Source organism: Streptomyces sp. NBC_00285 (genome assembly GCF_036174265.1).
Taxonomy (GTDB): Bacteria; Actinomycetota; Actinomycetes; order Streptomycetales; family Streptomycetaceae; genus Streptomyces.
This window is the reverse complement of record NZ_CP108055.1, coordinates 3,594,372-3,820,517: the sequence shown is the minus strand read 5'-3', so window position 1 is coordinate 3,820,517 and position 226,146 is coordinate 3,594,372. Positions and strand designations below refer to the sequence as shown.

214 protein-coding genes, 3 tRNA genes and 8 pseudogenes (2 of these 225 running past the window's edge) are annotated in these 226,146 nt (G+C 69.3%); 117 read left to right on the top strand and 108 right to left on the bottom strand.

Going from position 1 to position 226,146, the window contains the following annotated elements; all coding sequences use genetic code 11:
* Positions 1–213, top strand: partial view of a response regulator transcription factor gene (locus OHT57_RS17735; RefSeq protein ID WP_328747393.1) — the 3' end only. 453 nt of this gene lie to the left of the window's left edge; the window shows 213 of its 666 coding nt (coding positions 454–666); its start codon lies off the left edge, out of view; its stop codon occupies positions 211–213.
* A gap of 59 nt (positions 214–272) precedes the next feature.
* Here the strand turns inward: OHT57_RS17735 and OHT57_RS17730 are convergent, their stop codons facing one another.
* On the bottom strand, positions 273–1,187 hold the full coding sequence (locus tag OHT57_RS17730; RefSeq protein WP_328747392.1) for a hypothetical protein: 915 nt from the start codon (positions 1,185–1,187) through the stop codon (positions 273–275).
* On the bottom strand, positions 1,184–1,711 hold the full coding sequence (locus OHT57_RS17725; RefSeq protein WP_328747391.1) for a SigE family RNA polymerase sigma factor: 528 nt from the start codon (positions 1,709–1,711) through the stop codon (positions 1,184–1,186). Before OHT57_RS17725 ends, OHT57_RS17730 begins: the two co-directional genes overlap by 4 nt.
* Positions 1,712–1,792: 81 nt before the next feature.
* On the opposite strand from OHT57_RS17725, the gene OHT57_RS17720 reads away from it, so the two are divergent.
* Positions 1,793–2,236, top strand: a complete 444-nt coding sequence (locus OHT57_RS17720) for a protein-tyrosine phosphatase family protein (RefSeq protein WP_328747390.1) — start codon at positions 1,793–1,795, stop codon at positions 2,234–2,236.
* Here the strand turns inward: OHT57_RS17720 and bla are convergent.
* Positions 2,211–3,155, bottom strand: coding sequence for a class A beta-lactamase (bla, locus tag OHT57_RS17715; protein WP_328747389.1), 945 nt, complete (start codon positions 3,153–3,155; stop codon positions 2,211–2,213). The genes OHT57_RS17720 and bla overlap by 26 nt on opposite strands.
* Positions 3,156–3,239: 84 nt before the next feature.
* On the opposite strand from bla, the gene OHT57_RS17710 reads away from it, so the two are divergent.
* Positions 3,240–4,355, top strand: coding sequence for an abortive phage infection protein (locus tag OHT57_RS17710; protein ID WP_328747388.1), 1,116 nt, complete (start codon positions 3,240–3,242; stop codon positions 4,353–4,355).
* 154 nt (positions 4,356–4,509) lie between these two features.
* On the top strand, positions 4,510–5,472 hold the full coding sequence (locus tag OHT57_RS17705) for an FAD-dependent oxidoreductase (RefSeq protein WP_328747387.1): 963 nt from the start codon (positions 4,510–4,512) through the stop codon (positions 5,470–5,472).
* On the opposite strand, the gene OHT57_RS17700 is transcribed toward OHT57_RS17705, so the two are convergent.
* Both OHT57_RS17700 and OHT57_RS17695 read right to left on the bottom strand, forming a co-directional pair.
* Positions 5,462–6,679, bottom strand: coding sequence for a GNAT family N-acetyltransferase (locus OHT57_RS17700; protein ID WP_328747386.1), 1,218 nt, complete (start codon positions 6,677–6,679; stop codon positions 5,462–5,464). The two genes, OHT57_RS17705 and OHT57_RS17700, sit on opposite strands and share 11 nt — an antisense overlap.
* Before the next feature lie 102 nt (positions 6,680–6,781).
* On the bottom strand, positions 6,782–8,272 hold the full coding sequence (locus OHT57_RS17695; protein WP_328747385.1) for an alpha/beta hydrolase: 1,491 nt from the start codon (positions 8,270–8,272) through the stop codon (positions 6,782–6,784).
* Positions 8,273–8,536: 264 nt separating this feature from the next.
* Between OHT57_RS17695 and OHT57_RS17690 the strand changes: the two genes are divergently transcribed.
* From OHT57_RS17690 to OHT57_RS17680, 3 genes are read left to right on the top strand one after another with little or no spacing between them, the layout of a single operon-like run.
* Complete coding sequence (locus OHT57_RS17690; protein ID WP_328753538.1) at positions 8,537–8,668, top strand: hypothetical protein; 132 nt, start codon at positions 8,537–8,539, stop codon at positions 8,666–8,668.
* Positions 8,665–9,417, top strand: coding sequence for a DNA repair protein RecO (recO, locus tag OHT57_RS17685; protein ID WP_328747384.1), 753 nt, complete (start codon positions 8,665–8,667; stop codon positions 9,415–9,417). The genes OHT57_RS17690 and recO overlap by 4 nt, the downstream gene beginning before the upstream one ends.
* 19 nt (positions 9,418–9,436) lie before the next feature.
* Positions 9,437–10,285 (top strand): isoprenyl transferase, encoded by an 849-nt coding sequence (locus tag OHT57_RS17680; RefSeq protein WP_328747383.1) that lies wholly within the window; start codon positions 9,437–9,439, stop codon positions 10,283–10,285.
* A 32-nt stretch (positions 10,286–10,317) separates the two neighbouring features.
* On the opposite strand, the gene OHT57_RS17675 is transcribed toward OHT57_RS17680, so the two are convergent.
* From OHT57_RS17675 to OHT57_RS17655, 5 genes and pseudogenes are all read right to left on the bottom strand, one after another.
* Positions 10,318–12,720 carry a M4 family metallopeptidase gene (locus tag OHT57_RS17675; protein ID WP_328747382.1) on the bottom strand — a complete coding sequence of 801 codons (2,403 nt, stop codon included), beginning with the start codon at positions 12,718–12,720 and terminating at the stop codon, positions 10,318–10,320.
* 206 nt (positions 12,721–12,926) lie between these two features.
* Entirely contained in the window at positions 12,927–13,343 is a 417-nt protein-coding gene (locus OHT57_RS17670; protein ID WP_328747381.1) for a Fur family transcriptional regulator, read from the bottom strand.
* A gap of 163 nt (positions 13,344–13,506) precedes the next feature.
* Positions 13,507–14,406, bottom strand: a pseudogene (locus OHT57_RS17665) (metal ABC transporter permease); the annotation flags it as partial.
* Entirely contained in the window at positions 14,406–15,164 is a 759-nt protein-coding gene (locus OHT57_RS17660; RefSeq protein ID WP_328747380.1) for a metal ABC transporter ATP-binding protein, read from the bottom strand. The pseudogene OHT57_RS17665 and the gene OHT57_RS17660, both read right to left, overlap by 1 nt.
* Positions 15,165–15,183: 19 nt before the next feature.
* Positions 15,184–16,143, bottom strand: coding sequence for a metal ABC transporter substrate-binding protein (locus tag OHT57_RS17655; protein ID WP_328747378.1), 960 nt, complete (start codon positions 16,141–16,143; stop codon positions 15,184–15,186).
* 184 nt (positions 16,144–16,327) lie between these two features.
* Here OHT57_RS17655 and OHT57_RS17650 point away from each other — a divergent pair, with 184 nt between their 5' ends.
* The 4 genes from OHT57_RS17650 (at position 16,328) to OHT57_RS17635 (ending at position 20,462) form a co-directional block, all read left to right on the top strand.
* A complete protein-coding gene (locus tag OHT57_RS17650) occupies positions 16,328–17,710 on the top strand; it encodes a glycine--tRNA ligase (RefSeq protein ID WP_328747377.1) in 1,383 nt (460 codons plus the stop codon).
* Between the two features lie 147 nt (positions 17,711–17,857).
* Positions 17,858–18,862 (top strand): aldo/keto reductase, encoded by a 1,005-nt coding sequence (locus tag OHT57_RS17645; RefSeq protein WP_328747376.1) that lies wholly within the window; start codon positions 17,858–17,860, stop codon positions 18,860–18,862.
* Between the two features lie 26 nt (positions 18,863–18,888).
* On the top strand, positions 18,889–19,506 hold the full coding sequence (locus OHT57_RS17640) for a TetR family transcriptional regulator (RefSeq protein ID WP_328747375.1): 618 nt from the start codon (positions 18,889–18,891) through the stop codon (positions 19,504–19,506).
* Between the two features lie 32 nt (positions 19,507–19,538).
* Complete coding sequence (locus OHT57_RS17635) at positions 19,539–20,462, top strand: UTP--glucose-1-phosphate uridylyltransferase (protein WP_328747374.1); 924 nt, start codon at positions 19,539–19,541, stop codon at positions 20,460–20,462.
* Between the two features lie 3 nt (positions 20,463–20,465).
* On the opposite strand, the gene OHT57_RS17630 is transcribed toward OHT57_RS17635, so the two are convergent.
* From OHT57_RS17630 to OHT57_RS17620, 3 genes are all read right to left on the bottom strand, one after another.
* A complete protein-coding gene (locus tag OHT57_RS17630) occupies positions 20,466–20,672 on the bottom strand; it encodes a hypothetical protein (RefSeq protein ID WP_328747373.1) in 207 nt (68 codons plus the stop codon).
* 96 nt (positions 20,673–20,768) lie between these two features.
* Complete coding sequence (locus tag OHT57_RS17625; RefSeq protein ID WP_328747372.1) at positions 20,769–21,470, bottom strand: 2-phosphosulfolactate phosphatase; 702 nt, start codon at positions 21,468–21,470, stop codon at positions 20,769–20,771.
* Between the two features lie 114 nt (positions 21,471–21,584).
* Positions 21,585–23,030, bottom strand: coding sequence for an MFS transporter (locus OHT57_RS17620; protein ID WP_328747370.1), 1,446 nt, complete (start codon positions 23,028–23,030; stop codon positions 21,585–21,587).
* A 97-nt stretch (positions 23,031–23,127) separates the two neighbouring features.
* On the opposite strand from OHT57_RS17620, the gene dusB reads away from it, so the two are divergent.
* Positions 23,128–24,249, top strand: coding sequence for a tRNA dihydrouridine synthase DusB (gene dusB, locus OHT57_RS17615; RefSeq protein ID WP_328747369.1), 1,122 nt, complete (start codon positions 23,128–23,130; stop codon positions 24,247–24,249).
* Between the two features lie 153 nt (positions 24,250–24,402).
* On the opposite strand, the gene OHT57_RS17610 is transcribed toward dusB, so the two are convergent.
* The 3 genes from OHT57_RS17610 to OHT57_RS17600 form a co-directional block, all read right to left on the bottom strand.
* Entirely contained in the window at positions 24,403–26,154 is a 1,752-nt protein-coding gene (locus tag OHT57_RS17610; RefSeq protein ID WP_328747368.1) for a CDP-alcohol phosphatidyltransferase, read from the bottom strand.
* A gap of 166 nt (positions 26,155–26,320) precedes the next feature.
* The gene (locus tag OHT57_RS17605; RefSeq protein ID WP_328747367.1) at positions 26,321–28,261 is read right to left on the bottom strand and encodes an amylo-alpha-1,6-glucosidase; all 1,941 of its coding nucleotides are present in this window, start codon (positions 28,259–28,261) and stop codon (positions 26,321–26,323) included.
* Positions 28,258–29,715, bottom strand: a complete 1,458-nt coding sequence (locus OHT57_RS17600; protein WP_328747366.1) for an MGH1-like glycoside hydrolase domain-containing protein — start codon at positions 29,713–29,715, stop codon at positions 28,258–28,260. The genes OHT57_RS17605 and OHT57_RS17600 overlap by 4 nt, the downstream gene beginning before the upstream one ends.
* Positions 29,716–29,835: 120 nt before the next feature.
* On the opposite strand from OHT57_RS17600, the gene OHT57_RS17595 reads away from it, so the two are divergent.
* Positions 29,836–31,038, top strand: a complete 1,203-nt coding sequence (locus OHT57_RS17595) for an ROK family protein (protein WP_328747365.1) — start codon at positions 29,836–29,838, stop codon at positions 31,036–31,038.
* A gap of 419 nt (positions 31,039–31,457) precedes the next feature.
* On the top strand, positions 31,458–34,178 hold the full coding sequence (gene ppdK, locus OHT57_RS17590) for a pyruvate, phosphate dikinase (protein ID WP_328747364.1): 2,721 nt from the start codon (positions 31,458–31,460) through the stop codon (positions 34,176–34,178).
* Positions 34,179–34,314: 136 nt separating this feature from the next.
* On the opposite strand, the pseudogene OHT57_RS17585 reads toward ppdK, so the two are convergent.
* Positions 34,315–34,590: pseudogene (locus OHT57_RS17585) on the bottom strand (excalibur calcium-binding domain-containing protein); the annotation flags it as partial.
* Between the two features lie 82 nt (positions 34,591–34,672).
* Between OHT57_RS17585 and OHT57_RS17580 the strand changes: the two are divergent.
* Complete coding sequence (locus OHT57_RS17580; RefSeq protein ID WP_328747363.1) at positions 34,673–35,599, top strand: oxidoreductase; 927 nt, start codon at positions 34,673–34,675, stop codon at positions 35,597–35,599.
* 6 nt (positions 35,600–35,605) lie between these two features.
* Here the strand turns inward: OHT57_RS17580 and OHT57_RS17575 are convergent, their stop codons facing one another.
* From OHT57_RS17575 to OHT57_RS17555, 5 genes are all read right to left on the bottom strand, one after another.
* The gene (locus tag OHT57_RS17575; protein WP_328747362.1) at positions 35,606–36,376 is read right to left on the bottom strand and encodes an SDR family NAD(P)-dependent oxidoreductase; all 771 of its coding nucleotides are present in this window, start codon (positions 36,374–36,376) and stop codon (positions 35,606–35,608) included.
* Between the two features lie 102 nt (positions 36,377–36,478).
* Entirely contained in the window at positions 36,479–37,063 is a 585-nt protein-coding gene (locus tag OHT57_RS17570; protein ID WP_328747361.1) for a TetR/AcrR family transcriptional regulator, read from the bottom strand.
* A gap of 46 nt (positions 37,064–37,109) precedes the next feature.
* Positions 37,110–37,460 (bottom strand): nitrite reductase small subunit NirD, encoded by a 351-nt coding sequence (gene nirD, locus OHT57_RS17565; RefSeq protein ID WP_328747360.1) that lies wholly within the window; start codon positions 37,458–37,460, stop codon positions 37,110–37,112.
* A complete protein-coding gene (gene nirB, locus OHT57_RS17560) occupies positions 37,457–40,060 on the bottom strand; it encodes a nitrite reductase large subunit NirB (protein WP_328747359.1) in 2,604 nt (867 codons plus the stop codon). Before nirB ends, nirD begins: the two co-directional genes overlap by 4 nt.
* Positions 40,060–41,274, bottom strand: coding sequence for an NAD(P)/FAD-dependent oxidoreductase (locus OHT57_RS17555; protein WP_328747358.1), 1,215 nt, complete (start codon positions 41,272–41,274; stop codon positions 40,060–40,062). The genes nirB and OHT57_RS17555 overlap by 1 nt, the downstream gene beginning before the upstream one ends.
* Positions 41,275–41,613: 339 nt before the next feature.
* Here OHT57_RS17555 and cpt point away from each other — a divergent pair, with 339 nt between their 5' ends.
* Positions 41,614–42,159: a chloramphenicol phosphotransferase CPT gene (gene cpt, locus OHT57_RS17550; protein WP_328747357.1), complete on the top strand. Its 546-nt coding sequence runs from the start codon at positions 41,614–41,616 to the stop codon at positions 42,157–42,159.
* Here cpt and OHT57_RS17545 read toward each other — a convergent pair.
* Both OHT57_RS17545 and OHT57_RS17540 read right to left on the bottom strand, forming a co-directional pair.
* A complete protein-coding gene (locus OHT57_RS17545) occupies positions 42,143–42,826 on the bottom strand; it encodes a class F sortase (RefSeq protein WP_328747356.1) in 684 nt (227 codons plus the stop codon). The two genes, cpt and OHT57_RS17545, sit on opposite strands and share 17 nt — an antisense overlap.
* Positions 42,827–42,958: 132 nt before the next feature.
* Complete coding sequence (locus tag OHT57_RS17540) at positions 42,959–43,480, bottom strand: hypothetical protein (RefSeq protein WP_328747355.1); 522 nt, start codon at positions 43,478–43,480, stop codon at positions 42,959–42,961.
* Positions 43,481–43,815: 335 nt separating this feature from the next.
* Here OHT57_RS17540 and OHT57_RS17535 point away from each other — a divergent pair, with 335 nt between their 5' ends.
* Positions 43,816–44,421: an NADPH-dependent FMN reductase gene (locus OHT57_RS17535; protein ID WP_328747354.1), complete on the top strand. Its 606-nt coding sequence runs from the start codon at positions 43,816–43,818 to the stop codon at positions 44,419–44,421.
* A 477-nt stretch (positions 44,422–44,898) separates the two neighbouring features.
* Here the strand turns inward: OHT57_RS17535 and OHT57_RS17530 are convergent, their stop codons facing one another.
* Positions 44,899–46,554, bottom strand: coding sequence for a M4 family metallopeptidase (locus OHT57_RS17530; RefSeq protein ID WP_328747353.1), 1,656 nt, complete (start codon positions 46,552–46,554; stop codon positions 44,899–44,901).
* Positions 46,555–46,685: 131 nt separating this feature from the next.
* Between OHT57_RS17530 and OHT57_RS17525 the strand changes: the two genes are divergently transcribed.
* Positions 46,686–47,111 (top strand): gamma-glutamylcyclotransferase family protein, encoded by a 426-nt coding sequence (locus OHT57_RS17525; RefSeq protein WP_328747352.1) that lies wholly within the window; start codon positions 46,686–46,688, stop codon positions 47,109–47,111.
* Between the two features lie 44 nt (positions 47,112–47,155).
* Here OHT57_RS17525 and OHT57_RS17520 read toward each other — a convergent pair whose 3' ends face one another.
* Positions 47,156–49,375, bottom strand: a complete 2,220-nt coding sequence (locus OHT57_RS17520) for a molybdopterin oxidoreductase family protein (protein ID WP_328747351.1) — start codon at positions 49,373–49,375, stop codon at positions 47,156–47,158.
* A 302-nt stretch (positions 49,376–49,677) separates the two neighbouring features.
* Here OHT57_RS17520 and OHT57_RS17515 point away from each other — a divergent pair, with 302 nt between their 5' ends.
* From OHT57_RS17515 to OHT57_RS17505, 3 genes are read left to right on the top strand one after another with little or no spacing between them, the layout of a single operon-like run.
* A complete protein-coding gene (locus OHT57_RS17515) occupies positions 49,678–51,198 on the top strand; it encodes an amino acid adenylation domain-containing protein (RefSeq protein WP_328747350.1) in 1,521 nt (506 codons plus the stop codon).
* The gene (locus OHT57_RS17510) at positions 51,195–52,442 is read left to right on the top strand and encodes a hypothetical protein (protein WP_328747349.1); all 1,248 of its coding nucleotides are present in this window, start codon (positions 51,195–51,197) and stop codon (positions 52,440–52,442) included. Before OHT57_RS17515 ends, OHT57_RS17510 begins: the two co-directional genes overlap by 4 nt.
* A 30-nt stretch (positions 52,443–52,472) precedes the next feature.
* On the top strand, positions 52,473–53,240 hold the full coding sequence (locus OHT57_RS17505; protein WP_328747348.1) for an enoyl-CoA hydratase-related protein: 768 nt from the start codon (positions 52,473–52,475) through the stop codon (positions 53,238–53,240).
* Here OHT57_RS17505 and OHT57_RS17500 read toward each other — a convergent pair.
* Positions 53,227–53,913: a SanA/YdcF family protein gene (locus OHT57_RS17500; protein ID WP_328747347.1), complete on the bottom strand. Its 687-nt coding sequence runs from the start codon at positions 53,911–53,913 to the stop codon at positions 53,227–53,229. The genes OHT57_RS17505 and OHT57_RS17500 overlap by 14 nt on opposite strands.
* 212 nt (positions 53,914–54,125) lie before the next feature.
* Here OHT57_RS17500 and OHT57_RS17495 point away from each other — a divergent pair, with 212 nt between their 5' ends.
* The 5 genes from OHT57_RS17495 (at position 54,126) to OHT57_RS17475 (ending at position 61,328) form a co-directional block, all read left to right on the top strand.
* On the top strand, positions 54,126–54,989 hold the full coding sequence (locus tag OHT57_RS17495; protein ID WP_443053458.1) for a sirohydrochlorin chelatase: 864 nt from the start codon (positions 54,126–54,128) through the stop codon (positions 54,987–54,989).
* Between the two features lie 118 nt (positions 54,990–55,107).
* The gene (locus OHT57_RS17490) at positions 55,108–56,361 is read left to right on the top strand and encodes a deoxyguanosinetriphosphate triphosphohydrolase (RefSeq protein ID WP_328747345.1); all 1,254 of its coding nucleotides are present in this window, start codon (positions 55,108–55,110) and stop codon (positions 56,359–56,361) included.
* Positions 56,362–56,549: 188 nt separating this feature from the next.
* Positions 56,550–57,815: an NAD(P)/FAD-dependent oxidoreductase gene (locus OHT57_RS17485; protein ID WP_328747344.1), complete on the top strand. Its 1,266-nt coding sequence runs from the start codon at positions 56,550–56,552 to the stop codon at positions 57,813–57,815.
* Positions 57,816–57,922: 107 nt separating this feature from the next.
* Positions 57,923–59,824: a DNA primase gene (gene dnaG / locus OHT57_RS17480; protein ID WP_328747343.1), complete on the top strand. Its 1,902-nt coding sequence runs from the start codon at positions 57,923–57,925 to the stop codon at positions 59,822–59,824.
* A 214-nt stretch (positions 59,825–60,038) separates the two neighbouring features.
* Entirely contained in the window at positions 60,039–61,328 is a 1,290-nt protein-coding gene (locus OHT57_RS17475; protein ID WP_328747342.1) for an RNA polymerase sigma factor, read from the top strand.
* A gap of 187 nt (positions 61,329–61,515) precedes the next feature.
* Here OHT57_RS17475 and OHT57_RS17470 read toward each other — a convergent pair whose 3' ends face one another.
* From OHT57_RS17470 to OHT57_RS17455, 4 genes are all read right to left on the bottom strand, one after another.
* Positions 61,516–63,444: an ABC transporter ATP-binding protein gene (locus tag OHT57_RS17470; RefSeq protein ID WP_328747341.1), complete on the bottom strand. Its 1,929-nt coding sequence runs from the start codon at positions 63,442–63,444 to the stop codon at positions 61,516–61,518.
* Positions 63,444–65,177 carry an ABC transporter ATP-binding protein gene (locus OHT57_RS17465; protein WP_328747340.1) on the bottom strand — a complete coding sequence of 578 codons (1,734 nt, stop codon included), beginning with the start codon at positions 65,175–65,177 and terminating at the stop codon, positions 63,444–63,446. The genes OHT57_RS17470 and OHT57_RS17465 overlap by 1 nt, the downstream gene beginning before the upstream one ends.
* Before the next feature lie 214 nt (positions 65,178–65,391).
* A complete protein-coding gene (locus tag OHT57_RS17460) occupies positions 65,392–66,831 on the bottom strand; it encodes a xylulokinase (protein WP_328747339.1) in 1,440 nt (479 codons plus the stop codon).
* A 128-nt stretch (positions 66,832–66,959) separates the two neighbouring features.
* A complete protein-coding gene (locus tag OHT57_RS17455; RefSeq protein ID WP_328747338.1) occupies positions 66,960–67,265 on the bottom strand; it encodes a YtxH domain-containing protein in 306 nt (101 codons plus the stop codon).
* Positions 67,266–67,422: 157 nt separating this feature from the next.
* On the opposite strand from OHT57_RS17455, the gene OHT57_RS17450 reads away from it, so the two are divergent.
* The 3 genes from OHT57_RS17450 to OHT57_RS17440 all read left to right on the top strand — a co-directional run bounded on the left by OHT57_RS17450 (position 67,423) and on the right by OHT57_RS17440 (position 67,817).
* Positions 67,423–67,495: transfer RNA gene (locus OHT57_RS17450), tRNA-Asn, on the top strand.
* Between the two features lie 6 nt (positions 67,496–67,501).
* Positions 67,502–67,574: transfer RNA gene (locus tag OHT57_RS17445), tRNA-Asn, on the top strand.
* 169 nt (positions 67,575–67,743) lie between these two features.
* Positions 67,744–67,817, top strand: a tRNA-Ile gene (locus OHT57_RS17440).
* Positions 67,818–67,968: 151 nt separating this feature from the next.
* On the opposite strand, the gene OHT57_RS17435 is transcribed toward OHT57_RS17440, so the two are convergent.
* Positions 67,969–69,858 (bottom strand): tyrosine-type recombinase/integrase, encoded by a 1,890-nt coding sequence (locus OHT57_RS17435; protein WP_328747337.1) that lies wholly within the window; start codon positions 69,856–69,858, stop codon positions 67,969–67,971.
* 155 nt (positions 69,859–70,013) lie between these two features.
* Here OHT57_RS17435 and OHT57_RS17430 point away from each other — a divergent pair, with 155 nt between their 5' ends.
* Together OHT57_RS17430 and OHT57_RS17425 are read left to right on the top strand one after the other, a co-directional pair.
* Positions 70,014–70,259, top strand: coding sequence for a DNA-binding protein (locus OHT57_RS17430; protein WP_443053457.1), 246 nt, complete (start codon positions 70,014–70,016; stop codon positions 70,257–70,259).
* A gap of 125 nt (positions 70,260–70,384) precedes the next feature.
* A complete protein-coding gene (locus OHT57_RS17425) occupies positions 70,385–71,395 on the top strand; it encodes a recombinase family protein (protein ID WP_328747336.1) in 1,011 nt (336 codons plus the stop codon).
* On the opposite strand, the gene OHT57_RS17420 is transcribed toward OHT57_RS17425, so the two are convergent.
* The 4 genes from OHT57_RS17420 to OHT57_RS17405 are packed head-to-tail and all read right to left on the bottom strand — an operon-like array spanning position 71,382 to position 74,848.
* Positions 71,382–72,575, bottom strand: coding sequence for a cytochrome P450 family protein (locus OHT57_RS17420; protein WP_328747335.1), 1,194 nt, complete (start codon positions 72,573–72,575; stop codon positions 71,382–71,384). The two genes, OHT57_RS17425 and OHT57_RS17420, sit on opposite strands and share 14 nt — an antisense overlap.
* Positions 72,576–72,577: 2 nt before the next feature.
* Entirely contained in the window at positions 72,578–73,768 is a 1,191-nt protein-coding gene (locus tag OHT57_RS17415) for an MAB_1171c family putative transporter (RefSeq protein WP_328747334.1), read from the bottom strand.
* A gap of 2 nt (positions 73,769–73,770) precedes the next feature.
* Complete coding sequence (locus tag OHT57_RS47470; RefSeq protein WP_443053456.1) at positions 73,771–74,334, bottom strand: ImmA/IrrE family metallo-endopeptidase; 564 nt, start codon at positions 74,332–74,334, stop codon at positions 73,771–73,773.
* A gap of 7 nt (positions 74,335–74,341) precedes the next feature.
* The gene (locus OHT57_RS17405) at positions 74,342–74,848 is read right to left on the bottom strand and encodes a helix-turn-helix domain-containing protein (protein WP_328747332.1); all 507 of its coding nucleotides are present in this window, start codon (positions 74,846–74,848) and stop codon (positions 74,342–74,344) included.
* 930 nt (positions 74,849–75,778) lie between these two features.
* Here OHT57_RS17405 and OHT57_RS17400 point away from each other — a divergent pair.
* The 6 genes and pseudogenes from OHT57_RS17400 (at position 75,779) to OHT57_RS17375 (ending at position 81,788) form a co-directional block, all read left to right on the top strand.
* On the top strand, positions 75,779–76,933 hold the full coding sequence (locus OHT57_RS17400; protein ID WP_328747331.1) for a ParB/RepB/Spo0J family partition protein: 1,155 nt from the start codon (positions 75,779–75,781) through the stop codon (positions 76,931–76,933).
* A 666-nt stretch (positions 76,934–77,599) separates the two neighbouring features.
* Complete coding sequence (locus tag OHT57_RS17395; protein WP_328747330.1) at positions 77,600–78,019, top strand: hypothetical protein; 420 nt, start codon at positions 77,600–77,602, stop codon at positions 78,017–78,019.
* 329 nt (positions 78,020–78,348) lie between these two features.
* Complete coding sequence (locus OHT57_RS17390; RefSeq protein WP_328747329.1) at positions 78,349–78,981, top strand: hypothetical protein; 633 nt, start codon at positions 78,349–78,351, stop codon at positions 78,979–78,981.
* A 132-nt stretch (positions 78,982–79,113) separates the two neighbouring features.
* Positions 79,114–80,298, top strand: coding sequence for an FAD-dependent oxidoreductase (locus tag OHT57_RS17385; RefSeq protein WP_328747328.1), 1,185 nt, complete (start codon positions 79,114–79,116; stop codon positions 80,296–80,298).
* A 148-nt stretch (positions 80,299–80,446) separates the two neighbouring features.
* Positions 80,447–81,121: pseudogene (locus tag OHT57_RS17380) on the top strand (permease); the annotation flags it as partial.
* Positions 81,117–81,788 carry a response regulator transcription factor gene (locus OHT57_RS17375; RefSeq protein ID WP_328747327.1) on the top strand — a complete coding sequence of 224 codons (672 nt, stop codon included), beginning with the start codon at positions 81,117–81,119 and terminating at the stop codon, positions 81,786–81,788. The pseudogene OHT57_RS17380 and the gene OHT57_RS17375, both read left to right, overlap by 5 nt.
* A 58-nt stretch (positions 81,789–81,846) precedes the next feature.
* Here the strand turns inward: OHT57_RS17375 and OHT57_RS17370 are convergent, their stop codons facing one another.
* On the bottom strand, positions 81,847–82,872 hold the full coding sequence (locus tag OHT57_RS17370) for a chitinase (protein ID WP_328747326.1): 1,026 nt from the start codon (positions 82,870–82,872) through the stop codon (positions 81,847–81,849).
* A gap of 441 nt (positions 82,873–83,313) precedes the next feature.
* Between OHT57_RS17370 and OHT57_RS17365 the strand changes: the two genes are divergently transcribed.
* Positions 83,314–83,715, top strand: a complete 402-nt coding sequence (locus tag OHT57_RS17365) for a (2Fe-2S) ferredoxin domain-containing protein (protein ID WP_328753225.1) — start codon at positions 83,314–83,316, stop codon at positions 83,713–83,715.
* 184 nt (positions 83,716–83,899) lie between these two features.
* Here OHT57_RS17365 and OHT57_RS17360 read toward each other — a convergent pair whose 3' ends face one another.
* Positions 83,900–85,258 (bottom strand): MFS transporter, encoded by a 1,359-nt coding sequence (locus OHT57_RS17360; RefSeq protein ID WP_328747325.1) that lies wholly within the window; start codon positions 85,256–85,258, stop codon positions 83,900–83,902.
* 141 nt (positions 85,259–85,399) lie between these two features.
* Here OHT57_RS17360 and OHT57_RS17355 point away from each other — a divergent pair, with 141 nt between their 5' ends.
* The gene (locus tag OHT57_RS17355) at positions 85,400–85,759 is read left to right on the top strand and encodes an ArsR/SmtB family transcription factor (RefSeq protein WP_328747324.1); all 360 of its coding nucleotides are present in this window, start codon (positions 85,400–85,402) and stop codon (positions 85,757–85,759) included.
* 17 nt (positions 85,760–85,776) lie between these two features.
* Here the strand turns inward: OHT57_RS17355 and OHT57_RS17350 are convergent, their stop codons facing one another.
* The 3 genes from OHT57_RS17350 to OHT57_RS17340 all read right to left on the bottom strand — a co-directional run bounded on the left by OHT57_RS17350 (position 85,777) and on the right by OHT57_RS17340 (position 87,968).
* Positions 85,777–85,998 carry a hypothetical protein gene (locus OHT57_RS17350; protein WP_328747323.1) on the bottom strand — a complete coding sequence of 74 codons (222 nt, stop codon included), beginning with the start codon at positions 85,996–85,998 and terminating at the stop codon, positions 85,777–85,779.
* A 545-nt stretch (positions 85,999–86,543) separates the two neighbouring features.
* Positions 86,544–87,251 (bottom strand): DUF1775 domain-containing protein, encoded by a 708-nt coding sequence (locus tag OHT57_RS17345; RefSeq protein WP_328747322.1) that lies wholly within the window; start codon positions 87,249–87,251, stop codon positions 86,544–86,546.
* 57 nt (positions 87,252–87,308) lie between these two features.
* On the bottom strand, positions 87,309–87,968 hold the full coding sequence (locus OHT57_RS17340; protein WP_328747321.1) for a hypothetical protein: 660 nt from the start codon (positions 87,966–87,968) through the stop codon (positions 87,309–87,311).
* A gap of 670 nt (positions 87,969–88,638) precedes the next feature.
* On the opposite strand from OHT57_RS17340, the gene OHT57_RS17335 reads away from it, so the two are divergent.
* Together OHT57_RS17335 and OHT57_RS17330 are read left to right on the top strand one after the other, a co-directional pair.
* Positions 88,639–89,241, top strand: coding sequence for a hypothetical protein (locus tag OHT57_RS17335; protein WP_328747320.1), 603 nt, complete (start codon positions 88,639–88,641; stop codon positions 89,239–89,241).
* An 83-nt stretch (positions 89,242–89,324) separates the two neighbouring features.
* Entirely contained in the window at positions 89,325–89,606 is a 282-nt protein-coding gene (locus OHT57_RS17330) for a hypothetical protein (RefSeq protein WP_328747319.1), read from the top strand.
* Between the two features lie 331 nt (positions 89,607–89,937).
* On the opposite strand, the gene OHT57_RS17325 is transcribed toward OHT57_RS17330, so the two are convergent.
* On the bottom strand, positions 89,938–90,738 hold the full coding sequence (locus OHT57_RS17325) for a GNAT family N-acetyltransferase (RefSeq protein WP_328753224.1): 801 nt from the start codon (positions 90,736–90,738) through the stop codon (positions 89,938–89,940).
* Here OHT57_RS17325 and OHT57_RS17320 point away from each other — a divergent pair.
* Positions 90,673–90,885: a hypothetical protein gene (locus tag OHT57_RS17320; RefSeq protein ID WP_328753537.1), complete on the top strand. Its 213-nt coding sequence runs from the start codon at positions 90,673–90,675 to the stop codon at positions 90,883–90,885. The two genes, OHT57_RS17325 and OHT57_RS17320, sit on opposite strands and share 66 nt — an antisense overlap.
* Positions 90,886–91,099: 214 nt before the next feature.
* On the opposite strand, the pseudogene OHT57_RS17315 reads toward OHT57_RS17320, so the two are convergent.
* From OHT57_RS17315 to OHT57_RS17275, 9 genes and pseudogenes are all read right to left on the bottom strand, one after another.
* Positions 91,100–91,321 (bottom strand): annotated as a pseudogene (locus tag OHT57_RS17315) (TetR/AcrR family transcriptional regulator C-terminal domain-containing protein); the annotation flags it as partial.
* 137 nt (positions 91,322–91,458) lie between these two features.
* On the bottom strand, positions 91,459–92,220 hold the full coding sequence (locus OHT57_RS17310) for a hypothetical protein (protein WP_328747318.1): 762 nt from the start codon (positions 92,218–92,220) through the stop codon (positions 91,459–91,461).
* A gap of 406 nt (positions 92,221–92,626) precedes the next feature.
* Entirely contained in the window at positions 92,627–94,045 is a 1,419-nt protein-coding gene (locus OHT57_RS17305; RefSeq protein WP_328747317.1) for an NADH-quinone oxidoreductase subunit N, read from the bottom strand.
* Positions 94,042–95,547, bottom strand: coding sequence for a complex I subunit 4 family protein (locus tag OHT57_RS17300; RefSeq protein WP_328753223.1), 1,506 nt, complete (start codon positions 95,545–95,547; stop codon positions 94,042–94,044). Before OHT57_RS17300 ends, OHT57_RS17305 begins: the two co-directional genes overlap by 4 nt.
* A gap of 5 nt (positions 95,548–95,552) precedes the next feature.
* Entirely contained in the window at positions 95,553–97,400 is a 1,848-nt protein-coding gene (locus tag OHT57_RS17295) for an NADH-quinone oxidoreductase subunit 5 family protein (RefSeq protein WP_328747316.1), read from the bottom strand.
* Entirely contained in the window at positions 97,397–97,702 is a 306-nt protein-coding gene (locus OHT57_RS17290; protein ID WP_328747315.1) for an NADH-quinone oxidoreductase subunit NuoK, read from the bottom strand. Before OHT57_RS17290 ends, OHT57_RS17295 begins: the two co-directional genes overlap by 4 nt.
* Entirely contained in the window at positions 97,699–98,259 is a 561-nt protein-coding gene (locus OHT57_RS17285; protein WP_328747314.1) for an NADH-quinone oxidoreductase subunit J, read from the bottom strand. Before OHT57_RS17285 ends, OHT57_RS17290 begins: the two co-directional genes overlap by 4 nt.
* 50 nt (positions 98,260–98,309) lie before the next feature.
* On the bottom strand, positions 98,310–99,254 hold the full coding sequence (locus OHT57_RS17280) for an NADH-quinone oxidoreductase subunit H (protein WP_328747313.1): 945 nt from the start codon (positions 99,252–99,254) through the stop codon (positions 98,310–98,312).
* Positions 99,247–100,050: a hypothetical protein gene (locus OHT57_RS17275; protein WP_328747312.1), complete on the bottom strand. Its 804-nt coding sequence runs from the start codon at positions 100,048–100,050 to the stop codon at positions 99,247–99,249. The genes OHT57_RS17280 and OHT57_RS17275 overlap by 8 nt, the downstream gene beginning before the upstream one ends.
* 12 nt (positions 100,051–100,062) lie before the next feature.
* Between OHT57_RS17275 and OHT57_RS17270 the strand changes: the two genes are divergently transcribed.
* Both OHT57_RS17270 and OHT57_RS17265 read left to right on the top strand, forming a co-directional pair.
* Entirely contained in the window at positions 100,063–100,419 is a 357-nt protein-coding gene (locus tag OHT57_RS17270; RefSeq protein WP_328747311.1) for a hypothetical protein, read from the top strand.
* Between the two features lie 12 nt (positions 100,420–100,431).
* Positions 100,432–100,692, top strand: coding sequence for a hypothetical protein (locus OHT57_RS17265; protein WP_328747310.1), 261 nt, complete (start codon positions 100,432–100,434; stop codon positions 100,690–100,692).
* A 143-nt stretch (positions 100,693–100,835) separates the two neighbouring features.
* Here OHT57_RS17265 and OHT57_RS17260 read toward each other — a convergent pair whose 3' ends face one another.
* The 9 genes from OHT57_RS17260 to OHT57_RS17220 form a co-directional block, all read right to left on the bottom strand.
* The gene (locus OHT57_RS17260) at positions 100,836–101,192 is read right to left on the bottom strand and encodes an NADH-quinone oxidoreductase subunit A (RefSeq protein ID WP_328747309.1); all 357 of its coding nucleotides are present in this window, start codon (positions 101,190–101,192) and stop codon (positions 100,836–100,838) included.
* 141 nt (positions 101,193–101,333) lie between these two features.
* On the bottom strand, positions 101,334–101,753 hold the full coding sequence (locus OHT57_RS17255) for a plastocyanin/azurin family copper-binding protein (RefSeq protein WP_328747308.1): 420 nt from the start codon (positions 101,751–101,753) through the stop codon (positions 101,334–101,336).
* Positions 101,754–101,878: 125 nt separating this feature from the next.
* Positions 101,879–102,127 carry a hypothetical protein gene (locus tag OHT57_RS17250; protein WP_328747307.1) on the bottom strand — a complete coding sequence of 83 codons (249 nt, stop codon included), beginning with the start codon at positions 102,125–102,127 and terminating at the stop codon, positions 101,879–101,881.
* Positions 102,124–102,987 (bottom strand): prolipoprotein diacylglyceryl transferase, encoded by an 864-nt coding sequence (gene lgt / locus OHT57_RS17245; protein ID WP_328747306.1) that lies wholly within the window; start codon positions 102,985–102,987, stop codon positions 102,124–102,126. Before lgt ends, OHT57_RS17250 begins: the two co-directional genes overlap by 4 nt.
* Positions 102,988–103,305: 318 nt before the next feature.
* Complete coding sequence (locus tag OHT57_RS17240; protein ID WP_328747305.1) at positions 103,306–103,761, bottom strand: hypothetical protein; 456 nt, start codon at positions 103,759–103,761, stop codon at positions 103,306–103,308.
* Positions 103,762–103,871: 110 nt separating this feature from the next.
* Positions 103,872–104,150, bottom strand: a complete 279-nt coding sequence (locus tag OHT57_RS17235; protein WP_328747304.1) for a hypothetical protein — start codon at positions 104,148–104,150, stop codon at positions 103,872–103,874.
* Positions 104,151–104,169: 19 nt separating this feature from the next.
* Entirely contained in the window at positions 104,170–104,370 is a 201-nt protein-coding gene (locus OHT57_RS17230; RefSeq protein ID WP_328747303.1) for a hypothetical protein, read from the bottom strand.
* Between the two features lie 113 nt (positions 104,371–104,483).
* On the bottom strand, positions 104,484–105,257 hold the full coding sequence (locus tag OHT57_RS17225) for a cytochrome c biogenesis CcdA family protein (protein ID WP_328747302.1): 774 nt from the start codon (positions 105,255–105,257) through the stop codon (positions 104,484–104,486).
* Positions 105,254–105,940, bottom strand: a complete 687-nt coding sequence (locus tag OHT57_RS17220; RefSeq protein ID WP_328747301.1) for a TlpA family protein disulfide reductase — start codon at positions 105,938–105,940, stop codon at positions 105,254–105,256. Before OHT57_RS17220 ends, OHT57_RS17225 begins: the two co-directional genes overlap by 4 nt.
* A 306-nt stretch (positions 105,941–106,246) precedes the next feature.
* Between OHT57_RS17220 and OHT57_RS17215 the strand changes: the two genes are divergently transcribed.
* Together OHT57_RS17215 and OHT57_RS17210 are read left to right on the top strand one after the other, a co-directional pair.
* The gene (locus tag OHT57_RS17215) at positions 106,247–106,615 is read left to right on the top strand and encodes a hypothetical protein (protein ID WP_328747300.1); all 369 of its coding nucleotides are present in this window, start codon (positions 106,247–106,249) and stop codon (positions 106,613–106,615) included.
* A gap of 92 nt (positions 106,616–106,707) precedes the next feature.
* Positions 106,708–107,535 carry a class I SAM-dependent methyltransferase gene (locus OHT57_RS17210; protein ID WP_328747299.1) on the top strand — a complete coding sequence of 276 codons (828 nt, stop codon included), beginning with the start codon at positions 106,708–106,710 and terminating at the stop codon, positions 107,533–107,535.
* Between the two features lie 491 nt (positions 107,536–108,026).
* Here the strand turns inward: OHT57_RS17210 and OHT57_RS17205 are convergent, their stop codons facing one another.
* Complete coding sequence (locus tag OHT57_RS17205; protein ID WP_328747298.1) at positions 108,027–109,886, bottom strand: PA domain-containing protein; 1,860 nt, start codon at positions 109,884–109,886, stop codon at positions 108,027–108,029.
* 309 nt (positions 109,887–110,195) lie between these two features.
* Between OHT57_RS17205 and OHT57_RS17200 the strand changes: the two genes are divergently transcribed.
* From OHT57_RS17200 to OHT57_RS47465, 4 genes are all read left to right on the top strand, one after another.
* Complete coding sequence (locus tag OHT57_RS17200) at positions 110,196–110,516, top strand: metal-sensitive transcriptional regulator (protein ID WP_328747297.1); 321 nt, start codon at positions 110,196–110,198, stop codon at positions 110,514–110,516.
* Between the two features lie 14 nt (positions 110,517–110,530).
* On the top strand, positions 110,531–111,163 hold the full coding sequence (locus OHT57_RS17195; protein ID WP_328747296.1) for a hypothetical protein: 633 nt from the start codon (positions 110,531–110,533) through the stop codon (positions 111,161–111,163).
* Positions 111,164–111,378: 215 nt separating this feature from the next.
* Positions 111,379–112,128: a class I SAM-dependent methyltransferase gene (locus OHT57_RS17190; RefSeq protein WP_328747295.1), complete on the top strand. Its 750-nt coding sequence runs from the start codon at positions 111,379–111,381 to the stop codon at positions 112,126–112,128.
* Between the two features lie 50 nt (positions 112,129–112,178).
* Complete coding sequence (locus tag OHT57_RS47465) at positions 112,179–112,379, top strand: transposase (RefSeq protein ID WP_443053619.1); 201 nt, start codon at positions 112,179–112,181, stop codon at positions 112,377–112,379.
* 77 nt (positions 112,380–112,456) lie between these two features.
* On the opposite strand, the pseudogene OHT57_RS17185 reads toward OHT57_RS47465, so the two are convergent.
* The 7 genes and pseudogenes from OHT57_RS17185 to OHT57_RS17155 form a co-directional block, all read right to left on the bottom strand.
* A pseudogene (locus OHT57_RS17185) lies at positions 112,457–112,653 on the bottom strand (HAD-IB family hydrolase); the annotation flags it as partial.
* Positions 112,654–112,710: 57 nt separating this feature from the next.
* Complete coding sequence (locus tag OHT57_RS17180) at positions 112,711–114,990, bottom strand: heavy metal translocating P-type ATPase (RefSeq protein ID WP_328747294.1); 2,280 nt, start codon at positions 114,988–114,990, stop codon at positions 112,711–112,713.
* A gap of 112 nt (positions 114,991–115,102) precedes the next feature.
* Positions 115,103–115,396, bottom strand: a complete 294-nt coding sequence (locus OHT57_RS17175; protein ID WP_328747293.1) for a heavy-metal-associated domain-containing protein — start codon at positions 115,394–115,396, stop codon at positions 115,103–115,105.
* 400 nt (positions 115,397–115,796) lie between these two features.
* Positions 115,797–117,080, bottom strand: a complete 1,284-nt coding sequence (locus tag OHT57_RS17170; RefSeq protein WP_328747292.1) for an MDR family MFS transporter — start codon at positions 117,078–117,080, stop codon at positions 115,797–115,799.
* Positions 117,077–118,207, bottom strand: a complete 1,131-nt coding sequence (locus OHT57_RS17165) for a PLP-dependent cysteine synthase family protein (protein ID WP_443053455.1) — start codon at positions 118,205–118,207, stop codon at positions 117,077–117,079. The genes OHT57_RS17170 and OHT57_RS17165 overlap by 4 nt, the downstream gene beginning before the upstream one ends.
* 110 nt (positions 118,208–118,317) lie before the next feature.
* Positions 118,318–118,779 (bottom strand): hypothetical protein, encoded by a 462-nt coding sequence (locus OHT57_RS17160; RefSeq protein WP_328747291.1) that lies wholly within the window; start codon positions 118,777–118,779, stop codon positions 118,318–118,320.
* A gap of 420 nt (positions 118,780–119,199) precedes the next feature.
* On the bottom strand, positions 119,200–119,478 hold the full coding sequence (locus tag OHT57_RS17155; protein WP_328747290.1) for a hypothetical protein: 279 nt from the start codon (positions 119,476–119,478) through the stop codon (positions 119,200–119,202).
* A gap of 136 nt (positions 119,479–119,614) precedes the next feature.
* Here OHT57_RS17155 and OHT57_RS17150 point away from each other — a divergent pair.
* Together OHT57_RS17150 and OHT57_RS17145 are read left to right on the top strand one after the other, a co-directional pair.
* Positions 119,615–121,064 (top strand): annotated as a pseudogene (locus OHT57_RS17150) (NF041680 family putative transposase).
* A gap of 182 nt (positions 121,065–121,246) precedes the next feature.
* Positions 121,247–122,221 (top strand): WD40/YVTN/BNR-like repeat-containing protein, encoded by a 975-nt coding sequence (locus OHT57_RS17145; RefSeq protein WP_328747289.1) that lies wholly within the window; start codon positions 121,247–121,249, stop codon positions 122,219–122,221.
* Between the two features lie 121 nt (positions 122,222–122,342).
* On the opposite strand, the gene OHT57_RS17140 is transcribed toward OHT57_RS17145, so the two are convergent.
* Positions 122,343–123,209, bottom strand: a complete 867-nt coding sequence (locus OHT57_RS17140; RefSeq protein ID WP_328747288.1) for an alpha/beta fold hydrolase — start codon at positions 123,207–123,209, stop codon at positions 122,343–122,345.
* A gap of 2 nt (positions 123,210–123,211) precedes the next feature.
* Positions 123,212–123,874, bottom strand: coding sequence for a TetR/AcrR family transcriptional regulator (locus OHT57_RS17135; protein WP_328747287.1), 663 nt, complete (start codon positions 123,872–123,874; stop codon positions 123,212–123,214).
* Positions 123,875–123,939: 65 nt separating this feature from the next.
* On the opposite strand from OHT57_RS17135, the gene OHT57_RS17130 reads away from it, so the two are divergent.
* The 3 genes from OHT57_RS17130 (at position 123,940) to OHT57_RS17120 (ending at position 128,668) form a co-directional block, all read left to right on the top strand.
* Positions 123,940–125,394 carry a molybdopterin-dependent oxidoreductase gene (locus OHT57_RS17130; RefSeq protein ID WP_328747286.1) on the top strand — a complete coding sequence of 485 codons (1,455 nt, stop codon included), beginning with the start codon at positions 123,940–123,942 and terminating at the stop codon, positions 125,392–125,394.
* Between the two features lie 295 nt (positions 125,395–125,689).
* Positions 125,690–127,303: an MFS transporter gene (locus OHT57_RS17125; RefSeq protein ID WP_328747285.1), complete on the top strand. Its 1,614-nt coding sequence runs from the start codon at positions 125,690–125,692 to the stop codon at positions 127,301–127,303.
* Between the two features lie 81 nt (positions 127,304–127,384).
* Entirely contained in the window at positions 127,385–128,668 is a 1,284-nt protein-coding gene (locus OHT57_RS17120) for a glycosyltransferase (protein WP_328747284.1), read from the top strand.
* 8 nt (positions 128,669–128,676) lie between these two features.
* Here the strand turns inward: OHT57_RS17120 and OHT57_RS17115 are convergent, their stop codons facing one another.
* Together OHT57_RS17115 and OHT57_RS17110 are read right to left on the bottom strand one after the other, a co-directional pair.
* Positions 128,677–130,101, bottom strand: a complete 1,425-nt coding sequence (locus tag OHT57_RS17115) for a sensor histidine kinase (protein ID WP_328747283.1) — start codon at positions 130,099–130,101, stop codon at positions 128,677–128,679.
* 181 nt (positions 130,102–130,282) lie between these two features.
* A complete protein-coding gene (locus OHT57_RS17110) occupies positions 130,283–130,987 on the bottom strand; it encodes a response regulator transcription factor (RefSeq protein ID WP_328747282.1) in 705 nt (234 codons plus the stop codon).
* Between the two features lie 346 nt (positions 130,988–131,333).
* Between OHT57_RS17110 and OHT57_RS17105 the strand changes: the two genes are divergently transcribed.
* The 20 genes from OHT57_RS17105 to OHT57_RS17010 all read left to right on the top strand — a co-directional run bounded on the left by OHT57_RS17105 (position 131,334) and on the right by OHT57_RS17010 (position 152,024).
* On the top strand, positions 131,334–131,798 hold the full coding sequence (locus OHT57_RS17105) for an SRPBCC family protein (RefSeq protein WP_328747281.1): 465 nt from the start codon (positions 131,334–131,336) through the stop codon (positions 131,796–131,798).
* 259 nt (positions 131,799–132,057) lie between these two features.
* Complete coding sequence (locus OHT57_RS17100) at positions 132,058–133,191, top strand: acyl-CoA dehydrogenase family protein (RefSeq protein ID WP_328747280.1); 1,134 nt, start codon at positions 132,058–132,060, stop codon at positions 133,189–133,191.
* 159 nt (positions 133,192–133,350) lie between these two features.
* Positions 133,351–134,445: an SDR family oxidoreductase gene (locus tag OHT57_RS17095; RefSeq protein WP_328747279.1), complete on the top strand. Its 1,095-nt coding sequence runs from the start codon at positions 133,351–133,353 to the stop codon at positions 134,443–134,445.
* The gene (locus tag OHT57_RS17090; protein ID WP_328747278.1) at positions 134,442–135,716 is read left to right on the top strand and encodes an aspartate aminotransferase family protein; all 1,275 of its coding nucleotides are present in this window, start codon (positions 134,442–134,444) and stop codon (positions 135,714–135,716) included. The genes OHT57_RS17095 and OHT57_RS17090 overlap by 4 nt, the downstream gene beginning before the upstream one ends.
* A gap of 1 nt (position 135,717) precedes the next feature.
* A complete protein-coding gene (locus OHT57_RS17085; RefSeq protein ID WP_328747277.1) occupies positions 135,718–136,200 on the top strand; it encodes a type II toxin-antitoxin system RatA family toxin in 483 nt (160 codons plus the stop codon).
* The gene (locus OHT57_RS17080) at positions 136,197–136,751 is read left to right on the top strand and encodes a flavin reductase family protein (RefSeq protein WP_328747276.1); all 555 of its coding nucleotides are present in this window, start codon (positions 136,197–136,199) and stop codon (positions 136,749–136,751) included. The genes OHT57_RS17085 and OHT57_RS17080 overlap by 4 nt, the downstream gene beginning before the upstream one ends.
* A 41-nt stretch (positions 136,752–136,792) precedes the next feature.
* Entirely contained in the window at positions 136,793–137,635 is an 843-nt protein-coding gene (locus tag OHT57_RS17075; RefSeq protein WP_328747275.1) for an SDR family oxidoreductase, read from the top strand.
* On the top strand, positions 137,632–138,309 hold the full coding sequence (locus OHT57_RS17070; RefSeq protein WP_328747274.1) for a sterol desaturase family protein: 678 nt from the start codon (positions 137,632–137,634) through the stop codon (positions 138,307–138,309). The genes OHT57_RS17075 and OHT57_RS17070 overlap by 4 nt, the downstream gene beginning before the upstream one ends.
* 180 nt (positions 138,310–138,489) lie before the next feature.
* On the top strand, positions 138,490–139,731 hold the full coding sequence (locus tag OHT57_RS17065; RefSeq protein WP_328747273.1) for a nitric oxide synthase oxygenase: 1,242 nt from the start codon (positions 138,490–138,492) through the stop codon (positions 139,729–139,731).
* 67 nt (positions 139,732–139,798) lie between these two features.
* Positions 139,799–141,730: a 2-oxoacid:acceptor oxidoreductase subunit alpha gene (locus tag OHT57_RS17060; protein ID WP_328747272.1), complete on the top strand. Its 1,932-nt coding sequence runs from the start codon at positions 139,799–139,801 to the stop codon at positions 141,728–141,730.
* Positions 141,723–142,820, top strand: a complete 1,098-nt coding sequence (locus tag OHT57_RS17055) for a 2-oxoacid:ferredoxin oxidoreductase subunit beta (protein ID WP_328747271.1) — start codon at positions 141,723–141,725, stop codon at positions 142,818–142,820. The genes OHT57_RS17060 and OHT57_RS17055 overlap by 8 nt, the downstream gene beginning before the upstream one ends.
* A gap of 74 nt (positions 142,821–142,894) precedes the next feature.
* On the top strand, positions 142,895–144,046 hold the full coding sequence (locus tag OHT57_RS17050) for a radical SAM protein (protein WP_328747270.1): 1,152 nt from the start codon (positions 142,895–142,897) through the stop codon (positions 144,044–144,046).
* 4 nt (positions 144,047–144,050) lie between these two features.
* Positions 144,051–144,335 carry an acyl carrier protein gene (locus OHT57_RS17045; protein ID WP_328747269.1) on the top strand — a complete coding sequence of 95 codons (285 nt, stop codon included), beginning with the start codon at positions 144,051–144,053 and terminating at the stop codon, positions 144,333–144,335.
* Positions 144,332–145,639 carry a hypothetical protein gene (locus OHT57_RS17040; RefSeq protein ID WP_328747268.1) on the top strand — a complete coding sequence of 436 codons (1,308 nt, stop codon included), beginning with the start codon at positions 144,332–144,334 and terminating at the stop codon, positions 145,637–145,639. The genes OHT57_RS17045 and OHT57_RS17040 overlap by 4 nt, the downstream gene beginning before the upstream one ends.
* Entirely contained in the window at positions 145,629–146,612 is a 984-nt protein-coding gene (locus tag OHT57_RS17035; protein ID WP_328747267.1) for a Gfo/Idh/MocA family protein, read from the top strand. Before OHT57_RS17040 ends, OHT57_RS17035 begins: the two co-directional genes overlap by 11 nt.
* On the top strand, positions 146,609–147,646 hold the full coding sequence (locus OHT57_RS17030) for a lysylphosphatidylglycerol synthase domain-containing protein (protein ID WP_328747266.1): 1,038 nt from the start codon (positions 146,609–146,611) through the stop codon (positions 147,644–147,646). The genes OHT57_RS17035 and OHT57_RS17030 overlap by 4 nt, the downstream gene beginning before the upstream one ends.
* On the top strand, positions 147,619–148,638 hold the full coding sequence (locus OHT57_RS17025) for a phosphotransferase family protein (RefSeq protein ID WP_328747265.1): 1,020 nt from the start codon (positions 147,619–147,621) through the stop codon (positions 148,636–148,638). The genes OHT57_RS17030 and OHT57_RS17025 overlap by 28 nt, the downstream gene beginning before the upstream one ends.
* Positions 148,635–149,735 (top strand): hypothetical protein, encoded by a 1,101-nt coding sequence (locus tag OHT57_RS17020; RefSeq protein WP_328747264.1) that lies wholly within the window; start codon positions 148,635–148,637, stop codon positions 149,733–149,735. The genes OHT57_RS17025 and OHT57_RS17020 overlap by 4 nt, the downstream gene beginning before the upstream one ends.
* 8 nt (positions 149,736–149,743) lie before the next feature.
* Positions 149,744–151,036 carry a condensation domain-containing protein gene (locus tag OHT57_RS17015; RefSeq protein WP_328747263.1) on the top strand — a complete coding sequence of 431 codons (1,293 nt, stop codon included), beginning with the start codon at positions 149,744–149,746 and terminating at the stop codon, positions 151,034–151,036.
* Between the two features lie 91 nt (positions 151,037–151,127).
* Positions 151,128–152,024 carry a UTP--glucose-1-phosphate uridylyltransferase gene (locus OHT57_RS17010; RefSeq protein WP_328747262.1) on the top strand — a complete coding sequence of 299 codons (897 nt, stop codon included), beginning with the start codon at positions 151,128–151,130 and terminating at the stop codon, positions 152,022–152,024.
* A gap of 427 nt (positions 152,025–152,451) precedes the next feature.
* Here the strand turns inward: OHT57_RS17010 and OHT57_RS17005 are convergent, their stop codons facing one another.
* The 3 genes from OHT57_RS17005 to OHT57_RS16995 form a co-directional block, all read right to left on the bottom strand.
* Positions 152,452–153,120, bottom strand: a complete 669-nt coding sequence (locus OHT57_RS17005; RefSeq protein WP_328747261.1) for a M23 family metallopeptidase — start codon at positions 153,118–153,120, stop codon at positions 152,452–152,454.
* Between the two features lie 698 nt (positions 153,121–153,818).
* Positions 153,819–155,249, bottom strand: a complete 1,431-nt coding sequence (locus tag OHT57_RS17000; protein WP_328747260.1) for a hypothetical protein — start codon at positions 155,247–155,249, stop codon at positions 153,819–153,821.
* A 79-nt stretch (positions 155,250–155,328) separates the two neighbouring features.
* Entirely contained in the window at positions 155,329–156,543 is a 1,215-nt protein-coding gene (locus OHT57_RS16995; RefSeq protein ID WP_328747259.1) for a L,D-transpeptidase, read from the bottom strand.
* Positions 156,544–156,822: 279 nt separating this feature from the next.
* On the opposite strand from OHT57_RS16995, the gene OHT57_RS16990 reads away from it, so the two are divergent.
* Together OHT57_RS16990 and OHT57_RS16985 are read left to right on the top strand one after the other, a co-directional pair.
* On the top strand, positions 156,823–157,263 hold the full coding sequence (locus tag OHT57_RS16990; RefSeq protein WP_328747258.1) for a DUF6153 family protein: 441 nt from the start codon (positions 156,823–156,825) through the stop codon (positions 157,261–157,263).
* Positions 157,264–157,338: 75 nt separating this feature from the next.
* Positions 157,339–158,970 (top strand): multicopper oxidase family protein, encoded by a 1,632-nt coding sequence (locus OHT57_RS16985; RefSeq protein ID WP_328747257.1) that lies wholly within the window; start codon positions 157,339–157,341, stop codon positions 158,968–158,970.
* Between the two features lie 279 nt (positions 158,971–159,249).
* Here the strand turns inward: OHT57_RS16985 and OHT57_RS16980 are convergent, their stop codons facing one another.
* On the bottom strand, positions 159,250–160,080 hold the full coding sequence (locus OHT57_RS16980; RefSeq protein WP_328747256.1) for a C40 family peptidase: 831 nt from the start codon (positions 160,078–160,080) through the stop codon (positions 159,250–159,252).
* 328 nt (positions 160,081–160,408) lie between these two features.
* On the bottom strand, positions 160,409–160,579 hold the full coding sequence (locus tag OHT57_RS16975; protein ID WP_443053454.1) for a hypothetical protein: 171 nt from the start codon (positions 160,577–160,579) through the stop codon (positions 160,409–160,411).
* A 489-nt stretch (positions 160,580–161,068) separates the two neighbouring features.
* Here OHT57_RS16975 and OHT57_RS16970 point away from each other — a divergent pair, with 489 nt between their 5' ends.
* From OHT57_RS16970 to OHT57_RS16960, 3 genes are read left to right on the top strand one after another with little or no spacing between them, the layout of a single operon-like run.
* Positions 161,069–161,701, top strand: a complete 633-nt coding sequence (locus OHT57_RS16970) for a class I SAM-dependent methyltransferase (RefSeq protein ID WP_328747255.1) — start codon at positions 161,069–161,071, stop codon at positions 161,699–161,701.
* Between the two features lie 27 nt (positions 161,702–161,728).
* Entirely contained in the window at positions 161,729–162,406 is a 678-nt protein-coding gene (locus OHT57_RS16965) for a DUF2218 domain-containing protein (protein ID WP_328747254.1), read from the top strand.
* Positions 162,403–162,570 (top strand): alpha/beta fold hydrolase, encoded by a 168-nt coding sequence (locus tag OHT57_RS16960; RefSeq protein ID WP_328747253.1) that lies wholly within the window; start codon positions 162,403–162,405, stop codon positions 162,568–162,570. Before OHT57_RS16965 ends, OHT57_RS16960 begins: the two co-directional genes overlap by 4 nt.
* A 73-nt stretch (positions 162,571–162,643) precedes the next feature.
* Here the strand turns inward: OHT57_RS16960 and OHT57_RS16955 are convergent, their stop codons facing one another.
* Positions 162,644–163,894: an IS110 family transposase gene (locus tag OHT57_RS16955; RefSeq protein WP_328747252.1), complete on the bottom strand. Its 1,251-nt coding sequence runs from the start codon at positions 163,892–163,894 to the stop codon at positions 162,644–162,646.
* Between OHT57_RS16955 and OHT57_RS16950 the strand changes: the two genes are divergently transcribed.
* Positions 163,853–164,869, top strand: a complete 1,017-nt coding sequence (locus tag OHT57_RS16950) for an alpha/beta fold hydrolase (protein ID WP_328747251.1) — start codon at positions 163,853–163,855, stop codon at positions 164,867–164,869. The two genes, OHT57_RS16955 and OHT57_RS16950, sit on opposite strands and share 42 nt — an antisense overlap.
* 447 nt (positions 164,870–165,316) lie before the next feature.
* Here the strand turns inward: OHT57_RS16950 and OHT57_RS16945 are convergent, their stop codons facing one another.
* From OHT57_RS16945 to OHT57_RS16935, 3 genes are all read right to left on the bottom strand, one after another.
* Complete coding sequence (locus tag OHT57_RS16945; RefSeq protein ID WP_328747250.1) at positions 165,317–166,963, bottom strand: hypothetical protein; 1,647 nt, start codon at positions 166,961–166,963, stop codon at positions 165,317–165,319.
* 479 nt (positions 166,964–167,442) lie between these two features.
* Positions 167,443–168,093, bottom strand: a complete 651-nt coding sequence (locus OHT57_RS16940; RefSeq protein WP_328747249.1) for a TetR/AcrR family transcriptional regulator — start codon at positions 168,091–168,093, stop codon at positions 167,443–167,445.
* A 257-nt stretch (positions 168,094–168,350) separates the two neighbouring features.
* Complete coding sequence (locus OHT57_RS16935; RefSeq protein ID WP_328747248.1) at positions 168,351–169,382, bottom strand: C40 family peptidase; 1,032 nt, start codon at positions 169,380–169,382, stop codon at positions 168,351–168,353.
* Positions 169,383–169,935: 553 nt separating this feature from the next.
* On the opposite strand from OHT57_RS16935, the gene OHT57_RS16930 reads away from it, so the two are divergent.
* The gene (locus OHT57_RS16930; RefSeq protein ID WP_328747247.1) at positions 169,936–171,237 is read left to right on the top strand and encodes a hypothetical protein; all 1,302 of its coding nucleotides are present in this window, start codon (positions 169,936–169,938) and stop codon (positions 171,235–171,237) included.
* Positions 171,238–171,469: 232 nt separating this feature from the next.
* Here the strand turns inward: OHT57_RS16930 and OHT57_RS16925 are convergent, their stop codons facing one another.
* From OHT57_RS16925 to OHT57_RS16910, 4 genes are all read right to left on the bottom strand, one after another.
* The gene (locus OHT57_RS16925; RefSeq protein WP_328747246.1) at positions 171,470–172,030 is read right to left on the bottom strand and encodes a hypothetical protein; all 561 of its coding nucleotides are present in this window, start codon (positions 172,028–172,030) and stop codon (positions 171,470–171,472) included.
* 141 nt (positions 172,031–172,171) lie between these two features.
* Positions 172,172–173,491 (bottom strand): type II restriction endonuclease, encoded by a 1,320-nt coding sequence (locus OHT57_RS16920; RefSeq protein ID WP_328747245.1) that lies wholly within the window; start codon positions 173,489–173,491, stop codon positions 172,172–172,174.
* A 103-nt stretch (positions 173,492–173,594) separates the two neighbouring features.
* Positions 173,595–173,999, bottom strand: a complete 405-nt coding sequence (locus OHT57_RS16915) for a hypothetical protein (RefSeq protein ID WP_328747244.1) — start codon at positions 173,997–173,999, stop codon at positions 173,595–173,597.
* A 278-nt stretch (positions 174,000–174,277) separates the two neighbouring features.
* Positions 174,278–175,048, bottom strand: coding sequence for a methyltransferase domain-containing protein (locus OHT57_RS16910; RefSeq protein ID WP_328747243.1), 771 nt, complete (start codon positions 175,046–175,048; stop codon positions 174,278–174,280).
* Between the two features lie 7 nt (positions 175,049–175,055).
* On the opposite strand from OHT57_RS16910, the gene OHT57_RS16905 reads away from it, so the two are divergent.
* Positions 175,056–175,538, top strand: a complete 483-nt coding sequence (locus OHT57_RS16905) for a MerR family transcriptional regulator (RefSeq protein WP_328753221.1) — start codon at positions 175,056–175,058, stop codon at positions 175,536–175,538.
* An 80-nt stretch (positions 175,539–175,618) separates the two neighbouring features.
* Here OHT57_RS16905 and OHT57_RS16900 read toward each other — a convergent pair whose 3' ends face one another.
* The 3 genes from OHT57_RS16900 to OHT57_RS16890 form a co-directional block, all read right to left on the bottom strand.
* Positions 175,619–176,530 carry a M56 family metallopeptidase gene (locus OHT57_RS16900; RefSeq protein ID WP_328747242.1) on the bottom strand — a complete coding sequence of 304 codons (912 nt, stop codon included), beginning with the start codon at positions 176,528–176,530 and terminating at the stop codon, positions 175,619–175,621.
* Positions 176,527–176,901, bottom strand: a complete 375-nt coding sequence (locus OHT57_RS16895; RefSeq protein ID WP_328747241.1) for a BlaI/MecI/CopY family transcriptional regulator — start codon at positions 176,899–176,901, stop codon at positions 176,527–176,529. Before OHT57_RS16895 ends, OHT57_RS16900 begins: the two co-directional genes overlap by 4 nt.
* Positions 176,902–176,984: 83 nt before the next feature.
* Positions 176,985–177,230 (bottom strand): heavy-metal-associated domain-containing protein, encoded by a 246-nt coding sequence (locus tag OHT57_RS16890; protein ID WP_328747240.1) that lies wholly within the window; start codon positions 177,228–177,230, stop codon positions 176,985–176,987.
* Between the two features lie 84 nt (positions 177,231–177,314).
* On the opposite strand from OHT57_RS16890, the gene OHT57_RS16885 reads away from it, so the two are divergent.
* From OHT57_RS16885 to OHT57_RS16850, 8 genes and pseudogenes are all read left to right on the top strand, one after another.
* A complete protein-coding gene (locus OHT57_RS16885; RefSeq protein ID WP_328747239.1) occupies positions 177,315–177,728 on the top strand; it encodes a DUF6153 family protein in 414 nt (137 codons plus the stop codon).
* Positions 177,729–177,816: 88 nt separating this feature from the next.
* Positions 177,817–178,461, top strand: coding sequence for a DUF305 domain-containing protein (locus OHT57_RS16880; protein ID WP_328747238.1), 645 nt, complete (start codon positions 177,817–177,819; stop codon positions 178,459–178,461).
* 511 nt (positions 178,462–178,972) lie between these two features.
* The gene (locus OHT57_RS16875; protein ID WP_443053453.1) at positions 178,973–180,019 is read left to right on the top strand and encodes a cation diffusion facilitator family transporter; all 1,047 of its coding nucleotides are present in this window, start codon (positions 178,973–178,975) and stop codon (positions 180,017–180,019) included.
* A 376-nt stretch (positions 180,020–180,395) separates the two neighbouring features.
* Positions 180,396–182,855 (top strand): heavy metal translocating P-type ATPase, encoded by a 2,460-nt coding sequence (locus tag OHT57_RS16870; RefSeq protein WP_328747237.1) that lies wholly within the window; start codon positions 180,396–180,398, stop codon positions 182,853–182,855.
* 67 nt (positions 182,856–182,922) lie between these two features.
* Positions 182,923–183,834 carry a DMT family transporter gene (locus OHT57_RS16865; protein ID WP_328747236.1) on the top strand — a complete coding sequence of 304 codons (912 nt, stop codon included), beginning with the start codon at positions 182,923–182,925 and terminating at the stop codon, positions 183,832–183,834.
* Between the two features lie 129 nt (positions 183,835–183,963).
* Positions 183,964–184,257 (top strand): SHOCT domain-containing protein, encoded by a 294-nt coding sequence (locus OHT57_RS16860; protein ID WP_328747235.1) that lies wholly within the window; start codon positions 183,964–183,966, stop codon positions 184,255–184,257.
* On the top strand, positions 184,254–184,586 hold the full coding sequence (locus OHT57_RS16855; RefSeq protein WP_328747233.1) for a hypothetical protein: 333 nt from the start codon (positions 184,254–184,256) through the stop codon (positions 184,584–184,586). The genes OHT57_RS16860 and OHT57_RS16855 overlap by 4 nt, the downstream gene beginning before the upstream one ends.
* A 302-nt stretch (positions 184,587–184,888) precedes the next feature.
* Positions 184,889–185,099 (top strand): annotated as a pseudogene (locus tag OHT57_RS16850) (ISKra4 family transposase); the annotation flags it as partial.
* Here the strand turns inward: OHT57_RS16850 and OHT57_RS16845 are convergent.
* The 3 genes from OHT57_RS16845 to OHT57_RS16840 all read right to left on the bottom strand — a co-directional run bounded on the left by OHT57_RS16845 (position 185,053) and on the right by OHT57_RS16840 (position 186,674).
* On the bottom strand, positions 185,053–185,910 hold the full coding sequence (locus tag OHT57_RS16845) for a recombinase family protein (protein ID WP_328747232.1): 858 nt from the start codon (positions 185,908–185,910) through the stop codon (positions 185,053–185,055). The pseudogene OHT57_RS16850 and the gene OHT57_RS16845 overlap by 47 nt on opposite strands.
* An 18-nt stretch (positions 185,911–185,928) precedes the next feature.
* Complete coding sequence (locus OHT57_RS47460) at positions 185,929–186,138, bottom strand: zinc finger domain-containing protein (protein WP_443053618.1); 210 nt, start codon at positions 186,136–186,138, stop codon at positions 185,929–185,931.
* Between the two features lie 146 nt (positions 186,139–186,284).
* Positions 186,285–186,674, bottom strand: coding sequence for an ArsR/SmtB family transcription factor (locus OHT57_RS16840; RefSeq protein ID WP_328747231.1), 390 nt, complete (start codon positions 186,672–186,674; stop codon positions 186,285–186,287).
* Between the two features lie 95 nt (positions 186,675–186,769).
* Here OHT57_RS16840 and OHT57_RS16835 point away from each other — a divergent pair, with 95 nt between their 5' ends.
* The 3 genes from OHT57_RS16835 (at position 186,770) to OHT57_RS16825 (ending at position 189,899) form a co-directional block, all read left to right on the top strand.
* Positions 186,770–188,761: a heavy metal translocating P-type ATPase gene (locus OHT57_RS16835; protein ID WP_328747230.1), complete on the top strand. Its 1,992-nt coding sequence runs from the start codon at positions 186,770–186,772 to the stop codon at positions 188,759–188,761.
* Positions 188,758–189,165 carry a (2Fe-2S) ferredoxin domain-containing protein gene (locus OHT57_RS16830; RefSeq protein WP_328747228.1) on the top strand — a complete coding sequence of 136 codons (408 nt, stop codon included), beginning with the start codon at positions 188,758–188,760 and terminating at the stop codon, positions 189,163–189,165. Before OHT57_RS16835 ends, OHT57_RS16830 begins: the two co-directional genes overlap by 4 nt.
* A 182-nt stretch (positions 189,166–189,347) precedes the next feature.
* Positions 189,348–189,899: a hypothetical protein gene (locus OHT57_RS16825; protein ID WP_328747227.1), complete on the top strand. Its 552-nt coding sequence runs from the start codon at positions 189,348–189,350 to the stop codon at positions 189,897–189,899.
* Here the strand turns inward: OHT57_RS16825 and OHT57_RS16820 are convergent.
* Complete coding sequence (locus tag OHT57_RS16820) at positions 189,856–190,647, bottom strand: IS5 family transposase (protein WP_328747226.1); 792 nt, start codon at positions 190,645–190,647, stop codon at positions 189,856–189,858. The two genes, OHT57_RS16825 and OHT57_RS16820, sit on opposite strands and share 44 nt — an antisense overlap.
* Before the next feature lie 295 nt (positions 190,648–190,942).
* Here OHT57_RS16820 and OHT57_RS16815 point away from each other — a divergent pair.
* Both OHT57_RS16815 and OHT57_RS16810 read left to right on the top strand, forming a co-directional pair.
* Positions 190,943–191,110 (top strand): annotated as a pseudogene (locus OHT57_RS16815) (helix-turn-helix domain-containing protein); the annotation flags it as partial.
* Positions 191,110–191,829, top strand: coding sequence for a cation transporter (locus tag OHT57_RS16810; protein ID WP_328747225.1), 720 nt, complete (start codon positions 191,110–191,112; stop codon positions 191,827–191,829). The pseudogene OHT57_RS16815 and the gene OHT57_RS16810, both read left to right, overlap by 1 nt.
* Before the next feature lie 135 nt (positions 191,830–191,964).
* Here OHT57_RS16810 and OHT57_RS16805 read toward each other — a convergent pair whose 3' ends face one another.
* From OHT57_RS16805 to OHT57_RS16755, 11 genes are all read right to left on the bottom strand, one after another.
* Positions 191,965–192,651: a DUF305 domain-containing protein gene (locus OHT57_RS16805; RefSeq protein WP_328747224.1), complete on the bottom strand. Its 687-nt coding sequence runs from the start codon at positions 192,649–192,651 to the stop codon at positions 191,965–191,967.
* Positions 192,648–193,304 (bottom strand): DUF3105 domain-containing protein, encoded by a 657-nt coding sequence (locus OHT57_RS16800; RefSeq protein WP_328747222.1) that lies wholly within the window; start codon positions 193,302–193,304, stop codon positions 192,648–192,650. Before OHT57_RS16800 ends, OHT57_RS16805 begins: the two co-directional genes overlap by 4 nt.
* Positions 193,305–193,420: 116 nt before the next feature.
* The gene (locus OHT57_RS16795) at positions 193,421–193,849 is read right to left on the bottom strand and encodes a hypothetical protein (RefSeq protein ID WP_328747221.1); all 429 of its coding nucleotides are present in this window, start codon (positions 193,847–193,849) and stop codon (positions 193,421–193,423) included.
* 54 nt (positions 193,850–193,903) lie between these two features.
* Positions 193,904–195,838 (bottom strand): copper resistance CopC/CopD family protein, encoded by a 1,935-nt coding sequence (locus OHT57_RS16790; RefSeq protein ID WP_328747220.1) that lies wholly within the window; start codon positions 195,836–195,838, stop codon positions 193,904–193,906.
* Positions 195,835–196,068 carry a hypothetical protein gene (locus OHT57_RS16785; protein WP_328747219.1) on the bottom strand — a complete coding sequence of 78 codons (234 nt, stop codon included), beginning with the start codon at positions 196,066–196,068 and terminating at the stop codon, positions 195,835–195,837. Before OHT57_RS16785 ends, OHT57_RS16790 begins: the two co-directional genes overlap by 4 nt.
* Positions 196,065–196,271: a hypothetical protein gene (locus OHT57_RS16780; protein ID WP_328747218.1), complete on the bottom strand. Its 207-nt coding sequence runs from the start codon at positions 196,269–196,271 to the stop codon at positions 196,065–196,067. The genes OHT57_RS16785 and OHT57_RS16780 overlap by 4 nt, the downstream gene beginning before the upstream one ends.
* 130 nt (positions 196,272–196,401) lie before the next feature.
* Positions 196,402–197,379 carry a M56 family metallopeptidase gene (locus tag OHT57_RS16775; protein ID WP_328747217.1) on the bottom strand — a complete coding sequence of 326 codons (978 nt, stop codon included), beginning with the start codon at positions 197,377–197,379 and terminating at the stop codon, positions 196,402–196,404.
* Complete coding sequence (locus tag OHT57_RS16770; protein ID WP_328747216.1) at positions 197,376–197,747, bottom strand: BlaI/MecI/CopY family transcriptional regulator; 372 nt, start codon at positions 197,745–197,747, stop codon at positions 197,376–197,378. The genes OHT57_RS16775 and OHT57_RS16770 overlap by 4 nt, the downstream gene beginning before the upstream one ends.
* 258 nt (positions 197,748–198,005) lie before the next feature.
* Positions 198,006–198,560 carry a class I SAM-dependent methyltransferase gene (locus OHT57_RS16765; RefSeq protein ID WP_328747215.1) on the bottom strand — a complete coding sequence of 185 codons (555 nt, stop codon included), beginning with the start codon at positions 198,558–198,560 and terminating at the stop codon, positions 198,006–198,008.
* A 312-nt stretch (positions 198,561–198,872) separates the two neighbouring features.
* Complete coding sequence (locus OHT57_RS16760; RefSeq protein ID WP_328747214.1) at positions 198,873–199,985, bottom strand: sensor histidine kinase; 1,113 nt, start codon at positions 199,983–199,985, stop codon at positions 198,873–198,875.
* Positions 199,982–200,647, bottom strand: a complete 666-nt coding sequence (locus tag OHT57_RS16755) for a response regulator transcription factor (RefSeq protein WP_328747213.1) — start codon at positions 200,645–200,647, stop codon at positions 199,982–199,984. Before OHT57_RS16755 ends, OHT57_RS16760 begins: the two co-directional genes overlap by 4 nt.
* A 175-nt stretch (positions 200,648–200,822) precedes the next feature.
* Between OHT57_RS16755 and OHT57_RS16750 the strand changes: the two genes are divergently transcribed.
* The 11 genes from OHT57_RS16750 to OHT57_RS16700 all read left to right on the top strand — a co-directional run bounded on the left by OHT57_RS16750 (position 200,823) and on the right by OHT57_RS16700 (position 212,916).
* Entirely contained in the window at positions 200,823–202,055 is a 1,233-nt protein-coding gene (locus OHT57_RS16750) for a DUF418 domain-containing protein (protein ID WP_328747212.1), read from the top strand.
* Positions 202,056–202,242: 187 nt separating this feature from the next.
* Positions 202,243–203,577 carry a putative antirestriction adenine methyltransferase gene (locus OHT57_RS16745; protein ID WP_443053452.1) on the top strand — a complete coding sequence of 445 codons (1,335 nt, stop codon included), beginning with the start codon at positions 202,243–202,245 and terminating at the stop codon, positions 203,575–203,577.
* Between the two features lie 2 nt (positions 203,578–203,579).
* The gene (locus OHT57_RS16740; protein WP_328747210.1) at positions 203,580–204,482 is read left to right on the top strand and encodes a ParB N-terminal domain-containing protein; all 903 of its coding nucleotides are present in this window, start codon (positions 203,580–203,582) and stop codon (positions 204,480–204,482) included.
* 26 nt (positions 204,483–204,508) lie between these two features.
* Positions 204,509–205,042 carry a hypothetical protein gene (locus OHT57_RS16735; protein WP_328747209.1) on the top strand — a complete coding sequence of 178 codons (534 nt, stop codon included), beginning with the start codon at positions 204,509–204,511 and terminating at the stop codon, positions 205,040–205,042.
* Positions 205,039–206,532 (top strand): terminase large subunit domain-containing protein, encoded by a 1,494-nt coding sequence (locus tag OHT57_RS16730; protein WP_328747208.1) that lies wholly within the window; start codon positions 205,039–205,041, stop codon positions 206,530–206,532. Before OHT57_RS16735 ends, OHT57_RS16730 begins: the two co-directional genes overlap by 4 nt.
* A 1,004-nt stretch (positions 206,533–207,536) precedes the next feature.
* Positions 207,537–209,249 carry a hypothetical protein gene (locus OHT57_RS16725; protein WP_328747207.1) on the top strand — a complete coding sequence of 571 codons (1,713 nt, stop codon included), beginning with the start codon at positions 207,537–207,539 and terminating at the stop codon, positions 209,247–209,249.
* A 670-nt stretch (positions 209,250–209,919) separates the two neighbouring features.
* Positions 209,920–210,627: a hypothetical protein gene (locus OHT57_RS16720; RefSeq protein WP_328747206.1), complete on the top strand. Its 708-nt coding sequence runs from the start codon at positions 209,920–209,922 to the stop codon at positions 210,625–210,627.
* Positions 210,628–210,736: 109 nt separating this feature from the next.
* Positions 210,737–211,153, top strand: coding sequence for a head decoration protein (locus OHT57_RS16715; RefSeq protein WP_328747205.1), 417 nt, complete (start codon positions 210,737–210,739; stop codon positions 211,151–211,153).
* Between the two features lie 13 nt (positions 211,154–211,166).
* Positions 211,167–212,216 (top strand): major capsid protein, encoded by a 1,050-nt coding sequence (locus OHT57_RS16710; RefSeq protein WP_328747204.1) that lies wholly within the window; start codon positions 211,167–211,169, stop codon positions 212,214–212,216.
* Positions 212,216–212,506: a hypothetical protein gene (locus tag OHT57_RS16705; protein ID WP_328747203.1), complete on the top strand. Its 291-nt coding sequence runs from the start codon at positions 212,216–212,218 to the stop codon at positions 212,504–212,506. Before OHT57_RS16710 ends, OHT57_RS16705 begins: the two co-directional genes overlap by 1 nt.
* Before the next feature lie 77 nt (positions 212,507–212,583).
* Entirely contained in the window at positions 212,584–212,916 is a 333-nt protein-coding gene (locus OHT57_RS16700) for a hypothetical protein (RefSeq protein WP_328747202.1), read from the top strand.
* Positions 212,917–213,073: 157 nt separating this feature from the next.
* On the opposite strand, the gene OHT57_RS16695 is transcribed toward OHT57_RS16700, so the two are convergent.
* Positions 213,074–215,416: a tetratricopeptide repeat-containing protein gene (locus tag OHT57_RS16695; RefSeq protein ID WP_328747201.1), complete on the bottom strand. Its 2,343-nt coding sequence runs from the start codon at positions 215,414–215,416 to the stop codon at positions 213,074–213,076.
* Between the two features lie 267 nt (positions 215,417–215,683).
* Between OHT57_RS16695 and OHT57_RS16690 the strand changes: the two genes are divergently transcribed.
* Positions 215,684–216,112, top strand: a complete 429-nt coding sequence (locus OHT57_RS16690; RefSeq protein WP_328747200.1) for an ester cyclase — start codon at positions 215,684–215,686, stop codon at positions 216,110–216,112.
* Between the two features lie 165 nt (positions 216,113–216,277).
* Here OHT57_RS16690 and OHT57_RS16685 read toward each other — a convergent pair whose 3' ends face one another.
* A complete protein-coding gene (locus OHT57_RS16685; protein WP_328747199.1) occupies positions 216,278–216,805 on the bottom strand; it encodes a hypothetical protein in 528 nt (175 codons plus the stop codon).
* A gap of 280 nt (positions 216,806–217,085) precedes the next feature.
* Between OHT57_RS16685 and cutA the strand changes: the two genes are divergently transcribed.
* The gene (gene cutA, locus OHT57_RS16680; RefSeq protein WP_328747198.1) at positions 217,086–217,412 is read left to right on the top strand and encodes a divalent-cation tolerance protein CutA; all 327 of its coding nucleotides are present in this window, start codon (positions 217,086–217,088) and stop codon (positions 217,410–217,412) included.
* A 67-nt stretch (positions 217,413–217,479) separates the two neighbouring features.
* Here cutA and OHT57_RS16675 read toward each other — a convergent pair whose 3' ends face one another.
* The 3 genes from OHT57_RS16675 to OHT57_RS16665 all read right to left on the bottom strand — a co-directional run bounded on the left by OHT57_RS16675 (position 217,480) and on the right by OHT57_RS16665 (position 220,503).
* On the bottom strand, positions 217,480–218,721 hold the full coding sequence (locus OHT57_RS16675; RefSeq protein WP_328747196.1) for a helix-turn-helix transcriptional regulator: 1,242 nt from the start codon (positions 218,719–218,721) through the stop codon (positions 217,480–217,482).
* Positions 218,722–218,913: 192 nt separating this feature from the next.
* Positions 218,914–220,077 carry a helix-turn-helix domain-containing protein gene (locus OHT57_RS16670; RefSeq protein WP_328747195.1) on the bottom strand — a complete coding sequence of 388 codons (1,164 nt, stop codon included), beginning with the start codon at positions 220,075–220,077 and terminating at the stop codon, positions 218,914–218,916.
* Between the two features lie 6 nt (positions 220,078–220,083).
* Positions 220,084–220,503: an NUDIX hydrolase gene (locus OHT57_RS16665; RefSeq protein WP_328747194.1), complete on the bottom strand. Its 420-nt coding sequence runs from the start codon at positions 220,501–220,503 to the stop codon at positions 220,084–220,086.
* 168 nt (positions 220,504–220,671) lie between these two features.
* Between OHT57_RS16665 and OHT57_RS16660 the strand changes: the two genes are divergently transcribed.
* The 8 genes from OHT57_RS16660 to OHT57_RS16625 all read left to right on the top strand — a co-directional run.
* Positions 220,672–221,472, top strand: a complete 801-nt coding sequence (locus OHT57_RS16660) for a TauD/TfdA family dioxygenase (protein WP_328747193.1) — start codon at positions 220,672–220,674, stop codon at positions 221,470–221,472.
* Positions 221,469–221,942, top strand: coding sequence for an ATP-binding protein (locus OHT57_RS16655; RefSeq protein ID WP_328747192.1), 474 nt, complete (start codon positions 221,469–221,471; stop codon positions 221,940–221,942). Before OHT57_RS16660 ends, OHT57_RS16655 begins: the two co-directional genes overlap by 4 nt.
* On the top strand, positions 221,942–222,340 hold the full coding sequence (locus OHT57_RS16650; RefSeq protein ID WP_328747191.1) for a DUF6415 family natural product biosynthesis protein: 399 nt from the start codon (positions 221,942–221,944) through the stop codon (positions 222,338–222,340). The genes OHT57_RS16655 and OHT57_RS16650 overlap by 1 nt, the downstream gene beginning before the upstream one ends.
* 308 nt (positions 222,341–222,648) lie before the next feature.
* Complete coding sequence (locus OHT57_RS16645; RefSeq protein ID WP_328747190.1) at positions 222,649–223,044, top strand: hypothetical protein; 396 nt, start codon at positions 222,649–222,651, stop codon at positions 223,042–223,044.
* A gap of 37 nt (positions 223,045–223,081) precedes the next feature.
* The gene (locus OHT57_RS16640) at positions 223,082–223,597 is read left to right on the top strand and encodes an NUDIX hydrolase (RefSeq protein WP_328747189.1); all 516 of its coding nucleotides are present in this window, start codon (positions 223,082–223,084) and stop codon (positions 223,595–223,597) included.
* Between the two features lie 159 nt (positions 223,598–223,756).
* Entirely contained in the window at positions 223,757–223,930 is a 174-nt protein-coding gene (locus OHT57_RS16635) for a hypothetical protein (RefSeq protein ID WP_328747188.1), read from the top strand.
* Between the two features lie 205 nt (positions 223,931–224,135).
* The gene (locus OHT57_RS16630) at positions 224,136–225,260 is read left to right on the top strand and encodes a thymidylate synthase (protein WP_443053451.1); all 1,125 of its coding nucleotides are present in this window, start codon (positions 224,136–224,138) and stop codon (positions 225,258–225,260) included.
* Positions 225,257–226,146, top strand: the 5' portion of a protein-coding gene (locus tag OHT57_RS16625) for a nucleoside-diphosphate kinase (RefSeq protein ID WP_328747187.1). The gene runs 160 nt beyond the window's last position; only the first 890 of its 1,050 coding nucleotides appear in the window; its start codon is at positions 225,257–225,259; the stop codon falls past the right edge of the window. Before OHT57_RS16630 ends, OHT57_RS16625 begins: the two co-directional genes overlap by 4 nt.

Here is a 226,146-nt window from a genome sequence, read left to right as displayed (position 1 = left end):
GGGCCCGAGTGCCTGTCCGACCGGGAGCGCGAGGTGCTGGCCCTGGTCGCGCGGGGCCTCAACAACACGGAGATCGCAGGGGCGTTGGGCCTCAGCCCGCTCACCGCGAAGACCCACGTCAGCCGGATCATGGGCAAGCTGGGGGTGCGGGACCGGGCACAACTGGTCATCGTGGCGTACGAGTCGGGGATGGTGACTCCGAAGACCATGTGACGGACAGGCTTGGGGGCGCCGACCCCTGTACGGCGCCCCCCAGCCTGCGGGTCCCGCGGCTACATCGTCTGCTGGTACGTCGTGTCCTCGTCGGAGTCGTAGACCAGCTTGCCGCTCTTGTCGTAGCCCTTGACGTGCGGGTTCTTGGTGACCTGTTCGGTCAGGGTGCCGGAGGCGACGAACCAGCCGTGGTCGAGGGCGGCCTCGCTGCCGGCACCGCCGTAGGAGACGGTCACCTTGGCCACCGTCTGATCCACCGTGCCGATGAAGCCCCAGCTGAACGGCAGCTTCCAGTTGCCCTTGTCCAGGAACGACTGCTGGTAGAGCTTGTTGCCGTTCATGTCGGCCAGCACGGGCGGGGAGTCCGCCTGCCGGTCGCTGCCGCCGCTGACGTTGTACCCGGAGGCCTCACCGTCCTTGATGTTGCAGATCAGCCGGATCGCCTTCGGCTTCTCCTGCACGGCGACCACGTAGATGCCGTCACCGGGGGCGTTGGTGTCTCCGGTGCTGTCGAGCGCCAGGATGATCCGGTAGTCCTCGGCCCTGCCCAGGTCCATCTGCTGGGAGCCCTGGGACTCGTTGTGCTGTTGCAGCGCCAGGCACTTGTCCAGCCCCTGCACGGCCTGCTCCAGCGTGATCCCGTCCCGCAACTGCCCGGCCGTGGCCGGCCCCGCGGGCCCACTGGGCGTGGGGGAGGGGCTGGGGCTGGGGGCTCGGGTGGCGCTCGCAGACGCTGTCGGTGTGGTCGCCGTGTCCGCCACCCCCGTTCCTCTGCCGTCCAGCGCGAACGCCCCCACCGGCACCGCGGCCAGCGTCACCAGGACCGCCCCGGCCACCGCCACCCGGCGGCGCCGCTCGATCACGCCCTGGCGGCGGATCTGCGGATACGGCACCGGCGACGGCCGGATCGTGTACGCGTCCTCGGCGAGCAGCTCCCGCAGTTGCTCCTCGAAGTCCCGCTCCTCTTCGCTCACTTCGTGCCTCCCTGCGGGGCGCGGTCCATGACCTGCGCGAGCCCCGGATACGTACGCAACTTCGCCAGCCCCTTGGACGCCTGGCTCTTGACCGTGCCCTGGGAGCAGCCGAGCACCTCGGCGACCTCCAGCTCCGACAGGTCCTCCCAGTAACGCATCACGACCACCGCCCGCTGCCTGGGCGGCAGCCCGGCCAACGCGCCCAGCAGCACCCCGCGTTCGTCGACCCGCGTCACGCCCTCGTCCCGGCCCGCGACCTCCGGCGGCGCGTCGGTCAGCGACTCCTTGACGCGCCGTTTGCGGAAGCGGTCGCTGTTGCACGTGACGAGCATCCGCCGGACGTACGCCTCCGGGCTGTCGCTGCTCGACACGCGCCGCCAGGAGCGGTACGCCTTCGCCAGGGCCGTCTGCGTCAGGTCCTCGGCGAGATGGGCGTCACCGGTGAGCAGATAGGCGGTCCGCACGAGGTGCGACCATCTGGCTCTGACGAATTCCTGGAACCGGTCCTCTTGTTCGGCCTGCATCAAGCATCCTCCCTCGCCCACCAGACCACGGTCTGGACGGATTCGGTTGCCCGGGAGTCGATGACGGGTTCGAATGAGGTCATGAACGGGTCGGCGTGGGACGAACAGGACGCGGGTGTCCTCCGGTTGCCGTCCGGCCGCCTGGTCCGGGGCCGGGGCCTGCGGCACCCACTGGACCCGGACGCGCCGACACCGTCGTACGGCCTCTATCTGCTCGGCGAAGGCCCGCCGGAGGTTCCCTGGACCTCCCACTGGCTCCGCTGGCCGGACTTCCGGCTGCCGGCGGACCGCGGGGAGGCCCGCAGCGTCCTGACCGACGCCTGGGAGCGGTCGGCCGCCGAACGGGTCGAGATCGCCTGCGGAGGCGGTCGCGGCCGCACCGGAACGGCCCTGGCCTGTCTGGCGGTTCTGGACGGTGTGCCCCCGGAGCGGGCGGTGGCCTGGGTCCGGGAGCACTACGACCGACGGGCGGTGGAGACGCCGTGGCAGCGCCGGTACGTCAGGCGGTTCCGGCCGGTCCGGTGAGGGTGTCGGCGACCGCCCGCGCCGCGTCGGCGACCAGCGCGTCGTCCCGGACGGCGTCCGGCTCGGGCATCGTCGACAGCACCGCCAGGACGATCGGGTCGCCGTCCTCGGTCCAGGTGACGCCCACGTCGTTGGCGGTGCCGTAGGAGCCGCTGCCGGTCTTGTCGGCGATCGTCCACGTCTTCGGCAGACCCGCGTGGAAGCGGTTCACGCTGGTCGTGTTGTTCAGCAGCCAGTGTGTGAGCAGCTCACGGTCCCGGCGGTTCAGCGCGTCGCCGAGGACCAGCCGACCGTAGGTGCGACCGATGGCGTACGGGCTCGTCGTGTCCGTCCGCCGCCACGGCTCGGCGGTGTTCAACTCGGGCTCCCAGCGGTCCAGGCGGGTCACCCGGTCGCCGAGGGAGCGGGCGAAGCGGGTGATCGCGGTGGGGCCGCCGAGCTCGCGCAGGAGGAGGTTGCCGGCCGTGTTGTCGCTGTAGGTGATGGCGACGTCGGCGAGCTCGGCGATGGTCATGCCCTCCGCCAGATGCTCGGCCGTCCGGTCGGAGCCCGGGATCACCAGGTCGGCCTCGGTGTAGTGGATGCGGCGGGCGAGCACCTCGCCGTGCCGGTCGAGGTCGCGCAGGACGGCGGCGGCCGCGAGGGCCTTGAACACGGAGCACATGGGGAAGCGCTCGTCGGCGCGGTACCGGACGGACCGCCCGGTGCCGAGGTGGTGCGCGAAGACGCCCAGCCGGGAGGCGTACCGCTCTTCCAGCGCGCGCAGACGGGAACTGACGTCGTCGGCGGCGGCATGCGCGGTCGTGCCGGTCAGGAGGGTCGCCGTACCGGCGGCCAGGAGGGTGCGTCGGGACAGCTTTCCGGAGCCTTGGATCGTGCTCTCCTTCGTTCGGTGTCGGGTGCCGATCTCTTCGATCATCGACGTCGGGGCTCATCCCTTGGTTGCACCGCCGTAGACCATCGGCGGACGGACAGGCCCGCTCGCGGCCGACACAGTGGCGGCATGGAGAAGACAACGGGGATCAACCGGGCACAGTTTCTGGCGGGAGCGGCGGCACTGGGGGCGGCGGCGGTGCTGCCGGCCGGCCGAGCGGAGGCGACCGGGCGGGGGCTGAAGCGCCACGGCGTCGTCTACACCGTCGGCGCGGGCGAGACGCCCGGCACCGCCTGGAGCGCCGCCCGGATGCGCGGCGACATCCGGGCCATTCGCGACGACCTGCACGCCGACACCGTCGACGTCACCGGTGACGGCGTCGAACGCCTCACCGCCACCGCCGCCGAGGCGGCCGAACGCGGGCTGCACGTATGGCTCCAGCCGACCCTCGGGGACGTCCCGCCGGGGGACATCCTCGACCACCTCGCGGAGTGCGGCCGGTTCGCGGAGCGGCTGCGCCGCCAGGGCGCGAGCGTCGAGCTCAGCGTGGGCTGCGAGTTCTGGCTGTTCGTGCCCGGGATCCTGCCGGGGGACACGGCTTTGGAGCGTATCGAGAACCTGATGAAAGGCACCTACGACCCGGTGCGGATGCAGCGCGAACTGGACCGCTTCACCGCGAGGGCGGCCAGGATCGGCCGCTCGGTCTTCCACGGCCGTCTGAGCTACGCCGCCGCCCAGGACGACAGGGTCGACTGGAACCTGTTCGACGTGGTCGGCATCGACTACTACTCCTACTTCCGCCAACCCCGCGACTACGTCCGCGAGTTGAGGAAGTACCTGCGCTGGGGCAAGCCCGTCGCCATCACCGAGTTCGGCACCTGCACCTTCGTCGGTGCCCCCGAGGCGGGCGGCATGGGCTGGGACATCGTCGACTACGACAAGAACCCGCCGGAGATCAAGGGGAACGTCGTCCGCAGCGAGCACACCCAGGCCGTCTACCTCACCCAACTCCTGGACGTCTTCGAGTCGATGGGCCTCTACGCGGCGATGGCCTTCGAGTTCCTCACCGCCGACGCCCTCCACCGCCCCGGCGACCCGCGCCACGACCTCGACATGGCGAGCTACGGCATCGCCAAGGCGATCAAGGACCGCCCCGACGACCCGAGTTCGGACTGGCACTGGGAACCGAAGGAGGCGTTCCACGCGCTGGCCCGCCGGTACGGAAGGTGCGCTCACCCGCAGTAGAGATCGAACAGTGGGGCATGCCTTCCCACCTGGGTAACAGCCCATGGTCCAGAGGAAATGGCACCGGTTGTGCACTCCCCGAGCGGCCGGCGGGCGTGCTCACGCCGGTTCGGTTAGTCTCGAAGTCCGGTGCCGGACGACGGAGGGTGAAGCGGTGTCCGCCAGTGCGGTGGTGATCGGTGCCGGAGTTTCAGGGCTCACCACGGCGGTGTGCCTGGCGGAGTCCGGAATGGACGTCCGGGTGGACACCGACCGGCTCCCGGGCGACACGACCTCGGCGGCCGCGGGCGCGATGTGGGACCCCTATCTGGCCGAGCCGAGAGACGCGGTGGACCGCTGGAGCCGGCAGACCCTGGCCGAGCTGACTGCGCTGAGCACGGACGCAGACACCGGCATCCGGCTCATGGAGGGCACCCACGAGTCCCGCATCCCGTGCGAGATGCCGGCCTGGGGCAGCGTGGTCGGAGCGCTGCCATGCCCGCCGGAGGACCTCCGGGACGGATACGTCACCGGCTGGCGCTACCGGGCCCCGCTCGTCGACATGCCCCGCTATCTGGACCATCTCCTCCGACGGCTGGAGCGGGCCGGCGGCTCTGTTCGACAGCACCGCTACGGCTCCCTCGACGAGGCGCTCGCGGAGGCCCCGGTGGTCGTCAACTGCTCGGGCGCCGAAGCCCGGTTCCTCGCGGACGACCCGTCGGTGGACGCGTTGCGCGGCCGGCTCGTCGTGATCGAGAACCCCGGGATCGAAGCCTTCTTCTGCGACGACACCCCCGGTGCCGAGGAGCTCATCTACATCTACCCGCACGCGGACACGGTGGTCCTGGGCGGCACGGCCGAGCCGGGGGGCTGGGAGCTGTGGCCCGACGAGGATGCGGCCCGGGAGATCGTCCGGCGCTGTGCGGCGGTCGAGCCGTCGCTCGCGGGCGCCCGGGTGATCGAGCAGCGGGTGGGACTGCGGCCGGTCCGCGGCAGCGTGCGCCTGACGGACGAGTGGCACGCGGACACACTGCTGCTGCACAACTACGGCCATGGCGGCGCCGGAGTGACGCTGTCCTGGGGCTGCGCCCGCGAGATCGTGGAGCGGGTGCGGGCGGCCGCAGGCACTAGTCGATGAGCTGCCACTGACGGCGCTCCGCGATGTCGGCCTCCGCACCGCGACGGAAGAGATACAGCCAGGTCCGGACCGCGAGCGTCACGGTCAGGGCGATGGTCCACGGCCAGCTGGTGGCGTCCACCGCCACCAGTGCCGCACCGACCGTGGGCGAGGCCGCGGTGAACAGCGTGAGGGCGGTCTCGACCAGGCTGCGCCGGAACCGGTGGGCGATGGAGAACTCGGACCGCTCGTACACGGCGATCGCCACGCTGAGCAGGACGGCCAGGACCATGGTCGACCAGGGGTCGCCGCTGGCCTGTGCGTAGGTGACGGGAAGCGAGATCAGGAAGGGGAGCACGCCGCCGTACTCGGACAGCACGTTCCCCCACTTCATGATCTTGCCGAACGAGTTCGAGCGGATCCGTGCGAGTTCGCCGGACGCGCTCGCGTAGACGATCAGGGAGAGCACGGTGCTGAACGTCGCTCCGATGAGGAGCAGACGTACGTCATTGGGAAAGCGGGCCGACGAGAAGGCGAAACCCAGCAGGAAGGTGATGGCGGCCAGTATCGAACCCGAGAACGCGATGCCGGCCGCCGCCTCCCCGGACTGCAGGGTCGCGGGGTCGTCCTGCTCGAACCGGGCGATCTCGAAGGCGGGTTGGCCGCCCAGGGTGACCAGTGCGGTGACCGCGTGGCCGGAGGGCGACAGGGACTCCATGAGCTGTCTCCGGTCGGCGGCGGGGACGAGGTGCCTGGAGTCCGGATCGATGTACTCCACCCGGGACTTGTACTGGTAGTGCAGGTGCGGAGCGCCGCCCGGGCCGTCGGCGCGCATGACCCGGGTTCCGATGAACCCGCAGGCCAACAGGAGGTGCATCAGCGCCAGTTGCTCGGTCCTCGCGAGGGCGGATATCAGCGGCGGCTCGGCCTGTCTCCGGGAAAGTTCCTTCACCGTCTCGGTCAGGAGCTGCCTGGCCACGCCCCGTCGGCGATGCCCGTCCCGGACCGCGATCACCGACAGCCGCGCGTGCCCCGGCGAGGGCACTTCGGCGGTGACGCACCCCACCAGCTCGCCCTCGGACTCGGCCACCCGGACCAGATCGAGGTCGAGGGCGGTGGTGAGGAGCGCTTCGGGGGGAACGGCGGTCGGCTCACAGGTGTCGGCCAGCAGAGAGCACAGCCGGGCCAGATCGGCGGGGGAGGCCGCCCGGGTGGAGCACGCAGCCATGTCCGTCCGTTTCGTTCGACCCGGCAACGCCGGTCAGATGATCGCCGACCGCTGAATCCTACCGATCAACTATTCCTCGTACAGGCGTAGTTGGAGCCTTGGTCAGGAACAGTGGACGTCCTCGCCGGGCCGCTTGCCCGTGGCCAGGAAGCGGGACACCGTCGCGTCGCCGCATGCCGTGCCGTTGTCGAGGTAGGCGTCGTGGCCGGTGGAGTCGTTGGTGACCATGACGGCACGCCGGCCGAGGGCCTCGCGGAGCTTCAGGGCACCGCTGAGGGGGGTGGCGACGTCCCGTGCGTTCTGCACGAGCAGGACGTTGGACGGGCCGCGGTCGGTGACGTGCACCGGCGCCTCCCTCGGCTCCCACGGCCAGGCGGTGCACGGCATCGCGTTCCTCGGCATGCCCCCGGTCAGCGGGTACTTCGCGCGGCTCTCGGCCACGCCCTTGCGGTAGATCTCCGGGTCGCTCGGCCAGTCGACGTCGTTGCAGATGGTGGCGGCGCCGACCGCGGTGACGTTCTGGAGGACGGCCTCGGGCGGTCCCGCCGGAGCGGGCGGCACCGTGCCCTTCTGTGCGGCGAGGATCAGCTTGGCGAGGGCCGGGTAGTCGTCCGGGTCGTAGAAGGAGTCGAGCATCGACTGGCGCAGGACGTTGCCGTTCAGCTCCGCCGGGTTGGCGCCCGGCCACGGGATCGGCTCGCGGTCGAGACGGGCAGCGAGGTGCAGGAAGAGCGGGCGGACCTCGGCGGCGCTGTCGGCGAGGCGGTCCGGATTGCCGGGCGCGGACGCCCACTTGGCGAACTCCGGGAAGTTGTCCTCGGCACCCCGCTCGAACGCGGCGAGCCACGCGCGTTCCGCCAGGACCGGGTCCGGGCGGTCGTTGCTGTCCAGGACGAAACGGTCGGTGCGCTGCGGGAACAACTGGAGGTAGGCGGCGCCCACGTAGGTGCCGTAGGACACGCCCCACGCGGACACCTTGCGCTCGCCGAGCGCGGCTCGGACGCGGTCCAGGTCGCGGGCCTCGTTGAGGGTGCTGATGTGACGGATGAGCTCGCCGCTGTTGCGTGCGCAGGCGTCGGCGATGCGCTTGCCCGCGGCCATGTTCGCGTCGACGGATCCGTCCGGGGCGGGCCAGGGCAGCAGGGTCGTCCGGGCCAGGTCCCGCTGTTCGAGCCCGCAGTCGACGGCCGTGGAGGGCGCCATGCCGCGCGGCGCGAACCCGATCAGGTCGTAGGCGTCCCGCACGGACTGCGGCAGCTTCTGCCCCTTCTTCGACGGATCGTTCATGCTGTCACCGCCGGGTCCTCCGGGGATCAGCAGCAGGGCACCGCGCCGGGCTGCCGGATTCTCGCCGGGAATTCGGGAGACGGCGATCTCGATCTTCCGGCCGTCCGGGTCGGCGTAGTCCATGGGCACGGCGACGGTCGCGCACTGCTGACGCGGATCGAGACCGCTGCCCTCACACGTGGTCCATTTCAGCGCCGTCGGCCCGGAGGGGGAGGCGGAGGCGGAGGCGGACAGCGGGGTCAGGGCCCCGAAGGCGATGCCCGAGGCGGCGGCGATCAGGGCGAGGCTTTTCGTCGTCTGCTTCATGACCATGAGCCTGGCGGAGCCCACGCGCCCAACCCATCCGGCCAACTGCCTTGTCTGTAAGGGGGTTTACCCCCGGTCGCCGACTCCGTAGGCCCCATGGCCTTTGGGGGTGCCCCTGCCGTTCCCGGCCGTCCTGAGCGGTGGCCGGCGGGCCGCCGGGTCCCTCGCACCCTGCGCCTCCGCCGTGATCCCCCCGGCCGCGCAAGCCGACCACGACCACGGACACCGGCCACCCCGGTTCCCGCGTAGGCGACAATGGACCCCATGAGTCTGTTCCGCGACGACGGCATCGTGCTGCGCAGCCAGAAGCAGGGTGAGGCGGACCGGATCATGCTGTGCTGCCCCGGGGGGCGGCCCCCGGAGCCCCGGCCGGGTTCTCGTGGGGGTGCGCGGTGAGCCTGTTCCGCGATGACGGGGTCGTGCTGCGCACCCAGAAGCTCGGGGAAGCGGACCGGATCATCACGTTGCTCACCCGTGGGCACGGGCGGGTGCGGGCGGTGGCTCGGGGGGTGCGGCGGACGAAGTCGAAGTTCGGGGCGCGGCTGGAGCCGTTCTCGCATGTCGACGTGCAGTTCTTCGCGCGGGGGAGCGAGCTGATCGGGCGTGGGCTGCCGTTGTGCACGCAGAGCGAGACCATCGCTCCGTACGGTGGCGGGATCGTCTCCGACTACGCGCGGTACACCGCCGGGACGGCCATGCTGGAGACCGCCGAGCGGTTCACGGACCACGAGGGTGAGCCGGCCGTGCAGCAGTATCTGCTGCTCGTCGGGGCGCTGCGGACCCTCGCCCGGGGTGAGCACGCGTCGCACCTCGTGCTCGACGCCTTCCTGCTGCGCTCCCTCGCCGTCAACGGCTACGCCCCCAGCTTCAGCGACTGCGCGAAGTGCGGCATGCCCGGCCCGAACCGTTTCTTCTCCGTGGCCGCCGGAGGCTCGGTGTGCGTGGACTGCCGGGTGCCCGGCAGCGTCGTACCGTCGCCGCAGACCCTGGAACTCCTCGCCGCGCTGCTTACGGGAGACTGGGAGACCGCGGACGCGAGTGAGCCGCGGCACGTCCGGGAGGGCAGCGGGCTGGTGTCCGCCTACCTGCACTGGCATCTGGAACGCGGGCTCAGATCCCTGCGTTACGTAGAGAAGCAACCCTGAGAGGGAGACGAGAGTCACCATGGTCGTAAACGGGATCCTGGGGCGCCGGCGGCGCGAGTACAGGAAGCCGGAGCCGCATCCGTCCGGCGCTCGCGCACCGAAGCTGCCCGGTGAGCTGATCCCCGAGCATGTGGCGATCGTCATGGACGGCAACGGCCGCTGGGCCAAGCAGCGCGGGCTGCCGCGCACCGAGGGGCACAAGGTCGGCGCCGAGCAGGTCCTCGACGTGCTCCAGGGCGCGGTCGAGATGGGCGTGCGCAACATCTCGCTGTACGCCTTCTCCACCGAGAACTGGAAGCGCTCGCCCGACGAGGTCCGCTTCCTCATGAACTTCAACCGCGACTTCATCCGCAAGAGCCGCGACCAGCTCGACGCGCTCGGCATCCGGGTGCGCTGGGTGGGCCGGATGCCCAAGCTGTGGAAGTCCGTTGCCAAGGAGCTCCAGGTCGCCCAGGAGCAGACCAAGGACAACGACAAGCTCACCCTGTACTTCTGCATGAACTACGGCGGCCGGGCCGAGATCGCCGACGCGGCGCAGGCCCTCGCCGAGGACGTGAAGGCGGGCCGGCTGGACCCGTCCAAGGTCAACGAGAAGACCCTCGCGAAGTACCTGTACTACCCGGACATGCCCGACGTGGACCTCTTCCTGCGGCCCAGCGGCGAGCAGCGCACCTCCAACTACCTGCTCTGGCAGAGCGCCTACGCCGAGATGGTCTTCCAGGACGTCCTGTGGCCCGACTTCGACCGCCGTGACCTGTGGCGGGCGTGCATCGAGTTCGCGTCCCGGGACCGGCGGTTCGGCGGGGCCGTACCCAACGAGGAGCTCCTCGCCATGGAGGAAGCGATGAAGGGCGAGCCGGAGGACTGACCTCCGACCCGCCCCTGCGATTCCCCCGTGGCTCAGCCGGTGGTGACCGCGGTGTCGTCGATCACGAAGCTCGTCTGGAGCGAGGAGTCCTCGACGCCGGAGAACTTCAGGGCGACCGTGGTCCCCGCGAAGGCCGACAGGCTGAAGGACTTCTGGACGTAGCCGCTGGCCGCGTTGAGGTTGGAGTACGTGGCCAGGGTCGTCGAACCGGCGGTGACCGTCAGCTTGTCGTACTGGGTGCTGGTGGTGGTCTCCGCCGTGTCGACGTGCAGGTAGAAGGTGAACGTCGTCGCCGTGCAGCCGCTCGGGACGGTCACCGACTGGGAGAGCGTGTCGGTGTGGGTGGAGCCGTAGCCGTCCAGCCAGGCCTTGTACGAGCCGGTGCGGGCGGCCTGGCTGCTGGAGTTGGTGATGACTCCGCTGGACGCGGTCCAGGTCGTGTTGCCCGACTCGAAGCCCTGGTTGCCGAGCAGCTGCGTGGAGGTGCAGGTGCCGCCACCGCCGGACGAGCTGACCGTCCAGGTGAAGGCCGCCGTGCCGGTGGCTCCCGTGCTGTCGGTGACCGTGACCGTGGTGCTGTAGCTGCCGGCCGTGGTCGGGGTGCCGGATATCACGCCCGTGGAGCTGCTGATCGACAGGCCGGTGGGCAGACCGGTCGCGGCGTACGTCAGTGTGCCGCTGTTGGTCGAGCTCGCGCTGACCTGCAGGCTGACGGCCGTACCGACGGTGGCGGACTGGCTGCCCGGGTTGGTCACCGTCACGCCGGTCGACGGCACGGTGATGTGGCTGCCGACGTTGATGCCCGCGAAGGCGTTGCCGACCCCGGCGTACTGGGCGGAGCTGGAGCCGTACAGCGACGCGGCGGCGCTCAGCGCGGCGGTGCGGGCTCCGGCGTAGTTGGTGCTGGACGTCATGTACGTCGTCAGCGCCTTGTACCAGATCTGCAGGGCGGCGGCCCGGCCGATGCCCGCGACGGCGACCCCGTCGGAGGTGGTGCTGGTGTACGACGTGCCGTTGATGACCTTGGTGCCGCTGCCCTCGGACAGCAGGTAGAACATGTGGTTCGCCGGGCCCGAGGAGTAGTGCACGTCGAGGTTGCCGACGCCCGAGTACCAACTGTCCGCGGAGCCGCCGTCCTTGCTCGGCTTGTCCATGTAACGCAGCGGCGTGCCGTCGCCGTTGATGTCGATCTTCTCGCCGATGAGGTAGTCGCCGACGTCGGTGGAGTTGTTGGCGTAGAACTCCACACCGGTGCCGAAGATGTCGGAGGTCGCCTCGTTCAAGCCGCCCGACTCACCGGTGTAGTCGAGCCCGGCGGTGTTGGAGGTGACGCCGTGGCTCATCTCGTGGCCGGCCACGTCCAGCGAGGTCAGCGCGTGGGTGCTGCTGGTGCCGTCGCCGTACGTCATGCAGAAGCAGGTGTCGTCCCAGAAGGCGTTGACGTACGCCGAGCTGTAGTGGACGCGGCTGTAGGCGGCGACTCCGTCGTTCTTGATGCCGCTGCGGCCGAAGGTGTTCTTGTAGAAGTCCCAGGTGGTCTGGGCGCCGTAGTGGGCGTCGACACCGGCGGTCTGGGTGTTGGAGCCGGCACCGGTGCCCCAGACGTCGTCGGCGTCCGTCATCAGCGTGCCGGTGCCCGACGTGCCGTTGTTGAGGCTGTACGTCTTGTGGCCGCCGCGCGTGGTGTCGTACAGCTGGTACGTCGAGCCGGACAACGTGGTGTTCATGCTGACCGTGCCGCTGTACTGGCTGTTGCCGGTGCCGGTCTCGATGCCCTCGAAGCGGGAGAGTTCGGCGCCGGTCGTGGCGTCGGTGATGACGTGCAGCTTGCTGGGCGTGCCGTCGTCCTGGAATCCGGAGACCACCGTCTCCCAGGCGAGCTTCGGTGTGCCGGTGCCGGCCCAGATCACCTTGCGGGGGCTCTGCGCGGCCGGCTTCTCGGCGTCGAGCGCCTTGGCGGTGCTGAGCGCCTTCGTCTCGGCGGCCGCCTTGCCGAACGTGGCGGTCGTGGACTTGACCGAGACGGTACGGCGGTTGTTGTTGAAGGTCGTGCTCACGGTGCCGGCGGCCAGCGAGGCCGGGGGTGTGTGTACGACCAGGTCGCCGCCGAGGACGGGCAGACCGGCGAAGGTCCGCTCGTAACGGGTGTGAACGGTGCCGTCGTTGTCCTTGACGACGTCCTTGACGACCAGTTTCTCCTTGGCGCCGAGGCCGAGGGACCGGGCGGTCGCCGTGGTCCTGCCGGTCGCGCTCTTGAGCAGCGCGGCACGCTGGGCCGGGGTGACCTTCGCCTCCTGGCCTCCGGTGCGCAGGGGGCTGGGGTGGGGGGCCGCGGGCTTCGCAGTCGCGGGGACCGACTGGATGCCTACGGCGAGCAGCGAGGCGGCGGCGACCAGGGAGGCGGCGGCGGCCGATCTTCGGGGGGAACGTCTCACTCGTGACTCCTACTGCGACGTGGGGTGGAGGTGCCGTGCGGGAACTGCGTGAGAACAGGAGGGAGAGTGGCACGCTTGACCTGGCCATGTCATTGAGTGGCGTGTGAGTCAAGGGTTAACCCTCGACGAAACTGTGAAACGGCCATGAAAGAACCCCACCCGTCGGTCCATGGGTGGGGTCCGTGTCGCCCTGCGGTCGGCTCAGGTCAGTCCTTGACCGCCGCACAGTCCGCGCAGGTCCCGAAGATCTCCACGGTGTGGGCCACGTTGACGTATCCGTGCTCGGCCGCGATCGCGTCCGCCCACGTCTCCACGGCCGGGCCCTCGACCTCCACCGCCTTGCCGCAGATCCGGCAGACGAGGTGGTGGTGGTGCTCGCCGGTGGAGCAGCGCCGGTAGACGGACTCGCCGTCGGAGGTGCGCAGGACGTCGACCTCGCCCGCGTCGGCGAGGTTCTGGAGCGTGCGGTAGACCGTGGTCAGACCGACGGCGTCGCCCTTGTGCTTGAGCATGTCGTGCAGTTCCTGCGCGCTGCGGAACTCGTCGACCTCGTCGAGCGCCGCCGCCACGGCGGCCCGCTGCCGGGTGGCACGGCCCTTCACGGGCGGTCCTGCGGTCGTCACGGGTTCCTCCTTCACTGGCGTGATCGCTTATGGGGCGTCCGGTGCCGAGGACGAGACCGCGACCGGGCTCAGCCCTCCGGGCCTCCACGCGCCCCTTCGGCTCTCACACGTCTTGCATCGGCGCCTGCCGGGCCATTGTGCCAGCCCCGTCTGTGCCGGGGCGGACGCCGACCGTGCTGTCCGCCTCCCGACTGGCCGGAATCGCACACTCCGCAGGATCGCCGGCCGGCTGCCGGGCGGCCGCCGCGCGGGCGCGGCGACGGGCCAGCGGGGTCGCCAGGACGGTCAGCACGATGAAGGCCGCGATGGTCAGCAGCACGATCGTCGCGCCGGGCGGCACGTCCTGGTAGTACGACGTCACGGTGCCGCCGATGGTCACCGTCACACCGATGGCCACCGCGATCGCGAACGTCGCCGCGAAGCTCCGGGTGAGCTGCTGCGCCGCCGCCACCGGCACCACCATCAACGCGCTGACCAGCAGCAACCCGACCACGCGCATCGCGACGGTCACCGTCACCGCGGCTGTGATCGCCGTCAGCAGGTTCAGCGCGCGCACCGGCAGCCCGGTGACCCGGGCGAACTCCTCGTCCTGGCTGACCGCGAAGAGCTGGCGGCGCAGACCGAGGGTGACGAGGACCACGAACGCGGCCAGCACACAGATCGCCGTGACGTCCGACTCGGAGACCGTGGAGAGCGAACCGAACAGGTACGACGTCAGGTTGGCGTTCGAGCCGCCGGGCGCGAGGTTGATGAACATCACGCCGCCGGCCATGCCGCCGTAGAAGAGCATCGCGAGGGCGATGTCGCCCCGCGTCTTTCCGTACCAGCGGATCAGCTCCATGAGGACCGCGCCGAGCACCGAGACGACGGTCGCCATCCACACCGGTGACCAGGAGAGCAGGAAGCCGAGGCCGACGCCGGTCATCGCGACATGGCCGATACCGTCGCCCATGAGGGCCTGGCGGCGCTGGACGAGGTAGATGCCGACGGCGGGGGCGGTGATGCCGACCAGGACGGCGGCGAGCAGGGCCCGCTGCATGAAGGCGTAGTCGAGGAGGTCCATCAGCTCAGCAGCCCCGTACGGATCGGTTCGTGTTCGTGGGGGTGGACGTGGTCGTGGCCGGGGAGGGCGTGCTGGCCGAGGGCCCGCGGAGGCGGTCCGTCGTGCTGCACACAGCCGTCGCGCAGGACGACCGCCCGGTCGATCAGGGGCTCCAGCGGGCCCAGTTCGTGCAGCACGAGCAGGACGGTGGCGCCCTCGGCGACCTGGCGGGTGAGGGTCTGTGCGAGGACCTCCTGGCTGGCCAGGTCCACGCCCGCCATCGGCTCGTCCATGACCAGCAGTTCGGGTTCGGCGGCGAGCGCGCGGGCGATCAGCACCCGCTGGTGCTGGCCGCCGGACAGGGCGTTCACGGAGTCCTTCGCGCGGTCCGCCATGCCGACCAGCTCCAGGGCCCGGCGCACGGCCTCGTGGTCGGCCCTGCGGAGCACGCCGAAGCGGGCGCGCGACAGGCGCCCGGAGGACACGATCTCGGTGACGGTCGCGGGGACGCCGCCCGCGGCGGTGGTGCGCTGCGGGACGTATCCGACGCGCGCCCAGTCCCGGAACCGTGCGCGCGGAGTGCCGAAGAGCTCGATCTCACCGGCGGCCGTGGGCACCTGGCCGATGATCGTGCGGATCGCCGTCGACTTGCCGGAGCCGTTGGCGCCGAGCAGCGCGACGACCTCACCGCGGTTCACGGTGAGGTCGATGCCGCGCAGGACGGGGCGCGAGCCCAGGTCGGCGCGGACACCGCGCAGCGCTACGACGGACTCGGTCATACCGTCCTCCGGTTCATGCTCACTTGGCCCCCAACGCGGTCTGGAGGGCCTTGAGGTTGGCTTCCTGGACCGAGAAGTAGTCCTTGCCGCGGGACTTGGCGGTGATGCCCTCGATCGGGTCGAGGACGTCCGTCTTCAGCCCGGCGTCGGAGGCGATGGTCTTCGCGGTCTTGTCGCTGACGAGCGTCTCGTAGAACACGGTGGTGACGCCGTCGGCCTTCGCCATCTTCTCAAGGTCCTTGACGCGGTTGGCACTTGGCTCCGACTCGGGGTCGAGGCCGTTGATGGCCTCCTCGGTCAGGCCGTAGCGCTCGGCGAGGTAGCCGAAGGCGGCGTGGGTGGTGATGAAGACCTTGTTCCCGGTGCTCCTGAGCCCCGTGGCGAACTGCGTGTTCAGGGCGCCGAGTTTCTTCACGAGCGCCGCGGTGTTGGCCCTGTAGTCGGCCGCGTTGTCCGGGTCGGCCTTCTCGAAGGCCTTGCCGACGCCCTCGGCGACCTGGGAGTAGCGCACCGGGTCGAGCCAGATGTGCGGGTCCAGGCCCGCCAGTTCCTCGTTCTCGTGGGCGTCGTGGTCGGCCGCGTGGCCGCCGACCTCGTTGCCGTGCTTCTCCAGGGAGGTGAGGGAGGCGGCGTCGATCTTGGTCTTGAGCCCCGACTGGGACACCGCGTCGTCGACGGAGGGCTGGAGGTTCTTGAGGTAGAGCACCGCGTCGGACTCCTGGAGCGCGGCGGTTTGCTTGGCGCTGATCTCCAGGTCGTGCGGCTCCTGGCCGGGCTGGGTCAGTGTGGTGACGTGCACATGGTCTCCGCCGATCTGCTCGGCGAGGAAGGCCATCGGGTAGAAGGACGCGACGACGTCGAACCGGTCGGTGTTGCCCGCGGCGGCACTGTCGGTGGAGCAGCCGGAGAGGGTGGCCAGGCCGAGGGCGGCGGCCGCGGCGGTCGCCGCGACGGGTATGGAGCGTCGTCGTACGTTCATGACAGTCATTTTCATCAAATATGGAAACCGTTGTCAACAAAGCTGGTGAGCGGCCCGCAAGGGGCCCGCAGGCCGAACCGATTTGATTGAGGGGGCGGCCCCGCCGGTAACCTGAGGCATTCGCTCTGAAGCACCGCTCCGTATGGACTGCTTCGTCGCCCGTCGTCGTAATGAAGAGAGCACCGTGGCCGCCGACAAGATCGACACCATCGTCAGCCTGAGCAAGCGCCGTGGCTTCGTATTCCCCTGCAGTGAGATCTACGGCGGTCAGAAGGCCGCCTGGGACTACGGACCGCTGGGTGTCGAGCTCAAGGAGAACCTGAAGCGTCAGTGGTGGCGCTACATGGTGACGTCGCGCGAGGACGTGGTCGGTCTCGACTCGTCCGTCATCCTGGCCCCCGAGGTCTGGGTCGCCTCCGGTCACGTCGCCACCTTCTCCGACCCGCTCACCGAGTGCACCTCCTGCCACAAGCGGTACCGCGCGGACCACTTGGAAGAGGCGTACGAGGCCAAGAAGGGGCACGCCCCGGAGAACGGCCTCCTCGACATCAACTGCCCCAACTGCGGCAACAAGGGCCAGTTCACCGAGCCCAAGCAGTTCTCGGGTCTCCTTTCCACCCACCTCGGCCCGACGCAGGACAGCGGCTCCGTCGCCTACCTGCGCCCCGAGACCGCGCAGGGAATCTTCACCAACTTCGCCCAGGTGCAGGTCGCTTCGCGCAAGAAGCCGCCGTTCGGCATCGCGCAGATGGGCAAGTCCTTCCGCAACGAGATCACGCCCGGCAACTTCATCTTCCGCACCCGCGAGTTCGAGCAGATGGAGATGGAGTTCTTCGTCAAGCCGGGCGAGGACGAGAAGTGGCAGGAGTACTGGATGGAGCAGCGCTGGAACTGGTACACGGGCCTTGGTCTCCGCGAGGAGAACATGCGCTGGTACGACCACCCGGCGGAGAAGCTCTCCCACTACTCCAAGCGCACCGCCGACATCGAGTACCGCTTCCAGTTCGGCGGCAACGAGTGGGGTGAGCTGGAGGGCGTGGCCAACCGCACCGACTACGACCTCACCGCCCACTCCAAGGCCTCCGGCCAGGACCTCTTCTACTACGACCAGGAGTCCCAGGAGCGCTGGACGCCGTACGTCATCGAGCCCGCGGCCGGTGTCGGCCGCGCGATGCTGGCGTTCCTGCTCGACGCCTACATCGAGGACGAGGCGCCCAACGCCAAGGGCAAGCTGGAGAAGCGCACGGTGCTGCGCCTCGACCACCGCCTGGCCCCGGTGAAGGTCGCGGTGCTCCCGCTCTCCCGCAACGCCGAGCTGTCCCCGAAGGCCAAGGGTCTTGCCCAGGCGCTGCGCCAGAACTGGAACATCGAGTTCGACGACGCCGGTGCGATCGGCCGCCGTTACCGCCGCCAGGACGAGATCGGTACGCCGTACTGCGTCACGGTCGACTTCGACACCCTCGAGGACAACGCGGTGACGGTCCGCGAGCGTGACTCGATGAAGCAGGAGCGTGTGTCCCTCGACCAGATCGAGGGCTACCTGGCGGGCCGGCTGATCGGCTGCTAGGTCCGTACGTTCCCCCGGCCTCCGGTGCAGGCTCTCCGCAGAGCCTGCACCGGAGGCCGTTTTGTGTTCGGCCAGGGATGGCAGGCGACTGGCAAGTATCAGATAACAGATATTGAAATCTGTCAGCTGTCATGGCAGGGTGGACGCATGACGATGAACACCCGAACCCTCGGAACGTCCGGCCCCCAGGTCTCCGCCCTCGGCCTCGGCTGCATGGGCATGTCCGCGCTGTACGGCGAGGCCGACCGGACGGAGTCGATCGCGACCGTGCACGCGGCCCTGGAGGCCGGTGTGACCCTGCTCGACACCGGCGACTTCTACGCCATGGGTCACAACGAGATGCTGATCGGCGAGGCGCTGCGCACCGCACCCGCCGCCCGGCGCGAACAGGCCCTGCTGAGCGTGAAGTTCGGCGCGCTGCGCAGCCCCGACGGCCAGTGGGCCGGCTACGACGGCCGCCCCGCCGCCGTGAAGAACTTCGCCGCCTACTCGCTCCAGCGCCTCGGCGTCGACCACATCGACGTGTACCGGATCGCCCGGCTCGACCCGGACGTCCCGATCGAGGAGACCGTCGGCGCGATCGCGGAACTCGTCGAGCAGGGGTACGTCCGGCACGTGGGCCTCAGCGAGGTCGGCGCCGAGACGATCCGCCGGGCCGCCGCCACCACGCCCATCGCGGACCTCCAGATCGAGTACTCCCTCATCTCGCGCGGCATCGAGGACCGGATCCTGCCGGTCACCCGAGAGCTGGGGATCTCCGTCACGGCGTACGGCGTCCTGTCCCGCGGCCTGATCTCCGGCCACTTCACCCACGACCGGCAGCTCTCCGCGACCGACTTCCGCGCGCACTCCCCCCGCTTCCAGGGCGACAACCTCCAGCACAACCTGAACCTGGTGGAGGCGCTGCGGAAGATCGCGGAACAGAAGGACGTGAGCGTGGCCCAGATCGCGATCGCCTGGGTCCTCTCCCGCGGCGACGACATCGTGCCGCTCGTCGGCGCCCGCACCCGCGAGCGGCTCACGGAGTCCCTGGGCGCGCTGGACGTCACCCTGGACACCGCCGAACTCGCGGCCATCGAGGAGGCGGTACCGGCCGGTGCCGCCGCGGGCGAGCGCTACGCGGCAGCCCAGCTGGCGCAGGTCGAGCGGTGATCGGCCGGACCGGTACGGTCTGACCCATGGCACCGACCCCGCAGCCCCTGACCGCCGAGCGCATCCTCGAAGCCACCGAGGAAGTGCTGCGCCGCTACGGCCCGGCCAAGGCCACCGTGGTCGACGTGGCCCGCGCGCTCGGCGTCAGCCACGGCAGCGTCTACCGGCACTTCGGGACCAAGGCCGAGCTGCGCGGCGCGGTGACCCAGCGATGGCTGGACCGGACGACCGAGGTCCTCGCCGCCATCGTCGCCGAGGACGGGGACCCGGAGACCCGGTTGCGGGACTGGCTCACCGCACTGTTCGCGGCCAAGCGCAGCAAGGCGGGCGCCGACCCGGAGCTGTTCGCCACGTACACGGTGCTCACGGTCGAGAACGGCGGCGTGGTCGGTGAGCACATCGCCGAGCTGACCGACCAGGTGGCTCAGCTGGTCCGGGCCGGCGCCGACGCGGGCGCCTTCGCGGTCACCGACCCCGCCACCACGGCCCGCGCCCTCTTCCAGGCCACCGGCCGCTTCCACGACCCGGTCTACGCCGGGGAGTGGGAGGAGCCGGGCGCGGAAGGGGATTTCGAGGCCCTCGTGGACCTGCTGCTCAAGGGGCTGCGGAGCCGGCCGGACGCCGGGGCGGTACCGTCCGACTGACAGTACGCCCCGAGAGAGAGCCGAGAGACCCGATGCCCCCGACCATCCGCAGGGCTGTGATCCCCGCCGCCGGACTCGGCTCCCGACTGCTGCCCCTGACCAAGGCGACGCCGAAGGAGATGCTCCCGGTCGGCGACAAGCCGGTGATCGAACACACCGTGCGGGAGCTGGTGGACTCCGGCATCACCGACATCACCATCGTCGTCTCCGGCGGCAAGTCCCTGATCCAGGAGCACTTCCGCCCCAACCCCGCCCTGGTCGGGCAACTACGCGCCGACGGCAAGGCGGCGTACGCGGACGCCGTCGAGGAGATCGCCGAGCTGGCCCGCAGGGGCCACATCACCTACCTCGACCAGCACGGCCCCTACGGCAACGGCACCCCGGTGCTGAACGCCGCCCGTTCCTTCGGCGAAGAACCCGTCCTGGTGCTGTGGCCGGACGACGTGTTCGTGGCCGAGGTACCGCGCGCCCAGCAGCTGATCCGCGCCTACGAACAGACCGGCTGCCCCGTCCTCGCCCTGCTGCCCATGGACCCCACCGAGTCGCGCCGCTACGGCGTGCCCCTCGTCAAGGAGGACCTCGGCGCCGGCACCCTGCGCATCACCGGCCTCGTCGAGAAGCCCGACCCCACCGCCGCGCCCTCGTCGTACGCGGCCATCGGCGGCTACGTCATCACCCCGGGCATCGTCGACGAACTGCGCGAGCGGACCCGCCGCTGGTACGAGCACCGCACCGGCGAGATCTACCTGACCGACGCCATCAACGCCTACGCCGCCACCCGGGCGGTGTACGGCCAGGTCATCCAGGGCCGCTGGTACGACACCGGCAACCCGGCCGACTACCTGGTCGCCCAGATGGCCCACGCCCTGGCCCATCCCGAGTACGGGCCGCTGCTGCGGCGACTGGTCGGCGACCTGGACACCCCCGAGGGACCCGCGGGCTCCGAGAGCCCCTGAACGTCAGCCCGCCGACGGATCCACCGTCGCCTGATGCTCCTCCGCCAGGTGTTCCTCCGCCTTCAGCCACGGCAGGAACTGCGCGTCCCTGCGCCAGCCGCACGTGTCGCAGCTGATGGTGCGCCGGGATCCCTTGCGCAGCACCTGGACGACATGTTCGTGGCCGTGCTGGTCCCAGCGGCTCACCTTGCTCGTGTTGGCCTGCACCATGCACCTCGCCTCCGGCTAGGAGTGTGCAGCAAGAACAACATCAACAGCAGTATCTTCACGGGGCGTTCGCCAAGTCCCAGAGTGTCGGGCATGCGGTCAGACCGGGATGCTGTGGGCCGGCGACGGCACGGTACGGGGGCGCAGGACCATGAGCGGGCCCTCCAGAGCCGCCACCATGGCGAAGGGGAACCGGTCGAGTTCGAGACAAAGAGCGACGTCATCGGGGTGCACTCCTTGACGCACCCCCTGGGCCAGCTCGGCGGCGGCCCGGGACGCCGCGGCACGGCGGAGGAACGGGGCGGCGTCCGTCGCGGCCCCGGCGGCTCGGCCGGCGATGTACTGGGCGCACGCCAGATCCTCGTCGGCCTGTCCGTCCTCGCCGGTGACCACGAACGTGACACGGTCGCTCCCGTGCTCCCGCAGGAGCCGAGCCGTCGCCCGCGCCACCACGAAGGAGGCGCACAGCACCAGTTGGGCTTCCTTGACCGCGAGGGCGCCGACCGTCCCCGCGGTGGTCTTCTGCACGACGGTCCGTCCGCCGAGGTCGGCGGTCCGCAGCAGGCCCGGTGAGTTGACGGTGTCGAACCCGGGCGCGGGCGCACCGTCCTTGAGGGCCACCCAGTCGGGGTGACGGGCCTTGAGCGCCAGGGCCTCGTCCGGCGACCCGGCGAGAACGATCTTCTCCGCACCACGGGCGAACGCCCAGGCGGCCACGGTGAAAGCGCGCATGACGTCGACCACGACCGCCACGGACGGAATTTCGGCCAGCTCGGAGATGCCAAGGAAACGAGCGTCCATTCCGCTCATGATCGTGCATGACGGCGCCCCGGCGAACGGGTGTGAGCGAGATCTCAACTACCTTTCCCGCACGGCCGAACTCCTCAGTTCAGTACGCGCGAGGCCGTCGGCCGGTCACGCGACGACTCCCGCCGCCTCGCGCACCTCGGCCGACTCCAGCCGTTCGGCGGTCCGTTCGGCGGTCCCGCGGGCCCACCGTCCACTGGTCACGGCGCCGAGCACCAGCACCGCGAGCCCGCACCCGGCGAGAATCCACCACCCCGGCACGGCGGCCGACACGAACTTCTCCTTGTACGACGACGCTCCCACCCCCGAGGCCAGCACCGCGCCGATCACCGCGACCCCGAGTGTCTGCCCGAGCTGACGGCTCGTGGACGCGACGGCGGCGGCGACCCCGGCCTGGGCCCGCGGCATCCCCGACACCGCCGTGTTCGTGATCGGCGCGTTGACCAGCCCGAACCCGATCCCGAACAGCAGGTATCCGAGGAGCAGCGTCCCGTCGGACGTCTCCGCGTCGAAGGCGGCGAACAGCACCCCGCTGGCGGTGATCATGACTCCGGCGGCGACCAACGGCAGCCTCGGCCCCCGGCTTGCCACCAGCCGGCCGGCCAGCGGCGCGCACAGGAACATCGGCACGGCCATCGGCAGCATCCACAGGCCCGCGTGCAGTGCGTCCAGCCCCCGGACGTTCTGCAGATACAGCGTCGAAAGGAACAGGAACCCGCCAAGACCCGCGAACGCGCTGATCGCGATCACCGTGGCCCCGCTGAAGGGCGCAGACCGGAAGAACCGCAGGTCGATGAGGGGTTCGTCGCGCCGGGGCTCGTACCAGAGGAGCCCGGCCAGCGCGAGGAGGGCCACCACGGCGAAGGGCAGCACGTACGAGAACCCCGAGGCCGGCGCCTCGATGATCGCGTACGTCAGCGAGCCGAACAGCGCGATCACCAGCAGCTGCCCGACCGGGTCGGGGCGGCGGGCCTTGGGTGCGCGGGACTCGGGGACGTACCGCAGGGTGAGCAGCAGTGCCGCGAGCCCGACCGGCAGGTTGACCCAGAAGATCGAGCGCCAGCCGACCGAGTCCACGAGCAGTCCGCCCACCAGGGGACCCGCGGCCATGGAGATACCGACGACCGCGCCCCAGGCGCCGATTGCGCGGGCCCGCTCACGCGGGTCGGTGAAGGTGTTGGTGATGATCGACATGGCGACCGGGTTGAGCATCGAACCGCCGACCGCCTGCACCATGCGGAAGGCGACCAGCGCCTCCAGGTTCGGCGCGAGGGAACACAGTGCGGAGCCGATCGTGAAGACGACCAGGCCCGCCATGAACACGCGCCTGCGGCCGATCCGGTCGGCTGTGGAGCCGGCCAGCATCAGCAGCGAGGCGAGGACCAGGGTGTACGCGTCGATCGTCCACTGGAGTCCCGCCGTGCTCGCGTCGAGGTCCCGCTGCATGGCGGGCAGGGCGACGTTGAGGGCGGTGGTGTCCAGGCTCACGATCAGCAGACTCATGCAGCAGATCGCGAGCACCAGCATGCGTCGGCGTTGGCTGAGCTCGGGCATGCGCGTCATCGTACGCCGATTTCGATAGTGCGTCTAACTAATGGTTGCTACATGATCACTGTGTCGAGGTCCTGGAGGCATGCGTGACAATGGGGGAATGCAGATCGGTCCGCACCCCGTCCAGCCTCCCGTCGTCCTGGCCCCCATGGCCGGGATCACCAACGCGCCCTTCCGCACGTTGTGCAGGGAGTTCAGCGGCGGCAAGGGCCTGTTCGTGAGCGAGATGATCACGACTCGGGCGCTGGTCGAGCGCAACGAGAAGACCATGCAGCTGATCCACTTCGACGCGACCGAGAAGCCGCGCTCGATCCAGCTGTACGGCGTCGACCCGGCCACCGTCGGCAAGGCCGTCCGCATGATCGCGGACGAGGACCTCGCCGACCACATCGACCTGAACTTCGGCTGCCCGGTCCCCAAGGTCACGCGGAAGGGCGGCGGCTCCGCGCTGCCGTACAAGCGTCCGCTGCTCAGGGCGATTCTGCGCGAGGCCGTGAGCGGGGCGGGGGATCTGCCGGTCACCATGAAGATGCGCAAGGGCATCGACGACGACCACATCACGTATCTCGACGCCGGGCGCATCGCTGTCGAGGAGGGTGTGACCTCCATCGCCCTGCACGGCCGTACCGCCGCCCAGCACTACGGCGGGACCGCCGACTGGGACGCCATCGCCCGCCTCAAGGAGCATGTGCCGGAGATCCCCGTCCTCGGCAACGGCGACATCTGGTCGGCCGACGACGCGCTGCGGATGGTGCGGTCCACCGGGTGTGACGGGGTGGTCGTGGGGCGGGGGTGCCTGGGGCGGCCGTGGCTGTTCGCGGATCTGGTGGCCGCCTTCGAGGGCCGTACGGAGGACGTCGCCCGGCCCGCGCTGCGGGAGGTCGCCGACGTCATGGTCCGGCACGCCACCCTCCTCGGCGAGTGGATCGGCGACGAGTCGCGCGGGGTCATCGACTTCCGCAAGCACGTGGCCTGGTACCTCAAGGGGTTCGCGGTCGGCAGTGAGATGCGCAAGCGCCTCGCGATCACGTCGTCGCTGTCGGAACTCCGGTCCGGTCTGGACGAGTTGGACCTGGACCAGCCCTGGCCGGTGGGCGCGGACGGGCCCCGCGGCCGTACGTCCGGCAACAACAGGGTTGTCCTGCCGGACGGTTGGCTGAAGGATCCGTACGACTGTGCGGGGATCGGCGAGGACGCGGAGCTGGACACGTCCGGGGGGTGAGCCGGCCTGTGCGGGTCGGTGGGGGCGGGCGTTTTTCGCGCAGTTGAGCAGGGCTCGGTGCCGGACGCTGGCCGCTGCGGGCGGACACCCCCCACCCCGTCCCCTTCCCGCCGTACGCGGCCAAAGGTGCGTTCACCCGACGGCCGGAGCCAGCTATCCCTTCGACGGGTGGGGAGTCGAGCCGTATGCCGTCAGGAAGCGGTCTCGGAAGGAGCTCATCTTCCAGACCGGGGCGTTGTGGGCCGGCTTGAGGCCGTCGGTCCAGTTCCAGGAGGCGATCTTGTCGAGGACCTTCGGGTCCTTGGCGACGATGGAGATCGGCACGTCACGGCTGGCGTTCTCGCCGCTGACCCGCGCGATCGGCTGGTGGTCGCCGAGGAAGACGAGGACGGTGTCGGCGCTGCCGTAGCGCTCCAGCCACTGGGTCAGGGACGTCACCGAGTACGAGATGGACTTGCCGTACTCCTGCTTGGAGCGGGTGGAGTCGGCGATGATGTCGGACGCCTTGTTGCCGGCCTTCTGGATGGGCTTGAAGATCGAGCCGTCGCCGAGCTTGTCCCAGGGGACCATCTTCGGGATGGGGGCCCAGGGCTGGTGGCTGGAGGTGAGGATGATCTCGGACATCAGCGGCTTGTCGCGCTTCTTGCTGTGCACCTGACGCTGGTAGGCCTCCAGGGCGTACTGGTCGGGCATCGTCGACCAGCTGAACTTCGGCCCCTGGTAGCCGAGTTGGAAGGCGTTGTAGACCTTGTCGAGGTCGTAGTACTGCTGCTCGGGCCAGCCCTTCTGCACGCCCGGCATCACGCCGACCGTGTCCCAGTCGCCGGTCTTCTTGAAGGCCCTGGTGAGGCTGAGGTGGTTGCTGGCCATGACCGTGCGGTAGCGCTGCTGGTTGTCGATCCACAGGCCGGTGAGGGTCGTCGAGTGGCCGAGCCAGCTGCTGCCTCCGTACGTCGCCGAGGTCAGCCAGCCGCTCTTCGCGTGGAAGCCCGCCTTCGCGAGGGCCGCGGTGCTCGTGGCGAGGGTCTTGTCGACGCCGGGCGCGATGCCCTTGTCCTCGACGGCGCTCCTGCCGTAGCTCTCGATGAACGTGAAGATCATGTCCTTGCCGCGGAGGTCGGGCACCAGCTGGGAGCCGGGCGTGTTCCCGAAGGCGTCGACCTTGGCCACCTTCTCGAAGGCCGCCTCGTCCCGCACGGTCTGCACCACCTGCTTGGCCTGGATCGCGGTGAGCGAGGCGGTGTGTTCGGAGGCCAGCGGGGTGCCGAAGACCTGGAGGCCGAGGGCGGAGCAGGTGACCCAGACGGTGGCGGCGACGAGGGTGCCCCGGGTCGCGGTCCGGCGGTCCAGGATCAGCAGACCGCTGAGCCTGACCATCGCCAGCGTCATGAGGGACAGCAGGAGGAGCACGAGGACGCCCGCGCCGACCGCGGCACCGACCGCCACGGCGCTGCCCATCGAGTCCGAGATGTACGACTGCGCGTCGTTGAGCAGCTCCCAGTCGAGGATGGGGTTGAAGGGCCGCCCGAGGTAGTCGTTGAACCCCATGTCGAGCAGGTTCATGATCGTCATCACCCCGAGCGCCACGCCGGACACCACGGCCACCGCCAGCCGCGGCCGCCGAGGCAGCACGAGTGCCACGGCCGCCCCGAGGATCGCCTCCACCGGGATCCGCACGAACTCCCTGGCATGCAGATGGGTGACCTTGTTCGGCAGGAGCAGGGCGCCGAGGACGAGCAGGGCGGCGAGGACGTTCACCGTCCACCGGATGTTGCGTGCGGCGACGGGGTGCTGCTCCCGCAACCGCCCGAGCCGCGCCCGCAGCGACGGCCTGCTCCGCGGTGGACCGTCCCCGACGGTCGCCTCGGCCTCGGGTGACGTGCTCTCAGCAAGGGTCTCGGACACCCGAGGGTCCTTCCGTACGGGTCCTGGTAGGAGGCGGACCCGATATGGGGTCTCGGATCCGCCACCGTCCCGTACGTCCGGCTTCGGGCCACGGTTCAGGGCCCAGGGCAAACACCGGACCAATGCTTGGTCAACGGTGAGGTTCCCGGGGCCGAGCCCGCGGTGATCAGGCGCCCCCCACCGCCGTCAACAGCGCGAGCGGAGCCGCCGCGGACCGGGCCTCCCGCACACACGCGTGCGGATACGGCACCGGCTCCCCGTGCGACTCCCGCCCGTACCCCGCGAGCACCTCCGGCAGGCGGTGGCCGGCCGCCGTCGCCGCGTCCACCAGCCCGTGCGCCACGGTTCGCGCCTCGTCGTGCAGCCCGTACCGGGCAAGGCCCAGCGTGATCAGCGCGTTGTCGTGCGGCCACACCGACCCCCGGTGGTACGACAGCGGGTGGTACGCCGCCTGCCCGGCCGCCAGTGTCCGCACCCCCCACCCCGAGAAGAAGTCCGGCTGCAGCAGCCGCCGCCCCACCTGCTCCCCGTACTCCTTGTCGAGCAGCCCCGACCACAGCAGATGTCCGGCGTCGGAGGCCAGCGCGTCGACCTGGCGCCCCTCGCCGTCCAGTGCGAGCGCGGGGAACGTACGGTCCGGCATCCAGAAGTCGCGCTGGAACCGGTCCCGCAGATCGGCCGCGGCCTGCTCCAGGAGCGCCGCGTACGTCTCGTCCGCCCACACCGTGCGCGCGAGCCACGCGGTCCTGCGCAGCGCGTCGTAGGCGTAGCCCTGTGCCCCGGCCGCCGTCACCGGCCCGCTCGCCCGCGTCCCGTCGGCGCCGCAGATCGCGCCGGGGGAGTCCTTCCAGTTCTGGTTGGCGAGGCCGCCCTGGTCGGAGCGGTAGACGAGGTAGCCGCGCGAGGTGAGCCCGCCGTGGTCGAGCATCCAGCCGATCGCGGCACGGGCGTGGGACTCCAGGCGCCGGGCGAGCGGGAGGTCCCCGGTGTGCTCCACGTACGCGCCGAGCAGCACGAGGAACAGCGGGGTGGCGTCCACCGAGCCGTAGTAGCGCCCGTACGGCACCTGTCCGAAGTGCGCCAGCTCCCCGTGCCGCACCTCGTGCACGATCTTGCCGGGCTGGGCCACGGAGGCCGGGCCGGTCTCGGTCGCCTGGGTCGCGGCGAGCGCGGGGAGCGTCGCGGCGGCCAGCTGGGGCCGGTAGGGGAGGGCGAAGAGCGAGGTGAGGAGGGCGTCCCGGCCCAGAAGGGTGAGGAACCAGGGGGCTCCGGCGGCCGGCACGCGCAGTTCCTCGCCGTCCGGGCCGGTAGCCGGGACCTGGAGCGAGGCGAGGTCGGCGAGACCGCGCGCGCAGGCCGCGGCGAGTTCGGGCCAGCCGGTCGGGAAGGCGACGCCCTCCACGAACTCGCCTTCCATGGCGAGGAGTTGCCGGTTGAGGGCGGCGGGGGAGCTCGGTACCCGCAGGGTCCGCCTGTCGCCGTGCGGCCGGGCCATCACCCGCAGGGTCAGTTCGGCCGTGCCGTGCGGCTCCAGATCCAGGGTCCACACCAGGCGCCGCGCTCCGGTGCCCGTCTCCTCGACGCCGTCCGGGGCGGGGTCGGCGCTCACCGTCGTACGGGAACGCCATTCGCCGCGTTGGTAGGTGAACTCCACGCCGTCGTCGAGGACTTCACGGGAGCGGGTGGCGCCGGTCTTCGGGTAGGTGCGGTAGTCGGAGCGGAGTTCGAACTGGTCGGTGAAGTCGGCGTCCGCGGTGACCGCGAGCCGGACCGTCGTCGGCACCGGGCGGTTGCTGGTCACCCGCAGGGACTCGACGAACGAGCCGTCCCCGACGGCCTGTTCACGGAAGAGGGTGCAGGCGGGCGGCTCCTGGCGGCCGCCGCGCGGGACCAGGACACAGCGCGCGGTGTCCCCGTCGGCGACCGGCGACAGGGCCTCCGGTACCGCGCCGTCGACCGTGAGCTGCCAGCGGCTCAGATGCCGGGCGTCCCGCACGAACATGCCGTCCGGGGAGCTGCCGCCGCCCCGGACGCCGCTGATGTCGCCGCCGTCGCCCACGGCAGCGAACGTCCCGCCGTGCACGAGCAGATGATGCCGGTCCGTCATCGCAGGTTCCCTCCCTTGAATCCCAAGTCCGCCGTGGCTGTGATGCCGTTCGTGGCCGTTGTGTCGTACGCGACGGTGGTGTCGTCGTGCAGCAGGTCGAGCGCGAGCGCGGCGGTCCAGCTGAAGCCGGTCGTCCCGCAGGCCTCGCCGGTGTACGGGTCGACGTACTCCGCGAAGTCGCCGGCGCCGGCGAGTTCCAGGACCGACTCCCGCAGGGCGTCGGCCTGTTGCTGCTCGCCGTGGGTACGCAGCCCTCGCTCCAGCAGCCAGGCGGTGTTGAACCAGGCCGGGCCGCGCCAGTAGCGGTGCGGGTCGAAGGCCTCGCCGAGGAGGTCGTAGCTGGGCACGAGGCGGGTGGTGGTGCCGAGTCCGAAGTGCGGGCCGCGGAGGGTGCGCAGGAGCGCCGCGGCGATGCCGGGCGGGAGGTCGGGCAGCAGCAGGGGGACCATGCCCGAGACACCGCGCTCGGGGATCAGGGTGCCGCGCCCGTCCGGAGCGGGCCACCGCAGGTCCCGGCACAGGAACATGCCGCTCGCCGGGTCCCACAGCCGCTCGACCAGCGCCGCCGTCAGCCGCTCCGCGCGCGCGTGGCGGGCGGTGCCGGGCGCGCCCAGTTCCTCGGCGATCCGGGCGAGGGCGTGCTCGGAGGCGATGAGCAGGGCGTTGAAGGAGGGGTCCTCGACCGCGAAGCCGCCGCCGTCGGCGTACCCGGCGTCCCGGTAGTCCATCGCCAGCCGGACGTACCGGCCGTAGTCCAGATCCGTGGGCCGGTCCTCGGGCGCCCCGTGGTCGAGGTCGGCGCGGCGGAAGGAGCGGGCCGGGGCGGGGGTCACCCTGCTGAGGGGGAGGTCCCACGAGGGGCTGTTGTCCATACCCTGTTCCCAGGGGTGCACGACGGACGCAAGACCGCCGCCGCCCAGGTCCCGCCGGTGCAGCAGATACCGGTGCCAGGCGGCGAGCCGCGGGTACACGCGGGCGAGGAAGCCGCGCGCGCGGGAGAGTCCGGGGTCGGCGCGGTGGACCAGCCACGCGGCCAGCGCGTGGACCGGTGGCTGCACGATGCCGGACGTCTGTACGGTGCGCGGGGCGCCCGCGGTGTGCCCCGCGGTGGAGGAGCGCCAGAAGTCGGGGCTCGGGAAGTACTGGTCGAGCGGTACGGAGGGATTGAAGACGATGTGCGGGATCCGCCCGTCGCCCCACTGGGCCGCCAGCAGCGTCTCCAGCTCGGTCTGCGCCCGCAGCGGCGAGAGGTGGCGCAGTCCGATCGCGATGAACGCGGAGTCCCAGGACCACTGGTGCGGGTACAGGCTGGGCGAGGGCACCGTGGAGGCGCCGGTCCAGTTGCCCTCCAGCACCCTCGCGGCCCTGACATGCAGGGAATGTGACGAGCCCGGCGGATCGTATGCGATCGAACGCTCCGTGGAAGGGTTCATGAGCTGGGCAGTGCGATCCACTCGGGGCTCCCCGAAAGACATGTCGCTGACCGGTTCGGTCAGAGCTACCGTAGAGTTACGTCCATTTAACACGCAAAACTCAATATGTAATGCAGAGTTGAGAAACACAAGGGGGTGCGCATGGCCGGACGGAGTCAGACCGGCGCCGGAGATCTGCTCGAACTGGTCCGCAGCGGGCGAGCCGTCACGCGCGGAGCGCTCCAGCAGGCCACCGGACTGTCCCGGGCGACCGTCGGCCAGCGCCTGGACCGGCTCTTCCGCGCAGGCTGGCTGCGCGAGGGCGCCGGAGGCCCCGTCGACTCCCCGCTGGGCGGCCGTCCCTCCATCACCCTGGAGTTCGACGACGCCCACGCCGTCGTCCTCGCCGCCGACCTGGAGACCCGGCACGCGCGTGCGTGCGTGCTGTCCCTGACCGGCGAGATCCTCGCCGAGCACAGCGGACCCCTCGCGATCGAGGACGGCCCCGACGTCGTGCTCGGCGAGCTGGGCCGCTGGTTCGCCGAGCTGCTGGAGAAGGCGGGCCACCGCGCGGACGAGGTCTGCGGCATCGGACTCGCCGTACCGGGTCCGGTCGACACGGAGAGCGGCCGGGTGGTCCAGCCGCCGATCATGCCCGGCTGGGACGGCTACGACATAAGGACCCGCCTGGCCGGAGCCTTCACCGAGCACACCGGGACCGGCCCGGTCCCCGTGCTCGTCGACAACGACGCCAACCTCATGGCGTACGGCGAACAGCGCACGACCCACCCCGACTGCTCGGCGTTCGTCCTGGTCAAGGTCTCGACGGGGATCGGCGCCGGAGTCGTGGTCGACGGCTCTGTCTACCGGGGCATCGACGGCGGCGCGGGCGACCTGGGCCACATCCGGGTGCCGGCGGGCGCGGAGGCGCTGTGCCGATGCGGTTCCTACGGCTGTCTCGCGGCCGTCGCGAGCGGCGGTGCCGTGGCCCGGCGGCTGGCGGCGGGCGGGGTGCCGGCGGCCTCGGGCTCGGATGTGCGCGATCTGCTGGCGTCCGGGCATCCCGAGGCGGCGGCGCTCGCACGCGACGCGGGGCGGCAGGTCGGGGACGTGCTGGCGACGGTCGTGACGCTGCTGAACCCCGGTGTCCTGATGATCGCCGGAGATCTGGCCGGAACTGCCTTCCTCACCGGCGTCCGGGAGCTGCTGTACCAGCGGGCGCTGCCCCGCTCCACCGCCCGCCTGGAGGTCGTGACCTCGCGGCTCGGTGAGCGGGCCGGGCTGGTCGGGGCGGGGGCCCTGGTCGTGGAGCATCTGTACGCCGCGGAGCGGGTCGAGGAACGGCTGCTGGCCATGGGCGTGTGACGTCGGCGTTTCCGTCCCCGTCCGGGTCCGGACGCCCGTCCGCATGGTGAAATCCCGGTGCCTGTGGCAGCGTGATTCTCGCCACCTTTGAGTAGCGTTGCGCTCTGATGAGCGGATCATGGACGACTGTACTTCTCCAAGGGGTGGCACTCAGTGCCACCCCTTGATCGTTCATCGATCGAAATCAAGCGTGCAAATGAGGGCTCAGATGAGCGGGTTGGAGGGGTCTACGGGGGTTGCCGTGTTCAAGAAGTGAAAACATCGGGCGCCTGTCGCTTGCCAAGCTTTGACTTTCGATCCGCTGGCAGACGGCTGGTTACGGGCGTATGACGCCCGAGCAGACGTACCCAGACGCCTTCGATCTGGGTATGTTCCTGGCCGTCAGGGCAGCCACCGCGTCCTCGAGGGAGTCGAGACCCGTGTCGGAAAACAAAGAACCCCACGTAGCCAAGTTCGTCTATGACTTCACCGAGGGAAACAAGGACCTCAAGGACCTCCTGGGTGGCAAGGGCGCGAACCTCGCCGAGATGACCAACCTGGGACTCCCCGTTCCCCCCGGATTCACCATCACGACGGACGCCTGCAAGGTCTACCTGGACAGCGGCGACGAACCCGCGGCACTGCGTGACGAGGTGAGTGCGCACCTCGACGCGCTGGAGCAGCGCATGGCCAAGAAGCTCGGCCAGGCCGACGACCCGCTGCTCGTCTCGGTCCGCTCCGGCGCGAAGTTCTCCATGCCCGGCATGATGGACACGGTCCTGAACATCGGCCTCTCCGACAAGTCGGTCCAGGGTCTCGCCAAGCAGGCCGGCGACGACCGCTTCGCCTGGGACTCCTACCGACGGCTCATCCAGATGTTCGGCAAGACCGTCCTCGGCGTCGACGGCGACCTCTTCGAGGAGGCGCTCGAGAAGGCCAAGGAGGCCAAGAAGGTCACGGTCGACACCGACCTGGAGGCCGCCGAACTCAAGAAGCTGGTCACCACCTTCAAGAAGATCGTCAAGAAGGAGGCCGGCCGGGACTTCCCGCAGGACGCGCGCGAGCAGATGGACCTCGCCATCCACGCGGTCTTCGACTCCTGGAACACCGACCGGGCCAAGCTCTACCGCCGCCAGGAACGCATCCCCGGCGACCTCGGCACGGCCGTCAACGTCTGCTCGATGGTCTTCGGCAACCTCGGCCCGGACTCGGGCACCGGCGTCGCCTTCACCCGCGACCCCGCCTCGGGTCACCAGGGCGTCTACGGCGACTACCTCCAGAACGCCCAGGGCGAGGACGTCGTCGCGGGCATCCGCAACACCGTCCCGCTCGCGGAGCTGGAGTCGATCGACAAGAAGTCGTACGACCAGCTCATGCAGATCATGAAGACCCTGGAGAACCACTACAAGGACCTCTGCGACATCGAGTTCACCATCGAGCGCGGTCAGCTGTGGATGCTCCAGACCCGGGTCGGCAAGCGCACGGCGGGCGCGGCCTTCCGCATCGCCACCCAGCTCGTCGACCAGGGCCTCATCGACGAGGCCGAGGCGCTCCAGCGCGTCACCGGCGCCCAGCTGGCCCAGCTGATGTTCCCGCGCTTCGACGAGGACACCAAGGTCGCACAGGTCGGCCGGGGCATCGCGGCCTCGCCGGGCGCGGCCGTCGGCAAGGCCGTCTTCGACTCCTACACCGCCGTCAAGTGGTCGCGTTCGGGCGAGAAGGTCATCCTGGTCCGCCGGGAGACCAACCCCGACGACCTCGACGGCATGATCGCGGCCGAGGGCATCCTGACCTCCCGCGGCGGCAAGACCTCCCACGCGGCCGTGGTCGCGCGCGGCATGGGCAAGACCTGTGTCTGCGGCGCGGAGGAGCTGGAGGTCGACACCAAGCGGCGCCGGATGACGGTCCCGGGCGGACACGTCGTCGAGGAGGGCGACCTGATCTCCATCGACGGCTCCAGCGGCAAGGTCTACCTGGGCGAGGTCCCGGTCGTGCCGTCGCCGGTCGTCGAGTACTTCGAGGGCCGGATGCACGCGGGCGCCAACGACGCCGACGAACTGGTCGAGGCCGTGCACCGGATCATGGCGTTCGCGGACCGCAAGCGCCGGCTGCGGGTGCGTGCCAACGCGGACAACGCCGAGGACGCGCTGCGCGCCCGCCGCTTCGGCGCCCAGGGCATCGGCCTGTGCCGTACCGAGCACATGTTCCTCGGCGACCGCCGTGAGCTGGTCGAGCGCCTCATCCTGGCCGACACGGAGACCGAGCGCGAGGAGTCGCTGAAGGCGCTGCTCCCGCTCCAGAAGAAGGACTTCGTGGAGCTGTTCTCGGCGATGGACGGGCTGCCGGTGACGATCCGGCTCCTAGACCCGCCGCTGCACGAGTTCCTCCCCGACATCACCGAGCTGTCGGTCCGCGTGGCACTCGCGGAGTCCCGCCAGGAGCCGCACGAGAACGAGCTGCGGCTGCTGCAGGCCGTACACCGCCTGCACGAGCAGAACCCGATGCTGGGCCTGCGGGGCGTACGCCTCGGCCTGGTCATCCCCGGTCTGTTCACCATGCAGGTGCGGGCGATCGCCGAGGCCGTGGCCGAACGCAAGGCCGCCAAGGGCGACCCGCGCGCGGAGATCATGATCCCGCTGGTGGGCACGGTCCAGGAGCTGGAGATCGTCCGCGAGGAGGCAGACCAGGTGGTGGCCGAGGTCGAGGCCGCCACGGACACCGAACTCAAGCTGGCCATCGGCACGATGATCGAGCTCCCGCGCGCCGCGCTGACCGCCGGTCAGATCGCGGAGGCGGCGGAGTTCTTCTCCTTCGGCACGAACGACCTCACCCAGACGGTGTGGGGCTTCAGCCGGGACGACGTGGAGGCGAGCTTCTTCACGGCCTACCTGGAGAAGGGCATCTTCGGGGTCTCGCCGTTCGAGACGATCGACAGGGACGGCGTGGGCTCCCTGGTGAAGCTCGCCGCGGAGGCGGGCCGAAAGACCCGCCCCGATCTCAAGCTCGGCGTCTGCGGCGAGCACGGCGGCGACCCGGAGTCGGTCCACTTCTTCCACGAGGTGGGTCTGGACTACGTCTCCTGCTCACCGTTCCGCATCCCGGTCGCCCGCCTGGAGGCCGGCCGCGCGGCGATCACGGCGAACGGCAGCGACCACCGGTAGGCCACCGGCGGCCCCTCAGACCCCGGATCCGCCGCCCGTCCCCGACCCTCAACCGACGGGCGGCGGCTCCGGACCACGACGGGAGGGCGGCACCCTTGTGCGGGGGTACCGCCCTCCCGTCGACCCCGCCCCCGGGTCAGCTGTCGCAGGCCACGCCGTCGTTGTCCCGGTCCAGGTGCGAGGCGTACCCCGGCTCACCGCGATGAATTGGTGCCGCACCGGCGGCGCGGGCCTCGGAGCAGTTGGCGTAGTAGGTGCTGTCGGAGCCGGTGTCCGACCCCGAGCCGGCGCCCGCCTCGGCCTGCGCCGTGACCGTCCTGGTCACCTTGACCGTCGTCGTCGCGGTCACGGTGGGCGCCGGTTCCGGCTCCGCCGTCGGCGTGGCCGTGGTCGTGGCCGTCACGGCCCCCGTCACCGCGTGCGCCCCTGCGGACGATTACGCGCCGCGCTCCCCGCTCGTAGGCTGGGCTCCGACCCTGCGGAGGGAGCTCGGCATGTCCGGCTGGAACGAGAAGGCCGTCCCCGATCAGAGCGGGCGCGTGGCCGTCGTCACCGGGGCCAACAGCGGCATCGGCTACGTCACCGCGCGGGAACTCGCCCGCAGGGGCGCCCGCGTGGTGCTCGCCTGCCGCAGCGAGGCGCGCGGTGTCGAGGCCCGGGACCGGCTCGTCGGCGAAGTCCCGGGCGCCGACGTGGAGTTCGCCCGGCTGGACCTCGGGGACCTCGCCTCCGTACGGGAGTTCGCGACGGCGTATCCCTACGACCGTCTCGACCTGCTGGTCAACAATGCGGGCGTGATGGCGCTGCCCTACGGCATGACGGCGGACGGCTTCGAGACGCAGTTCGGCGTGAACCACCTGGGCCACTTCGCGCTGACCGGCCTCCTGCTCCCGGTGCTCCTCGCGACACCCGCCGCCCGCGTCGTCACCGTCTCCAGCGCGGCGCACGCGCTGGCCAACATCGACATCGACGACCTCAACAGCGAGCGCCGTTACCGCCGTTGGGTCGCTTATGCCCGCTCCAAGACCGCCAATCTGCTCTTCGTGCACGAACTGGCACGCAGGCTGGCCGCCAGGGGCTCGGACGTGACCGCGGTGGCCGCGCACCCCGGGTACGCGGCCACCAACCTCCAGACCGCGGGCCCGAGGATGGCGGGCCGCAGGGCGACGCGACGCTTCATGGAGATCGGCAACCGCTTCTTCGCCCAGTCCGCCGACGGCGGTGCCCTGCCCACCCTCTACGCCGCCACCGCCCCGGGCGTACTGCCCGACTCCTTCACCGGCCCGTCCCTGGCAGGGTGGCGCGGCTCGCCGGCCCCCTCCCGGCGGGCCCCGTGGACCCGCAACGACCAGGCGTCCCAACGCCTTTGGGCCGCCTCGGAGCAGCTCACGGGGGTGACGTACGACGCCCTGAAGACCTGACCGGCGTCAGGCCGTCGCCCCGCTGTCCACCACCAGGTCCGTGCCCACCACCGAGGATGCGTCGTCCGAGGCCAGGTACAGGACGGCCGCGGCGATCTCGGACCTGGACGAGACGCGGCCCAGCGGGACCGCGCTCCGCAGACGGTCGGCGCGGTCCGCATCCGTCTCCCCTGGGCGCAGGGACATCGGGGTGTCCACCGGGCCGGGACTGACCGCGTTGATGCGGACGCCGTCGCGAATGTGGTCCAGGGCGGCACCCCGGGTGAGGGCGGAGACGGCCGCCTTGGTGGCCGCGTAGGCGGCTGCGCCGGGGCGGCGGGTGTGGGCGCCGATGCTGGAGGCGATGTTCACGATGGCGCCGCCGGAGGACTGTGAGCGCATCCGGCGGACCTCGGCCCGCAGGGCCAGGAACACCCCGGTGAGGTTGATGTCGAGCTGCTCCTGCCAGTGCGCCGACGACAGGTCGGCCAGCGGCTGCCCGCCCCGGAACACCCCCGCGTTGTTGACGGCCACGTCCAGCGAGCCGAAACGGTCCACCGCGGCCTCCATCACCGCCTCGATCTCGGCGCCCCGCGAGACGTCGGCGGTCACCGCGAGTGCCTTGCCGCCCACCTCCTCGATCAGCCGGACCGTGTCCGACAACGGCTCCCGTCTGCGCCCCGCGACGACCACCTGCGCCCCTTCCGCGGCGAAGGCCAGGGCGATGTCACGGCCGATCCCGGACCCCGCTCCGGTGACGAGGGCGGTCCTGCCGGCGAAGCGCGTGGTGGTGGTCATGATCTCCCCTGATTCTTGACCGATCCGGTTATCGGCCGTCCGGTTCTTGACCGATCGGTTCAGTATGGCGGCAGAAAAAGAGGCGCCGCCCGCCTGGTGGATTCAGTCGAGCAACGCCAGTGCCTGCTCTGCCGCGTCCCGCACCCTGGACGGGTCCGGTGACGCCCTGCCGACGACCCGCAGTCCCTGCAGCAGCACCAGCAGCATGCGGGCGAGGGTGAGCGGGTCGCGGTCCGCGGACAGCTCGCCCTGCGCCTGTGCGCGGACCAGCGCCGAGTGCAGCATGGTCTCCAACTGGTCCCAGTTGCGTTCGACCCGGCGGGCCGTGGCCGGGTCGTGGGGGGCCAGTTCGACCGCCGCGTTGGTGACCATGCAGCCGTTCAGGCGCAGTTGCCCGTCGGCGGCCTCCGTGGCGTACCGCCGCACGACCGCCCGTACGGCCGGAAGTGCGGGCCCCGGCTGGGACAGCTCCCGCAGCATCGGCGGGAGCCCCGCCCGGTCGTAGCGCTCCAGTGCCTTCAGGTACAGCTCGTGCTTGCTGCCGAAGGTCGCGTAGATGCTGGCCCGGCCGACGCCGAGATGCCCGACCAGGTCGGACATCGACGTCGCCTCGTAGCCGCGCCGCCAGAACAGCTCCAGGGCTGCCTGCAGCGCGGTCTCGGGATCGAACTCCTTGGTCCTGGCCACGCGCACGAGACTAGGACCATCGAGAACGATCGGTCAAGAAACTTCGTTATGCCGCCCGCACCTCGTACGTGGCCACCCGCACCGACTCGTCGTCCAGGCACTGCCCGGTCGCCAGGTCGAACCGCTGCTTCAGCAGGGGCGAGGCGACGAACGGCCGACCCTGGTGGCTGCCGGTCAGGCCGCGGGAGAGAACCGCCGCGCCGCCGAACGGATCGCGGTTGTCGATGGCGTACAGAGCGCCGGCGCGGTCGCGGAAGAGGGCGGCCTGACGGCCGTCGGGCAGCAGGGCCGCCACTCCCCGGCCGGGGAGCAGCCGGGTCAGTTCGCAGACCGCGAACCAGTCGCCGTCCAGGTGGATTTCGATCTTCAGGTCGGTCGTCTCGGGTGCCAGGGTCATCGCTGGGCGCTTCCTTCCAGGGGTCGGTGGCCGATGGTCAGCAGCGGCAGGTCGGGCTTGATCTGGTCGCGCTCGGGCACGAAGCCGACGACCGGGTCGGGGGTGTCCGGCGCGTTCACGAAGGACACGAACCGGGCCAGCTTCTCGGGGTCGTTGATGGTCGTCGCCCACTCGTCGGCGTAGTGCGCGACATGGTCCGTCATCAGGGACTCCAGCTCCTCGCAGATGCCGAGGGAGTCCTCCACGACCACGTCACGGACGTGGTCCAGGCCGCCCGGGATGCGCTCCAGCCAGGTCGAGGTGCGCTCCAGGCGGTCGGCGGTGCGGATGTAGAACATCAGGAACCGGTCGATCAGCCTGATCAGTTCGGCGTCGGAGAGGTCCTGCGCGAGGAGGTCCGCGTGGCGCGGGGTGGCGCCGCCGTTGCCGCCCACGTACAGGTTCCAGCCGCTCGCGGTGGCGATGATGCCGAAGTCCTTCGACTGGGCCTCGGCGCACTCGCGGGCGCAGCCGGACACCGCCGACTTGAGCTTGTGCGGCGACCTGAGCCCCCGATAGCGCAGCTCCAGGTCGATCGCCATGCGGACCGAGTCCTGGACGCCGTAGCGGCACCAGGTCTGGCCGACGCAGGACTTCACCGTCCGCAGGGACTTGCCGTAGGCGTGGCCGGACTCGAAGCCCGCGTCCACCAACCGGGTCCAGATCAGAGGGAGTTGTTCGACGCGGGCGCCGAACATGTCGATCCGCTGGCCGCCGGTGATCTTCGTGTAGAGGCCGAAGTCGCGGGCGATCTCACCGATCACGATGAGGCCCTCGGGGGTGATCTCACCGCCGGGGATGCGCGGGACGACCGAATAGGAGCCGTTCTTCTGGAGGTTGGCGAGGAAGTGGTCGTTGGTCTCCTGCAGCGCCGCCTGCTCGCCGTCCAGGACGTAGCCGCTCGCGCCGATGGTCGGGGCGAGGGAGGCGATGATCGAGGCGACCGCCGGCTTGCAGATGTCGCAGCCGTCACCGCCCTTGGCGCTGTCGCGGCCGTAGCGGTCCAGGAGGTCCTGGTAGGTGTTGATGCGCAGGGCGAGGACGATCTCGTAGAGCTCCTCGCGGGTCTGCGCGAAGCAGCCGCACAGGCCCTTGTCGACCTCGACGCCGGACGCCTCCAGCTCGGCGGTGACCAGCTGGCCGAGGACCTTGACGCAACTGCCGCACGTCGTACCGGCCTTGGTGCACTTCTTCACCTCGGGCACGGTGGTGCAGTTGTGCTCGGTGACCGCGCCGCGGATCGTGCCCTTGCGGACGTTGTTGCAGGAGCAGATGATCGCGTCGTCCGGCAGCGCGGACGGGCCGAGCTGGACGGACTCGCCGGCTCCGGCGGGCAGCACCAGCGACTCCGGCGAGACCGGCGGGACGGACCCGGTGAACGCCTTCAGCGTGCCGTACGCCTCCGCGTCGCCGACCAGGATGCCGCCGAGCAGTGTGCCGTCCCGGCCGATGACCAGCTTCTTGTACAGGCCCGAGCGGGAGTCGGAGTAGACGACGTCCAGGCAGTCCGCGGTGGCGCCGTGCGCGTCACCGAAGGAGGCGACGTCCACGCCGAGCAGCTTCAGCTTGGTGGACAGGTCGGCGCCCACGAAGGCCGCCTCGTCGGAGGCGATGGTCGCCGCGACCGTCTCGGCCTGCTCGTAACCGGGCGCCACCAGGCCGTACACCCGGCCGTCGGAGGCCAGCGCGCACTCGCCGATCGCGAACACGTGCGGGTCCGAGACCGTACGGCACTGCTCGTCGACCGAGATGCCGCCGCGCTCACCGACGGTGAGGCCCGAGTCACGGGCCAGCTGGTCGCGGGGGCGGACACCGGCGCTGAACACCACCAGGTCGGTGGCGAGTTCGGAACCGTCCGAGAGCTTCATGCCGGTGACGGCACCGGCCTCGTCGACCACGATCTCCTGCGTGCCCACGCCCGTGTGGACGCTCAGGCCCATCTCCTCGATGGTGCGCAGCAGCGCCGCACCACCGCCGTTGTCGACCTGCACCGGCATCAGCCGCGGCGCGAACTCCACGATGTGCGACGTGAGTCCGAGCCCCTTCAGGGCGCCGGCCGCCTCGAGTCCGAGCAGACCGCCGCCGACCACGGCACCGGTCGTACGGGTCTTCGCGTACTCCTCGATGGCGAGGAGGTCCTCGATCGTGCGGTAGACGAAGCAGCCCTCGGCGTCCTTGTTCGGGACCGGCGGCACGAACGGGTACGACCCGGTGGCGAGGACGAGGGTCTCGTACTCGAAGACCTGGCCGGACCGGGCGGTGACCTGCTTCGCCTCGCGGTCGATCGTCACGGCGGCGTCGCCGACGTACAGCTCGATGCCGTGCGTCTCGATGAACTCCAGGTCCGTCAGGGAGAGTTCCTCGGGTGTCCGGCCCGAGAAGTACGAGGTGAGCGCGACGCGGTCGTATGCGGGACGCGGCTCCTCACAGAGCACGACCACGCGGTGCGTGGCGGTCAGGCCGCGCTCGGCGAGCGCCTCCAGGAAGCGCTGGCCGACCATGCCGTGGCCGACGAGCACGATCGTGGGGGTGGCCTCCGTGGCCTCCGGGGTGGCGGTCATCAGGAGCCTCCATCGTTGGTGAGCAGGTGGAGCAGCGGGCCGCCGTCGGAGGGGAGCGGCTCTGCTCCCTCCCAGGCGCGGGCGAGCGCGCCGACGGTGCCGAGTTCGCCGACGAGGACCCCGCCGACCAGGCGGTCGTCGCGGACGACGACCTTGCGGTAGGTGCCGCGGGTGGCGTCCGCGAGCTGGACGACGTCGTCGCCCGGGAGCGCCTCGGTCTCGCCGAACGCCGCCAGGTCGAAGGCGCTCTGTCCGGGAAGCGTGAGCCGGGTCAGCGAGCGGGTGCCGGTGTAGCGGGCGTTCGCCCGGCCGGCCAGCAACTCGGCGAGCACATCGGCCTGTTCGAGGGCCGGTGTGGCGAGGCCGTAGACGTTGCCGTCGTGCTGGGCGCAGTCGCCGATGGCGTGGATGTACGGGTCGGACGTCCGCAGTTCGTCGTCCACGACGACTCCCTTGCGCACCTGAAGGCCCGCTGTCTGCGCGAGCCCGACACGGGGGTGGACGCCGCAGGCCAGGACCACGATCTGGGCGTCGAGGGTGTATCCGTCGGCCATCTCCACCGAGCGGACCGCGCCGCCGACGCAGCGCACGTCACGCACGCGCAGGTCGGTGTGGACCTCGACGCCGAGCGCCCCGAGGTGACGCCGGACGAGCTTGGAGGCGCTCGGGTCGAGCTGGCGTTCCATGAGCCGCTCGGACTGCTGGGCGAGGACGACCTGGGCGCCCCGCTGGGCGAGCGCGCGGGCCGCGGAGACCCCGAGGAGCCCGCCGCCGATCACGACCGCCTTCACTCCCGGCCGGACCGCCTTGGACAGGCCCAGGCAGTCGTCCATGGTGCGGAAGGCGTGGACGCCCTCCGGCAGTTCGTGGTCGGGGGTGAACAGACCGCGCAGCGGCGGCAGCACCGGGTTCGAGCCGGTGGCCAGAACCAGCGTGTCGTATGCGATCTTCGAGCCGTCCGCGCACTCGACGGTCCGTGCCCCACGGTCGATGCCGGCCACCCGCGCACGGGTCAGCGCGGCCGGCGTCGGGAGGGCGATCACGTCCGGGGTGTACCGTCCCGCCAGCACTTCGGCGAGGAGCACCCGGTTGTACGGGCGGTGCTCCTCCTCGCCGACGAGCGTCACGGGCGTGCCGAGCTCTCCGAGCCGCCGGGCGAGACGGACGCCCGCGAGTCCGGCGCCGATCACCACCACACGCGTATTCGAGGTCATGTCCAGGAGCGTGCGTTGCGGGTGTTACCCGACCGCATCACCCCTGTTTCCCGCGAGGAACGCTGCCCTCAGCAAGGGACGGGGACGGATGTGAGGGTTCGGAGCGTGCGGCCGGTGCCTGCTGTGAGGACGCGCCGGATACGGGCGTCGGCACGGGTGAGGGCGTACGGCATGGTCTACGACCCGTGCGCCACCGGCTGCTCGGCAGCGCCGCCGTCACCGCGGCCGTGTGACAGGACACACGGTCCGCCCCGGGCCCCACCGGACTTCACCGCGCCGAGGAGGGGCCGCGGCGTAAACCGGTGGGGCCCCGGGGCCGAGCTCCCCTACTGTGCCCTGGTGACGACTCAGGTGATCGTGCTCAACGGCGGCTCCAGCTCCGGCAAGTCGACCATCGCCCGCTGCCTCCAGGCCGTGCTGCCGGAGCCCTGGCTGACCTTCGGCATCGACGACTTCGTCGACTCCCTGCCCCCGGCCCTCCAGGAGTCGGACACGGGCATCGAGGTCACGGCGGACGGCGGGGTGAGCGTCGGAGCGGACTTCAGGCGGCTGGAGGCGGCCTGGACGGCCGGGCTCGCCGCGACGGCCCGCGCGGGCGCCCGTGTCATCGTCGACGACGTCTTCCTCGGCGGTCCGCGCTCCCAGGAGCGCTGGCGCGGGGCCCTGGCGGGACTGGACGTCCTGTGGGTCGGCGTGCGCTGCGAGGCCGCCGTCGCCGCGGGCCGCGAGATCGCGCGGGGCGACCGGGCGCAGGGGATGGCCGAGAAGCAGGCGGAGACCGTCCACCGGGGCGTGCTCTACGACATCGAGGTCGACACCACCCGGGCCGGATCCCGGGACTGCGCACGGGCCATCGCCGGCGCGGTCGTCAGCGGCTCCCCGTGAGGTGCGCGAACACCACCACGTTCCCCCGGTAACCGGTCGAGCGTGAGTAACCCCCGCCGCAGGTGATCACCCGCAGTTCGGGCCTCTTCGCGGCTCCGTACACCTTCTCGTCGGGGAAGTCCTTCGCGTCGTACACCTCGACCGCGTCCACCGTGAACACCGCGACACCGCCGTCACGCCGGTCCACCTCGATCGCGCTTCCCTTCTGCAGGGCGCCGAGGTTGTAGAAGACGGCGGGACCGTCGGCGTTGTCGACGTGCCCGGCGACGATCGCGGTGCCCCTCTCACCGGGAGTGGTGCCGGCCTCGTACCAGCCGGCGAGGTTCTCCCGCGCGGCCGGCGGCACGTCGAGGCTGCCGCCGCGGGTGAGGGCCAGGCCCATCAGGGGAGCGTCCACGCGGATCGCGGGGATGCGGATCCGGTCGGGCGGGGAGGGCGGCAGCGCGGGCGCGGTGGCTCCCGAGGCGTCGCGGCCGGGGGCGTCCCCTGCGGGGGAGTGGGCCTGGGCGGCGGACGGCTGCGGCGGGGCGTGCGTCTCGGCGCCGCTGTGCAGCAGCCACGCACCGCTGCACAGGGCCAGTACGGTGACGCCCGCTATGGCGGTGTTGCCGAACCGGCGGTTGCCGAAGCCGCGGTCGCGGAAGCCGCGGTTGCCGAACGCGCGCACGGGGCCTCCTCTCGCAGAAGTCGGGCGGCCCGGAGTCGGGCCGGTCTCCCACCCCCTCCGGGCCGCGAGGGGCGTCGGGCCCGGAGGGGAGGGGACATGCGGTACCGGCGGACGGACAGCGGAGGGTGTCCGTCAGATCCCGTCGCCTCTCGCCCGGCGATGCAGGAGCCAGGTACCGCCCGCGGCGGCGACGGCGAGAGCCGCCACGCCGGCCGCGGTCTGCACGGGATCGGGGCCAAGAGCGCCACCGACCCCCGTCTTCACACTTCCCCTGGGGTGCACCGGCTGACGCTGCGAGGTCAGCGTCACCACCAGGTCCCCGATCACCCGCCGGCCGCCCTCGGCGCAGGTCGCGGCGATCTCGTACGTCCCCGGCTGCGCGCTCGGCGGCACCCGGAACTGCCCGATCGCGTCACCCGCGTGCGTACTGGGCGCCAGCGTGAAGGCGCCCGCGCCCACCGCGCCGGCGTCCCCCGCCGCCGTACCGCCGTCCCCGCACGCCGCCGTGTTCACGGTGACCTGTCCGCCTGGCACGACGGAGGACGGGAACACCTCCAGGCCGTCCGCGTCACCGGCGTGGGCGGGCGCGCAGGCGAGACCTGCGGCGGCGACGGCGAGCGCGCTGCCGGTCAGCAGGCGGGCGGTGGTGCGCATGGTGCTCCTTCGAGCTCTCGGACGGGATCCCTCTGCTGTCGAGGTAAGTGGCAGTGGGCCGAACCCGCTTCCTGAGGGTGCGTCAGAAATGTGGTGAACGGGTGTCAGATCGAGGTGCCGCCGGGTGCCGCGGCCGGAGTTTCAGCAGGTCATCGCCGTACGGCAGGGGTGCCGCCGAAGAGAACCCGAAGAGCGCGGGGCGCGCGTGTGAACGGGTGACCCGCTGCCGGAGATCGGCACTTGACCTCAACTCAGGTCGAGGTAAGAGGCTGATCCGCATGCAGACCGAAACAGCTCAGAAGACCGAAACAGCTCAGAAGACCGATACAGCTCCGATGACCGAAACGGCTCAGCGGGCCGATACAGCCCGCACCGCCCCTTTGCGCGTCACTCTCGTCATCGGCAGCAACCGCCATGGCCGCTTCGGCCCCGTCGTCGCCGACTGGCTCCTGGACCACCTGCGCGAGCGCGACGATCTGGTCCCCACGGTCGTCGACGTGGCCGAGACCGCCCTGCCCCTGGACCTCGCCCCGACCCCGGAGGCGACCGCCGCGCTCTCCTCGGTGACCCCCGGCCTCGCGTCGGCGGACGCCTTCGTGGTCCTCACCCCCGAGTACAACCACTCCTTCCCGGCCGGTCTGAAGAACCTCGTCGACTGGCACTTCACGGAGTGGCAGGCCAAGCCGGTGGCGCTGGTCTCCTACGGCGGCGTCTCGGGCGGTCTGCGGGCGGTGGAACACCTTCGCCAGGTCTTCGCGGAACTCCACGCGGTGACGGTCAGGGACACGGTGAGCTTCCACAACGCGGGAGGCTCCTTCGCCGACGGCCGCCTGAAGGACCCGTCGGGCCCGGACGCTGCGGCGAAGACGATGCTGGACCAACTGGTGTGGTGGGGAAGGACTCTGAGGGAGGGACGCGCGACCAGGCCGTACGGCGGGTGAGGCGTCCCGCGCCGGGGGGCGTGCTTCCGGGCGGCGGTCGTTCAGGACCCGGTGCGCCGGCCCCCGAGCCGGAGAACCTCTCCGCGAGCGCCCGATGCCGGGCGGCGGCCTGCCGGGCCTCGACGACGCCGACGGACGATCCCGGCAGCCGGCCGAGACGCTCGATCTCGTCGGCGAAGCGCAGGTGCTCGGAGCAGGCGTGCTCACGGCAGGCAAGGCAGGTGACGCTGTCGGGCCGCGGCGAGGTCATGGCGTACGGCACCCGCAGTCCGCACCCGGTGGCGACGGCGCTCGGCAGGTCCCCGGCCAGGCCGAACGTGGACGCGAGCATGGTGCGGACGGCGGCCTCGCGGCGCACCACCTTCACCTCGACATGGATGTGCGGGTCGCCTCCGCCCATGGGCCCTCCTCGTTCCGGCCGGATGCGGCCGCCCCGGCACCCGAGGCGGCCGCACCACACCATCCTTGCGCAGGAGGTCAGTTCACGTTCACCGCGCTCCAGGCCGCCGCCACCGCGTTGTACTCCGTGCTGCCCGCACCGTACAAATCCTTCGCGGCGTTCAGGGTCGCCGTGCGCGCCCCCGCGTAGTTCGTCGAGGACGTCATGTAGACCGTCAGTGCCCGGTACCAGATGGCGCCCAGCTTGTCCCGGCCGATACCGGTGAGCGTGGAGCCGTTGGAGGTGGGGGAGTTGTAGCTGACGCCGTTGATCGTCTTTGCGCCGCTGCCCTCGGCCAGCAGGTACGCGAAGTGGTTCGCGACGCCCGAGGAGTAGTGGACATCCAGGTTGCCCACCGAACTGCTCCAGGAGTCGGCCGAGTTGCCGTCCTTGGAGGGCTTGTCCATGTAGCGCAGGGCGTCGCGTCCGAAGCCGGAGCGGACGATCTTCTCGCCGATCAGATAGTCGCCGGTGTCCGAGGAGTTGCCCGCGTAGAACTCCACCAGCGTGCCGAAGATGTCGGAGGTCGCCTCGTTGAGGCCGCCGGACTCGCCCGAGTAGGTCAGCGCCGCCGTCTTGGACGTCACGCCGTGCGACATCTCGTGGCCCGCCACGTCCAGCGACACCAGCGGACCGAGCTGCGTCCCGTCACCGTCGCCGTACGTCATGCAGAAGCAACTGTCGTCCCAGAAGGCGTTGTTGTAGCTGTTGCCGTAGTGGACGCGGTTGTAGGAGCCCTTGCCGTCCCCGCCGATGCCGTTCCGCCCGTGGACGTTCTTGTAGTAGTCCCAGGTGACGTCGGTGCCGTACTGCGCGTCCACGGCCGCCGTCGCACGGTCCGAACTCGCCCCCGTTCCCCAGTGGTTGTCGGCGTCGGTGAACAGCGTCGCCGGCGCCCGGCTGAAGCAGATGTTCAGGAAGCACAGGTCGGTCTTGTTGGCCGCGTCACCGGTGTACGTGTTCCCGCGCGTCGCGTCTTTGAGCTGGTACGTCGACCCCGACAGCGTCGTCTGCAGCGGAACCGTCCCGCCGTACAGCGACTTGCCGTCGCCCGCGGCCTGTTCGATGCTGTCCCACGCGTCGATCTGCGCACCCGTCCGCGCGTCGGTGAGGACCGTGCGCGCGACCGGGTTGCCGAGCGAGTCCTGCGCCGCCGCGTTCGTCTGCCAGGCCAGTTTCGGAGCGCCGTGCAGGGCGTCGACGACCAGCTGCGGCTTGGCCGTCAGCTTCTTCAGCGTCTCGCCGAGGTTGGCCGCCTTGAGGGCGTTCGCCGCGAGGTCGGCCGCCTTCGGGGCGGAGAGGGCCGGGGTGACGCTGGCCAGGGATATCGCGTTTCTCGTCGCGCGGGAGGAGCTGCGGTACGCCCCGTCGGGTGCCAGGTGGACCACGAAGTCCCCGCCGAGGACCGGGATCTGACGGTACGTGCGGTCATAGCGGACGTGCTGTGTGCCGTCGGCGTCGACGATCACGTCGCGGACCTTCGTGCTCTGGGCGGAGGTGAGCCCCAGCGTCGAGGCCCGGTCGGTGAGGACCGACGCCGCGTTGTCGAGCGCGGTCGCCCTGGTCGGTCGGTCGGCGGCGCCTGCGGTGGGGGAGAGGGCGGCGGCCAGCAGGGTGGCCGCGGTGGCGGCGACTCCGGCTGTGGCGAGACGACGGGAACGTGCACCTCGGACGTACGGCCGTATCCGACTCATCGGTCTCCTCTGAAAGACGCCAACGGGGCGCGTGGGGGGTGGCACGGACGTTGACGAAGATTTAAGAGGTCATGACAAGCCATGTCCATACCGCGTCACGTGCAGGTTTGTGAGAGGAGAGAATCGTTTCTGTGACCCCCGTGAGACTCCCGTTCTTCGTCTACGGCACCCTCCGCCCCGGCGAGGCCAATCACGACCTCCTCCTGCGCGGCCGCATCCGCTCCGAACAGCCGGGCCGCCTCGACGGCGCGCTGCTGTACGACGGACCCGGCTACCCGTACGCCGTCGAGGAACCGGGCGGCGGACCGGTTCTCGGCGACCTCGTCACCGCCCGCGCCGACGAGTACGACGAACTGCTCACCGCCCTCGACGAGTTGGAGGAGTACGCGCCCGGTGACCCGCGCAACCTCTACGAACGGGTCACCCGCGAGGTGACCCGGACGGCCGACGGCACGGCCGTACGCGCCTGGGTGTACGTGGCGGCGCCCACCGTCGCCGTCCGCCTGCGAGCGCGCGGCACGTTGATCGAGAGCGGCGACTGGCTGACCCGCCGCTGAGCGGGGGGAGTGGTGCGGGGTGCGGGCCGACTGACCTGCGGTCCCTACGACTTGACCGTCTCCAACCGCACCGCGCACGCCTTGAACTCCGGCATCCGTGACGTCGGGTCGAGGGCCGGGTTGGTGAGGGTGTTGGCGCGGCCCTCGCCGTACCAGTGGAAGGGCATGAAGACGGTGTCCGGGCGGATCCCGAGCGTGATGCGGGCCGGTGCCACGGCCCGCCCGCGCCGCGAGACGACGGCCACCGGGTCGCCCTCGGCCGCCCCGAGCCGCTCCGCGAGCCGCGGGTGCAGCTCCACGAACGGCCCCGGCGCGGCGGCGTTCAGCTCGTCCACGCGGCGGGTCTGCGCACCGGACTGGTACTGCGCCACGACCCGGCCGGTCGTCAGCAGCACCGGGTACTCCTCGTCGGGCTCCTCCGCGATCGCCCGGTGCGACACGGCGACGAACCGGGCCCGCCCGTCCGGGGTGGCGAAACGGTCGAGGAAGAGCCGCGGGGTGCCGGGGTGCACGCCGCCCCGGCCGTCGTCCACGGCCGCACCCTGGCCGCCGGTCCCGCTCAAGCCGCGGCCGTCGCTCCTGTGCCGGCCGTGGCTCTCGTCCCGGCCGTCGGACATCCCCCGGCCCTCGCCCCCACTCCCCGCCCCGACCCGATCGTCCGGCGTCGGGCACGGCCAGAACACCCCGTTCTCCTCGGCCAGGCGGCCGTAAGTGATCCCGGAGTAGTCGGCCGGGCCGCCCGCGCTCGCCCGGCGCAGTTCCTCGAAGACCTCTTCGGGGTCGGTCGGGAAGCCCTTCTCCACACCGAGTCGGGCGGCGAGCTCGTGCATGACCTCCAGGTCGCTGCGGATGCCGTCCGGGGGAGAGATGGCCTGCCGGCGCAGCAGTACCCGCCCCTCCAGGTTGGTCGTCGTGCCCGTCTCCTCGGCCCACTGCGTCACCGGCAGGACCACGTCCGCCAGGGCCGCCGTCTCGGACAGCACGACGTCGCAGACGACAAGGAAGTCGAGGGACTTGATGCGCTCCTCGACGTGCGCGGCATGCGGCGCCGACACCACCGGGTTGGACCCCATCAGCAGCAGTGACCTGATGTCCGTGCCGAGCGCGTCGAGGAGCTCGTACGCACTGCGTCCGGGCCCCGGCAGCGAGTCGGGGTCCACGCCCCACACGTCGGCGACATGTGCCCGCGCCGCCGGGTCGTCCAGCTTGCGGTAGCCGGGCAACTGGTCGGCCTTCTGGCCGTGTTCGCGCCCGCCCTGTCCGTTGCCCTGGCCGGTCAGACACCCGTACCCGGACAGCGGGCGCCCCGCCCGCCCCGTCGCCAGACACAGATTGATCCACGCGCTCACGGTGTCGGTGCCCTTGGACTGCTGCTCGGGCCCGCGCGCGGTGAGGACCATCGCGGCCTCGGGCTCGCAGAACATCCTTACGGTCTCGCGGAGTTGGGGCACCGGGACGCCCGTGATCCGCTCGACGTACTCCGGCCAGTGGGCCATCGCCGCGGCCCGCGCGTCCTCCCAGCCGACCGTGCGCTCACGGACGTACTCCTCGTCCACGAGTCCGTCGGCGACGATCAGGTGCAGGAGCCCGAGCGCCAGCGCGAGATCCGTCCCGGGGCGCGGCATCAGGTGCAGGTCCGCCTGCTCGGCGGTCTTGGTGCGGCGCGGGTCGACGACGATCAACGTGCCGCCGTTCTCCCGGAGTTCGGTGAAGAACCGCAGGGACGGCGGCATGGTCTCGGCGAGGTTCGAACCGACGAGGATCACACAGCCCGACTTCGGGATGTCCTCCAGCGGGAAGGGCAGCCCCCGGTCCAGGCCGAACGCCTTCATTCCGCCGGCCGCCGCCGACGACATGCAGAAGCGGCCGTTGTAGTCGATCTGCGAGGTGCCGAGCACCACGCGCGCGAACTTTCCGAGCGTGTACGCCTTCTCATTGGTGAGGCCGCCCCCGCCGAAGACCCCGCACGCGTCCGGGCCATGCTCCGTGCGCGTGCGGGACAGCTCCTCGGCGATCCGGTCCAGTGCCTCGTCCCAGCCGGCGGGCACGAGTGTGCCCCCGGAGCGCACCAACGGGGAGGTCAGGCGCACCCGGGACGAGAGCACCGCGGGCGCTGTCCGGCCCTTGCCGCACAGCGCGCCCCGGTTCACCGGGAAGTCCGCGCGCTCACTCACCTCGACGGTCCCGTCCGGAGCGGGGGTGAGGTTCATGCCGCACTGCAGGGCGCAGTACGGGCAGTGCGTGGGCGTCGCGGAGTTCGGCATGCCTTTCAGCGTGCTTCCGCCGTGTTACGCCGGGGACGGCTCCGTGTTACGCGGCCGACACGGCGACCTCCCGATCGGGCCCCGGGAGAGGTGAGGTGCGCACTCGCCCACCTGAGAGTCGGCGCCGGAAACTACGGAAGTTGCCTCCGATGTGAAAGACGCCACATGTGGCGCATTTCATTGCATGGTTGGCCGATCACGCATCGTTGAGAGTTGGAGAACCGCGGCTACAGTCGAGCGCGGATCCAGCTTGGCGCCAGGCAAACCGTCATGCGAGCAGCCAGCCAGGAGGTTCCCCCAGCATGCCTCTGCGCCATCTGACCCCCCGCGACCAAGATCTCTTCCATCGGTACGGCCGGGGCCCGGCCGTACCCGTCCCCGACCCGCTCGTCCACCGTGCCGTCGAGCGCCGGGCCGCGACCGCCCCGCGCGCCGTCGCCGCCGAGCACCGGGGCGCGACGATCACCTACGGCGAGCTCGACCGGCACGCCGACGCGCTCGCCGCCCGCCTGGCCCGTGAGGGCGTACGGCCCGGAGACCACGTAGGGCTCTTCGTACGCCGTTCGATCCCGATGCTCGTCGGCCTGCTCGGCATCCTGAAGGCGGGTGCGGCCTACGTCCCCCAGGACATCGGCCTCGCACCCCCGGCCCAGCTCGCCCACGTGGTCCGCACCGCCCGCACCCGGGTCGTCCTGACCGTCGCCGCGCACGCGACCCGCGTCCCGAACGGCCCGCGCGTGATCACCCTGGACGAGCCGCTGCCGTACGAGCCACCGGCCGCGCCCGTCCCGGCGGTCCGCCCCGACGACGGCTGCTACGTCCTGTTCACCTCCGGCACCACCGGCCGCCCCAACGGGGTGAAGGTCACCCACCGCAACGTCGCCAACATCCTCCTCATCGAGCCTGGCGGATTGGGTATCCGTCCCGGCGACCGGGTGGCCCAACTGCTCAACGTGGCCTTCGACATGGCGGCCTGGGAGATCCTCGGCTGCCTCGCCCACGGCGGCACCCTCGTCATCCGCGGCAAGGACCTCACCGCGGCGGCCCGTACGGCCGACGTCCTGATCGCCACCCCGACCGTCCTGTCCGGCATCGACCCGGCCGCCTGCCCGCGCGTGCGCACGGTCGCCGTCGCCGGGGAGCCCTGCCCGCGCCCCCTCGCGGACCGCTGGGCCCGCCGGGCCGTCTTCCACAACTGCTGCGGCCCGACCGAGACGACCATCGTCAACACCATGGGCCGCCACGACCCGGGGGCCCCCGCGCTCACCATCGGCCGCCCCACCCCCAACAACACGGTCTACGTCCTGGACGCCGACCGGCGCCCGCTGCCCATCGGCGCGGTCGGCGAGATGTGGGCGGGCGGCGACTGCGTCTCGGCCGGCTACCTGGACAACCCCGTGCTGAACGCCGAGCGCTACGCCCCCGACCCCTTCCTCGGCGGCGACCACCGGATGTTCCGCACCCGTGACCTGGGCCGCTGGACCCCCGGCGGCGAGCTCGAACACCTCGGCCGCACCGATGACCAGGTCAAGGTGCGCGGCTTCCGTGTCGAGCTGGACTCCGTCTCCTCGGTCCTGGAGTCGGTCGAGGGCTGCGTGCGCGCGGTGACCCTGAAGCGGGACGCACGGACCCTGGTGTCGTTCGTCTGCCCGGCGGACGTGGACTCCGACGCGGCGAGGCGGGCGGTGGCGGAAGTGTTGCCCTATTACTGTGTGCCTGAGAGTGTCATGCCCCTGACACACCTACCGGAGACCGACCGCGGCAAGATCGACAAGCAGGCCCTGCTGCGGATGGCCGACGAGCGGTTGGCGGTGGCCCGATGACCACCGCACCCGTGCGCGAGACGACCGGTCTCCCACCCCTCACCTCCGCGGCGAGGAGGCTCCTGAAGCACCCGCGGCTGATGCACTACAACCGGCTGGCCGGCCTCGTGATCGCGGCGAACCTCGTGTTCCTGTACGTGAGTTGGGTCCCCTCGGTGCGCGTCATGGGCCACGCGGCCCTCGCCGACCTCGCGCTCGCCGTGATCGTCCGCCAGCAGTACGTCGTCAACCTCCTCTTCCGGCTGGCCACTTGGCCCCCGACGAGCTGGCCGCTGAAGATCCGCTGGACGCTCGGGAAGGTCTACCACTTCGGCGGACTGCACGTGGGCGGGGCGCTGGCCGGGACGGCCTGGTTCCTGGCGCTGACGGTCATGACGGCCAACGGCACGCTCATGGCGGTCGGTTGGACCCTGCTGGCGCTCCTCGCGCTCATCATCGCCACGGCCCTGCCCCCGTTCCGCTCCCGCCACCACGACCACTTCGAGAAGATCCACCGCTTCGGCGGCTGGACCGCCCTCGCCCTGTTCTGGACACACACGCTGCTGTCCGGGGCCGGTCCTGTCTCCGTGTCCGTCCTCGCGGTGGTCACCTTCAGCGTCGCCCTGCCCTGGCTCCGGCTGCGCAAGGTGGCCGTACGCCTCGAACGTCCCTCCCCGCACGTCGTGCTGGCCCGCTTCGACCACGGCGAGACCCCCTTCGCGGGCTCCTCCACCGCGATCAGCCGCGGCCCGCTGAAGGAATGGCACTCCTTCGCCAACGTCCCCGCACCCGGCGAGCCGGGCTTCCGGCTCACGATCTCCCGGGCCGGCGACTGGACGGGCTCCTTCATCGACGACCTGCCGTCGAAGGTCTGGGTCAAGGGCATCACCACGGCCGGGGTCGCCAACATCGAGACCCTGTTCAAGAAGGTGGTCTACGTCGCCACCGGCAGCGGCATCGGCCCCTGCCTGCCCCATCTCCTCGCCGCCGAGGTCCCCTCCCGCCTGGTCTGGGCCACCCGGGACCCCCGCACCACCTACGGCGACGCCCTGGTCGACGAGATCCTCGCCGTCCAGCCGCACGCCCTGGTCTGGGACACCTCCCGGCGCGGCAAGCCCGACATGGTGCGCCTCGCTCACGAGGCCTACCGGGACTTCGGCGCCGAGGCGGTCATCTGCATCTCCAACAAGAAGCTGACCTATCAGGTGGTGCACGGCCTGGAGCGGCGGGGGATTCCGGCGTACGGCGCGATCTGGGACTCGTAACCCTCGGAACTCTCGGAAGGGACACGGCAGATGAACAACCTGAAGGTCGAACGCGACGGCCGCGTGGTGACCGTACGCCTGCACCGCCCGCACGTTCTCAACGCGCTCAATTCCGAACTGCTGGCCGAACTCCTCGACACCCTGCGTCCGTTGGACGCGGACCCGGAGGTCGGCTGCTTCGTCGTCACCGGATCGGAGCGGGTCTTCGCGGCCGGCGCCGACATCAAGGAGATGGCGTCCAAGTCGGCCGTCGACATGGCGGCCGAGGACTACTTCGCGGCCTGGGAGGAGTTCGCCGATCTCCGCACCCCGAAGATCGCTGCCGTCAACGGCCATGCCCTGGGCGGCGGTTGTGAACTGGCGATGCTGTGCGACCTCGTCATCGCCGGGGAGTCGGCGGTCTTCGGACAGCCGGAGATCAAACTGGGCGTGATCCCCGGGATCGGCGGCACCCAGCGCCTGACGCGCCTGGTGGGGAAGGCCAAGGCGATGGACCTGGTCCTCACCGGCCGCACGATGGACGCGCGGGAGGCGGGACGCTGTGGTCTCGTCTCCCGTGTCGTACCGGACGACCGCGTCCTGCCGGAGGCCCTGGAGGCGGCCGCGACGATCGCCTCGTACGGGCGCACGGCGGTCAGGGCGGCCCGCGAGTGCGTCAACCAGGCCCTGGAGACGGGCCTGCGGGACGGCATCCGCTACGAACGCCGGGTGTTCCACGCCCTGTTCGCGACGGCCGACCAGAAGGAGGGGATGGGCGCCTTCCTGGAGAAACGCGCCCCGCGCTTCACCGGTCGCTAGCCAGCGCCCGCGCCACCCCCGGTTCCTCGGGCCCGAGGAACCGGGGATCCGGCTCGAACACGGCGTCCAGGGCGGCCTTGCCCGCCGCGAAGATCTCGCGGGCGCCGCCGTAGTACCAGGTGACGTCGTGCTTGGCGTCGACCGCGACGCCGTACGACGAGACACCGGCCGCCTGGCAGAGCGCGACCGCCCGCCGGATGTGGAACCCCTGGCTGATGAGCACCGCCTTGTGCACGCCGAAGATCTTCCTGGCGCGGACGCAGGAGTCCCAGGTGTCGAAGCCGGCGTAGTCGCTGACGATCCGCCCGTCCGGGACACCGTGCCGCGTCAGATAGGCGCGCATCGCGTCCGGCTCGTCGTAGTCCTCGCGGCTGTTGTCGCCGGTGACGAGGACGACCTCGACCCGGTTCTCCCGGTACAGCTTCGCGGCCGCGTCGAGCCGGTGGGCGAGATACGGCGAGGGCTCGCCGTCCCACAGCCCGGCGCCGAAGACGACGGCCACCTCGGTACGGGGCGCGTCGGCCGTCGTACGCAGCCGGTCGCCCGTCGTGACGTACATCCAGGTGGCCGGCAGCAGGGCGAGCACACAGCCCGCGACCACGGCCTGCACAAGGCGCCGCTGCCCGGTACGCGTGCGTGGCACACGTGGTCTGCGCGCCTTCGGCAGTCGCATCGGACGGTCCCTCCCCGGTCGGCCTTCGCCCCCGAAAGACGTACAAACGGGCCGCACGGTTCGCCCGTGACGACGTGACCGGGCTCACTTCGAACGGCGAAGCCGCAGGTCGCGCTACCTCACACCCCCCATGCACCCCACCGTGAACCGCCGGAAAACACCCGTCATTCCCGCGCAACGGGAAGGCAACCTCCGGCCGTCACCATCGGTTCATGACGGCGACGAGTAAGGCGACGAGTCAATCGAAAGCTGCTCGCGATCACCTCGACAGTACGGCGCACATCATGAACCGGATCAGCAGCCAGCTCGCCAGCCAGCTGAGCCTCGTACAGCTCGACGGCAGGCGCCGTCCCGAGCCGCCCGCGCTCGTGGTCGTGGCCCACGGCAGCCGCGACCCGCGCACCCTGAACACGGTCATGGAACTCCTGGACCAGGTCCGTGAGCAGCGCCCCGACGTGCCGGTGCACCTGGGCCACATCGAGCTGAACGAGCCGCTGCTGCCGGACACGCTGGCGTCCCTGGGGACGGCGGAAGCGGTCCTGGTCCCGCTCCTCCTCTCCCGCGGCTACCACGTGAAGCGCGACATCCCGCAGATGGCGGCCGCCGCCGACGCACGCACGCGTGTGGCGGCCCCGCTGGGCCCGCACCCCCTTCTGGTGGAGACCCTCCACGCCCGCCTGGTGGAGGCCGGCTGGCCCACGGCGGCGGACGAGGAAACCCGCCGCACCGGCGCGGTCGTCCTGGCGGCTGCGGGCTCCCGCGACCCCGACTCGGCGGCGGACACCCGCCGCACGGCCCAACTCCTCTCGGACCGCCTGGGAGTCCCGGTGGTCCCGGCCTACGCCTCCGCGGCGACCCCCACGGTGGACACGGCGATCCGCGCCCTGACCGCGAGGGGCCGCCACCGGGTGGCGGTGGCCTCGTACTTCACGGCCCCGGGCCTGTTCGCGACCCAGTGCGCGGAGAAGGCCCCCTGGATCGCCGCGGCCCCCCTGGGCACCCACCCCGCGATGGCCGGCCTGATCCTGCACCGGTACGAGCAGTCCCTGGCGGCCCGGGTGACCACAGCCGCATAGGCCCGCGCGCTGGACCAGCCGGCGTCGCGGAACGCCGAGGCTCCCCGTCCCATCCCGGTGGTCCGGAACCCGGCAGACGTATACGTGGATTGTCAGTACCTGCCCGTACTGTCGAGACATGTCGTACGACCCGCAGTCAACCGAACGCTGGGCCCCGGAGCCCGACAAGCGCCCAGGCCGCACCGCCTTCCAACGAGATCGTGCCCGCGTCCTGCACTCCTCAGCGCTCAGACGGCTCGCGGGCAAGACCCAGGTGGTCACACCGGGCGAGCGCAACAGCCAGTGGGACGCCAGTCCCCGCACCCGCCTCACCCACTCCCTGGAGTGCGCCCAGGTGGGCCGGGAGCTCGGCGCGGCCCTCGGCTGCGACCCCGACCTGGTGGAAGCCGCCTGTCTCTCCCACGACCTCGGCCACCCGCCCTTCGGCCACAACGGCGAACAGGCGCTGAACGAGTTCGCGGAGGACTGCGGCGGCTTCGAGGGCAACGCCCAGTCCCTGCGGCTCCTCACCCGCATCGAACCCAAGCGGTTCACCGAGGAAGGCTCCGTGGGCCTCAACCTCACCCGGGCCACCCTCGACGCGGCCACCAAGTACCCCTGGTCCAGAGGAGCCCACCCGAGCGACCCCGCGTCCCAGAAGTTCGGCGCCTACGAGGACGACCGCCCCGTCTTCGACTGGATCCGCAAGGACGCCCCCGGCACCCGCACCACCTTCGAGGCCCAGGTCATGGACTGGGCCGACGACGTGGCGTATTCAGTGCACGACGTCGAGGACGGACTGCACGCCGGCCACATCGACCCCAACTGCCTGCACGCGGAGCCGGAACGCCAGGCGGTCTTCGAGGTGGCCCGCGGCAGGTACGTCCCCGCGGACACCGACCCGGTGGAGCTCGCGGAGGCCCTCGACCGTCTCCAGGACCAGGAGTGGTGGCCGCACGGCTACGACGGCTCGGCCGTCGCCCAGGCCCGCCTCAAGGACGCCACCAGCCAGCTCATCGGCCGCTTCTGCCTCGCCGCGGAGACCGCCACCCGCACGCGGTACGGCACCGGGCGGCTCACGCGGTACGGCGCCGAACTCGTCGTACCCCACGAGACCCGCCTGGAGTGCGCGGTCCTCAAGGCCGTCGCCGACCGGTACGTCATGCAGCGCGCCGAGCAGGAACTGCTGCGGGCCGACCAGCGGATCGTCGTCGCGGAACTCGCCGAAGCGCTCACCGTGCGCGCCCCGGACGGCCTCGATCCCCAGTTCCGCGCACTGTTCGAGCTGGCGCCCGACGACAGCGCGCGCAAACGAGTGATCGTCGACCACATCGCGTCCCTCACCGACGCATCGGCCCGCTCGCTTCACGCCCGGCTCACGGGGCACCTGTGATGCTTGCGGGGCACGAGTCGTGCCGAGGAGACGGAAGAGACATGGGGCGAGCCCGAATGTGACCCTCCGTGGCCTGATCGAGCCACCCCCTCTTCCCCCCTCACGCTCCGTGCGGGACGCTCCCATGTGGCGGCACGCGCTGTGTTAACTGGGGGGACACCCCCCGGACCCCCCGTAGGAGGCATCAAGTGGTCGACGCGGATCAGACTTTTGTCATCGTGGGAGGAGGTCTCGCCGGCGCGAAGGCGGCCGAGACGCTCCGGACGGAGGGCTTCACCGGCCGGGTGATACTGATCTGCGACGAACGCGACCACCCCTACGAGCGCCCGCCGCTCTCCAAGGGGTACCTCCTCGGCAAGGAGGAGCGCGACAGCGTCTTCGTGCACGAACCCGCCTGGTACGCGCGCAACGACATCGAGCTCCACCTCGGCGAGACCGTCGACGCCGTCGACCGGACGGCGAAGACGGTCCGCTTCGGCGCGGACGGCACCGTCGTCCGCTACGACAAGCTGCTCCTCGCCACCGGCGCCGAACCCCGCCGCCTGGACGTCCCGGGCACCGACCTGGCCGGCGTCCACCATCTGCGGCGCCTCGCCCACGCCGAGCGCCTCAAGGGCGTCCTGGCCACCCTGGGCCGGGACAACGGCCACCTCGTGATCGCCGGCGCCGGCTGGATCGGCCTGGAGGTCGCGGCGGCGGCCCGGGAGTACGGCGCCGAGGTCACCGTCGTCGAACCCCTGTCGACCCCGCTGCACTCCGTGCTCGGCCCCGAACTCGGCAACCTCTTCGCGGAGCTGCACCGCGAGCACGGCGTCCGCTTCCACTTCGGCGCCAGCCTCACCGAGATCATCGGCCAGGACGGCATGGTGCTGGCCGCCCGTACCGACGACGGCGAGGAGCACCCGGCGCACGACGTCCTCGCGGCGGTCGGCGCGGCCCCGCGCGTCGCTCTCGCGGAGGCGGCGGGGCTGGAGCTGGCCGACCGCGCCCACGGCGGCGGGATCGCGGTGGACGGACAACTGCGCACGTCCGACCCGGACATCTACGCGGCGGGCGACGTGGCCTCCTTCCACCACGCCCTCTTCGGCAACCGGCTGCGGGTCGAGCACTGGGCGAACGCCCTCAATGGCGGCCCGGCGGCGGCCCGCGCGATGCTGGGCCGCCAGGTGACGTACGACCGTGTGCCCTACTTCTTCTCCGACCAGTACGACCTGGGCATGGAGTACAGCGGCTGGGCGCCCCCGGGCTCCTACGACGAAGTGGTGATCCGGGGAGACGCCGGGAAGCGCGAGTTCATCGCGTTCTGGGTCAAGGAGAGCCGCGTGCTGGCCGGGATGAACGTCAATGTGTGGGACGTCACCGAGCCGATTCAGGGCCTGATCCGATCGGGAACCCAGGTGGACACGGAGGCCCTGGCGAACCCGCACGTCCCACTCGCAGGCCTCGTCCCCTAGGCGTCGGCCCGTCCCCGTGCCGCGATTCCCGGGGGGCGACCCCCGGACCCGCGGCCGGAAGGACGTCTCGCCTCAGGAGTGTCAGTTCGGCCCCGTAGAATCCTCGTGTGGCAGGACGGATCAACGACGAGGACGTGAAGGCGGTTCGGGACGCGGTCCCGATCGACGCCGTGGTGTCCGAGTACCTCCAGCTGCGCAACGCGGGCGGTGGCAACCTCAAGGGCCTGTGTCCGTTCCACGACGAGAAGTCGCCGTCCTTCCAGGTCAGTCCGAGCAAGGGGTTCTTCCACTGCTTCGGATGCCAGGAGGGCGGCGACACCATCACGTTCGTGATGAAGATCGACCACCTCACCTTCTCCGAGGCGGTCGAGCGCCTGGCCGCCCAGGTCGGCATCACCCTGCGCTACGAGGAGGGCGGCTACAACCCCTCCCACCAGCGCGGCGAGCGGATCCGCCTGGTCGAGGCCCACAAGATCGCCGCCGACTGGTACATGGAACAGCTGGCCACCAACGCGGAGGCGGACGCCGGCCGTCAGTTCCTCGCCGAGCGCGGCTTCGACCAGGCCGCCGCCGCGCACTTCTCCGTCGGCTACAGCCCCCAGGGCTGGGACCACCTCACCCGCTTCCTGCGCGGCAAGGGCTTCACCGACAAGGAGCTCCTGCTCTCCGGTCTCTCCCAGGAGGGCCGCCGCGGCCCCATCGACCGCTTCCGCGGCCGCCTGATGTGGCCCATCCGCGACATCGGCGGCGAGGTCGTCGGCTTCGGCGCCCGCAAGCTCTACGAGGCGGACAACGGCCCGAAGTACCTCAACACGCCCGACACCGCGATCTACAAGAAGTCCCAGGTCCTCTACGGGATCGACCTCGCGAAGAAGGACATCGCCAAGGTGTCCCGCGCGGTCGTCGTCGAGGGCTACACGGACGTCATGGCCTGCCATCTCGCCGGTGTGACGACCGCGATCGCGACCTGCGGCACCGCCTTCGGCGGCGACCACATCAAGATCCTCCGCCGCCTGCTGATGGACAACGGCTCGGCCCGCGTGATCTTCACCTTCGACGGCGACTCGGCCGGCCAGAAGGCGGCCCTGCGAGCCTTCGAGGACGACCAGAAGTTCGCCGCGGAGACCTACATCGCCATCGCCCCCGACGGCATGGACCCCTGCGAGCTCCGGCTCGCCAAGGGCGACGAGGCGGTCGCCGACCTCGTCGAACCCCGCACCCCGCTCTTCGAGTTCGCGCTCCGCCAGATCGTCGTCCGCTACGACCTCGACACCCCCGCCGGCCGCGCCGCCGCCCTCGACGAGGCCGCCCCCATCGTCGCCCGCATCAAGAACAGCGGCGCCCAGCACGAGGTCGCCGTCCAACTCGCCGGCATGCTCGGCATCCTCGACACCCAGTTCGTGGTCAAGAGGGTGGCCCAGCTGGCCCGTTGGGCCCGCGACCGCGGCGGCAAGGGCCCGGCGCCGGCCCGCGGCGCGCAGCAGTCGTACGACGCCGCCCACCGCCCCGCGGTCTCCGGCCCCGCCCTCACCCTCCGCAACCCCGTCTACGCCACCGAGCGCGAGCTGCTCAAGGTCGCCCTCCAGCGCCCCGACCTGGTCTCCCCGGCCTTCGACGCGTACGGCATCGACGAGTTCACCGCCGCCCCCTACGCCGCTGTACGCCAGGCGATCATGGACGCGGGCGGCGTCGAGTACGGCGTACAGGACTCCCAGGACTATCTGGTCCGGGTCCGCGAGGCCGCCCCCGACGACGTGGTCCGCGCGATGGTCACGGAGCTGGCCGTCGAGGCGATCATGCGCCGCACCGTCGACGACGTGTACGCGAGCACGGTCCTGGTCCAGGTCCGCCGCCGCGCCGTCGACCGCCGCATCCAGGAGGTCCAGGGCACCCTGATCCGCCTCGGCAACGGCGGCGACCCGGCCCACCTGGCCGCCGTGCAGAACGAGGTGTGGGTCCTCCAGCAGTACAGCCAGGGCCTGCGGGAGCACGGCGCCGCCGCGCTCTGAGGGGGCCCCGGAGGTCACGCGCCCCTGGTGCCGTCGTACCGGACCGCCGCGGGGATTTCGTACAAAGAAGCGGACTGGCGCGGATCGCCCCAGATCAGGGCGGGCGTCGGCCTCCGGGCGCCCGCGATGGTCACCACGCGGTCACGGGCCGGACTCAAAAAGTCACCGCACGCCCCTCGTGGCGGCGATGTGTCGTACTCCACACTGGGTTCCGGTGCCTGAGTCCTCGGAGCGCGGCCGATCCGTCCCCAACGGGTCCCACACCCCCGCGGTTCCGCTCATCGCGTACGGGACGGACAGCGGCGAGGCCGCCGACTCCGCCCCCGAAGTACCGCTGCCGTCCTCCCTGGCAGCGATCATCCTGGAGGTCGCCCCCGTGCAGACCCAGACCCTGACACAGACCGAGAACAGTGCGGACGACACGGCAGAACCGGACGCCGAGACCGACGTTCTCGTCGCGGTGCCCCCTCAGAACCGTGCCGTGCACCACCCCGAGGCGGAGCCGGACACCCCGCCCGCCGAATCGCTCGAAACCGTCGAGACCGAGCCGGTCGAGCCCCCCGAACCACCCCGCGGCCGTACCGAGACCGGCGGCCCGTCCTCGGACCTGTTCCGCCAGTACCTGCGGGAGATCGGCCGTATCCGGCTGCTCACCGCGGCAGAGGAGGTCGACCTCGCCCGCCGGGTCGAGGCCGGTCTGTTCGCCGAGGAGAAACTGAGCAACGCCTCCGACCTGGACAGCCAGTTGGCGCTCGACCTGGACCGGCTGGTCGTACTGGGCCGCATGGCCAAGCGCCGCCTCATCGAGGCGAACCTGCGGCTGGTCGTCTCGGTCGCCAAGCGGTACGTCGGCCGCGGCCTGACCATGCTCGACCTGGTGCAGGAAGGCAACCTGGGCCTGATCCGGGCGGTCGAGAAGTTCGACTACGCCCGCGGCTACAAGTTCTCCACCTACGCCACCTGGTGGATCCGCCAGGCCATGTCCCGGGCCCTCGCCGACCAGGCCCGCACGATCCGGGTCCCGGTCCACGTCGTCGAACTGATCAACCGGGTCATCCGCGTCCAGCGCCGCATGCTCCAGGAACGCGGCTACGAACCCACCCCGGAAGAGGTCGCCGCCCATCTCGACCTCACCCCCGAACGCGTCAGCGAGGTTCTCCGGCTGGCCCAGGAACCGGTGTCGCTGCACGCCCCGGTGGGCGAGGAGGACGACGTCGCCCTCGGTGACCTCATCGAGGACGGCGACGCGGCATCGCCGGTCGAGTCGGCGGCGTTCCTGCTGCTCAGGGAGCACCTGGAGGCGGTCCTGTCGACCCTGGGCGAACGGGAACGCAAGGTCGTCCAACTCCGCTACGGCCTGGCCGACGGGCGTCCCCGCACACTCGAGGAGATCGGCCGCATCTTCGGGGTCACCCGGGAACGGATCCGCCAGATCGAGTCCAAAACCCTCAACAAGCTGCGGGACCACGCGTTCGCGGACCAGTTGAGGGGATATCTGGATTAGAGAGCGGACGGGTCGTCGGGTGTCCGCGGGCCGGTGGGGCCGGTCGCGCAGTTTCCCGCGCCCCTGAGGGGCGCGCCGCACGAAGCCGCGTCATCATGCGAGCGACGGCCCTGTGCCCACCCAGGGGCGCGGGAAACTGCGCGACCAGCCACAACGGCCCCGCAGCCCCCCGACACCCGCCCGGCCCTCAGTCCACCTCCGCGACCGCCTGCGCGAACTGCGCCTGGTACAGCCGCGCGTACGCCCCGCCCGCCGCCAACAGGTCGGTGTGCGTGCCCTGTTCGACGATCGAGCCGTTCTCCATGACGAGGATCGTGTCCGCGTCCCGGATCGTCGACAGCCGGTGCGCGATCACGAACGACGTCCGCCCGTGGGCCAACTTCGCCATCGCCTTCTGGATCAGCACCTCGGTACGCGTGTCGACCGACGAGGTCGCCTCGTCCAGCACCAGGATCACCGGGTCCGACAGGAACGCCCGGGCGATCGTGATGAGCTGCTTCTCACCCGCGCTCACCCCGCTGCCCTCGTCGTCGATCACGGTGTCGTAGCCGTCGGGAAGCGTCCGCACGAACCGGTCCGCGTGGGCCGCCCGCGCCGCCTCCTCGATCTCGCCCCGGGTGACCTCGCGGGAGGCGCCGTACGCGATGTTCTCCGCGATGGTCCCCCCGAACAGCCAGGTGTCCTGCAGCACCATCCCGATCCCGGCCCGCAGCTCGTCCCGGGACATCCGGGCGATGTCCACGCCGTCCAGGGTGATGCGGCCGCCCGAGACGTCGTAGAACCGCATGAGCAGGTTGACCAGGGTGGTCTTTCCGGCTCCGGTCGGGCCGACGATCGCGACCGTGTGCCCGGGTTCGACCTTCAGCGAGAGGTCGTCGATGAGCGGCTTCTCGGGGTCGTAGCGGAAGGAGACATGCTCCAGGGCCACCCGCCCGCGCAGTTCCTCGGGCCTGAGCGCCGGTACCGGATCCGCCTCCTGCTCCTCCGCGTCGAGGAGTTCGAAGATCCGCTCGGCCGAGGCGACACCCGACTGCACGAGGTTCGCCATCGACGCGACCTGCGTGAGCGGCATGGAGAACTGCCGGGAGTACTGGATGAAGGCCTGTACGTCACCGATCGACAGCGAGCCGGTCGCGACCCGCAGGCCGCCCACGACCGCCACCAGCACGTAGTTGAGGTTCGAGATGAACATCATCAGCGGCTGCATGACCCCGCTGTTGAACTGCGCCTTGAACCCGGCCTCGTACAGCGCGTCGTTCTGCTCGGCGAACTGCGCGGCCGACTCGTCCTGGCGGCCGAACACCTTCACCAGCGTGTGCCCGGTGTACATCTCCTCGATGTGGGCGTTGAGCTTGCCGGTGGTGCGCCACTGCTGCACGAAGTGCGGCTGCGAGCGCTTGCCGACCCGAGTGGCGACGACGAACGACAGCGGCACGGTGACCAGCGCGACCAGGGCGAGCAGCCAGGACACCCAGAACATCATCGCGAGGACGCCGATGATGGTGAGCAGCGAGTTGATGAGCTGGCCCATCGACTGCTGGAGGGTCTGCCCGATGTTGTCGATGTCGTTCGTGGCCCGGGACAGGACCTCGCCGCGCTGGCGCTTGTCGAAGTACGACAGCGGCAGCCGGGACAGCTTGGTCTGGACGTCCTCGCGCATCCGGAACATCGTGCGGTTGACGGTCCTGTTGACCAGCCGTGTCGCCACCGCCATCAGTAGACCGGCGACCAGGAACACCCCGACCGCGGACAGCAGGACCTGCCCCACGGTGGTGAAGTCGATGCCCTTGCCCGGCGTGAAGTCGGTGCTGCGGAGCATGTCCGCGACCTGTCCCTCGCCGCGGCTCCGCATCCCCGCGAGGACTTCCTCCTTGCTGGCGCCGGAGGGCATCTGCCGTCCGATGATCCCGGCGAAGACCAGGTCGGTGGCCTTGCCGAGGATCTTCGGCCCGACCACGTTGAGGCCCACGCTCACTGTGACGCAGGCCAGCATCGCGTAGAGGGTGAGCCGTTCCGGCTTGAAGTGGGTGAGCAGTCGCCTGCCGGACACCTTGAAGTCCAGCGAGCGGTTCTCGGGGCCGCCGCCGGCCATCATGCGCCCCATGGGCCCGGCCATCAGGCGGCCTCCGCTTCCGTCAGCTGGGAGAGCACGATCTCCCGGTAGGTCTCGTTGTCCGCCATCAGCTCGCGGTGGGTGCCGGTGCCGACGACCCGGCCCTCGTCCAGGACGACGATCCGGTCGGCGTCGCGGATGGTGGCCACCCGCTGGGCGACGATCACGACGGTCGCCTCCGAGGTCTCCTCGGCGAGCGCCGCCCGAAGGGCCGCGTCGGTCGCGTAGTCGAGGGCGGAGAAGGAGTCGTCGAAGAGATAGATCTCCGGCCGCTGCACCAGCGTGCGCGCGATGGCGAGCCGCTGCCGCTGACCACCGGAGACGTTCGTGCCACCCTGCGCGATGGGGGAGTCCAGCCCGTTCTCCAACTGCTCGACGAAGCCCTTGGCCTGCGCCACCTCCAGCGCCTGCCACAGTTCCTCGTCGGTGGCGTCCGGCTTGCCGTAGCGCAGGTTGGTGGCGACCGTGCCTGCGAAGAGATACGGCTTCTGCGGCACGAGCCCGACGGTCCTGGCCAGCAGCCTCGGCTCGACGGTCGACACCTCGATGCCGTCGACGAGAACCTCGCCCTCGGTCGTGTCGAACAGCCGGGGGACCAGGCCGAGCAGCGTGGACTTGCCGCTGCCGGTCGAGCCGATCACCGCGGTCACCTCGCCGGGCCGGGCCACCAGGTCGATCGTCCTGAGCACCGGCTCCTCGGCGCCCGGATAGCGGAAGCCCGCCCCGCGGATCTCCAGATGCCCGTGCCGCCGCAGCTCGGTGACCGGGGCCACCGGCGGCACCACGGACGACGACGTCTCCAGCACCTCCTGGATGCGCTCGGCGCACACCTCCGCGCGCGGCACCATCATGAACATGAAGGTGGCCATCATCACGGACATGACGATCTGCATCAGATAGGCGAGGAACGCGGTCAGGTCACCGATCTGCATCCCGCCGCTGTCGATGCGGTGGGCGCCGAACCACACCACGGCGATCGACGACAGGTTCACCGTCGTCATCACCACGGGGAACATCAGCGCGAGCAGGTTGCCGGTCTTGAGCGAGATGTCCGTCAGGTCGGTGTTCGCCTTGCGGAACCGGTCCTGCTCGTACTCGTCCCGCACGAACGCCCGGATGACCCGGTTGCCGGTGATCTGCTCGCGCAGCACCCGGTTCACGGTGTCGAGCCGCACCTGCATGGACCGGAACAGCGGCCGCAGCCGCCGCACGATCAACGTCACACAGATGCCCAGCGTCGGCACCACGGCCACCAGGACTCCGGACAGCGGCACATCGAGGCCGAGCGCCAGCACGATGCCGCCCACGCACATGATGGGCGCCGACACCAGCAGCGTGAACGTCATCAGGGCCAGCATCTGGACCTGCTGCACGTCATTGGTCGTACGGGTGATCAGGGTGGGCGCGCCGAAGTGACCGACCTCGCGCGCCGAGAACGACTGCACCCGGTCGAAGACGGCCGCCCGCAGGTCCCGGCCGAGCGCGGCGGCGGTCCGGGCGCCGTAGAACACGGCCCCGATGTTGCACACGACCTGCACCAGCGAGATGCCGATCATGACGGCGCCGTAGCCGAGGATGTAGCCGGTGTTCCCCTTCACGACGCCGTTGTCGATGATGTTCGCGTTGAGCGTGGGCAGGTAGAGGGTGGCGCAGGTCTGGAGGAACTGGAGCAGCACCAGAAGGGCGATGGGTTTCTTGTAGGGCCTGAAGTAGGTCCGCAGAAGTCGTATGAGCACGCTACGTCTCTCGGAGTCGGCGACGGGGCGGTTGGTTGCCCCTGGCCCCTATCGTCGGACACTCCCCCGGTGTTACCTCAACCGATTAAGCCGACAGCAGTGCTTCGTACAGCCTTACGGGTCGTAGCCGGACGGGACTCATACCGGTGTCTTACCTTCCGGACCGCCGTCCACCGGGCCCCGTCCACGGAATCCCTGTCTCCGGAATCCCTGTCTAGCGGAAGGCGCCGGGATACGTCTGCTCACGCACCGACACGTACTGCTGCCGCACCGCCTGCCCCACCGCCAGCTCCTCGCCCGGCTCCAGGACCTGCGCGGCCGGACCCTGCCACATCGGCGGAGTGCGCGGATCGAGCGTCCCCTGCGACACCCCGAGCGCCCAGGCGGCCTGCCTGGCGGCACCGATCGCCGCGTAGTCCGCCGGCTGCGGTACGACGACCTGCGCGCCGAACAGCGCCGGCGCGGCGGCCTGTACGGCGGACAGCTCGGCGGCGGCCCCCAGCAGGAAGACCCGCCGCACCTCCACACCCCGGCCGCGCAGCACGTCCAGCGCGTCCGCGAGCCCGCACAGCATGCCTTCGAACGCGGCCCGCGCCAGGTGCTCCGGCTTCATCGACTCCCGCCGCAGCCCGCTCAGCGTCCCCGCCGTGTGCGGCAGGTTCGGCGTCCGCTCACCCTCCAGATAGGGGAGCAGCACGAGCCCGTGGGAGCCCGGCGTCGACTTCATCGCAAGATCGGACAGGCTCTCCAGATCACTCAGTCCGAGCATCTCGGAGGCCCCGCGCAGGGTCCGTACGGCGTTCAGGGTGGTGACGACGGGCAGGTGCATGCCGGTCGCGTCGGCCAGGGAGGTGATCATCCCCGAGTTGTCGACGAGCGCCTCGGGGTGCACCGCCATTACGGACCCGGACGCGCCCAGCGACACGACGGCGTCCCCGAGCCCGATGCCGAGACCGAAGGCGGCGGCCATGGTCTCCCCGGTCCCGGCGGAGATCAGCAGCCCCTCCGGAGTCGTACCGGCCGCGTCCGAGGGACCGATCACCTCGGGGAGCATCGCCTGGTGGCCGAGAGCCAGCTCGACCAGATCGGCACGGTAGGCGCCGGTGGCGGCGGACCAGTAACCGGTGCCGGAGGCGCCACCGCGGTCGGTGGTCCGTCTGACCGGCCGTCCGAGAAGCTGCCACACCAGCCAGTCGTGCGCCTGCATCAGGACGGCGGTGCGTACGGCGGCGTCCGGTTCGGTCTTGTTCAGCCAGCGCAGTTTGGTGATGGGCTGCGCGGCCTGCGGCACGCAGCCCACCGCCTGCGCCCACGCCTCGCGCCCGCCCAGCGCGTCGACGAGATCGGCCGCGGAGACCTGCGCGCGCTTGTCACCGCCGACCATCGCGGGGCGGACGGTGTTGCCCTGCGAGTCCAGGGGGACGACGGCGTTCTGCTGGGACGACACACCGATGGCCTGCACGCCTTCGAGCAGACCGCCACCGGCGGCTTCACCTAGGGACAGCAGCCAGGCCTGTGGGTCCACGTCGGACGCGCGGCCGCCCTCCATCGGGTGCGGGGCGTACCCCTGCTTGAGCACGGCACCTGTGTCCGCGTCGCAGACGACGATGCGAGTGAATTCGGGTGAGCTGTCCAACCCGGCGACTATCCCCATGGCGCAAATTCTATGGGCGTAGCGTCGTGGCGGCGCGCGTGGTCCGGCCCGTGCGGGCCCTCCGGGGCTGGTCGCACGGGCCAGGGCCCCTCCGGGTGCGTTACGTCACCGTCGACTTGCCGTCGACTTCAGGTGGTGCTGGTGCCCCAGTCGTCCTCCGGTGCACCGTTCGTGTTGCGGTCCCTCAGTGAGCGCACCCGCTGGGTGACCGACTCCGGCACGCGGTCGCCGACCTTGTCACTGACCGCGTGGTAGGCCTTGCCCGCGTACTGACGGCCCTGCTGCGCCGCCGACTCCGCGGTGTTGCGGACGGCGGGGTTCTGGGCGATCTGGCGAGCGGACTTCTTCAACTGCTCGTAGCGCTCGCGCCCGGCACGGGTGCCCAGCACGTAACCCAGAGTCAGTCCGACCGCGAACGTGAGCTTGTAGCGCATGGTGGCCACCCTTCTCTTGTGCAGGTCTCCGGTGCGACGTCGGTGTCGAGGGAACCGATTGGCGGAGCACCCCCCTGGTTGCGCTAATGTATGTGTCGCAGACAGCGTCCGCCCCCTGGCGAATACCCAAGGAGCTTCGTTCGATGCAACGAGGCATTCCTCCGTAGCTCAATTGGCAGAGCAGCCGGCTGTTAACCGGCAGGTTACTGGTTCGAGTCCAGTCGGGGGAGCTTCGATCTTCCGTAGCTCAATTGGCAGAGCAGCCGGCTGTTAACCGGCAGGTTACTGGTTCGAGTCCAGTCGGGAGAGCCCAGATGATCGAGGACCCCGTGGGGGTCCTTTTTCATGTGCGAGGGAACCGTGCAGGTCACGGCGTAGTCCTGTAGGGCATGCGAAGTCGCCCCTGCGGAGCAGGAGATCGTATGAGCGGCTATGCTGCGGCAGACGGCGCGCACACATGTACGCGACACGCCGCGATGGGGCGGTAGCTCAGCCGGTTAGAGCAGCGGACTCATAATCCGTCGGCCGTGGGTTCGAGTCCCACCCGCCCCACCTTCGCCTCCCCCAGGAGAACCGTTTCCACCTGCGGAAACGTCGGAACGGGTGCCGTCACTCGAAGGTGGTGACACCCGTTCAGCTATTCGGACCAAGATCCAGTGGACGTGTAGTGGACGCGGGGACGACCCGGTGGACAGCGGCCGCCTCAGGCCGCCTTGCGGCGCCTCTTCGCAGCCCCACGAGCCCTCCTGGGCCGGGTGGTTGGCAGGCCCGTCGGCAGCTCCCAGCCGTCCGGTCCGGGGTCCTCGGCGCGGCCGACGGTGAAGCGCGTGAGCGAGAAGTCCGACCGCTGCTCCTCGGGGTAGCGGTCGTTGAAGTTCTCGACCCGGACCAGCTCCAGGTCGTTCGCGGCGCAGTGATCACGTATCCACCGCACGGCCGCGTTGGCGGCGTCCTCCTGGCCTCGGCCGACGAGCGTGACCATGCCCAGGAGGTCGGCGTCCGGCCGGGGCTGTGCGCCGACGGCCCACGTGTCGTCGGGCTGTCGTGCGCCGTGGGCGAAGAGGACGGCGAGGCCGTCCTGCCAGATGGTGCCGGGGAGCTCCAGCGTGGTGTGCACGGCGAAGGTGATGTCGCGGGGGACGACGGCCATGATCGACTCGGCCTCGGCGCGCATCATCTCGGGCAGCACGCTGGTGTAGGTGTCGGAGGTGATCTGGCGTGAGGAGTGGCCGAGCTTCTCCTGGACCACCTTGATGTCGTTCCCGGCGAGCAGGGACAGGGTGGCGGCGAGGTGGCGTAGGTCGTGGAGGCGGACGGGCGGCAGGCCGGACAACTCCACGAGGCGGGCGAAGCGCCGGGACACCCAGTCGGGGTGCAGCGCCTCGCCGTTCTCGTGCGTCCAGACGCGGCCGGTCTCGACGTAGGCGTCGCCCCACTCCTGGCGCTTCTGCTCCTGTTTCGCGCGGAAGCTCACGAAGTTGTCGCCGGACTCCAGGCTCAGCGACAGGGTTCGGACGCTGTCGGCCTTCGGTGCTTCGCCGTATAGCTGGTAGGCGACTTCGACGATCTGCTGGGAGATCCGCATCCAGAGGGCGTCGGTGCTGACTTCGGTCCAGGGCAGTGCGGCCATCTCGCCGCGGCGGGGGCCGAGGAAGATGAACGAGTGCCACAGCTCGTAGAGCCAGTCGTTCTTGGCGAAGTCGAGGAACTGGCCGGTGAGTTCCGGTGTCCAGACCATGACGGGGCCGGGCTTCTCGCCGGTGCGCTTCCAGTGTTCGACGCGTTCGGGCGTCCACACGAGGGGCTTGGGGCGGGTGGCCGGAGGCAGTTCCACGAACTGCGCCCAGTTCTTGGTGAAGGCCTGCTCGCGCTTGATCCCCCAGGACAGCGCAGAGCTGAGGGTGTCGTTGATGCGGTGCATGGTGGCGGCGGAGGTGACCTTCCGCAGCCCCTTCCTGCCCTCGCGGAGTGCCGCGTTGGCGTCGAGGAAGGCTCGGCGGGCGACCCGGCGTTCTTCCCGGTGGGCGTAGCCCGCCACCTTCACCCAGGCCCGGTGTGCGTCGTCGCGGTCCTTCTTGAGCTGATCGACGCGGAGACGGTGGAGGACCCGCTCGGCGTTCTCCTTCTCGATCGCGTCGTACATGAGGTCGAGGTGGCGGACCTTGAGGTCGCGCCGCTTGATGTGCCCGAGGTGGGGGAGGAGGTAGTTGTTGAGGTGTTCCTCGTAGCCGTGGCGGGTGGTGCGGGCGAGGGACTTCTTCGCTTTGAGCCACCGGAGGAAGAATGCGCCGCACTTTTCGTCGGAGAGCACATCAGTGCCGGCGGTGGCGGCGTCGTAAAGCTCTTTTGCCTTCTTCTTGGCGTCGTCCTTCTTGGTGAAGCCTCCGCGTCGTACGCGTTGGCGTTCGCCGCCTTCTGCGGGTTCGAGTTCGAAGTAGAAGGACCATGTACCGTGCTTGGGGCCGAGCTTGGCGCACGTGGTGCCGATGGACCCGATCTTCGGGGAGCCGTCTGGGTTGAGTCTGGGCTTGCCCTCCTTGTCCTTGAGCGGCCCCTTGCACTGGCATCGCCGGTAGTAGCTCGGTTCGAACATCCGACCCTCTTGTGGCTGTGATCGTGGTGGCCCGCCGTCGTTGTCGGTACGTGTGTGTACGTGGTTGGCGGGATCTGTTTCGATCTTGCTGGGGGTGTCGGACACTGCTGTACAGTCGCGAACAAGTTGGCGTGGGGGAGATTGCGACCAGCGAGATGACCACCCAGGAAACGGGCGTGCAGCCGCAGTCCGGCGCGATGAGCCTGGAGGAGCTGCTGTCTCTTCCGGCCACGGTCAACGTCACAACGGCCGGACGGGCTTTGGGCATTGGCCGGGACAAGGCGTACGAGTTGATTCGTGAAGGCAGGTTCCCGGTCCGGACGCTCCCGCTGGGAGGGACGGTGCGCGTGCCGACGGCGGAGCTGTGGAAGATCCTTGGCGTTGAGGGCGCTCGCGTGTAGCCCAGGCGTTAAGGGGCTTGTTACGTATGTCGGGTCCCTGTCATTCGCACATCCTTTGCAGCAGTGTGACCTATCTTCGTTAGCATGTGAGGTGTACAGGGGTCGGAGAAGGCTGGGGAGATTCTGTGCCGAGGTTGTACGGGTTCGCGGATACCGCGTTCAGAAGGCCGAAGGACGACGAGTTGCCGCCTCTGCGGGAGGCCGCCAACCGGCGTGAGGCCGGCCAGCCCTACGGGGACATCACAGGCTGGATGAACGCGGAGGGGCACCGCACGACCCTGGGCAACGAGTGGAGGCCAGCCGCTCTGGCCTCGGTCCTGGATCACCCGGCCATCGCCGGCCTCTATGAAGACGAGGAGGGCAACCTGCTGCCCTCCGGCGGGCCCGAGCTGATCCCACCCGCGCAGTTCCGGAAGATCCGCCAGATGCGGCCCAAGCACCAGCCGGAGACAGACCGGGCGCCGCAGCAGGAGTACTTGCTGAGCGGTGAGCAGACCGCGTGCGGCCTGTGCACCCACCCCCTCGGTGCCGCTCCCTCCAACGCGGGCAGTCGCGGCCATCGTTGCAAGCCGAGCACTCCGCAGCACCCCGGTGGCTGCGGACGCGTACGGATCAACGCGGACCTTTTGGAGACGTACGTGGCCGAGCATGTGCTGGCCGAGCTGGCCAAGCCCGAGGTCAGTGCGCTGATCGAGCAGGCGCGCGATCAGCTGCTGGCGGAGGCGGAGGAGCTGCGCAAGAAGGCGGATGAGGCCAGCCTTCGGCAGAAGCAGCTCGGCAAGGACTACGCCCGCCCCTCGGGCATGTCGCTGAAGGCGTTCAAGGCGGCCGACAAGGAGCTGTCGGCGCAGGCCAACGCGTTCAGGGCGCGGGCGCGGCTCCTTGAACGGGTCAAGCATGTGCCCGTGGGGGCCGTGCCGGATCTGGTGCGGTGGTGGCAGCACGCGCCGCTGGTGGCGAAGCAGGGTGTTGTGGCCCTGATGTTGGAGCAGGTCGTCGTGTACCCGGCGGCGTCCAGGGGCTCGCGCACCGTGGACGCCGACCGGGTGGCCTTGAAGTGGCGCACGTGGGGCTCCGCGCCTGAAGGTGCAGCCGTTACTGAGGACGCCTACCCCGGACCGGTCAGCGCACCCTAACGGGCAGTTCTCGGAGCGCGTGCGAACGCCACGACGAGCGCCACCGCAGCTCGCTCGACGGGACGGCCAGGCGCAAGCGCGGGAAGCGGCGCAGCAGGGTAGCCAGCGCGGATTGGATCTCGATGCGGCCCAGGGCGGCGCCGAGGCAGTAGTGGAGGCCGTGCCCGAGGGCGAGGTGACTGGTGTCCGCCCGGTGCATGTTGAAGCGGTCTGCGTCCGGGTAGCGGTAGGGGTCCCGGTTTGCGGAGGCCAGGCAGAGCATCACCGTTTCTCCCTTGGGGATGCGGACGCCGCCGATCTCGATGTCTTCCAGCGGAAAGCGGCGGATGGCCATCTGATTGGGGTGCGCGTAGCGGAGTATCTCCTCCACGGCATGCGGGAGAAGGCCCAAGTTGCCGTGCAGTTCTTCCATCTGCTGGGGATGTTGCAGCAGGGTGAGCACTCCAGTGGTGATCACGTGCTGCACGTTCTCGCTTCCGGCCATGAGGATCAGGAAGGCGAGTGAGACGAGTTCGTCCTCACTGAGCTTGTCGCCCTCGTCCTGGGCGGTGATCAGGTCGGAGAGAAGGTCATTGCCCAGGGCGCGTCGACGCTCGGCGACGAGGTTGGTGAGGAACTCCTGGATGGTGTTGATGGCTTCTCCGACCTGCCCGGGATGGTCGGGGGCGAACATGGTGGCGACCCAGAAGGAGAAGGCGAGTCTGTCCTCGTCGGGAACGGCGAGGAGGTCACCGATCACCGTGATCGGGAGCGGGTTCGCGTAGGTCGCGGCCAGATCGTGGATGCCGACCGCTTCCATGGCATCGGCCAGTCGGTGCGTGGCCTCCTCGATCGTGGCGCGGAGCTGCTCTACCCGGCGGGCGGTGAACGCCTGGCTCACCAGGCGGCGGAGCCGCAGATGGTCTGAGTGGTCGACGTTGAGGAGGTTGGCGTCCAGGGCCGGGGGGAGAGAGAAGCCCTGATAACCCCGGGTCGAGTGGGCCTTGTTCACGGACAACCGCGGGTCGCTCAAGGCGGCGCGTACATCCCTCTCTCGCGGGATGAACCAGATGGGCGCCCCCTCCGGCGTGTTGAGGCGGTGCGCGGCACCTTCAGCGCGAAGACGCGCGTACGTGGTGTACGGATCGTTGAAGAAGTTGGCGTCGAAGGGGCACGGGAGGGTGGTGTCTGGCGGCGTCATGCTCAGTTCTCATCCTGCGGTGCTGCGGTCGGCGCTGATCCCGCTACGGCAACTGTGGTGAGGGGGGACTGCCGGAAGCGTTGGGCGATCTTGCGTTGGAAGGTCAACTCCGCCGCGAGGTCTGGGGGTTCGGCGAGGCGCGGCATGACCGAGTGGTCCATCGGCGGGACTCCGTGTGACTTGGCCTCGATCGCGGACTTGAGCTGCTGGGCCTCGACGAAGGCGAGGAGGTCGTCGCCGCGGAGTCTGAGTGCCTCGCCCTCTCGCCGCGCCGCTGCCACCGCGTTGGGTGTCATCCACAGGCGTAGTGCCCACTGGGCGTCCCGCATCTCGACGACCATGCGGTACAGGCGAGTTCGAAGGTCGTCGTCAGGGTCCAGTTCGAGGACGGGATCGGGAACGTGCGCGGTGATCTGACGGTGCAGCGGGGCGAGTTCGTAGTGAAGCCGGCGGTGGGAGAGCCACTCCTGAACGGTGGTGATGTAGCGGCCCCAGTCCGGCAGGGTCCAGCCGATGGTCTTGCCGACGATTCCGACCAGGAGCGCGAACGGCACGAGGGGCTCCCAGGTTTCACCAGATATACCGAATTGGGCCGCGACGATGTCGGCGACTCGGCATCCCGCGTAGACCAGAGAGGAGGGCAGGGTCAGAGCAACAAGGCGCAGGCCGCGGCGAAGCCATGGCCTGGGCGAGACGCGAGCATGCCGCCAGCACAAGATGCACACGTCGATCTGGTTCCAGAGGTAGGCCGCTATGTAGATCGACAGGTAGGCCGGGTAGAACTGGGCCGTCGTCAGCGCATAGTTCGTGGGAAGTTCGCTGGCGTGGGTCGCGAAGACGAAGAGCGCGACCATGGTGCTCACCACGAGACCGATACCCGTGATCCGCAAGCGCGCCTTGCGCCAGGCAACATCCCGTTCGTAAGTGAGATGTAGCAGGACGAGTTGCTGGCAGCCGGCCAAACACATGGCCAGGACTTGCGTGAAGAGCCCGGAGAAGTTCACGACGCCGACGGCGGCGCTGGTAGCCACCCAGACGGACGGGGTGGACACCGTAAATATCACGGCGGACAGTAAGAAGTTGCCGCACAGGGCCCACTGCGCTGGCGAACGGTCGAAGCGCAGGATTCGAATCCTGTAAAAGAAGGCCACGCAGCTCACCGCAGCGCAGATGGGATATAGAACGCTGTTCATCTCTACCTAGCGGGACGGGGAGGTTCCAGAGCGGACAGACGGGCTACGAGGCCTCGTGCCTCTGGAGGAACTGTCCGGGTGCGTTCGGCACCCCAGTCGCTGATCCTGCGTCCGATCAGGGAGCCGATGTACTCGGCCTCCCGCTCCACGTCGGTGTGGGAGTGATCGCGTCCGAGGACTCGGCGCACCAGGCTGGGATCCAGCGACGGCGTGAACAGCTCCGCTACGGCAGGGGCGGCAGCTTGTGTGGAGTGATCACAGATGAGGTGGCCGACCTCGTGCAGGACCACTTGGCGCTGATGAACTGGGGCGAGGCGCGCTTCGTAGATGATGAAGTCCTGGGCATCGGTCTCGATCAACAGGCCGTCAGGGCTTCCCACCGGCAGGTCCAGGCCTAGGACCTGGAGGGGCCGTTGGCGAAGCCGGCCAAGTCGCTCGCACAGAACGGGGACGGTGAGTTGCTCCCCTTCCGGCAGTTCAAGAGAGCGGACGCGCTCTTCGCAACGTTGCTTGAAGTCGCTGTGATGATGGCCGTTTGTCGTCTTCCGGCGTGATCGTGGGGTCATCGTGCCGCTAACTGTCGCTCTCTCGTGGGGGGTGGGGATGCTCAGAGGGCGGAATTTCCTGTAGGGCTACACGGGCTTGTTCCGCGTTTGCGACGATCCCGCTGAGGAGTTGGGTGAGCTGCTCCACCGAGGCTGGCGGCAGACCGGTGGGGACGGACCTGCGCGCTATAACACCCTCGACTCCCTGCTTCCGGAGCTGGTCCAGGGCGTCGAATTCTGCGGTGATTTGCTCGTAAACGGTGTCGTCGAGGAAGTAGGCGATGCGCCTGATGCCGAGGCTGTGCGCCACTTTGGTGAGGGTTTCGAGCGTGACGTTGGCCCCTTCGGAGGACTCGGCCTGAGCCAGTGTGCGAGCCGAGACCCCTGCCCTCTCCGCCAGCGAGGCGAGAGTGAACGGTCCTTCGGGGTGGCGCTGGCGAAGGTGTCGCAGCCGTTGCGCGATCGTCCGCTTGGACTCGCGGATCAGTTCGTCGGGCGACTGTTCCGATGCGTCGACGGGCTGGCCTTCGCTCATGAGAATCCCGCGCCTCCTCACCCTGTGCTCTTACTTCATCCTTACCGTATGAAGTATGATGCATGCCTTATGCAGTAAATTGCAACCTGGTCGGGCTCGGTTGGCCCGCTCGGTGTGCAGGGCGGGGTCCGGCATCGGATCGGGTCGGTCGTCTGGAGGGCAAGGAGTCGGCGTGCGTCGGGGAACAGAAGCTACTGACCAGTTGACATGCCGCATGGCGGACGCCGCAGATAGAAGCGGTGAGGGGGTCGTGAAGATCCCGACCCCGGCCCCCGAAGCCCAGGCGGAGGAGTGCGAACTCGATGAAGCGCGGATTCACCGCCTTGCGAGTGAAGCACCACACGTCATCGGACGGTTGAGTCCAGGCGCCTCCGCGCCCCGGGAGGCGAGCGAACTCGTGGAGGTGCTGGCGCTGCTGGAGCTGACCTCGATGCCGCCTGGGAGGGGTTGCGACGCGCAACAACTTGGCCCGATCGAATAGATAGGTGACATGTTTCAAGCGATGCTGTAGTTTCCAAGTCGTCGACCGGGCGCAGCAGCCGCAGCGATCCCGGTCGGCGGCGTCGCGAGAGCGGCGCCCTTCCCTGCTCCTCGCGGGTGGCCGACCCCCCGCGCCCCACCCGCGAGGAGCGGCCGTATTGGTGCGGCCGTCGGGGTGCGTGAATGGGAGCGGAGCCCGTCGCGGTCGCAAGACCGCGGCGGGCTCGCCCCATTTCTGGGCGCGACGTAGCGCGGGGGCCGGGTGTGGCCCTCCAGTCGCCCCTCGCTTGCGAAGGGGGGCGAATAGAGCCCGGAGATCTGGAATTGAATTCGAGAAATTAAAAATAATTCCCACTTGCTTTAGAGGTGTATGCGATTAAGATATAAGTATAAGGAAAAAGGGGAAGCCAAAAAGGATGGCTCCCCTTTAAATTCGAAAGGTGCGGGAAAGTGTTCGCTAACCTCAAGACCTCCGAGATCGCCCCCAACCCCGACCAGCCCCGCAAGTTCTTCGACGAGGCGCAGCAGGAGGAACTGACGGGCAGCATCAAGGAGAACGGCCTCCTCCAGCCGGTCGTCGTCCGCCCGGTCGAGGGGGCCGAAGTCCCCTACATGCTGATCGCGGGCGAGCGCCGGTGGAGGTCCTGCAAGGCGGCCGGCCTGGAGGTCATCCCGGCGAAGGTCATCGAGGACGCCAGCGAGGAGAAGGCGTACGTCCTCAGCATCGCCGAGAACGTCAACCGCTCGGACATGACGATCATGGAGGAGGCCGGAGCGTACGCCGACCTCAAGGCGGCGGGCTGGACCCCGGCCAAGATCGCCAAGCAGTTCGGCAAGACGGAGACCCACATCACCTGGCGCCTGGGTCTGCTCACCCTGCGGCCCGAGGTCGCCGAGATGGTCGACAAGGGCCAGATCAAGAACAACCTGGCCTGGCACATTGCCCAGCTCTCCCCCGCCAACCAGATGGTCGCGGCCATGCGGTATGTGCGCGGCGACTTCGACACCGAGGCAGAGGCCCAGCACTTCGCCAACGGCCTGAAGATGATGGAGCAGCAGACCTCCCTTACCGGTGAGCAGACCCCGACGGCCGAGGAGCAGGAGACGCGGAAGCAGGCCAAGGCCAAGGCGAAGGACAGCCTGGGCAAGGCGGAAGACATCCTTATCCCACTGTTCGAGGAACTGGGCGGGAAGAAGCCCGAGGACCTGGCCGTCATCCTCGGCAACGACCTCGACCGCTACGTGCGCGTCGTCGGCAAGATCTACAGCCAGGTGCAGGCGGTGCGGAATGCGCTGAGCAAGGCTCAGGGCGTCCAGCGCGCCATGCAGGCCCAGTTCAACAAGGCAGCCGCCGAGGTCCAGAACGAAGCGGCGGCCGCGAAGAAGACCGAAGCGGCAGCGAAGCCCGACGTGGCCGAGCCCGCGAAGCCGGTCGAGCCGAAGACCGCCGCGAAGCCTGCATCGAAGACGGCCGCCAAGCCGCAGCCGACGGCGCGGAAGGAGGCCGTCAAGCCCGCCCCGAAGCCTGAGGCGCGGACGGCCGCGGGCGCCAAGAGTCCGGCGCGCCGGACGCCCGCCAAGAAGACCGAACCGGCCGCGAAGTAGAGAGGTGGGGCGCGGCAGCGGTCGCGCCCCACCTCTCTCTGGCGTGAAGCATGGGCGCGGCCGGCATTTCGGCGGCGCCCATTTCTTTCGTTAATCATCTTCGAAATTGAATGGTAATGGATCCTCGAATGCCATAAGATATAAACAAGAGTAAGCGGGAAGGGATTGCGGTGGAGATTGAATGTCAGGGAATTCTCTGGACTCTCACCTCGGATGACGAATACGCCAACCCTCGGGGGCCGGTCGCATGGCTCACGCAGGAGGTGGTTAGCGAGGCGAAGAAGGCTCACGAAGTGCGGCGTCACCTGGACTGCGTGAATTGGACTCGCACCGCCAGTTGGCTGCTGGGTAGGTTCTGGCTGGCAGGCTCGGATCAGCAGCCCGCGCGGGAACTCGGCGCCTGAATGCGGGAGGGGTGCGGTGCGGCGGCGGCCGTGCTCCCTCCTTCGATCGGCCCCGGGCATGGAAGCCGTCGCCAAGCACCGAACCGCGGATGCCAAACGATATGGACGTCGGCAAGAAGTCTGTTGTTGCCGGTCACGCCGAGCCCGCAGGGTTACCCCCTGCGGGCTCGGTGTCGTTCGGGCTCTCTCGGGTGCGAACGGGCACCGGCAGCCCGGTCACCGGCGTCGTGCCTGTGACCGGGGAGTTCAAAGCAAGGAAGGAATGAGTGTGCTCACGCTGTTCACCAACCGGTTCCAGGCGTATCAGCCCCCGCAGGGAGTGCCGGTGCGCATCACCCTGGGCGCTCCCCGTTTCAAGCTCCCCTACTCCCTCACCCACTCGGTGCGGGAGCTTGCGCCGCGTCGGGACTACCTCTCCGAGCCCGAGCCCGATTTCATTGCGGCGTACCGGGCCGACCTCGACCAGCTCGGACCCGAGCGGATCGCCGTGCGGCTTCGGCAGATCGCGGAGGCCGAGGGTGACCACCGTCTGGTTCTGCTGTGCTTCGAGGACCTGACGAAGCCGGGCCTGTGGTGCCACAGGCGGGTGTTCGCCGCTTGGTGGAAGGACGTCACAGGGGACGACGTCAGGGAGTTGTCTCCGGTGGAGGGGGTCCACTACCAACAAGGGACCTTGATGTGAACGTCGGAACCGTCCCTAAATACAGGTGACGTGATTCCAAGAGGCTTTCCGACCTTTGCGGCAGGTTCCAGCGCAGCGCCCGGCCCGGCATCCGTCTGGCCGGGCGCTGGCATTGGCTTCTTGACGTGTAACGGCCGCTGGGTCGCCTATCGGAGGCCGGAGATGTCGTGGGGTTGAGGAGCAGTGGGGACGCGCGGCCCTGGCTGCTATCCGAGTAGGTACAGGCCGAGAAGCTGTAACAAGCCGATGACGACAGCCGGTCGGTGCCCGACGTGGTGGTGACACGGGCCCGAAACCCACCCCATCATGGGTGGGTCATGGGGGGTTCGGTGGATGTGTCCCGTGTGTGCCGCCGCGGCAGGGTGCCGCGTGTGGTACCGGTGGCCGCTGCCCGGGCGGGGCTGTTCTCTGTGCTCGGTACGGCGGTGGCGGGCACCGTCCACCATCTGGCGTTCGACTCCAATCCCTCCTGGGGTGTGCGGGTTGCGGCCGCGCTCGTGCTCTTCGGCATCGCGTTGCCGGGCGCGGGTCACGACAAGCCGCTATTACGGCAGTTGGTGCTGGCGGCCGTAGCGCAGGTGGCGGTGGGGTATTGGTTCGTCCGGACCGACGACGCGGTCCACATACCCGCGCACGCCCTTTGGCCGACCTCAGTGCATGCGGGCTGGCCGGTAGTCGCTGCTCATGTGCTGCTGACTTTGTGGTGCGCCGTGCTGTTGCACGGCGTCGACATCTGCCGGCGCCAGGTGCTCTATGCGGCCGGGCGCGAGTGGGAGCACCTGCGCGAGTTGCTGCGCAGGCTGTTCGGGCCGGTCCGTGCGCCCCTGGACCTGACCGCGGTCGCCGCTGCCGGGCGGCGATGCTCTACCCGGTCCGCGCCCCGCTCTCCGGCCCAGTTCCTCCTCGCGGGCGCCGTTGTCCGGCGTGGACCGCCCTTCCCCCCGCCGCTGCTCGCGATCTGACCGGCACCATGGCGCCTTGAGTCGTGCCATTGCCGGGATGTGCGGCGGCTTTCGGTGTGTGTCCGAAGTCCTGACCTGCCATGCCACGCCGAAGCGCGGGCTGATCAAAGGCTCGCGCCGGGGGGAAAATTCATGTCCAAGAACGTTGTCGTCATCGGGGCGGGCCCGTACGGCCTGTCCACCGCTGCGCATCTGAAGGCGCGCGGCCTGAGTGTCCGGGTGTTCGGCTCGCCGATGGCGAGCTGGGCCGAGAATATGCCCGCAGGCATGCTGCTGAAGTCACCGCCGAGCGCGTCGATGCTGTCGGCGCCGCGGCCAGGGTTCACGCTGGACGACTACGCCCGGCAGTCGGACGAGACCCGGCTGACCGGGCATGACCAGGTGCCGGTCGAGATGTTCGTGCGCTACGGGCGGTGGTTCGCCGAGGAGTTGGTGCCCGAGGTGGAGCGGATTCGCGTCCTCGGCGTCGACCGGCAGGCCGACGGCTTCCATCTCAAGCTCGCCTCGGGCGAGGAGCTGCAGGCGACGGCCGTGGTCGTGGCCAGCGGCATGGACGGCTTCGCGCACATCCCGGAGCCGCTCGCCGAGTTCGTCTCCGAGGGGCTCGTCTCGCACAGCTCGCAGCACGCCGACCTCAAGGCGTTCGCCGGACGTGAGGTGGTTGTGGTGGGTGCCGGGCAGTCGGCGCAGGAGAGCGCCGCGCTGTTGCACGAGGCCGAGGCCAAGGTCCAACTCCTCGTGCGGGCGGAAAAGTTGGTGTTCGGTGCCGGTCCCACGCCCGGGCCGCACTGGCAGCCGGACACCCCGCTCGGACGTTCCTGGGGGCTGTACGGGGTCGTCCACCACGCGGCCGCCTTCCGCTTCCTGCCCGCGGTCACGCGACTGCGGCTGGTCAAGCGGGTACTCGGCCCGTTCGGGTCGTGGTGGCTCAAGCCTCGCCTCGACAGGGTGGTCCCCGTGAGGCTGGGACAGCACATCACCCATGCGCGGAGGGACGACGACGGTGTCCTTCTCACCATCAGGGACGTGGAGGGCCGCACCCACACGCTGGCGACCGATCATGTCCTGGCCGCCACCGGCTACCGAGTCCGCTTGAACGGCCTGGACTTCCTGGCCCCCGAACTGCGCGCCGGACTCACCCGCACCGCAGGCTTCCCGCATCTCGACGCGGGGCTGCAGTCGTCCGTGCCCGGCCTGTACTTCACGGGCATCCAGGCGGCGGCCGCGTTCGGGCCGCTGATGCGGTTCACCTGCGGGACCGCGTTCGCAGCACCGCGACTCGCGGCGGCCGTCGCGAGCCGGCTCGCGACGGGGTGAGACACCGCGTTGTGCCCTGGTCTGCGAGCGTAGTCACAGTTTCTCGCAGGCCGGGGCACAGCCGGCCGCGCTAGCCACTCCGGCGGGCGCCACGGTGGCGCGGTCCCGCGGTCCGGGCAGCAGGAGCAGTCGGGAAACACGAGGCCCAGTGAGTCAGGAAAGCCACGAGCGGGTACGGGATCTGGCCGATGGCCTACGGCTGGTCGTCCGCACCCTCGTCTACGTCGTGTTCGGCGGCGTCGCGCTGATCGCCATCGTGACGGTCGGCTCGATCCTCGGCCCGATGGTCGCCCTCGACCTCTACATCCCGCCCGTGGCTGCCTGGTGGACCGTCTTCACGGCGATCGCCGTGCAGGGTGTGCCGTTCCTGCTGCTCGGCACGCTCGTGTCGGCGGCGATCGGTGCCTTCGTACCGGAACGGGTCTTCAGCCGGCTGCTGCCGCGCAACCCTGCCCGTGCCGTGCCGTGCCGTGCCGGTCGCGAGCGCGGCGGGCGCCATCCTGCCGGGGTGCGAATGCGCGTCGGTCCCGGTCGCCGACAGCCTGATGCGGCGCGGTGTCGCCCCGGCCGCCGCGCTTGCCTTCCTGCTGTCCGCGCCGGCGATCAACCCGGTCGTGCTGGTCGCGACCTCCATCGCCTTCCCGGGCAACCCGGCGATGGTGGCGGGCCGGCTCGTTGCCTCGCTCACCACCGCTGTGGTCATGGACTGGCTGTGGGTCAGGTTCGGGCGGGAGGAATGGCTGCCCGACGGGTGCGTACGACGTCCAGGGCGCCGTCGGGCGGTGGGCGCCTGGGTGCCTTCCGGGCCGGACTGCAGCATGATCCGCGTAGTCATCGCCGACGATCAGCCCCTGGTGCGCACCGGGTTCAAGGCCCTGAACGAACCGGCTCCGGACCTGGAGGTGGTCGGGGAGGCGGGCGATGGACGTGAGGAGGTGCGTCTGGTCAGGGCCGCCGGGGCGGATCTGGTGCTGATGGACATCCGTATGCCGGTTCTCGACGGTCTCGCGGCGACCCGCCTGATCACCGGGGACGAGGACCTCGCCGGGGTGAAAGTCCTGATCCTCACCACCTTCGAGATCGACGAGTACGTCTTCGAGGCACTGCGCGCCGGAGCCAGCGGCTTCCTCGGCAAGAGCGCCGACGCGGAGGAACTGCTGCACGCGATCCGTACCGTCAACCGGGGCGACGCGCTGCTGTCTCCCGCCGCGACCAGAACACTCATCAGCCGCTTCCTCGCCGCCCCTGCCTCGCCACAGCCCATGGACGAGACCGCCCGCCGCGGCCTGGACCAACTCACCGACCAGGAACGGCAGATGACCACGCTCGTGGCCACCGGCCTGTCCAACGACGAGATCGCCGCGCAACTCGTGCTCAGCCCCGCCACCGTCAAGACGCACGTGAACCGGGCCATGGTCAAGGTCGGCGCCCGCGACCGGGCCCAACTCGTCGTCTTCGCCCATCGCAGCGGCCTCGTCGAATCGGCGTAGTTCCCGGACACTTACGACGCGAACGACGGCCGAACCGTTCGCGTGTTCCCCCGGCGCATCAGCCCGACAGGGCCTCCGCGAACGCTCCGTCCTTCTGCGCCACCCCACTGCAGTCGGTCGACGCCCCGTCGGAGGCTGAGGCGGTCTCCTCGCACTGCTTGTCCCGGAAGGTGGACCACATCGACAGCCAGGCGAGCCCCTTGTCCTCGGCGAAGGACCGCACGGCGGCGGCGTCGGACAGGGTGAATGTCTCGCCCGCCACGTCGTTGACGCCGATCATCGAGGTGAGGGCGAGGCCGTGCCAGGCGTTGTCGTCGGAGAGCGCGAAGACGTCCTTGAGCTGGTCGTGGGTGGCCTTGGCCGCGGAGATGGCGTAGTCGCTCATGTCGCCGGTGTACGACGTGCCGTAGTCCATCGCCATGATGTTGACGGTGGAAACCATGACGGCATTGGTGTTCGCGGAGTTCAGGACGGCGAGGCCGTCGTCGCTGAGCCCGTCCGGGAAGACCGGGAGGGTGAAGGACACCTTCAGGTCGGTGCGCTCCTTCTGGAGGATCGCGATCGCCTTGGAGCGCAGGTCGATCGAGGCGGAGTCGGTCAGTGCGTCGCCCTCGATGTCGAAGTCGGCCTGGGTGGCGTGCACCGCGTCCAGGGCCTTGCCGTACGCCTTGGCCAGTGCGGACGCGCTGTCGCAGGTCTGGGCGAGTTCCGTGCCGGTCGCCCCGCCGAAGGAGACCCTTAGCGCGGCGCCGGATGTGGTGAGTGCGGAGATGCGCGACTTCACCGCTGTGTTGTCGATGGCGTAGGTGCCGCTCCACTTCGGGAGGCAGCTACTGCTGTCGGAGAGCACGAATTCCAGGTTGTACGTCGACGGGGAGCCGGCGGAGTCCGTGTCCGAGGCGGTCGTGGCGCTGACGTACGGCTCGAAAGGGGGAGACGAGGCACTCGACGGCGCGGAGGCGCTCGACTCCGGTGCGCCGCCCCCGACAGCGGCCCCCGAACCGTCCCCGCCCGACGAGCAGCCCGCGCAGGCCAGGGTCAGCAGGCTGGTGAGCCCGAGGGCCGACTTCACAGAACGCCTCATGCGCATACCCGCTCCCGTGTCCGGAGCCGGAGCGAAGGGGCTCGCTCCGGGGCACCATGAATCGCACAGTTGCCTGTGACGTGCGGACAGCGAGCCCACAGCGCAGGTATATGAGGGCGCTCAACAGGTCGTCGTGGTGGTGTGCGGTGTGCACCGCATCGGGAGGTGCCCACTCGTACGGCGGCCCTCCGAGGAGAGGAACACCACCGGGCCGATGTGGCTCATCGTGAATGATCGATTACGGTGGGTGTGTGATCGGGTGGCGGGTCAGGACGGCGGGCCATGCCAGGCGTTGGGGCCGCCTCGGTCTGTTGCTGGGTCTCGTCGTACTGGTCGCCGCCCATCTCCCAGGTGTCCTGCACGGGAGCTCTTTCACCGGTGAGCAACTGAGTGTCGACTCGGCTGGCTGCTGCGCGAGGCGGCCTGGACGCGGGCCGCCGAGTGAGCCGTCGCGGGGCCGCCCCCGCCGCTCAGGCGGCGCCCCGGTGCACGGTCACCGTGTGCCGTGGTTGCTGCTGCGGCACGGCCAAGATCCCCGGCGTCGACCATGCCGGTCAACTCGCCGCTCTCAAGGCCGAGCTGGGGACCGTCGCCCGGGTCCGGGCGGTGAACTGCCTCGATGCGTGCGAACAGGCCAACGTCATCGTCGTACAGCCGTCGGAGGCCGGGCGGGCCGCGGGCGGGCGGCCCGTCTGGCTCGGGCTGGTCAACGATTCCGACGCGACGGCCGACATCGCGTCCTGGGTCCGGGCCGGCGGACCGGGCCTCGCCGAGCCGCCCGAGATCCTGGACCTCTACGAGTTCGCCGCCTCGCGGCGGGTGCGCAAGGGTATCGAGGACTGACAGTCGGGGCGTACGTCCGGGCCGTCGAAACTTAGCCTCAGCGAGGGACATGGGCCCCTTCGAGGGCTGACTGCGAGGCGCGGGTGTGCGGCCTGCCGCGGACGGACCGACTGTCAGGGGGCAGGTGCGCTCAGCCGCGGGCTTGCCGTCAGCGGTGGCGCAAGCGGCCCGTCGTGGACCGGCTTCAGCGTAGGGCGTGGAGTCCGTCCAGAGGCAGGTCGTGGCTGTGCCGCCAGCCGTTCCCGACCTGGACCGCGTCGCCCCCGAGATGAGGGTGGCCGTCGTGCAGGTCGGTGTGTTCGTGCTCCACGACCACGGATTCCGTGACCTCGCGCTCCCGTGACGGCCACAGCCGTACCGCCAGCAGACCGGCGCCCAGGGCGATTGCGCCCAGCGAGACGACGGCCGCCTGCAGGCCGGCGATCGCGCCGAGCCAGCCGGCCAGGGGGTACGTCAGCAGCCAGCAGCTGTGCGAGAGCGAGAACTGGGCGGCGAACGCGGACGTGCGCTGCTCGGGCGGGGCCGAGCGGCGGATGAGGCGGCCGGCCGGGGTGAGCACCATGGAGCAGGCGGCGCCGAAGGCGGCCCAGGTGAGCAGAAGCGCGGGCCAGCGCCAGTCGCCGCCGTCGGCGGCCGTGACGGCGCCGAGTCCCGCGAAGACGAGGGTGAGCAGGAGGGCGCCGCGCAGCATCACCGTGCGGTCGGAGGTCCTGTCGAGCACGCGCGGGAGCAGGAGGGCGACGATCATCGAGCCGGCGCCGTAGGCGCCGAGCGCCAGTGGTACGTCGGCGGCGCTGCGGCCCAGCTGGTCGCGGACGTAGACCACGCTGTTGACGGTGACCATCGCGCTGGCCGCAGCGACCGCGAGGTTGAGGGCGAGCAGGGCGCGCAGTTGGGGGCTGGCGAAGAAGAGGCGGGTCCCCGCGGTGGCCTTGGCGTACGCGCTCCCGGTGCGCGGCTCGGTGGCGGCGACCTGCTTCGGCAGAACCGCGGAGGTCACCAGGGTGGCCGAGGCGAGAAAGCCGGCCACGGTGCCGAGGAACAGCCAGTTGTAGGTGATCAGGGACAGCAGTGCGGCGGCCAGGGCCGGGCTGAACAGGCTCTCCAGGTCGTAGGCGAGGCGAGACAGCGACAGCGCCTGGGTGTAGTCGCGCTCGGCGGGCAGTACGTCGGGGATGACGGCCTGGAAGGTGGGTGTGAAGGCCGCCGACGCGGACTGGAGCAGGAAGATCAGGACGTAGATCTGCCACACCTGGTCCACGAACGGCAGCATCAGCGCCACCGCGGCCCTCGTCAGGTCCGAGCCGACCATCAGCGCGCGGCGCGGCAGCCGGTCGGCGACCGCGCCGATGGCCGGGGCGATCACCACGTACGCCAGCATCTTGATCGCGAGCGCGGTGCCGAGCACCGAACCGGCGTCGGCGCCGGCGATGTCGTAGGCGAGCAGGCCGAGCGCGACGGTGGCCAGGCCGGTGCCCACGAGGGCGATGACCTGTGCCGTGAAGAGGCGCCGGTACGTGCGGTTGCGCAGCACGGAGAGCATGCGGGTGGGTTCCTTGTGGCAGGGCGGGAGCGGCCGGGCCCACTGTATCCAACAAGTGCGCACGTGTGCACATGTCTACCTGTGAATCCGGCCACCCGGAACGCGGTTATCCGCCCTGTCTACGCGGTCTACGCTGTTCCCATGCCTGCTCGCGATCAACTGTCACCTGCGAATAATGCGCATGTGGGTGCCCCGGACGCGGCTCGCCTTGTGGAGGCGACCGAGGTGTTCTCGCTGCTGTCGGACGTGACCCGGCTGCATCTGCTGTGGCTGCTCGCGCAGGGCGAGTCGGACGTCGGCTCGCTGGCGGAGCGGTGCGCGGCGTCACGCACGGGCGTCAGCCAGCACCTGGCGAAACTACGGCTCGCCGGGCTGGTGGAGACACGCCGCGAAGGGCGGCACATCTACTACAACCTGCGTGACGGACACCTGCGCCGGCTGGTGATGGAGGCGCTCAGTCACGCGGACCACCGGGTGAGCGGCAAGGCTCCGCACGACTGAGCGGTGACGGGATGTCTTCAGGCCGCTGAGGGCGAGGCGCCGTACGCGTCGGTCTCCTCGATCGTGCCGCCGAGCTTGTCCCGGGCCGCCTCCATAGCCGAGCGCGGACTGGCCGAAAGCGCCCAGTGGTCGCCGACCAGGTAGATGCCGCCGTACATCTGCGACACACCGAGCCAGTCGCGCTGGTCCTCGTCGGTGTCGAAGTGAGCAGGACGTACTCGGAGCTTCCCGCTGTACACACTCCCTGGCGGTATCCCAGGGTTTTTCCGGCTTCCTCGGCCTTCGCGCAGCCGACCGCGTCCGCCAGTTCCTCCAGCGTCGCGGGCTTCGCGCTTGCCGCTGGGGTGGCGGCCGTCGGGCCCGCTGATGGCGTGCTCGTCCGGGTTGCAGAGGATTTGCGGTCCCGCTCGGCCCGCTCTTCCGTGTCGGAGCCGCAGCATCCCGCGAGGAGGAGCTTCGCGGTCGTGGCGAGCGCGGGGGCGGTGAGGCGGCGGACGCGGCGGTGCATCAGGGCTCCAGGGCGGGACGCGGGCGGTGAGTTCCTTGTGGGTACGGGAGTCGGCTCTGCGGCGTTCAGGGCGTGGCGGTGGCGCCCGGCCGGGCGTACGGCTTGGACGGATACCCGGTGTCGAAGTGCATGTAGTCCGGCACCGCGCACTTGGGCCGCTGACCGGGTCGATCTCGCCGTGGCTGAGCCAAGAGCGCGGGAAAGCCCGGCCGACCCGGGCGGATGACGCCCGGGTCGGCCGGGCTGGTGACGGCGGGACATTCCGCCGTGTCGGAACTACACGGACGCGGCACCCCCGCGGCGTACGAGATAGAAGGCCCCGCCCGCCACGACGACCACGACGGCACCGATGCCGATCCAGACGCCGGCCGACAGGCCGCCGTCGTCCTTCGTCTCGGCCTCGGCGACGGGGGAGGCCGAGGGCTCCTCCGCCGTGGGAGAGGGGGACTGCGATGCTGTTTCACTCGGGGTCGGGCTCGCGGACTGAGCATCGGCTGCGGCAGCCTTCAGCTTGAGCACCGGGGCGGGCTGCTCGCCGCTCTCGTCCAGCTCGATCCAGCGGTCGGTACGGCCGTCGCTGTACGTCTGGAGCGTCTTGAACGCCAGCTCCTTCGCGTCGGGGAGCTGCTTGACGACGACTGAGTACTCGGCGTTGACGCCGGCCTTCACCGCCGGGCCCTTGACGGTGTAGCCGTCGCCGTTCGCGGTGAACTTCCAGCCCTTGGGACCTTCGCCGTACGTCACGTCGGCCGACGCGATGCCCGCCGGCAGCACCACACGGATCTCGGTGATCCCGGCCGTGGAGGACTCCGACTCGGCGTCGAAGGAGACCTTGACGTTCTCGGCGAGGGCCTGGGCCTTCTCCGATTCGACCTCCACGTGGGCGGCGGCCGGACCGGCGGTGAGGAGGACGGCGGTGGCGGTCGCGGCGGTGGCGATCGTCAGGCGCCGGGCGGTGGCACGGGTGTTGCTGGGGTGGGACATGGTTGTCTCCAGGCGTGGTGGAACGCGGAGCGGCGATAGAGCGCTGCTCCGGCGGGGTCAGTTGGCGAGAACGAACCCCGCCGGCGGAGGACCCCGCCGTACCACCACATCCGCGAGCACCGCCACTTGGAGCGGCGGTCGTTCCATCCACTCAAGGGCGAGGGCAGGCAGCCCGCCCTCCACCATCGCGGGGCGATCGCTCAGCAACGCCCACGTCGTGGCGATCCGGGCCCTCACCCCGTCGACGGCGGTCGTGACGCCGCGTGCCAGCGACCAGCACACCGCATCCGCACGGTGCAGCAGCACGGCGACGAGCACGGCCGCGACGGCGTGGACGGCGGTCATCGTGAGCGAGCCGTGCAGCCGCTCGTGCCACGCGCCATGGGCATCCATGGCGTGGTGGCCGTGCATGGGCATCGCCATGGCCATGGTCGGGGTGGCGGCGTGCGCGTGTGCGGCCGACAGCCACAGGTGCAGGCCCACCTGCGCGGCGGCGCTCGTCACGATCACCGCGCCCAGCGTCCGCTGACGCCGGGCACCGGCGAGCCCGATACCGAAGAGAACGGCGGCAGCCCAGGCGCTCTGCCGCCAAGGCGCCGGTCCCTCGGCGATCAGATGGTGGGCGCTCACGCCCAGCACCGTCCCGACAGCGGCGAACACCGCGGCCCGCAGAACGGACAGTGGCGCACGGTGCGTCGTCGTACGGAGCATGGTCATGACCTGACCATCATCGGTCACGGCCCGGCGCGGCCGGAGGCGGGTTCCGGAAAGAGGCGGCTCGCCCGTATTTCCGCGTTCCGCTCGCTTCTTCGTGGTTGATCACGTCACCAGAGTGCGGTGACCCCGGCCGTGGCCAGACCGAGCGCGGTGCAGAGACCGAGGGTGCGCAGGACGCTCCACTTGAGCCTGAAGATCATGACGAGCACGGCGAGATGGAGCCATCCTTTCGGCCGTCGTCGCCATGGTGCTGCTGGCCGCGGTCACCCGGGGTCGCCGTCCGGCGGTGATCGTCACGGGGGTGCTGGCCGCCGCGACCGGACCTGTCGCGTGGAACGCCATCCTGCGCGCCGCACACGGCGACCAGTTCTTCACCGACGCGCCCATCCCCGTCTTCCCGGTCAGTTGGCAGGACACCGGATCGGGCGTCTTCGCGTTCGCCGTCGCGACCGTGGCCTACGGCCTGGCCCGCTTAACTCCGAGCCCGCAAGCATCACGGCCGGATACGCGCTGTTTGCCGGCCTGGTGGCGTTCCTCTTCGACATCTACCTCTACTGATGCTCCGCCTCTGCTGAACTGCGCGACGAACGGGCCCGGTGGTCGCCTCCATGCGCCGGAATCGCCGTATTCGCGCCGGAGTTCAGCAGCGGTACGGCATGATGGACCGGACATGCTGGCCCATCTCGAACCCGACCACTCGACGGGCGGCACCGCCGCCCGTGCAGTCGGTCTTGCCCTGGCAGCCGTGGTCCTGGCCGCTGGCCTGCATCACGCTACGACGGACTCGTCCCTGTCCTGGCCGGCCCTTGGGCTCGCCACGGCGGTGCTGGCCGTGTGTGCCTATCCCGTCCTGCGCGCCGGGGCGAGGAGCCGCAGGAGCGTACTCGCCCTGGCCGCCGTGCAGGCGCTGTTGCCCGCCTGGCTGGAGCTCACGGACACCGACATTCCCACCCCGGCGCTCGACGACCACCTGCGGCTGCCGTCCGCCTGGCACCACAACCCGCTCATGATGGCGGCGTTGAACTTCCTCGCGGCGCTCGCCCTGGTCTACGTCTTCCGCGGCGCCACCGGTCTGCCCGTCCGACTGTCGTACGCCGTCGCCGCGACCGGACGCCGTGCCTGGGATCGCCTGCTACACGTCATCGGCCTGGTCCTGCGTCTGACCGGCACTCCGCTCGCGCGGCCTCCGCGCCCGCCGCTGCCCGTCGTGGCTTTGCCACAGCCACGCGCCCTCACGGTGTTGCTCTACCGCGTACAGCCCTGCGCACCGTAACCGCACGGCACTCCACCGCACCCACAGGTCATTTCGCACGCCCTTGGCTTCGGCGTGCCTTCCCTGACATCGGAGTGTCCGCAGTGTCCGTATTTCTGGAAGCATCGCTCTGGGCTGCCCAGAGCAGCCAGGTCCTTGACGCCGATCACTCGATCCTCGGCGCCGACCAACCGTATGTCCCGCAACAGCCCGACGAGAGCAACCGCCTCGTCGAATTGCTCACTTCGGCACAGGCCGTGCTCGGCATGGTGGTCGTACTGATCGCGGTGACGCTGCTGGTGTGGCAGGTGTGGTCGAGCAGGCGAGAGGATCGTGAGGAAGGGAGGGAGGGGGAGGGGCGCAAGGAGTCGGGACCAGCGGGGTAGGTGAAATGGGTTGTCGGGCGGGGATTCAGTACCGGTCCAGGCGGTGCGCGTACGGGATCGGTAGACCTGGTGTGCCGCCTCCGGGGAACCACGCCATGCAGAGATCTCGGTACCGTGGGGGGATCGGGACGCCGTGCGCGTATGCGTCATTGAGCTTCTTCAGATCGGCCACCGATCGGGTGATGCGGCTGAGGTGTCGACCACGGTCATCGCGCTCGATCCTGCTGGTCGACCGGAGGTCAACGACGGACCCACCGTCACTCTCCCGGGGCGCAGTTGAAGAAGCTCATTAATCGACCAGTGGCCAAGAAGCAGTCGAACGAGCGCCTTGTCATCGGGGAGCAGGTCGCCCCGTTGTAGCGCGTCGTACGGCTTCGTCCGACTGCTGAGCGGTGGCTCGGCGCCGTAGCTCCGGTTCGAGCTTCCGCAGCAGTTCCCTCCGGTTGAGGATGGCGGCCAGCATCCCGCCGCTCGGCATAAATCTCTCCTGGTAGACGCAGCCCATGGAGCGTGCCACCCGGCCTACGAGGCTGTCGGTCGGCTCGAGCACCCTGAATTCGCTCAGGCGCATCTGCCAGCCGAGGCGGGCGATGGTGATGAGCAGCCGGCGCGCAGCGGCGGCATCCGCGGCCACCAGTTCATCCACGGTCAGTGAAACCAGGGGGTCGCCGAAGGCGCGGCCCGCGAGTACGGCATAGCCGACGACAGTGTCATGGGAGCGCACGACCAGTGTCTGCGACCCGGGCTTCCATGTGGTGGAGGGAATGAGCCGGTTCCAGCCCGGGTGCCGCTCGTGGGTCCAGGGCCGCTGGGCGTGCGCGGTGTTGTACAGACGGATCATCGCTGGAAGATCGGCTGACGAGCCGCTGCGGGCCTCCGGGACAGCCGCGCCCAGATCGCCTCCTGCCGCGCGTTCGACGTTACGTACGGGGATGACCAGGTGGCCTTCGGAGACGGCCGTGACGAAGCCGAACTTCTCGTAAACCCCCTCGATACCGTCGGACACGAAGGCGACGTCCACCCGCTGCGCCATGCCGAGCAGCGTCTGACGGAGGAGTCGGCTCATGTGCCCTTGGCGTCGGAACTCGGGCAGGGTCTCCACGCCACCGAGGCCTTCCGCGGCAACGGCCACCGCACCGAATCGATGCTGGAAGGACAGCACCTCCAGCTCGGCGACCGGTTCGCCTCCATCGGTCCGCGACCGGCAGTAGCGCACTGGCAGACTGCGCACTTCCTGGCCCACGACTTCGGTGTAGCTGGTCCTTGGCTCATGGTCTGACACGGAACGTCTTCAGCCTCCCGATCGCATTGCTGTGCCGTCATTTCCCGTGAAGATCAATTACGCCGGTGAGCGTACAGACCCTGGTCGGTAAGCTCACTCCCCGACTGCGTCAGGAGATGCCGTCCGCATCGGTTGGCGTGTAGTGCCTCAGGAACGTGACCGCTCCCTGTGCGATCAGCCGGTCGCGCGGGTCGGCATCGCGTTCGGTGCCCTATGCGCTGAAGGCCAGGTGCGGATACAGCGCCAGTGAGCAGAGCTGGATGATCGCCACTTCCAGATCCGGAATGGCGAGTCGGCCCTTGCCCACGAGTTGCTGGAGTGCGCCAGCCATGGCGGGGTGGTGGCGTCCGGGGGCCTGCTCCTGCCAACCCATGCCGAACTCGGGGAAACGGTGTAGTTCGCGGGTGACGAGGTTGCGTGTGGCCAGGCCGCCGGGTTGTTCCGTATGCCGGTGGCGCGGGTTCGGCGACCGGAACCGGCGGCTTCGACAGCGCCTTCAGCGCCGCCGTGGTTGCAGTTGCCGGCGAGGGCGGCCGGAGGTCTCCGGCCGCCCTGCCTGGCCAGGGGCTGTCAGCTCGCCCAGATCACGAAGGTGACCACCGACTTGCCGTTGCCGAAGTCGCGGACGTAGGTGTCACCGCCGGAGGAGTGCGCGACGCGCTTGCCCCAGCTCGCCTTGTCGTTGCCGACGGCCGGCGCGGCTGCGGCGGACAGGCCGACCGTGCTGGTCGAGTCGGTGTGTGCGTAGATGGAGGCGAGTTCGTTGTAGTCGTGCGTGTTGGGGTGGAGGTTGCTGGGTGGCCCGTCGGGGTTGTTGGTGTAGTCCATGCAGGTGCCCAGGTTGGTGTTGGTCTGGGTGGTGTCCTGGTGGTCCAGGCCGAAGGTGTGCCCGACCTCCTGGCACGTCACCATGGTTCTCCAGGACGGCGTGTTGTACGTCGAGGTGTTGAAGTAGGTGTCGTTGAGCTGGACGGTGCCCGAGTTGATGTGGGTGCCGCTGCTCAGTGTTATCGAGGCGAGGCCCAGCCAACCGTTGCTGCCGTACGTTCTGTTGCACACCTCGACGCGGCCGGTGGTGGCCCGGCAGCTGCTGTTGGACTGTCCGGTCACGATGGTGGTGTCGAGCACCGAGGACGAGGACCAGTCGGACGAGGCGGTGCTCAGGTAGCTCGTCCAGGTCGAGCTGAGGTTGTTGCCGAGCTTGAGGGTGAAGGGGTTGGAGGTACGAGCCCAGTGGTAGCCGCCCCAGGAGTGGTTGGCCTGGGCGGAGGTACTGAACGTCAGCGTGGCGGCGACCGCGGCGGTGACGGCGGCGAGCAGCTTCATGCGCACGAGGGGTCTCCTCAGTGGTTGGGGTGAAAGCCACATGCGACCCCGGATGAGCCCCTTCGTCGTCGGCGCAGCCAGGATCGCGAACTACCGTGCAGGTGTTGCGTTGGTGACTGATCGTTCGACCGGACGGCATGCGACACGGGCATGCCAGTGGGGCTCCAGTCGGCCAGAGGTAACAACCGCTAAGTAGATTAGGGGATCAGTCGTTGATTTGTCATGTGCACGGCTCGCGGAATCCGTCGACTGTCGCGGTCCGCATGCCGAGGCCGACTTCACTGCGAAGAAGGAACGCGCCGCGCGCAGGCAAGAGCCCGCTCACGTAGGGGAGTTGTGTCGTGCGGTCGGGCGGGGGCGCACCCTGGCGGCTGCCCGGAGTGCGCGGCCTTCCCGCCAAGGTGTCCGTGCCTCAATGCGTAATGGAGCCGGCCAGTACGTCGAGCACGGGTCCTCCGGCGAAGCCGAGACCCAGGGAAACGGCAGCGGACGTGTACGCGACGATGCGCGCCGTACGGTCGCCGTCGGCGGGGACGAAGGAGCCGCCTCGGGAGGCCGCGGGCACGATCCAACGCAGGTAGTAGAAGAGGGACGCGACCGTGTTGACGGCGGCCAGGACGGCGAGCCAGGCGTAGCCGCCGTCGAACGCGGCGCTGAACGCCTCGAGTTTGCCGAGGAAGACCGAGGTGGGTGGCGTCCCGAGGAGGCCCAACAAACAGATGACAAGGCTCGCGGCCAGCAGCGGACGCTCCTTGGCGAGCCCACGGTAGTCGTTCAATGTGTGCGCATGGGGGAGGGCGCAGACCACGGCGAAGGCGCCGAGGTTCGTCACCGCGTATGCGGCGAGGTAGTACAACAGAGCCTGCTGAGCGAGGCCCGAGCGGCCCGCGACGGCCACCGGCAGCAGCAGGTAGCCGACCTGGCTGATGGTCGAGTAGGCGAGCAGCCGTTTCACGTCCTGCTGGAAGAAGGCGCCGAGATTGCCAAGCGTCATGGACGCGGCGGCGAGTACCGAGACGAGGGCCGCCCACGGCAGAGAGCTGTTGGCGAATACGGCGTCGCCGAGCCGGAAGAGAGCGGCGAGTGCTCCGATCTTCGGGAGGGTGGTGAGCAGCGCCGCGACCGGGGGGCTGCTGCCCTGCACGGCGTCGGGCACCCAGAAGTGCGCCGGTACTCCGCCGGCCTTGAACAACACGCCGGCCAACAGCCCGACCGCCCCCGTGGCGACGAGCGCCTTGGGCGCGTCGCGGAACGCCTCCCCGAGCATCGGGTAGCCGGTGCCGCGCCCGGTCGCGTACAGGATGGTGATGCCGGCCAGCAGCAGGACGCCCAACAGGGCGCCGATCACGTAGTACTTGAGGGCGGCTTCGGTGCCCGGCCCGTCCTTGCGGAATCCGGCGAGCGCGTAGGCGGGGATGCTCGCCAGGAGATACGCGGCGGCGAGCAGCAGCAGGTCCTGTGTGCCGGCCATCATCAGTGCGCCGAGGGCGGCCAGTTGCGCCAGAACGTAGAACTCGCTCTCCCGTGCGTCTCCACGCAGGGAGTGGAAGGAGACGCCGAGGACGAGAAGTGTGCTGCCGAGGATGACGATCCGGGACGCGTTCGTCACCGGGTCGATGGCGAAGGCCTCGCCGAAGGCGGTCGTGGCGGGGCGGGTAGCGGCCACTGCTGCGGCGGCGATCCCGGCCGCACAGGCGACGGCGGCCAGCAGACCCACGATCCACTGCCGAGCGCGTGGCAGCCAGGAGCCGAGCAGGAGGCCGAGCACGGCGGAGGCCGCCAGGAGCACTTCAGGGAGGAGGTCGAGAGGGTTCTCGTTCATCTCGGTCATCGGGCGAGCAGCTCCAGGACGGAGCGTGAGGCTGGCTCGATGACGTCGAGCAGGAAGCGGGGTGCCACACCGAGGACGACGGCCAGGGCGAGGAGCGGGATGACGGCGAGGCCTTCGTGCGCGCGGATGTCGGGAAAGGCGCGGGGCGTGCCCGGTGCGTCGGGCAGGCGTAGCGGTCCCGTGAACACCTGCCGCAGCGCGCGCAGAAACAGCCCGGCGGTGAGCAGGATGCCGAGCACGGAGAGGGCGGTGGCCAGCGGGCGTGGCCCGAGACTCCCGGTGAAGATCTGGAACTCGGCGATGAAGCCCGAGAAGCCGGGCAGGCCGAGTGAGGCGAAGGCCGCGATGCCGGTCATCGCGGCGAATGCCGGTGCCACGGCGGCGACTCCCGAGTAGGAGTCCATGTCGTACGTCCGCCCGCGCTCGTACAGCACTCCGGCGAGGAGGAACAGCGCGCCAGTGAGCAGTCCGTGGCTGACCATCTGCGTCACCGCTCCGGTGACGGCCAGGGATCGGGCCTGCGCGGAGCTGTCGGCTGTCGTGGCAGCGGCGCCGACCGCGAGGACGATGTAGCCCATGTGGTTCACGGAGGTGTAGGCGACCATCCGTTTGAAGTCGCTCTGTGCGAGGGCTACGAGGGCGCCGTGGAGGACCGAGAGGACCCCGATGACCACGAGCACGAGGGCGTAACGGCGCCAGGCCTCGGGGAGCATCGGCATGGCGATGCGGATGAAACCGTACGTGCCCATCTTCAACAGGACCCCGGCGAGGATCGCTGATCCGGCGGCGGGTGCCTCGACGTGGGCGAGCGGCAGCCAGGTGTGGAAGGGCACCGTCGGGGTCTTCACCGCCAGGCCCACGACGATGGCCAGCAGTACGAGGCCGCCGTACACGGAGCGGCCGGCGAGGGGGTTCTGCCGGGTCAGCTCGACCATGTCGAAGGTGTGCGGCGAGGCGGCGAGGTAGAGGCCGATGAAGCCGAGGAGGAGGGCGAGCGAGCCGATGAACGTGTAGAGGAAGAACTTGAGGGCTGCTCGGGCGGCCTGCCGGTGCCCCCAGCCGGCGATGATGAAGTACATCGCCACGATGGACAGGTCGAAGAAGACGAAGAAGAGGATCAGGTCGAGGGCCGCGAACAGCCCCAGGCAGGTCGTCTGGAGGAAGAGGAACAACGCGGCGAACTCGCGGATACGACGGTTCTCCCGCAACGAGTACAGCGCGCACGCCAGGAACAGCAGACAGGTCAGAGCGAGCAGCGGCAGGGAGAGTCCGTCGACGCCGACGTGGTAGCCGACGCCGGCACTCGGGATCCAGCGGGCGCGCTGCTCGTACTGCATTCCACCGGCGGCGTCGTAACCGGCCCACACGCCGATGACCAGCGCGAGTTCGAGCGCCGACGTCAGGAGCCACAAGGCGCGGAAGACGCGCGGAGCCGTACCGCGCGGCAGGGCGAACAGCAGCAGCGCGACGGCCGTTGGCACGAAGACGAGGGCGGTCAGCAAGTAGGTCACCTCACGAGGACGAGCACGACGGCGAGGACGGTGAAGGCGGCGACGGCCTGGGCGAGGTACTGGTGCAGCTGTCCGGTCTGCGGGCGGCGCGCCAGGCGGCCGAGCGCGCGGGTACCGGCGGCGACCGCGGTCACCGTTCCGTCTACGGCACCCTCCACGACACTGTCCGTCCAGCGGGCGAACCGTACGGTGGCCACGGCCGAACCGTCGACTGCGCGGTCCAGGATCCGGTCGTCGAAGGCCGCGGCGGCGCGTGCGAGCCGCAGCACCGGTGCGACCAGGAGGACGTGCGCGGCACGCTCCAGGAGCAGCCAGTCCGCGAAGCCCGACTTCGCTCGTGCGGGCAGGGGCAGCGGGTGCGTGTTCCAGGCCCAGGTGACCGCGGCGGCCAGCAGAGCAACAGCCCCGGAGAGCAGGAACTCCCAGGGGTGCGGGGACGGTTGACCTGGGGACGCCAGCACGCGCCCGGCACTGTCACGCAGCGGAGGGAAGGCCACCGGCGTCAGCGCGACGCAGGCCAGGGCCAGCAGGGCAAGGGGCCACACGGCACCGTCCGGGATGCGGCGCGCATCGGGCCGCGGAACCGCCGGCCGCCACACGAACCACAGAGCCTTGGCACTGTAGACCGCCGAGAGCAGGGCGGCGGCCAGCCCGGTGGCGTACAACCAGGGGCTGGCCTCCAGGGCTCCCGCCAGCAGGACGTCCTTGGCGGCCCACAGTGACAGCGGTGGAAGCCCGGCCAAGGAGAACGCGCCCACGGTGAAGGCCACGCCGGCCGTCCGGTTGTGGCGCGCGGCGCCGAGCAGCTCGGGAAGCTGTTGGGTGCCCAGCGCGGTCAACCACGCCCCGGCAGCCAGGAACAGCAGACTCTTCGCCGCCGCGTGGGCGATGAGTTGGAGTGTGCCGCCGGTCGTCGCCCCGGCTCCGGCAGCCAGCACCATGAAGCCGATCTGCGCGCAACTCGACGCGGCGAGCAGCTGCTTGAGGTCGGTCTGCGCCACCGCGACCAGTCCGAGGCAGAGTGCGGTGGCGGCGCCGGTCCACGCGACCACCTCGTCACCCCAGCCGGAGGCGTCCAGCAGCGGCCCGGTCCGCAACAGCAGATACGCCCCGGCGACGACCATCGTCGCGGAGTGCAGCAGCGCAGAAACGGGGCTTGGGCCTTGCATGGCCTTCGACAGCCAGAAGCTGAACGGAAGTTGGGCGGACTTGCCGAAGGCGGCGGCGATGATGCCCGCGGTGACGAGGGAGAGCCAGGGGTCGTCGGCGCGGGCCAGCCCGTCGAGCGAGAGCGTCGCGTCCCGACCGCTCGCGAGGGCGGCGCCCGCTGCCAGGTAGAGGCCGAGGTCGGCGGTACGGGTAGTGAGAAACGCGGTGTCTGCCGCGCTCGTGCGCTCAGGATCCCGCCACCAGTAGCCGATCAGCGCCCACGAGGTGGCGCCCATGACCTCCCAGCCCATCAGCAGCACCGGAAGAGTCGCGGCTGTGACGGTGACGAGCATGCTTCCGGCAAAGAGCAGCATCAGCCCGAAGAAGCGGGCCCGTGCCTCGTCCGGGCCGAACTCCGCGGCGCTGAAAAGGAGTACGGCGAGGGTGACCACGGTGACCGTCACGGCCAGCAGCCCGGAGAGTCCGTCCACGGCGAGCCGCACGGGCAGCCCGTCCAGGAGCGGCGCCTGCGCGACCGGGTGCCGAAAGGCCGCCGCGATGGCGAGTCCCATGGCGGCGGCCGCGACGGTCAGCGCCCAGCCGGGTGCCACGCGGTCAGCTCTCCGCCCCGCTACCAGCAGCAGGACACCACCACCAAGTGGTACGGCGACGAGGGCCCACAGCAGGGCGCTCATTCCTTCAACTCCGCCGCCATGTCGGTCATGTCGATCTCCCGCGACCGGAACAGAGCGGTGACGACGGCGAACCCGATCGCCATCTCCAGGGCCATCGCCGTGACCACCACGACGATCAGCACCTGACCGTCGGAGACCGCCGGGGTGATGTAGTGCCAGGCGGCCCCGGCGGCCAGGATCACCCCGCCCAGCATCAGTTCGAGACCCATCATCAGCATCACGATCGACTGCTGGGTAAGGGCTCCGAAGAGCCCGACACAGAAGAGCACCGCGGCAAGCAGCAGGAACAGTTCCAGGTTCACCGGCCGATACCGCCTCGTACGGGATCGTCCGCGTGTCGGGCCCGCAGATCGTCGCCGAGCCGGTCGTAGCGCCCCCGTCGAGTGGCCAGAACCACGGTGGCGACGATAGTGGCGAAGAGTGCCATGCCCAGGGTCATCATGGTGAGCATCTGCGGTCCCATGAGCGACATGCCGAGATCCATGGTCGGATCGGTGGGAGCCTTGCCCCGGCGTGCGGGCCAGGGCGCGAGCAGGATCCCAGTGGCGAGCAGAGCGAACACCAGGGCGCAGACGACGGCCGCACCCTTCTTGTTGTGCATCATCGTCATGGGCATGAGCCCGGCCGGGTTCATCATGTACATCACCATGAAGACGGCCATGATGGCCATCTCGATCGTCATCATCAGCACGATGACGACGCCCAGGTAGTCGAGCCCCAGCAGGACCACCAGGCCGCCCACGGACAGCAGCGAGGTCAGCAGGGAGAACGTCGCGCGGGCCATGGAGTCGAAGCGGAACACCATCGTGCCGCTGACGACCGCCAGAACGGCCAGCACCCAGAAGACCGCGACACCCATTTACCTACGACACCTCGCTCTCGACGAAGACTTGACGGACCTCATGGACTTCACCGGTTGACCACCACCACGGCCACGACCAGCGCCTGCACGATGGCCAGCGGAGTCAGCACGACCCAGGCCAGCTCCACGTAACGTTCCATGCGCAAGGCCGGAACCTTGCGCCGTCCCCAGACCAGAACGGTCAGTACAGCAGCGGTCTTCAGCACCGTCCACGTCCAGCCCGGCAGCAGCGGCCCGTGCCCGCCGCCCAGGAAGAGCGGGACACTGAACGCCGAGGCGACCACCAGTAGCAGCCACCGGCCACCGAGGAAGAGCACGCGGTCCGCGCCGGACAGTTCGGCGACCGCGCCACCGGCCACGTCCCGCCCGGCGGGTTGGTCAAACGGCCCCCAGAACGCCATCGCCATGGCGCTGAGCAGATAGATCCCGAAGGCCACCGGCATCCACACCGCGAACCACAACCCCGCCTGTGCGTCGACCACTTCACCGACCCGCAACGACTCCGCCCCCAGAGCAGCCGTGGTGATCGCGAGCATGTGCGGCAGTTCGTACGCCAGCCCCTGCGCGAGGAACCGGTAGCCGCCGATGAGCGAGAGAGCCGAGTTCGGTCCCCAGCCCGCCAGCCACACCGCCGCCCAGGCCAGCGACTCCATCGCGTTGAACCAGACGATGCCCTCCGGCAGATCACTCACCGACCGGAAGCCCAGCGGTAGAACGACGCCGGCCAGGATTGCGGCCACAGGCAGGAGCGCGGTTCCGATCCGGGTCAGCGGCACATCCGACGCCCGCGTTCGCCGAGGCTGCTGGACGAGGTGCCGCAGTGCCTCGCGGCCGGGCCACGAGGCGCGGACGGCTGCCTCTCGCAGCGACGCGGAGCGCCCGCTCCGAGCCCCGGCGGACAGCACCGCGTCGAACCCGGCCGCCACCAGGGCGACGATGACCAGCAGGACGGGCAGCACGAAGACCGTCCACAGCGGAGCGCGCTCAGCCATGGACCATCCCCGCTGCAGATACGTGATTCAGCTCGTCGAGATCCGGGTCGAGGCTCGCGACGATGATCCGCGCACACGCGAACTCGGCGCCCTGCAGCAGACCGGGCAGGACGTTCAACAGCGCCTGTGAAGCAGGCACCGCACCCACAACCTGTCCGCGGGGGCCGACGGCCCGGGCCGCGTCGTCGAGTACTTCCAAGGCGTCGACCGCTGCCGCGCTGCGTCCGACCGCGTCGAGCCACGCGAGCATGCGGTCGTGCGCGTCTCCGTCGGCGACCAGCGCGGGACCGGTCACGCCGTGATGCCGCGCATGCCCGGCAGGCAGCACTCCCAGCCCGGCGGTGAGCCAGCGCAGTGTCCGCGACCGCTCGGCCCGACGAGTCAACGGACGTACGAGAGCGGAGAGTTCGGCCGCTGTGGCCCCCGCGAGGGCGCGATCCCGTGCGTACCGTGCGCGCGCCGCCATGTCGCCCCAGCCGGCCACTGCGAAGAACCTGCCCAGGCTGTCCAGATGCGCGGCACACAACCGTCGTGCCGCGTCACCCCGCGGAATGCGCTCGCCTGTGGCGGCGCGCAGGAACGGTTCGCTCCAAAAGGGCGGTTGAGGGGGCGGAGGAGCGGTCACCCGCTCGACGGTGGCCTCTTGTACGACGTCACCCTGCAGGGCAAGTCGAAGTACCAGCCCCGAGGGCCAGTCGGGGAGCACAGGCCCCAACGGCACATGCAGGAGGTCCAGTCGCAGTCCGTCGCGGTCATCAGCCCGATCCGCCATGGGCAGTCCGTCCACGACTCCCATGTCGTGTCCCGCGTGACCGTCATGCCCACCGTGCATGTCGTGGCCGCTGTGCCCGTCATGGGCCTCATGCCCGCCATGCCCGCCGTGTGCCTCGTGTTCGCCGTGCTCGTCGAGATTGCCATGGCCCTCGGACTGACCGTGGTTTTCGTGGGCACCACGCTGATCAGGGCCGCCTTCGCCATGTCGCCCCTGATCAGCATGGCCCTCGTGCGCGTGGTGCCCCGTATGATCAGCGGCCGCCGGTCCGCCTTGGGCGTGGGAGGCGTGTCCACCTTCGTGATTGTGCGCTTCGTGCATGGTGGGGCCAGGGTCACTGGTATGCGGCGTTCCTTCACCGTGTTCGTGATGACCATTCCGGTTCTCGTGTGAAGCATGGTCCTCATGCCCACCGTGGCCGTCGTGGTCACCGTGTGCCGCGCGCTCGCCATGGGATCCCTGACCGTGATGACCGCCGTCCTGGCCGCTCGCCGAGGGAGCCGGAAGTCCTCCATGGCCAAGTTCAAGCATCCCGCGATCGAGTGCGGCGGCGACCTGCTCCGCATCCGCGATCCGAACCCGCGCCTTGGGCGCCGGAATGCCACCCCACACGTTCGCGACCCAATTGCTCCCGTCGGTACCGGGGTCGCCCACGACCACGAGTAGATCCGCGTCCGCCGGCACGGCGACGCACGGCCATCCCCGCCGTGCCAACTCGGCCTCGGCCGCAAGACGTTCCCTCGTTGCCCCGGGGCACACGGCCAGCAGCACTCCTGGCCGAGACATCGCCACTCGTACGAGCCTGCGCCTCAACTCCACCGGAAGGCCCCCTCCCGCCAGGCGTAGCCGACACCGGCGAGCAGGATGCCCAGGAACAGGAACATCTCGACGACCGCACTCGTGCCGACCGCCGAGACCACCCGCGTCCACGGATACATGAACAGCATCTCCATGTCGAAGGCGAGAAAGACCATCGTGACCGGATACCAGCGCACGTGGAACCGGGACAGTGCGTGCTCCTCCGGTTCGAGCCCTCCGCTGAAGGGGCCGGTCGGCAACGGCTCACGGATCGCTCGTACGGCGATCGAGACGGCGTGCAGGAGAACGATCGCCGCGACGACGAGCACGAGGAGCACCAGCACCGGCTGCCAGTCGGATCTCTCCACGCGGTCCCTTCCCGTGATAGGCCCCTCACCCGGCCACCGCCGCGAGGCATCATGTCAACCTGCCGCTGTCGGCGGAATGTGCGACACCGCGATCAGCTTCGATTCCTTGTTCAGTGCCCAGGAGGCGGCGGCCGAAGCGTCTCAGCCGACCTCGATCCGCTGCTCCATGCCCAGCCCTTTGTGGCCGCTCACGGGACAGTACATTTCGTAGCTGCCCTTCTTGAGCGTCACAGTCACTGATGCCTTATCACCACCCTGGATGGTCTTGGTCTTGGCCTCCGACACACCGGGCCCCTCGACTTCCAGAGCGTGCGCAACCTTGCCGGCGTTGTCCGCTGTGAAGGTGTACGTGCCCGGTGCGAAGGAGGTGCGGGACAGATTCAGTGCGTACTCGGTCTCGGTGACCGTCACCTGGGTGCCCGAGCCGGTCTTGCTCGTGCCGGCGCTTTCCGTGCCGCTCCCCTGACTGCCCCCACCCCCGCTGGAGCAGGCTGCCAGGACAAGAGCGGCGGAGAACGCCAGCGCGGTCGTACGGAGTGCGACTCGTGTCGAGATCGCCATGTGGCTCATCCCCTTCGGGGTCCACTCGACCAGCGCCGGACTTGTATCCGTCTGTGGCGAGAGGTCCTCTATGGGAGATACGGATGCAAGGTGTGCTCTGTTCAGGAAACGGAACGGCATCAAGGCTACGATTTCGCGTCCATGACGCCCGCCCGCCAGAGCCCGATGACGGCCGCCAGCATGCCACCCGCGAGGTAGAAGACGGAGTGGCCGCCGGGGAGCACTTCGAGGTCGCTGAACTCCTCGATCCAGTTCACCACGACGACCGCCAGACTCAGCCAGAACAGGGACCATCCGAAGATCCGGTTCGGCACGGACCGGGTGTGCAGCTTCCCGACCCTGAGTTTGTTGTGCTTGATGCTGTTGCTGCTCATGCGCTCGCCTTCTCTGCTTCGAGGGTGTCCGCCCGGGTGCCTGTCGTTGAGATGTCCTCCACGCCCGGTCGTCGCCGGGCCGAGATCATCAGGTAGGCGACGGCGCCGACGAACACGACGATCGAGGTCCAGTCGTTCAGTCGCAGGCCCAGGAAGTGGTGTGCCTCGTCGATCCGCAGGTACTCGATCCAGAACCGGCCGACCGTGTACGCGGCCACGTAGAGGGCGAAGGTCCGCCCGTGGCCCAGGGCGAAGCGCGCACCTGCCCAGATGACCAGAACCGCGACGCCGACGTCCCACAGCGACTCGTAGAGGAAGGTGGGGTGGAAGGTCGCCACGTCCGCGTAACCCGCGGGCCGCTTGTCCGGGGAGATCTGCAGGCCCCAGGGGAGGGATGTGGGCCCGCCGAAGAGTTCCTGGTTGAACCAGTTGCCCCAGCGTCCGATCGCCTGCGCGAACGCGATGCCCGGCGCGACCGCGTCCGCGAACGCCGGGAACGGGACGCCATGCCGACGGCACCCGATCCAGGCGCCGAAGCCGCCCAGCGCGATGGCGCCCCAGATGCCGAGACCGCCCTCCCAGATGTACAGGGCCTTGATGGGCTCGCCGCCTGCGCCGAAGTACGCGTCCGGGCTGGTGATCACGTGGTAGAGACGGCCGCCCACGATCCCGAAGGGCACCGCCCAGAAGGCGATGTCGGCGATCGTTTCCTTCTTGCCACCGCGCGTCACCCAGCGCCGAGTGCCGAGCCAGACGGCGACGAAGACGCCCAGGATGATGCAGAAGGCGTACGCCCTCAGCGGGATCGGTCCCAGATGGAGGACCCCGGTGGAGGGGCTGGGCAGTACAGCGAGTTCCATACACGCACTATAGAAGATGCAGCTAAGTAGATTAGTAAATGATGGGTCATTGCTCGGGACGGTCGGCGGATACCTCCACGCGGACGCCGGGGTGGCGGATGCGTCCCAGGGGCAGGGCGGGACCGACGGGTGCCGGCGGCCCCGGCCGTCGGGCGAGGTAGCAGCCGCGCGGCGAGAGCGGAGGGCCAGGGCGCATGTATCACGGTGAGGGTGGACCTGGGGCGCCACCCTCGGACCGCCAGGATCGGCAGTGGCGGTGGTTGCCCAGGAGCAGGGCGAATGTCGCGCCGCGGCGCGCGGTGAGGCGGGGGCCAATCCTCACGAAGGAACTCGGCAGACGTTCGCGGTACGCAGCCGTCGCACGAGCGCGTGGACCAGCAGGGCGACGGACGCCAGCGCGAGTACGGGCTGTACCGGCGCGAAGTACGACAGGGCGCCGCTGACGCCGATGGCCAATACCACGATCTTGTTGCAGATCGGGCAGCCGACCGCGAAGGCGGACAGCAGGCCCGCGCCGATGGCGCGAGTGGTGCGGGGGCGTTCGCGCGGCGCGGTCTCGGGGGCTTCGGCCGCGCCGATGCGTACGTACGTGGCCACGAGGAGTCCCTCAAGTGCGGAGCTGACCAGCCAGACCGGGTAGTTCCACCACAGGACCGGGGTCATGCGTGTGTAGACGGGGGTCGGCACCACTCCGGTGGGGACGCCGATGACGAGTGCCGCGAGCACCGTGACCGCTGTCGCCACGGCCCATCTTCTGGCGGGCCAGGTGCGCATGGGGCTCACTCCTCGTGATCGGGCCGCCGACCGGCAGGCCTGGCGACGGGGGGGCGCCTTTGGTCGGCCCCCGGTCGGCGGCTGGCCGCCATCCTAGATTGCTAATGGCCTTAGTAGCAATGGCGGCCTGACCGTCCGCCGCGGTGGGGTCGGGTGGCGCGGTTCCCGCGGGCGAGTGCGCTCATGCGCTGCTGGTAGGAGCGTCTGTCGATCCGGCCGCGCAGAAGGAGGTCCGTGCACCACCGCTCCTCGGCCTCCAGGGCCGCGCGCCGTCCTCGAAGTCGGGTGAAGGGAGGTCGGCGGGCATGGTGCGGGGTGATCAGGCGCGTTGTGTCGTAGAGCGTGGCGGCGCAGAGCAGTGCGGCGATCATTACTGCCGTCGCGGCCAAGGGGCTGTGGGTCTCTGGCTCAGTTCCGCAAGGGCTGGCGGATGTCCTTCTGGGCGGTGGTGCGTAGCTCGGCGAGTTCCTGGCGCAGTTCGGCGAGCTCGTTCCGTGTCGGGTCGGCTGGCCGCGACGAGTGCGAGCCCCCGCGCAGCATGGCCCACATCATCAGACCCATGCCGATCGGGCAGGCCAGGAGAAGCAGTGGATACAGGGACTGGGGCATGGGGACCTCCCGGTGGGCGCCAGCCGCGCGTGGAGCCCGGCAATGACCTATCTACTAAGTAATTTAGATTATTTGGGCGAGTTGGTGCCAGCCCCGGGTAGGAGACGCAAGGCTCACAGAGGCAGATGGAACCCGGTGATCAGCGTCTGCAGTCGGGCGATCAGCTGCCCCCACCAGCCGGTCACCTGCATGGCGCCCACCCCCACCAGCAGCACTCCGCCGAAGCGCATCACGGCTCGTGCGTGCCGCCGGGCCCAGGTGAAGCGCCGCATCGCACCGTCGAACGATGCCGCCGCGAGCAGGAACGGAATGCCGAGGCCGAGGCTGTACGTGAACGACAAGGCGGCCCCGCGGCCCGCGCTCGCGCTGTCGGCGGCCAGGGACAGGACCGCCGCGAGGGTGGGGCCGATACACGGTGTCCAGCCGATCGCAAAGAGGGCGCCGAGCAGCGGCGCGCCCGCAAGCCCCGCGCCGGGCCGGAAGGAGGGCCGCCAACTGAACCCGGCCCACGGCAGCTTGTCGAGCAGACCGGCGAAGACCAGGCCCAGCACGATGGTCAGCGAGCCCAGCACGATGCCGAGCGTGCGCTGGTGCGTCAGCAGTGCCGCGCCCGCGCCGCCGAACAGCGCGCCGTAGCTGGTGAAGACGGCAGCGAAACCGACCACGAAGAGCAGGCATCCGGCCAGGACCCGCCACCGGGCGGCTCGCCTCGCCGTCTCGGCGGCGCCGGCGCCGGACATCCCGGCAACGTAGGAGAGATAACCCGGGACCAGGGGCAGGCAGCAGGGAGAGAAGAAGGAAAGGGCTCCGGCGGCGAGCGCCAGGAGGAGAGCGAGGGCGAGCGGACCGGCCATGACCGTTTGCCCGACGCCGGCGGCGAGCGTCACTTGGCCGCACCTCCGCCGTTCTTCTCCGACTTCTCCGCGGCGAGGCCCTTCACCAGCTCGCTCAGCGTTGTGTACGTGGTCGGGCCGATGATCCGGGCGGCGATCCGCCCGTCGCGGTCGATGAACACGGTGCTGGGGACCGCCGACAGCGGAATGCGGCCGTTGAAGCCCAGGAGCAACTTGCCGTCGGGGTCACGGAAGCTGGGATACGTGATGCCGTAGTTCCGCTCGAAGGCTCTGGCCGCGGCGTCGTTGTCGCGTGTGTCGACGCCGACGAACCGCACTCCGAGGTCGCGCGTCTCGGCGGAGGCTTTGTTCAGATCGGGGGCCTCGGCGCGGCACGGTGCGCACCAGGAGCCCCAGACGTTGAGCACGATCACCTTGCCGTGCAGGGTGGCGAGGTCGAGGCGGTCGCCGTTGATCGTCCTGCCGCTGATCATCGGAGTCGTGGACCGCTTGCGTGCCGGGTACTGGGTGAGTGCCTGCTGGCTGCTGGAGCCGGCCGCGTTCTTGGCGCCCGGCGAGCCGGATGAACCGGATGTCGTGCCCGTCCCGCATGCGGCCAACAGCAGAGAAGCCGCGACCAGGCCCGCTGCCCGTCGCGGGGCCCGTGCCCGGTCGGCGACCCGATTCGTCGGCGGTCCTGTGGGGGCGGATTGTGTGTGGGGTGCCGAGGGGGCCACGGCTGTCTCCTTCGCCGGCGGCTTGGTCAGAAGCTTCTAAGTAGATTAGGTAAGCCCCTCGAATGACTTTGACCCGGGGTCCCGCAAGGTTGCTCAAAGGCGATGCGCAGGCCTCCGAGGCCTCGAGACAGGGGCTCCATCGTTGTCGTCCGATACCCGCAGGGGCAATGCCGTGACTCTGCTGGTGATGTTGGTAAGTCGCTGACGGCTGTGTGCGTGCGGGGTGGTGTCATCGGTGGAGGTGGTCGCGGTGTCCCCGCGGCCGGAGAGTCGGCAGCGAATCCCGGCACGGACAGTGCGAACGGCGTGTCCAAGGGAACCCCGGCGATGCTTATCCGGGACCGGTTGGATGTCCTGTTCGAGGACGAGGAGTTCGCTGGCCTGTGTCCGGACAGCGGCAGGCCGGGGTTGTCGCCGGGTCAGCTCACGCTGGAGGATGCGGGGTTCGACCACTCGGGCCTGCGTGAGTTTAGGGCCCGGCCGGCCGAACAGGCCGGCGCCGCCGACCGGTTGCTGCAGTTGGTGCTGGACCGGCTGAGAGGCCTCCTGCTAAGGGCCGGGGCCCGACAGCGCACCGACGTCTACTCGGTCTTTCAGCAGATGCTCGGAAGCGAGGGCCATCGCAGAACGGAGGATATGACCGATCAAAGTAGGCTTAACTACTGTACAACTTAGTTGATTCGATGTTGTGAAGCTGCTCTGACGGGAGATCGATGGTGGGATTTCGCAATGAGAGCTGGAGCGTAGTAAGGGCAGGTTCCGCCCAGGTGCGTCCGACGGTCGCGGATCCAGAGGCGTCCGGTCGTGACGGACGTGTCCGTTTCGACGATACGTCCTTCGCGGCCTCCTACGCCGCCTCGTATCAGGGCTCGGGGCCCGCTGAGCGGTACTTCTCCTCCAGACTCCACGCGGTCTTCGAGATCCTGGATCGGTGTCCCGGTGGCGATCTTCTCGACGTCGGCTGCGGTCCAGGGATGTTCGTCCGGCGTGTGCTCGACACGCGACCTGGCGATTTCCGGATCACCGCCGTCGACAAGGCGCCCGCCATGATTGCTGAGATCGCGGGCCGCACGGCGGGTGCCGAGGTCGAACTGGCCGTAGGGGATGCAGAGGCGCTGCCGTTCCCGGACGCGAGTTTCGACGTCGTGGTCGCGATGGGGGTGCTGGAGTACTGCGACCCTTCCGTGGTCTTGCGGGACCTTGCCCGCGTTGTGCGCCCGGACGGGCTCGTTCTCGTCAGCATGTTGAACCCGCTGAGCCCGTACCGACTGTTCGAGTGGGGGGTGTATTGGCCGCTGCTTCGGCTGCTTGGCCAGGCCGAGGGTTTACTCGGCCTGCCCCCGGAGCGAAGGCACAGTGTTCCGAAGTCCGGTATCCGGGCGCTCTCGGCTGGGCGGTTGCGGCGGCGGATGCGGGAAGCCGGGCTTTGTCCCGTCGACGTCATCCACTACGATCTGACGCCCTCCGTCCCGCCATTCGATCGGTTCGTGTGCCGGTGGACGCGTCGGCACGAACGACCGGCGGACACCGTTGGCCGGGGTCTCTGGCGTTGGCCAGGGACGGCTTACCTCGTTGCCGCCACCCGCTCTCGATGATGGTCGCGTCGTTGGCTGGGGTAGTTCGACATGGGTCTGACCGGCGTAAAGGGAAGGCTGCTGTGGACCTCCACCGCTCGCCCAGCCCGCAGCTCGTGGATCACCGCCTGCCTGCTACGACGACCTGGTCAGCCCGGACGGCGACACCGGCGCCCGGGGGCGATGACCGGCCACAAGAGCCGAAGGGCGAGAAGCTTCCGCCGACTTCCCATCTCCTCGCATTGAGTAGTCGCTCGGCGAATCCGAGAGCTGTCGTCGATTTGTTCGAGCCACCCCTGCCGGTCCGTGTGCGGAATCCGGGCAGGTGAAGTGGTCCTCTTCAAGCGAGTGTTGGGCTTGTGTCTGAAGCTGCGGCCCGTCGTGGCCGGTGACTGCCCTGGGAGGACACGGGTGTTGTCGGGATGATGGTCGCACACGGTCCCGGTGTCGCGGCGAGGTCCCCGTTTACTCCGGTGTCGTACGGGACCCCGCCGCGTTCAGATCAACTCACCTCAGCGACCGGTGTACTCGAAGATGTAGAGCCCGAAGTCGCGGTCGGACGCCGCCACGTACTCCTTTCCGGAGGAGTTGAAGGTCTGTACGCCCCAGAAGTTGTTGCCGCCCTCGTCGATGAAGCGGCCGACCTCGACGAGCTTGTGGTTCTTGATCTTCGTGACTCGGAAACCGCCCGCGTAGTAGGCGAAGTACGCCAGGTCGGGGCGGACGCCGGAAGTTGCCACCTCGTGGACCGTCAGGTCGCCGAAGCCGGTGGCGTACGCAGGATCTTGGCCCTCCGGGATGGCGTAGGTGTCCAACTCGGTCATCTTGCCGCTCTTGTTGCGGAAGAGGTGCGCGTAGCCCCAGCCGTCGAAGTGCGAGGAGAAGGTGAGCCGGTCGCCCTTCGTACCGATGTCCACCGGAAGGGTCGCTGGGCCGGTGCCGGCGAGGCAATCCTCGCTGCTGTAGGGCTGGTTGAAGACGGCGAAGCCCTGGCTTCGCGGGGCGACGCCGAAGGTCGGTATGGTGCCCTCGACGCTCATGCCGCTTTGCGCGTCGCAGGCGTCCGAGCCAGTGCGGTTGAAGACGAGCACGGCGTCGTAGCCACCCGAGGCCTCGACGTTGGCGACCTTCTCGGTGAAGGTGCACGTGCCGCGCTCCACGACCGCGATGTCGACCGTTGTCGGGTCGCCCGCGGGGACGGCGGGGCCGCCGTCGCACGCCAGGCCGACGTAGACCGAGCCGCCGGTGATGGTCTTGCCCGCCTCCAGGGGGATGCCCTGACCGGCGGTGATGGTGGTGTCGTCGTCGAGGTTGCGAGCCGACAGCGCGTACGGTCCGAAGTCCTCGTCGGCGCCGATCACATACCGGTTGTCGAGGGTGAACTCCGCCTCGTGGCCGTTGCCTTCCGGCGCCACGGTCCGTCCCCTCTTGGCGCCTTCGGGGTCGGGATTGGTGAAGTCGGTGTCGCCGATGTACTTGATGTTCTTGGGGTCGGTCACGTCGAGCGCGACATAGCCGGCGTCCCAGTACGAGGCCAGCATGACCTGGCGGCCGTGGATGTTCTTGACGACCATGTCGTGCAGGAAGATCTCGGTGAGGTTTTCCGGGGCCGCCTGGACGATCTGCGGGAAGGTCTCGGCGAGGTCGTACTCGGCGACGAGTTGCGGCTTGGACGGGTCGGTGATGTCCATGATGTCGACGTCGGTGCCCTCTTCGTTGTCGACGAGCACGGCGTACGCCTTGCGCCCCGCGTCCCACGCGAACACGCTGTGGATCTGGCGGGCGATCTCCGTCGGCTCGCCGTTGAGGGTGAAGTCGCCGACGCCCTCGGCGAGCGTCTTGGGCTTGGTGGGATCGGTGACGTCGTAGATGTTCATGCCTCCGACGCCGGCGTCGCCGCAGATCTCGTTGTTGCTGACGAGTACGTCACCGTTGAAGGACGGCGTGGACAGGTGCATTGTCTGGATGCCCTCACCGGGGGCACTGCCCGCCGGGGCCGGGATGAAGCCGACCTCCTTGGGCTTGCTGGGCTTGCGGATGTCGACGACGTGCACGCCGGTGTTGTCGCAGCCGACGCCGCCCCAGGAGGCGAGGTAGGCGAAGCCCTTGAAAACGCCTACGTCGGCGATCTTCCCCTCTACGACGTTGCTCAGCTTGAGTTTGCTGACCAGGCGGACGTTTTTCTGAGTGGCCGGCAGGTGTCCTCCGCTGCCGCCGTGCTGGTCGTGGCCGTGGGTGGCTGCGGCGTTGTCGATGGCGCCGTCGGATGCCGAGACGCCGTCATGTGCTTGTGCGGAACCGGCGAGAGCGGTCGTGGCGAAGAGAGCCGCCGCGAACATGCCCACGCCGGTCCGTCTGTGGGCTCTGCGCATGCTTGCCTCCACTCGTGCGGCCGGAGTTCACCGGCCCATAACGAGGTGATGCCGGTCACCAACTGGCCGGCATTGCGAAGGTACTTAGTGGTTTCTTTAATCGAAAAGCCCATAACAAGACCTTATTTTGCCGGGACTTGGCAGGATGGTGTGATGTCGGCGGAGTGATCGTCTGCTGTTGGCTGGGGTGGCCACCATCTCGGGGTCGGCGTTATGTTCGGTCGACCTTCGCGACGTGCGGACTGTCGCCTCCAGTGCGGAGATGCGTTTACTTCCTTTCGGCGCTGCGAGGTAATACCCTTGGGGGGTATGGAGCAACTGCAGCAGCAAACCGAAGCCGAGCAGGCGCCGCCGGGATATCACGACGACAAGGAAGCCGTCCTCAAGCGGCTCCGTCGCATCGAGGGTCAGGTACGTGGCCTGCAGCGCCTTGTGCAGGAAGATCAATACTGCATCGACGTACTCACCCAGGTCGCGGCGACCACCAAGGGCCTCCAGGCGGTGGCCATGGAGCTGCTGGAGAAACATCTGGATCATTGTGTGCGCGAGGCCATGGTGGCCGGAGGCGACGTGGCTCAGGAAAAGGTCACCGAGGCTTCGAAGGCCATCGCGCGCCTGCTGCGCACGTGATGTCGAGTTGGGGCTTGGTGTACCACTGGTCCTGCGCCGGTTTCGAGAGCAAGGTTCAGGTGAAGGACGAGTGCTCGATCTGTCCGACCGGCGGCAAGGTCGTCCGCAGCTTCGCCTTCTCCGGTTGCGGGGACGGCAGGAACATCGACAGCGCCGACCACCGCTCGCATATCGTGAACGCCGATCCGAACACCGGCGCCTGTCCGAACGGCTTCCAAGCCGTATCGCGGCTGACTGAGCGGCTGACCTTCACCCCGCCGAACCGGTACAAGTTCGCCGTGGACTCCTTCCCCGGCCGGCAGTACGTACCGGTCACCGACCACGCCGAGTTCATCAACGTCATGAGTGACCAGCTCATGCAGCAGGCGGTCAACTGCATCAACTCGGGCCGACGCTGCGGTTGGGCGGCGTCGGCCGCCTCGTGCCCGCGCCCGCTGAGTGACGTGACCGGCGGGCAAGGGTTGGGGCTGGGGCGAACAGGGATGCACGAACCAATTAAGCAGGTTAGTATTTCGGGGTGTGAAAAGGATGGGACGTGCCCCCATCGAGCCGCGCTGCTGCGTCGTCCGCCGCCGGGTTCTGGTAGCGGCGGGCCCGCAGCAGCGCGGCGTCAGGGCGGCTGCCGCGAGCGGAGCGTCGACTGGTGAGGCAGTAGGCGGTCAACTCCGACCCGAGGTAGTCCCACCAACCGCGCGCACGGGCAGGGGAGGCATGGACACGTCCTCCAAGGAGCCTGCCCGTGCACGCATACTCCGGCACTTCGGCAGGGGAGACATCCAGTGCCAGCCCTCCCGAACTCGCGCACCATTGCGTACGCGGACGACTATGCCAAGCCTGCCTGATGGGGGCAGCAGGAAGAGGAATGTCAGTGTTGAAGTCGGGGGTCAAGCGGCTCTTGGGGCGTGCCGGATTCGACATCGTGCGCAGCACCAACAATCGGGGTGGAGTGGACGATTTCATCCCGTTCGAGGCGACGATGCGGGCTGCGCGGGCGGCCGGTCTGTCGGTTGGCGACTACATCGACGAGGTCATGAACGGGACGCCTGGCGCCACCCAGTCCACCATCGATGAACTACGCGCTCTCGGGGTCTTCGCCGCCGACCCGAACACGGTTTTGGAGATCGGCCCCGGGTCCGGACGATACCTGGAGAAGACGCTGAAGGAGTGTTCGCCGGGACGTTACGAGATCTACGAGACTGCAGCACCCTGGGCCGATTATCTAGTGGACACATTCAGCGTGGTCGCCCAGCCGGTCGGAGGATGCACTCTCGCCCCGACACCCGACGACAGCATCGACCTCGTTCAGGCTCATAAGGTCTTCAATACTCTGACCTTTCTCACAGCCTCCCGCTACTTCTTCGAGATGGTGCGTGTCACGCGACCCGGTGGCCGGATAGTCTTCGACGTAATGACAGAGACCTGCCTGGACCCGGCCACAATGCGCGCCTGGGCGGCGCAGGGCGGCGCGGGGCACGACTCCTACCCAGCCGCCATGCCTCGCCGGACATGCGTGGAGCTCTTTGCGGCCCTCGGCTGCAGCCTGGAGGCCAGCTTCCTGGCTCCCATGGGCGTCGCCTCCACTGAGGTGCTTGTCTTCGGGAAGGGAGCTTGACCCTCAGACCGCCGACCACGGACCGCTTCTGACCTCGGCAGGGTTCCGTCATCCCACGCTCGACGTCGGGCTGGGACGGCAAGCAAGAAGACGGCGGCTGTAAACGCCACGTGGTCACGGACTGTCTCGGTCTAGTCTTGGCGGTGCCGGTGACCGCAGCGAACATCCAGGACCGAGATGCTGCCATGCCCTTGCTGAGTGGCTGCGGCAGACGTACTTTTCCGTCTGTCCCATCTAAGCCCGCCGGCTAGGCCGGGAGCCTGGTCGACTAGGCCGCAGGGACGTACCAGGTCGCTCCCTGCGTTCCGGTCCACAATCCCCTCCGACCGTCGACGAGGTCCTTCAGTGTCTCGGCGACAATACCCACGACCTGCTGCACGTTCCAGCCGCGGCATAGGGCGGACAGGTATTCGCGGGGCCGCTGCATGTCGCTGTGGTTGGCGCCGCCCGCGGGGAAGGCGAAGTAGGCAAGGCAGCCCGGAGGTTGATTAGCTCGCCTTGGCAGAGCGACTTGCAGCCGACCAGCGACGGGAGGTACCCGACTCAGCCGGGTACCTCCCGTGCATTCGACGCACCTCGTGGCTACTTGAAGGACCGAAGCCGCAGGCTGTTGGTCACCACGAAGACCGAGGAAAACGCCATCGCGGCGCCCGCGATCATCGGGTTGAGCATGCCGAAGGCGGCGAGCGGCAGGGCTGCGACGTTGTAGCCGAAGGCCCAGAACAGGTTGCCCTTGATGGTCGCCAGGGTCTTTCGGGACAGCCGGATCGCATCGGCGGCCACCCGAAGGTCGCCCCGGACGAGGGTCAGGTCGCCGGCCTCGATTGCCGCGTCGGTGCCGGTGCCCATGGCCAGGCCCAGGTCGGCGGTGGCGAGGGCGGCCGCGTCGTTGACGCCGTCGCCGACCATCGCGACCGTACGGCCTTCGCCCTGCAGGCGCTTGACCACGTCCACCTTGTCCTGCGGCAGGACCTCGGCGATCACCTCGTCGATACCGACCGCCCTGGCCACGGACTCGGCGACGAGCTGGTTGTCGCCGGTCAGCAGCACGGGCTTCAGGCCCAGGCGGCGCAGCTCGGCGACCGCCTCCGCACTGGTCTCCTTGACCGCGTCGGCGACGGTGAGAACGCCGCGCGCCTTGCCGTCCCAGGCGACGGCGACCGCCGTACGGCCTTCTGCTTCCGCCGCGGCCTTGGCCTCGGCCAGCTCGCGGGGGAGCTCGATGACCCACTCCTTGAGGAGTTTCTCGCGTCCGACGAGCACGGCATGTCCGTCGATGACGCCCTGGACGCCGAGGCCTGCGACGTTCTCGAAGTTCTCCGGCACCGGCAGGCTTCCGGTCAGCTCGGCCGCGCCCGCCGCGATGGCCTGGGCGATGGGGTGCTCGGAGGCGTGCTCCAAGGCGCCTGCCAGTCGCAGCAGTTCGTCCTTGTCCACGCCCGGTGCCGTATAGACGTCCTGGAGGGTCATGCGGCCGGTGGTGATCGTGCCGGTCTTGTCGAGGACGACGGTGTCGACGCGGCGGGTGGACTCCAGGACCTCGGGGCCCTTGATGAGGATGCCGAGCTGGGCGCCGCGGCCGGTGCCGACCATGAGGGCGGTCGGGGTGGCCAGGCCCAGCGCGCACGGGCAGGCGATGATCAGCACGGCGACGGCCGCGGTGAACGCGGCGGTGGCGTCACCGGTCACGAACAGCCAGGTCAGCAGGGTGCCGAGCGCGATGAGGATGACCACGGGGACGAAGACACCGGAGATGCGGTCGGCGAGGCGCTGCACCTCGGCCTTGCCGTTCTGCGCGTCCTCCACCAGCCGCGCCATCCGGGCGAGCTGGGTGTCGGCGCCGACCCGGGTCGCCTCGACGACCAGGCGGCCGCCCGCGTTCACGGTGGCTCCGGTGACGGCGTCGCCGACGGTCACGTCCACCGGGACCGACTCGCCGGTCAGCATCGAAGCGTCCACCGCGGACGTGCCCTCGGCGACGGTGCCGTCGGTGGCGATCTTCTCCCCAGGCCGTACGACGAAGCGGTCACCGACGGCCAACTGCGCTACGGGGATGCGTACTTCCTTTCCGCCCCGCAGCACCGAGACGTCCTTGGCGCCCAGTTCCAGCAGCGCACGCAGTGCCGCACCCGCCTTGCGCTTGGACTTCGCCTCCAGGTAGCGGCCGGCGAGGATGAACGTAGTCACGCCGGCTGCGGCCTCCAGGTAGATGGAGGAGGAGCCGTCCGTCCGGGACACCGTGAACTCGAAGGCGTGGCGCATGCCCATCATGCCCGCGTGCCCGAAGAACAGTGCCCAAAGTGACCAGCCGAAGGCGGCGAGCGTACCGATCGACACCAGGGTGTCCATGGTCGCGGCGCCATGACGGGCGTTCGTGTACGCGGCCTTGTGGAAGGGCAACGCTCCCCAGACCACGACGGGCGCGGCCAAAGTCAGCGACAGCCACTGCCAGTTGTCGAACTGCAGGGACGGCACCATCGCCATCAGGACGACGGGCACGGTGAGTACCAGCGACACGTACAGACGCTGCCGCAAGGAGAGCAGTTCGCCGTCGGCCGCCGGGGTGGCTTCGCGCTCGCCCGCGCCTGCGGTGGCGGAAGCGGGCGGGGGCGGCTCCTCGGCGGTGTAGCCGGTCTTCTCGACGGTGGCGATCAGGTCGGCGACCTCGACGCCTGCCGGGAACGAGACCTTCGCCTTCTCCGTGGCGAAGTTGACGGTCGCCGTAACACCGTCCATGCGGTTGAGCTTCTTCTCGATACGGGCCGCGCACGAGGCGCAGGTCATCCCGCCGATCGCGAGCTCGACCGCGGAGGCGGGCGCAGTCGTGTCGGGGACTGCCTTCTCGGGAGCCGTGCTGGTCATGGACGTATCTCCAGGGGGAGGCCGGGACGTACGGCGTCCGTATCAGCGGAGCGGTACATCCCGGCGCGGGGAGGAATTCGCGTATCCGGGACCAGGTGCCCCGGAGGGGTCGTCAGGCCTGGCCGACGAGCTCGTAGCCGGCCTCGTCGACGGCGGCACGGACGGCCTCCTCGTCGAGCGGAGCGGCAGAGGTGACGGCGACCTCGCCGGTCTTGGCGACGGCCGTGACCGCGCTGACCCCGTCCAGGGCGGAGATCTCCTGGGAGACGGCGCCCTCGCAGTGGCCGCAGGTCATGCCCGACACCTTGTAGACGGTGGTGACGCCGAGGCCGTGGACGTCGACCGTGGCGTCGGAACCGCAGGAACCGCCGCCGCAGCAGGAGGTGGAGTTCGTCTCGGTGGTCATGGCTTCTTCCTCCGGGTGTGGATGCGTCGGGTCGCTCGCAGGGAGGTGGGTGGTTGCCCTGTCCCTCTCGGCAGATGGCAAGACTATACCCCCTAGGGGTATTCCGCTACCTGTGATGCTGTCCACGCGACCCGTGTGTAGCGAACCTTGTATCTCTCTATCTACTTAGTAGCAGAGTGATCTGCGACGGCAAGGAGGAGGGCGAGAGGGCGGGCCGCTGCCCAGGCCTCCTCCTGTTGTTCACAGGCCTCGGATTCGATGAGCTCCGGCGGCTGGCCTTCCAGCACCGCGCAGCCGATCCGACGGGCGTGGGCAATCCGGGAACGCCATCCCGCACCGCGGCGTCAATCAACCGCAGGCCCAGTTTGGGCGCGGCGCGATCATGCGTTCCCGGATGCTCTCAGGCCACCGTCGTCAGCTCCGGCTCCGGTCGGGCCGTGAGGCGGCCCGAGCGGGCGAGTAGACCGACGCACCCAGCGCACACGGCGCCGGTTGCCGCGAGCACCAGCCAGGTCAGCTCCGGTCGGCCCATACGGTCGGCGGCGTCCCAGACCACGCCCGTGGTCAGGTTTCCCAGGGTGATGCCGAGACCGGAGACGGTGTTGTAGAGCCCGTAGTGCGTGGCGACCAGCCGTCCGCCGGCGAGCGAGACGACGGTGTCCATCTCGAAGGGGTAGACCACGGCCGTGCCCAGACCGAGCAGCGTCACTGCCGTGAACAGGGACGCCAGAGCCGCGAACCAGCCGAGGGGACCGGAGCCCGGAGCCACCGTTCCGGTGCCGAACAGCAGTGGCAGAAAGGCGGCGCCCATGAGCGTGATGCCGTAGACGATGGCACGCTGGGAACTCCAGTGGGCACGGGCCCACGAGGTGATCTTCAGCTGCCCGGTCACGGCCACTGCCGCAGACACCGCGAACAGGGCCGTGGTCACCGCGTCACCGCTGCCCGGAAAGGCGCGATGCGCCTGAAGCGGCAGCGCGAGGTAGACCTGGAAGGACAGCACGTATGAGCCGATCATCGCGCCGGAGAAGAGGAGAAACGGCCGGTTGGCGATGACCACACGCCAGTCAGCCATCACCCCCCGGGACTCGGTCACCTCGGCGGTCTTTTGGGCCGGCAGGATACGCACCTGCATGACCGTCAGCGCGAGGAAGAGCACCGCGGCCACGGCGCACACCAGTCGGAAGTCGGCTGCCAGCAGGGCGAGTCCGATCAGGGGGCCGACGAACATCCCGGCCTGGTAGAAGACGTTGAAGGCGGCGAACGCCTCCACCCGCCTCTCTCCCGCCTCCTGGGCGAGGTAGGCGCGCACGGCCGGATTGAAAAGCGCCCCCGCGAACCCGGTCGCCGCCGAGGCCAAGGCGAGCGCGGGCAGCGAGTCGACGAACCCGAGGAGGCCGAAGCCGACGGTACGCAGTACGCACCCGGCCACGATCACCGGCTTGTAGCCCAGCCGGTCGGCGAGCGTGCCGCCCACCAGGAACATGCCCTGCTGGGTGAAGTTGCGTACCCCCAGCACAAGTCCGACCGCCCAGGCGGCCATGCCCAGGCCGTCCGCCAGGTGCACCGCCAGGTAGGGCATGAGCATGTAGAAGGCGGTGTTGATGGTGAACTGTTGGACCATCAGCAGCCGGACGCACCCGTTGAACGAACGGAACTGTGCGGCAAGGGACTTGGGCTTCATCGCACGGCTCCCTGCGGCAGGGTGACGTGGGTGCAGCGGGTCCAGCGTGCGACCGTCCGTTCCCCAGGATCGGCGATCTCGTCCGGGTCGGAGGCCGGGAAGCTGCGCAGGAGGTTGTGCGTGCGGCAGTACTCGTCGCTGTAGACCGTGTTCCAGTAGCGGTGCACGCCGTCGGGGAAGATCGCCGCGATCCGCGTGTGCTCTGGTTCGGTGCGAGCCAGCCAGTTCGCAACGAGGGCGACTGCGCCCACGCTCCAGCCGCCGCTGGTGTAGTGGCCGCGGGCCAGCTGGCGGCAGGTCCATACGGCCTCGCCCGGGGCTACCCAGTGGACCTCGTCGAAGGCCGCGTGGTCGACGTTGCCGGGGTGGATGCTGCTGCCCAGGCCCCGCATGAGGCGCGGTCCGGCGGGCTGCCCGAAGACGGTGGAGTTCACCGAGTCGACGCCGACGACTTTCAGTTCCGGGTTGAAGGTGCGCAGAGTGCTGGCGATGCCGGCCGAGTGGCCGCCGGTGCCGACCGCTGCCACCAGGACGTCGATCCGACCCAGCTGGACCATCAGTTCGAGGGCGAGCGGGGCGTACGCGGCAACGTTGTCGGGGTTGTTGTACTGGTCCGGGCACCAGGCCGACGGCGTGCGAGCGAGGAGTTCGCGTACCCGCTGCCGGCGTGCCTCCTGCCAGCCGCCGTCAGGGTGGGGTTCGGTGACGACGTCGAGGTGCGCTCCGAGGGCCCGCAGTTGATGCACCATCAGGGGTTCCATCCCGGGGTCGGTGACCAGGGTGACCGGGTGGCCGTAGGTGATGCCGGCCAGGGCGAGGCCGAGGCCGAGGGTGCCGCTGGTGGACTCGATGACGGGCGCGCCGGGCGCCAGGTCGCCGCGTTTGCGGGCGGCGGCGACCATGTGGAGGCCCGGGCGGTCCTTGATACCGCCGGGGTTGAAGCCCTCCAGTTTCGCCCAGAAGCCGTGCCCCGGAGGGTTGAAGGGTTCCCCCACCCACAGGACAGGGGTGTTACCGACCATGCCGGCCGGCGACCGGCGCGCCGCGCCGACCGGTTCGGGGAGTTCGTGCGCGGAGAGGAAGGAGGAGATGTCGCGGGGGGAGATGCTGCGCAGAGCCGTGGTCATGAATGGTCCTTCCGCGGCCTGCCTGCTGTAGGGGCCGCGCGTCAGTGCCGTACGTGGGGAGGCGTGCCGGAAGGCCCGGTGTCACGGTGTGAACCGTCGGGCAGGCACGGTCAGGTACGGCTGACGCAGACGATGCGCAGAAGGCTGGACCCGGTGAGGATCCGCCGCGCCTCGGGTGTTTCCTCGGGCCCTGGCGGTGTGCCGGACGCCGTCGCCTCCTGCGAGCGGTGACGCAAGGGGAGGAGAACGAGGAGCAGGAGTGCCAGGAGCATCGCCCCGATGGGCGCGGGCAGATACGCGAGTACGTGGGCCGGGCCGCAGCACAGCACGTCGTGATCCGGATTCCCGTCGCCCGCGTCGGTCGCTGAGCATGCCAGATCGGCAGCGGCAAGGGGGAGGGCGTCGACGCCGTGCTGCCCCCTCTCCGTCGAGGCCGTCACCGCGGGCCGATGGTCCTCCGTGGCGTGCACGCCGCATGCCACCAGGTGCGCCATGAGGGTCATGGCCACACCCAGGAGGAGGACGAGAGTCGGCCTGCGCGCCGATGCGCAGCCGACGTATTCCTGCGGCATGCCACTGATCGTAATCAGAGCATCACGATCTGGCATGATTGAGCCACGTATGGGTGAATTATTAGCTGCCCGGGGGCTGATCCGCTCCACCGCTAAGGCTCTTAGTATGCCCATGGTCTGGGTTCGCCTCGTGTGCGTTGGCCGCTTCCGCGTCAAGGCGGCGATCTTTTCCTTCGTGACGGGACTTCACCGTGAACTCGGAATGTGCGACTGATCGGCGATCTCGCCGGTGGTCCAGCCGCGGTCGACGGTCATGAGGATCTCGCGCTCGTGCTTGGTGAGGGAGCGTGCAGTAAGGGGTCGCAGTCGGCGGCCGGTCGCCAGGGGACTGCTTGCCTGGCCATCCGGCGTCGAAGTTCGCGTCCGCTGACTTGTTCTTTATCAACGACGGCCGAAGCCTCTGTTGCTGTGTGGTGGTGGTCAGCGAGGCGGGTCCAGGTATGCGTCGTGCTCGGCGTAGTGGATGACTGCCTGGCATTTCTCCGAGGGGCTGGGCCGGGCTCCGTGCCGCCAGGACGACCACACGTCGAGAACGTCCTGGGCCAGTTCGACTTCGAGGAGATAGGCAAGGCCGTGCGGCGGGACGTCGAATGCTGCGACGACCGCGTCTGAGGCGGCCGTCCAGGGCTTGGCCGCGTAGATGACCGCTTCGGCAGGTTGTTCTTCAAGGGACTGCAGAAGGTCCAGGAGAGAAGGCACGCAGAGAGAGTAAGGCGCTCGTCTCGAACTGCTCCCCGAACAAGTTCACCCACCTGGGGATTCGCCGGATGTGGGGGCGGCCTTCGTCTGATCATGTGCTCCGACCAAGGTGCACGTGACCGAGACGAAGGCCGTGATGGTGAGTCTGCTGCCCGATGCTGTCCGGAAGGAAGCGTTCATGGAGGCGTCACCGCTTCCGGGGTGCCTTCTACGCATGTCTGACCGCCCGGCGCGATGAATTGTTCGAGTTGGTGGACGCGGTGCTGTGCGCGGACGGCCCGGTGAAGTCGCCGGTGGATCTGACGCTGGTGCCCGAACACCGCCGTGGGCACGGCGCGTTGTACGGCGCTCTCAACCGCGGTGGGATTGATGTCGACCGTCTGCGGACGGCGCTGGCCGGGTTGCCGCTGCCACGTTTCGAGGGCGGGCGCCTGGTGCTTGCGGTCGACGTGTCGCCGTGGCTTCGCTCGGACGCTCCGTGCTCGGACCAACGGCTGTTCTGTCATGTCTACGGGCGGGCGAAGTCCGCGTCGCAGTTCATCCCGGGCTGGCCCTACTCGTTCGTCGCGGTCCTGGAGCCCGGTGCCACGTCGTGGACCGGGATCGTGGACGTGGTCCGGCTCGGGCCCGCCGACGATGCGACCGCGGTCACCGCCGCTCAGCTGAGGGCCGTGGTGGAACGGCTCGTCGCGGCCGGCCAGTGGCAGCCCGGGGACCCGGACATCACGGTCGTCATGGACGCCGGCTACGACGTCACCCGCTTGGCCTGGATGCTGCGAGATCTTCCCGTCGAGCTGGTCGGCCGGATCCGCGGCGACCGGGTGATGCGCCTGCCGAAGCCGCTCCGTGTCTACGACCCCAGGGGCGGGCGCCCGCCCAAGCACGGGCCGGAGTTCCGCTTCGGCAATCCCGAGACGTGGCCCGAACCCTGCGTGACCACAACGACCGACACCGCCAACTACGGCAAGGCCGAAGCCCAGGCGTGGGACCGGATCCACCCGAGGCTGACCCACCGCTCGGCCTGGCTGGAGCACGACGGTGAACTCCCCATCGTCGAGGGCACCTTGGTCCGCCTCAAAGTCGAGCACCTCTCCAAGGAACGGGAGGCGCCGCCGGTATGGTTGTGGTCCTCGAAGACCGAAGCCACCCCGGCGGACGTGGACCGCTGGTGGCAGGGGTTCCTGAGGAGATTCGACCTGGAGCACACTTTCAGGTTCGGAAAGCAGACGCTCGGCTGGACCACCCCGAAACTCCGTACACCCGAGGCCGCGGACCGCTGGACCTGGCTCCTGGTCGTCGCGCACACCCAGCTCAGGCTCGCCCGGCCGCTGGCCGCCGACCTCCGCCGGCCCTGGGAGAAGCCGACCAGGCCCGAACGCCTCACCCCGGCCCGGGTCCGCCGGGGGTTCAGGAACATCCGAGCCCACCTGCTCTGCCCGGCCCGTGTTCCCCAACCTCGTGGCACAGGTCCCGGACGGCCGCCCGGGACCAAGAACCGCCATCCCGCACCCCGCTACGACGTGGGTAAAACCGTCAAACGCCCCGAGACTCTCAAGGCCATCGGCAGACCCGGAAGATCCTGGTAGATAAAGATCAAGCTGAGTTCCCGTACCCGATCTTCCCGGTGTCGAGTTCACTGTCTCCGGTGAAGCGGCCCGGCTACTTCACCGACCCGGTCGACTCGGAAGGCTTTGTCTGTATACCTAAGAACCTTAGTTGCCTAGTAGGGTGGTCGAAAGTGATGACGCCCTACGAAGGAAACACGATCATGCCCTCCACGTCGCCCCGTAAGACGAAGTCGCCATCGGGAGCCACCAAGGCCGAGCGGCGCCGGGCTCAGGCCGCCGAGAGGGCGGCCGAGGCACGGCGTGCCGCGCAGCGGGCGCGGCGACTGCGCTGGGGCGGCGCGGCCCTGGCCGTCTCTGTGGCCGCGGCGGGTGGGATCTACCTTGCCGCCCGCGACGGCCGCGGCGGCGACACGAGTGGGCCTGCGGCGGGGCTTTCCCGGGTGGGCGGCGACCTGCACACCGTGGCCGTGGTCGGCAACCGGCTCTTCGTCGGCGGGCACGAGGCCGTCGCCGTCTCCGCCAACGGCGGCCGCACCTGGCAGGACGTGCCCTCGCTGCGCGGAGCCGACGCGATGGGGTGGGCGTCGACGCCCGGCACCGTGCTGGTGGGCGGGCACCCGGGGCTGTACCGGTCCACTGACGGCGGGGCGACGTTCAGCAAGGTGACCGGCGCGGGCGCGGTCGGCGACGTGCACGCCATCGGCGGCACCGGCAAGACCGCCTACATCGGCTCCCCCGAGTCCGGCGTGCTCGCCTCCGCCGACGGCGGCAAGACCTGGAAGACGGTCAACGCCGAGGCGGGACGGTCCTTCATGGGCACCATCATGGTCGACCCGAAGAACCCGCAACGGCTGATTGCCCCCGACATGTCCAGCAGGCTGCAGACCAGCACCGACGGCGGCAGAACCTGGAAGAGCCTGGGCGGCCCGACGGGCGCGATGGCCGCCGCCTGGAATCCCGAGGACATCAGCCAGATCGTCGCCGTCGGCATGGACGGTGCCCAGCTGAGCAGCGACGGCGGCAAGACCTGGAAGCAGGCCGACCTCCCCAACGGCACCAGCGCGGTCAGCTACGACGCCACCGGCAGCACCCTGTACGCGGCGGCGCTCGACGGCCAGAACGCCCGCACCTACCGCAGCACCGACGGCGGAACCACCTGGAAGACCACCGCGTGACGACGCCCCGAGCCGAGGCAGGCGACGGACGCGTCACCGCCCCGGACAGCACACTTGGTGCCGGCCGCGAAACCGAGGCTGCCGGCTCACCGCCGCGAAGCAGCCGGGGCCATCCTGGTCGTCATTGCGAGGGCTTGCCGAGGAGGAATTCGTCGATGAGGGTCGCGGTCTCGTCGGGCTGGTCCTCAGTGACGAAGGGGCCCGAGTCCTCGATGATGCGCAGCCGGGCGTCGGGGATGAGGCCTGCGAGCCGTTCGCCGTGGGCGAGGGGGAAGAAGTTCTGGCGGGCCCAGGCGATGAGGGCGGGGTGGGGGAAGGTCCGCAGGCCCTCGGCTGCTTCCTTGGTGAAGGTGGTGGAGATGGCCCTTACCAGGCGGGCGAAGTCTTGCCGGGTGGTGGGGTGTTCGCGGAGCGGGCCGGTGTAACTGGCCATGATGTCGGCGGGGATGGGGCGACGGGTGAGCAGGCCGAAGGCGATGGGTAACCGTTGGATGGTGCGCAGCCGCATCGACTCGGCGAGGATCTTGAGTCCGGCGGGGGTGCGGCCGAACACCTGCAGGTGGCGGATGGGCAGCGGCAGGAAGTTGTCGAAGGCGTCGCAGGGGGTGAGGACCAGGGACCCGATCCTTTCGGGGTGGCGCGCGGCCACGGCCTGGCAGATGGCGCCGCCGGTGTCGTTGCCGACCAGGGCGGGCGCCTCCAGGCCGAGCGCCGTGATGGTGCGCTGGACGAGGTCGGCGAGGCCGAACAGGGTGAAGTCGGCGCCCGGACGCATGGGTGCGGTGTGCCCGCCCAGCGGCCAGTCCGGGGTGATGCACCGGTAGCGGTCACTCAACCGCGCGACAACGCCACGCCAGACGTCGGCGTTGGCGATGATGCCGTGCACGAACACGATGGGCGGCCCTGTGCCGGTCTCGTGGTAGCGGATCACTCCCTCGGGGAGTTCGATGTCGTGGATGGCGCCCAGTTCGGAGACTGCGGTGGCCATGGCTACTCCTTGGTCTCTGCGGTGGGATCTGCGGCGGTGGTTGTGGCGGTGTCCCCGTCCGCGGTGCTGGTCAGGAGCCCGGGGGTGATCAGGTCCAGCAGGGAGTCGGCGGCCCGGTCCGGCGGCCACGCGTGGCCGGCGCGCATGTGCAGGTAGGTCCTGGTGATCACGTTGAACAGCAGCGTCGCGGTCTCCTCGGCGTCGAGGTGCGGCTGCACGCTGCCGTCGGCCTGGCCGTCCTGGAGCAGCCGGCGGAACGGGGCCACGTAGACGTCCCGGGTGGAGCGGCCCGTACGGTCGCTTTCGCCGAGGTGGAAGACCGGGTCCGGCACGGTGGACAGTCCGGTGAGCAGCCGCAGGTGTTCCTCCACCACGGCGCAGGCCGCGCGCATCGCGTGCAGCAGCCGGTCCGCGCCGCTGCCCGGTGCGGTCATGGCCGGCCAGATGGCGGCCTGCCAGGCCTGTGCGGCGCCCACCACAAGGGCGTCGACCAGTACGTCCTTGGTGATGCCGCGCCGGTAGAGCGTCACCCGGGAGATCCCCGAGGCTTCCGCCACGCGTTCCAGGGTGAAGTCGTGCCAGCCGTGCTCGGCCAGGACCTGTGCGGTGGCGGCGAGGACCGCCTCGTCCAGGACCGGACTCCCGGTGTTCGCCGTGCTTGCCACGTGGCCCCCCAAGGATGCAACACTTGCGTTGCAATAACGATACACACCTAGTTCAGGAGTGGGCGATGGTTACGTGGCAGCACGGTGCGGCCGCCGCACTGGTCGGGGTGGGAACGGCTGAAATCCTTGCGGCGCTGTGGCAGACCGGGTCTCCGGTGGACGCCGCGGGCAAGCTCGTCGTGGACACCGGTCCCCGGCCCGTGGTCGAACGCACTGTCAAGTACTTGCGCTCTGCGGACAAGCCGACGATCCGGGCGTTGGTCGCCGGCACGGCGGTCGGGGCCGGTGCGGTACTCGGCCGGGCCGACCGCAGCCTCCCCAGGGATCTGGCGGTCACCGCTGCGGGTGCTGCGGGCGCGACCCTCGCCCTGCGGCGGCGCGGTGCCGCGGACGCCGACGGCGGCCTCCAGTCGGCCCGGGCACTGACCGCGGCTGCGGCAGGGGGCCTGGCCACGCTGCTGGCACTGTCCATGCCCGCACGCGGCGCGCCCGCCCTCGCGCTGGTGGGCGGCAGCGCACTGACGGCGGCCTTCCGGGCCCGAAAGCGGCAGTTGTCCCGGCACGACGCCGTCCGGCGAGCCGGTGAGCTGAAGGTGGCGCGCCCGCTGCCGCCCCCGCGCGACGGCGCCGAATCCTGGGCCGGGGTAAGCCCGCTGATGACCCCGGCCGAGGACTTCTACGTCACCGATGTCGCCATGCGGCCGCCGCTGGTCGACCCGGACACCTGGCAGTTGGACATCACCGGCGCATGCGCCTCGCCCCTGCGGTTGTCGTACGCGCAGTTGCTGGCCCGGGATCTGGTCGAGTTCGATGCGGTGCTTTCCTGCGTCCACAACCGCCTGGGCTGGGGCCGGTTGGGCAACCAGCGCTGGACCGGGCTCCCGCTGCGCGACCTGATCGACGAGGCCGTACCGCACGCCGCCGCGGGCTTCCTGGTGACCTGCGCCACCGACGGCTGGGAGTGCACCCTGCCACTGGACCTGGTGCGCACACTGAACGCCTATGTGGTCGTCGGCATGGCCGGACGCCCACTCAGTGCCGCGCACGGCTTTCCCGCCCGGGTGTTCGTGCCCGGCATCTACGGGCAGTTCACCGGCGCCAAATGGCTGACCGAACTGCGCCTGACCGAGCACCCGAACCAGGACTACTGGCTCCCGCGCGGATGGCCGCGCGAGCCGGTGCCGGTGCGCCCCACGGTGCGTATCGACACACCGGCCGCAGGCCGCCTGCCGAGCGCTCCGGTGGTGTGTGCCGGGGTGGCCTGGGCACCCCCGCACGGGGTCGAGGCGGTCGAGGTGAGGGTCGACGGCGGCCCGTGGCAGTCGGCCGAACTCGCGGCCGAACTCGCCCCCACGGCCTGGCGTCGCTGGCGTGTGCCGCTCTCCCCGCCTCCGGGCCCCCACACGATCCAGGCCCGCTGCGCAGGACGGGGCGGAGCGCTCCAGAGCCCGGTTCCCCGCGACCCGTTCCCGACCGGCGCTTCCGGATATCACACGGTCGCCGTTACTACGACGGCGTGACACAGCCGTCGCAAGGCGGCGCCCGGTCGCGTCACCGCCGGGACGTGGATGCCCCGTACGAGAGTGGCATCCACGGGCAGAGGCAGAAGACGAGAAACGCCCGCGTACCGGGGCTGCGGGCGCGGAACAGAGTGGCCACGGTGCCCTCAGCTCATCCGCCGCCGCGTTTTCTTAACGTTCCGCTGCATCGCCCTTTGGCTGCCGCTGCCGATGGTCTCCCTAGCGTGGAAGACGCCGACGACACCGCCGGTTCACGCGCACATCCCCGCCGCCCCTGCCCCGGAGTGCACCTGACATGGTCGACCACACCGACAACAAGACAGTCCCCCCGGATCACCAGCGGACACCGTTCGCGCGTCCCAACAAGTGGTGGATGCTCGGTGCCGTCTCGGTGGCGACGTTCATGCTGCTGCTCGATGTCACCGTCGTCAACGTGGCGCTCCCCGACATGCAGAAATCCCTGGGAGCGAGCTTCTTCGACCTCCAATGGGTCGTCGACTCCTACGCGTTGACCCTCGCGGTGTTCCTGCTGGCCGCCGGGACCCTGGCCGACCAACTCGGCCGCAAGCGCGTCTTCGTCATCGGCCTGGGCATCTTCACCGTGGCGTCACTGCTGTGCGGAGTGGCGTCCAGCCCGCTGACGCTCAATCTCGCCCGGGCCGTCGAAGGCATCGGCGGGGCCGTCATGTACGCGGTGTCGCCCGCGCTGATCGCCAACGACTTCCACGGCAAGCAGCGCGGCATCGCCTTCGGCATCTCCGGAGGCGTCACCGGCCTCGCCGTCGCGGTCGGCCCGCTGCTCGGCGGCGCGCTGACGGCCGTCAGCTGGCGGTGGATCTTCCTGCTGAACGTGCCGATCGGCCTCGTGGTGGCGCTGGTCATGGTCACCCGTGCCGCCGAATCCCGCGACCCGGAGCGCAAGCGGATCGACTGGCCCGGCCTCGCGCTGTTCTCGACCGCGCTCGCGCTACTGGTCTTCGGGCTCATCCGTGGCGAGTCGCAGGGCTGGACGCACCCGCTGATCATCGGTCTGTTCGTCGGCGCCGCCGTCCTGATGGCCGCCTTCGTGGCGGTGGAGCGGGTACGGCCCGATCCGATGCTCGACCTGGCCCTGTTCCGCAACCGGTCCTTCAACGGACTGTCCATCGCGACGCTCGCCGCGAACGCGGCACTCAACGTGGCCATCCTCTTCCAGGTCCTGTACATGCAGTATGTCCTGGGGTTCTCGGCCTACGGCACCGGGGTCCGCTATCTGCCGCTCACCGTCGCGGTGTTCATCGCGGCGGCCGTGGCGGGTACGTACTCGACCCGAATTCCCGCCCGGCTGCTGGTCGGGGTCGGATGCGTGGCTCTGGGCATGGGGCTGCTCGCAACCGACGGCCTCGACGCGAAGTCCACCTGGACCGATCTGCTGCCCGGCATGCTGCTCGCCGGTTTCGGCGCGGGTGTGTTCAACCCGGTACGTGCCGCTGCGGCCGTCGCCCTCGTCCCGCTGCGCAGGGCGGGGATGTCCTCCGGCATCAGTGAGACCTTCCAGCAGGGCGGAGTCGCGCTGGGCGTCGCGGCACTCGGCTCCGTGGCGCACAGCCAGACGAAGGAGAACTTCGCCGCGGCGATCAGCGCCTCGGGCGAGCTCACCGGCCGCCAGGCGAGCGAACTCGCGCAGATGGTCTCCGCGGGCAGGCTGACCGAGGTGGCCGGCACCGTGCCGGCCGCCCAGCGCGCCCTCGTCGCCCAGACCGCGAACGACGCCTTCATCGCGGGACTCGACATCGTCATGCGGGTCGGCGGGATCGTCGCGATCGCCGGCGGGATCATCGGCTTCGTCCTCATGCGGCAACGCGACTTCCCCGAGGAGTCCCCGGCGCCCGGTGCCGAGCAGCCCGCCGAGCGGGCCCCCGCACGCTGAAGAGCACCATCCCGGTTGTGGCCGACCGGCCGTACGGACAGCACAGCCCATCCACCCCCCCCCGGAAGAGGGATCCCCACCATGAGCCGCTATCTCGTCTACACCGCCCCCGGAAGCGGACACATCTACCCGCTGATCCCCACCCTGTCCGAACTGCGGCGGCGAGGCCATGAAATCGTCGTCTACGCGGAGGAGTCGGGCCTGGACACCCTGCGTCGACAGGGATTCGAGGCGGCAGCGATCCACCCGGAGATCGAGCGTCGCGAGGACGACACCTGGAAGGCGCGCACTCCCATCGGCGCGCTGCGACGCTCGGTGGCGATGTACTCCGACCGGGCCCGGTACGAGGTCACCGACCTCCAGGAGGCCGTACGGAAGTGGCAGCCGGACGTGATCGCGCTGGACAACAACTGCTGGGGGGCAGCCGCGGCCGCGCAAGCGTCCGGGCTCCCTTGGGCGCAGATCGCCACTTTCCTGCTGCCGCTGACCACCAGGGACGCGCCGCCGTTCGGACTGGGCCTCAAGCCGCCGACCAGTTGGCTGGGCCGACTGCGCGACGACATACTCCGGCAGAGCGCCGTCCCGCTGTTCGACATCTCGCTGCCGCCGATAAACAAGTTGCGGCGCGGCTTGGGCATCCCGCGGGTCAAGCACGTGCCGGACCTCTACATGACGGCTCCTCTCATCCTGTCCTACACCGCGGAGCCGCTGGAGTACCCCAGGACCCAACTGCCCGCGTCGGTAAGGATGGTCGGGCCCAGCAGCTGGGATCCCGCCGCGGACGAGGCGGAGCCGGAGTGGCTCGCTGCGATCGAGCGGCCGATCGTCCTTGTGACGGTCTCAACTGTGTTCCAGGACGACGCGAAACTCATCCAGACCGCCCTCGACGCGCTCGCCGACGAGCCCTACGACGTCGTCGTCACCACCGCCTCCACCGACCCCGGCACCTTCCGCGGTCCGGCCAATGCCCATCTCCACCGGTTCGTTCCGCACAGCCTGGTCCTGCGGCGGTCCGTCTGTGTGGTGTCCCACGGCGGCATGGGGATCACCCAGAAGTCGCTCCTGGCCGGTGTCCCGGTGTGCATCGTGCCCTTCGGCCGCGACCAGTTGGAGGTCGCGCGCCGAGTCGAGGTCGCGGGCGCCGGTACACGGCTGCCCGCGGGGCGGCTGAACGCGCGCCGACTGCGTGACGCGGTACGCGAGGCGGTGACGAAGAAGGCCGCGGCCGAACATGTCGCGACTCGGCTGCGGAGTGCCGGCGGCGCCGACCAGGCCGCCACTGAGCTGGAGGGACTGCTCGCCGGTCCGGTGGCCGGTTCGTCCTCAATCGCCGGACGGACCGAAATCGGCCCGTCCGGCGATTGAGGAGCCGGCTACGTCCTCGCGGCGCCGGGCCTAGCCTCGGCGGCATCGCGCAGCGCCGCCGCCGGCACGACCCGGGGCAGGACCGCCCGCGCGATCAGGCCGTGCGGTGCGGCGTCCTCGAGTTCGAGCCTGGCTTCGCCGGCGGTGAGCAGGGCTTTGGCGATGGCCAGGCCGAGGCCGGAGCCGCTTCTGCCGGCGGGCTGGCGTCCGCGCCAGAAGCGGTCGGCCGCCCGGTCCTTGTCACCGCCCGTCATACCGGGGCCTTCGTCCTCGACCTCCACGTACACCCAGGTGTCGTCGGAGCGGGTCCGGATGGTCACCCGGCCGTCAGGCCGGGAGAAACTGATGGCGTTGTCGAGGAGGACGTCAAGCACCTGGTCCAGGGCGCCGGGCAGGCAGACCGCGGCAACCGGGCGGCCCTGGACCGCGATGGTGACACCGGCCTCCTCCGCCCGGTCGCTCCAGGCCTGGGCGCGGGATTCCACCACCGAGCGGACCTCGACCGTGATGGTCCCGGTGCCTGCGGCCGAGGCGTTGGCCAGGGCTAGGAGTTCGTCGAGGATCCGGCTGAGCCGGTCCGCCTCGGTGATGGCCACCACCAGGTCCTTCCGCCCCTCCTGAGGGACGACCGCTTCCAGTGCCTCCACCCGTACCCGAAGTGCGGTCAGCGGATTGCGCATCTGGTGGGACGCGTCGTCCACGAAGCTGCGCTGGGCTTCCAGGACCGAGACCAGTCGGTCCGTCATCGCGTTGACGGCTTCGGCCAGGTCACGCAGTTCGACCGGGCCGCGGTGGGCCGGAGCGCGTACCGAGTACTGGCCCTGGGCGATCTTCCGAACCGTCTCGTGCAGCTTCCGGGCCGGACCGAGGCTCCACCGTACGAGGGGTATGGCCACCAGAGCGGAGGCCAACAGCCCTATCAGGCCTGCTCCCAGGAGCAGTAAGAAGTCTTCTGTCACCTCCGAGCGCAGGGACGAGGTGGGAGCGATCGTCGCCACCGCTCCGGCTGGTTTCCCGTGCTGAAGGACCGGTTCCGCTACGAAGAGGGGCCGGGCCCTGACGTTGAAGGAGTAGTCCAATGGGACCGTGCTCCGTCCGGCGAGCGCCTTCTCCAGTACGTCCTCCCACTCGTCGTTGTCCACCAGGGTGCCCGGGCGTGTGCTGCGGATCTGCTTCCCCTTGGCGTCGAACAGAAGGACCACGGTGTCGTGGTCGCGGCTGTAGGCAGCGGCCCTGTTGGCCCAGGCCTGTTCGGGCTCCGGATTGTTCGCGTCGGCTGCGGCGGCGGAGGCAAGCACGAAGGTGTCCGAGACCTGGCGGATCACCAGATGGTGATAGGTGTTCATGGCCAGGCTGATGCCGAGAGGAATTTCCGTGGCCAGCAGGAGCAGCGCGGTGAGCGTCAGGTACGTGATCAGCAGACGGCGGCGCACGAAGGACGTCTCCAGACGGGGGTGGTCATTGGGGCCTGGGGTGTGGATCTTCGTGGGGGGAATGAGCGGGGTCCGGCGCCTGCGATCGCAAGGCGGAGGAGGGAGTTTGGGGGGACTGACGACAACGCCGTGAGTGCCGGTGTCGAGGCACGCGACTCCACGGAGATCCACACGCCAGGTCCTAAGCGGTAGGAGGGGTGCCGAGGCGGAATCCGACGCCGCGCGTCGTCTCGATCCACTCGTACGATCCGAGTTTCTGGCGCAGCGCCCCGATATGGACGTCCAGGGTGCGCGTCGATCCGAACCAGTTCTCGTCCCACACCCGGGAGATGATGGCCTCCCGGGTGTGGACGGTGTCCGGCTGCTCTATCAGCATCGCGAGTAACTCGAACTCCTTGCGGGTGAGTTGGACCGGCAGGCCATCCAGGGTGACGTCCCGGCTGCGGAGATCCAGGGAGAGGGGGCCGGCAGTCACGACCTCCTGGGCGCTGGCGCCGCACGACGGGTCGTGGCCCCCCGGACCCACCCCGCAGCGGCAGGACCGGCGCGTCACCGCCTCCATCCGCGCCCGCAGCTCGTGGACGGAGTACGGCTTGACAACGTAGTCGTCGGCTCCGGCGTGGAGGCCAAGCACCTTGTCGATCTCATCGGTCCTGGCGGTGAGCACGATGATCGGCACCGAGGTCCGGGCCCGCATCCGCTTGCACACCTCGATACCGTCCAGGTCCGGCAGACCCAGGTCGAGGAGAACCAATTCACAGCCGTCCAGGCTGGCCAGCGCTTTGGCCGCCGTTGGCGCGGAAACGATGTCGTGCCCTTGCTGGCGCAGCGCCGCGCACAGTGCATCGGCCACATGCTCGTCGTCCTCGACCAGCAGAATACGCATAATTCCCCCATGAAGGGTCCAATTTCACACTCCATACAGCGGAGTGCACAGTTTCGAGCTTAGTTGAACCCCGGCACGACATACAGTGCTACAGACTTGTCATTCCTTTGAACGTCACCTGTAGGTCCGCTGTATTCCCGGCCAGTAACGTCGTACTCGACCACTGTGCACCGGTTCCAACCATCCTGACGGAACCGGAAATGGAATGGTTACTTCCGCAGCAGCGTTGCCCCGGGAGCGTGGCCTGTGCGGCAGCGAGCGATCCTCTCCCTGACCGGCCCCACCTGATCCTGAGCCGGAGTGTTCGGATTGAGGAGTGAGAGCGATCGGCATCGGAAGGAGCCGCATGCGCCAGCCGACCATCGTGGGAAGCATCGAGATCGCTGCCAGCCCGACCACGATCTACGGCCTCATCACGGATCTCTCGCGCTGGGACCGGTTCGTCGTCGAGACCCGCGTTCCCGCCCGGGCCGTCCCTGACAGCCTTGCCCCTGGTACGACGTTCCGTGCCTGGAACCGGAACGGCCTGTGGCGCTGGCGCACGACCACCAAGGTGCTGCAGGCCGTGCCGCCCCGGAGTCTCGCCTTCGAGGTCACGTCATTCGGCAGGCCGGTGGCCACCTGGCGTTACGACATCGTGCCCACTGCTCGCGGCAGCCGGGTCACCGAGAGCACCCGCGACCTGCGCGGCAGGACCATGTGCCTGGTGTCCGTAGCGGCGACCGGGGTGGTCGACCGCCCCGCCCGCAACCAGCGCAACATCGAACGTACCCTGGCCCAGCTCAAGGCCGAGGCCGAGAAGCCGGCATAGCTTCATCCGGCGTCTCCCCCTTCTCTTTCACGCACCTTCATACGGCCGTTACTTCTCATCGCCTCCCTTCAAGGGATGTCCAGCGCGGATGTCATTCGCGGCAGGGAAGACCTGACATCCAATTGCAGTCCACTTGAACCGTCGTTGCATCACGGGTGTTTAGCGTTGGGAGCGTCGCAGCGGCGAAGGGGAATCTCCCCGCCGCCCCGCATCCAGAAATTCCAGCGATCTGGCCAACCGACGTAAGGGCTCGCGGAAAATGATGTATCTGGAAAATGAACGTGCCGTCCTCGAAGACCTTCTTCCCGGGCTCGATGACGCCCTGACCTCCTCCCCGATGCAGACCTGGGAATCACCGCACAATCCAGGGCTGAAGGAATTCCGCAAAGCCGGCGGCCCCGCCCTGCTGGTGCCGGCCGAACACGGCGGTAAGGGCGCCGACCTGCTCACCGCGGTGCGTGTGCAGCGCGCGGTGGGCTCAAGGTCCCCGTCCCTGGCGGTCGCCACCACCATGCACCACTTCTCGGTGGCTTCCCTGGTGGAGACCGCGGCCCACAGCGACGGCATGGAGTGGATGCTGCTGGCGGCGATCGCAAAGGACAACCTGCTGCTCGCCTCCGCCTTCGCCGAGGGCCGCACCGGCCAGGGCATCCTCAACCCCTCGATCACCGCACGGGTCGACGGGGACAAGGTGTGGCTGACCGGCACGAAGAAACCGTGCAGTCTCTCCAGGTCAATGGACCTGCTCACCGCGTCCGTCGCCCTACCCGACGCGGACGGAACACCGCGGCTGGCCGTCGCCGTCGTCCCGGCCACCGCACCCGGCCTGGAAGTGCGGCCGTTCTGGAACAGCCCGGTGCTGGGCGGCGCGGAGAGCGACGAGGTCGTGCTGTCCGACGTGGAAGTGCCCGCCGACCTGCTGGTGCGTACCGACGTCACCGCCGACGGCGAGCTCGACCGCCTCAACACAGTCGGGTTCCTGTGGTTCGAGGCTCTCATGACCGCCAGTTACCTCGGCGCCGCCTCGTCCCTGGTGGAGCGCACCCTGGCCAACACCCGGATCGCCCCGGCAACCCGGGCACAGGCGGTCACCGCCGTGGAAGGCGTCGTCCTGATGCTGGAAGGGCTGGCCGCGGGTGCGGCCACTGGGCCGGTCGACGACGGAACGCTCGCCCGGGCCCTGGTCTGCCGCTACGCCGCCCAGGACGCCATCAGCCGCGTACTGGAACTGTGCGTCGAGGCACTGGGCGGGATGGCCTTCATCTCCTCCGGTGACATCGCCTACCTGCACTCGGCCTGCCGCGCCCTGGCCTTCCACCCGCCGGCACGTGCCCGGATGTCCGAGCCGCTGGTCGAGTACTTCGGGGGCAGTCCGCTGCGCATCCCCGCCTGACGGCACACCTCTACGCACAACCTGCTTTGTCCGGCACGGCGGGCCCGACTGAGGCCAAGCCGTCGGTGGGCACTGCCTCTGTACGGCGTCCTGCCGCACGACCGCTGGCGGCGGACCGCGCCGTAATCCCTGTCGACCGACTCCCCGAGGTGCACCATCGTGTCTGCTTCCCGTCCCACCGTCCTACTCACCGGCGCCTCGGGCGTCCTCGGCACCGCCCTGCTGGCCGAACTCCCCTCCTCCTGCCATGTGACCGCCCTGGTCCACACCTGCCCCTGCCCGATCGCCGACGATCAGCTCACGGGCGACCTGACCGCCCCCGGCCTCGGTCTGGACCGCGAGACGTACCAGGCCCTGGCCCGCCAGGTCGACGCCGTCGTGCACTGCGCCGCCGTCACCGACTTCACCCGCGGGCCCGAGGCCACCCACGCCACGAACGAGGCCGGCACCCGTGCGGTGGCCGAGTTCGCCGCCGACGCCGGTGCGACGCTCTACCACGTCTCCACCGCGTTCGTGGCCCGGCACGAACTGACCCGCTCACGGCTGGGTCGCGACATCGGGGAAGCCTCCGCCCGGCCAGAGGACTACCTGGACTCCAAACGCGCCGGCGAGCAGGTCGTGCGCGACTCGGGCATACCGGCGGTGATCATCCGTCCGTCGATCGTCATAGGCGACTCCCGCACGGGGCAGATCTCCGCTTTCCAGGGACTGCACAACATCCTGCAGATGCTGCTGCGCGGTCTCATGCCGCTGGTCCCGCTGCCCGCCACCTCACTCATCGACTTCGTCCCGCAGGACTTGGTGGCACGCACCATCTCCGCACTGATCGCCGAGGAACGCCAAGACGGAGAGGTCTGGGTGACCGCCGGGCCGCAGGCGCTCCGCGCCGAACAGGTGATGGACGTGGTCGCCGACACCTGCGCCGAACTCGGACTGATCCGGAAGATGCCCCGCTTCGTCGGCACCGACATGGTCGACCGGCTGATCCGCCCGGTCTTCCTGGCCGACGGTCTCCCGGACCGGATGCTGCGCCGCTTCGACGACATGCTCGCCATGACCGCGCTGTTCGCCGACGCACCCACCTTCCCCACCTCGCTCGGCGAACTGCCGGGCGGGCCGCCGCCGGTGACCCGGTCCAGGATGGACTCGGCGCTGCGCAGCTCGATCCTGTACCTCGCGGAGACCAAGCGGATCGGCGAGGTCACCGCCACTGGCAGCTCCGTACGGACGGCCCCGGCAGGGGTGCCCGCATGACGCCGGTGACCGTGCCGACCGTACGCGGGACGGCGCCGCAGGAATCTTCGGTGGCCGACGTGCTCGACGCCTACCGGAAGCACCTGGGCCGGGGGAGGGCCCGGCTGGCGTCCATGACCGGCGGTGTGATGGAGATCGCCTCATACGGCGCCCGGGTCTTCGCTGCGGACGGCAGGGAATACGTCGACTGCGGCGGCTACGGGGTCTTCCTGCTCGGCCACTGCCACCCCCGGGTCGTCGAGGCGGTCGTCGCCCAGGTCCGCCGCCACCCGCTCGCCTCCCGCCTGCTGCTCGAACCGGTGGCGGCCGGCGCCGCGACGGCGCTCGCCGATATCACCCCGCCCGGACTGGACTACGTGCACTTCGTCAACTCCGGCGCGGAGGCGACCGAGACGGCCATCAAGTTGGCGCGCGCCCACGGACTGCAGCGGCTCATCTCCACCACGGGCGGCTATCACGGCAAGACCACCGGCGCCCTCGCGCTGACCGCCAAGCCGTTCTACCAGGACCCCTTCCGGCCGTTGCTGCCTGCCGAACACATCCCCTACGGAGATGCCGAAGCCCTGGCCTCCGCCCTGGCCGCCGGGCCCGCGGCCTGTGTCGTGATCGAACCGGTGCAGGGCGAGGGCGGAGTCGTCCTGCCGCCTCCGGGCTACCTCCGCGATGTCCAGCTGCTCTGCGTCCAGTACGGAGCGTTCTTCGTCCTGGACGAGATCCAGACCGGCCTCGGCCGCCTGGGCACTTGGTGGGGCGCGGACACCGAGGACGTACGCCCCGACGTACTCCTGGTCGGCAAGAACCTCAGCGGCGGAGTGATCCCCGTAGCGGCCGCGGTCGCTACCGCCGAGGCCTACGCGCCCTTCGACCGCGACCCGTTTCTGCACACCTCTACCTTCGCCGGCGCCCCCGTAGCCATGGCCGCCGCGCACGCCGCGGTACGCACCATCGCCGAGGAAGGCCTCGTGGAGCAGGCACACCTGCTCGGGATCGACCTCATCGACCGGGTCCGCGACACCCTCGCACCGCTCGGTGACGCCGTCGCCGACATACGCGGCAAGGGACTGCTCATCGGCATCGAGATGCGTGACGAGGCGCTCGCCGGCGAACTCGTACTGCACCTGCTCGAAGCAGGGCTGCTGGTCAACCACTCCCTCAACGCGCACCGCGTGGTGCGCCTGACCCCGCCGGCAGTGCTCACCCGCTCTGACCTGGACCGGATCTCCGAAGCCTTCACCGCCGCGTCCGCCGCCTTATTGAAGGGACTCCACTGACATGCCCGAGGTCACTCTCGACGTCCACGTGCCCGATACCGCCGCCCCGGAAGTCTTCGGCCTGCTGCGCGACTTCGCCGCCTACCCCAAGTACACCGACGCCATCCGCGAGGTCCGCGTCACCGAGGTCGACGACCGCACCGTGGACTCCCACTGGTCGGCCAACTTCCGTAACGGCGTGCTGTGCTGGTCCGAGCGCGACCGCATCGACCCGGCCGCGCTCACCATCGAATTCACCCAGCTCGACGGCGACTTCGAGACCTTCGAGGGCGGCTGGTACGTCCAGCAGGAAGGGCCCGACACACGCGCCCGGTTCGCTGCCGCCTTCGACCTCGGCATCCCCAGCCTCGCCTCGCTCATCGACCCCATCGCGTCCCGCACTCTGCTGGACACCATGGCGCTGATCGCACAGGGGCTGTTCGGGTCCCGCATCACCCTGCACGAGCCGGAGCCCGTCGCGGCCGATGCCGGCGGTCGGCCATGACCTGGCACACCCCCACCGCGCTGCCGCCGCTCCCCGGCTCCGCTCCCGCGTCCGTTCCTGGCGAACCCTGCGCCCAGCCATCCGCCCAGGCGTTCCGCGATGTCATGGCCCACCTGCCCGCCGGGGTGAGCGTCATCACCACCGACGGAATCCACGGCCCTGCCGGCATGACGGCCAGCGCTGTCTGCTCCCTGTCCCTCGACCCACCCCTGGTCCTGGTGTGCGTCGACAACAACAGCCGCACCCTGGTTAGTATCCGCGACCATGGCGCCTTCGCCGTCAACGTGCTGCGCCAGGACCAGGCGAACCTCGCCAAGGACTTCGCCGACCGCGACACCGACCAGCACAAGCGCTTCTCGGCAGCCTCCTGCCGCCACGAGGCCGACGGGTCACTCGTCCTCAACGGGGCATTGGCCTGGCTCTCCTGCCAGGTCGAGGACACCTATCCCGGCGGCGACCACACGATCCTCACCGGCCGCGTCCACGCTCTCGGATACACCCACAGCCAGCCCCTGATCTGGTACTCACGCCGCTTCCACGCCCTCGCCTGACTGCCGCCCGAACCCCAACAGCTCCCCACCCAGGAGGACCCGTGTCGAGGAAACTGACCAACCAGGTCGTCGCCATCACCGGCGGCAGCCGCGGCATCGGCCGCGCCACCGCCGAGGCATTCATCAAACAGGGCGCCAAGGTCGCCATCGGCGCCCGCAACCACGACTTCGCAGCCACGGTCGCCGACCAGATCGGCGCCCACGCCTACCCGCTGGACGTGACCGACCCGGCATCCGCCAAACAGTTCTGGAAGACGGTCGAGGCCGACCTCGGCCCCATCGACATCTTCGTCAACAACGCGGGCGAAATGCTGGTCAGCCGCTTCGAGAACGAGAGCGACGACGCCACCCTCCACCAGATCAACGTCAACCTGATCGGCACCATCAACGGCATGAAGTCCGCGCTGAGCCCGATGCGCGAGCGCGGACACGGCCACATCATCAACATGGTCTCCGCCGTCGGCATGATCGGTCTGCCCGGCTGCGCCACCTACTCGGCCGCCAAGCACGCCGTGGTGGGCCTGTCCGAGGGTGTACGCGCCGAACTGCGCGGCTCCGGCGTGGACCTGTCGATCATCCTGCCCATCCCCGCCCAGACCGAACTGACCTCCGGCGTCAGCAAGGGCCGCTTCGTCCCGCTGCTCACCCCCCAGGACATCGCTGCCGCCGTGGTCCGCACCGCCCGACGCCCCCGCTACAACGTCTACGTCCCCGGCTGGACCAACCCGGTCACCCGCTCCCTGTTCCTGCTGCCCCAGCCCTGGCGCGACGCCATGGGACGGCTCCTGAAGGCCGACCAGCTGCTGCGCACCACCGACTACCAGGCACGCATCGGCTACGAGGCCCGGCTGGGCCACATCGGGCCGAGGGAGGCAAGTCTGTGAACACCCCGACCAAGTCGGCCTCCGCCGCCAAGGGCGCCGTCCGGCGGGGCAACGCCCCCTCCGTGACCGGCATTTGGCTCCTCGACAAGCTCATCCACGTCAGCCCGGCCACCACCGTCGTCATGTTCGCCCCCGTCGCGGTCGTCGCCACCGTCATCTCGGTCGGCCGTGGCGGCGGCTGGTCCCTGCTCGGCTGGGGGCTCGCCGGCTACGTCTACTGGACCCTGTCCGAATACTGGGGCCACCGGATCGTCCTGCACTACGAACCCGAGCGCGGCTTCGGCGCCAAGCTGCACTACCTCCTGCACGGTGTCCACCACGAGTACCCGCAGGACGCCCGCCGTTCCATCCTCAGCCCCCTGCTGAGCATCCCCATGGTCGGGTCGGCCTTCTACTTCTCCAGCGGGCTGCTCGGCGTGCCGCTGGTCTTCGGAGCCGGCTACATCGTCGGATACCTCGCCTACGACCTGGTCCACCTCTACCTGCACCACGGCAAGCCGAAGAACCGGCTGCTGCGCACCCTGCGCGAGTACCACATGCGCCATCACTTCCGCGATGACACCCGGGGCTTCGGCATCAGCGCCCCCTACTGGGACGAACTGTTCGGCACCTCCATCGCCCGCTCGCCCCGGACCGGGCAGCGCGTCGGCGCCGCACCCGGCAGCAGCGCCTGACGCCCGCCCGCCCCCAAGAACCGCGTGGGCGCCTCGCCGCCACCGGGACCACAACCTGTCGTCGGTGCCCGGCCCCGGTGAACGGCGCAGGCGCCCACGCGCACTACAGCGGGCGGCCACCGGCCGCTCCTCCCGACACCTGCCGCCCCGGGCCGAGCTGCCCCCTTCCGAGGACAGGCCATGAACCCTTCCGACACCCTTGCCGCACGCCTCGCGCCCCACCCGGACCCGGGCCCGCAGCCCGCCGCCGCGAACCGGACCACCTATGAGGATCCCGCGGCGCTCCCTGTCGCCGGCGGGGCCGGCCAGGCCGACCCCGCCGAAGCCGAGGACTTCATCCGGATGCACTACCGCGAGCACCCCGACCAGCCGCACTCCCTCCACGCGCGGCTCCAGGAGATACAGCGGCAGATCCGCGACACCGGCACCTACCGCCACAGCTCCGCCGAACTCGCCTTCGGCGCCCGGGTGGCCTGGCGCAACAGCAGCCGCTGCATCGGCCGCCTGTACTGGAACAGCCTGCAGGTCCTGGACCGGCGCGACGCCACCGCCCCTGAGGAAATCCACCAGCATCTGATCACCCATCTCCGCCAGGGCACCAACGGCGGGCGCATCCGCCCGGTGATCTCCGTCTTCGCCCCCGACGTCCCTGGCCGCCCCAGCCCGCGAGTATGGAACGACCAGCTCATCCGCTACGCCGGCTACCGGCAGAGCGACGGCAGCGTCATCGGGGACCCCGCGTACGCCGACTTCACCGAACTGGTCCAGCGGATGGGCTGGAACGCCCCCGGCGGCACCTTCGACGTCCTACCCCTGGTCATCAGCACCCACGACACCAAACCGCAGCTCTTCGACGTCCCCGCCGACGCCGTCCTCGAAGTCCCGCTCAGCCACCCCGAACACCCCTGGTTCGCCGACCTGGAACTGCGCTGGCACGCACTGCCGGCCATCTCCAACATGCGGCTGCGCATCGGCGGCCTCGACTACCCGCTCGCCCCCTTCAACGGCTGGTACATGGGCACCGAGATCGGCGCCCGCAACCTCGTCGACGAAGGCCGCTACGACCTGCTGCCCCTCATTGCCGCCCGCCTCGGGCTCGACACCGACAGCGAAACCTCCCTGTGGCGCGACCGCGCCCTGGTCGAACTCAACGTGGCCGTCCTGCACTCCTTCAACGAGGCCGGCGCCCGTATCAGCGACCACCACACCGAGTCCCGGCGCTTCCTGACCCACATGGACAAGGAACAGCGCGCGGGCAGAACCGTCCCCGCCGACTGGACCTGGATCGTCCCCCCGCTGTCCGGCGGCATCACCCCGGTCTTCCACCGCTACTACGACCAGGCCGACCAGCGCCCGAACTTCTACCTCGACGACCACGCACGCGACCTCGGCCGCGGCCAGTGCCCGTACCACGGCGGATGAGCCGGGTGCCGTCCCACGACAGAGTCCCGGCCACACGCGTGCGCCGCTTCGAAGGAGGTCCGATTCAGTGACGAGTCAGATCAGCAGCCCAGCCGATGAGCACCCCGTGCTCGGTGAGCGGCGTAAACCGGCCAAGGAGGTCCGGCGGCTGGATCGGGTGATCATCCGATTCGCCGGAGACTCCGGAGACGGGATGCAGCTCGCGGGGGACCGGTTCACCTCGGAGACGGCATCGTTCGGGAACGATCTGTCGACGCTGCCGAACTTCCCGGCGGAGATCCGGGCCCCCGCAGGCACCCTGCCGGGAGTGTCCAGTTTCCAGTTGCACTTCGCCGATCACGACATCCTGACTCCGGGCGACGCCCCCGATGTGCTGGTGGCGATGAACCCGGCCGCGTTGAAAGCCAATATCGACGACCTGCCGCGCGGCGCGGAGATCATCGTGAACACCGATGAGTTCACCAAGCGCGCACTGGCCAAGGTCGGTTATCCCGCCAGCCCGCTGGACGACGGCTCACTACAGGGCTACGCGGTGCACCCGGTGCCGCTGACGACCCTGACCGTCGGCGCACTGAAGGAGTTCCCCCTGTCGCGCAAGGAGGCCGAGCGCAGCAAGAACATGTTCGCGCTCGGGCTGCTGTCCTGGATGTACCACCGGCCGACGGAGGGCACCGAGGCCTTCCTGCGGAAGAAGTTCGCGAAGAAGCCGGACATCGCCGAGGCGAACATCGCGGCGTTCAGGGCGGGTTGGAACTTCGGCGAGACCACCGAGGACTTCGCGGTCTCCTACGAGGTGCAGCCGGCCGCGGCCGCCTTCCCGGCCGGCCAGTACCGCAACATCTCGGGGAACCTGGCCCTGTCGTACGGCCTGATCGCCGCGAGCAGGCAGGCCGACCTGCCGCTGTATCTGGGCTCGTACCCGATCACCCCGGCCAGCGACATCCTGCACGAGCTGAGCAGGCACAAGAACTTCGGGGTGCGCACGTTCCAGGCCGAGGACGAGATCGCCGGCATCGGCGCCGCGCTCGGCGCGGCCTTCGGCGGCTCGCTCGCGGTAACCACCACCTCCGGTCCTGGCGTCGCGCTGAAGTCGGAGACCATCGGCCTCGCGGTCTCCCTCGAACTGCCGCTCCTGGTGATCGACATCCAGCGCGGCGGCCCGTCCACCGGACTGCCCACCAAGACCGAACAGGCCGACCTCCTCCAGGCGATGTACGGGCGCAACGGCGAGGCGCCGGTACCGATCGTCGCGCCGCGCACCCCCGCGGACTGTTTCGACGCCGCGGTCGAGGCCGCCCGCATCGCGCTCGCCTACCGCACCCCCGTCTTCCTGCTCTCCGACGGCTACCTCGCCAACGGCTCCGAACCCTGGCGGATCCCCGAGGTCGACGAACTCCCGGACCTGCGGGTGCAGTTCGCCACCCGACCGAACCACACCGCTGCCGACGGCACCGAGGTCTTCTGGCCGTACAAGCGGGACCCGCAGACCCTGGCCCGGCCATGGGCGGTCCCCGGCACACCAGGACTCGAACACCGGATCGGCGGCATCGAGAAGCAGGACGGCACCGGCAACATCTCCTATGACCCGGCCAACCACGACCTGATGGTCCGCACCCGGCAGGCGAAGATCGACGGAATCACCGTCCCCGACATCGCAGTCGACGACCCTTCCCGGCAGGCGCGCACTCTGGTGCTCGGCTGGGGTTCCACGTACGGGCCCATCACCGCGGCCGTCCGGCGCATCAGGCGTGCTGGTGGCGCCGTCGCGCAGGCGCATCTGCGTCATCTCAACCCCTTCCCGAGGAATCTCGGCGAAGTGCTGCGCTCCTACGACCGCGTCATCGTCCCGGAGATGAACCTCGGACAGCTCGCCCAGCTGCTGCGGGCCAGGTACTTGGTCGACGTGCGTTCGTGCACCCAGGTCACCGGCTTGCCGTTCAAGGCCGAACAACTCGCCCGCGCCATCACCGCCGTGCAGGAGGAAAGCGCAGATGTCTGAGGCACCCGTCGTCGACCACCCGACGCAGGGGATCACGGCACTCTCCCTGGTCCCGAAGGCCGACGCGAAGCAGTCGATGAAGGACTTCAAGTCGGACCAGGAAGTGCGCTGGTGCCCCGGCTGCGGCGACTACGCGATCCTCGCCGCAGTACAGGGCTTCATGCCCGAACTCGGCCTGGCCCGCGAGAACATCGTCTTCATCTCCGGCATCGGCTGCTCGTCCCGCTTCCCGTACTACATGGACACCTACGGGATGCACTCCATCCACGGCCGCGCCCCCGCCATCGCCACCGGCCTGTCCACCTCGCGCCGTGACCTGTCCGTCTGGGTGGTCACCGGCGACGGCGACGCGCTATCCATCGGCGGAAACCACCTCATCCACGCCCTGCGGCGGAACGTCAACCTCAAGATCCTGCTCTTCAACAACCGGATCTACGGCCTCACCAAGGGCCAGTACTCTCCGACGAGCGAGGTCGGCAAGATCACCAAGTCCACGCCGATGGGCTCGCTCGACGCCCCCTTCAACCCGATCTCGCTGGCGATCGGCGCCGAGGCGTCGTTCGTCGCCCGCACCATCGACTCCGACCGCAAGCACCTCATCGGCGTGCTCCGGGCGGCGGCCGCACACCCCGGCACCGCGCTCGTGGAGATCTACCAGAACTGCAACATCTTCAACGACGGCGCCTTCGACGCCCTCAAGGACCAACAGTCCCCCCAGGAAGCCCTCATCCGCCTGGAACACGGACAACCCATCCGGTTCGGGGCCGACGGTTCGCGCGGTGTCGTACGCGACCCGGCCACCGGCGACCTGCGGGTGGTCGATGTCACCGAGGCCAACCAGTCGGACATCGTGGTCCACGACGCGCACGCGGCCAGCCCCACCAACGCCTTCGCGCTGTCCCGCCTCGCCGACCCCGACACCCTGCACCACACCCCGATCGGCGTACTGCGCGACATCGACCGCCCGGTCTACGACGCCGACATGGCCGACCAACTCGAACGAGCCGTCGAACAACACGGCAAGGGCGACCTCGGCGCACTCCTCACCGGCAACGACACCTGGACCGTCACCGGGCCGGCACGCAGATAAAGGCACTGTGGCGCAGACGCGTTGCCGGCCGACAACAAGAGGAATGCACTGTGCATCCGAAAACAGACCGCAAGTTGAATTCCAGCGAATTCGCCGATCTGCGACGCACCGTCGCCATTCGCTCCGAGACCCGGAGAAACCTCGTCCTGGATCCGGGATACGCGACGCCGATGCCGCGTGAGGTGAGCATGCAGCTCACCTATCGTTGCAATCTGCGATGCGACCACTGCTACCAGTGGAGCGATCAGGGCTTCTTCCACGACTTCAGCAAGGAGAAGCAACGCACCGAGCTGGACGTGGACGTGGTCGACCGGGTGCTGCAGGCCACCGAGGAGACGCGGGCCAAGGTCTTCCTCTGGGGCGGCGAGCCGCTGATGCACACCCGCTTCGCTGAGATCTCGGAGCTGCTGGCGCGGACCCCGCGCACCATCAACATGTGCACCAACGGCCTGATGCTGGAGCGTAATCTGCCCCACCTGCTGCCGCTCGGGCCGGGTCTGAATCTGCTGGTGAGCCTGGACGGCCTCGGCGGCGATCACGAGGCGCTCCGCGGACGCGGCACCTTCCCGCGCACGATCCGCAACATCAAGACGATGCTCGACCTCCAGCGCTCAGGAGAGTTCCAGGGAGAGATCTCGATCTCCTGCATGGTGAGTGACCAGACCGTGGGCGGCATGTACGAGTTCATGGAGTGGGCCGAGGAACTCGGCGTCAACTCCGTCTACTTCCAGTTCCCTTGGTACATCAGCCCGCCGGTGGCCCAGTCCATGGACGAACTGTACGAGAAGTCCTTCAAGTGGCTCGATCAGCCGTCCCCCGGCGCGAAACCGACCTGGCACTCCTACACCTACCGCCTGAACCCCGACCTCATCGAGACGCTGCGCGGTTCCATGGCCAAGCTCACCGAACGGACGTGGCGGGTACGCATCCGCTACCAGCCGCAGCTGGAGCCCGACGAGGTCGCCGACTTCGTCCTGGGAACGCCGCAGCCGGCGCAGCAGCGCAGCCGCTGTCTGGCGGTGTCCAACCGGCTGGAGGTTCACGCCGACGGCAAGGTCAGCTCCTGCAAGTTCTTCCCCGAGTTCGTCATCGGGGACCTCTACGCGAACAGCGTTGCCGAGGTCTGGCAGGGCGAACCGTTCCACCGGGTGCGCGAGGTACTCAGCGGCACCGGACTGATGCCCGTCTGCTCCAAGTGCATCCTTCTCTATCTGAATGGAGTGTGACCAGGTGAACGGTTATGGATCGGGTGCCTCGGTCCAGGAGCGGGTCAAGGCCATCCTGGGCGGGATCCTCGGCCAGGATCTGGTGGCCGACATCACCGACGACACCGGAATCGTCAACGACCTCGGGCTCGACTCGATCCAAATGATCACGTTCTTGCTCCGTATCGAGGACGAATTCGACCTGGAACTCGACTTCGAGAGCCTGGAGCTCGAACAGCTCGACTCAGTACGGCAGTTCTGCGAGTTCGTGACGGCCGACGCGCACCAGCAGCAGCGCCAGCGGATATGAGCGAGAGCAAGCTGATCCGGCTCGGCACGTTCGACGCCGAGCGCAGCTGGCGTCCGAGCGGGCTGGCCACGCTCCCTGCTGTCCGCAGCCCGGGCGGCGACCGGGTGGCCGCTGCCATGGATGAGTTGCTCGCCGTACTGTGCGGCCCCGATGACCTGCTGATCACCGGGTCAGCCCTGCCGGACTCGTTCATCGGCGTCCTGGCCGGAGCCGGCATCGCCCTGCGGTACCGGCAAGCGCCACCCGCCGGTACCGACGACGACGGACACCTGACAGTCGAGCAGCGGCTGCTGCACGCGGCGCCCGGAGACCTGGCCGGTTACGGCCTGGCGCCCTACGCCGTTCTGCCGGAGACCGGATCCCTGATCCGCGCCTGCGGCCTCCGCACGGAACTGCCCGGTGTCGACGTGGTGTGCCGGGTCTCCTCGAAGACGTGGTCCAACGCGCTCGTACGGACGATGGGACTCCGCGGCGCCGGCACCGTGGCCAGGTCGGTACCGGAACTCCTGACGCAGGTGGAACAGCTCGGCACCGCTACGGCGGTCATCAAGGACCCATACGGCGTGGCCGGGCGCGGCACCATGGCGGTGTCATCACCACGGATGCTGCGCACCGTCACCCGGGTCCTTCAGCGCCAGGCGGACCAGGGCGCGGCCGTCGAGCTGCTCGTGCAGCCCCACTACGACCGGGCCGCCGACTTCTCGGCCCAGATCCACGTCACCGAGGACGGCGAGATCCGCTGGCACGGCATCCGGCTCATGGAGAACGAGGCGTTCTCCTACGCCGGTTCACGCCCCGTCCCGGCAGCATTGCAACAACGCCTCGCCCAGGCCGGCTACCGGGAGCTGATCACTGGCGTCGGCACCGCGCTGGCCTCCGAGGGGTACCACGGACCGGTCTGTGTCGACTCGATGCTGCTGCGCGACGGTGCCCTCGTCCCGGTTCTCGAAATCAATCCCCGAGTCTCGATGGGCCTGATCAGCCTTGCCCTTGAGCGGCGGCTGGCCGGCCCGGGCACGACGGCCCGGCTGTCCGTCCGCACGCTGCGCCTGCCCGAACCGTCCACGGTCTCCCGTGTCTTCGGACGGCTGACAGCCGTCCTCGAAGAACGTGGCGGACTGCTCCAGGCCGGCCGAACTGGCCTGCTTCCCCTGACCGTCAACACGCTGCGGCCGCCGCGAGGCCGTCTCTACTACGCCGTGGTGGCCCGCAGCCTCGAAGAGGACCGTCTGCTGGACGAGACCATGGCCGAGGCCCTGGACATGGTGGGCAGGCAGCCCACCGAGGTGTCACATGCCCCATGAGATCGGGCTGCTAGGCGCAACCCGGATCGCGGAACGGGCCATCGTACGGCCCTCGGCCGGGCGGCCCGGCGTACGGGTGAGGGCGGTCGCCGCCAGTACCGTCGACCGGGCCGAGGCATTCCGCGCGACACACGGGCTCCCTGTCGCCCACCCCAACTACCGGGCATTGCTCGACGACCCGGGCATCGACACGGTCTATGTGTCGCTGCACAACTCGGCTCATGCCCAGTGGGCTGCCGAGGCCGCCCGCGCGGGCAAGCACGTGATCGTGGAGAAGCCGCTGTGCCTCGGGCGCCGCGAGTTGCGGACGCTGTGGACCGCTGCGGTGGCCGGCGGCGTTCACGTCATCGAGGCGGTGATGACCGCCGATCACCCCTGGCAGGCCGCGATCCGGGCCCTGATCGCATCGGGTGAGCTGGGCGAACTGACCGGGATCCGCTCCCGGATCGCCTTCGACGTCCCGGTCGGTGCCGGCTACCGCTTCGTGCCTGAGCTCGGCGGCGGCGCGTTCTTCGACACGGCCAGCTACTGGCTGCAGGCCGTACGGGCCACGGTCGGTCTCGCAGGGGCCACCGCAGGCGGCCACTCCGACTTCAGCGGTCCGGGCGGTGTGGACCTGGACTTCACGGCCACGCTGACCTGGCCGTCGGGTCTGCGCGCCACGCTTGACGCGGCTCTGGCCGAGCAGCATTGCGCGGAGCACGAGTTCACCTTCACCGGCGGTCGCGTACGGCTGAACAACTTCCTGCGACCGGCTGCCGGACCGTTCCCCGTCAATCTGGTCATCGCCCCGCAGAACGACCGGCGCCGGGTCGAGTCCTTCGAACCGTCCGCCTACTACGACGACCAGCTCTCCCGGATCCTCCACAGGCTGGACCAGCCAGGCACCGCGGATTGCTCGGACGCCGCCGAGCGGATCGCCGTCATGGAGGACATCTACCTCGATGCCCTCGGCAGAAGGCCCGGACGATGACCGGAATCGGCGGAACACCCATCAACGAGGGCCCATCGGCCCCTGCGCGCAAAGGACTGCTGCGCAGGACCACCAGCGCCCTGGCCACAGCAGGCGCCGCGGGTGCGATCTGCTGGTGGGCACTGCGCGGAGTCGACCGGACAGCTCTGGCCCGGGCCCTCCAGGAAACCCACCCGGCGGTGATCGCTCTGGTGGCTCTGGGCTACACCGCGGCGTTCTACGCCCTGGACATCACCGGGTTCGCTCTGGTCTACCGCCGCCATCTCACCCCTCATGTGCCCATCCCTCACGTAGTGACGATCGTGTGCGGCAAACAGCTTCTCGGGCTGATCTTCCCACCCCTCACCAAGCTGATCGCCCCGGTGTACTTTCACCGCCACTGGCGGGTGGGGGCCGCACGGACCCTCGGAGCCACCGAGGTGTTGACCATCGCCGACGCCGTCGTGGTGATCGCATTCGTCTCGGCCGGAGCGGCGCTCGGCAGTACCGGACTGCCCGCCGACATCGTGCTGCCGGGCATCGGCGCGTGCGTAGCACTGGCTCTCTTCCTGCTCTGGGCCTGGCTGCCTGCGGCACACCGGGTGTTCCCACGGATACGCCGCAGCGAGTTCTTGGCCGCCTTCATCCGTAGCAGCCCCGCCGAGATGGCGCTGCAGCTGGCGCTGCGGCTCGCCTTGGTGCTGGCAATGCTCGCCGCCTGGTGGCTGCTGCTGCTCGGCTCGGGCCACCGCCTCGGCCCGGGACACCTCGCGCAGTTCGGCGCGTTGTTCCTCGTCGCCACCCAACTGCCCGTCTCGGTCGGGGGGTACGGCGGTCCGCAAGGAGTCTGCGTCCTGCTGCTCACCGACACGTGGCAGTTGCTGCCCCGCGCCGACGCGGTCGCACTCAGCCTGCTGTGGTCCACCGCCTACCTGCTGTCCCGCGCTCTGATCAGCGCGTTTTTCGCGGCTCCCATGATCCGGCTATTGCGATCCGACACCGGCCGCACCGCCAAGGAAGGAGAGCCGTGCACAGTCGAACCAGGCAAGCGGTGAGCGGCGAGGAACTGTCGGCAGCGGTGAGCGAGGCCTTCGGCCAAGGCACCGCCATCCTGGCGGCCCGCGAACTTACCGATGGGATGTTCAACGCCGTATGGCTGCTTGAGCTGGACCGCGTCGGCGTGGTGGTGCTGAAGGTCGCCCCGCCCCCGGACATGCCCCTGCTCACCTACGAGCACCACATCATGCGGACTGAGGCACTCTTCCTCCAACTGGCTGCGACCACCGCAGCGGTGCCCGCGCTGCACCACGCCGGATTTGACCGTACCTCCATCAGCCGCGACTTCCTGGTGACCTCCGCTCTGCAAGGGACCTCGTGGCACCGCGCGCGCAGGCAGCTGACCGGCCTGGTCGGACGGCGACTGCGGCACGAACTCGGTCAGCTGGTGGCCGGCCTGCACCAGATCCACGGGTCCGCGTTCGGCTACCCCCAGCCGGAGACCGGACTGAACGGGAACAGGTGGGCCGAGGTCTTCCTCACGATGCTTGACGCGGTACTCGCCGACGCCGAACGCTTCGGCGTTCCCCTGCCCGTGCCGCCCGCCGACATCCGAGCGCTCGCCACTGCGCAGATCCCGGCGTTGGACGAGGTCATCACACCGACGCTGGCCCACTTCGATCTGTGGGAGGGAAACATCATGCTGGACACCGGCGCGGCAGGACCGCGTATCGAAGGACTCATCGACGCCGAACGGGCCTTCTGGGGCGACCCGCACGCCGACTTCGTCTCCCTGGCCCTGTTCGGCGACATCGAGAAGGACAACGCCTTCCTGGCCGGCTACCGCGCAGCCGGAGGGCAGGCCGACTTCACACCGAGGCTGCGTCGGCGCCTCACCCTCTACCAGGCCTACTTGTACCTGATCATGATCGTCGAGGCGGTGCCCCGCAGCTACTCCGGTCCCCGGCATCTGGTCACCCAGCGCTTCTGCCACCACAAGCTGGAGCACGCGCTGCGTACCCTGGCCCTCGCTACCGGGGCCGACCGATGATCGCCGTGCTCACCTCGGGTGTGGCACTGGGCGTGCACGTACCGGGACTGCTGCTGGCCCGCCGGCTCACCGAGTCCGGCCTACCGGTCCGTGTCGATGTGCTCGAGCGGTTCCTGCCGCCGGACAGGCGCAGCCGGATACCCGCATCCAAGCACGCCTTTCACCGTGACTTCCGGCTGGCCCTGGCCGGACAGCGGCTGTCCAACCAGAACTCCACGGGCCCGGACGAGGAAGCCGTCCGGACGCTGCTCGCCGAGTGGACGGCCGCGGGGGTGGACCTGCTTGTGGTGCTCTCCGGATTCTGGCTGCCCGCCGCCCGGTGGTACGCCGCACAGCGGCCCGGCGTCCGTGTCCATGCCTGCCACGTCGACTCGGTGGCGTCGCCCTCGTTCACCTCTGCCGCGTCGTCGGGCACGGGAGCAGATGGGGCGCGAGCTGGCTACCGGGACGTCTGGCTGCTGGAGGAACACGCGGGTGTGATCGCCCGGACCATCCCGGTGAGCCTGGCCGAGCCGGTCCGTTGGGCGGAGCGTGAGCCGCGCTTCCTGGTCCATGGAGGCGGCTGGGGTATGGGGACGTACGCGGCCCGTGCTCGCGAACTGGCCGACTGCGGGCTGGCGTTGGACATCATCGCGTACGAGCGCGGAGACATCCCCGGCGCCGGCGCCCAGGCCCGCGCTGCCGGCTGCCGGTATTTCATGATCGACCCGGACTGGCACCCCTGGCACGACGACGGATTCCCGCCGTTCGGCCGGGTGCAGTCCGACGGCACGGCCGCCTACCGGCGATCCGCAGCGCACCACGATTCCTTCCACCTGGCCCGCAGCGCCATGGCGATGATCAGCAAGCCCGGCGGTGGCACCCTGATGGACTCGCTGGCCGCAGCGACCCCCGTCGTCCTGCTTGAGCCCTTCGGAGTACACGAGGCACACAACGCCCGCCTGTGGGAGCAACTCGGCTTCGGGATCCCGTACGCCGCCTGGCAGCGGAGCGGGCGGTCCCGTGCGCTCCTCGAAGGCATGCACCACCGCCTGCTCGACGCCCGAGCCCGCGCCACAAGCTACCCGGACTCCCTGATCAAGGAGAGCGCACGATGAGATGCGAGATGTCCCTTTCCCAGAGGAACGCCATACAGGCGGAGGAGATCCGGCCCGGCGCCGTCACCAACCCCCGCACCACCATGAACATCGTCGTCGACGTGCAGGGAGCACTGGACCCCCAGGTCCTCGACGCGGCGTTCCGGGACCTGATCGCGCGGCACGAACCCCTCCGGTCCCAACCGGTCGCGGGCACCACCCAGATGGAGATCGAGTCCGTTGAAGACGCGTCGCTGGAGCCGCTCGACACGTCCGGCGACCCCGCAACCGACGCGAACCGGTTGGCAGCCCTCCTCGAAAAGACTCCGGTCGATCTCGGCTCGCCCCCGTCCGTCCGGGGTTTCCTCCTCACCTGCCACCCGCAAAAACACCTGATCGGGCTGGTCTTCCACCACTTCGCCGTCGATCCGACGTCCCTACGGCTGGCCGTCACCGAACTGGCCGCGCTGTACACCGCCCGGCTGCGGGGACAGCAACTGCCGCCCAACACGATGCAGTACGGCCAGTACGCGCGGTGGCAGGCCGAGCGGCTGGCCGCCCGGGCAGCATCCGACCGCGATGCATGGCAGACCACGCTCGCCGGAGTACAGCCGCCCCGGTACGAACGCGACATCCCCTTCCGGCCGGAGTCGTCCCCCGTCAGCCGGGTGCTGCGCACCGAACTGCTCGACCACGCCGAGATGCAGACGGTGCTCGCCTGGTCGCGACGTCATCGCAGCACGCTGTTCACCACGCTCCTGGCCGCGTTCGCCCTCGCCCTGCGGGCCCGTACCGATACCGATGACCTGGTGCTGACCACCGTCTTCGAGCAGCGCGACCGTCTGGAAGCCCGGCAGCTGATCGGCCCTTTCATCTATCCCACCGTGCTGCGGTTGCGCACCCGGTCGGGCGAGTCCGGGCCCGACTGGGTGGCCCGGGTCCGGGCCTCCGTAACCGCCACATATCAACGCGCGCAGTTCCCCGTGCGGGATCTTCTGGGAACCGTCCCCCAACTGGTCCCCGGACTCAGGGGCAAGGAACCGACCTGGTACCGCATGTTCGAGTACCTCCCGAACGTCGACACCGCCGGGTTCGCCTTCGGCCAGGCGCACGGCGAGGTCTCCCATTCCACCGGCACCGAGCACGAGGACAACCACATGGGCTTCTTCCTGCGGGTCCGACGCACCCCGCAGGGCGCTCTTGTGGGGAGGACCGCCTACGACGCGGCCGAGTTCAGCGAGGCCGGCGCTCTGGCGTTGCTCGACGACTTCCGTTCACATCTGGCACGGCTCTGCGCGATGCAGGAGTCCGCTTCACGGTGACCGAGTCCGCCGACTCATTGGTTACGCCAAGTGCCCGGCTGGCTCTCCCCGTTGGGCACACACCCACCCCGCCGAACCCGATAGGAATCCCATGATCCGCAAAGCCGTGATCCCGGTCGCCGGCCTGGGCAGCCGCCTACTCCCGCTGACCAAGGCCCTGCCCAAGGAGATGCTTCCCATCGGGGACAAGCCGGTGATCGAACACACGGTGCGCGAACTCGTCGCCTCCGGCATCAGGGACATCACCATCGTCACCTCCAGCCGCAAGACCCTGATCCAGCAGCACTTCGCCCCCGACACCGACATGGAGCTGCAACTGCGGACCACGGACAAACACGACCTCGCCGACACCGTGCGCGAACTCTCCGACCTGGCTGCGCACGTCAGCTTCATCCACCAGAACGGGCCGTACGGCAACGGCACCCCCATCCTCAACGCCTCCCGCATCATCGGCGACGAGCCGTTCATGGTCCTGTGGGCGGACGACGTCTTCGTCTCCGACATCCCGCGCGCCCAGCAGCTCAAGGCGGCGTACGAGGCCACCGGCGCCCCGGTCCTGGCCCTGATGCCGATGGACCCCGCCGATGCCTCTCGCTACGGCGTACCGGTCGTCAAGGATGATCTCGGCGGTGGTCGCCTGCGCATCTCCGGCCTGGTGGAGAAGCCGAAGCCGAAGGACGCCCCCTCGCCCTACGCCGCGATCGGCGGATACGTGATCACCCCAGGCATCGTCGCCGAGTTGGAGGATCAGACCCGCCGTTGGCACCGCAACCCGCAGGGGGAGATCTACCTCTCCGACGCTCTGCACAGCTACGCCGCCAACAATCCGGTATACGGGCAGGTCATCGCCGGCACCTGGTACGACACAGGCTCTCCGCAGGCGTACCTCGAAGCCCAGTTCGCTCACGCCCTCACCCACCGCGAGTACGGCCCGGCACTGCGCCGGCTCGCGTACGACCTCGACGCCGGGACGGACCAGTCCGGCTGAACCCCGCGAGGAGAGACCGGACAATGCGATACGGCCTCCGGGTAACTCACCCGCAGCCCAGCAGGGTCGAAGCGATCAGCGCGGCAGAGGCCGCGAACGCCGATGCGTAGGTCGCGATCCCGGCGGCGGAGGCTGCGATGCGCCACCGGGCAGGTGACGCGGGACGCGGCGGCACGCCGGCTTCCAGCTGAGCAATTCTCGCTTCGAGCAGGTGCCGTCGACGCCGCTTGCGCCCATCGCGGTGAGTCGGCGACCTTCAACAGCGCCCCGGCGACAGGCGCGGTCCCGTATCCGGCCACCGCGCGACGGTCAGCGGCCAGTTCCCGGCCGATTTCCGCGCGCGATTTTCTTATGTCGGGCAGCCGCGCGACGAGAGCGCGCAGCTCACATACGGATTCCCTTTCCCGGAAGGGAAGTTGGCACGTACCTACGTCGGGTCGAGGCCGTGAGTGCGCAGCCACGCCAGCGGATCCACGGGGGCGCCACCGCCTGGGTGAACCTCCAGATGGAGGTGAGGGCCCGACGAGTTGCCGGAGCTGCCGGCGTAACCGATGACGGTCCCGGCCTTGACGTAGCCGGAGCGGATCCGCGCGCTGGCCAGATGGGCGTACCAGGTCTGTGTGCCGTCGGCGGCCGTCACTTCGACGATGTTCCCGTAGGACGGATTCCACTTGGCCACGACCGTACCGTCGGTCACCGCCATCACTGGCGTGTACATCGACACCGGGAAGTCGAGTCCGGTGTGCCGATTCGACCACATGGATCCGACCGCTCCGAACAGCTCGCCGACTCCCTTCTGCGCGACGGGGAGTGCGAACTTCGGGCGAAGCGCCTCCTTGCGGGCCGCCTCAGCCTTCTTGCTCGCGGCGTCGGCCTCCCGGAGCTTCTGCTCCTCACGTCGGCGCTGTTCAAGGTCGACGCGTTGCTGCGTACGGCTCGCGCGGTCGGCGAAATCGTCGGCTTCCCGGCTGAGTGTGCTGAGCTGGGTGTCGAACTCGTCGTTGGCTGCGGAGGGTTGGACAGTCGGTTCGGGCGCGGCCTGCACGTTCCTGCCGTTCTCGCTGAGTCCGACGGAGGCGGCGGCGATCCCGGCCATACCTACGAACGCGATCGAGGGGGCGACGACTGTCAGAAACGCGGATCCTCGGCGTGGCGCGCGGCGACCACGGCCGCCTGGGCGGCGCGTCGTCGGCGGGTCCGGGGGAGTGCTGGGGGTGGGCTCGGCTTCGGACCGGTTCTGGTGCGCGGTTGGCTCATCGGGCCATGGTGCTTGGTCTGCTGGTGCCTGGCCGGGAGCGAAGCGGAGATCAGCGAGGGCGGAGGCGTTGTGCACGTCGAACGCCTCGGAGTCGGCAGGGGCCGCCTGGGAAAACCCCGGGTACCACTCGCCGTTGGGGTCGATCCCGTGGCCGGTCGCCTGCCACTGCGGGGCCGTTTCGTGTCCATCGTTCTCGTACCACCACACGTGGTGGGCGAATTGCTCATCACACACACCGGTGTCGTACGCGCCAGGCAGGGCACCGAATAGCGGGTCCGCGTCGCCATAGCCGACGTGGGGTTTGCCGTAGGGCTCCAACGGGACTTCCCGTGAGGGGTTCTGCGGCCATGCGGGGTGCGGGGTATCGGAAACGGGGGCTGCCGGAGGCGGGAAACCCGACGCATGACGGTCGTCCACCAGCACCTTCTCTTTCACCTGGGCAGCCAAAGGGCAAGCGGCGACTGCCCTTTGGCGGCACGGCCGAATCCGTAGCCGTCAGCCCAGATACTAATCTACTACGTAACTACTGAAGTGGATCAGGCCGCTGCTGGTGAAGACGAGCGGCGGCCCGAACGGGCGATGGCCAGGAGGATCACTGCCGCCAGCCCGTACAGCGCGACGGTGGCGGCCGTCCGGCCCGCGCCGTCCTTCTGCTGGGCGGGAACGTACAACGGCCGAGCCTCGCGCAGGAGTTGGGAGGAGCCGGTCTCGACCGGGATCCAGGTCTCTGTCGTCGACGCCCGGGAGCCGGAGAAGGTGGCGTAGACGAACCAGCGGCCGGACTCCGACACCGTGATGTCCCCCTGGTAGACGCCGTTGCGGGACGGCGTCAGAGGTGCGGTCAGCTTCTCCCCGGCGCGCCGTGCGACAAGAGTGGCGCGACCCGAGGTGCTCCGCTCCGGAGTCACCGTGACGTCGACAGTGGATCCGCGCACCGTCGCCCGCCATTGGGCCTGGCCCGCATCGGTCCCTTGGCCAGGGTCGTGTGCGGCCGCGCGCCCGGCCGACAGCAGGGGCAGCATGAGCGTCAGCATGGCGACCGTGAGCCCGGCCGTGCGGACGAGAGGGAGCCGGGTGTGCGGCAGTCCTTCGGCGGCGAACATGATCAGGGCCGAGCCCGCCAGTGAGAGGAGCAGGGACGGGACGACCTGGTCGGCAGCGACGGTCGTGCCGTGCGGCAGAACGGGAAGCAGTGGTACGTACGCCGCATGTACGGCGAGGGGGACGACGAGTGCCGACCACCACGGGGACGTACGCCATCTGCGAACCAGGTCGGCCACGAGGGCGACGGCGAGCACGGGCGGCACGATCGGCGTGGAGTGCCCGAGCCCGGCGAGGACCGGGATCACCGCGAGTCGCACAGCGGTGACGACCAGGGCCGCGCGTGTGACGGCCCACGGGTGAGCGTCGAACCGGCGGATCAGCGCGATGGCCAGAGTGATCCCGGTCGCGGCGGCGGGCAGGAACCAGACCGCCGAGAACTGCGGCACGTCGGACTCGTACTCCATGACCGGCGCCAGCGAGGCCGCGAGCACGAGTCCCCCGCCGAGCACCATCGGCCGGCCTCCGCCCTCGGCGGTGATCGCCCGGAGCAGGGTGACTGCGAGGGCGAACGTCGCGATGATGGCCAGCAGGTGGGGCGGGCTCCAGAGCACCGCGTCTCGACCGAACGTGGTGTGCCAGGCCGCGTCCGCCGGAGCTGAGATCCCGATGGAACCGGCGGATATGACCGCCCATCGCAGCAGCGGGTCCGCCGCGGCCTCACGGAGGCCGAGACCCTGGCTGCGGATCCTCCCGACGCCCCACCAGGCGGTGGCCGCGAGGGTCACCGTGAGGGAGCCGTAGAGCAGCGCGTGCGGTGCGCTCCAGAAGGTGTCCCGGCCCACGTCGGTGTGCAGGGAGTCGTCCCAGTACATGCTGAACAGCGCCAGCAGCCCGCTGGCCGCAGCGGTGATGAGCCGGTTCATGTTCCTCGCCCGCCTTCGTGGTCGACGATGGCCGATACGGCGAGAATATACCCCCTGGGGGTATAGGGGAACCGGTGCGTCAGCTCAGGGCGCTCCCCTTCGTCCAGGTGGTCCAGTCGACGTTCCAGTCGCCGTAGCCGTTGTTGACCGCCACGGTGTCGACGGAGTGGACGACCGTGACGGGGTCGCCGAGGTTGACTTGGCTGAAGAACCACTTGGCGTCACTCGTACTCATACCGATGCAGCCGTGGCTGCCGTTGACGACGCCGAACTTGCCCGCGTTCCACGGCGCCGCGTGGACGTACGTGCCGGACGGGGTGAGCTGGACGTCCCACTTCACCGAGCCGAGGTTGTACGCCTCGGGGCCGAATATGCCGACGGTCGAGGAGTTCATGCGGATGGTCGGTACCTTGCTCAGGACGACCATCGTGCCGTTCCAGGTTTCGTAGCCCTTCTTGCCGGACGAGACCTTCAGGGTCCGGAGCGTCCGGCCGTTCTTCGCGACCGTCATGGTCTTCTTGTTGACGTCGACGGTGCTGGTCACGGCGTCGCCTATACGGAAGTTCACGACGCGCTGCTGGGTGCCGTACACACCGCCGCCCGCGTCCACGCCCGCGAGGTCCATGCGCAGGGTTACGTCCGTGCCGGTCTTCCAGTACCTCTCGGGGCGGTAGTCGACGCGGTCCTTGCCGTCGCGGTCCTTCATCCAGCTCCAGGAGCCCTCAATCGCGGGGGACGCGGTGACCTTGAGCTTCCGTTCCACCGCCGCCTTGTTGCTGATCGGCTTGTTGAAGGTGATCGAGACCGGCATCGCGACGCCGACCTTCGTGCCCTTGTCGGGGTAGTACTCGCCGACGAAGCTGTTCTTGGCCGCCTCGGTGGTGAAGGAGGCGGTCTTGTTGAGGGCGGATCCGCCAGACGCCTTGCCATTGGCCGTCACCGTGTAGCTGGCGCCCGGGGCGAGTGGTGTCGTGGAGGTCCACACGGACTTGTCCTTCGACCAGGTGCCGGCGAGCTTGCCGGGGCCGGGGGAGGTGACCGCGACGGTGGAGAGGGAGCCGCCCTGGGCGTGCACCGTCACCTTCCGGCTGACCGGCACCTTCGCGTCGCCGTCGCCGGGAGTCACGGCTATCGCGGCAGGTCCGCCGTTCTTGCTGTCGCCGACTGCCGTGTCCGAGCCGCTGTCCGCCTTGCCGCCGCCGGAGCTGCATGCGGCGAGGACGACGGCGGCCGAGGCGAGCGCGAGCGATCGCGCGGACCGGCGAACCGGCCGTGCTGTCAGGCGCTGTCCCATGAGGCTCCCTCTTCTTTACCTAATGATCTAAGTATTTTCGTAGACGATCGGCGGACCCTTTCGGTTCCCGCGTGTCGGGGGCGCCGCCGGTGCGATTGCGGCGTGTGGCAGACTCCTCCCGTAGCTACTAGTGGTTTTCGTAGTCTCGCTGGTCTTTCCATGCAAGGCGATATCGCTACGGGTGATTCCGAGACGCGAGTGTAAGGGCGAGCATCCTGGTACCCCCTGGGGGTAGGATGCCGACTCCGGCGATCGGTAACCACGACACAGGTGGAGATCATGGCGATACGGACAGCGCACAGCGGAGGCGGCACAGCCGTCCGCTGGACGTACGGGGTGTTCCTCACCCTCTGCGTCGCGCTGGCCGTCCTCGTCCACCACGAGACGTCCGCGATGGGCACTTCGTCGTCCATGTCGGGACCGGCCCATGCCGGGCACGTGATGCCGGGTTCTGCCCAGGCTGTACACGTGATGGGCGGCGATGAGGCGACGTCGGTCTCGGACGACTCCTCGCACGACATCGAAGACGGCGGGTGCGCCATGCCCGGCATGCAGCATTGCACCTCGGCGAGCGTCGACACCGTGCAGCTCGCCGTGCCCGGCCAGAGCTCGTTCGACCCGCTGGTGCATTTGCGGCAAGCTGCGGCCGGACGCTCACCCGGCGCGCTGGTCGGGCGCGCTCCGCCAGATCTCTCCGTCCTCTCTCAACTGCGTCTATAGGCCGCGCCGGACGGCGCGCGATGTGCCGTCCTTCCGTGACCACATCGGCAGTTTCGAGACAGAGGACACAACGTAATGAACAGCTTCAACCGACGCTCCGTCCTGCTCACCGGCCTGGGAGTCGCCGGAGCGGGCGCACTCGCTGCCTGTAGCAGTGGTTCCGGCTCCGGCGGCGGTAGCGCTCTGGTCAGCCCCACCGCCTCGGCCGTCACCGCCGCCGATATGAAGCGCAAAGCCACGGGACGGCGGAAGAAGGTCACCCTGACCGCGGCGCCCGCGATGATCGACCTGGGCGCCGGGGTCATGCCCAAAACCTGGGCCTTCGACGGCCGGACCCCCGGCAAGGAGGTCCGGCTCTCCGCCGGTGACACTCTCGTCGCCGAGCTGTCCAACCAGCTCCCGAACAAGACCACCACGTCGATCCACTGGCACGGCATCGCACTGCGCAACGACATGGACGGCGTACCGCCCGCCGTCCAAACCGCCGTGCGGGCCGGCTCCACCTTCACCTACAGCTTCATCACCCCCGACCCCGGCACGTACTTCTTCCACCCGCACGTCGGCGTCCAGCTCGACCGCGGCCTGTACGCCCCGCTGATCGTCGAGGACCCCAAGGAGCCGCTGTCGTACGACGACGAGTGGGTCGTCCTCCTCGACGACTGGCTCGACGGAGTCACCGGCACACCCGACGACGCCTTCGCCGAACTCAAGCGTGGCATGGCCGACATGGGTGACATGAGCGGCATGGACATGGGCAGCAGCCCGAGCCCCAGCAGTTCGGATACCGGCATGGGGGACATGGGCGGGATGGACATGGGCGGCTCCGCCTCCCCGTCGGCCTCGGCCTCCGCCTCCGGCGACATGTCCAAGAAGTTCATGCTCACGGGCGCCACCAGCAAGCTGCTCGGCGGTGACGCCGGCGACGTGAAGTACCCGCACCACCTCATCAACGGCCGGGTAGCGGCCGACCCCGACGTCTACACCGGCAAGCCCGGCAAGAAGGTGCGCCTGCGGATCATCAACGCCGGCTCGGACACTGCCTACCGGGTTGCCCTCGGCGGCCACAAGCTGACGATCACCCACACCGACGGCTTCCCGGTCCAGCACCAGGAGGTGGACGCCCTGCTGGTCGGCATGGGGGAGCGGTACGACGTCCTCGTCACCCTCGGCAATGGGGTCTTCCCGCTCGTCGCCCTGGCCGAGGGCAAGAACGCGAACGGCCTGGCGCTCGTGCGCACGGGCTCCGGGAGCAAACCGTCCGCGACTGTCCGCCCGAAGGAACTCGACGGCATGATCATGACGGCGTCCCAGCTGCAGGCCGCCGACGACGTGCGGCTCAAGTCCGCGAAGACCGACGTCACGCACCAGATCAAGTTGACCGGCAACATGATGAAGTACAACTGGTCCATCAACGACAAGTCGTTCGACATGATGCATCCCGAGGCGAATCCGATCCTCATCGAGGAGGGCCAGCGGGTACGGCTCGACTTCGTCAACACGACCGAGATGTGGCACCCGATGCACCTGCACGGCCACACGTACCAGCTCGGCGCCTCCGGCCCGCGCAAGGACACCGCGGTCGTCCTGCCGAAGAAGACGGTGTCCGTGTTCCTCGACGCCGACAACCCCGGCCAGTGGATGCTGCACTGTCACAACGCCTACCACGGCGAGGCCGGGATGATGGCGAACGTGGCCTACAAGGCCTGACGTTCGCCTCACGCCGCCCGGACGGGCCCGCCGAGTCCTCTCGGGCGGGCCCGTCCGGGCGGCGCACCTGTACCCCGCGTTCCGGGCGGCCCGCATCCGCAATATCGCGATCCGGGGCTGCAAGAGTCGCCTGGGATGGAGCCGCTGAAGCATGCCGTCGGCGGAGGTGCCGACTGGCTGTGCGAGACGCCGGCGAGCTGGGCCGGGCAAGCTCGAGGGCCACCTTCCCCGTCCAGTGACCTGTCCGGGCAAAGCGGCCCTCTACGACGCCACGGCGCGTCAGAGCACGCGCACCGCGCCGGTCGGCGGGTCCCAGGAGAGGGGCCTCTCGACGATGCCCGTGGACGGGTTCTCGGCTCCGACGAAGTTGCCGCCGCCGACGTACAGCGCCACGTGGTAGGCGCCGCTGCCCGCGGAGCCCCAGTAGAGGATGTCGCCCGGCTGGAGGTTGCTCAGCGAGACCGGGGTGCCCGCAGTCGACTGGTCCTGCGACACCCTCGGGAGGCTGATGCCCGCCTGCTTGAACGCGGCTTGGAGCAGGCTGGAGCAGTCCCAGGAGTTGGGTCCTGTGGCGCCGAGCACGTAGGCGTCGCCTATCTGCGCCTTGGCGAAGGCGATGACAGCGGCTGCCGAGCCGCTGGCCGTGGATGAGGAGGTGCTGGTGCTGGTGCTGGTGCTGGTGGTGCTGGTGGTGGCAGTGCTGGCGGACGAGGCCAGTGTGGTCCGCTCGGAGGAGCGTGAGGCGGCGGCCTTCTTGCGTTCGGCCTCGGCCTTCCGCGCGGCTTCGGCCTTCGCCTTGGCCTGGGCGAGGTTCGCCTTGGCCTGCTTGGCGGCCGTGGCAGCGGCCGCGTCACGCTCGGCACTCAGCTCGTAGCTGGCCGCGGCCTGCTGGGTGGCGTCCGCGGACTGCGCGACCTGAGCGGCCAGGTCGGCTGTGAGCGTGGGCAGTTCGAGGGTCTGCGTCACCGGCTCGGCGGCGTTCGCCGCGCCGGACGCGCCAGCCACTGCCAGGGCGCCGAGGACGCCACCGGCAACTCCGGCCCTCACTGCCATTCTCGACGTGTTGCGGGCGGGTTTCCTGTGGCTTGGTATCTGAGCGGTGTGGGACATGAGAACAACCGGTATCAGGGTCTCCTCCATATCTTCAAGGGACGTGGGGTGCGCCACACTTACTCAACCGCGGCCCGGAATTCCCGGCGCGCCACTCCTTATTGACGTCATAACGGACATTGGGGGCTCCACGCGCAAGGCCTCTACTAAGGCTCTTCGTTGTTACGTCCGTATTGCCCCTCGCCTTACCCTGGACCGGAGTCGGTGGCCAAGCCCGGCGTCTTGGCGGCCGGATGGTGTGACGCAGGTCACGGAATGGTGCGGCGTCGCAAGGGTGAGTTCGTCGGCAGATGATGGGCGCGCCCTGGCGCGGTGTGCGGTCGGCTCCTCAGTTCTCCGACTTGCGCGCACGGTGATCGGGGATGGGGATGACCCGCGAGTCGGAGTGGGTGGTGAACGGGGCCTGCGGCGCCTGGCCTTCGGTAAGGCGCGCGAACTTCTCGGGCCGTGCTGCGGTCCGCTGCCGGAACGGCCGCGCGTAGTCGATGAGGGGCTGCATGCGATGCCTCCTGGGCGCGCCGCGAGGGTGGCGCGTCGGTTCTTCAGGTGCGGAATGTTGCTGCGGCGGGCAAGAGGAAAGCGCCCGGGGTGCTGTGGAAGCGCAAGGGGTGCGGCGCGGCCGGGAAGGGGGCTGCGGCCGTCCGGAATCGCGCTTACCGCGGATCCGGTCGGCAGTGGAACGCGTGTGCCGCCATCGGGGGTGCCGTGTGCGTGAACAGCTGAAGGGTGAGCGTCCCTATGTCCGCTCATTTCCCCCTCCGATTCACGCCCGTGTCGGGTGTCGCGCTCACGTCATCCGGTAAAACTAAGTTACTTAGTAGATTGTTGGCTCGATCCGGGTCCGGATGCTCCGTGATCGACGCATACATGGCGCCACGGTCGGGACATCGTGCATTGACAGGGACAGTGTGTATCGATAAAGCTGGTGTCCGTCATGAGGACCTGGACGACGATCCGGAACGTCCGACGCGACGGGAAGGACACCGGCATGGCCGGCTCACTCCGTTACCCCCACCACGCCCACTCCGGTTCCGAGGAACCGCCAGAGCCCGAGGACCTGTATGCCACCCCGCCTCCCTGGGACATCGGCCGACCGCAACCGGCCTTCCTCGCCCTCGCGGAAGCGGGGGCCATCCAGGGCCGGGTGCTGGACGCCGGCTGTGGCACCGGCGAGCACGTGCTCCTGTGCGCCGGCCTTGGCCTGGAGGCCACTGGCGTCGACCTAGCCACCCGGGCCCTGCGTACCGCCGAGCAGAAGGCGCGTGAACGGGACCGCGCCGCGCGGTTCCTCCACCGGGACGCCCTGAAGCTGGGCGACCTGCGGGAATCCTTCGACACCGTGCTCGACTGCGGGCTCTTCCACACCTTCGACGGTGCCGACCGCGCCGCCTACGTCGACAGCCTGCGAACCGCGACCCGGCGCGGCGGCCGCTACTTCATGCTGTGCTTCAGCGACCGGCAGCCAGGCGAATGGGGACGGGTGCACAAGCTCACCCGGGACGAGATCGAGGCCTCGTTCGCCGACGGATGGCGCATCGACTCCATCGAACCCAGCACGATCGACATCACCACCGATCCGGACGGCATCCGGGCCTGGCTCGTCGCCCTCACCAGGATCTGAACCCGTGAGGTTCCGGAAAGGAACGCAATGCTGACCGTGGAAGCCCGAGTCGAGACCGAACGTGCGAGCCGATACCTCGACCAACTCTGCCGACATGCCCAGCAGATGGGGAATCACCCGCACTACCGGCCGGGTGCTCACGGCGGAGGTGACACGCACAGGCCCCCCGAGGTGCATCACGTCGAATGGTCCGACACCGACGGAACCGTCCGCCTGAGCCTGGGTCAGTGGTTCTTGCGGGCCGCCCCGGACGCACTGATGGTGCGTATCGAGGCCGACAGCGAGGAGAACCTGCGAAGGATGCGGGAGCTCATCACCTCACGCGTCGAGAAGATCGGCAGGCGCGACCATCTGACGGTGGCCTGGCAGCAGCCCGAAGCGCCCGGTTCTCTCCCCGGTACGGATGGGCAGACAGCTGCCCCGCATCCGAAGCTGCACGGTCCCGCAGGCGGCACAACGAACCGGTGGACCCTCAGGGCAGTCGTCGGGGTGGTGGCGCTGATGGCCGTCGCGCATCTGGTACTGGGTGGCTCCGTGCTGGCGGCCTGGAAGTGGCTGGGCTGGGGTGCCGGCGCCGTCATCGCGGCAGCCCTCCTGGCGAAGGCCATCGCAATGGCCGGCTTCGTCGCCCACCGCCGCAGGCGCACCGGGCGAGAGGGAGGCGGGCCGTCGCTGGCCCATAAGAAGCGGCAGACAAGCGCATGAGTACGCTCGAAGTCCCCGGTGCACGCCTCTACTACGAGACCCGTGGCCGCGGCCCGCTCATGCTCATGATCCCGGGGGCCAACGGTGACGCCGATGCCTTCGGCATGGTGGCGGAACACCTCGCGGCGCACTACACCGTCGTCGTCTACGACCGCCGCGGCTGAGATGTGAATCCGGGGTCCTGTGGGCAGCGTCGCTTCGGCCTCGTGGGGAGGCCGTGCTGGTCCCGGGGCCGGGTCAGGCGGGTTGCGTCGGGGCGGGTTCGATGCTGACCTCGAAGCCGAGTGCTTCGAGCTGGGCGGTCAGGCGTTTGGCGCGCTGAGCTGGACTGAACCGGCGGGTGGCCCAGTCCGGGCCCAACTCCCGGTAGGGCACATGATCGTGGACGATGTGCCAGTAGGCGACGACGATGTCGTGTCGGGTCGCACCGAGCGCCTTGTAGCCGCCGGCCCGGCCCTTGATCTGCATGTGATGCGCGGACAGGTAGGTGCCCTTGGCCTTCACCGCGCCCCACGCCGCCTCGGTGAGTACGACCTTCAACCACTTCGGGCCGGGCCGGCTGCGGCCGCCCTTCCGCTTGCCGCCCGAAGCATGATTGCCCGGACACACCCCTGCCCAGGAGGCGAGGTGGGCCGAGGTGGGGAAGGCCGACATGTCCAGACCGATCTCGGCGACCAGCACCTGGGCGACCTTCGCCCCGACCCCGGGGATGGTCTGGATCAGTTCCAGGACCTCGCCGTGCGGGGCGAGCCGGGCGGCAATCTCCGCGTCGTAGGCGACGAGCCGCTGCTCCAGCCCGTCGATATGGGCAAGGAGACCACGCACGATGACACCATGGTGCTCGACGCGGAAGCGGTGCTCGAGTGCCTCCTCCAGGGCTTCGCGTTTCGAGCGGAGCCGACCCTTGGCCAACGCGGCCAGCTCCACCGGCGAGGTCACCCCGTCCAGCAATGCCTCCAGCACCGCCCGCGAGGTCTTCGACCACACCTGCGAGGCCACCGAGGTCAGCTTGATCCCGGCGTCCTGCAGCACCTTCTCCAGCCGCTGGATCACCCGGACCCGCTCCTGGGACACCGCCGTCCGCGCCCGGGTCAGATCCCGCAGCTCACGAAACTCCTGCACCGGCACGAAGGACGGGCGCACCAGCCCGCACTCAAGGATCCGGGCGATCCACACCGAGTCGCCGACATCGGTCTTGCGGCCGGGCACGTTGCGCAGATGCGCCGCGTTGACCAGCCAGCAGGTGAACCGCCCCTCCAAAGAGGCGAAGACGGGCTTCCAGTACACCCCGGTCGCCTCCATACCGACCAGCTCCACCTCTTCGCAGGCCAGCCAGTCACCCAACTCGGCCAGCGCCCGCATGGTGGTCTTGAACGTCCGGGTCTCCGCCACCCGCGAGCCCCGCCGCTGCCCCGGAGAACGGACCGTCGCCACCACCGTGTCCCGGTGCACGTCCAGTCCGGCGCACCGCTCGAACAGCACCTGCATCCCGGCCTCCTCCGCGACAGCACCGATCAACGCGCCGCCCGGAAGGGGCCTACCGATCCAAAGAGTCTGAGATTCGCGCTCGCAGCAGCAGTCGACAATCCCTCAAGCCCCAGCGTCATACTTTTCCCCGGACTCGTGGATACCAAGCGCAACCGACGTCTGCCCGGACAGCACCCCACCAGCATGCGAACGGCGCGGCAGAGCACTCAAGCGGCGCAGGGAAGCCAACCAGCCACCGCCCAGCACGCGTTGCGCGCCCCCGGATTCTCATCCCGCCACGGTGGCGGCGCGCAGCGCAGTCATGGGTACTTTTCCCGGAGCCGGCTCGACGGTCCGCAGGACTATGACCGCCGACTCGATACCGACGCCGACGACGCCCGAAGCCTGATCGAGCACCTGAGCGACGAGCCTGCGACCATCTTCGGCAGCAGCTCCGGAGGCATCGTCGCCCTGGAGGTCCTCACTCGGCATCCCCTCACTGTTCGCACGCTCGTGCCGTACGAGCCGCCGGCTGTGCGGTATCTGCCCGACGGACAGAAGTGGCTCGACTTCTTCACCGGGCTGTACGACCTCTATCGTCGATCCGGCATCCCTTCGGCACTTGGGAAGTTCCAGGAGGAAGCCTTCGCGGAGCCGGACCGGGAAGCCATGGCCGCCGCGCGGGCCAGGGACCCCAAGCGGGGCAAGTACCTGCTCGCCAACGCCGCCTACTGGTTCGAGCACGAGTTGCGCCAGTATCCGGCGGTCCTCCTCGACCTCGACGCCCTCGCGGTGCACGCCGATCGGATCGTATTCGCCGCCGGGCAGGAGTCGCACGGCTATCCCGCTCACGAGGCGAGCATCGAGCTGGGGCGCAAGCTCGGCCGGGACGTGACCGAACTCCCCGGCGGCCACCTCGGACACGTGACCCAACCCGGTCGCTTCACCGAGGAGTTGGTGTCGGCTCTGGGGCAGGCTGACTCCGCTACGGGTTAGTCGGCGGGCGGAGCCGGGGGCCTGGTCCGCCCGCCGCGATGTGTGCTCAGCCGATGACCGGTCCTGCGCCCGGCACGATGTTCACCGGGATTCCCGGCGAATATCGCTGCTGTTCCGTCTCGTAGGGGGACGGTCCGGCGGAGCGGGCTTCACCAGCCGGGACGCTCGGTCCAGGTCCGGGGATCGCCCCCGTAGGGGCGCCGGGGATAGCCAGTCCCTCAGCTGTGCCGCCGTCGGCTTGGGGCGGAGCCGTGGCGGCTGTCCGCTCGGTTGCCTGAGGAACGGTGTCGGCCCCGGCGTCGATCGCGCCGGCGGGGACGGACGCGGGCGCTGCCACGGCTCCCGCAGATGGCAGCGGCTGCGCCGTGCCTGCCTGACCGACCCTGATGTCGGGCGGTCCTTCGGATACTTCGATGGTCAGACGCATGATCGTCCTCCGCTCGCCGGTCAGTGCAGCCGCGCGTAATGCAGCTCGTAGCCGGTGGCGACCGAGCCGGTGTTCCGGACCGTGATCCAGTAGGTGAACAGTCCGTTGCCGTCGCGCTCGATCTCCACCGAGGAGGTGACCTTCCCGCCGGCTGTCGTCGGCCGCGCCGTCCAGTCCATATGCCAGTACGGCGACCAGCCATAGGTGAACAGGTACTGGGACTGCCCCGGTTGGAGGGACCCGTTGTACTGCACGCCGGTGACGTTCAGGTCGTACGGCGTTACCTGGTGACGGTGCAGCGAGGTGTAACCACCGCCGGTGAGTTCGGTGATCTCGCCGGGCTGCGCCTCGCGGCGCAGGGGGCCGATGGTGGTGTCGACCGACAGCAGACCCTTGGTGGCGGCGCGGAAGTCCGTCTCGAACCGGCGGCGCAGTTGGTCGATCCGGTCGGCCAGGTCATGCGACCTGGCGAAGTCCTTGGTGAGCAGGCAGAAGCCGTGCTTGAACTGTTTCGGGGAAGTACCGGCGTTGGGCACCCGACTACCGTTGGCCCAGAGGAAGTTGTCGATCTCAAGTCGCTTCTTGTTGGCGCTGAACGTGTTGCCGGACACGTTGGTGATGTTCGACAGCAGGTTCATGTCGCCCACCTCGTCCGGGCCCATCGCACCCATGAGGTAGAGGTCGAGCTCGCTGTACTCCCGCTGGTCGGAAGCCAGGGAGACGCGCTGGAACTGGCCCCCGCCGATGTCCACCCAGTCGAAGATGTCGTAGTCCATGGGCGAGCGGTCGTCGTCGAACTCCGCCGCCCAGTGGGCGAATCCGCCGAGCATGTTGTCGGTCAGGTTCGGCCCGTTCTGGCTGTCCCGGTACGGAACGAAGCTGCCCCAGCGGTGTCCCTGCTCCTGCAGCATGACGTACCGCCAGGCCGCGAAGTGCCCCTGGTTGAGGAAGAGGTATCCCTGGAGTTTGTTCGTGCCGAGCGCCGGGCGGTTGCTGAAGACCGGGTAGCCGATGCCCTGCGTGTCGTTGTGTACCGGCTGGTACCAGGAGGAGCCGCCCTGCGGGGGCATGCCGCTCGCGGTGTCGGTGAAGAAGCTCACGAAGTCGTAGATGTCAGGGTTCTTGAGCCGGAACAGCTTGTAGGCCCGGACGTAGTCCACGACCGGCTGGCCGTTGACGGTCTGCACGAGGGTGCCGTCGTCCTGGATGACCTCGATGTCGCCGTAGTCGTGGATGGATCCTTGGAAGGGCAGCTCCTGTCCGCCCTGTACGGCCGTCCACTGCTCGTGCAGGCGCACCTGGTCGATGTTCATCATGTCGACGGAGTGCCGGTGGCTGTCGCTGACGCCGAGTGCTTCGGTGGGGGAGTCGGGGCCGAACGGCGCGACCACGTCGGTCCCGATGCCCTCGAACTGGCGCGGGACCAGGACGGCGTGCTCCTCCTTGCCGAGCTGCGCTTCCTCCAGCTTTTCCTTCACGTAGACGATCAGCGCGACCTGGTCGGCCTGGGCCTGGCCACCGACTCGCCGCTCGCCGATGCCGACCCCGATGACGTTGGGGTCGGCGTAGAACTCACCGCGTGCCCGCTCAAGCAGCTCGGCGGGCGTCGACCCACCGGGGATCTGATACTTCTCCGGGCCTGGCTTTGCCGTGTCCTTCGGGGACATGCGCCCCTCCCTTCCGGCGGCAGGCGACAGTCACGGAGACCCAGGGAGCGGTGGAACGAGAGCAGATCACGATCTCGGTCGAATGTCCGACCTCATCCCCCGTAGCGCGCTTCCCTCACCCTGCGCTGTGTCGTGCCGTCACTCCGGCAGTGCCGGTGTACCCGACTTTTCGGGTCTCCCCGGCATACGTCTGCCTATCAACCCTGACAAGGTGCGCAGCCGACCAAACTCGCGATCTCGATCGGACCGCAGGGCCGCCGGTGAAGAGGCCGAGCGTGGTGGTCCCAGCTCATGACCGGGCGCGGCCCTGGTGAACTAGGCGCGATCCGCCTTCTGTTGTGCGTCGTGGACAGCCATGTCGATGAACGCCAGTGCTCTGGGAGCGGCGTTCGAAGGGGTTGCCGTACAGGGGCCGCTTGGAGGTGGCGGTCGATGCCATGCCGCGCGGGTGTGCTCACGCGCCGGATCCCTCTCGGAAGTCAGTGCTCGGGGTGCCGTGCGTGGTTAGTGTGGGGCCTGTGTCCGGCTGCTGGTTTGCGGTTGTCCGACGCGTGGTCCGGACTGCGCAGCCCGGACAGTGTGACCGTGACAATGCGATCGGCCGCCGCGTCGGAGGGCAGGGCGGCAGCAGCTGTGAGGGCGTGAAGGCAGTAGGTCGCGAGCTCGTCGGGCGCGACGTCGTCGCGGACATCGCCTGTCTGCGCACCTTCGGTCAACAGGTCCCGGATCATGCCGTGGAGCTGCAACTGCGCTTGGAGGACCCGCTCGTCCTGGTGGAGGAACGCCGAGAGTTCGGTGCCGTGGTGTCCGCGGGTGTGGCGCGAGATGTGGGCGAAGGCCCTCAGGACCGCCTCGAGCCGTTCGCCGGATCCGTCGGTCTGGTCGCGGATCTCCGCCAGTTGCCCGAGGTGTTCGGTGATCCGACGGTCGTGCCAGGCGAGCAGGATCGCCTCGACGTCGGGGAAGTACTTGTACAGCGTGGCCCGCCCGATGCCGACCTGCTCAGCGATCTGAGACATCGTCACCGACCGCACTCCGTGCTCGCCGGCAAGCTCCGCGGTGGTGTTGAGAATCGCGTCGCGCACCGCACGGCGGTGCGCATCGATCGTCTCGTTCCACAGCTTGGGCACCACATCAGTGTACGTGGCGGCGATGTCGATACGCTCTGTCTTGGGTCGTAGGCACTGTGTCTCGTAAGCTATGGGATCGTCTCGACTCCCAGGCGCAACAAAGGGCCCACTGGCGGCTGATCTGGGATCACGATCGAGGTCATGACAGCCCAGAGCCTCCCGCCGGAGCCTGCCTCGGCGAGGCCCTGGCCCCGACCGGGTCACTACGAAACGTCGTAACCCGGCAGATCCAATGTGGCCCTACAAGCGGACCCGCATCAGACCCGGACGCCGAACTCGAACGGGCCGCCTATGGTGCTCATCGACTCGTACCGGACGACCGTGCCGGTCCGCGGAGCGTGCAGGATCTGCCCGTTGCCCGCGTAGAGGCCGACATGGTGCAGATCTCCGAAGAAGAACACCAGGTCGCCTACCTGGAGATCGCTCTGCGAGTAGATACGTGTACCGATGTTGGCCTGCTGTTGCGAGGTGCGCGGTATGGAGACACCGGCCTGCGCGTACGCCCAGGAGGTGAGGCCCGAGCAGTCGAAGGAGCTGGGCCCGGAGGCGCCGTACACGTAGGGCGTACCTATCTTGGTCTGCGCGGCCTGGAAGGCGGCACCGGCTCGGCCGGAGGCTGGCTTCGCGTCGCCGAGCGCGCTGCGCGCGCTGGCGCGGCTGGCTCGCTCCTCCTTTGCGGCCAGCGCCGTCTTCTCCTGGGCGGTCAGGGTGTTGAGGAGCTTCTGCGCCTGGCCGAGCTTGGCCTGGACCTCTTTCTTCTTCTTGCCCAACTCCGTGCGGGTGTCCGCGAGGTCCTTGAGTTTGGCGGAGGCTTCCTCGCGCTGCTGGGCGAGCACGCGTTGCTTCGCCTGGACCTTCTTCAACTGCTCGACCTGCTGTGAGCTCAGCTGGTCGAGTGTTGACGCCTTGTCGAGGTAGTCGTCCGGGTTGGACGAGAGGAAGAGCTGGACCGAGGGGTCGATGCCGCCGGACCGGTACTGGGCGCTGGCCAGTGAACCGAGCCCGTCCCGCAGGGTGTTCAGCTCGCCCTGGCCGCGCGCGACCTTGTCCTGGAGATCGGAGATCTCGCTTTGGAGCTTTTTCTGCTTCTCATTGGCCCCGTCGTACTCCTCGGTCGCCTTCTCCGCCTGCTCGTAGAGGGTGTCGGTCTTCGCCTTGACCTGGTCCTTGCTCGGCTTCGGTGCGGCCTGGGCGGCCTGGGATGTCAGGGCCACGGCAGCGGCGGCGGTCGCGGTGAGTACGGTCACGCGAGTGCGGCTCGGCTGCTTGGGTCGACGGTGTGACGCCATGAAGGCGGGCTCCTTCTTCCTTCAGCCGCCTGCCAACACGCCGACGGGCGGTACGCCTCCACCGTCACTCCCAATGAGTGAACACCCGAGCGGAGGTGCGACACCCGAATCTACTAAGCTTCTTACGAGAAGTTCAAATCTTCGCGGCTCGAACTCTGTCGCCGGGCACGTCTTTTGCGCGGGACTCACTTGTTGAAGCGGAGCGATAACAGTGCATCTCGTGACGGATCTGCCAACTGGGGCATCCCGCATGTTTGTTGCGATCTCCGCGTACGCGGCTGTCGATGCGAAAGGCGGGTCCGGCCAACGTGCCTGGCAGGCTGCCGCGATCAAGCCCCCTGGGGTGGGCTGGTGGCGGTCCGATGCTCACGCCCTGCCCTGCGGAAGCGAGACCGAGCATGCGGGCGACGGCCTGGACGGCGCGGTGGAGGCCCTTGGAGCATCGCCGGCAGTTCCGGAGGGGCTGAGCCGCCTTCACCTGGATTGAGAACTACGAAGGTGACTACGACTTCCTTCCTTCGCCCACCCTCCTCGCTCGCAGAATGTGCCACCGATGAACTCCAACGCTCACCGCCGACGCCGCCCGTCCAGACGTACGCGCCTCCCCGGCCGGCTCACCGCCCACCCCAGGATTCTGGCCGCGGTGATCGCGATCGGCGTGGCATGTCTCGCCATACCCTCCCTCGTGCTGGCGAGTGGCGGCGATGCGGCGCGTGCCCGGTCGATGCCTGCCAAGTCCTCCGACGAGGACGCAACTGCCGAGGGGAAGCAGGAGCCTCCGTGGGACGGCAGGACCAAAGTGCTCGGAGACGGCTCCACGTCGTACACAGGGCCGCAGCCCGACCAGCTCAAGCCGACGCCGCTCAAGCCCGGCGAGAAGCCGCCACAGTTCGTCGTCTTCTCCTGGGACGGGGGACTGCAGGGGGATGATCAACTGTTCTCTCATTACCGGGAGTTGTCCAAGGCGTACAACACCCACATGACGTACTTCCTCACGGGCATCTACCTGCTGCCCAAGGACAAGAAGACGCTCTACCGTCCGCCGATGCACCAGCCGGGAGTGGCGTCGATCAGCTACCCGACCAACGAGCACATTCGCGCCACGCTGGAGCAGCTCAGCAAGGCGTGGGAGGACGGGAACGAGATCGGTTCCCACTTCAACGGGCACTTCTGCGGCACGCAGGGCGGCGGCGACTGGAGCGTCGAGGAGTGGAAAAGCGAGATCCGCCAGTTCTACTCCTTCATGGAGCAGTGGAAGACCAACACTGGCTACACCGACATCCCCGCTCTGCCCTTCGACCCCAAGCGGGACATCACGGGCGGCCGCGCACCGTGCCTGGAGGGGCAGAAGAACCTGCTGACGGCCGCCAAGAGCTTCGGCTGGCGCTATGACGCCAGTTCGACGGGCGACTTCCAGATATGGCCTACCAAGAAGAACGGCATCTGGGACTTCCCGCTGCAGATGCTCCCGTACGAGGGAGGCAAGTACCAGGGCCTGTCCATGGACTTCAACTTTCTGTACAACCAGGCCAACGGCGAGACCGACGGCGACCCGGCGAAGTACAGCGAGTGGGAGCAGGAGACCCTCAAGTCGTACTTGGCCGGCTTCAACCGTGTGTACTACGGCAGCCGGGCGCCCCTGATCATCGGCAACCACTTCGAGAACTGGAACGGCGGCATCTACATGAAGGCCGTCGACGAGGTCGTCAAGAACGTCTGCGTACGCAAGGACGTCCGCTGTGTGTCCTTCCGCGAACTGGCTGACTGGATGGACGTCCAGAGGCCAGAGGTACTGGAACAACTGCGCAGTCTGGACCCTGCCCAGTCACCGGACTGGACGACCGTCGTCAAGTAGCCAGAGTCGGGGCGTAGGACAGTGGTGCGGCGAGGCCGTTGCGCGAGTCGGAGCTTCCGCAGGCTTTCATCGCATGCGAGAGCGTACGTAAATCCTCATCCCGGAATCCGAGCCGCAGGTCGAAGAAAATAGGTGAAGTCCGGGGGAAAATGACGGCAGCCCGCCGCGAACAGGGGGCGGGCAGTCGTCTGATGGCCTGTACCGCGCCCGCCCCGTGGCCGCACGACTTCGCTCAGCCTGTCATGGTGGCCTTCTTGCCGGCCGGGGTGACGGCGAACCACATTTTGCTCTTGCCCTGGCCGTTCATCTGTCCGGCCTTCGTGTCACCCATGTACCGGTACAGCGGCCAGCCGCCCAGGGTGAGCTGCTTCATGCCGTCCGTGCGGTCGACGCTGCCGAGGAGAGTCTTCTCCACGCCCATCGTCCCGACAGAGTCCTGGGCCATCACCGGCATCCAGGTCTTCGCGCAGTCACCGGTGCACATCGACATGGACGGGGTTGCCTGGTCCATGTCGTATCGGTAGAGGGTCATTCCCTTGTCGTCGGTGACCACGCTGCCCATGCCCTGCATCGTCTTGGCCATCAACATGGTGGTCGTGGCCATGTGTTCGCTGCTGGAGGTGCTGCTGGCGGCCGGTGCGGACGTTGCCGGAGCCGAGGTGGCTGTGGCGACCGGGGCGACATTGGTGGGGTTCGTGCTGGAGGCGTCGTTGTTCGATGAGCCGCACGCCGCCAGCAGGAGTGTGGAGGCGAGTCCTGCGGCGGCGGCGAGGACGATGCGTCGGCGGATCACGGAGGTTCCCTTTCGCCGGGAGTCGGTTCTACTTACTCCCTTAGTACGTAGGGTCACTTCGGTCTGCTCAGCCTCTGGTGCCACATGACGGAGTCTTGACCATCGGCGGCGTTCGAGTTGGTGAGGTGCTGTCGAGCCGGATCAGCTCAGGTCACGAGCCAGGGCCTCGATGGGGTGCAGTCCCTTGCCGAACCGCATGATCGCCTCCCGGTTGGCCTGGAGCTCGCCGTAGGGCAGATACCGCACCCTCAGGTCCGCGACCCGGCTGAAGGCGGGGCGCCGGATCTGGGCGCGGACTTCCCCCTCACGCGCGTCCGGCGCGACGAGGTACATCCCGTGCGCGGCGTCCGGGTCGCCGCTGAGCGCCAGGTCGAGCATGCGCACGATCCCGGAGTAGATGGAGGTGGTGTGCTCCACCTCGAAGGCCGCGGCGACCTTCCCTTCCGGTTCGAGCCACAGGACGTCGATGAGGCTGATCGCCTCACCTGCGGGACCGCTTGCCAGCTCCGGCGGGAGTTTGATGAGACAGCCGTCCGCCAGGCGCCGCCCCTCGTGCTGGCGGTTGCGGTCGTTGGAGGCGATCCAGACCTGGAAGCCCAGCGCCCTGCCGAGGTCACGGAGCCATGCCTGCACCTCGGTGTGTGAGACGTCCTGCCGTTCGGCTTCGACGCGGGCTTTCTCAGCCTTGGCGCCTGAGCGAACCTGCTCCAGGTCGGCCTGCCAGGCGGCCCGGGCCGCAGTCGTGTCCTCGTCACCGCGCGGTGGAGCGACGTATCGCCCGGAGCCCACGTCGAAGAGCAGTCCTGCCACCGCGCCCAAGTCGTTGGAGAGCAGCCCCCGATGGCTGTCATTGAGCGCCAGGATTCCCTCGCGCATCGCGAGGTATTCGTCCCACTTCCCGAGCTTGACCTTCGCTCCGGTCAGGGCGTTGTAGCCGTTGACGATGGCGGTGTTGAAGGGGGAGGCGATGGTGGGGTGCAGGAAGTAGAGCAGGTTGGCCGCCGCAGGGCCGAGTCCCTTGATGCGGCGCTCCGCCAACGCCCTTATCGCGCCCAGGACTTGAGCTTCAGTGGTACAGCACCGGCATGTCTCCAACATCCGGGCGAACGCGAGCTGGTTCTCCCGGTCCTCGTAGATGTCGGGGATGCGCAGCTTCGGCTTCCACAGGAAGGCGTGGTCGGCGCCCTTGAACATCTGCCGCTGCTCCGCGATCGAACCGACGACGGTCTCCAGCGACGAGCCCTTGTAGACGACCCCGAAGGTGTCCGCCTCGATCTCCCGTACGACCTGCTCGATCCCGCGCCGGATGGACCGGAAGTTCTTCGTGCGCTCCTCCCACAGGAACCAGGTGCGGTAGGTGCTGCCCGGGTCGTCCCGCCACCGGCGGATGAGGGCGCCGACGGCCTCATGGTCGAGGTTGAGCACGGCGGACGAAGCGGAGGAAGGGGGAGAGATCGTCACAACAGAGCATTGTGGCACCGGATTTCGGGGTTCGTCCCACCGTGGAACAACTCAGTCGGAAGGGTGCGAGCACCCTGAAGGTCGTGCCGCCGTCGCGCGACTCCTACACGCCCGTCATCGTGGCGACGAGAAGGTGGTCGGCGTCCACGGCAGTCAGCGCCTGGGACTGACCGCCGGGCATGGCCGCGAGCTTCTTCCATGCCTTGCCGCCATCGCCGCTGCGGCTCAGCTCTCCGGACGAGTCGACGCCGAACAGGGACTTCTCCGTGGGCCAGGACAGGAACGCCTGGACCGGTTTGGCGCCCTGCCGAACGTACGGTCGCCGTCGGTGTTGGTGATGACGCGCGAGGCCGTGGTGGCAACCAGTTTGTCCCCGGCAGGGCCGGTCCTGGGCGCCGTCGACCTCGCGCCGCATCTTCTGTTGCTTCTCCAGGACTCCGTTGTACTCCTCGGTGGGAGCCTCGGCTTTCTCGTAGAGCTTCGCCACCTGCTTGCGTACGTCGTCCACCGAGGGTTCGGGAGCGGCCTGGTTCTGTGTCGGCAGGAGGCTCGCGGCGCTGCGGCCATGCCGAAGGTGGCGATCCGGGCGCGGCTGGGCAGCTTCTGCCGACGGTGCGTTCCCGTCGAGGGGGTAACTCCTCTGCGCGTCTGTGGACAGGGCGACGGGCTGCGGACGTCGGGTTGGTGCCGCGGCAACGGCCAAGGCCGGCCCGCTAGATGTGGTGTCTCAGGACGTTGGTTCCACGACGTTCGCGAACGGCTTCCGATGCACGTGGTCGGCAGCACTTAGGCGGAGGCGGAGGCCACGAAGAACGGAATGGCGACGAGGAAGCGGCCGGTCTCGGCTCGTCGGCGCTGTTCGGCGAGCCACTCGTCCGCCTGGTCGCGGCCGACGGAGCCGCTGGCGCAGGCCGGCTCGGCGAGCCTCGCGAGCAGCGACAGCATCGCGGGGTCGGTGAACACGCTGGTGTGCACCTCGACCGTGACATCGTCGAAGCCGTCGGCCAGGAGCAGGCTGCGGTACTGGCGGCCGGCGCGGGGCGTGTCCAGGAGGTCGGCGCGGGCGTGCACGATCGTGCGGGTGAGCGCCGCGTCATCCGAGTCGATCATGATGGCGTCCCAGTCCTGACCGACCAGGACGATCCTGCCGCCCGGGCACAGGATCCGTCGTGCCTCAGCCACCGCGCGCCCTGGCTCCTGAAGTACGTGGAAGACCTTGTCAGCGCGGTAGCCGCGCACGCTTCCGTCGGCGAACGGCAGATCCTCCGCTCCCGCCTCCTGGAACTCGGCCTGCGGCCACCGCTCCCGGGCCGCGGCCAGCATCCAGGGGCTGGGGTCCACGCCCACCGCGTGGATGCCGCGTTCGGCCAGCTCGGCGACGGCTCGTCCGGCGCCGCAGCCGACGTCCACGACGGTCGAGCCCGGGACGAGAGACAGCAGTTCGTAGGAGCGGGCCCGCAGTCGAGTGGCGCTCGGCATCTGGTCCGCGGCGTCGAGGACGGCCAGCAGGGCTTTGGTGTCGCGGTGCTCTTCCGCCGCTTCCTGATGCTTGGACATGGACGTCATGCTGCGACTTAATGTCGGCATGAAGTCAAGCGAAGACGGCGGCGCCGGCACGTTGAGCATCGGTGCCCTCGCGGCGCGGTTCGGCCTGGCCACGCACGTGCTGCGCCATTGGGAGGCGGTGGGCCTGCTGCACCCCGGACGGGACGCCGGCGGGCGCCGCCGCTACGGTGCGGACGACCTCACCCGCGTGGCGACGATCCTCATCCTGAAGGAGGCCGGCCTTGGCCTGAACACCATCGGGAGCCTGTCCGCAACCGTCGACCGCGCCACCCGGCACGAGATCCTGCATCCCGCGGCCGAGGAACTCCGGTCGAGAATCGCAGCCGCCCAGGCCTCATTGGTGCTCATCGAGGGCGGCCTGAACTGCGAGTACGAGGACGTCACCCAGTGCCCGAACTACCGGCGGCTCATCTCCGAGCGAGCCGGGCCCCGAAGTCCGGCCGGAGAGTCAGTGATCGAGGCCGTGGCACCAACCTCGTGAGACGACACAGCTAGAACTAAGTAGATTCGTAAACGGTGCCGCAAAGCGACTCCGAGTCGTAGGCGTCTCGCCAGGAAGGTTCAGCCGAGACCGGGCGGGCAGGCGACCAGGAGCGGAAGCAGGGGGACCGCCAGGGCCATGGCCGCGACGGAGCCCCACAGGGCGGGGTGCGGTGTCTTCCGTGGTCCGAGGATCCGCTTCATGCGGATCAGGGCGTTGGGGCCGCCCGCTGCCCATGCGCCCTTCGGGGTGCGGGCCGCGGCCATCTCGTACATCGCGGTGGCGAGCACCTCGTGGGAGTGGCGGCGCAGCGCCCGATCGTCCGCGATCATCTCCAGCAGCAGCGTGGTCTGCTGTCGTGCGTGTCGAGCCAGCGGTACCCATCGGAAGACCGAGTAAAAGGCCTCCATGGCGGCCAGGACCAAGTGGTGACGGCCCGTGATGTGGGCCTGCTCGTGTTCCAGTACGGCGTCGAGCTGCTCGGGCGTCAGTCGGTCCACGGCCGCGTCGCTGATCACGATTCGGGGATGGCGGCCGGGCAGGCAGTAGGCGGCGGGTGTGTCGTAGGGCAGCACGGTGGCACAGAGCCGGGGAGAGTGGCGGCCCACCAGGTCGACGGCCTCCCGGTGCTGCGTTCGCGCCCGACGGGCCCGTACGACGTGGAAGGCGAAGCTCGCGACGAGGGCGATTCCGATGACGGCTGGGACGCCGACCGCCAGTCGATCCGCAGTGTCGGGGTCCGGCTGTGCCGTGTTCGCGCTCAGCCCGCAGGTGTGCAGCAGGCCGACCAGCCCGGCGTGCAGGTGTTCGGTCGGCATGGCCAGGCTGTACGCGGTGAGTGCCGCCGCGATCGAGAACGAGACGGCCAGGGCATGCCACGCCGCCGCTGCCAGCGCCGGGGCCCTGTGCGGCCAGTTGCTGCGTAGGAGCAGCTGCGGGGCTGCGAAGCCCATGGCCGCCGTGTAGCCGGCCAGCGCCGGGGCCGCGTTCACGGGTTCGCCTTCGCCTGTCGTCCCACGTTCCGAAGAGCCTTGCGCAGAGCGGCGACTTCGTCCTCCGACATGTTCTCCACGAAGTGGACCAGCGCGGTCGGACGGTCCTTGCTCTCGCCCAGGCCGTCCTCCATGAGCGCGGCGGCGTACGCCTCGCGGCTGCGGACCGGCGTGTACAGCCAGGCCCTGCCCTGCTTGCCGCGCAGCAACCAGCCCTTGGTGTAGAGGATGTTGGTGACGGTCATCACCGTGGTGTACGCGACGGGACGGGTCTTGTTGATGTCGTCGACGACCTCACGCACCGTTGCCGGACGCTTCCACGTCCAGAGGCGGTCCATGATCTCCGCCTCAAGATCCCCCAGCCGTCGCATGGCCCTGACTCCCTTTCGCCACCGGATACGCAAGGCCATAGTAGACGCCTGTCCTGTCGGGCTTCCGGGGCGTAAGCGGAGGATCACGCGCGTCCGGCGAGCTCGTAGCCCGCCTCGTCGATCGCCTCGCGCACCCGGGCGTCGTCGAGGGGGGTGGCGGACGTCACGGTGACGCGCCCGGTGGCGACGTCGACCCGCACGTCGACGACGGATTCGAGTGCCGAGACCTCCTGCTTCACGGCGTTCTCGCAATGGCTGCACGTCATGCCGGAGACAAGATATTCGGTCGTCAGGGCGTCGGACACGCTTCCTCCCGCGAGGGCCTGCAATACCCTGGGTGGGTATTGGCTCCGTGTCTACTCCTGCGGCGCCCGGGATGCAAGAGGCTGATGATCCATGTCTACGATGAGGCCGTGACCCGCCTCGGACAGTTCGCGCGACCGCAATCGACGGTGCGGTCCTGCGGGCTGCTCGTGTGCGCGCTCGTCCTGGGTCTGCTCGGCATGCACGGTCTCGGACCGACGCCCGCGGTCGCCGGCGCATCCGGGTATGACCGGATGGCGGTGGTCGCGCACACGGCCGTCACGGCGTCGATGCCCGGTGGGTGCGATCACGGTGACGGCGGCTGTACGGGCCACACGGACCATGCAGACCCGACGTGTGCCTCGGCATCCATTGCCGGCACCCCTGCGGTGGCGCCGGTGCTGCTGTCGGACCCGGTGCCCTGTGCCGAATCGGCGCGAGCGGGGACATCACCGGACGGCAGCGGTTCCGACGGCGGTCGTGCTCCGCCCTCGCTCGCCGAACTCCAACTCCTGCGGATCTAGAGCAGCCCGCGCGTTGCCGCACGCCCATATGGATGCGGCGAGGCGTTCCGGCATGCCCTTCACCAGATCCGAACGCAGGAGCTCAACCATGACTGCACACCGCAGGCTCATCCGTCGTACCGCCCTCGCCGTCACCGCCGGTGCGGCCGCTCTCGTGCTGGCCGCCTGTGGCGGCAGCGGCAGCGGCAGCGGCGGTCACGACATGGGGGACATGGGGTCGATGACCTCCGACTCCAGCCCGTCCGCGACCGCGTCGGCCAAGGCCGGCGCCCATAACGCCCAGGACGTCTCCTTCGCCAAGGAGATGATCCAGCACCACCGTCAGGCCGTCGACATGGCCGAGCTGGCCACGAGCCGCGCCTCCGCGCAGGAGGTCAAGGACCTCGCCACGAAGATCAAGGCCGTGCAGGACCCGGAGATCAAGACGATGTCAGGCTGGCTCACCTCCTGGGGCGAGCAGGTCCCCGCGGACATGGCCGGCATGGATATGTCGTCCTCCATGCCCGGCGCGATGAGCAGCGACGACATGGACAAGCTGAAGAAGGCCTCCGGCACCGAGTTCGACAAGATGTTCCTCGAAATGATGGTCAAGCACCATGAGGGCGCCGTCGAGATGGCCAAGACCCAGAAGGCCGACGGCAAGTACGGCGCCGCAGTGAAGCTCGCGGACGACGTGATCACGGCCCAGACCGCCGAGATCAAGGAGATGAACAAGATGCTCGGCAAGAGCTGAGGCGGTGGCAGAAGCGGTGTGGCAGACGGTGCACGGTGCCGTCTGCCACACCGCTTTCTGTTGTCCACTTGGAAGCGCCGGTCATGGGGGCGGCCGGCGTCATCGTCGCCGACGCCGTGTGCCTCAAGCGCAACGCCATCTCGTCATCACGCGCGATGGCAGGCGGTCCGTATGACGATGGGCAAGTCAGGCTCGGACAGTCGCCCCCTGCCGTCGCGGAGATCGCTTCCCCTGCTGTGGTGGCTGCGGAGCGGACGGGGTGACGGGGAATGCGGCACGGGAGTCGATGCCCCGCACCCTGGCAGCGTATGGACCGTCCCACCCGCAGCTTCGCGGCGGGGTAGGGCTCGTGGCGCCACGCCCTGGACGCTTCGCTCGATCGTGGTGTTTCCCCAGCTTAAAAGCTTGTTGTCGCACATGACAACGATCACCGATGCGGCCTTTGCTGAAGTGTGTACGGATGCGTTTCACTTCGAGCGAGGCAACCGTCACGAGGGGGAGGATGTATGGCATGAGCGATCACAGTCATGAGCACGCTCAAGACCACATGCACGAGCGCGGCTCGGCGCACGGGCACGGCGCGGGCGGGCACGCCGGGCACTCCCACGGCGTCTCGGCGGATGCCGACCGGCGCTGGCTGGGAATCGCGCTCACGCTGATCACCGCGTTCATGGCGGTCGAGGTCGTTGTCGGCATCGTCGCCCAGTCCCTGGCGCTGATCTCGGACGCGGCGCACATGCTCACCGACGCCGCCTCCATCGTCCTCGCCCTGATCGCGATGCGGCTCGCGGCTCGCCCGGCCCGCGGCGGCTACACCTACGGCCTCAAGCGCGCCGAGATCCTCTCCGCCCAAGCCAACGGGCTGACGCTGCTCCTGTTGGGCACCTGGCTGGCGTACGAGGCCGTACGCCGTCTCATCTCGCCGCCCGAGGTTGAGGGCGGCCTGATGCTGGGCACCGCGCTCGTCGGTATCGCCGTCAATGTGGCCGCCACCTGGTGTATCTCCAAGGCCAACCGCTCCTCCCTCAACGTCGAGGGCGCCTACCAGCACATCCTCACCGACCTGTTCGCCTTCATTGGCACCGCCATTGCCGCCCTGATCGTCGTCCTGACCGGGTTCGCCCGTGCCGACGCCATCGCCACGCTGGCGGTCGTCGCGCTGATGGTGAAGGCCGGGTACGAACTGCTGTGCGAGTCAGGCCGGATCTTCCTGGAGGCGGCTCCCGCGGATGTCGACCCGGACGCGCTCGGCGACAAGCTCGTCGCTCAACCGGCCGTCGTCGAGGTCCACGACCTGCACGTCTGGCAGATCACTTCCGGCCAGGCCGCCCTGTCTGCCCACGTCCTGACCGAATCCGGCGGCGACTGTCACGCCGTCCGCCGAAGCCTCGAAGAACTCCTGCGCCACGACTACGGCATTACCCACACCACCCTCCAGGTCGACCACGCCCCCGACCCGGTCCTCCAGGTCGCTCTGCCCGGCGACGCGTCCGACGACCCGTCGCACTGCGAGGACCCGCACGGCCCCGTCCACCGGGACGGGCCGCACGAACACTGACCGTCGTGCACGTCCGCCTCTCCGCCGTGTGTGCGGGGAGTTGTCCACGCCTGCAGCCGCCGCAACGGAGTCCCCCCAGAGGATCCGCACCCATCGCCGTTTTGAGGCAGGTATCGCCGAGCACCTGAACCGCTGCACCACCGTAGCCGTCGCCCATTCCTGATTCGCGCGGACGCGCCAGTAGCCGAACGGCCCAGGCAGTGGGACCCGTTCGCCCCCTGTCCTTCGCGCGCGGCCGGCGCACACTGATGTGACACGGCCCAGGGGCGGCGGCTTCGGTATCCAGGCGTGGCTGCCTGGCCCTCCTGCCTGCTGCTCGAAGAGCCGCCCCGTGCCGGGCGCGAACGTCCTCAGAGCAGCCAAGGAGATGACGATCATGGCAGTCGCTCATGCCGCGCCCACCGAGAGCCGCGTGGTGCTGGAAGTCGACGGATTGCACTGGGCGTCAGAGAAGAGCGCGGTGGAGGCAGTGCTGGGCCGCCGGCCCGGTGTCCTGGCGGTGGCGGCGAACCCGGTGGCCCAGACGGCGACCGTCACCTTCGATCCGGCGCGCACCACGCTTGAGGAACTTGCGGGCTGGGTCAGGGACTGCGGCTACCACTGCCGGGGAGAGTCGGTCCCCGATCACGTATGCCCACCGCCGGGACCCGGCACCGGCCTCTCCGATGGCGTATCCGCCCCGATCCCTGAGCACCAGGTTGATCCGCCCTCCCCTGCACACGACATGCACATGGGACCATCGTCGGCCGCGGACCGGATGGGCAGCCCGGCCGAGGTGATGGGCCACGGCGGGCACGGCGAGATGTCGATGGCGTCGATGGTCCGCGACATGCGCGACCGGTTCCTGGTGGCGGTGGTCTTCGGGGTCGTGATCACGTTGTGGTCCCGGATCGGCCGCGATGTGCTGGGGTTCACGGTTGCGGCGCCGTTCGGGTTGCGCGACGACGTGTTTCAGCTGGTCCTGAGCCTGCCGGTGGTCCTCTACTCGACGCAGGTGTTCTTCGCCGGGGCGTGGCGGGCGCTGCGAGCCAGGACGCTGGACATGATGGTGCTGGTCGCGGTGGCGGTCGGTGCGGGCTGGGTGTACTCGGTCGCGGTGACGGTGACCGGCGGCGGCGACGTGTTCTACGAGGCGGCGACGATCCTGACCGCTTTCGTCCTGCTGGGCCACTACTTCGAGATGCGCGCCCGGGGCGGGGCCAACGAGGCGGTGCGGGCGCTGCTGAAACTGGCACCACCGGTGGCGTTGGTGTTGCGCGGCGGTGAGCCGGTGGAGATCCCCACCGACCAGGTGGTCGTGGGCGACCTCCTCCTCGTGCGCCCAGGAGCGAAGGTCGCCAGCGACGGGGTGGTCGAGGCCGGCGAGAGTGACGTCGACGAGTCGACGGTGACCGGTGAGAGCCTGCCGGTGCACAAGAGCCCGGGCGACGAGGTCATCGGGGCCACCATCAACACCTCGGGCACCCTGCGGGTGCGGACCACGAAGGTCGGCGCGGACAGCGCCCTGGCGCAGATCGTCAAGCTGGTCCAGGAGGCGCAGAACTCGAAGGCGCCGGGGCAGCGGCTCGCGGACCGGGCGGCATTCTGGCTGGTGCTGGCGGCTCTGGTCGGCGGCGTGGGAACGTTCCTGGTCTGGCTGCTGGCCGGACGCCCGGCCGGGGAAGCCCTGCTGTTCGCGATCACCGTCGTGGTGGTGACCTGTCCGGACGCGCTGGGCCTGGCCACCCCGACCGCGATCATGGTGGGGACGGGGCTGGGCGCCGGCCGCGGGGTGCTGTTCAAGAACGCCACCGCGATCGAGGCATCGAAGAAGATCGACGTGGTGGTCATGGACAAGACCGGCACGCTGACACTGGGCGCACCGCAGGTGACAGACCTGATCGCCGACGGGCTGCCCGAGGACTACGCCCTGGCTCTTGCCGCCGCCGTCGAGCGGGAGTCCGAGCACCCCCTGGCTAAGGCGGTCGTCCTGCGCGCGGGCGCTGCCGCAGTGCCGCGCCTGACCGCTTCGGGGTTCGTGAACGTACCGGGGCAGGGGGCGGTCGCAAGCGTGGACGGTCACCGCGTCGTCGTGGGCAATACCCGGCTGATGGCCGCCGAGGCTGTCGACCTGGGGGCACTGAGGGCGAAGCAGGCGGCGATCTCCGCCGGTGGACGCACGGCCGTGCTGGCTGCCGTCGACGGACGGGCCGTCCTGGTGGTCGGCATCGCGGACACGGTCCGCCCCACCTCCGCGTCGGCGGTCGCCGAACTGCACGCGCTGGGGGTCCAGGTGGTCATGCTCACCGGCGACAACGCTGCCACCGCGGCGCGTATCGCCGCCCAAGTGGGCATCACCACGGTCATCGCCGACGTCCTGCCCGGGGACAAGGCGGCCAAGGTCGCGGAACTGATGGCGGCCGGGCACCGCGTCGCAATGGTCGGCGACGGCGTGAACGACGCCCCGGCGCTGGCCCAGGCCGACCTGGGGATCGCGATCGGCGCGGGCACCGACGTGGCCGTGGAGACCGCGGATGTCGTGCTGATGCGCTCGGACCCCCTGGACGTTGCGGTGGCACTGCGGATCGGCCGGGGAACGGTACGCAAGATGAAGCAGAACCTCGGCTGGGCGATCGGCTACAACACGATCGCACTGCCGATCGCGGCCGGAGTCTTCCAGCCCGCCTTCGGCCTGGCCCTGCGTCCGGAGCTCGCGGCTATCACCATGGCCGGGTCGAGTCTCCTGGTGGCGGTCAACGCACGGACCCTCAAGGGACTCAAACTGCCCAGGCCCGCAGCGGTGGCCCCGCAAGGGCGTTCGCGGGCCGAGGAACCCGCGAGCACCCAGGGCGGCTGAGATGCCCCCCGACACCCGTGCGGGGCCCCATCCGGCGACGCTGACACGCCGACCGGCCCCGTTACGGATGCTGTGGATCACCGCCGTCCTGGGGACCTGCTTCCTCGGAGTCCGCTGGGGACTGCGGGACGCGCCACTGCTGTGGTTCGCCGCTCTGCGCGCACTTGTCGGCGGCACCGCCCTGGCGGTGGTCGCTGCCGTACAGCACCGGCCACTGCCGCGGGCCGTCGGCGGCTGGGGCAGGATCACGCTGCTGGGGCTGGTCAACGTCAGCCTCGCGTTCGTGGTCATGTTCGCCGGCATCGCCGGGCTGGCCACCGGCACCGCCGCGGTGCTCGCGAACGCCCAGCCGCTGCTGATCCTGCTGCCCGCCTGGTGGTTCTACGGTGAGCGGGTACCGGCGCGCGCCGCCGTCGCATTGGCAGTCGGATTCGCCGGGCTGCTGGTCGTCGCACTGCCAGGGGGCGGCGGCTCGGGCGCACTGTTGTCCCTGGCTGCGGCAGCCGCCGTCACCGCCGGGACGTTGATGGTGCGCCGCCTGGGCGGTATCGACATCGTGGTGGCCAGTGCGGCCCACCTCCTGATCGGCGGTGCCGCCCTGGTCGGTGCCGCAGCGGTTGTGGAAGGCGCCCCGCACATCGTCTGGACCCCGCGCTTCCTCGCTGTCCTGGCCTTCCTTGGCCTGGTCGCCACCGCGGCGACGACCCTGGCCTGGTTCGTGGAGACCACGCGGTGCCCACTGTCCTCGCTGACCCCCTGGATGTTCCTCGTCCCCGTCTTCGGCCTGCTCATCGGGTTCGCCATCCTGGGCGAACGCCCCAATGTCTGGACCGCAGCGGGGGTCGTCCTCGTCCTGATCAGCATGCGCATGGCGCTGGGGCAGCATCGCGCGACAGGCCTGGGGCCCGGGCACCTGCACGTCCCCGATCCGATACCACCCCGCCGGCAAGCAATTCCGGACTCACCGTCGCGCGAATAGGGGCCTATCCGACTCCGCCCAGGGGCCGATCGGACCCTGTGCCCGCCACTGCGACAGGGCGATTGTTGGGAGTGAAAGGAAGCGCACGGGCAACAGGCTCGGGCCCCCGAAACCAGAGGAGCGGAAACGATGATGATCTGGTCCGACCATGGCACGAGCACTTGGGGCTGGATCGCTATGTCGACAGGCATGGTCCTGTTCTGGGCACTGATCGTCGGCGTCGGCGTCCTGCTCTTCCGCTCCTTGGGGCGAACAACAGGCCCACACCACACCCACCACCACACGACCACGCCGCCGCCGTCACCCGAGAAACTCCTCGCCGAGCGCTTCGCCCGAGGCGACATCGACACGCAGGAGTACCAGCAGCGACTGACGACGCTGCAATCCACCGGGCCAAGGCCGCCACTTGCCAAACGCGGATGACATCCCCGCGGCCGAACACCGTCGCGCACGGCCACCGCCCGCTCAACCAGCACTTCGACCACGCACCCGCCCTCACCGAGGAGTCCCCGATGACCATCCACGACCCGACGCGCCATACCCCCGACCTGACCAAGGCCCCCGCCACCGGTGGCGCCCACAAGGGTGGCCACAGCTGGATGATGTACGCCATGTGCGCCCCGATGCTGGTCCTGGCCATCGCCCTGGTCGCCACCGGGGTCGTCGGCATCGGCTTCGTGTTCGTCGCGATCGCCTGCACCGCCATGATGGCCTTCATGATGCGGGGTATGGGCGGAGGCGGCCAGCACTGAGTACCCCAGGACCAAGACCCGCCGAGCAACAACGTGCGGAGCATCGGGCACACCCCGCCACGGGCTGCGCGGATTCCCGGAAGTGCCGCGATGCGTCGGGTGACGCCCATGGCCGGCTCAGATCCTTCTCTGCCTTGGCATGTCGGCGACGAGCTGCCGCGGGCCAGACCCCACCGAGCCTGCAGCACGTGTACCCGCCGCAGGGCCCGTACAACGTCCACCGCGGTCCGGACAGCCGAGTACCGAGAAGTGCCACGGGCGCAGCAGCCACGATGGGGACGCCCACCCGGATTGGGTGCGGCACCGCCTCGCTGATCCGCGACCCGGACGACGTGATCGCCGAAGGCTTCGGGCAGGCAGACGACCGGGATCCCGGCCACCTGCGGTCCTGGCTCGTCCTCGTCGACGGCGCCCGCCGCCAACTCGACCTCATCGAAGCCGAAGCCAGACGCCGCGATCCACACCCTCATCGACTTCGTTCATGTCGCCGAGTACCGGGGTTGGACTGGTGCAGCGGTTGGCGCTGAGAACGATCATGGTCCCTGAGTGGCGGTCTCCGCGTTCGGGTGGGGCTGGGTCTGGAGTCGCTGGCGGAGATCGGCTTCTTCGGCCATGAGCGGTTCCCAGGCCCGGCGGATGCGGACCGGCTTGGGTCGCGGCGGCGGGCCGTCGTCCACTGCTGCGGTCTCGGCTTCCGCGAGCGCCCGGTAGAGCGAGGCGGCTGAGGGGGACGTGCCCGCGTTCTTCCCGACCTTGATGGTGAGCTTCTTGGCGATCTCGGGGACGGGGACGCCCTTGTCCTCAGCGCGAGGGCGAAGGTCAGCATGTCGTCGTCGATGACCTTCGGGCGTCCGCCGTGGTTGCCTTTGGATGCGGCGATGACCTGGCCTTCGAGGGTCTTCTCCCGGATGTAGTTGCGTTCGATCTGCCCGGCCACGGCGAGGACGGCGAAGAACATGGCACCCATGCCGTTGGGGTCGTAAAACCCGGTGAGCGGCCCGGTGAGGAGTTCGAGCTGGATGCCGCCGGCCTGGAGCTCGGCGGACAGCGTCGTCAGCTCGGCCGCGTTCCTCGCGAGACGCTTCAGCTCGTGCACGGTGAAGATGACCGGCGTCTCGGGCGCGGCCTCCTTGAACTGGTGGGCCAGGGCGAGCGCCTTCTCCAGCTCGGGCCGGACCTTGACACGGGTGCTGATCTGCTCCTTGAAGACCTGGTGGCACTCCGCACGGTGGAGGGCTTCGAGTTGGCTCGCCAGTTCCTGGCGAGCGGTTGACGTCCTCGCGTACCCGATCCGGATTGGCCGCTCGGTGCTGGGCGCGGGCACGATCGCGAGCGCCGGTCCTTACCTCCACGCGCGGCCGGGGAGCCGGTCGGCAGGGACGGGGATCTCCGGTTCCTCGCGGAGCGCGGGGACGAGGACGAGGCGGGGGGTGTGGTACTTCGCGGCGGTCTTTCCGCCCCGGGTGCGGCGGGCGCTGCCGACGGGTGCGCCACATTTCGTGCAGTCGTGACGCTCTACCGCAAGTGCGGCCTGATCGGGCGTGAGATCTATGCGGGAAGTCTCTCGGAAGTGCCTCGCACAACATGCGGGTTTCGAGAGGACTTTTACGAACGGTGACCTGCGGAAACGTGATCACTCCGGGGGCACTCGCAGAACTTTCACGGATGGCCATTTGCGCGAGCCGCCGACGTGCCTGCCTACCGCCGGACTGTGGCCGGGCCCGCTTCGGCGGCGGGGGCGTCACGCAGGCCGAGCCGCAGGTGCTCGACGTGGAACAGGGCCTGTTCCAAAAGCTCGGCAACGTGGTTGTCGTAGAGGGCGTAGACGATGGAGCGGCCACGGCGTTCTCCGGTGACGAGCCCGAGGTTGCGCAGCAGGCGGAGCTGGTGGGAGCAGGCGGAGGCTTCCATGCCCACGGCCTCGGCGAGGTCGCCGACCGCGCAGGGTCCTTCCTGGAGGCGGGCCAGGATGTATAGCCGCGAAGGGGTCGCCAGAGCCTGGAGGGTGGAGGCGACGTCAGTGGCCCCCGCCGCATCCAGGCGCTCGCGGGGTGTGGCGTGGTTCTTGTCGTCGGCTCCGTGACCCATGGCGCCCATCCTACCGGTCACATGTGAAGACCTGTTCAGATGTTCCTGTACGGTGGATGTGTCGCCTCGCTTCCGCCCTGAAGGGTTGTTTTGTCATGCCTTCTGACCTGCTCCAGCGGCCCGGACGGGCAGCTCCGGCCCCTTCGCGTACGGCGCCGAAGCGGCGTACCCGGGTGTTCGCCCTGGCCGAGGCGCGCTGGGCCGCCGCGGCACTGGTGCTGTTCCTGATTGCGCTGCCGCTCCAGTTGACCGGCATGCCCGCCTGGGCGTGGGGCCCGCTGTACGCCGCCGCCTATGTCACCGGCGGGTGGGAACCGGCCTGGGCCGGGCTGGTGGCGCTGCGGGAGAAGACCCTGGATGTGGACCTGCTGATGATCGTGGCCGCGATCGGCGCGGCCTCGATCGGGCAGGTGATGGACGGCGCGCTGCTGATCGTCATCTTCGCGACTTCCGGCGCGCTGGAGGCTCTGGCCACCGCCCGTACCCAGGACGCGGTGCGCGGTCTGCTCGATCTCGCACCGACCGTCGCCACCCGCCTGGCCGACGACGGGAGCGAGGCGACGATCCCGACCGAGGACCTGGTGGTCGGGGACACCATCCTGGTCCGCCCTGGTGAGCGGGTCGGCGCGGACGGCCGCGTCCTTGCCGGGGCCAGCGAGGTGGACCAGGCCACCATCACCGGCGAGCCGCTGCCGGTCGCGAAGGAGACCGGGGACGAGGTCTTCGCCGGCACCCTCAACGGCACCGGCGCGTTGCGGGTGAAGGTCGAGCGGGACGCCTCGGACTCGGTGATCGCCCGGATCGTGGCCATGGTCGAGGAGGCATCCGAGACCAAGGCGCCCACCCAGCTGTTCATCGAGAAGGTCGAGCAGCACTACAGCCTGGGCATGGTCTTCGCGACCCTGGCGGTCTTCCTGATCCCCCTCGCTTTCGGCGCGGACCTGACCGGCGCGCTGCTGCGGGCGATGACCTTCATGATCGTGGCGTCGCCGTGCGCCGTGGTCCTGGCGACGATGCCGCCGCTGCTGTCGGCGATCGCCAACGCCGGACGCCATGGCGTCCTGGTGAAGTCCGCCGTGGTCATGGAACGCCTCGGGCAGGTCAACGCGGTCGCCCTGGACAAGACCGGCACCCTGACCGAGGGCACCCCCCGCGTCACCGACATCCGCCCCCTGGACGGCTCCGGACTGACCGAGGACGCCCTGCTGGCGCTGGCGGCCGCCGCCGAGCACCCCAGCGAACATCCCCTGGCCCGCGCCGTCGTCGACGCCGCCCGCACCCGCGACCTGGCCATCGCCAGCATGCGGGACTTCACCTCCACTCCCGGCGTCGGGGTCACTGCTGCCGTCAACGGTCACATGGTTGCGGTCGGCGCACCCGCCCGCCTCCTCGACGGCAACGACCACACCGGCGCGGCCCGAGCCGCCGAGGTCGCGGCCGACCTAGAGGACGGCGGTCGCACGGCCGTCCTGGTCCTGAGCGACGGCGCCCCGGTCGGCGTGCTGGGCATCGCTGACCGGCTGCGCCCCGACGCCGCCGCGACCGTCGCCGCCCTGACCACGCTGACCGGCAGCACGCCCATGCTGGTGACGGGCGACAACCCGCGCGCCTCCGCCCGCCTGGCCGCCGAGGTCGGCATTACCGGCGACGAGGTCCACGCCGGCCTGCTGCCCGAGGACAAGGTCGAAGCCGTACGGCGCCTGGAGGCCCGAGGGCGCAAGGTGCTGGTCATCGGCGACGGCGTCAACGACGCGCCCGCCCTGGCTGCCGCCCACACCGGCATCGCCCTGGGCCGCGCCGGCTCCGACCTCGCCCTGGAGACTGCCGACGCCGTCATCGTCCGCGACGAACTCGCCACCGTCCCCACCCTGATCGCCCTCTCGCGGGCGGCCCGGCGTCTGGTGGTGCAGAACCTGGTGATCGCCGGAGTGTTCATCTCCGGCCTGGTCATCTGGGACCTGGTGGGCCACCTGCCGCTGCCGCTCGGTGTGCTCGGCCACGAGGGCTCGACCGTCATCGTCGGACTCAACGGGCTGCGTCTGCTGCGCGACGCCTCCTGGAACCGCGCCGCGAAGGACATGCGGTGAGTCGCCGTACCAAGAAGGCCGCCTCAACTTCGGGGGCGGCCCGGCCCATCGTCACCGTCTGCCGCGGCTGCTGCTGCGGCACCCCGGCCAAGGTGCCGCACCTGGACCACGAAGCCCAGCTCACCGACCTGCGCATCCAGCTAACCGGAGTCGCGATGGTCCGGCGAACCGACTGCCTGGACGCGTGCGAGCGCGCCAATGTCATCGTCATCCAGCCCTCCGCCGAAGGCCGCAAGGCAGGCGGACGCCCGGTCTGGCTCGGCCAGGTCAACAACCCCGACGCCGCTGCCGACATCACTGCCTGGGTCAAGAACGGCGGCCCCGGCCTCGCCGAGGCACCTGACATCCTCGACCTCTACACCTTCAGCCCGTCCCGCCGCGTCCGCGACGAACTCGACGGCTGACAGCGGGACCGTCGTCGGCCGTCAGCACGGGCAGTCCCAACGGCGGCCACTGACATGTCTCTGCGTCTCAGAAGCTGTTGTCTTTCCGGGCGTGAGGACTGCGTTTCCGCTGGTCGGGCATAGGGTCGGCGATCCCGTGGGAGTTGTGGCCTGGTGTGCTGTCGCTGCCCGGGAGGTCGTGGATGCCGTCGGTGGTTGGGCTGTTGGAACAACGTGAGCTGGGTGCTCGCCGTCGTGTTGACGAGCTGCGGGAGGAAGCCGACCGCGTCCAGGCAGAGTTGGCCGTGGCCGAGCGGGAATGGAAGGAGTGGGCCATCGCCTGCTCGCGGGTCGGCGAAGTGCTGGCCCCGGCGGACGAGAGCGGGCAGGACCCCGCCCGGGCCGAGGGGACCGTGCCGGCCGCTGAGGAGCAGTCCGGAAAGACGCCGCGGGTGCCGGAGGCAGCGAAGACGAAGTCGCAGGTTCCGATGTGGTGTGAGGGGCTGGCCTGGTCGGTGCTGTCGGTGGACTACCAGCGGATTCTGCGGGCGCTCGCGGACCGGGCCCGGCTCCATCAAGGGCCGCTGACCTGCCAGGAGATGGCCGCGGCGTTCGGCATGGATGTGGTGCCGGCGCGGGTGGAGGCGCTACGGTCGAAGGCGAAGCGCCTGGTCGCGCGGGGCTGGCTGGCCGAGCGGCAGCCGGGCCGGTTCACTCTTGCCCAGGGTGTGACCGGGCAAGGCGGCGTGTCATGAGCAGGGCCATCGACCAGTAGACCATCGCCTCGGTGCTGGTGGTGCGCCGCTCGAAGTCGCGCACCAGACGGCGGCTTCGCATCAGGTGGGCGAAGAGACGCTCGACGATCCACCGCTTGGGCAGTACCACGAAGCCGCGCATGTCGTCGCTGCGTTTCACGATCGCCAGGACCAGCGCGAGCCTGGCCAGGCAGTACTCGACGAGGCTGCCGGTGTAACCGCCATCGGCCCAGACCAGCTCGAGGCGGTGGTGCACGTCGGCGACCTGCCTGAGCAGCACCTGGGCGGCGATGCGGTCTCCGGTGTCCGCGGCGGTGACCATCACCCCCAGCAGCAGGCCGAGCGTGTCGACCACGACATGCCGCTTGCGCCCGTTGACCAGCTTGCCGCCGTCGAAGCCCCGGCTGTCCGCGCCGACCACGGCGTCCGCTTTGACGGACTGCGAGTCGATCACCGCGGCCGTCGGCTCCGCATCCCGCCCCAGCTCCTCGCGGACCCTCACACGCAACCGGTCGTGGAACTCCTTGACCAGCAAGTTGTCGCGCCAGCGGCGGAAGAATGCGTAGATGCGGTCCCACGGAGGGAAGTCGGCAGGCATCGCCCGCCACTTGATCCCGTTGTCCACGAGATACCGGATCGCATCGAGTACAGCCCGGTGGCAGTACGCCTCCGGCCGCCCGCCGCGACCACGCATCCAGCCAGGCAACGGCAGCAACGGCCGGACGGCCGCCCACTCCGTGTCCGTCATGTCCGTCGGATAACGAGGCTTCCGCGTCCCGTTGTCGGCGGCGTTTCCGAACCGGTGAGCCAGACAGTCACACTCCCAGGTGACCACACTGGACTGCCCGGCCGTCGGCACGGAAGACTGCTGCATCAGGGGCCTCCTGCTGCTCGGTGATTCGACACCAACGAGCTGTTCAGGAGGCCCTGTCCGTATGCCCCTGGCGCCCCACGACCACCCGATCGGGACTCCCGTTCGACACACATCTCTCAAGATCGAAAAGACAACAGCTTCTCACTGACATCTACTCTGCGCTCGACACTGCCTGCGCGACTGCGGCATCGTCGTCGCCGTCCCCGAAGGCCGTCGCGTGCGCTACGAGCTGGCCGACGCCCGCCTCGGCCACGCCCTCGACGACCTGCTCGGCGCTGTCCTCGCGATCGAGGCAGACCGCACCTGCGTGGACGCCGACGAGAATGGCTGCTGCTGATGACGACGATCGCCCTCGGCCCCACCCCGACCCGTCGCGCCCAGCTCACCCGGCGCATACGCCTGCTGGTCGCCGTCAGCATCACCTACAACGTCATCGAAGCGATCGTCGCCATCACCGCCGGCACCCTCGCCTCCTCCACCGCCCTCATCGGCTTCGGCCTGGACTCGGTCATCGAGGTCTCCTCCGCGGCGGCCGTGGCCTGGCAGTTCTCCGCCGCCGACCGCGCCGTACGCGAGGCCCGCGAGAAGACCGCCCTGCGCATCATCGCGCTCTCCTTCTTCGCCCTCGCCGCCTACGTCACGATCGACTCCATCCGCGCCCTGACCGGAACCGGCGAGGCCCGGCACTCCACCCCGGGAATCCTCCTGGCGGCTCTCTCCCTGGCGATCATGCCCTTCCTGTCCGCTGCCCAGCGCCTCGCAGGCCGCGCACTCGGCTCTGCCTCGGCGGTGGCCGACTCCAAGCAGACCCTGTTGTGCACCTACCTCTCGGCTGTTCTCCTCGCCGGTCTGCTTGCCAACTCCCTGCTGGGCTGGGGCTGGGTTGATCCGATCGCCGCCCTGGTGATCGCCGCCGTTGCGCTCAAGGAAGGCCGCGAGGCCTGGCGTGGCGACGCATGCTGTGCGGTCCCCATGAGCACCGCAGGGCATGCGGAAGCCGAACAGGGCGGCTGCGGCTGCGGTCTCGGCTGCTCGTGCTGTGCCTCGGCGACGTAGGCGAACGGCGGCGACAGGCTTGGCCCGATCGCCACTGACTCTGCTGTTGCCGCCGTCATTCACTTCCTGAGGGGGGTCGGCGCTCCCGGTGGCTGGATCGGCGCCGCCCCGCTCAGGTCGTGATGGACGGTCGTATCAGCGGAGTGCCGAGCCGCGTTCCGTGAGCATGTCGGCCATGAGTTGCATCTCCGACTGCTGGGCCTCGACCATGCCCTGGGCCAGCTTGCGCTCCTGCGGGACCGTGCACTGGTCGGCGCAGGCGCGGGCCATGGTGATTCCGCCCATGTGGTGGTCGGTCAGCAACTGGAGGTAAAGGATCTCCGCCTGCTCGCCACCGGCCTTGCGGAGCTGATCGAGTTCGCTGTTGGTGGCCATGCCGGGCATGAGGGAGCCGTCTTTGATCTGATGTCCCATGTGGCCGTCGCCCTTCATCCACGTCATGTAGCCGTCGGCCGACGTCTTCGGCAGCCCCCAGAGGTCCAGCCAGCCCAGCATCATGCCGCGTTGGTTGGCCTGGGTCTGCGCGATGTCGTACGCGAGACGGCGTACGTCCTCGTTGCCGGTGCGGTCGCGGACGATGAAGGACAGCTCGACGGCCTGCTGGTGGTGGACGGTCATGTCGCGGGCGAAGCCGGCGTCGGAGGAGGCGACGGTGGGCATGTTGGATGTGTCCTTGTCGCCGTGAACGGCCACGAGCCAGAGGATCAGGCCGAGGGCGACCAGGGCTGCCACGGCGACAGCCCACGGGACGAGGGACGGCTTGCGGGTGGGCGGGCCGCCGGAGTCCGTCACGTCCGGTGCCGCCACAGTCGTGTCCCTCATGAGGCGGTCAGGCCCCCCGTGCAGGCGGCGCCAGGCTCTGGCGTCTGTGCGCCCTGGACGTACTTGGTGAGGAACTGCTCGACCCTGGGATCGGACGCCTGGTTCACGCTGAGCTGGTGGCCCCAGGCCGACAGCGTGATCGTCCCGGACTGGGTCTTGTCCGGGCTCATCAGGGTGTAGGGCGTCTTGGTGACCTTGTCGCCCAGCGTCTTGACGTCGGCGGCGGTGGCCTTGTCGTTGTATGTCACCCAGACCGCGCCGTGCTCCATGGAGTGCACGGCGTTCTCGTTGGCTATGGCCTTGGTGTAGACGTTGCCGTCGCAGGTCATCCACGCCTGGTTGTGGTTGCCGCCGACCGGTGGGTTCATCGGGTACTTGACGGTGCCCTGGACATGGGTGCGGCCGAGCTTCTTGGCGTCCCAGGTCTTCTCGCCCTGGACGGTCTTCTTCGCCGCGACGGCCCTCTGGTCCTTCTTGTCGTTGGCACCGTTGATCGCGTACGCACCCCAGCCGACCAGCCCGGCGACTATGACCGTGCTGATCGTGATGGTGATGATGCGGTTGCGGCGCTCGCGAGCCTGCTCGGCGCGGCGCATCTCCGCTATACGGGCCTTGCGGTCGGCGGAGGCCGCCTTCTTGCTGGTCTTGCTCATGACTGTGTGGTCCTCGTCCCCGCCACGCGGTGTTGTCGGGCGGCGGTGGGTGCAGGGGGTGGATGGACGAATGTCGCCGGACCGTACGTGCGAGCGCACGACGGCGTGGCATTCGTCTACGTCCGTTGCACCTGGAGGATGTGGAGGTCGGGAGCGCGACAGATCGGGGTCGGCTCGGCGGCGCGCGAGGCCGTGTCCGGCCTGGTAAGGCTGGGCATACGGGACAGGACCGCCGGCTGCGGCTGGGCGGGCGCCGCCAGCACGGCTTGTGCACCGTCGATGGTCTGTCGGCAGCAGACGTTGCCGGCCGGGCAGTCGGCCGGGTGGGCGGCTGTCGTCGTGCGGTGGGTGGCCGGGGTGCCCGCCGGGTTCGTGGCGGCGGACACGGTGGCCATGGGGGCGGCAGCCGGGTCGCTGTGGTCGTGGGCTGCGTACCCCAGGCAGAACATCAGTGCGGCAAGCAGTGTGATCAGGGCAGGGCGGAGCGCCGCGATCCGCGTGGTCTGCCACGCTCCGCGGGTCGTGTGTTGTGTCCGGCTCCCCATCGCTGTTGATATTAGGCGGTTCCTGTGGGCGAGCCGTGGCCTTCGCCCGGACTCTCAGTGGTCATGGCCGCCCTCGTCCGGTTTGGGGTAGACGAAGGTGCGGGTGACAAGGTGGTTCGGAGCGGTCAGCGCCTCGTGGAGAATCCGGCCGTCCGCGTCGAGGGTGAGGTCGAGCTGGGTGTGCTCGGCGGGATAGGCCAGGGCGAGGCGGCGGTGGCCGTTCTCGACGGGCAGGCGGGTGATCACGGGGGCGATGCCGCTGCCGTACGGCTCTGAGGCGAGGAACTCCTTGCCGGTGAGGGGGAGTTGCTTGAGGTCGCCGAGGCCGAGGGCGGTGTTGCTGGTGACCAACTCGTGCAGAGTGAAGCTCGGGGTCTTCCGCATTGCGGCGACCGCCTCCCGCAGCAGCGCAGAGTCGGGGCGGGGTGGCCAGATGACGGCGAGGCCCGCGCGGCCGCCGGCCCATTCGTCTCCCGCGGAGGCGGTGAGGGTGAGACGGCTGGTGCCGTTTCGCCAGGTCACCGGCGTGTAGAAGCAGCCGGTGCCGCAGCCGCGGAGCTTCAGTGCCCGGCGGGTGCCGCGTGGGTCGGCGAGCGTGGCCTTCAGGCCGTACGACTGCTTCTCGCTGCCGCCGATCTGGGGCGCGGTCAGGTCGATGACGAGCTGACTGGCCGCTGCGCGGGCGCTGATGCCGATCTCCCCGGCGCGAGTGCCAGCGGGCACGACGGGCCCGTCCAGCGGTGGCGCGAAAGGGAGGGACCGGTCGGCGTCGGCGGGGACGGACAGCACGGTAAGGGTGGTGGACAACGCCAGGACGACGGCGAGCAGGCCGTTCTCGGCACGGGCCGGGTGCCGCGGCGAGCCCCTCCCGGCGCGGCGCAGACGACGGCGGGCGGCGAGGGCCAGTCCCGCGACGACGGCGACCAAGGCGATCTTGATGAGCAGGACCTGCCCATACGTGGTGGTGGCGAGATCGCCGAGCGGCACGAGGAGCAGCGCGGAGATCAGCCCGCTGACCACCACGGCGGTGAACAGCCATGCGGCGAGCCGCGCGTAGGCGAGGAGGAGCGTGCGACTGGGGGAGTGTTCGCCGCGCCACGCGGCCAGTGTCCGCAGCACGTGCAGAAGGGTTCCGGCCCACAGGGCGGCGGCCGTGAGGTGGACGAACGTCAGCAGCGGGCCTACGACCGACTGCTCGGCCTGCGGGTGGGCGCGCAGCGCCTCGGCGACCAGGACGGCGCCGAGCGAGGTGACCGCCCACGCCCGGTGCCGCGCCAGCAAGGCTACGGCGGCAACGGCGAAGCCCGCGACCTCGATCAAGGACAGGACGCCGGGCCGTGTGCTGGTGAGGGAGGAGAGCGAGCCGTCCCCGAGTTGGAGGCTGGTCAGCGCGAGCGCGGCGGCGGTGCCGACCAACGTGACGGACAGGGCCCAGGAGTGTGGGCGCCGGGCAGGAGTGGCGGGGACGCGGACGGTGAGGCGTCGGCCTGCCGCCTCACCGAGCACGATCGCCAGAGCCGCGAACAGCAGCCAACGCAGGACGGTGGTGGGGACGGCGTCCTTCGCGGCCGTCGTCTGGCCGGATGCGAGGGCGACGGTGCGGGGGCCGACCGCGAATTGGTAATCGCCGGTCATGATGTCGCCGTCACGCGCGGTGACCTGCCAGTCGACGGTGTGCACGCCCTCGGCAAGGGTGGTGCTGACGGGGACGGTGACCGCTTGGTTGCCCCGGCTGAGCGCAGCAGTTCCCAGGCGGGCCGAAGGCTCCAAGCGCACGGAGGTCCCGCGCAGACTGACCGGCTGGTCGAAGACCAGGACCAGCGACTTCGGCGAGTCGGCGACAGTGGCGTCCGCAGCAGGGCTGGTGAACAGCAGGGTGGCGTGCGCGGACGCGGGCGCGGCGGCACCCAGTAGCAGGGCCAGGACGAGCGAGACGAACGAGCCGATCGCGACGACGGAGCGCCGGACCGTTGGTGCGAAAGAGGTCACCTGTCGAGGATCTCCGGTCGATGGGCGGGGGCAGCAGGCGGGGTGGCCGGCTCGCGCAACCGTCGGACCTCCTCGCGGGCGTGCCGCAGCTCCTCCTGGAGTTCGGGGTCACCGGCGTCTGCCTGGACGCCGTGGCAGGCGCGGTTCTTGACCATGAGCCGTACACAGCACCACCAGGTCAGGGCCGCAGCGAGCACGGTCGCGGTGAGCGGTAGCCAGATGCCCGTCATATCGGCCGGTCCTGCGGGGCGGCGGTGCCGGACACCTGCTCGCCGCGGAGAGCATCGATCTCCTTGCGCAGGCGGGCCAGCTCCTGGCGGTCTGCGCTGGGGCCTGTTTGCGCGCCGTGGTGGGGGCGCATCATGAACCACATCATCAGGCCCATGCCGACCGGGCACGCAAGCGCGGGGAGTATGTAGAGCAGGTTTTCCATGGCGAGGGTCCTTTGCCGACGAGCTTCTGCGGTTACCGGCAACCTTAGCTCCTAAGGAGATTAGGTTCTATATGGTGCGACGTCCAGCCAGGAGCATGCAGTAGCGCCCGATTGGGTGGTGAGCGGACAGTCAGCGCATCATGGTGACCTGGTCGGCCGGGGTGCCGTTCGGGCAGTAGTTCGACTGGGTTGCAGCCGCTGCGGGGCCGCCGACGACCAGCAGCGGCACCGCGAGCGCAACGGCCGCCGTGAGCGAACCAGCCACGATGCGCAGTCGGCTGAGCGGGCGGCACGGCTCGATGAGGCGGCGCACCCGACGGGAAGCGGTCGAGCCTCCCGCCGCGAGCGCCACCGCTGGGGCTCGCCCGCCGGCGACCGCCAGAAGGGCGGCGGCCGTGGTCAGGCGTCCGGAACGGGCGGCGGCCATGTCGTCAGCGCGCATCTCCACCAGCCGCGCGATTTCGGCCTCGGCGGTGCGGAACAGCGGGACACGGGGGAAGGCGTGGGTCAGCGCCTGTGCCCAGGCGAGTACGGCGTCGTGGCGCTCGGCCTGATGGGTGCGCTCGTGGGTGAGGACGGCCTCAAGCTGGTCGTCGTCGAGGACGCGGAGGGCGCCGGTCGTGATCACCGTACGACGGTGGCGTCCGGGCAAGCAGTAGGCGGCAGGTTCCTCGTGGTCGAGAACGACGATGCCGCGAGTCGTGTCCGGCCGCCCGACCATGTCGAGGACTTCGCGGTGCTCGCGTCGGGCGCGGCGGATTCGCACCGCCGAGTGCCCGACGCACCAGGCCGTACGCCCGAGCACCGCGAGGGTCAGCACGGCTCCGGCCGCGCCTGCGGCCGCCCCGCCGGGGGAGGCGTACTGCGCCGTCAGCGCCATCACGCACGCCTGCAGCAACTCGGCGAGGTCGGCGCTGACACGGACCGTGGGCACGGTCAGTGCGAGGCCGGCCAGCGCGGCGGCGGTGAGCGCCGAGACGCCCAGTGCCTGCCAGACCACGATGCCCAGGCGCGGGGCCCGCTCGGTCCAGTGCGCCCCGCGCAGCAGTCGCGGCGTCAGTGTGCTCAGCAGGATGGCGTACGTGAACAGGACGGCGGCGACGATCACTTCGACGCCTCCCCGGCCACGGCCTGCCCGAGCAGGCGGTGCAACTCCTCGGCCTCGCCGGGTTGCATCTGCTGCACGAAGCGGGCCAGCGTCGCGGTACGGTCCGCGGCCACGGCAAGGGCCTCGCCCATCAGCCCGGCGACGTACTCCTCGCGGCTCCTGGTGGCGCCGTACTTGTAGGCCCGGCCGTCCTTCTCCTTCGACAGCCAGCTCTTGCGATAGAGGATCTCGGTGACTGTGTGCACGGTGTTGTACGCGGGCTCGGGATCGCGGTCCAGACGCTCAAGCACCTCGCGTACGCGCAGCGGCCGACCCGCGGACCACACCGCGTCCATGATCGCGGCCTCCAACTCGCCGAACTGGGTCATCCATCCTCCTCGCTGCGCCGACACGCCATGCTTATCCTAAGCCGCCTAGGTGTCGCTCTCGCTGAGGCGGCCCCGTCGTGCGCCACGGTGCGCGATCTGTTCGACGTCGGCGGCACCGAGATCGATGCCGCCCATCGACGAACTCCTCGCCCTTCGGGAGCCCCTCACCGACACTCGTGAACGAGCCTATGACTGCTCCGGCGATGAGCCCGTCACCGTCTGCACGGTCATCGGAGACGTGTGGGGCTGGCTTGTCGCTCAGGCGGGTTTGCGGGCGGCGACGCGTTCGACGATGCCGAGTTTGGACCGGTCACGCTCTTCGATCTCCAGGCCCGCGGCCCGGACGTGTACCAGGGGGCGGCGGCACAGGTGTTCACCGCCGAGCGGCACGGTGACGAGGTCCAACAGTCGTTGGAGGATGCGGGTGGGCCAGCCCGAGCTGATGACGTGGTCCAGAAGCAGCAGGCGACCGCCAGGGCGCAGCACGCGGATCATCTCGGCCACTGCCTGCCGGTCGTCGGGGATGGCGCACAGCGAGAAGGTGCACACCACGGTGTCGAAGGAGGCGTCGGGGAAGGACAGGGCGTGGGCGTCGGCCTCGATGAGTTCGACGGTGAGCTGGAGCTGGTCGGCGCGGTGGCAGGCGTGATCCAGCATGGCCGGGCTCCAGTCGATCCCGGTGAGCCGGGTGTCGGCGGGATAGAGGGGGAGATTGAGGCCGGTGCCGACGGCGATCTCCAGGACCGTCCCGGTCGCCTGGGAGCAGGTCCGGGTCCGGCTGTCGCCGAACAGCACCCGGTCGAAGAAGCGCATCTGGCGGTCGTAGGAGGGGCGTGCTTGTCCCAGTAGCGGCGTAGCCGCTGGTGGTTGTCGCCGGTGGTGGGCATGAGGAGTGCCTATCCGTGGGTTGGGACGTCTGCGAGGTCGGTTGGCGGAGACACGTTCCCGGCCTGGGGCGTGGGGTTACCGGGGTCCGCGGCTGCAACGAAGCACTCGCTGACCACCATCGGCGTATCACTGCGCAGACCTGAGAGGCGAATTCCGGGAACTGGAGACCAAGGTCCCATCGCCAGCCGGCTCAGCCGGAGATCTCCGTGCGCTCCTGCCGGGGCCACCCGGAGTGCGTCACGGCACACCGGCGACCCGGAGTTCCAGGTGGAGTTCGTATCCGCCGTCGGACGTTGGGCCGGCGGTGATGGTGCCACCGAGGAGTTCGGCGCGCTGGCGCAGACCGATGAGGCCGTGGTGGGCGCCGGGCAGAGGGAGGGCGGGGCGGTTTGGGGCCGTGTTGGTGACGGTGGCGTGGACCGTGCTGTCCCGCTGGTGGATGTGGAGGGTGGCTCTGGCGCCGGGGGCGTGTTTGCGCACGTTGGTCAGGGCTTCCTGGACCGTGCGGTAGACGGCGCGCTGGACGGGCGGTGAAAGGTCGTCGGGCAGATCCGCGTGCAGATCGGCTTCGATGCCGCTGGTGTCTACCAGCCGCTGGAGGTCGGCGAGGGATGGCTGAGGTGTGAGCTCTGTCGGGCCGCTTCCGGCGGCTCGCAGCACGCCGACCATGTGCCGCAGTTCGTCCAGTGTCTCCACGCTGAGCCGGCGGATTGTGGCCGCGGCGTCCTTCGTCGCCGGGTCCCGGCTGCCCACCTGGAGTGCTCCGGCGCGCACGGCGATCAGGCTGACCTGATGGGAGACGGCGTCGTGCATCTCCCGGGCGAGGCGGGTGCGTTCCTGCGCCAGCACGCTCTGGGCCAGCATCCGTTGCTCGTGCTCGCGTGCCTCTGATACCTCCGTGAGGCGCAGCGACAACTCTCGTCGGGCCTGGGTGAGTTGGCCGAGGAAGACGGGTGCGGCCGCAGTCGCCAGGCTATAGGTCACCGTGATCAGGTCCGATGAGTCCGACAGGTGCACGAACGCCGGGGACGGCCACGACCACTCGGTGGTGTCGCCGACCGTGAACGCCACGGCGCAGACGGCCAGCAGGCTGCGACGCCGGTCAAGGGACGCCAGGGTGTACAGCGCGGCCAGGGTGGCGAACACCGAGTCGGTGACCAGAGTGGTCGGCAGGGTGAGCAGGAAGGTGACCAGCGCCAAGCGGCGGCGCAGTGTGAGCGCGAAGGCGGCAAGCAAGGCGCAGGCCAGGGCCGGCCGGTCGTCGGTGTCGACCTGCACCCAGACGTCAAGCAGCGAGGCTGCAATGAGCGCGGCGTCCAACAGCGGGGCAGGCGGCCTGCGGAGTTTCATCCGCCCTCCGGGTGTCCTGGTGGCCTGAGGAGGCCGGCGCGTTCGGCGAGCAGGGCGGCCTGGACGCGGCTGCCCACCCCCAGCTTGGTGAGGAGGGCGCTCACATGGTCCTTGACGGTGCCGATGCTCAGGTGCATCCGCCTGCTGATGTCGTTGTTGGACAGCCCTTCGGAGATGAGGACGAGGACGGTGCGCTCGCGTTCGGACAGGCGGTCGATGCTGCGGGCGGCTGGTTCCTGCGGGCCGTTGCGCAGGTAGCCGTCTACGACGGTGTGGGTGACCTTGGACGAGAGCACGACGCCGCCTCCGGCCAAGGCGCGTACGAGATGCGGCAGTTGGTCGGGGTCGGTGTCCTTGAGCAGGAAACCGGCGGCTCCCGAGCGCAGCGCGGTCGCCACGTACTCGTCCATGCTGAACGTCGTGAGCATGGCCACTACGGGCGGCCGCGGAAGCCGGCGCAGGTCGGCCAGGACGGTGAGCCCGTCCACGTCCGGCATCCGGATGTCGAGCAGCACGACATCGGGATCCAACTCCCTTACCGCGCGTACCGCCTGGCCGCCAGGGACCGCCTCCACCACCTCGATGTCGTCCGCGGCGTCAAGGATATGCCGGAAGCCCATACGGATCAGGGCCTCGTCATCGACCACCAATACCCGGATCATTCGCGTCCCCCCTCGCTTTGGGACCGCCGCCCGATTCCTACCACGCCCGGGACCGCCCTCGGGGTTCTCCGTGCCGGTTCCCGCCATGTGACGGAGCGGCTCCAGCCGGTTGACGGGGCAACTGTGGCCACTCGCCGGATGGGCCTGCCGCCCGTGTGCACCGACCCTGAAACGCATGACACACGACACGACGTCGGCCCCGTCTCGCATCTCCGTGGAGACGGACCGACCTCACACCGCCTCTCCTACGCCATCTACAGCACGCCTGGTGGGTATTGACCTGGCCCGTGGACTCGCGGTCTTCGGTATGTACGCCGCCCACGTCGGACCGGAGCCATCTGTGGGCGGACCGCTGGGGTTCCTGCAGGAGTTGGCGCGCGGCCGCCCCTCCGCGCTCTTCGCGGTGCTCGCCGGGTTCACGCTCGTGATCATCACTGGCCGCCCGAATCCACGGACCGGGCAGGCCGGACGCCAGGCGGTGGGACGGATCATCATCCGCGCCGTCGTCCTGATGGCCTTGGGCTTCGCTCTGACGGCCTTGGGCACCGACGTCGAAGTGATCCTCGCCTTCTACGGCCTCACCTTCCTTGCCGTCCTCCCGCTGTACCGCCTACGGGCCCGGACACTTGCGATCATCGCCGTCGCCGATGCACTGGTCATGCCCCAAATGCTGTACGTGGTACGGCAGTCGATCGAAGGCGGGAACTGGTCGGACACCGTCATCCGGTGGGATCCACTGGCCCGCCTCAGCGACACGGACGGCTTCATTGAACTGCTGTTCACCGGCGACTACCCGGTACTCACCTGGATGCCGTTCATGATCGCGGGCATGGCGCTGGCCCGGCTCGACCTCACCCGGAGCGGCGTCCGAGTCCGACTGGCCCTTACCGGCGGTGCACTGGCCGTTATCGGCTACGGCGGCTCGTGGCTGGCCCTGCATCTCGTCCCGCAAGCGCTCACCACCGTTGCCGCTGCCACGGACGGCGGTTCGGCCTCCGCGGCCTGGTGGTCCGACACGGTCGGCGACGTCACGGACGGCACTCCGGCCGCCTGGCTGCTGGTGGCCGCACCGCACAGCCAGACGACCTTCTCCATCCTCGGCAACACGGGTGTCGCCCTTGTCGTCGTGGCAGCCTGCGTCGCAGTCATGGACCGGATGCCGCGCCTCGCGCGGTTGATGGTCCCCGTCTGTGCGGTCGGAATGGTCTCGCTGACCGCCTACGTCCTGCACATCCTCGCCATCCGCGCTGTAGGTATGCAGGAAAAGACCCTTCCGGCACTTGCCGCGCTGTTCACCTTCATCGCCATCGCCATGTTGCTGGCGACCGCCTGGACACGACGATTCCGCCGCGGCCCATTGGAGCACGTGCTCCACGCCACCACTCAACCTGCTCGCCGCATCAAGTGACGTCTGGGCGACAAGACGGCGAGCACACCTCACGCCTTCAGAAGGGCGTGGGGTTCACAGGTAGAGATAGGTGACACTATTGAAATACTGTTTTGACAGGTATGGATTGGGTTCCCACTGGGCTCGGCCTGGCACCCGCCGGGCCCGGCCCTTGGTGGTTAGAGGCAGTCGCGAACGAGGAGGCGAGATGTTCCAGGGCACTATTCCAGGCCCCATGCGTGCCATCGTCCGTGAAACAGCGGCCGGTTGGCCAAGGGGTCCGGTCTATGTGCCGTGCTGCGGGAACTTCACGATCGAACGCTCCCTGGCCGGCATGGGCTTCAACCTGCGCTCGTCGGACGTGTCCATCTACACCACCGCCATTGGGCGGTGGCTCACCGGCCAGCCTGTGGGCATCCGCCTGCGGGAAGACAGTGCGGACCAACTGGGCTGGTTGGCCGAGTCAATCGACGATGGCGTCGGCACGGTCGCCACGATGATGCTCGGCACACGGTTCCTCGCGAGCGTGGGCCGCGAAGGCCTCTGGCATGAGCGGACGGTGCGTTCCTACCGCGATCAGTGGAAGACCAAGCATGCGGAGACGGTCGAGCGGCTGTCCCGCTCGGACATCGAGCTCACCTCGTACGAGGTGGAGGACGTGCGCTCCTGGCTGAAGAAGGTCTCACGCGATGCCCCGGTCTGCTCGTTTCCCCCCTTCTACGGTGGCGGCTACGAGAAGCTGTATGAGCCGCTGGAAGCCCACTTCACCTGGGACGCCCCGCAGTACAAGCCACTGTCCGACGACGATGTGGTCAGCGTGCTCGGTGCGATCACGGACCGGCCGTACTGGCTGACCGCCTCCAACCACGATGTGCCCGAGCTGCACCCGTACCTGCGCGGCGTGATCAAGGCGACGCCCCGCGCCGCTCCCTTCTACGTGTACGCCAGCGAAGCCCCTACGAGGATCGTCGCCCCGCGCCAGCCGATCGATCCGGTGAAGATTCCTCGCCTGCGCGAGGGTGATGAACTGGTTGGCCCGCTTACGTTGTCGCTGCTGAAGCCGGGCCAGTTCAACGCCCTGCGCTCCCGGTACCTCAACCCGAGGATCGCTCCCGGCGCGGCGAACCTGGCTGTTGCGGTCAGGGACGGCGGCGGGCGGCTGCTCGGTGTGTTCGCGATGGCCCCGAGCACGTTCACGCCGGACGAGGCGTACGTGCTCTCGGACTTCGCGGTCGCGCCGACCGACTACCCGCGGCTGTCGAAGCTCATCGTGCTCGCGGCCACGAGCGCCGAAGCGCAGTTGCTGTGTCAGCGGGCGTTCTCGCGCCGTATCCGGCGGGTGGCGACGACGGCGTTCAGCAACAACCCGGTTTCCATGAAGTACCGCGGGCTGCTGCGGCTGAACAAGCGCAGTCCGTCGAACGAGGACGGCTGGAAGTTCCAGCTCCAGTACCAGGGGGCCATGGGCGAGCACACGCTTGCCGAGGCCCTTCAGATATGGGCGAAGCGGTGGGGCGCCCGGACGACGAAAACGGGAGTCTGACCATGGAGGACACCACGCGCCTCGCCCCGCCGCAGATGGTGCAGGGCGACCCGCGCACGCTGACGCTCCTCGACGTCAACGCGAGGTTCCTGCCGCACGAGCAATTCCGGCAGCTCGTGGCGAACATCGAGCGCGACGGCTGTTTGACCTCGACGCCCCTGGTGTGGAACGACGCCGAGTCCGGGCGGCTGGTCGTTCTGTCCGGCAACCACCGCACGCTCGCGGCGATCGAGGCCGGCCTGCCAGAAATCTGGTGGATGCAGATCGACGAGCCGCTGCTCCGCCAACGGCAGATCGCGCTCCAGCTCTCGCACAACGCGATTGCGGGGCAGGACGATCCGGCGATCCTTAAGGAGCTCTACGACGAGCTGGAGTCAGTGGAGTGGCGGCAGTACACGGGCTTGGACGACAAGACGTTGGATCTGCTGGAGAAAGTGGACGTTGCGTCCCTCGGGGAGGCGAACCTCGACTTCGCCAGTGTGCAGTTCATGTTCCTGCCCGATGAGTTGGAGCGGGCGGAGGCCGCGCTCGACGCGGCCAGGTCGACGGCGACGGCGGACCGGCGGTGGGTGGCAGGGCTGGAGCAGTACGAGCCGGTGCTCGATGCGCTGGAGACCTCGCGGGCCGCGTACAAGATCGGCAACTCGGCGACGGCGCTCGGCGTGATCCTCGCTGTATTCGAACGGCACCTGGCCGAGCTGGCCGAGGGCTGGTTCGACGCGGCCTCCAGGAAGCCGACCCGGGCGGGGACGGCGCCGCTGGAGACAGTGTTCGGGGCACGGGTCGTACCGGTGGAGACGGCGGTCGTCGTACGGGCGGCGATCGACCAGATGGTGAAGGACGGCACGGTGCCGGCCGACGAGCCGTGGCGGGCATTGGAAGTCCTGGCCGTGCAGCAGAACTAGGAAGGCCGTCGGCCAGGAGGTGAACGGTGGCCGAGGGCACCGTGGAGTCCTGGGAACGGCAGAGCGGGGAGTCGGTCCAGGCGTTCGAGGCGTTTGCCGTGTACCGCGATCTGGGTCCGGCGCGGAGTGTCACGAAGGTGGCACGGGAGTTGGATAAATCTCGCGCGCTGGTGGGCCGGTGGTCGCGGCAGTTCGCATGGGTGATGCGGGCAATGGCGTACGACCGGGAACAGGACCGGCTGTTCCTCGCGGAGCAGGCACAGGCGCGGCGTGAAATCGCGCGCAGGCACGCGAAGTTGGCGCAGGCCGTACAGAGCAAGGCGGTGGCGCGGCTCCAGACGCTGGACCCTCGGGAGCTGACGCCGTCGGAGCTTCTGCGTTACATCCAGGTCGCGGCGGAGATCGAACGCAGGGCCGTGGGCGAGGCACCGGCGGCCGGGACGATTGAGGAGCGGGACCAGGGCGCGGACGTGAAGGCGTTGACGGACGAGGAGCGTCAGGCCCGGATGCTCCAGCTCCGTAGGGAGTTGGAGCGTCGGCTGCCGGAGGGCGCCCAGTGAGCCGGGGCCGGGCCAAGCGCCGGATGGTCGAGGACTTCGCGGACCCGTCGCTGATGACCGACGATCAACTCAGAGCCGAGGTCGTCGAGTTGATCCGGGCCGATGAGCTGTCGGCGCGGCGGTGGGCGTGCGAGGTGGTTGGCTGTGACGGGCTGCCTCATGAGGGGTGGCGGCATCACCATGCCCGTGCGGCGCAGCGTCAGCCGCTGTGGCTGTGGACGGTGTGGCTGCTGCTCACCGGCCGTGGCTGGGGCAAGTCCCGGACGGCGGCGGAGGCCGTACGCGAGTGGGCGCAGACGCCGGGGTCGCAGATCGCGGTGATTGCGAGGAACGCCACGCTCGTGCGGGACATCTGCTTCGAGTCGCCGAAGTCGGGGCTGCTGTCGGTGTTCCCGCCGGAGGAGGTCGCGAAGTACAACTCGTCGCTCGGCGACACGGTCCTGAAGCTGACGAACGGCACGCTGATTCGTGGCTTCGGCGCAGAGACGCCGGACAACTTGCGCGGCTGGGCGTTCGACAAGGCGTGGTGCGACGAGTACGCGGCCTGGTCGCGGCACACCGCGCAAGAGGTCTACGACATGTTGTGGTTTTGCCTGCGCGAGGCAGACACCCCGCAGGTCGTCATCTCCACGACCCCGAAGCCGCTCCCACATGTGAAGCGGCTCGTCGAGCGCGGCCGCACGCAGGAGAAGGCCCACCAGGAGGGCGGCGCGCCGCCTCGGGTGGTGCTTACCCGCGGGCACATGCGGGAGAACGACGCGAACCTGTCGGCGGCAGCCCGGGAGGAGTTGGAGGAGGAGTACGCCGGTACCCGGCTCGGGCGGCAGGAGCTGTCCGGAGAGTTGCTGGAGGACGTCGAGGGCGCGCTGTGGAAGGGGTGGATGCTGGAGGTCGAGGGGTTCCGTCCTCGGCCCGAGCATCTGCCGGACCTGCAGCGGGTGGTGGTCGCCGTCGACCCGGCCACGAAGTCCCACGAGAACGCGGACATGACCGCCTTCACCGTGGCTGGACGCGGGTTCCCGGTGGAGTCGATGTACGGGGACGAGCGGCCCCGCGGGTACCTGCTGCACGCGGAGCAGGACCGGTACACGCCGACGCAGGCGATGAAGCGGGCCGCGACGCTGTACCACGAGCACCGTGCGGACTGCGTGGTCATCGAGGCGAACAACGGCGGTGACTACCTGCCTGCGCTGCTGGAGCAGGTCGATCCCACGGTGAACTGGAGAATCGTTCATGCGACGCGAGGGAAGCGGGCTCGGGCGGCCCCGGCCGCTCAGCTGTACGAGCAGGTGCGTGTCCATCACGTGGGGGCGGCGCGGGTGTTCGCGGAGCTGGAGGAGCAGATGACGACGTTCGTGGGGCAGGGGGAGACGGAGGACTCGCCGGACCTGCTCGACAGCGCGGTGTGGGCGTTGTGGGATCTGTTCCTTGATCCGACGATGCCGCCACCGCGTCATGGCGACGACCAACGTCTGAATGGGCGCCGTTGAGAGGGAAAGTATCTCTATCTGAAGTTCTGAGAATGTAGGGTACGGCGATTCGCAGGGGTGCGTGAATGTCGAGAATTCCCATGTCGATTGCGTGGAATTTTCGGGGTGTGCGGCTAGCATCTGCGTCCATGACTACAAGGATTTCGCCAGTACGCGACCGCATCAGGAAGACTCTCAAGGCCGCGAGGACTTCTGAGCCCTACCCTGTGTGGATGACCTGGCGGTCACTCGCCGTTAGGGTTTATGGGTACGGGCATCACACAAAAAGTGATGTTCAGAACATTCGCAGAGCGGCGGAGCAGATGCCCGACGTTGAGATGCTGCGCTTCAGGGAAACCGACAAGCATGCTGGCGCTCGGATTTATCCCACTCAAGAGGAGAGCTGGCTTCTGGGGTACGTGATTGATATGTACTCGGATACGATGAATGGAGTCGACTACACTTCCTATAAGCCTCCAACAGTCGATCATATTCTTGAGGCATTCAGAAACGGATGTCATCAGGAGAGGCCGATCAGAATCGACCTGCGACGTGTTGTCGCGCTGGTCAACAAGAGCTGCGGGACGGGAATCGACCCTTCGGAGCTGATGTGGTGGCGAGTTGGCTTGGAGGAGCAGAGGTGCCGCGAACGCCGAGTGCTACTTCGTACGATGCATCGAGCTCTTGAAGGATTCTGCGTTGAGAAGGAGCGACGAGAGTGGGAAGCGCGGCAAATCAACTTCGGGCCTGTGCGGGTGGATCCGTTGACAGTGACGGAGTGTCCTACGTGTCAGCGAAGCGTTGAGCCGGGCTACTTTCCGGTGCAGCGGTCCAGTACGCAGTCTCCAGTCGCGTCGGGCGAGGCATCGCTATCGGAGACATTGAGCTCCAGCACCCTCCTCTAGACGGCCACGATTCACACGAGATGTGTGCTGGTGATTCCAAGCGGGCAGGGTGAGCGTAGGCCGATGGCAGAGCGGACTATAGGCTGATCGATGGCGCGGGGCCGACGTCCGGAGGAGCCCGTGGGCCTGCGCCAATTCATGATCGATACCTGGTCTTGGCTGAATTACAAGCCAGTTATGGCTAGTGCCGGCCGTCCGGGGAACGGCGCGTTCCCGGAGCTGGCCAGAACGTGGGTGCCGCCGCACGAGTTGCGGCGGCTGGCCGCCTACAAAGTGCTTGCGTCGTACGACAACAACCAGGCTGGGCAGCTCGCTGCGGCCGGTGGCGACGTAGGCGCGTTGGAGCGCCGGGAGCTCGGCGACGCGGCCAACCTCGTGGACACCGCACTCGGTTACCTCCTGGGTTCGGAGCAGAAGGTCGTGGTCGAGGGCGCGGAGCACGCCGACGACGAGACGCCGACCCCTGGCGCGGCAGAGGCGGCTGCGGTGCAGGAGCGGTTGCGGACGTGGGCGGACAAGGAACTACTGACGTTCCGGGTGCAACAGGCGGAGCGGGCGGCGGTCCTCCTTGGGGACTCGGTGATGGTGTTGGCGTGGAACCCGCAGAAGCGGCGGCCGACGTTGCGGGTCTACGATCCGGGGTTTTTCTTCCCGCAATGGGACGACGAAGACGACGACTTCCCCAGCCGTGTACATCTGGCGTGGGAGCTGCCGGCGGACGACGAGGCCGGATTGAAGGCCCGGGTGCGCCGAGTCACCTACGAACTGGGCCCAATCGCCGAGGACGTAGAGGAGTCCGACGGAGGTGGGGCGAGGGAGTATCCGTGGGAGCCGGGCTGGAGTTCCAACGTGACGTGTTATCTCACGGACGCGGAGTGGGTGCTGGAGGACCTGAAGAACGGCGAGACGCTCGATCGGCTGCCGATGGGCAAGGCGGCGTACCGGGTGCGGCCGGACGGTACGGAACTGAATCGGCTGGACCTGATGATCGACTTCGTTCCGGTGGTGCACTTCGCGAACACGATCCCGGACGGCGGGGAGCACTGGGGGCGTTCGGTGCTCGCGCGAGTGTTGCAGGCACTGGACGAGCTGGCGGCGACGGACTCGGACAGCTCGGCGGCGTCCGCGACGACAGGTACGCCGATCATCGGGCTGGCGGGTGCACGGTTGCCGGTGGACCGGGCGACGGGCCAGCCGAAGGAGCTTGAGGTGAAGGCCGGGGCGGTGTGGCAGCTCGGCGAGACCGGGCGCATGGACGCGCTGGACACCTCGCCGCAATTGGCCGAACTGCGGGCGAGGGTGGATCACCTGCTGGAGCGGATCGCGTCGAACTCCCGCGTGACGGCAGCCGGTTTGGGGACGCTGGACGCGACCGAGGTTCCGTCCGGGTATGCGCTGAAGTTGGCGTTGGGGCCGTTGGACGCTCTGATCGGGATGATGCGGCTGGCCCGTGAGCACAAGTACCGGCTGCTGTTCAAGATGGTGCAGCGCCTGTATCAGGCGGGGCGGGCGGAGGGCTGGACGGCGGGGGAGTCGTTGCCGACGCGGTTGGCGTGGGCGCCGCACACGCCGACGGACCGGGCCGCGGTGCTGGAGGAAGTCGTCTCGGCGTTCGGGGCGGGGGTGCTGTCGTTGGAGACCGCGGTGGCGATGCTGGTGGAGGCGGGGTATCCGATCGAGGACGCTTCGCAGGAGGTCGCACGGATCAGGGCGAAGGCGGAGCAGGAGGCCGCGATGCGGATCGCTGAGACCGCGGCCCAGGGTAGGCGTGACACGGATACAGAGGATGACCAGCAGGAAGAGAAGAGTTCGTCCGGGTTTATGGTGGCTTGAGCTGCCTGCTAATCGGCCAGGTCCGGGGCATCAGCGGTTGCCCTAATCCTTTAACGGACGTCGTCGTCGTTAAAGGATTAGGGCAACCGTGACGCTTAAGCTCTGCGGGCTAGCCCGCACATCGCCTATCCTTCCAACCGGGTACCCGGTAAGTCTTAAGAGCCAGTCGTGTCTTCACGTAACTGGCCGAGACGGGGCCGACTATCAGCGGCCCGACCATGTTGTCCAGGCTGTGATTCGGCCGCGCTCAGTTCGCAGTGGGGCCCCGCTCCGCGGACAGGGCGTCACTGGGGAACGGTCCACCAGCGGCTGGCGACCGCGATGCTAGCGGCGTCGCGGTCGTCAGCTACAACAGCACGTCTACCGCCTTGGTGATCACCGCTGAGATGAGCGATCCAATGGCGATCAGGGCGAGCTCGCGCCGTCCGAGTGTGTCGACCAGTTCCCGTAAGTGCCGTCGCATCGGCTGCCTCCACTTGATCCTCCCGGACCCGTGTCCGGGAACAGGTGAGGTGGAAGGCGAGCGTGCGGTGGCACGTGGTCAGATTACGCGTAGAGCAGCCTGCGGGGGGTCTGTTCGGGAATCGTGCTTGACGGATCGTTCTCTCTCTGGCGCCGACAGGCTGGCTACACTGATCGTCAGCGCGGGGGCGCGCTCTGGAGGAGATGTATGGTTCGGCCCCTGCCGCCCCGCCACCGTCCTGTCGGTTTCCGTGACAACGGTCGGCCGATCTATCCGGTTCTCGGTGCCTCGTCGGAGGACGAGAGCAACGATCAGCTCGACGACGCGGCCGAGTCCGGCCAGGAGCAGCAAGTCACCGTCACCCAGGACCGGTTGGGCAAGATGCTCACCCGAGAGAAGGCGCAGGGGGAGCGGGCTGCGGTCAAGCGGCTGTTGGCCGCCCTCGGGTTCGACTCTCCGAAGGCGCTTACCGAGTTCGTGACCGAGCAGCGGGAGGCCGAACAGGCCGCACTGTCGGAAGTCGAGCGCCGTGAACAGGCAGCCCAGGAACGGGAGTTGCAGGCCGCGCGCCGTGAGGAACTGGCCGCAGAGCGGGAGCGGGCGGCCCTTCGCCGGGGCACCCTGGTGGCGCTCGGCGCGGAGGGCGATGACCTGGTGGACGCGGAGCGCCTGCTGGCCGTGGACGATGAGGACGCGGACGAGGCGCAGATCCAGTCGGCGGCCGAAGCCCTGCGCGCGCGCCGCCCCGAACTGTTCGGCGAGGTCCGTATCTCGGTGTCGGCGGCTCCCGCGGGTGCACCGGCAGGGCGCGGCCCGACCCGTACGACGCCGGTATCGAAGCCGGGCGCGGCCGGGCTGGAAATGGCCAAGCGCCGGGGCCTCATAGCCGAGTTCAGCGACACCGCAGCCCGCTAACGCCCGGGCGCAGATCACTTGGGGACCACGCCCCCTTCGACTTCGTGGACGACATCGCCTTGGTGGGCGGTGTGCGGAATCTGACCGCAACGTCCATGGAGACACGCACATGTCCATCCAGCCCGTTTCGAAGTCCGAGTACACGACCGCCAACCGCGAGTGGCTGGCGTCCCTGCACGGCACCGACTCCGTCGACACGATCACCCTCGACCTGACCCTGTTCTGTGAGGGCACCCACTACGTGTGCGGCGACGGCTGCGACCCCTACGGCCGGGTCCTCTCGGGCGTGCCGGTCGGCCGAGTCGCGGAGTCCGGCCTGTATGGCCCGTACGACCCGGACGCACAGTGCGGCCGTCAGATCCTGCGCGGGTTCGTAATCGCGGAGGCGCCGTTCGCACCAGGGCAGACCCGAGTGCCGGCCGCGCTGCTGTGGCACGGCGCGGTGAAGGCGTCGAAGGTCCCGGGCGGTATCGACGTGTCCCAGCTGGCGTGGCACCCGCGGGCCGCGCAGATCCGCTTCGTGTGAGCGGGGGCCTGTCGTGACGATTCAGGACCTGCTCAAGGACGTCTCAGCGATGGACCTGACGGCGTTCGCTCGCGCGATCCCGTCCCCGAAGGACTTCCTGCTCACCCAGACGATCTTCCCGACCGTGGAGATGCGGGAGGTGAAGTGGCGTACGCGGGACTCCGGCCGGTACGTGAATGCGGCGAAGTACCGGGCGTTCAACGCGTCCGTGCCGTTCGCGACCCGTGAGGCGTGGCAGACCTCCCGCGAGGGCGCGCTGCCCGCGCTGGGGCAGAAGCTCGTGGTGTCCGAGCAGGAGCAGATCCTGCTGGAGGCCTCCCACGGTTCGGATCAGGACCGGCTGATCGACCTGCTCTACGACGACGTGGAACGGCATGTGGAGGCCATCCGCTCCCGGCTGGAGCTGGCCGCCGGCGATGTCCTCGTGGACGGCAAGTTCGAGCTGGTGCAGGAGAACGGGCTGACGCTGGAGGTCGACTGGAACGTCCCCGCCGAAAACATGCCGGTCGCCGCCCGTCCATGGTCGGACCCGGCCTCCGACCCGATCGCGGACGAACTGCGGTGGATCCAGCACCTCGACGACATCGGCGCTCCGGAACCGGAGATGGTGGTCACCAGCCGGAAGGCGTTCTCGTTCCTGGCGGCCAACAACGCCTACCGGGCTGCGTATTACGGGTCGGTGAGCCCGTCGGCGACACCGACGGCGACGCTGACGCCGCAGCAGATCAACGTGGTGCGCGGCAACTACTCGCTGCCACCGATCCAGTTCTACAAGGCGCAGGTGCGGGTGGACGGCAAGCCCCGCAAGGTGCTGCCCGAGGACCTGTGGATCCTGGTGCCGCCGGAGCGAGAGAAGTGGGCGCAGACCCTGTACGGGGTGACGGCCGAGGCTCTGGTGCTGTCGCGCGGTTCGAACCCGGAGATCGTTCGGGAGGATGCGCCGGGCCTGATCATCACCCGTGGGGTGCAGGACGACCCGGTGCAGATCTGGACCAAGGGTGCCGCGGTCGGCATGCCGGTCATGCACACCCCGGACGCGCACATCGTGGCGAAGGTCCTGTGATGCGTGATCATGGGCGGCTGAAGGCCGCTGTCTACGTCAAGGACCCGACGACGTATGAGGAGTTGATCCTGCTGCCGGGCGACAGCCCGGAGCCGGAGATCGCCGTGCTCGTTACGAACCCCGACGCCTGGGACGCGCCACTGTCTCCGGACGACAGCGAGCCCGAGCCGCCAACTGATGCTTATCCGGGATCAGTTGAGGGAGTCGGCGGCTCGGAGGAGGATCCCGGACCGGCCAGTGGGACGGGTAAGAAGACGCCCGTACGTCGGTCCCGTTCGGCGTCCGGGTAATACGCTCACTGCCCGGTGCGGAGCCGGATCACCCCCGTACGGCTCCGCACCGCGCCTCACCCTGAGGATGTGCGCCTGTGGATGAGTTCCAGCGGTCGTGGCTGCTCGCGCAGGTCGGCCCGGACACAGACCCGGCCGACCTGGAACGCCGCTTCTTCCGGCTGCGGTCTGCGCGCGCGGTCGCCCTTGAGGTGCTGGCGGAGCGGCGTGCCCGACTGCTGGCCGATCCGCTGAAGGTCACTGTTGACGGCGTGGTGACCATGGACTTGCAGGAGAACCTACGGGGCATCGAGCGGCAGATCGAGCAGGTCCGTCAAACCGTGGCCCCGGATGAACCGAACGACGAAGGCGAAGCGGCGGAGCCAGTGATGATGGTCGCGTGGCTCACCCCCGCGCGTCGCTTTCGGTAGGTGACCACGCAGCAGCGACAAGTGCAGGAGGACTTGCGGGTCGTCCGTCCGTGTTCAAGGGCGGTTGGCCATTCTGCTCAGAGATATGTGGCCAACGCAGTCTCGACGCCGTCGCGGAAGGTGCGGGTGGGCTCATGCTCGGCGTCCATCGTGATCGTCACCTGTCCGTCGTCTCTGCCACGAGTTGGCGAGTGGCGAGCGTCTCCGGATGCTCATGCCCTAGCCGACGCTGTTGGAGCTGGAGAACCTGCGCATAGAGTTGCGTGGCCTCCGCAGTGCGTCCCTGGGCGGCCAAGGTGTCGGCGAGGTAACGGCGAGTCGTGATCGATCGGTAGTGGTCTTCGCCGAGCACGCGTTCCATGTCTGCCAGTCCTTCGCGCAGCAGGTGTTCGGCTTCGTCGAGTCGTTCTTGGTTGGCGATGGCCCGGGCCAGGTTGGCGCGAGTGGTCAGCGTCAGTTGGTGATCGGGTCCCATCACCCGTAGCTCAATGTCCAGGAGTTCGCGGGACATGTGCTCGGCGGTGGCGTGATCACCCCGCTCGTTGGTCCATCGGTTCAGGTCGTCCCAGGCGTCCAGGGTTCTTGGATTCTCGTCGCCCAGGAATCGGCGGGCGAGGTCGAGGGTCCGTCGGCAGATCTCCGCGGCCTCGCCCGGACGTCCCTGCATGCCGATGGACCACGCCAGGTCCACGGAGGTCGTCAGGGTTTCTCGGTGGTCGGCGCCCAGGACGCGCGTCATGTCGGAGATCAGCTTGCGGTACAGCGGCTCGGTCTCACCGAAGCGGCCCTGCTCAAGAATCGCGCCGATCAGTGCGTCGCGCGTGCGCAGGGTATCGAGGTGGTCCTCACCCAGCACCCTGCGCCGGCCGGCCAGAACGGTCCGGAAGATCTCCTCTGCTGCGTGGGGTGAGCCTGTGGCGCTCAGCGAGATCCCCAGGTCGTTGCGGGCCGCGAGATGGTCGGGGTGGTCGTCGCCGAGTCGATCGGCCGCCGCCAGGTTGGCTCGGGCCAGTCCCTCGCCGTCGCGGGATCCTTGTCGTCCGATCCCCCATAACGCGCTGAATCCCGCCCGGCTGACCGTCAACAGCATGACAAGGCTGTCGTCGTCCAGATGCGGGGCCATCCACGACACACCGGCGGACACGTGTGGAAGTAGCCGCTCCCAGGAAGCCCAGTCGCCGGGGCGCTCGCCGTCGAGCTCCCCGCCGGCCGCCGCAAGCAGCCGTACGGAGTCCGTCATGACCTCAGATTCACCCCCTGTCCGGCCGGTGAGAATGCGGGCTCGGCAGATGTCGGCAACGACGGGATGTACGACGACGTCGCTGACCCTCACCGCCGGCGTGTCCGCGACATCGATCAGCCCGACGTCGGCCAGGCCGCGCAGGGTTGAGGAGAACTCGCGGGCGTCTGTGTCGGCCTCCGGCCGCAGGAGGTCTCCCGGAATCGGTGTGGCGGGAGCGAGGCAGGACAGCAGGTACAGCACACGCCGTGCCTGCCCGAACCCCTGAGCCGCGAGCGCGTCGAGCGAGAGCTCCCAGGTCTGGGACACGGCTGCCCGTGAGTTCGTACGAAGGGAGTCGAGGTCGGCGATCACCTCCGACATCGCGGTGCTGTTCAGTGCTTGCTGATAGGCGTCGAAGCTGCGCCATCGTGCGAAGGGAGACGCCAGATAGGTCCCGGCCAGGTGCAACGCGAGTGGGAGCGCCCCGAGTCGCTTGGCCAGCGCCGCGGCCTCCTCGCCGGTGGGATCATCCACCCGGGGCGCCAGGCGGCGCAGGACATCCGCCGCGGAGAGATCGTCGAGAGCCGTCAGCACGCGCATCCGGGCCCAGGAGCCCCACGTGCGGGGATCGTTGGTGCGCGTGGTGACCACGATGTGCACGCCCCGGCTGGGCCGAACCCACCCAGTGCCCTCCCCGGGCAGTGAGACACCGTCGGCCGCCAGCCCGGTCGGCTGGTCGGCGTTGTCGAAGATCAGCACGGCCCGCTTGACCGCGCCGTCGAGGAACGTCCAGAACCGGTCGGCTGCGGTCGGCGATCCGTCCCGCACTGCCCGCGCGACGGCATCGGGCGCACCCACCAGCCGTAGGATCTCCAGGACTCCACCGCGTAGGGACAGCGGATCCGCCGCGTTCACCCACCACACCGGCCAGCCCCGGCCACGAGCCTCGGCAGCCAGCCGCAGCGCGACCGTCGATTTTCCCATGCCGCCCGACCCGGCCAGTACCCAGACTCTCGGACGCCGCCTCCTCCAGGGGCCGCCCAACGAAGTGTTCAGCTCGGCCAGCAGGGCATCCCGGCCCAGAACATCCACCGGGAGACGGCCGAACGGCACGGAGACCGGAAGCGCCCCGTCCCCTCCCGTCACCGTCCGGCGATCATCACCGGCCCGGCCATTGTGAGCATCGCGTCGATCCAGGATCGCGACACGCAACTGCCACCCGCCTAAGCCGAGTGCTGCAACCCCAACTACAGCGCCCACCATGTCAAGCAGAGCCATAGCCTCGACATTAAGGCCCAAGACACACCTCGGGGGAGAGGCACAGATCCCGTCGTCCTCCACCACCAACCCGTCACCTCTGAAGATCGCTCTTCTGCGGACGAAGTGAGCCTCGTGGCCAAGTAGCTCTGCGAATGGCCAACTATCGCGGCTGTGACTGAGCGCCCCACTTGGCCATTCTGCGCATCACGGTTGGCCACAACTCCTGAGCGTGCCACCGGGGCGGTCGCGTTGTGCTCGACGGGAGACTGCTGAACACTCGGCAGGGTGGATACGGAGCGCAACAAGGCGGTCGTTCGCGAGTTGGACGAGCTGGGCAACGGTGGCGGCGATCTTGGTCGGCTGGATGCACTGTGCACGCCCGACATGGTCAACCATGCACTGGCACCCGGTATGCCGACCGGGATCGAGGGCACGCGGCAGTTCCTGCTGCGGGCCCGCCGTGACCAGCATCCGGCCCGTTGGGTGGAGTCGCACATCGTCGCGGAGGGCGACATGGTCGTCCAGTTCGGCGTGCGGGAGCACGAGTGGCCTGGAGGAACGTTCCGAGGCTTCGATGTGCCGAGCGGGATCTACCGGAGAGACGTCGCCTTCGCCTATCGACTGGTCGATGGACGGATTTCCGAACGCTGGGCGGTACGTGACGACTTGGCGATGCTGCTACAGCTCGGCGCGCTGAAGCCTCGGCTGCACTGAGCGCCGGCCAGCGCCCCGTCAGGTCCTGCAACAGCAGAGCATCATCGTGGCCATCTGAAGCACTCAATGGCCAACCAGCCCCAGTACCCTTGCGTGCCTGCGCGCGCCTCAGGTGGCCACTCTGAGCGTTGCAGTTGGCCATGGGACAGCTTCGAAGACCGCCGATCAACCGCCCGTCGCGACGCCGTAGAGCTCGCGAAGCCGAGCCGCGATGGCCCTCGTCGCGGCTTGGTCGGCTTCGAAGAACTCACGGCGATGACTCGGATCGCTTCCAGACGCGCGAGTCCAGTACATCGGGTAGGCGGCAGTTATCAGACGTTCCACCGCCTCGATCACCGCAGGATGCAGCAGCAGAGCGGACTCATGACTGCACCTCACGGTCGCGTGCATAGCCGCTGCCTTCAACTCCTGCCCGTCATCGCTCTCGCGCCAGTCCAGACCCACCGCTTCGGCCTTTGCCAGGTGTATGGCGATCGCGTTCACCCTGCTCAGAAGGTCGTGAATGGCCGTGTGGACAGCGCGGAGCCCGTCACGTTCAAACGCCACTCGCTCCAGGCGGGCGACTTGTTGACGTTCAGCGTCGCGAACGTCCTGCACGTTCCGGGCCGTCCAGCGGTTACGGAATAGCTCAAGCAGGAAACTCGCGACGAAGCCGAGGACAAGCGTGACCAGGGGCAGCAGGACGGCGACCATGCCGCCCACCATCCCTGACCTGCCACGAGGTGTCCACGGTCGGTCAGAGCCAACACGGAGATGGACCCCGCGACGCCAAGGAACAAGCCGAGCGCCGGAGCGGCCTGCGGCTTCTGCCGCCCGGACACGGAACTGGGTATCGATCTGGAGTGAGCGGGATCATTCAGCCCAGGCTCTGCTCAAGGTGGTTGGCCTCCACGCCCGGCGCCTCGGAAGGGGCGGGCAAGCACCAGAAGCGGCTGGGTAGGGTCGTGCTACATCGAGCTGGAGAGGTAGTCGCATGGCCAACGAGATTGTGATCGCACAGACGACCATCGACGACGGGGACCAGGCAAGGGCCCTGGCGCGGGGTGCGGTTGAGAGCAAGTTGGCAGCCGGCGTTCACATCGACGGGCCGATCACCGCCGTCTACTGGTGGAAGAACGCGGTCGAGACGGCGCGGGAGTGGCGTATCTCGTACATGACGACGACGGACCTTCTCCCGCAACTGGAGGCATGGCTCTCCGAGAAGCACCCGTACGACGTTCCCCAGTGGATCACGCTGCCTGTGACCGGTGGGTCGGAGGCGTATCTGTCGTGGGTTGTTGAGGAGACAACGCAAGACTGACGAGCGACGTGCCGTGCGACGGCGGTCGTGTTCTGAGTCTGCCCGTGGACCGAACGAGGGCATCGGTTCAGGATGCGAACTGCCGCAAGTGATGGGCGAGTTCCCGCTCACTGTCGGGCAGCCATGCGGCGATCTTCGCGGCGCGTTCCTTGCCCATCGTGTTGGGCTTGGCCTGTGACGCGGCCGTGAACTGGCGGGATACGTAGACGCCTTGGTCGACGTCGCCTCCGCGCAGCAGGGCCGAGGCGAGATCACCGAGGACGACGACGCCGCCGTCCGGTAGTTCGTCCCCGAGGCGGTCGACCGCGGTGTCGGCCGTGGCGGTGAGTTCGGATCTCCTCAACTGCCCGTACACGGAAAGGGCCAACGAATCCATTCGGTACGGCGTCACGAAGCGGACCCACGCCTGTTCGCTGGTGTGATCCGCGAAGTCGTAGGCGAAGTGTGCTTGGTCAAGCGCACGCAGCGCCCCTGTCTCGTCGCCGACCGCGGCAGCTTCCTCCGCGTGCCTTCCCAGGACCCAGGCCGCGGCCGTGGCGTTGCCGTGGCCGCGCACATCCCGGGAGGCCTGGGACAAGAGTTCTAGCTTCCTCTTCGGTGTCGGAGCCCCGTAGCTTGCGTAGGTGAGGGCCAAGGCTCTGAGGGGAGGGTGCCCGGCCTTCGCCGCGCACTCGGTCGTGACGTCGTAGTAGGAGCCGGCCTTGTTGTGCTCGCCCAGGTCCCAGGCCACCCATCCGGCAAGGGCGGCGGTTTCTCCGGCTGCGATGGTGAGAGCCCGTTCGTGCTCGCCGGCGTGAGGCAGGGCTGCCGTGATCGCGTCTAGGTGCGACTCAACCGTGCTTTGCAGGCGGCGGGCGCTGAGATTGAGTTCCTGAACGTGCAGGTCGGCAGCTCGGTTGATGAGTGCGACCGCGGCGGGTGTGTCGATGCGGGAGCCCTTGCTGAGAGCGAAGGCGAGCCGCCCCCAAGGCTCGGCAGCCGCGCTTACGCCGATGGAGGCGCTGCCCAGCAGCGTGCGGCGCTTCACGTCGTCCTGGTCCTCCTCTTCACGGACGTTCCCTCTCCTCCGTCGGGCGCGGGCGGCCTTGGCCTCCCGCAGTAGTTCTTCGAAGGGGACGCCGGAAGCCACTGCGATGTGGGCGAGTGTGTGGTTCGTAGGGACGTTCTCAAACTTCTCGTAGCGGCCGATCTCCCGGCGGGTCAGGGTTGCCCGGCCGGAGACAGCGTTGATCGCGTCTGCCTGCTGCTCTTGCGTCCGGCCCGCGTCCTTCCGGAGCCGGAGCAACAGTTCGGCGAACGGATCTGTCATGAGTGTGACCTCTGTTGTGGGCGGATTTCAATCATGGCCCGAATTCCCCCCAGGATTTCCCCCCTTGACAGATTTTTCCCCCTCTGGATTCCCCTGGTAGACGGCTTCGTAGCGCGGTGCGATGGGCCCATGACCACGTTCCTTAAGTCGAGCGACCGATGCCAGCCGGTGCTGCTCCGGGGCGAGATCAAGTTAGGCGGCCATCTCTTGCCGAATCCGGTCCAGGGCATGGTCTGCGACTTCCCTGATCTCCGGCAGCCGGTAGTCCGCCGCGCGCACGATGCGCTGCAACTGGTGGGGAAGTCGCTGGCGGACAGCTTCCTCGACGGCGGTGTGCAGGGACTGCGCGGCGCTGCCATGGTCGTCGGCGGCCAGCCGTACTTGGGCCACGGTGATGAGCTCGATCACGCGCCACTGCGGGGCGACGGTGGTCGTCGGTACAGGACTGCCCTGCTCGATCAGCTGTATGGCGATGTCGGTCCTGTCGGTGGCCATCAGCCCTCGGAGACGGATCTCGTGCAGGGCGTAGGGGTTGAACAACGACGTGTGTTCGGTCTCGTCGAGGAGCCGGTTCGTCTCCCGCATCGCCTCGTCGAACAGGGGCTGGTTCCGGAGGGCGCCGGCCGCACGAGCGAGCAGCGGAAGTACGGCTGCTTTCGCCTCGTTGTGCGGTGCGACGGCAGCCGCGTGCTGCAGACGGTCGACGGCGGCTCCGTGGAGGCGGGCCTTGCGCAGTTCATTGCCGTGCATGCGCAACACGTAGGAGGTGAAGGGCGGTTCGCCGAAGTAGCGGGCGATGCCGATGCTCTTGGCGGTCCAGTGGGCGGCGGTGCTCAGTCGTTCCTCCGGCAGGACGTTGCCCAGGGCGACGCCGAGGCCGACACGGGCTCGGGCCAGGAGGTGCAGGACGTCGCGTTCCGTGTGCCCGTCCTCCATGCGGGCTTCGAGCCGGGCGACCAGGGGCCACAACTCGGCGACGGCTTCGGAGGCGTGTCCGGACTGGCGGGCGATTTCGGCGAGGCGGACCGTGGACTCGCCGAACTGGAGCATGGCGCGGTGGTCGGTGTCGGCTGGATCGGTGACGCCGACGACGTGCGGGGGCAGACAAAGGGTCTCGGCGACGTGTCGGCGGGAGCCGATGTCTTCAAGGCTTCGTTTGCCGAGTTCGAGGAGCGAGATGTACGTCTTGTCGTAGCCGAGGAGCCGCCCGAGTTCGGTCTGGTTCATGCCGTGCACGGCACGGTGGAAGCGCAGGATCGCCCCGATATCGCGGGAGGCGAGGACTGCCTCGGCCTGCGGGGTTGCCCAGTGCCACACGGTGTGTTGCGAGTGCCGCAGGACCATCGACCTGTCCATGTTCCGTCACATCCGCGCGTACCAGGCGGCGATGGACTGCTTGTATCCGTCCGGCATGGTCAGGCTGGGCACTTCGTCAGCGGTGAACATGCCGAGTTGCTTGTGCTCGTGACTCACCACGGGGGTCTTGTCCGGGGTGAGGACGGTGCAGCCGTAGGTGACGATCACGACTCGTCGGTCCGGCATGGCCACGGGCAGGGGCTGGTAGATCCACACGTCCAGCAGAGGACCGGCCTTGACTGCCCAGCCGGTCTCCTCCTCGATTTCCCTCTCCACTGCCAACTCAGGTGTGCCATCGGAGGGTTCGAGTCGCCCGCCGGGCAGTTCCCACTCCTCGCGTTCGTTCTTCAGCAGCAGTACGCGTCGGTGACTGTCAACGGCTACGCCCTTGACGGAGACGGGCCAGGTGGGGGGCGTGTACGCCATCGCTCTCCTCGGATTGCACGTACGGCCGGGGGTGGTCGGAACGTAGCACGTGGCCCGTGGCGCGAGTTGGGCGTGGGCGAATTGCCCGAGTCGACAATCTGTCGCTTTACCCCCGGTCCAGCGGCGCCGAACAGTGGGACCAATTCACCGCAGCCAAGGAGATCCGTGATGCGCCGAGTTCAGCAGCCGCACACCGATGTCTTCGTGCGCAACCGCGTCGATCTGGCTGCGCCGGGAGCTGAGGAGAAGATCGCGGGGCAGCTGCGGGACACGGGCCTGGTCACTGTCGACGGTCTCGCTTCGCGCGCTGCCGTGCTCGCCTTCGCGACGCGGACCATGAGTTTGGTGCCGCACCGCGACAGCGACTCGGACGGGCTCACCACTATCCGCGACACCGGCCGCCATGCGCATCGGACGGGATTTGCCGGGCTCGGCAACGGTCCGCTTGATCCGCACACTGAACGCTCCGGCACCCCCAATCCGCCCCGTCTGATGCTTCTCGTGTGCGGGCAAGCTGCCGCTGCGGGTGGGGAATGCCTGCTCACCGACGGACAGGCCATGCACTCCGACCTCTTCGCCGGCGAGCAGGAGGCGGGGGTTGCGCTGGCGCAAGCGCGCACCGCGTTCTTCGGGGCCGGAGACGGTCACGCCACACAGGTGTTCACCGTCCACGACGATCTGCGGGTGTCCGTGCGCCTGCGGTTCGACGGGCTGGCGCGCTGGAACCCGATAGTGCAGCCCTACCTCCCGCAACTGCGTGCAGCAGCCGGCCGTCACCAGGTCCGTCTCGCCCTGGCTCCCGGTCAGGGTTACCTGCTGGACAACGAACGCTGGCTTCACGCGCGACGTGCCTTCACTGGAGATCGGCTCTTCTGGCGTGCCCTTGGCCAGCCCCTGTTTCCCCTGCTCCGAGGGTTCGCGCCGGTCCCCGCCTCCGGCCGTACACCCATGTTTTTGGAGGCGGGATGATGACGGAGCGAGCCCAGCCGCTCGCCGCAGGAGCGAGGACGTCCCGCACGTCTGACGCCGCTCCCATCGAAACCTGGGACCAGACGGGTGAGGGCGGCTTCAAGGTCGACTTCCCTCCGGATGAGCGCCGCATTGGGCAGATGAGACGGATCACCAGGGCTCAACTGCGCCACTGGGATCTGACGATGCTGACCAACGACGCCACCCTCGTCGTGTCCGAGTTGGTTGGCAACGCCATCAAACACGGCAAGGGACTGCCGGTCGGGCTCCGAGTGCGGCACTCCGCCTACGAACTGCGTATCGAAGTGACCGACGGCACCCCTACTCCGGCCCGACTGCGCTCCGCCGACGTGACCGACGAGAACGGCCGCGGCCTGCTACTCGTCGCCGCCCTCGCCAAGGAGTGGGGGGTGAGCACCGACGGCACCATGACGTGGTGCTCCCTCGCGATCCCCGACGGGACGTCGTGATGGTCGCAGTGTCGGCTGATGCCGCCGTGCGGCTGCTGCGCCCGCGAACCTCCAACGATCACGACACGCTGGGTGTGGTCCTCTTCGGCCTTCGCCGCTCGCTCGCCGGCGAGGCGATCGACGAGCAGCTGTACGAGGACCTGGAAGCCGTACTTGGTGAGCACGCCCACCCTGACCTGTATCTGGTCGCGGCCATCGCCGCGCGCTTCCGGGAAGCGACCACCACGTTCGTGGAGATCGTTCCCTACCTCGTGCAGCCGTACCCGGTCGACGAGATTCGGCGCCTCATCTACCTGAGTGCCGAGCACCCCCACCCCGACGACGCGCCGGGCCACCTCCGACGGTTCGCCCTGGCCATCCTCGCGATTCTCGACCTGATGGGAGACACAGCCTCATGACGCGCGCTACGTCGAGGGAGGCAAACGCCAGGACCAGCACGCACGTCCCAGCCAGCCGCCTCGTGCCGTACATCACCGCACGCCAAGGCGAACAGGCCGACTCGCTGTCGAGCTTGGGTTTGCGGCCCGGCGGCAAGGGCCTGTTCTACCTGAACGAAGGACCGGGCGATCGGGACGAGCGGGGCGTCCTCTGGGCACGCTGCTCCCAGTCCCGCCACGGCAATGACATCGTCGGGAGACCGCGGTGGCGGGACGTGCACCCTTCGCGGCAGCGCGAGTGCATGGAAGAACTGCGGTGCCAGGTATGCGTGCAGCAGCCCAGCCACACCCATCTGGGATACCTGTTCCTGGCCGCGCAGCACGACACCAGGTCCACGGATGGCTGGGAAGGGCATCTCACGGCCCAGCCGCCTCTATGTCTGGAGCACGCGAAGGCCGCCGTCGACCAGTGCGGATACCTCGTGCGGGCCGGAGCTGTCGCGCTCCGGGCCAGAGTGCCGCGGCTGCACGGAGTGATCGGGACGCTCTACCGCACCGGTGCCGACGGACGCCCTGAACCCGTGGAGTTCGACAGCGAGCTGGCACGAATTCCACTCCCGTACAGGCACCGGCAGTGGACCCCGTGGTTCCTGGCCTCGCAACTCGTGCGCGAGCTACGAGGCGTCACCGTCGTCGACCTGGACGACCTCGTTTCTGCCGCTTAGAAGAAGCGGCTCCGACAACGCTGACCAGAGGAGAGGTATGCATAAGGACACCGACTTCACGAATCCGCCCCGCCGTCGTACGGGGGCGCTCGCCATCATCCGGGACGAGACCGGTGCGGTGCTCATGGTGCAGAAGAGTTACAAGGACGGAGCCTTTGGACTGCCGGGCGGCTGTGCGGACGGAGACGAGGCGCCGCACCTGGCTTGCGCGCGGGAGGTGCGCGAGGAAACGGGTCTGATCATCGCGCCGGGACCGCTCCTTGCGGTCGACTACGTTCCACGCAACGAGGAGACCGGGGCGACAGAGGGGCTGAACCTCGTCTACGACCTCGGCACGGTGCCGAGCGACACGAAGATCGTCCTGCCCGAAGCGGCCCCGGGTGAACAGCCGGAGTTGATCGGGTACCGGTTCGTACTGCTCCACCAACTGGGCGAAGTGGCCGGAGCGCACACCGAGCGGCGCATTCGAGCTGCGGTCGCGGCGCTGGAAGGCCCGTCCCTGCACCCCGCGTATCTCGTGGAAGGCCGGCCGGTCCCGTCCGACGCGTCGTGAACTTCCGTTCCCTGTCTGCGAAGACCCTGACGCCCTGCCCAGGGCGGAGGACTCACATCAGGGGACGGGCTTCCAAGACGCCGCTCTGACCGTCCCTTTGAGACTGCCGACGGCCGGAGTGGTCCCCGATGAGATCAGAGCAGAAAGAGAGTGCAACGCGTGACGAGCAACAAGAAGTCCACCGTCAGGGCCGCGATGGCCCAGATCAAGAAGGACACCAAGGACAACTCCAACCCGAAGTCGACGAACACCCAAGGGGCTCTCTCGGACCGACACGTCCGCAATCACACGCCCGACAGCCTCTACGGCGACGACGCAACCACTACCAGGTAACCGATAACCGGAACCGGCACAGCCGCTGACCACGCGCAGCGCGACGCAAGATTGCCAGCCCGTCATCGGCTTCGCGTCGGTCGCTGATGACCGTGCAACAGATGGCCGGACCTGACGCGGGCGCCATCAGGTTCATCGACGCTGCCGGGCCTCGGCCAGGTCACCGCGTCACGGATCCCGTGGGCAGCCCCCGCTCCTGGCCCCCGTGCGCGGCAGCCCCGTTCTCATCCACTGCCGCGCACGGGTTCAACTCCCTTTTGCTGAGCCCTACTTGACTCCCTTTTGTTCTCACGATCTGGAGAGTGCATTGCTCCCAGCACCGACCTTCGACAGCGTCGAAGGTGCCTACATCGCTCTGTTGCGACTCGCAACAGAGCGACCAGAGCATCGGATTGACGCACGAGGCAACGCCGCCCGTGAAGTGATCGGAGTCGGCTTCCGGCTTACCGATCCCCGCCAGCGCCTGCCGTACCTGGCCGAGCGTAAGGCGAACCCGGTATTCCAGTTCGCTGAGGCCCTCTGGTACCTGGCTGGTCGCCGGGACCTCGAAATGATCGGCTACTACGCCCCGTCCATGCGCTCCAGCAGCGCCGACGGCATCCGCCTCGGCGGATCCGCGTACGGTCACGCCCTGTTCAGCCCCGCCCGTGGCGGGCAGTCGCAGTTCGACCAGGTGATGGACCTGCTGGTCACCGAGGTCGACAGCAAGCGCGGGTACCTGCCGGTGTTCACGGCGAAGGAACTCGTCGACCGCGACAACCCCGATGTCGCGTGCCTGGCCGGACTGCACCTGCTCGTGCGCGACGGCCAACTGCACATGGTCTGCAACATGCGGGCGAACGACCTCGACTGCGGCCTGCTGTCCGACGTCTTCTCCTTCACGATGATCCAGGAGTACGCGGCCATCCAGCTGGGCCTACGACTGGGGACGTACACGCACGTCATCGGGTCCGCCCACGTCAACGACCGCAACGATGAGCGCGTCAAGCGCGTTCTGGACGAGGCCGATTCCCGTCCGGCGCCGCCCTCGTTCCACTTCCCGGCGATGCCGGAGAACACCGAGGGATCAACCGTCGCGCACGTCTTGCAGCACGAAGAGGCGCTTCGTACGAACCGGCTCCGCTACAGCGCCGAGGACATCGCGAGCCTGGACCTGGATCCGTACTGGCAACAGGTGGTGCTGCTTTTCGAGCTGTACCGGCAGATCCAGCACGACCAGGCCGCCGTGGTCGACCCGGCTGTCCTGGCCGCGCTCGATCCCGGCCTGCGCTGGCTCATGGAACACAAGTGGCCGGTCTGCACCGCGACTTCGGGTGGGGGTTCCCGGTGAGCGGCAGTAGGCCGATGAGCGGCGCGGTGGTCGAGGGCGTCGACTTCGACCGCTGGGCGGTCATCCTGTGCAAACCCGACGCCGTGGCGCGTGGCCTGGTCGACCGGATCCTCGGGATGGTCTGTGCAGCGGGAATCGCCATCTCGGACCGTCTGGACCTGATCGCCGAGCCGTGGCAGCCGCACGTCGTCTACCGGGATCTCCTCGCCGACACGGGCCGCCGTAACCTTCCCGATCTGCCGACTTTGATCGATGACGCGTTCGCGGGCCGGCAGGTCACCGTGGCGCTCGCGCACGGTGAACCCGGCCTCCATGCCCGGCTGCGCCAGTTGATCGGGCACACCGATCCGGCCCGGGCAGAGGTCGGCACGATCCGCGGTGACCTGGGCGACGACAGCCTCAAGGAGGCCGAGGCGGAGCACCGTCTCGTACGTAATCTCGTCGAGGCCAGTGACGACGCGGCCAGCGCCCGCCGGGAGTACGGGACTTGGTACGGGCCTGGCCGTCGTCTGCAGATCGCCGACTTCGACCGGTGTTCGGTGATCCTGTGCAAACCGGATGCCGTCGAACGCGGCGTGGTAGACGCCATCCTTGAGCGGATCGAGGCCGCGGTCGGCACGGTCGCAAACCGCCGCAACGTCACCGTGCAGCCGTGGCAGGCCCATGTCCACTACTGGGACCTCCTCGCCGACGCGGACCACTTCCCCGACCGGGACATCCCCACATGCCTGGACGACGCCTACGCGGGCAAAGCGGTGACCGTCGCTCTCGCCCACGGCGAACCGGGCATCCACGACCGACTGCGCCAGCTCATCGGCCACTTCGACCCACCGCGGGCGGCGCCCGGCACGATCCGAGGCGACCTCGGCCACGACAGCCTGGAGCG

Bases quoted from the DNA above. Each gene is read 5' to 3' on its own strand.
- OHT57_RS17725 (WP_328747391.1), bottom strand. From the start codon at position 1,711: ATGCAGGCCGAACAAGAGGACCGGTTCCAGGAATTCGTCAGAGCCAGA.
- OHT57_RS17720 (WP_328747390.1), top strand. From the start codon at position 1,793: ATGAACGGGTCGGCGTGGGACGAACAGGACGCGGGTGTCCTCCGGTTG.
- bla (WP_328747389.1), bottom strand. From the start codon at position 3,155: ATGATCGAAGAGATCGGCACCCGACACCGAACGAAGGAGAGCACGATC.
- OHT57_RS17710 (WP_328747388.1), top strand. From the start codon at position 3,240: ATGGAGAAGACAACGGGGATCAACCGGGCACAGTTTCTGGCGGGAGCG.
- OHT57_RS17700 (WP_328747386.1), bottom strand. From the start codon at position 6,679: ATGGCTGCGTGCTCCACCCGGGCGGCCTCCCCCGCCGATCTGGCCCGG.
- OHT57_RS17695 (WP_328747385.1), bottom strand. From the start codon at position 8,272: ATGAAGCAGACGACGAAAAGCCTCGCCCTGATCGCCGCCGCCTCGGGC.
- OHT57_RS17690 (WP_328753538.1), top strand. From the start codon at position 8,537: ATGAGTCTGTTCCGCGACGACGGCATCGTGCTGCGCAGCCAGAAGCAG.
- OHT57_RS17680 (WP_328747383.1), top strand. From the start codon at position 9,437: ATGGTCGTAAACGGGATCCTGGGGCGCCGGCGGCGCGAGTACAGGAAG.
- OHT57_RS17660 (WP_328747380.1), bottom strand. From the start codon at position 15,164: ATGACCGAGTCCGTCGTAGCGCTGCGCGGTGTCCGCGCCGACCTGGGC.
- OHT57_RS17655 (WP_328747378.1), bottom strand. From the start codon at position 16,143: ATGAACGTACGACGACGCTCCATACCCGTCGCGGCGACCGCCGCGGCC.
- OHT57_RS17645 (WP_328747376.1), top strand. From the start codon at position 17,858: ATGACGATGAACACCCGAACCCTCGGAACGTCCGGCCCCCAGGTCTCC.
- OHT57_RS17640 (WP_328747375.1), top strand. From the start codon at position 18,889: ATGGCACCGACCCCGCAGCCCCTGACCGCCGAGCGCATCCTCGAAGCC.
- OHT57_RS17635 (WP_328747374.1), top strand. From the start codon at position 19,539: ATGCCCCCGACCATCCGCAGGGCTGTGATCCCCGCCGCCGGACTCGGC.
- OHT57_RS17630 (WP_328747373.1), bottom strand. From the start codon at position 20,672: ATGGTGCAGGCCAACACGAGCAAGGTGAGCCGCTGGGACCAGCACGGC.
- OHT57_RS17625 (WP_328747372.1), bottom strand. From the start codon at position 21,470: ATGGACGCTCGTTTCCTTGGCATCTCCGAGCTGGCCGAAATTCCGTCC.
- OHT57_RS17620 (WP_328747370.1), bottom strand. From the start codon at position 23,030: ATGCCCGAGCTCAGCCAACGCCGACGCATGCTGGTGCTCGCGATCTGC.
- dusB (WP_328747369.1), top strand. From the start codon at position 23,128: ATGCAGATCGGTCCGCACCCCGTCCAGCCTCCCGTCGTCCTGGCCCCC.
- OHT57_RS17605 (WP_328747367.1), bottom strand. From the start codon at position 28,261: ATGACGGACCGGCATCATCTGCTCGTGCACGGCGGGACGTTCGCTGCC.
- OHT57_RS17595 (WP_328747365.1), top strand. From the start codon at position 29,836: ATGGCCGGACGGAGTCAGACCGGCGCCGGAGATCTGCTCGAACTGGTC.
- OHT57_RS17580 (WP_328747363.1), top strand. From the start codon at position 34,673: ATGTCCGGCTGGAACGAGAAGGCCGTCCCCGATCAGAGCGGGCGCGTG.
- OHT57_RS17575 (WP_328747362.1), bottom strand. From the start codon at position 36,376: ATGACCACCACCACGCGCTTCGCCGGCAGGACCGCCCTCGTCACCGGA.
- nirD (WP_328747360.1), bottom strand. From the start codon at position 37,460: ATGACCCTGGCACCCGAGACGACCGACCTGAAGATCGAAATCCACCTG.
- nirB (WP_328747359.1), bottom strand. From the start codon at position 40,060: ATGACCGCCACCCCGGAGGCCACGGAGGCCACCCCCACGATCGTGCTC.
- OHT57_RS17555 (WP_328747358.1), bottom strand. From the start codon at position 41,274: ATGACCTCGAATACGCGTGTGGTGGTGATCGGCGCCGGACTCGCGGGC.
- OHT57_RS17540 (WP_328747355.1), bottom strand. From the start codon at position 43,480: ATGCGCACCACCGCCCGCCTGCTGACCGGCAGCGCGCTCGCCGTCGCC.
- OHT57_RS17535 (WP_328747354.1), top strand. From the start codon at position 43,816: ATGACCGAAACGGCTCAGCGGGCCGATACAGCCCGCACCGCCCCTTTG.
- OHT57_RS17530 (WP_328747353.1), bottom strand. From the start codon at position 46,554: ATGAGTCGGATACGGCCGTACGTCCGAGGTGCACGTTCCCGTCGTCTC.
- OHT57_RS17520 (WP_328747351.1), bottom strand. From the start codon at position 49,375: ATGCCGAACTCCGCGACGCCCACGCACTGCCCGTACTGCGCCCTGCAG.
- OHT57_RS17515 (WP_328747350.1), top strand. From the start codon at position 49,678: ATGCCTCTGCGCCATCTGACCCCCCGCGACCAAGATCTCTTCCATCGG.
- OHT57_RS17510 (WP_328747349.1), top strand. From the start codon at position 51,195: ATGACCACCGCACCCGTGCGCGAGACGACCGGTCTCCCACCCCTCACC.
- OHT57_RS17505 (WP_328747348.1), top strand. From the start codon at position 52,473: ATGAACAACCTGAAGGTCGAACGCGACGGCCGCGTGGTGACCGTACGC.
- OHT57_RS17500 (WP_328747347.1), bottom strand. From the start codon at position 53,913: ATGCGACTGCCGAAGGCGCGCAGACCACGTGTGCCACGCACGCGTACC.
- OHT57_RS17495 (WP_443053458.1), top strand. From the start codon at position 54,126: ATGACGGCGACGAGTAAGGCGACGAGTCAATCGAAAGCTGCTCGCGAT.
- OHT57_RS17490 (WP_328747345.1), top strand. From the start codon at position 55,108: ATGTCGTACGACCCGCAGTCAACCGAACGCTGGGCCCCGGAGCCCGAC.
- OHT57_RS17470 (WP_328747341.1), bottom strand. From the start codon at position 63,444: ATGGCCGGGCCCATGGGGCGCATGATGGCCGGCGGCGGCCCCGAGAAC.
- OHT57_RS17460 (WP_328747339.1), bottom strand. From the start codon at position 66,831: ATGGGGATAGTCGCCGGGTTGGACAGCTCACCCGAATTCACTCGCATC.
- OHT57_RS17455 (WP_328747338.1), bottom strand. From the start codon at position 67,265: ATGCGCTACAAGCTCACGTTCGCGGTCGGACTGACTCTGGGTTACGTG.
- OHT57_RS17435 (WP_328747337.1), bottom strand. From the start codon at position 69,858: ATGTTCGAACCGAGCTACTACCGGCGATGCCAGTGCAAGGGGCCGCTC.
- OHT57_RS17430 (WP_443053457.1), top strand. From the start codon at position 70,014: ATGACCACCCAGGAAACGGGCGTGCAGCCGCAGTCCGGCGCGATGAGC.
- OHT57_RS17420 (WP_328747335.1), bottom strand. From the start codon at position 72,575: ATGACGCCGCCAGACACCACCCTCCCGTGCCCCTTCGACGCCAACTTC.
- OHT57_RS17415 (WP_328747334.1), bottom strand. From the start codon at position 73,768: ATGAACAGCGTTCTATATCCCATCTGCGCTGCGGTGAGCTGCGTGGCC.
- OHT57_RS47470 (WP_443053456.1), bottom strand. From the start codon at position 74,334: ATGACCCCACGATCACGCCGGAAGACGACAAACGGCCATCATCACAGC.
- OHT57_RS17405 (WP_328747332.1), bottom strand. From the start codon at position 74,848: ATGAGCGAAGGCCAGCCCGTCGACGCATCGGAACAGTCGCCCGACGAA.
- OHT57_RS17395 (WP_328747330.1), top strand. From the start codon at position 77,600: ATGAGTGTGCTCACGCTGTTCACCAACCGGTTCCAGGCGTATCAGCCC.
- OHT57_RS17385 (WP_328747328.1), top strand. From the start codon at position 79,114: ATGTCCAAGAACGTTGTCGTCATCGGGGCGGGCCCGTACGGCCTGTCC.
- OHT57_RS17375 (WP_328747327.1), top strand. From the start codon at position 81,117: ATGATCCGCGTAGTCATCGCCGACGATCAGCCCCTGGTGCGCACCGGG.
- OHT57_RS17370 (WP_328747326.1), bottom strand. From the start codon at position 82,872: ATGAGGCGTTCTGTGAAGTCGGCCCTCGGGCTCACCAGCCTGCTGACC.
- OHT57_RS17360 (WP_328747325.1), bottom strand. From the start codon at position 85,258: ATGCTCTCCGTGCTGCGCAACCGCACGTACCGGCGCCTCTTCACGGCA.
- OHT57_RS17355 (WP_328747324.1), top strand. From the start codon at position 85,400: ATGCCTGCTCGCGATCAACTGTCACCTGCGAATAATGCGCATGTGGGT.
- OHT57_RS17345 (WP_328747322.1), bottom strand. From the start codon at position 87,251: ATGTCCCACCCCAGCAACACCCGTGCCACCGCCCGGCGCCTGACGATC.
- OHT57_RS17340 (WP_328747321.1), bottom strand. From the start codon at position 87,968: ATGACCATGCTCCGTACGACGACGCACCGTGCGCCACTGTCCGTTCTG.
- OHT57_RS17335 (WP_328747320.1), top strand. From the start codon at position 88,639: ATGCTGGCCCATCTCGAACCCGACCACTCGACGGGCGGCACCGCCGCC.
- OHT57_RS17305 (WP_328747317.1), bottom strand. From the start codon at position 94,045: ATGACCGAGATGAACGAGAACCCTCTCGACCTCCTCCCTGAAGTGCTC.
- OHT57_RS17295 (WP_328747316.1), bottom strand. From the start codon at position 97,400: ATGAGCGCCCTGCTGTGGGCCCTCGTCGCCGTACCACTTGGTGGTGGT.
- OHT57_RS17285 (WP_328747314.1), bottom strand. From the start codon at position 98,259: ATGGGTGTCGCGGTCTTCTGGGTGCTGGCCGTTCTGGCGGTCGTCAGC.
- OHT57_RS17280 (WP_328747313.1), bottom strand. From the start codon at position 99,254: ATGGCTGAGCGCGCTCCGCTGTGGACGGTCTTCGTGCTGCCCGTCCTG.
- OHT57_RS17275 (WP_328747312.1), bottom strand. From the start codon at position 100,050: ATGGGAGTCGTGGACGGACTGCCCATGGCGGATCGGGCTGATGACCGC.
- OHT57_RS17265 (WP_328747310.1), top strand. From the start codon at position 100,432: ATGCCCACCGTGGCCGTCGTGGTCACCGTGTGCCGCGCGCTCGCCATG.
- OHT57_RS17255 (WP_328747308.1), bottom strand. From the start codon at position 101,753: ATGGCGATCTCGACACGAGTCGCACTCCGTACGACCGCGCTGGCGTTC.
- OHT57_RS17250 (WP_328747307.1), bottom strand. From the start codon at position 102,127: ATGAGCAGCAACAGCATCAAGCACAACAAACTCAGGGTCGGGAAGCTG.
- lgt (WP_328747306.1), bottom strand. From the start codon at position 102,987: ATGGAACTCGCTGTACTGCCCAGCCCCTCCACCGGGGTCCTCCATCTG.
- OHT57_RS17240 (WP_328747305.1), bottom strand. From the start codon at position 103,761: ATGCGCACCTGGCCCGCCAGAAGATGGGCCGTGGCGACAGCGGTCACG.
- OHT57_RS17230 (WP_328747303.1), bottom strand. From the start codon at position 104,370: ATGCCCCAGTCCCTGTATCCACTGCTTCTCCTGGCCTGCCCGATCGGC.
- OHT57_RS17205 (WP_328747298.1), bottom strand. From the start codon at position 109,886: ATGCGCAGAGCCCACAGACGGACCGGCGTGGGCATGTTCGCGGCGGCT.
- OHT57_RS17200 (WP_328747297.1), top strand. From the start codon at position 110,196: ATGGAGCAACTGCAGCAGCAAACCGAAGCCGAGCAGGCGCCGCCGGGA.
- OHT57_RS17190 (WP_328747295.1), top strand. From the start codon at position 111,379: ATGTCAGTGTTGAAGTCGGGGGTCAAGCGGCTCTTGGGGCGTGCCGGA.
- OHT57_RS17180 (WP_328747294.1), bottom strand. From the start codon at position 114,990: ATGACCAGCACGGCTCCCGAGAAGGCAGTCCCCGACACGACTGCGCCC.
- OHT57_RS17175 (WP_328747293.1), bottom strand. From the start codon at position 115,396: ATGACCACCGAGACGAACTCCACCTCCTGCTGCGGCGGCGGTTCCTGC.
- OHT57_RS17170 (WP_328747292.1), bottom strand. From the start codon at position 117,080: ATGAAGCCCAAGTCCCTTGCCGCACAGTTCCGTTCGTTCAACGGGTGC.
- OHT57_RS17165 (WP_443053455.1), bottom strand. From the start codon at position 118,207: ATGACCACGGCTCTGCGCAGCATCTCCCCCCGCGACATCTCCTCCTTC.
- OHT57_RS17160 (WP_328747291.1), bottom strand. From the start codon at position 118,779: ATGCCGCAGGAATACGTCGGCTGCGCATCGGCGCGCAGGCCGACTCTC.
- OHT57_RS17145 (WP_328747289.1), top strand. From the start codon at position 121,247: ATGCCCTCCACGTCGCCCCGTAAGACGAAGTCGCCATCGGGAGCCACC.
- OHT57_RS17140 (WP_328747288.1), bottom strand. From the start codon at position 123,209: ATGGCCACCGCAGTCTCCGAACTGGGCGCCATCCACGACATCGAACTC.
- OHT57_RS17130 (WP_328747286.1), top strand. From the start codon at position 123,940: ATGGTTACGTGGCAGCACGGTGCGGCCGCCGCACTGGTCGGGGTGGGA.
- OHT57_RS17125 (WP_328747285.1), top strand. From the start codon at position 125,690: ATGGTCGACCACACCGACAACAAGACAGTCCCCCCGGATCACCAGCGG.
- OHT57_RS17120 (WP_328747284.1), top strand. From the start codon at position 127,385: ATGAGCCGCTATCTCGTCTACACCGCCCCCGGAAGCGGACACATCTAC.
- OHT57_RS17110 (WP_328747282.1), bottom strand. From the start codon at position 130,987: ATGCGTATTCTGCTGGTCGAGGACGACGAGCATGTGGCCGATGCACTG.
- OHT57_RS17105 (WP_328747281.1), top strand. From the start codon at position 131,334: ATGCGCCAGCCGACCATCGTGGGAAGCATCGAGATCGCTGCCAGCCCG.
- OHT57_RS17100 (WP_328747280.1), top strand. From the start codon at position 132,058: ATGATGTATCTGGAAAATGAACGTGCCGTCCTCGAAGACCTTCTTCCC.
- OHT57_RS17090 (WP_328747278.1), top strand. From the start codon at position 134,442: ATGACGCCGGTGACCGTGCCGACCGTACGCGGGACGGCGCCGCAGGAA.
- OHT57_RS17085 (WP_328747277.1), top strand. From the start codon at position 135,718: ATGCCCGAGGTCACTCTCGACGTCCACGTGCCCGATACCGCCGCCCCG.
- OHT57_RS17080 (WP_328747276.1), top strand. From the start codon at position 136,197: ATGACCTGGCACACCCCCACCGCGCTGCCGCCGCTCCCCGGCTCCGCT.
- OHT57_RS17065 (WP_328747273.1), top strand. From the start codon at position 138,490: ATGAACCCTTCCGACACCCTTGCCGCACGCCTCGCGCCCCACCCGGAC.
- OHT57_RS17055 (WP_328747271.1), top strand. From the start codon at position 141,723: ATGTCTGAGGCACCCGTCGTCGACCACCCGACGCAGGGGATCACGGCA.
- OHT57_RS17040 (WP_328747268.1), top strand. From the start codon at position 144,332: ATGAGCGAGAGCAAGCTGATCCGGCTCGGCACGTTCGACGCCGAGCGC.
- OHT57_RS17035 (WP_328747267.1), top strand. From the start codon at position 145,629: ATGCCCCATGAGATCGGGCTGCTAGGCGCAACCCGGATCGCGGAACGG.
- OHT57_RS17030 (WP_328747266.1), top strand. From the start codon at position 146,609: ATGACCGGAATCGGCGGAACACCCATCAACGAGGGCCCATCGGCCCCT.
- OHT57_RS17020 (WP_328747264.1), top strand. From the start codon at position 148,635: ATGATCGCCGTGCTCACCTCGGGTGTGGCACTGGGCGTGCACGTACCG.
- OHT57_RS17015 (WP_328747263.1), top strand. From the start codon at position 149,744: ATGTCCCTTTCCCAGAGGAACGCCATACAGGCGGAGGAGATCCGGCCC.
- OHT57_RS17010 (WP_328747262.1), top strand. From the start codon at position 151,128: ATGATCCGCAAAGCCGTGATCCCGGTCGCCGGCCTGGGCAGCCGCCTA.
- OHT57_RS17005 (WP_328747261.1), bottom strand. From the start codon at position 153,120: ATGGCCGGGATCGCCGCCGCCTCCGTCGGACTCAGCGAGAACGGCAGG.
- OHT57_RS17000 (WP_328747260.1), bottom strand. From the start codon at position 155,249: ATGAACCGGCTCATCACCGCTGCGGCCAGCGGGCTGCTGGCGCTGTTC.
- OHT57_RS16995 (WP_328747259.1), bottom strand. From the start codon at position 156,543: ATGGGACAGCGCCTGACAGCACGGCCGGTTCGCCGGTCCGCGCGATCG.
- OHT57_RS16990 (WP_328747258.1), top strand. From the start codon at position 156,823: ATGGCGATACGGACAGCGCACAGCGGAGGCGGCACAGCCGTCCGCTGG.
- OHT57_RS16985 (WP_328747257.1), top strand. From the start codon at position 157,339: ATGAACAGCTTCAACCGACGCTCCGTCCTGCTCACCGGCCTGGGAGTC.
- OHT57_RS16980 (WP_328747256.1), bottom strand. From the start codon at position 160,080: ATGTCCCACACCGCTCAGATACCAAGCCACAGGAAACCCGCCCGCAAC.
- OHT57_RS16975 (WP_443053454.1), bottom strand. From the start codon at position 160,579: ATGCAGCCCCTCATCGACTACGCGCGGCCGTTCCGGCAGCGGACCGCA.
- OHT57_RS16970 (WP_328747255.1), top strand. From the start codon at position 161,069: ATGGCCGGCTCACTCCGTTACCCCCACCACGCCCACTCCGGTTCCGAG.
- OHT57_RS16965 (WP_328747254.1), top strand. From the start codon at position 161,729: ATGCTGACCGTGGAAGCCCGAGTCGAGACCGAACGTGCGAGCCGATAC.
- OHT57_RS16960 (WP_328747253.1), top strand. From the start codon at position 162,403: ATGAGTACGCTCGAAGTCCCCGGTGCACGCCTCTACTACGAGACCCGT.
- OHT57_RS16955 (WP_328747252.1), bottom strand. From the start codon at position 163,894: ATGCAGGTGCTGTTCGAGCGGTGCGCCGGACTGGACGTGCACCGGGAC.
- OHT57_RS16945 (WP_328747250.1), bottom strand. From the start codon at position 166,963: ATGTCCCCGAAGGACACGGCAAAGCCAGGCCCGGAGAAGTATCAGATC.
- OHT57_RS16935 (WP_328747248.1), bottom strand. From the start codon at position 169,382: ATGGCGTCACACCGTCGACCCAAGCAGCCGAGCCGCACTCGCGTGACC.
- OHT57_RS16930 (WP_328747247.1), top strand. From the start codon at position 169,936: ATGAACTCCAACGCTCACCGCCGACGCCGCCCGTCCAGACGTACGCGC.
- OHT57_RS16910 (WP_328747243.1), bottom strand. From the start codon at position 175,048: ATGTCCAAGCATCAGGAAGCGGCGGAAGAGCACCGCGACACCAAAGCC.
- OHT57_RS16905 (WP_328753221.1), top strand. From the start codon at position 175,056: ATGCTGCGACTTAATGTCGGCATGAAGTCAAGCGAAGACGGCGGCGCC.
- OHT57_RS16895 (WP_328747241.1), bottom strand. From the start codon at position 176,901: ATGCGACGGCTGGGGGATCTTGAGGCGGAGATCATGGACCGCCTCTGG.
- OHT57_RS16880 (WP_328747238.1), top strand. From the start codon at position 177,817: ATGACTGCACACCGCAGGCTCATCCGTCGTACCGCCCTCGCCGTCACC.
- OHT57_RS16875 (WP_443053453.1), top strand. From the start codon at position 178,973: ATGAGCGATCACAGTCATGAGCACGCTCAAGACCACATGCACGAGCGC.
- OHT57_RS16870 (WP_328747237.1), top strand. From the start codon at position 180,396: ATGGCAGTCGCTCATGCCGCGCCCACCGAGAGCCGCGTGGTGCTGGAA.
- OHT57_RS16865 (WP_328747236.1), top strand. From the start codon at position 182,923: ATGCTGTGGATCACCGCCGTCCTGGGGACCTGCTTCCTCGGAGTCCGC.
- OHT57_RS16860 (WP_328747235.1), top strand. From the start codon at position 183,964: ATGATGATCTGGTCCGACCATGGCACGAGCACTTGGGGCTGGATCGCT.
- OHT57_RS16855 (WP_328747233.1), top strand. From the start codon at position 184,254: ATGACATCCCCGCGGCCGAACACCGTCGCGCACGGCCACCGCCCGCTC.
- OHT57_RS16840 (WP_328747231.1), bottom strand. From the start codon at position 186,674: ATGGGTCACGGAGCCGACGACAAGAACCACGCCACACCCCGCGAGCGC.
- OHT57_RS16835 (WP_328747230.1), top strand. From the start codon at position 186,770: ATGCCTTCTGACCTGCTCCAGCGGCCCGGACGGGCAGCTCCGGCCCCT.
- OHT57_RS16825 (WP_328747227.1), top strand. From the start codon at position 189,348: ATGCCGTCGGTGGTTGGGCTGTTGGAACAACGTGAGCTGGGTGCTCGC.
- OHT57_RS16820 (WP_328747226.1), bottom strand. From the start codon at position 190,647: ATGACGGACACGGAGTGGGCGGCCGTCCGGCCGTTGCTGCCGTTGCCT.
- OHT57_RS16810 (WP_328747225.1), top strand. From the start codon at position 191,110: ATGACGACGATCGCCCTCGGCCCCACCCCGACCCGTCGCGCCCAGCTC.
- OHT57_RS16805 (WP_328747224.1), bottom strand. From the start codon at position 192,651: ATGAGGGACACGACTGTGGCGGCACCGGACGTGACGGACTCCGGCGGC.
- OHT57_RS16800 (WP_328747222.1), bottom strand. From the start codon at position 193,304: ATGAGCAAGACCAGCAAGAAGGCGGCCTCCGCCGACCGCAAGGCCCGT.
- OHT57_RS16795 (WP_328747221.1), bottom strand. From the start codon at position 193,849: ATGGGGAGCCGGACACAACACACGACCCGCGGAGCGTGGCAGACCACG.
- OHT57_RS16785 (WP_328747219.1), bottom strand. From the start codon at position 196,068: ATGACGGGCATCTGGCTACCGCTCACCGCGACCGTGCTCGCTGCGGCC.
- OHT57_RS16780 (WP_328747218.1), bottom strand. From the start codon at position 196,271: ATGGAAAACCTGCTCTACATACTCCCCGCGCTTGCGTGCCCGGTCGGC.
- OHT57_RS16770 (WP_328747216.1), bottom strand. From the start codon at position 197,747: ATGACCCAGTTCGGCGAGTTGGAGGCCGCGATCATGGACGCGGTGTGG.
- OHT57_RS16765 (WP_328747215.1), bottom strand. From the start codon at position 198,560: ATGCGCTTCTTCGACCGGGTGCTGTTCGGCGACAGCCGGACCCGGACC.
- OHT57_RS16760 (WP_328747214.1), bottom strand. From the start codon at position 199,985: ATGAAACTCCGCAGGCCGCCTGCCCCGCTGTTGGACGCCGCGCTCATT.
- OHT57_RS16755 (WP_328747213.1), bottom strand. From the start codon at position 200,647: ATGATCCGGGTATTGGTGGTCGATGACGAGGCCCTGATCCGTATGGGC.
- OHT57_RS16750 (WP_328747212.1), top strand. From the start codon at position 200,823: ATGACACACGACACGACGTCGGCCCCGTCTCGCATCTCCGTGGAGACG.
- OHT57_RS16745 (WP_443053452.1), top strand. From the start codon at position 202,243: ATGTTCCAGGGCACTATTCCAGGCCCCATGCGTGCCATCGTCCGTGAA.
- OHT57_RS16740 (WP_328747210.1), top strand. From the start codon at position 203,580: ATGGAGGACACCACGCGCCTCGCCCCGCCGCAGATGGTGCAGGGCGAC.
- OHT57_RS16720 (WP_328747206.1), top strand. From the start codon at position 209,920: ATGGTTCGGCCCCTGCCGCCCCGCCACCGTCCTGTCGGTTTCCGTGAC.
- OHT57_RS16715 (WP_328747205.1), top strand. From the start codon at position 210,737: ATGTCCATCCAGCCCGTTTCGAAGTCCGAGTACACGACCGCCAACCGC.
- OHT57_RS16705 (WP_328747203.1), top strand. From the start codon at position 212,216: ATGCGTGATCATGGGCGGCTGAAGGCCGCTGTCTACGTCAAGGACCCG.
- OHT57_RS16695 (WP_328747201.1), bottom strand. From the start codon at position 215,416: ATGGCTCTGCTTGACATGGTGGGCGCTGTAGTTGGGGTTGCAGCACTC.
- OHT57_RS16685 (WP_328747199.1), bottom strand. From the start codon at position 216,805: ATGGTCGCCGTCCTGCTGCCCCTGGTCACGCTTGTCCTCGGCTTCGTC.
- cutA (WP_328747198.1), top strand. From the start codon at position 217,086: ATGGCCAACGAGATTGTGATCGCACAGACGACCATCGACGACGGGGAC.
- OHT57_RS16675 (WP_328747196.1), bottom strand. From the start codon at position 218,721: ATGACAGATCCGTTCGCCGAACTGTTGCTCCGGCTCCGGAAGGACGCG.
- OHT57_RS16670 (WP_328747195.1), bottom strand. From the start codon at position 220,077: ATGGACAGGTCGATGGTCCTGCGGCACTCGCAACACACCGTGTGGCAC.
- OHT57_RS16665 (WP_328747194.1), bottom strand. From the start codon at position 220,503: ATGGCGTACACGCCCCCCACCTGGCCCGTCTCCGTCAAGGGCGTAGCC.
- OHT57_RS16660 (WP_328747193.1), top strand. From the start codon at position 220,672: ATGCGCCGAGTTCAGCAGCCGCACACCGATGTCTTCGTGCGCAACCGC.
- OHT57_RS16655 (WP_328747192.1), top strand. From the start codon at position 221,469: ATGATGACGGAGCGAGCCCAGCCGCTCGCCGCAGGAGCGAGGACGTCC.
- OHT57_RS16650 (WP_328747191.1), top strand. From the start codon at position 221,942: ATGGTCGCAGTGTCGGCTGATGCCGCCGTGCGGCTGCTGCGCCCGCGA.
- OHT57_RS16640 (WP_328747189.1), top strand. From the start codon at position 223,082: ATGCATAAGGACACCGACTTCACGAATCCGCCCCGCCGTCGTACGGGG.